The 230,686-nt window shown below is 35.6% G+C and carries 211 protein-coding genes, 23 pseudogenes and 1 riboswitch (1 of these 235 cut by a window edge); of the genes and pseudogenes, 140 read left to right on the top strand and 94 right to left on the bottom strand.

Annotated features, from left to right (window positions below; all coding sequences use genetic code 11):
- Positions 1-120 precede the first annotated feature (120 nt).
- Entirely contained in the window at positions 121-993 is an 873-nt protein-coding gene (locus H5J24_RS14380; RefSeq protein WP_068942484.1) for a ChaN family lipoprotein, read from the top strand.
- A 349-nt stretch (positions 994-1,342) separates the two neighbouring features.
- Positions 1,343-1,972, top strand: a complete 630-nt coding sequence (locus H5J24_RS14375; RefSeq protein WP_068942486.1) for a peptide deformylase — start codon at positions 1,343-1,345, stop codon at positions 1,970-1,972.
- A gap of 253 nt (positions 1,973-2,225) precedes the next feature.
- Here H5J24_RS14375 and H5J24_RS14370 read toward each other — a convergent pair whose 3' ends face one another.
- From H5J24_RS14370 to H5J24_RS14355, 4 genes and pseudogenes are all read right to left on the bottom strand, one after another.
- The gene (locus H5J24_RS14370; protein ID WP_068942488.1) at positions 2,226-2,672 is read right to left on the bottom strand and encodes a hypothetical protein; all 447 of its coding nucleotides are present in this window, start codon (positions 2,670-2,672) and stop codon (positions 2,226-2,228) included.
- A 147-nt stretch (positions 2,673-2,819) separates the two neighbouring features.
- Complete coding sequence (locus tag H5J24_RS14365; protein ID WP_068942490.1) at positions 2,820-3,245, bottom strand: organic hydroperoxide resistance protein; 426 nt, start codon at positions 3,243-3,245, stop codon at positions 2,820-2,822.
- The gene (locus tag H5J24_RS14360; protein WP_068942492.1) at positions 3,246-3,680 is read right to left on the bottom strand and encodes a MarR family winged helix-turn-helix transcriptional regulator; all 435 of its coding nucleotides are present in this window, start codon (positions 3,678-3,680) and stop codon (positions 3,246-3,248) included. It abuts the gene before it with no gap.
- 30 nt (positions 3,681-3,710) lie between these two features.
- Positions 3,711-4,342: pseudogene (locus tag H5J24_RS14355) on the bottom strand (NAD(P)H-dependent oxidoreductase).
- Between the two features lie 244 nt (positions 4,343-4,586).
- On the opposite strand from H5J24_RS14355, the pseudogene H5J24_RS14350 reads away from it, so the two are divergent.
- Positions 4,587-5,341 (top strand): annotated as a pseudogene (locus tag H5J24_RS14350) (SDR family oxidoreductase).
- A gap of 23 nt (positions 5,342-5,364) precedes the next feature.
- Here the strand turns inward: H5J24_RS14350 and H5J24_RS14345 are convergent.
- From H5J24_RS14345 to H5J24_RS14280, 14 genes are all read right to left on the bottom strand, one after another.
- Positions 5,365-5,676 carry a hypothetical protein gene (locus H5J24_RS14345; RefSeq protein WP_068942498.1) on the bottom strand — a complete coding sequence of 104 codons (312 nt, stop codon included), beginning with the start codon at positions 5,674-5,676 and terminating at the stop codon, positions 5,365-5,367.
- A gap of 70 nt (positions 5,677-5,746) precedes the next feature.
- Positions 5,747-6,694, bottom strand: a complete 948-nt coding sequence (locus tag H5J24_RS14340) for a protein-glutamine glutaminase (RefSeq protein ID WP_283250720.1) — start codon at positions 6,692-6,694, stop codon at positions 5,747-5,749.
- 203 nt (positions 6,695-6,897) lie between these two features.
- Complete coding sequence (gene lipB, locus H5J24_RS14335) at positions 6,898-7,626, bottom strand: lipoyl(octanoyl) transferase LipB (protein ID WP_068942502.1); 729 nt, start codon at positions 7,624-7,626, stop codon at positions 6,898-6,900.
- A 31-nt stretch (positions 7,627-7,657) separates the two neighbouring features.
- Positions 7,658-8,392 (bottom strand): tryptophan synthase subunit alpha, encoded by a 735-nt coding sequence (trpA, locus tag H5J24_RS14330; protein WP_068942504.1) that lies wholly within the window; start codon positions 8,390-8,392, stop codon positions 7,658-7,660.
- 86 nt (positions 8,393-8,478) lie between these two features.
- Positions 8,479-9,657: a tryptophan synthase subunit beta gene (trpB, locus tag H5J24_RS14325; protein WP_068942506.1), complete on the bottom strand. Its 1,179-nt coding sequence runs from the start codon at positions 9,655-9,657 to the stop codon at positions 8,479-8,481.
- A 4-nt stretch (positions 9,658-9,661) separates the two neighbouring features.
- Positions 9,662-10,207 carry a GNAT family N-acetyltransferase gene (locus H5J24_RS14320; RefSeq protein ID WP_068942508.1) on the bottom strand — a complete coding sequence of 182 codons (546 nt, stop codon included), beginning with the start codon at positions 10,205-10,207 and terminating at the stop codon, positions 9,662-9,664.
- A gap of 95 nt (positions 10,208-10,302) precedes the next feature.
- Positions 10,303-10,755, bottom strand: a complete 453-nt coding sequence (tnpA, locus tag H5J24_RS14315) for an IS200/IS605 family transposase (RefSeq protein ID WP_068942510.1) — start codon at positions 10,753-10,755, stop codon at positions 10,303-10,305.
- Between the two features lie 105 nt (positions 10,756-10,860).
- Positions 10,861-11,550: a phosphoribosylanthranilate isomerase gene (locus H5J24_RS14310; RefSeq protein WP_068942511.1), complete on the bottom strand. Its 690-nt coding sequence runs from the start codon at positions 11,548-11,550 to the stop codon at positions 10,861-10,863.
- Between the two features lie 73 nt (positions 11,551-11,623).
- Positions 11,624-12,397 (bottom strand): indole-3-glycerol phosphate synthase TrpC, encoded by a 774-nt coding sequence (trpC, locus tag H5J24_RS14305; protein ID WP_068942513.1) that lies wholly within the window; start codon positions 12,395-12,397, stop codon positions 11,624-11,626.
- Between the two features lie 45 nt (positions 12,398-12,442).
- On the bottom strand, positions 12,443-13,429 hold the full coding sequence (trpD, locus tag H5J24_RS14300) for an anthranilate phosphoribosyltransferase (RefSeq protein WP_068945028.1): 987 nt from the start codon (positions 13,427-13,429) through the stop codon (positions 12,443-12,445).
- A 68-nt stretch (positions 13,430-13,497) separates the two neighbouring features.
- Positions 13,498-14,100: an anthranilate synthase component II gene (locus H5J24_RS14295; RefSeq protein WP_068942515.1), complete on the bottom strand. Its 603-nt coding sequence runs from the start codon at positions 14,098-14,100 to the stop codon at positions 13,498-13,500.
- A gap of 36 nt (positions 14,101-14,136) precedes the next feature.
- Positions 14,137-15,564: an anthranilate synthase component I family protein gene (locus H5J24_RS14290; protein WP_068942517.1), complete on the bottom strand. Its 1,428-nt coding sequence runs from the start codon at positions 15,562-15,564 to the stop codon at positions 14,137-14,139.
- 257 nt (positions 15,565-15,821) lie between these two features.
- Positions 15,822-16,466 (bottom strand): hypothetical protein, encoded by a 645-nt coding sequence (locus H5J24_RS14285; RefSeq protein WP_068942519.1) that lies wholly within the window; start codon positions 16,464-16,466, stop codon positions 15,822-15,824.
- 190 nt (positions 16,467-16,656) lie between these two features.
- A complete protein-coding gene (locus H5J24_RS14280) occupies positions 16,657-16,860 on the bottom strand; it encodes a cupin domain-containing protein (protein ID WP_232815611.1) in 204 nt (67 codons plus the stop codon).
- A gap of 454 nt (positions 16,861-17,314) precedes the next feature.
- Here H5J24_RS14280 and H5J24_RS14275 point away from each other — a divergent pair, with 454 nt between their 5' ends.
- From H5J24_RS14275 to lysS, 5 genes and pseudogenes are all read left to right on the top strand, one after another.
- The gene (locus H5J24_RS14275; RefSeq protein ID WP_068942523.1) at positions 17,315-17,524 is read left to right on the top strand and encodes a hypothetical protein; all 210 of its coding nucleotides are present in this window, start codon (positions 17,315-17,317) and stop codon (positions 17,522-17,524) included.
- Positions 17,525-17,621: 97 nt separating this feature from the next.
- Positions 17,622-17,894 carry a c-type cytochrome gene (locus H5J24_RS14270; protein ID WP_232815610.1) on the top strand — a complete coding sequence of 91 codons (273 nt, stop codon included), beginning with the start codon at positions 17,622-17,624 and terminating at the stop codon, positions 17,892-17,894.
- Between the two features lie 3 nt (positions 17,895-17,897).
- Entirely contained in the window at positions 17,898-18,314 is a 417-nt protein-coding gene (locus H5J24_RS26210) for an RlmF-related methyltransferase (protein WP_429831492.1), read from the top strand.
- Complete coding sequence (locus H5J24_RS26205; protein ID WP_429831490.1) at positions 18,292-18,804, top strand: RlmF-related methyltransferase; 513 nt, start codon at positions 18,292-18,294, stop codon at positions 18,802-18,804. Before H5J24_RS26210 ends, H5J24_RS26205 begins: the two co-directional genes overlap by 23 nt.
- A gap of 202 nt (positions 18,805-19,006) precedes the next feature.
- Positions 19,007-20,705: pseudogene (gene lysS, locus H5J24_RS14260) on the top strand (lysine--tRNA ligase).
- 35 nt (positions 20,706-20,740) lie between these two features.
- Here lysS and H5J24_RS14255 read toward each other — a convergent pair.
- From H5J24_RS14255 to H5J24_RS14245, 3 genes are read right to left on the bottom strand one after another with little or no spacing between them, the layout of a single operon-like run.
- Entirely contained in the window at positions 20,741-21,256 is a 516-nt protein-coding gene (locus H5J24_RS14255; RefSeq protein WP_068942532.1) for a ClbS/DfsB family four-helix bundle protein, read from the bottom strand.
- A 2-nt stretch (positions 21,257-21,258) separates the two neighbouring features.
- Positions 21,259-22,263, bottom strand: a complete 1,005-nt coding sequence (locus tag H5J24_RS14250) for a cytochrome d ubiquinol oxidase subunit II (RefSeq protein WP_068942533.1) — start codon at positions 22,261-22,263, stop codon at positions 21,259-21,261.
- A complete protein-coding gene (locus tag H5J24_RS14245; protein WP_068942535.1) occupies positions 22,260-23,603 on the bottom strand; it encodes a cytochrome ubiquinol oxidase subunit I in 1,344 nt (447 codons plus the stop codon). The genes H5J24_RS14250 and H5J24_RS14245 overlap by 4 nt, the downstream gene beginning before the upstream one ends.
- A 234-nt stretch (positions 23,604-23,837) precedes the next feature.
- Between H5J24_RS14245 and gyrB the strand changes: the two are divergent.
- The 7 genes and pseudogenes from gyrB to H5J24_RS14210 all read left to right on the top strand — a co-directional run bounded on the left by gyrB (position 23,838) and on the right by H5J24_RS14210 (position 32,411).
- Positions 23,838-25,771, top strand: a pseudogene (gene gyrB / locus H5J24_RS14240) (DNA topoisomerase (ATP-hydrolyzing) subunit B).
- A gap of 81 nt (positions 25,772-25,852) precedes the next feature.
- Positions 25,853-26,275 carry a DUF5684 domain-containing protein gene (locus tag H5J24_RS14235; protein ID WP_068942539.1) on the top strand — a complete coding sequence of 141 codons (423 nt, stop codon included), beginning with the start codon at positions 25,853-25,855 and terminating at the stop codon, positions 26,273-26,275.
- A gap of 484 nt (positions 26,276-26,759) precedes the next feature.
- The gene (locus H5J24_RS14230) at positions 26,760-27,758 is read left to right on the top strand and encodes a DUF3857 domain-containing protein (RefSeq protein ID WP_232815609.1); all 999 of its coding nucleotides are present in this window, start codon (positions 26,760-26,762) and stop codon (positions 27,756-27,758) included.
- Positions 27,755-28,651, top strand: coding sequence for a DUF3858 domain-containing protein (locus H5J24_RS14225; RefSeq protein ID WP_232815608.1), 897 nt, complete (start codon positions 27,755-27,757; stop codon positions 28,649-28,651). The genes H5J24_RS14230 and H5J24_RS14225 overlap by 4 nt, the downstream gene beginning before the upstream one ends.
- Positions 28,652-28,653: 2 nt before the next feature.
- Positions 28,654-30,585, top strand: a complete 1,932-nt coding sequence (locus tag H5J24_RS14220) for a transglutaminase family protein (protein ID WP_068942543.1) — start codon at positions 28,654-28,656, stop codon at positions 30,583-30,585.
- A gap of 101 nt (positions 30,586-30,686) precedes the next feature.
- Positions 30,687-31,514: an RsiV family protein gene (locus H5J24_RS14215; protein WP_068942545.1), complete on the top strand. Its 828-nt coding sequence runs from the start codon at positions 30,687-30,689 to the stop codon at positions 31,512-31,514.
- A 44-nt stretch (positions 31,515-31,558) separates the two neighbouring features.
- Positions 31,559-32,411 (top strand): annotated as a pseudogene (locus H5J24_RS14210) (diacylglycerol/lipid kinase family protein).
- 92 nt (positions 32,412-32,503) lie between these two features.
- Here the strand turns inward: H5J24_RS14210 and H5J24_RS14205 are convergent.
- Entirely contained in the window at positions 32,504-33,769 is a 1,266-nt protein-coding gene (locus tag H5J24_RS14205) for a dicarboxylate/amino acid:cation symporter (protein ID WP_232816379.1), read from the bottom strand.
- Positions 33,770-33,970: 201 nt separating this feature from the next.
- Positions 33,971-35,659 (bottom strand): gamma-glutamyltransferase, encoded by a 1,689-nt coding sequence (ggt, locus tag H5J24_RS14200; RefSeq protein ID WP_068942550.1) that lies wholly within the window; start codon positions 35,657-35,659, stop codon positions 33,971-33,973.
- Positions 35,660-35,998: 339 nt separating this feature from the next.
- Here ggt and H5J24_RS14195 point away from each other — a divergent pair.
- Positions 35,999-36,963, top strand: a pseudogene (locus tag H5J24_RS14195) (NAD-dependent epimerase/dehydratase family protein).
- Between the two features lie 84 nt (positions 36,964-37,047).
- Positions 37,048-37,800: a polysaccharide deacetylase family protein gene (locus H5J24_RS14190; protein ID WP_068942554.1), complete on the top strand. Its 753-nt coding sequence runs from the start codon at positions 37,048-37,050 to the stop codon at positions 37,798-37,800.
- A gap of 167 nt (positions 37,801-37,967) precedes the next feature.
- Here H5J24_RS14190 and H5J24_RS14185 read toward each other — a convergent pair whose 3' ends face one another.
- Complete coding sequence (locus tag H5J24_RS14185; protein ID WP_068942556.1) at positions 37,968-39,173, bottom strand: metallophosphoesterase; 1,206 nt, start codon at positions 39,171-39,173, stop codon at positions 37,968-37,970.
- 69 nt (positions 39,174-39,242) lie between these two features.
- Positions 39,243-40,310, bottom strand: coding sequence for a 3-oxoacyl-ACP synthase III family protein (locus H5J24_RS14180; RefSeq protein ID WP_068942558.1), 1,068 nt, complete (start codon positions 40,308-40,310; stop codon positions 39,243-39,245).
- A gap of 100 nt (positions 40,311-40,410) precedes the next feature.
- Here H5J24_RS14180 and H5J24_RS14175 point away from each other — a divergent pair, with 100 nt between their 5' ends.
- The 10 genes and pseudogenes from H5J24_RS14175 to H5J24_RS14130 all read left to right on the top strand — a co-directional run bounded on the left by H5J24_RS14175 (position 40,411) and on the right by H5J24_RS14130 (position 47,185).
- On the top strand, positions 40,411-40,980 hold the full coding sequence (locus H5J24_RS14175) for a hypothetical protein (protein WP_045495171.1): 570 nt from the start codon (positions 40,411-40,413) through the stop codon (positions 40,978-40,980).
- Positions 40,981-41,052: 72 nt separating this feature from the next.
- Positions 41,053-41,716 (top strand): annotated as a pseudogene (gene ubiE, locus H5J24_RS14170) (bifunctional demethylmenaquinone methyltransferase/2-methoxy-6-polyprenyl-1,4-benzoquinol methylase UbiE).
- Positions 41,717-41,719: 3 nt separating this feature from the next.
- The gene (gene porT / locus H5J24_RS14165; RefSeq protein ID WP_068942562.1) at positions 41,720-42,505 is read left to right on the top strand and encodes a type IX secretion/gliding motility protein PorT/SprT; all 786 of its coding nucleotides are present in this window, start codon (positions 41,720-41,722) and stop codon (positions 42,503-42,505) included.
- Between the two features lie 139 nt (positions 42,506-42,644).
- On the top strand, positions 42,645-42,947 hold the full coding sequence (locus H5J24_RS14160) for a hypothetical protein (RefSeq protein ID WP_068942564.1): 303 nt from the start codon (positions 42,645-42,647) through the stop codon (positions 42,945-42,947).
- Positions 42,947-43,234, top strand: coding sequence for a cell division protein ZapA (locus H5J24_RS14155; protein ID WP_045495179.1), 288 nt, complete (start codon positions 42,947-42,949; stop codon positions 43,232-43,234). Before H5J24_RS14160 ends, H5J24_RS14155 begins: the two co-directional genes overlap by 1 nt.
- Before the next feature lie 231 nt (positions 43,235-43,465).
- A complete protein-coding gene (gene rny / locus H5J24_RS14150) occupies positions 43,466-45,031 on the top strand; it encodes a ribonuclease Y (RefSeq protein ID WP_068942566.1) in 1,566 nt (521 codons plus the stop codon).
- A gap of 73 nt (positions 45,032-45,104) precedes the next feature.
- Complete coding sequence (locus H5J24_RS14145) at positions 45,105-45,773, top strand: MFS transporter (protein ID WP_232815607.1); 669 nt, start codon at positions 45,105-45,107, stop codon at positions 45,771-45,773.
- Positions 45,770-46,345 carry an MFS transporter gene (locus H5J24_RS14140; protein ID WP_232815606.1) on the top strand — a complete coding sequence of 192 codons (576 nt, stop codon included), beginning with the start codon at positions 45,770-45,772 and terminating at the stop codon, positions 46,343-46,345. Before H5J24_RS14145 ends, H5J24_RS14140 begins: the two co-directional genes overlap by 4 nt.
- 130 nt (positions 46,346-46,475) lie before the next feature.
- Positions 46,476-46,661, top strand: coding sequence for a hypothetical protein (locus tag H5J24_RS14135; RefSeq protein ID WP_068942570.1), 186 nt, complete (start codon positions 46,476-46,478; stop codon positions 46,659-46,661).
- Positions 46,662-47,002: 341 nt separating this feature from the next.
- Entirely contained in the window at positions 47,003-47,185 is a 183-nt protein-coding gene (locus tag H5J24_RS14130) for a hypothetical protein (protein WP_068942571.1), read from the top strand.
- A gap of 79 nt (positions 47,186-47,264) precedes the next feature.
- On the opposite strand, the gene H5J24_RS14125 is transcribed toward H5J24_RS14130, so the two are convergent.
- A complete protein-coding gene (locus H5J24_RS14125; RefSeq protein ID WP_068942573.1) occupies positions 47,265-48,200 on the bottom strand; it encodes a YeiH family protein in 936 nt (311 codons plus the stop codon).
- Between the two features lie 349 nt (positions 48,201-48,549).
- On the opposite strand from H5J24_RS14125, the gene H5J24_RS14120 reads away from it, so the two are divergent.
- Complete coding sequence (locus H5J24_RS14120) at positions 48,550-49,770, top strand: IS4 family transposase (protein ID WP_068939257.1); 1,221 nt, start codon at positions 48,550-48,552, stop codon at positions 49,768-49,770.
- Between the two features lie 152 nt (positions 49,771-49,922).
- Here H5J24_RS14120 and H5J24_RS14115 read toward each other — a convergent pair whose 3' ends face one another.
- The 3 genes from H5J24_RS14115 to H5J24_RS14105 all read right to left on the bottom strand — a co-directional run bounded on the left by H5J24_RS14115 (position 49,923) and on the right by H5J24_RS14105 (position 53,265).
- Positions 49,923-50,798: a LysR substrate-binding domain-containing protein gene (locus H5J24_RS14115; protein ID WP_068942575.1), complete on the bottom strand. Its 876-nt coding sequence runs from the start codon at positions 50,796-50,798 to the stop codon at positions 49,923-49,925.
- Between the two features lie 197 nt (positions 50,799-50,995).
- The gene (locus tag H5J24_RS14110; protein ID WP_185124657.1) at positions 50,996-52,303 is read right to left on the bottom strand and encodes a voltage-gated chloride channel family protein; all 1,308 of its coding nucleotides are present in this window, start codon (positions 52,301-52,303) and stop codon (positions 50,996-50,998) included.
- Positions 52,304-52,334: 31 nt separating this feature from the next.
- Positions 52,335-52,402, bottom strand: a riboswitch (Fluoride riboswitch).
- A 395-nt stretch (positions 52,403-52,797) separates the two neighbouring features.
- Positions 52,798-53,265, bottom strand: coding sequence for an acyl-CoA thioesterase (locus tag H5J24_RS14105; RefSeq protein ID WP_068942579.1), 468 nt, complete (start codon positions 53,263-53,265; stop codon positions 52,798-52,800).
- Between the two features lie 118 nt (positions 53,266-53,383).
- Here H5J24_RS14105 and H5J24_RS14100 point away from each other — a divergent pair, with 118 nt between their 5' ends.
- The 4 genes from H5J24_RS14100 (at position 53,384) to H5J24_RS14085 (ending at position 55,028) form a co-directional block, all read left to right on the top strand.
- Entirely contained in the window at positions 53,384-53,740 is a 357-nt protein-coding gene (locus tag H5J24_RS14100) for an arsenate reductase family protein (RefSeq protein ID WP_068942580.1), read from the top strand.
- A 116-nt stretch (positions 53,741-53,856) separates the two neighbouring features.
- Positions 53,857-54,045, top strand: a complete 189-nt coding sequence (locus H5J24_RS14095; protein WP_141395657.1) for a hypothetical protein — start codon at positions 53,857-53,859, stop codon at positions 54,043-54,045.
- Positions 54,046-54,297: 252 nt separating this feature from the next.
- The gene (locus H5J24_RS14090; protein ID WP_232815605.1) at positions 54,298-54,630 is read left to right on the top strand and encodes a hypothetical protein; all 333 of its coding nucleotides are present in this window, start codon (positions 54,298-54,300) and stop codon (positions 54,628-54,630) included.
- Positions 54,618-55,028, top strand: a complete 411-nt coding sequence (locus H5J24_RS14085; RefSeq protein WP_232815604.1) for a hypothetical protein — start codon at positions 54,618-54,620, stop codon at positions 55,026-55,028. The genes H5J24_RS14090 and H5J24_RS14085 overlap by 13 nt, the downstream gene beginning before the upstream one ends.
- An 80-nt stretch (positions 55,029-55,108) precedes the next feature.
- Here the strand turns inward: H5J24_RS14085 and gcvT are convergent.
- The 3 genes and pseudogenes from gcvT to idi all read right to left on the bottom strand — a co-directional run bounded on the left by gcvT (position 55,109) and on the right by idi (position 57,175).
- A pseudogene (gcvT, locus tag H5J24_RS14080) lies at positions 55,109-56,184 on the bottom strand (glycine cleavage system aminomethyltransferase GcvT).
- Positions 56,185-56,396: 212 nt separating this feature from the next.
- Positions 56,397-56,666 (bottom strand): hypothetical protein, encoded by a 270-nt coding sequence (locus H5J24_RS14075; RefSeq protein WP_232815603.1) that lies wholly within the window; start codon positions 56,664-56,666, stop codon positions 56,397-56,399.
- Positions 56,666-57,175, bottom strand: coding sequence for an isopentenyl-diphosphate Delta-isomerase (gene idi / locus H5J24_RS14070; RefSeq protein ID WP_068945030.1), 510 nt, complete (start codon positions 57,173-57,175; stop codon positions 56,666-56,668). The genes H5J24_RS14075 and idi overlap by 1 nt, the downstream gene beginning before the upstream one ends.
- Before the next feature lie 318 nt (positions 57,176-57,493).
- Between idi and H5J24_RS14065 the strand changes: the two genes are divergently transcribed.
- Both H5J24_RS14065 and H5J24_RS14060 read left to right on the top strand, forming a co-directional pair.
- Complete coding sequence (locus H5J24_RS14065) at positions 57,494-57,904, top strand: LNS2 domain-containing protein (RefSeq protein WP_068942588.1); 411 nt, start codon at positions 57,494-57,496, stop codon at positions 57,902-57,904.
- Positions 57,905-57,990: 86 nt separating this feature from the next.
- A pseudogene (locus H5J24_RS14060) lies at positions 57,991-58,951 on the top strand (D-2-hydroxyacid dehydrogenase).
- 75 nt (positions 58,952-59,026) lie between these two features.
- Here H5J24_RS14060 and mscL read toward each other — a convergent pair.
- Positions 59,027-59,407, bottom strand: coding sequence for a large conductance mechanosensitive channel protein MscL (mscL, locus tag H5J24_RS14055; protein WP_068942591.1), 381 nt, complete (start codon positions 59,405-59,407; stop codon positions 59,027-59,029).
- A gap of 245 nt (positions 59,408-59,652) precedes the next feature.
- Here mscL and H5J24_RS14050 point away from each other — a divergent pair, with 245 nt between their 5' ends.
- Together H5J24_RS14050 and H5J24_RS14045 are read left to right on the top strand one after the other, a co-directional pair.
- Positions 59,653-60,399 carry an NAD(P)H-hydrate epimerase gene (locus H5J24_RS14050; RefSeq protein WP_232815602.1) on the top strand — a complete coding sequence of 249 codons (747 nt, stop codon included), beginning with the start codon at positions 59,653-59,655 and terminating at the stop codon, positions 60,397-60,399.
- On the top strand, positions 60,399-61,169 hold the full coding sequence (locus tag H5J24_RS14045; protein ID WP_232815601.1) for an NAD(P)H-hydrate dehydratase: 771 nt from the start codon (positions 60,399-60,401) through the stop codon (positions 61,167-61,169). The genes H5J24_RS14050 and H5J24_RS14045 overlap by 1 nt, the downstream gene beginning before the upstream one ends.
- Positions 61,170-61,265: 96 nt before the next feature.
- Here the strand turns inward: H5J24_RS14045 and lgt are convergent.
- Both lgt and yidD read right to left on the bottom strand, forming a co-directional pair.
- Positions 61,266-62,053: pseudogene (lgt, locus tag H5J24_RS14040) on the bottom strand (prolipoprotein diacylglyceryl transferase).
- A 511-nt stretch (positions 62,054-62,564) separates the two neighbouring features.
- Positions 62,565-62,780 carry a membrane protein insertion efficiency factor YidD gene (yidD, locus tag H5J24_RS14035; RefSeq protein ID WP_045502213.1) on the bottom strand — a complete coding sequence of 72 codons (216 nt, stop codon included), beginning with the start codon at positions 62,778-62,780 and terminating at the stop codon, positions 62,565-62,567.
- 139 nt (positions 62,781-62,919) lie between these two features.
- On the opposite strand from yidD, the gene H5J24_RS14030 reads away from it, so the two are divergent.
- Entirely contained in the window at positions 62,920-64,197 is a 1,278-nt protein-coding gene (locus tag H5J24_RS14030; protein ID WP_068942595.1) for a replication-associated recombination protein A, read from the top strand.
- A 47-nt stretch (positions 64,198-64,244) separates the two neighbouring features.
- Here the strand turns inward: H5J24_RS14030 and H5J24_RS14025 are convergent, their stop codons facing one another.
- The 6 genes from H5J24_RS14025 to H5J24_RS14005 form a co-directional block, all read right to left on the bottom strand.
- On the bottom strand, positions 64,245-64,664 hold the full coding sequence (locus tag H5J24_RS14025; protein ID WP_068942597.1) for a hypothetical protein: 420 nt from the start codon (positions 64,662-64,664) through the stop codon (positions 64,245-64,247).
- A 113-nt stretch (positions 64,665-64,777) separates the two neighbouring features.
- A complete protein-coding gene (locus H5J24_RS25650) occupies positions 64,778-65,533 on the bottom strand; it encodes a DUF2339 domain-containing protein (RefSeq protein ID WP_283250719.1) in 756 nt (251 codons plus the stop codon).
- Positions 65,534-65,561: 28 nt separating this feature from the next.
- Positions 65,562-67,010, bottom strand: coding sequence for a DUF2339 domain-containing protein (locus H5J24_RS25645; protein WP_283250717.1), 1,449 nt, complete (start codon positions 67,008-67,010; stop codon positions 65,562-65,564).
- Positions 67,011-67,118: 108 nt separating this feature from the next.
- The gene (locus tag H5J24_RS14015) at positions 67,119-67,826 is read right to left on the bottom strand and encodes a hypothetical protein (RefSeq protein WP_068942602.1); all 708 of its coding nucleotides are present in this window, start codon (positions 67,824-67,826) and stop codon (positions 67,119-67,121) included.
- Between the two features lie 358 nt (positions 67,827-68,184).
- Positions 68,185-69,033 (bottom strand): prephenate dehydratase, encoded by an 849-nt coding sequence (gene pheA / locus H5J24_RS14010; protein ID WP_068942604.1) that lies wholly within the window; start codon positions 69,031-69,033, stop codon positions 68,185-68,187.
- Between the two features lie 122 nt (positions 69,034-69,155).
- Positions 69,156-69,584, bottom strand: coding sequence for an acyl-CoA thioesterase (locus H5J24_RS14005; RefSeq protein WP_068942606.1), 429 nt, complete (start codon positions 69,582-69,584; stop codon positions 69,156-69,158).
- A gap of 136 nt (positions 69,585-69,720) precedes the next feature.
- Here H5J24_RS14005 and dnaA point away from each other — a divergent pair, with 136 nt between their 5' ends.
- The 6 genes from dnaA to H5J24_RS13975 all read left to right on the top strand — a co-directional run bounded on the left by dnaA (position 69,721) and on the right by H5J24_RS13975 (position 74,256).
- Positions 69,721-71,175, top strand: a complete 1,455-nt coding sequence (gene dnaA / locus H5J24_RS14000) for a chromosomal replication initiator protein DnaA (RefSeq protein ID WP_045495212.1) — start codon at positions 69,721-69,723, stop codon at positions 71,173-71,175.
- Positions 71,176-71,288: 113 nt separating this feature from the next.
- Complete coding sequence (locus H5J24_RS13995; protein WP_068942607.1) at positions 71,289-71,741, top strand: low molecular weight protein-tyrosine-phosphatase; 453 nt, start codon at positions 71,289-71,291, stop codon at positions 71,739-71,741.
- A gap of 2 nt (positions 71,742-71,743) precedes the next feature.
- Positions 71,744-72,244: a nuclear transport factor 2 family protein gene (locus tag H5J24_RS13990; protein WP_068942609.1), complete on the top strand. Its 501-nt coding sequence runs from the start codon at positions 71,744-71,746 to the stop codon at positions 72,242-72,244.
- Between the two features lie 4 nt (positions 72,245-72,248).
- Positions 72,249-72,947, top strand: coding sequence for an SAM-dependent methyltransferase (locus tag H5J24_RS13985; RefSeq protein ID WP_068942611.1), 699 nt, complete (start codon positions 72,249-72,251; stop codon positions 72,945-72,947).
- A 6-nt stretch (positions 72,948-72,953) separates the two neighbouring features.
- Entirely contained in the window at positions 72,954-73,241 is a 288-nt protein-coding gene (locus tag H5J24_RS13980; protein WP_068942613.1) for a hypothetical protein, read from the top strand.
- Positions 73,242-73,245: 4 nt separating this feature from the next.
- On the top strand, positions 73,246-74,256 hold the full coding sequence (locus tag H5J24_RS13975) for a hypothetical protein (RefSeq protein WP_068942615.1): 1,011 nt from the start codon (positions 73,246-73,248) through the stop codon (positions 74,254-74,256).
- 59 nt (positions 74,257-74,315) lie between these two features.
- Here H5J24_RS13975 and H5J24_RS13970 read toward each other — a convergent pair whose 3' ends face one another.
- On the bottom strand, positions 74,316-75,167 hold the full coding sequence (locus H5J24_RS13970; RefSeq protein WP_068945032.1) for a DUF4349 domain-containing protein: 852 nt from the start codon (positions 75,165-75,167) through the stop codon (positions 74,316-74,318).
- 87 nt (positions 75,168-75,254) lie between these two features.
- Positions 75,255-75,728 carry an Mpo1 family 2-hydroxy fatty acid dioxygenase gene (locus tag H5J24_RS13965; protein ID WP_068942624.1) on the bottom strand — a complete coding sequence of 158 codons (474 nt, stop codon included), beginning with the start codon at positions 75,726-75,728 and terminating at the stop codon, positions 75,255-75,257.
- 73 nt (positions 75,729-75,801) lie between these two features.
- On the opposite strand from H5J24_RS13965, the gene H5J24_RS13960 reads away from it, so the two are divergent.
- The 7 genes from H5J24_RS13960 to H5J24_RS13930 all read left to right on the top strand — a co-directional run bounded on the left by H5J24_RS13960 (position 75,802) and on the right by H5J24_RS13930 (position 85,450).
- Entirely contained in the window at positions 75,802-76,647 is an 846-nt protein-coding gene (locus H5J24_RS13960) for a helix-turn-helix domain-containing protein (RefSeq protein ID WP_068942626.1), read from the top strand.
- An 89-nt stretch (positions 76,648-76,736) separates the two neighbouring features.
- Positions 76,737-78,047, top strand: coding sequence for a TolC family protein (locus H5J24_RS13955; RefSeq protein ID WP_068942628.1), 1,311 nt, complete (start codon positions 76,737-76,739; stop codon positions 78,045-78,047).
- A gap of 24 nt (positions 78,048-78,071) precedes the next feature.
- Complete coding sequence (locus H5J24_RS13950) at positions 78,072-79,190, top strand: HlyD family secretion protein (RefSeq protein WP_068942631.1); 1,119 nt, start codon at positions 78,072-78,074, stop codon at positions 79,188-79,190.
- A gap of 102 nt (positions 79,191-79,292) precedes the next feature.
- Positions 79,293-80,885 (top strand): transporter, encoded by a 1,593-nt coding sequence (locus H5J24_RS13945; RefSeq protein WP_068942633.1) that lies wholly within the window; start codon positions 79,293-79,295, stop codon positions 80,883-80,885.
- 402 nt (positions 80,886-81,287) lie between these two features.
- Positions 81,288-83,498 (top strand): TonB-dependent receptor, encoded by a 2,211-nt coding sequence (locus tag H5J24_RS13940; protein WP_068942635.1) that lies wholly within the window; start codon positions 81,288-81,290, stop codon positions 83,496-83,498.
- A gap of 135 nt (positions 83,499-83,633) precedes the next feature.
- A complete protein-coding gene (locus H5J24_RS13935; protein ID WP_346729908.1) occupies positions 83,634-84,374 on the top strand; it encodes a siderophore-interacting protein in 741 nt (246 codons plus the stop codon).
- Between the two features lie 371 nt (positions 84,375-84,745).
- On the top strand, positions 84,746-85,450 hold the full coding sequence (locus H5J24_RS13930) for a class I SAM-dependent methyltransferase (RefSeq protein ID WP_068942640.1): 705 nt from the start codon (positions 84,746-84,748) through the stop codon (positions 85,448-85,450).
- Between the two features lie 201 nt (positions 85,451-85,651).
- Here H5J24_RS13930 and metG read toward each other — a convergent pair whose 3' ends face one another.
- Positions 85,652-87,688: a methionine--tRNA ligase gene (gene metG / locus H5J24_RS13925; protein WP_068942642.1), complete on the bottom strand. Its 2,037-nt coding sequence runs from the start codon at positions 87,686-87,688 to the stop codon at positions 85,652-85,654.
- Between the two features lie 333 nt (positions 87,689-88,021).
- On the opposite strand from metG, the gene H5J24_RS13920 reads away from it, so the two are divergent.
- The 10 genes from H5J24_RS13920 (at position 88,022) to H5J24_RS13875 (ending at position 100,249) form a co-directional block, all read left to right on the top strand.
- Positions 88,022-90,781: a SusC/RagA family TonB-linked outer membrane protein gene (locus H5J24_RS13920; RefSeq protein ID WP_068945033.1), complete on the top strand. Its 2,760-nt coding sequence runs from the start codon at positions 88,022-88,024 to the stop codon at positions 90,779-90,781.
- 11 nt (positions 90,782-90,792) lie between these two features.
- Complete coding sequence (locus H5J24_RS13915) at positions 90,793-92,394, top strand: RagB/SusD family nutrient uptake outer membrane protein (RefSeq protein ID WP_068942644.1); 1,602 nt, start codon at positions 90,793-90,795, stop codon at positions 92,392-92,394.
- Positions 92,395-92,412: 18 nt separating this feature from the next.
- Positions 92,413-93,531 (top strand): SusE domain-containing protein, encoded by a 1,119-nt coding sequence (locus tag H5J24_RS13910; RefSeq protein WP_068942646.1) that lies wholly within the window; start codon positions 92,413-92,415, stop codon positions 93,529-93,531.
- Positions 93,532-93,610: 79 nt separating this feature from the next.
- Positions 93,611-95,764 (top strand): glycoside hydrolase family 97 protein, encoded by a 2,154-nt coding sequence (locus H5J24_RS13905; protein WP_068942648.1) that lies wholly within the window; start codon positions 93,611-93,613, stop codon positions 95,762-95,764.
- An 85-nt stretch (positions 95,765-95,849) separates the two neighbouring features.
- On the top strand, positions 95,850-96,068 hold the full coding sequence (locus H5J24_RS13900; protein WP_068942651.1) for a hypothetical protein: 219 nt from the start codon (positions 95,850-95,852) through the stop codon (positions 96,066-96,068).
- 65 nt (positions 96,069-96,133) lie between these two features.
- Positions 96,134-97,378, top strand: a complete 1,245-nt coding sequence (locus tag H5J24_RS13895; protein WP_082811142.1) for a radical SAM protein — start codon at positions 96,134-96,136, stop codon at positions 97,376-97,378.
- Positions 97,375-98,208 (top strand): hypothetical protein, encoded by an 834-nt coding sequence (locus tag H5J24_RS13890; protein WP_068942655.1) that lies wholly within the window; start codon positions 97,375-97,377, stop codon positions 98,206-98,208. Before H5J24_RS13895 ends, H5J24_RS13890 begins: the two co-directional genes overlap by 4 nt.
- A gap of 5 nt (positions 98,209-98,213) precedes the next feature.
- A complete protein-coding gene (locus H5J24_RS13885; RefSeq protein ID WP_141395658.1) occupies positions 98,214-99,086 on the top strand; it encodes a hypothetical protein in 873 nt (290 codons plus the stop codon).
- Between the two features lie 18 nt (positions 99,087-99,104).
- Complete coding sequence (locus H5J24_RS13880; RefSeq protein WP_232815600.1) at positions 99,105-99,386, top strand: hypothetical protein; 282 nt, start codon at positions 99,105-99,107, stop codon at positions 99,384-99,386.
- Positions 99,383-100,249, top strand: coding sequence for a clan AA aspartic protease (locus tag H5J24_RS13875; RefSeq protein ID WP_232815599.1), 867 nt, complete (start codon positions 99,383-99,385; stop codon positions 100,247-100,249). The genes H5J24_RS13880 and H5J24_RS13875 overlap by 4 nt, the downstream gene beginning before the upstream one ends.
- Positions 100,250-100,326: 77 nt before the next feature.
- Here the strand turns inward: H5J24_RS13875 and H5J24_RS13870 are convergent, their stop codons facing one another.
- Positions 100,327-101,301: a sterol desaturase family protein gene (locus tag H5J24_RS13870; RefSeq protein WP_068945035.1), complete on the bottom strand. Its 975-nt coding sequence runs from the start codon at positions 101,299-101,301 to the stop codon at positions 100,327-100,329.
- Positions 101,302-101,696: 395 nt separating this feature from the next.
- On the opposite strand from H5J24_RS13870, the pseudogene H5J24_RS13865 reads away from it, so the two are divergent.
- The 12 genes and pseudogenes from H5J24_RS13865 to H5J24_RS13810 all read left to right on the top strand — a co-directional run bounded on the left by H5J24_RS13865 (position 101,697) and on the right by H5J24_RS13810 (position 116,910).
- Positions 101,697-103,557: pseudogene (locus tag H5J24_RS13865) on the top strand (glycoside hydrolase family 13 protein).
- 8 nt (positions 103,558-103,565) lie between these two features.
- Positions 103,566-104,086: pseudogene (locus tag H5J24_RS13860) on the top strand (nuclear transport factor 2 family protein).
- A 14-nt stretch (positions 104,087-104,100) separates the two neighbouring features.
- The gene (locus H5J24_RS13855; protein WP_068942663.1) at positions 104,101-105,483 is read left to right on the top strand and encodes an MFS transporter; all 1,383 of its coding nucleotides are present in this window, start codon (positions 104,101-104,103) and stop codon (positions 105,481-105,483) included.
- Between the two features lie 147 nt (positions 105,484-105,630).
- Positions 105,631-106,851 carry an IS4 family transposase gene (locus H5J24_RS13850; RefSeq protein WP_068939257.1) on the top strand — a complete coding sequence of 407 codons (1,221 nt, stop codon included), beginning with the start codon at positions 105,631-105,633 and terminating at the stop codon, positions 106,849-106,851.
- A 257-nt stretch (positions 106,852-107,108) separates the two neighbouring features.
- Positions 107,109-107,837 carry a pirin family protein gene (locus tag H5J24_RS13845; protein WP_068942667.1) on the top strand — a complete coding sequence of 243 codons (729 nt, stop codon included), beginning with the start codon at positions 107,109-107,111 and terminating at the stop codon, positions 107,835-107,837.
- A 103-nt stretch (positions 107,838-107,940) separates the two neighbouring features.
- Positions 107,941-108,474 (top strand): NADPH-dependent FMN reductase, encoded by a 534-nt coding sequence (locus H5J24_RS13840; RefSeq protein ID WP_232815598.1) that lies wholly within the window; start codon positions 107,941-107,943, stop codon positions 108,472-108,474.
- Positions 108,475-108,773: 299 nt separating this feature from the next.
- Positions 108,774-109,766, top strand: a complete 993-nt coding sequence (gene purM / locus H5J24_RS13835; RefSeq protein WP_068942671.1) for a phosphoribosylformylglycinamidine cyclo-ligase — start codon at positions 108,774-108,776, stop codon at positions 109,764-109,766.
- 79 nt (positions 109,767-109,845) lie between these two features.
- On the top strand, positions 109,846-110,409 hold the full coding sequence (purN, locus tag H5J24_RS13830; RefSeq protein ID WP_068942672.1) for a phosphoribosylglycinamide formyltransferase: 564 nt from the start codon (positions 109,846-109,848) through the stop codon (positions 110,407-110,409).
- A gap of 89 nt (positions 110,410-110,498) precedes the next feature.
- Entirely contained in the window at positions 110,499-112,016 is a 1,518-nt protein-coding gene (gene purH / locus H5J24_RS13825) for a bifunctional phosphoribosylaminoimidazolecarboxamide formyltransferase/IMP cyclohydrolase (RefSeq protein WP_068942674.1), read from the top strand.
- An 89-nt stretch (positions 112,017-112,105) separates the two neighbouring features.
- The gene (gene purD, locus H5J24_RS13820; RefSeq protein ID WP_068942676.1) at positions 112,106-113,344 is read left to right on the top strand and encodes a phosphoribosylamine--glycine ligase; all 1,239 of its coding nucleotides are present in this window, start codon (positions 112,106-112,108) and stop codon (positions 113,342-113,344) included.
- Positions 113,345-113,519: 175 nt separating this feature from the next.
- Positions 113,520-115,049: a glutamine-hydrolyzing GMP synthase gene (guaA, locus tag H5J24_RS13815; RefSeq protein WP_068942678.1), complete on the top strand. Its 1,530-nt coding sequence runs from the start codon at positions 113,520-113,522 to the stop codon at positions 115,047-115,049.
- A 351-nt stretch (positions 115,050-115,400) separates the two neighbouring features.
- Positions 115,401-116,910, top strand: a pseudogene (locus H5J24_RS13810) (GNAT family N-acetyltransferase).
- A gap of 55 nt (positions 116,911-116,965) precedes the next feature.
- Here the strand turns inward: H5J24_RS13810 and H5J24_RS13805 are convergent.
- Complete coding sequence (locus tag H5J24_RS13805) at positions 116,966-117,133, bottom strand: hypothetical protein (RefSeq protein ID WP_167386988.1); 168 nt, start codon at positions 117,131-117,133, stop codon at positions 116,966-116,968.
- A gap of 195 nt (positions 117,134-117,328) precedes the next feature.
- Positions 117,329-117,478 carry a hypothetical protein gene (locus H5J24_RS13800; RefSeq protein WP_232815597.1) on the bottom strand — a complete coding sequence of 50 codons (150 nt, stop codon included), beginning with the start codon at positions 117,476-117,478 and terminating at the stop codon, positions 117,329-117,331.
- A gap of 450 nt (positions 117,479-117,928) precedes the next feature.
- On the opposite strand from H5J24_RS13800, the gene H5J24_RS13795 reads away from it, so the two are divergent.
- The 4 genes from H5J24_RS13795 to H5J24_RS13780 all read left to right on the top strand — a co-directional run bounded on the left by H5J24_RS13795 (position 117,929) and on the right by H5J24_RS13780 (position 121,638).
- The gene (locus tag H5J24_RS13795) at positions 117,929-119,248 is read left to right on the top strand and encodes an ABC1 kinase family protein (protein ID WP_232815596.1); all 1,320 of its coding nucleotides are present in this window, start codon (positions 117,929-117,931) and stop codon (positions 119,246-119,248) included.
- Between the two features lie 17 nt (positions 119,249-119,265).
- Complete coding sequence (locus H5J24_RS13790) at positions 119,266-119,577, top strand: hypothetical protein (RefSeq protein WP_232815595.1); 312 nt, start codon at positions 119,266-119,268, stop codon at positions 119,575-119,577.
- A 69-nt stretch (positions 119,578-119,646) separates the two neighbouring features.
- Complete coding sequence (locus H5J24_RS13785) at positions 119,647-120,156, top strand: hypothetical protein (RefSeq protein WP_068942686.1); 510 nt, start codon at positions 119,647-119,649, stop codon at positions 120,154-120,156.
- A 129-nt stretch (positions 120,157-120,285) separates the two neighbouring features.
- Positions 120,286-121,638, top strand: a complete 1,353-nt coding sequence (locus H5J24_RS13780) for a DEAD/DEAH box helicase (protein WP_068942688.1) — start codon at positions 120,286-120,288, stop codon at positions 121,636-121,638.
- A gap of 48 nt (positions 121,639-121,686) precedes the next feature.
- Here H5J24_RS13780 and H5J24_RS13775 read toward each other — a convergent pair whose 3' ends face one another.
- The 6 genes from H5J24_RS13775 to H5J24_RS13750 all read right to left on the bottom strand — a co-directional run bounded on the left by H5J24_RS13775 (position 121,687) and on the right by H5J24_RS13750 (position 126,149).
- Positions 121,687-121,851, bottom strand: a complete 165-nt coding sequence (locus H5J24_RS13775; RefSeq protein ID WP_232815594.1) for a hypothetical protein — start codon at positions 121,849-121,851, stop codon at positions 121,687-121,689.
- Between the two features lie 339 nt (positions 121,852-122,190).
- Positions 122,191-122,634 carry a lipocalin-like domain-containing protein gene (locus tag H5J24_RS13770; protein ID WP_068942692.1) on the bottom strand — a complete coding sequence of 148 codons (444 nt, stop codon included), beginning with the start codon at positions 122,632-122,634 and terminating at the stop codon, positions 122,191-122,193.
- Between the two features lie 146 nt (positions 122,635-122,780).
- Positions 122,781-123,437 carry a GDSL-type esterase/lipase family protein gene (locus tag H5J24_RS13765; protein ID WP_068942694.1) on the bottom strand — a complete coding sequence of 219 codons (657 nt, stop codon included), beginning with the start codon at positions 123,435-123,437 and terminating at the stop codon, positions 122,781-122,783.
- A 65-nt stretch (positions 123,438-123,502) separates the two neighbouring features.
- On the bottom strand, positions 123,503-123,976 hold the full coding sequence (locus H5J24_RS13760) for a lipocalin-like domain-containing protein (protein WP_068942696.1): 474 nt from the start codon (positions 123,974-123,976) through the stop codon (positions 123,503-123,505).
- Between the two features lie 451 nt (positions 123,977-124,427).
- A complete protein-coding gene (locus H5J24_RS13755) occupies positions 124,428-125,591 on the bottom strand; it encodes an iron-containing alcohol dehydrogenase (protein ID WP_068942698.1) in 1,164 nt (387 codons plus the stop codon).
- A 147-nt stretch (positions 125,592-125,738) separates the two neighbouring features.
- The gene (locus H5J24_RS13750) at positions 125,739-126,149 is read right to left on the bottom strand and encodes a winged helix-turn-helix transcriptional regulator (RefSeq protein ID WP_068942700.1); all 411 of its coding nucleotides are present in this window, start codon (positions 126,147-126,149) and stop codon (positions 125,739-125,741) included.
- Between the two features lie 100 nt (positions 126,150-126,249).
- On the opposite strand from H5J24_RS13750, the gene lpdA reads away from it, so the two are divergent.
- Entirely contained in the window at positions 126,250-127,650 is a 1,401-nt protein-coding gene (lpdA, locus tag H5J24_RS13745) for a dihydrolipoyl dehydrogenase (protein ID WP_068942701.1), read from the top strand.
- A gap of 189 nt (positions 127,651-127,839) precedes the next feature.
- Here the strand turns inward: lpdA and H5J24_RS13740 are convergent, their stop codons facing one another.
- The 4 genes from H5J24_RS13740 to H5J24_RS13725 form a co-directional block, all read right to left on the bottom strand.
- Positions 127,840-128,055, bottom strand: a complete 216-nt coding sequence (locus H5J24_RS13740; protein WP_232815593.1) for a hypothetical protein — start codon at positions 128,053-128,055, stop codon at positions 127,840-127,842.
- Between the two features lie 44 nt (positions 128,056-128,099).
- Positions 128,100-128,444, bottom strand: coding sequence for a hypothetical protein (locus H5J24_RS13735; RefSeq protein WP_232815592.1), 345 nt, complete (start codon positions 128,442-128,444; stop codon positions 128,100-128,102).
- Between the two features lie 64 nt (positions 128,445-128,508).
- Complete coding sequence (gene def, locus H5J24_RS13730) at positions 128,509-129,090, bottom strand: peptide deformylase (protein WP_068942703.1); 582 nt, start codon at positions 129,088-129,090, stop codon at positions 128,509-128,511.
- Positions 129,091-129,147: 57 nt separating this feature from the next.
- Entirely contained in the window at positions 129,148-129,714 is a 567-nt protein-coding gene (locus H5J24_RS13725; protein ID WP_068942704.1) for a Crp/Fnr family transcriptional regulator, read from the bottom strand.
- Between the two features lie 187 nt (positions 129,715-129,901).
- On the opposite strand from H5J24_RS13725, the pseudogene H5J24_RS13720 reads away from it, so the two are divergent.
- Positions 129,902-132,435 (top strand): annotated as a pseudogene (locus tag H5J24_RS13720) (phosphoenolpyruvate carboxylase).
- A gap of 137 nt (positions 132,436-132,572) precedes the next feature.
- Here the strand turns inward: H5J24_RS13720 and H5J24_RS13715 are convergent.
- Both H5J24_RS13715 and H5J24_RS13710 read right to left on the bottom strand, forming a co-directional pair.
- A complete protein-coding gene (locus H5J24_RS13715) occupies positions 132,573-133,529 on the bottom strand; it encodes a S8 family peptidase (protein WP_232815591.1) in 957 nt (318 codons plus the stop codon).
- On the bottom strand, positions 133,450-134,178 hold the full coding sequence (locus H5J24_RS13710) for a hypothetical protein (protein ID WP_232815590.1): 729 nt from the start codon (positions 134,176-134,178) through the stop codon (positions 133,450-133,452). Before H5J24_RS13710 ends, H5J24_RS13715 begins: the two co-directional genes overlap by 80 nt.
- 87 nt (positions 134,179-134,265) lie before the next feature.
- Between H5J24_RS13710 and H5J24_RS13705 the strand changes: the two genes are divergently transcribed.
- The 6 genes and pseudogenes from H5J24_RS13705 (at position 134,266) to H5J24_RS13680 (ending at position 139,971) form a co-directional block, all read left to right on the top strand.
- Complete coding sequence (locus H5J24_RS13705; RefSeq protein WP_068942707.1) at positions 134,266-135,390, top strand: DegT/DnrJ/EryC1/StrS family aminotransferase; 1,125 nt, start codon at positions 134,266-134,268, stop codon at positions 135,388-135,390.
- Between the two features lie 120 nt (positions 135,391-135,510).
- On the top strand, positions 135,511-136,530 hold the full coding sequence (gene galE / locus H5J24_RS13700) for a UDP-glucose 4-epimerase GalE (RefSeq protein ID WP_068942708.1): 1,020 nt from the start codon (positions 135,511-135,513) through the stop codon (positions 136,528-136,530).
- A gap of 20 nt (positions 136,531-136,550) precedes the next feature.
- The gene (locus H5J24_RS13695; protein WP_068942709.1) at positions 136,551-137,315 is read left to right on the top strand and encodes a methyltransferase domain-containing protein; all 765 of its coding nucleotides are present in this window, start codon (positions 136,551-136,553) and stop codon (positions 137,313-137,315) included.
- 13 nt (positions 137,316-137,328) lie between these two features.
- Positions 137,329-137,767 (top strand): annotated as a pseudogene (locus H5J24_RS13690) (adenylyltransferase/cytidyltransferase family protein).
- 577 nt (positions 137,768-138,344) lie between these two features.
- A complete protein-coding gene (locus H5J24_RS13685; RefSeq protein ID WP_141395659.1) occupies positions 138,345-139,550 on the top strand; it encodes a hypothetical protein in 1,206 nt (401 codons plus the stop codon).
- A 1-nt stretch (position 139,551) separates the two neighbouring features.
- On the top strand, positions 139,552-139,971 hold the full coding sequence (locus H5J24_RS13680) for a hypothetical protein (RefSeq protein ID WP_141395660.1): 420 nt from the start codon (positions 139,552-139,554) through the stop codon (positions 139,969-139,971).
- Between the two features lie 126 nt (positions 139,972-140,097).
- Here the strand turns inward: H5J24_RS13680 and H5J24_RS13675 are convergent, their stop codons facing one another.
- From H5J24_RS13675 to pnuC, 5 genes are all read right to left on the bottom strand, one after another.
- The gene (locus H5J24_RS13675) at positions 140,098-142,704 is read right to left on the bottom strand and encodes a TonB-dependent receptor domain-containing protein (protein ID WP_068942713.1); all 2,607 of its coding nucleotides are present in this window, start codon (positions 142,702-142,704) and stop codon (positions 140,098-140,100) included.
- Between the two features lie 132 nt (positions 142,705-142,836).
- Entirely contained in the window at positions 142,837-143,862 is a 1,026-nt protein-coding gene (gene mltG, locus H5J24_RS13670) for an endolytic transglycosylase MltG (RefSeq protein WP_068942714.1), read from the bottom strand.
- Between the two features lie 29 nt (positions 143,863-143,891).
- Positions 143,892-144,659, bottom strand: coding sequence for a diaminopimelate epimerase (dapF, locus tag H5J24_RS13665; RefSeq protein WP_068942715.1), 768 nt, complete (start codon positions 144,657-144,659; stop codon positions 143,892-143,894).
- Between the two features lie 102 nt (positions 144,660-144,761).
- On the bottom strand, positions 144,762-145,421 hold the full coding sequence (locus H5J24_RS13660; RefSeq protein WP_082811146.1) for a hypothetical protein: 660 nt from the start codon (positions 145,419-145,421) through the stop codon (positions 144,762-144,764).
- Between the two features lie 24 nt (positions 145,422-145,445).
- Complete coding sequence (pnuC, locus tag H5J24_RS13655; RefSeq protein ID WP_232815589.1) at positions 145,446-146,099, bottom strand: nicotinamide riboside transporter PnuC; 654 nt, start codon at positions 146,097-146,099, stop codon at positions 145,446-145,448.
- A 165-nt stretch (positions 146,100-146,264) separates the two neighbouring features.
- On the opposite strand from pnuC, the gene H5J24_RS13650 reads away from it, so the two are divergent.
- The 3 genes and pseudogenes from H5J24_RS13650 (at position 146,265) to hemN (ending at position 150,460) form a co-directional block, all read left to right on the top strand.
- Entirely contained in the window at positions 146,265-147,782 is a 1,518-nt protein-coding gene (locus H5J24_RS13650) for an amino acid permease (RefSeq protein WP_068942719.1), read from the top strand.
- A gap of 48 nt (positions 147,783-147,830) precedes the next feature.
- Complete coding sequence (locus tag H5J24_RS13645) at positions 147,831-148,841, top strand: WD40/YVTN/BNR-like repeat-containing protein (protein ID WP_068942720.1); 1,011 nt, start codon at positions 147,831-147,833, stop codon at positions 148,839-148,841.
- Positions 148,842-149,102: 261 nt separating this feature from the next.
- Positions 149,103-150,460 (top strand): annotated as a pseudogene (gene hemN, locus H5J24_RS13640) (oxygen-independent coproporphyrinogen III oxidase).
- 55 nt (positions 150,461-150,515) lie between these two features.
- Here hemN and H5J24_RS13635 read toward each other — a convergent pair.
- A complete protein-coding gene (locus H5J24_RS13635) occupies positions 150,516-151,892 on the bottom strand; it encodes a PQQ-dependent sugar dehydrogenase (RefSeq protein ID WP_068942722.1) in 1,377 nt (458 codons plus the stop codon).
- Between the two features lie 216 nt (positions 151,893-152,108).
- Between H5J24_RS13635 and secD the strand changes: the two genes are divergently transcribed.
- From secD to H5J24_RS13600, 7 genes are all read left to right on the top strand, one after another.
- Positions 152,109-155,003, top strand: a complete 2,895-nt coding sequence (secD, locus tag H5J24_RS13630; protein ID WP_068942723.1) for a protein translocase subunit SecD — start codon at positions 152,109-152,111, stop codon at positions 155,001-155,003.
- A 451-nt stretch (positions 155,004-155,454) separates the two neighbouring features.
- Complete coding sequence (locus H5J24_RS13625; RefSeq protein WP_068942724.1) at positions 155,455-156,027, top strand: hypothetical protein; 573 nt, start codon at positions 155,455-155,457, stop codon at positions 156,025-156,027.
- Between the two features lie 90 nt (positions 156,028-156,117).
- Positions 156,118-157,389 (top strand): hypothetical protein, encoded by a 1,272-nt coding sequence (locus H5J24_RS13620; RefSeq protein ID WP_141395661.1) that lies wholly within the window; start codon positions 156,118-156,120, stop codon positions 157,387-157,389.
- A gap of 226 nt (positions 157,390-157,615) precedes the next feature.
- Positions 157,616-158,881: a TCR/Tet family MFS transporter gene (locus H5J24_RS13615; RefSeq protein ID WP_232815588.1), complete on the top strand. Its 1,266-nt coding sequence runs from the start codon at positions 157,616-157,618 to the stop codon at positions 158,879-158,881.
- Positions 158,882-158,903: 22 nt separating this feature from the next.
- Positions 158,904-159,593: a helix-turn-helix transcriptional regulator gene (locus tag H5J24_RS13610; RefSeq protein ID WP_068942727.1), complete on the top strand. Its 690-nt coding sequence runs from the start codon at positions 158,904-158,906 to the stop codon at positions 159,591-159,593.
- Between the two features lie 80 nt (positions 159,594-159,673).
- A complete protein-coding gene (locus H5J24_RS13605; protein WP_068942728.1) occupies positions 159,674-160,066 on the top strand; it encodes a RidA family protein in 393 nt (130 codons plus the stop codon).
- Between the two features lie 335 nt (positions 160,067-160,401).
- Positions 160,402-161,202, top strand: a complete 801-nt coding sequence (locus H5J24_RS13600; RefSeq protein WP_068942729.1) for an arylamine N-acetyltransferase family protein — start codon at positions 160,402-160,404, stop codon at positions 161,200-161,202.
- 86 nt (positions 161,203-161,288) lie between these two features.
- Here the strand turns inward: H5J24_RS13600 and H5J24_RS13595 are convergent, their stop codons facing one another.
- Entirely contained in the window at positions 161,289-162,233 is a 945-nt protein-coding gene (locus tag H5J24_RS13595) for a hypothetical protein (RefSeq protein ID WP_068942730.1), read from the bottom strand.
- Between the two features lie 399 nt (positions 162,234-162,632).
- Here H5J24_RS13595 and H5J24_RS13590 point away from each other — a divergent pair, with 399 nt between their 5' ends.
- The 4 genes from H5J24_RS13590 (at position 162,633) to H5J24_RS13575 (ending at position 164,932) form a co-directional block, all read left to right on the top strand.
- Complete coding sequence (locus H5J24_RS13590; protein WP_066698189.1) at positions 162,633-162,971, top strand: Sec-independent protein translocase subunit TatA/TatB; 339 nt, start codon at positions 162,633-162,635, stop codon at positions 162,969-162,971.
- A gap of 3 nt (positions 162,972-162,974) precedes the next feature.
- A complete protein-coding gene (locus tag H5J24_RS13585) occupies positions 162,975-163,541 on the top strand; it encodes a phosphatase PAP2 family protein (RefSeq protein ID WP_068942731.1) in 567 nt (188 codons plus the stop codon).
- Complete coding sequence (locus tag H5J24_RS13580; protein WP_068942732.1) at positions 163,538-164,350, top strand: tetratricopeptide repeat protein; 813 nt, start codon at positions 163,538-163,540, stop codon at positions 164,348-164,350. Before H5J24_RS13585 ends, H5J24_RS13580 begins: the two co-directional genes overlap by 4 nt.
- A 126-nt stretch (positions 164,351-164,476) precedes the next feature.
- Positions 164,477-164,932: a tRNA (cytidine(34)-2'-O)-methyltransferase gene (locus H5J24_RS13575; RefSeq protein WP_068942733.1), complete on the top strand. Its 456-nt coding sequence runs from the start codon at positions 164,477-164,479 to the stop codon at positions 164,930-164,932.
- Positions 164,933-164,967: 35 nt separating this feature from the next.
- Here the strand turns inward: H5J24_RS13575 and H5J24_RS13570 are convergent.
- The 3 genes and pseudogenes from H5J24_RS13570 to H5J24_RS13560 all read right to left on the bottom strand — a co-directional run bounded on the left by H5J24_RS13570 (position 164,968) and on the right by H5J24_RS13560 (position 166,540).
- Positions 164,968-165,440: pseudogene (locus H5J24_RS13570) on the bottom strand (23S rRNA (pseudouridine(1915)-N(3))-methyltransferase RlmH).
- A gap of 111 nt (positions 165,441-165,551) precedes the next feature.
- Positions 165,552-166,388 carry a GlxA family transcriptional regulator gene (locus H5J24_RS13565; RefSeq protein WP_232815587.1) on the bottom strand — a complete coding sequence of 279 codons (837 nt, stop codon included), beginning with the start codon at positions 166,386-166,388 and terminating at the stop codon, positions 165,552-165,554.
- Positions 166,385-166,540 carry a hypothetical protein gene (locus H5J24_RS13560; protein WP_232815586.1) on the bottom strand — a complete coding sequence of 52 codons (156 nt, stop codon included), beginning with the start codon at positions 166,538-166,540 and terminating at the stop codon, positions 166,385-166,387. Before H5J24_RS13560 ends, H5J24_RS13565 begins: the two co-directional genes overlap by 4 nt.
- A gap of 117 nt (positions 166,541-166,657) precedes the next feature.
- Here H5J24_RS13560 and H5J24_RS13555 point away from each other — a divergent pair, with 117 nt between their 5' ends.
- Positions 166,658-167,107 (top strand): DUF1569 domain-containing protein, encoded by a 450-nt coding sequence (locus H5J24_RS13555; RefSeq protein ID WP_068942736.1) that lies wholly within the window; start codon positions 166,658-166,660, stop codon positions 167,105-167,107.
- 251 nt (positions 167,108-167,358) lie between these two features.
- On the top strand, positions 167,359-168,372 hold the full coding sequence (locus tag H5J24_RS13550; RefSeq protein WP_068942737.1) for a YihY/virulence factor BrkB family protein: 1,014 nt from the start codon (positions 167,359-167,361) through the stop codon (positions 168,370-168,372).
- On the opposite strand, the gene nhaA is transcribed toward H5J24_RS13550, so the two are convergent.
- The 13 genes and pseudogenes from nhaA to H5J24_RS13485 all read right to left on the bottom strand — a co-directional run bounded on the left by nhaA (position 168,369) and on the right by H5J24_RS13485 (position 183,950).
- On the bottom strand, positions 168,369-169,547 hold the full coding sequence (gene nhaA, locus H5J24_RS13545) for a Na+/H+ antiporter NhaA (RefSeq protein WP_068942738.1): 1,179 nt from the start codon (positions 169,545-169,547) through the stop codon (positions 168,369-168,371). The genes H5J24_RS13550 and nhaA overlap by 4 nt on opposite strands.
- Before the next feature lie 8 nt (positions 169,548-169,555).
- Complete coding sequence (locus H5J24_RS13540; protein ID WP_068942739.1) at positions 169,556-171,760, bottom strand: RelA/SpoT family protein; 2,205 nt, start codon at positions 171,758-171,760, stop codon at positions 169,556-169,558.
- A gap of 109 nt (positions 171,761-171,869) precedes the next feature.
- Positions 171,870-172,235 (bottom strand): hypothetical protein, encoded by a 366-nt coding sequence (locus tag H5J24_RS13535; RefSeq protein ID WP_068942740.1) that lies wholly within the window; start codon positions 172,233-172,235, stop codon positions 171,870-171,872.
- A 439-nt stretch (positions 172,236-172,674) separates the two neighbouring features.
- Positions 172,675-174,582 carry an acetate--CoA ligase gene (acs, locus tag H5J24_RS13530; protein ID WP_068942741.1) on the bottom strand — a complete coding sequence of 636 codons (1,908 nt, stop codon included), beginning with the start codon at positions 174,580-174,582 and terminating at the stop codon, positions 172,675-172,677.
- 57 nt (positions 174,583-174,639) lie between these two features.
- Positions 174,640-176,525 (bottom strand): annotated as a pseudogene (locus H5J24_RS13525) (AMP-binding protein).
- A gap of 108 nt (positions 176,526-176,633) precedes the next feature.
- Positions 176,634-176,993 carry a response regulator transcription factor gene (locus tag H5J24_RS13520; protein WP_068942743.1) on the bottom strand — a complete coding sequence of 120 codons (360 nt, stop codon included), beginning with the start codon at positions 176,991-176,993 and terminating at the stop codon, positions 176,634-176,636.
- Between the two features lie 9 nt (positions 176,994-177,002).
- The gene (locus H5J24_RS13515) at positions 177,003-179,705 is read right to left on the bottom strand and encodes an ATP-binding protein (RefSeq protein WP_068942744.1); all 2,703 of its coding nucleotides are present in this window, start codon (positions 179,703-179,705) and stop codon (positions 177,003-177,005) included.
- On the bottom strand, positions 179,698-179,892 hold the full coding sequence (locus H5J24_RS13510) for a hypothetical protein (protein WP_068942745.1): 195 nt from the start codon (positions 179,890-179,892) through the stop codon (positions 179,698-179,700). The genes H5J24_RS13515 and H5J24_RS13510 overlap by 8 nt, the downstream gene beginning before the upstream one ends.
- A gap of 69 nt (positions 179,893-179,961) precedes the next feature.
- Entirely contained in the window at positions 179,962-180,189 is a 228-nt protein-coding gene (locus H5J24_RS13505; RefSeq protein WP_068942746.1) for a DUF6814 family protein, read from the bottom strand.
- A gap of 43 nt (positions 180,190-180,232) precedes the next feature.
- Positions 180,233-181,813, bottom strand: coding sequence for an MFS transporter (locus H5J24_RS13500; protein WP_068942747.1), 1,581 nt, complete (start codon positions 181,811-181,813; stop codon positions 180,233-180,235).
- 108 nt (positions 181,814-181,921) lie between these two features.
- Positions 181,922-183,016 carry a porin gene (locus H5J24_RS13495; RefSeq protein WP_232815585.1) on the bottom strand — a complete coding sequence of 365 codons (1,095 nt, stop codon included), beginning with the start codon at positions 183,014-183,016 and terminating at the stop codon, positions 181,922-181,924.
- A complete protein-coding gene (locus H5J24_RS13490; protein WP_232815584.1) occupies positions 182,916-183,302 on the bottom strand; it encodes a hypothetical protein in 387 nt (128 codons plus the stop codon). Before H5J24_RS13490 ends, H5J24_RS13495 begins: the two co-directional genes overlap by 101 nt.
- 231 nt (positions 183,303-183,533) lie before the next feature.
- Complete coding sequence (locus H5J24_RS13485) at positions 183,534-183,950, bottom strand: IS1/IS1595 family N-terminal zinc-binding domain-containing protein (protein WP_068942749.1); 417 nt, start codon at positions 183,948-183,950, stop codon at positions 183,534-183,536.
- A gap of 160 nt (positions 183,951-184,110) precedes the next feature.
- Between H5J24_RS13485 and H5J24_RS13480 the strand changes: the two genes are divergently transcribed.
- The 8 genes and pseudogenes from H5J24_RS13480 to argH all read left to right on the top strand — a co-directional run bounded on the left by H5J24_RS13480 (position 184,111) and on the right by argH (position 192,682).
- Positions 184,111-184,749: a GNAT family N-acetyltransferase gene (locus H5J24_RS13480; protein ID WP_068942750.1), complete on the top strand. Its 639-nt coding sequence runs from the start codon at positions 184,111-184,113 to the stop codon at positions 184,747-184,749.
- A complete protein-coding gene (locus tag H5J24_RS13475) occupies positions 184,721-185,917 on the top strand; it encodes an argininosuccinate synthase (RefSeq protein WP_068942751.1) in 1,197 nt (398 codons plus the stop codon). The genes H5J24_RS13480 and H5J24_RS13475 overlap by 29 nt, the downstream gene beginning before the upstream one ends.
- A gap of 54 nt (positions 185,918-185,971) precedes the next feature.
- On the top strand, positions 185,972-186,937 hold the full coding sequence (gene argC, locus H5J24_RS13470; protein WP_082811148.1) for an N-acetyl-gamma-glutamyl-phosphate reductase: 966 nt from the start codon (positions 185,972-185,974) through the stop codon (positions 186,935-186,937).
- Between the two features lie 73 nt (positions 186,938-187,010).
- A pseudogene (locus H5J24_RS13465) lies at positions 187,011-188,151 on the top strand (aspartate aminotransferase family protein).
- A gap of 30 nt (positions 188,152-188,181) precedes the next feature.
- Positions 188,182-189,135: an N-acetylornithine carbamoyltransferase gene (locus H5J24_RS13460; protein ID WP_068942754.1), complete on the top strand. Its 954-nt coding sequence runs from the start codon at positions 188,182-188,184 to the stop codon at positions 189,133-189,135.
- A gap of 73 nt (positions 189,136-189,208) precedes the next feature.
- A pseudogene (gene argB / locus H5J24_RS13455) lies at positions 189,209-190,002 on the top strand (acetylglutamate kinase).
- A complete protein-coding gene (locus H5J24_RS13450) occupies positions 189,977-191,059 on the top strand; it encodes a M20 family metallo-hydrolase (protein WP_068942756.1) in 1,083 nt (360 codons plus the stop codon). Before argB ends, H5J24_RS13450 begins: the two are co-directional and overlap by 26 nt.
- A 318-nt stretch (positions 191,060-191,377) precedes the next feature.
- On the top strand, positions 191,378-192,682 hold the full coding sequence (argH, locus tag H5J24_RS13445; protein ID WP_068942757.1) for an argininosuccinate lyase: 1,305 nt from the start codon (positions 191,378-191,380) through the stop codon (positions 192,680-192,682).
- A gap of 314 nt (positions 192,683-192,996) precedes the next feature.
- Here argH and H5J24_RS13440 read toward each other — a convergent pair whose 3' ends face one another.
- Complete coding sequence (locus tag H5J24_RS13440) at positions 192,997-193,455, bottom strand: Lrp/AsnC family transcriptional regulator (protein WP_232815583.1); 459 nt, start codon at positions 193,453-193,455, stop codon at positions 192,997-192,999.
- Positions 193,456-193,695: 240 nt separating this feature from the next.
- On the opposite strand from H5J24_RS13440, the gene H5J24_RS13435 reads away from it, so the two are divergent.
- The 10 genes and pseudogenes from H5J24_RS13435 (at position 193,696) to H5J24_RS13390 (ending at position 204,528) form a co-directional block, all read left to right on the top strand.
- A complete protein-coding gene (locus tag H5J24_RS13435) occupies positions 193,696-194,586 on the top strand; it encodes an aspartate carbamoyltransferase catalytic subunit (RefSeq protein ID WP_068942758.1) in 891 nt (296 codons plus the stop codon).
- Positions 194,587-195,236: 650 nt separating this feature from the next.
- The gene (locus H5J24_RS13430) at positions 195,237-196,310 is read left to right on the top strand and encodes a carbamoyl phosphate synthase small subunit (protein ID WP_068942759.1); all 1,074 of its coding nucleotides are present in this window, start codon (positions 195,237-195,239) and stop codon (positions 196,308-196,310) included.
- A 40-nt stretch (positions 196,311-196,350) separates the two neighbouring features.
- On the top strand, positions 196,351-196,704 hold the full coding sequence (locus H5J24_RS13425) for a four helix bundle protein (RefSeq protein ID WP_068942760.1): 354 nt from the start codon (positions 196,351-196,353) through the stop codon (positions 196,702-196,704).
- A 59-nt stretch (positions 196,705-196,763) separates the two neighbouring features.
- Positions 196,764-199,945, top strand: a pseudogene (gene carB, locus H5J24_RS13420) (carbamoyl-phosphate synthase large subunit).
- A gap of 383 nt (positions 199,946-200,328) precedes the next feature.
- Positions 200,329-200,637: a phenolic acid decarboxylase gene (locus H5J24_RS13415; protein ID WP_232815582.1), complete on the top strand. Its 309-nt coding sequence runs from the start codon at positions 200,329-200,331 to the stop codon at positions 200,635-200,637.
- A 233-nt stretch (positions 200,638-200,870) separates the two neighbouring features.
- The gene (locus H5J24_RS13410) at positions 200,871-201,314 is read left to right on the top strand and encodes a hypothetical protein (protein WP_068942763.1); all 444 of its coding nucleotides are present in this window, start codon (positions 200,871-200,873) and stop codon (positions 201,312-201,314) included.
- Positions 201,315-201,439: 125 nt separating this feature from the next.
- Positions 201,440-201,862, top strand: a complete 423-nt coding sequence (locus H5J24_RS13405) for a hypothetical protein (protein ID WP_068942764.1) — start codon at positions 201,440-201,442, stop codon at positions 201,860-201,862.
- 76 nt (positions 201,863-201,938) lie between these two features.
- On the top strand, positions 201,939-202,733 hold the full coding sequence (locus H5J24_RS13400; protein WP_068942765.1) for a hypothetical protein: 795 nt from the start codon (positions 201,939-201,941) through the stop codon (positions 202,731-202,733).
- 67 nt (positions 202,734-202,800) lie between these two features.
- Entirely contained in the window at positions 202,801-203,637 is an 837-nt protein-coding gene (locus H5J24_RS13395) for a hypothetical protein (protein ID WP_068942766.1), read from the top strand.
- Positions 203,638-203,703: 66 nt separating this feature from the next.
- Complete coding sequence (locus tag H5J24_RS13390) at positions 203,704-204,528, top strand: carboxylesterase family protein (protein WP_068942767.1); 825 nt, start codon at positions 203,704-203,706, stop codon at positions 204,526-204,528.
- Between the two features lie 116 nt (positions 204,529-204,644).
- On the opposite strand, the gene H5J24_RS13385 is transcribed toward H5J24_RS13390, so the two are convergent.
- From H5J24_RS13385 to H5J24_RS13375, 3 genes are all read right to left on the bottom strand, one after another.
- Positions 204,645-205,799, bottom strand: a complete 1,155-nt coding sequence (locus H5J24_RS13385; RefSeq protein ID WP_068942768.1) for a helix-turn-helix domain-containing protein — start codon at positions 205,797-205,799, stop codon at positions 204,645-204,647.
- Positions 205,800-205,908: 109 nt separating this feature from the next.
- The gene (locus tag H5J24_RS13380) at positions 205,909-206,448 is read right to left on the bottom strand and encodes a hypothetical protein (protein ID WP_068942769.1); all 540 of its coding nucleotides are present in this window, start codon (positions 206,446-206,448) and stop codon (positions 205,909-205,911) included.
- A gap of 38 nt (positions 206,449-206,486) precedes the next feature.
- Positions 206,487-207,278, bottom strand: coding sequence for an alpha/beta hydrolase (locus H5J24_RS13375; protein WP_082811150.1), 792 nt, complete (start codon positions 207,276-207,278; stop codon positions 206,487-206,489).
- Between the two features lie 386 nt (positions 207,279-207,664).
- Here H5J24_RS13375 and H5J24_RS13370 point away from each other — a divergent pair, with 386 nt between their 5' ends.
- From H5J24_RS13370 to H5J24_RS13355, 5 genes are all read left to right on the top strand, one after another.
- Complete coding sequence (locus H5J24_RS13370) at positions 207,665-208,159, top strand: hypothetical protein (protein ID WP_068942771.1); 495 nt, start codon at positions 207,665-207,667, stop codon at positions 208,157-208,159.
- Between the two features lie 400 nt (positions 208,160-208,559).
- The gene (locus tag H5J24_RS13365) at positions 208,560-210,731 is read left to right on the top strand and encodes a TonB-dependent siderophore receptor (RefSeq protein WP_068942773.1); all 2,172 of its coding nucleotides are present in this window, start codon (positions 208,560-208,562) and stop codon (positions 210,729-210,731) included.
- Positions 210,732-210,921: 190 nt separating this feature from the next.
- The gene (locus tag H5J24_RS25640; protein ID WP_262495868.1) at positions 210,922-211,050 is read left to right on the top strand and encodes a hypothetical protein; all 129 of its coding nucleotides are present in this window, start codon (positions 210,922-210,924) and stop codon (positions 211,048-211,050) included.
- On the top strand, positions 211,040-212,314 hold the full coding sequence (locus tag H5J24_RS13360; RefSeq protein ID WP_068942774.1) for a PepSY-associated TM helix domain-containing protein: 1,275 nt from the start codon (positions 211,040-211,042) through the stop codon (positions 212,312-212,314). Before H5J24_RS25640 ends, H5J24_RS13360 begins: the two co-directional genes overlap by 11 nt.
- The gene (locus H5J24_RS13355; RefSeq protein WP_068942775.1) at positions 212,298-213,353 is read left to right on the top strand and encodes an alpha/beta hydrolase; all 1,056 of its coding nucleotides are present in this window, start codon (positions 212,298-212,300) and stop codon (positions 213,351-213,353) included. Before H5J24_RS13360 ends, H5J24_RS13355 begins: the two co-directional genes overlap by 17 nt.
- 77 nt (positions 213,354-213,430) lie before the next feature.
- Here H5J24_RS13355 and H5J24_RS13350 read toward each other — a convergent pair whose 3' ends face one another.
- Together H5J24_RS13350 and H5J24_RS13345 are read right to left on the bottom strand one after the other, a co-directional pair.
- Positions 213,431-213,841 carry a hypothetical protein gene (locus tag H5J24_RS13350; protein WP_141395663.1) on the bottom strand — a complete coding sequence of 137 codons (411 nt, stop codon included), beginning with the start codon at positions 213,839-213,841 and terminating at the stop codon, positions 213,431-213,433.
- A gap of 216 nt (positions 213,842-214,057) precedes the next feature.
- A complete protein-coding gene (locus tag H5J24_RS13345) occupies positions 214,058-215,062 on the bottom strand; it encodes a hypothetical protein (protein WP_068942777.1) in 1,005 nt (334 codons plus the stop codon).
- A gap of 193 nt (positions 215,063-215,255) precedes the next feature.
- Between H5J24_RS13345 and H5J24_RS13340 the strand changes: the two genes are divergently transcribed.
- The 9 genes from H5J24_RS13340 to H5J24_RS13300 all read left to right on the top strand — a co-directional run bounded on the left by H5J24_RS13340 (position 215,256) and on the right by H5J24_RS13300 (position 219,284).
- The gene (locus H5J24_RS13340) at positions 215,256-215,774 is read left to right on the top strand and encodes a Crp/Fnr family transcriptional regulator (protein ID WP_068942778.1); all 519 of its coding nucleotides are present in this window, start codon (positions 215,256-215,258) and stop codon (positions 215,772-215,774) included.
- Between the two features lie 53 nt (positions 215,775-215,827).
- Positions 215,828-216,376: a DinB family protein gene (locus H5J24_RS13335; protein ID WP_068942779.1), complete on the top strand. Its 549-nt coding sequence runs from the start codon at positions 215,828-215,830 to the stop codon at positions 216,374-216,376.
- Between the two features lie 42 nt (positions 216,377-216,418).
- Complete coding sequence (locus H5J24_RS13330) at positions 216,419-216,931, top strand: methylated-DNA--[protein]-cysteine S-methyltransferase (protein WP_068942780.1); 513 nt, start codon at positions 216,419-216,421, stop codon at positions 216,929-216,931.
- Between the two features lie 29 nt (positions 216,932-216,960).
- Positions 216,961-217,326, top strand: coding sequence for a DUF2911 domain-containing protein (locus H5J24_RS13325; RefSeq protein WP_232815581.1), 366 nt, complete (start codon positions 216,961-216,963; stop codon positions 217,324-217,326).
- A 43-nt stretch (positions 217,327-217,369) separates the two neighbouring features.
- Positions 217,370-217,564, top strand: a complete 195-nt coding sequence (locus tag H5J24_RS13320) for a hypothetical protein (RefSeq protein ID WP_429831453.1) — start codon at positions 217,370-217,372, stop codon at positions 217,562-217,564.
- A 2-nt stretch (positions 217,565-217,566) separates the two neighbouring features.
- Positions 217,567-218,094: a GNAT family N-acetyltransferase gene (locus tag H5J24_RS13315; RefSeq protein ID WP_068942781.1), complete on the top strand. Its 528-nt coding sequence runs from the start codon at positions 217,567-217,569 to the stop codon at positions 218,092-218,094.
- The gene (locus H5J24_RS13310) at positions 218,091-218,456 is read left to right on the top strand and encodes a cupin domain-containing protein (RefSeq protein WP_068942782.1); all 366 of its coding nucleotides are present in this window, start codon (positions 218,091-218,093) and stop codon (positions 218,454-218,456) included. Before H5J24_RS13315 ends, H5J24_RS13310 begins: the two co-directional genes overlap by 4 nt.
- A gap of 7 nt (positions 218,457-218,463) precedes the next feature.
- Entirely contained in the window at positions 218,464-218,697 is a 234-nt protein-coding gene (locus H5J24_RS13305; protein WP_068942783.1) for a hypothetical protein, read from the top strand.
- Between the two features lie 203 nt (positions 218,698-218,900).
- Positions 218,901-219,284, top strand: a complete 384-nt coding sequence (locus H5J24_RS13300) for a PEGA domain-containing protein (protein WP_068942784.1) — start codon at positions 218,901-218,903, stop codon at positions 219,282-219,284.
- Between the two features lie 88 nt (positions 219,285-219,372).
- Here H5J24_RS13300 and H5J24_RS25960 read toward each other — a convergent pair whose 3' ends face one another.
- From H5J24_RS25960 to H5J24_RS13280, 5 genes and pseudogenes are all read right to left on the bottom strand, one after another.
- Positions 219,373-219,771, bottom strand: a complete 399-nt coding sequence (locus tag H5J24_RS25960) for a dienelactone hydrolase family protein (protein ID WP_346729905.1) — start codon at positions 219,769-219,771, stop codon at positions 219,373-219,375.
- The gene (locus tag H5J24_RS25955; RefSeq protein ID WP_346729904.1) at positions 219,759-220,115 is read right to left on the bottom strand and encodes a dienelactone hydrolase family protein; all 357 of its coding nucleotides are present in this window, start codon (positions 220,113-220,115) and stop codon (positions 219,759-219,761) included. The genes H5J24_RS25960 and H5J24_RS25955 overlap by 13 nt, the downstream gene beginning before the upstream one ends.
- Positions 220,116-220,267: 152 nt before the next feature.
- Positions 220,268-220,528, bottom strand: a pseudogene (locus tag H5J24_RS13290) (thrombospondin type 3 repeat-containing protein); the annotation flags it as partial.
- Between the two features lie 198 nt (positions 220,529-220,726).
- Positions 220,727-221,341: an HAD family hydrolase gene (locus H5J24_RS13285; RefSeq protein ID WP_068942787.1), complete on the bottom strand. Its 615-nt coding sequence runs from the start codon at positions 221,339-221,341 to the stop codon at positions 220,727-220,729.
- 33 nt (positions 221,342-221,374) lie between these two features.
- Positions 221,375-221,806, bottom strand: a complete 432-nt coding sequence (locus H5J24_RS13280) for a type I restriction enzyme HsdR N-terminal domain-containing protein (protein ID WP_068942788.1) — start codon at positions 221,804-221,806, stop codon at positions 221,375-221,377.
- Between the two features lie 7 nt (positions 221,807-221,813).
- On the opposite strand from H5J24_RS13280, the pseudogene holA reads away from it, so the two are divergent.
- The 6 genes and pseudogenes from holA (at position 221,814) to H5J24_RS13250 (ending at position 228,211) form a co-directional block, all read left to right on the top strand.
- A pseudogene (gene holA, locus H5J24_RS13275) lies at positions 221,814-222,850 on the top strand (DNA polymerase III subunit delta).
- A gap of 275 nt (positions 222,851-223,125) precedes the next feature.
- The gene (trxB, locus tag H5J24_RS13270; protein WP_068942790.1) at positions 223,126-224,067 is read left to right on the top strand and encodes a thioredoxin-disulfide reductase; all 942 of its coding nucleotides are present in this window, start codon (positions 223,126-223,128) and stop codon (positions 224,065-224,067) included.
- Positions 224,068-224,623: 556 nt separating this feature from the next.
- Positions 224,624-225,001: a VOC family protein gene (locus tag H5J24_RS13265; RefSeq protein ID WP_068942791.1), complete on the top strand. Its 378-nt coding sequence runs from the start codon at positions 224,624-224,626 to the stop codon at positions 224,999-225,001.
- A gap of 141 nt (positions 225,002-225,142) precedes the next feature.
- On the top strand, positions 225,143-225,988 hold the full coding sequence (locus tag H5J24_RS13260; RefSeq protein ID WP_068942792.1) for a helix-turn-helix domain-containing protein: 846 nt from the start codon (positions 225,143-225,145) through the stop codon (positions 225,986-225,988).
- A gap of 36 nt (positions 225,989-226,024) precedes the next feature.
- Positions 226,025-227,701, top strand: coding sequence for an alpha/beta hydrolase (locus H5J24_RS13255; protein WP_068942793.1), 1,677 nt, complete (start codon positions 226,025-226,027; stop codon positions 227,699-227,701).
- 138 nt (positions 227,702-227,839) lie between these two features.
- Positions 227,840-228,211, top strand: coding sequence for a VOC family protein (locus tag H5J24_RS13250; protein WP_068942794.1), 372 nt, complete (start codon positions 227,840-227,842; stop codon positions 228,209-228,211).
- Between the two features lie 62 nt (positions 228,212-228,273).
- Here H5J24_RS13250 and H5J24_RS13245 read toward each other — a convergent pair whose 3' ends face one another.
- Positions 228,274-228,564, bottom strand: a complete 291-nt coding sequence (locus tag H5J24_RS13245) for a DUF1272 domain-containing protein (RefSeq protein WP_068942795.1) — start codon at positions 228,562-228,564, stop codon at positions 228,274-228,276.
- A gap of 505 nt (positions 228,565-229,069) precedes the next feature.
- Between H5J24_RS13245 and H5J24_RS13240 the strand changes: the two genes are divergently transcribed.
- Together H5J24_RS13240 and H5J24_RS13235 are read left to right on the top strand one after the other, a co-directional pair.
- Positions 229,070-230,446 (top strand): T9SS type A sorting domain-containing protein, encoded by a 1,377-nt coding sequence (locus tag H5J24_RS13240; RefSeq protein ID WP_167386990.1) that lies wholly within the window; start codon positions 229,070-229,072, stop codon positions 230,444-230,446.
- 11 nt (positions 230,447-230,457) lie between these two features.
- Positions 230,458-230,686 carry the beginning of a SpvB/TcaC N-terminal domain-containing protein gene (locus tag H5J24_RS13235; protein ID WP_082811152.1) on the top strand. The gene runs 9,950 nt beyond the window's last position, so 229 of the gene's 10,179 nt are visible here — the first part of the coding sequence; the start codon lies at positions 230,458-230,460; the stop codon falls past the right edge of the window.

Below are 230,686 nucleotides of genomic sequence, written 5' to 3'. Positions count from 1 at the left end.
AGAGGCCGTTTTGTTTGTAAAATTCAAGGCGGTCTTTTTCTTTTGGATTTTGGCCGGCATTGTAAAAAGCCCCAGAATATTATGTAATTTGTAGCTAAATTAAAATACTAAAGATAAAAAATGAAGAATATTTTCATAGCGATTTTGCTGGCGGGTTTCTGTTCACTCAATGCACAGAACTTTAAAGCCTATCAGTTTTATGACCAAAAAGGGAAAGAAGTAAAAACGGATAAATTGGTGAAGGAATTGGCAGATTATGATGTTGTTTTCTTTGGTGAAAATCATAACAGTTCCATCAATCACTGGCTGCAGCTTAAAATCACAGAAGCTTTGTTTGAAAAGAAAAATGGTCAGCTTATTTTAGGTGCTGAAATGTTTGAAAGAGACAACCAGGCTCAGTTGAACCAATATTTAAATGGAAAGTTTGATGCAAAAACACTGAAAGATTCAGCCCGTCTATGGAATAATTATGCAACAGACTATAAGCCACTCGTAGATTTTGCAAAGAATAAAAAACTGAACTTCATTGCCACCAATATTCCGAGAAGGTATGCCTCACAAACCGCAAAAGAAGGAATAGAGTCTTTGAATACATTAAGTGATAAAGAGAAGACATACATTGCTCAATTACCGATCAAAGTAACCTTGGATACTCCTGGTTATCCTGAAATGAAAGCCATGATGGGCGACCATGCAGAAGGGACAAAGGTGATGAACTTTATTTCAGCACAGGCTGTGAAAGATGCAACAATGGCTGAGTCTATTCTGAAAAACATCCAATCAGGAAAGACGTTCATCCACTATAACGGGAACTATCACAGTAAAGAATTTGGAGGAACCTATTGGTATATTAAACAGAAAAACCCTAATCTGAAAATGGCTGTAATTTCTGTTTTTGAATCTGATGATCCTGAATTGAAAGTACCTGCAAAAGATTATATCCCGACAGAATTTAACCTGATCATTCCTACAGATATGACGAAGACTTTTTAATTTTTTTCTCGCAGATCACACAGATTTCGCAGATTTTTAAATAATCAGAACAATATCAAATTCAATAGGAAGAGGCTGTCTCAAAAGTACCCCCTCTCTCGAACTCCTGTCTGACAACTTTTGTTGTTTAGGAGATTCTCGGAGCGTTAGTTTACCTTTTGAGACAGCCTCTTCTTTTTATATAAAAAAGTCCAAAGGCTTTAGCCAAAACCTAAGAATAATAATAACCACCCCATAAAATCAAAGGTCCAATAGTAACTCCCAGCCTCCCTCTTCCAGCTCTAAAATCCTGACACAATGATCCATTTTTACCAGACAATCTCTACCTTTGTACAACATTCCAGTTAAAATGAAAAAACTATCCATTCTATTGATTCTTTTTGTAGGATTCTGTAATGCTCAGAAATTGACATCAGACGAAGTGTCTCTTATCAATACAGGAGATATAAACTCTGCATTATCTATTTATCAGACTACTGATGATCATCAGCATAAAATCCTACTGAACCTTTCCTCAGAAATCAATGCAACTGATCCTAACACCGCTGTTTTGGTGAAGAGAATGAAAGAATCTCTTCTTTCAACGGATGGTGGAGTAGGTATTGCAGCTCCACAGGTGGGTATTAATAGAAAAGTGATTTGGGTTCAGCGTTTTGACAAAGCTGGAACACCTTTGGAATATTTTATCAATCCAGTGATAGTTTGGAGATCTGATCTGCAAAATCTCGGGCCTGAAGGGGACTTATCAATTCCTGATTTCAGAGACCAGTTTTACAGAAGCAAAGTTATTCAGCTTGAATATGTAGACTTAAAAGGACAAAAGTATTCAGAAATCGTAGAAGGCTTCACGGCTGTCATCTTCCAACACGAAATTGATCACCTGTTCGGAATTTTGATTTCTGACAAAAAAGAAAAAGAGAAAAATGATTCCTATAAAAGGGTAGACGCGTACCAGAAAAGTGATCAGAATAAGAGATAACTATCAATTGATGAGTAATGAGTAATGAGTAATGAAGCGTCAGCTATACAAGTTGCTTCATCCAATCGATACATCGATTCACTCTTTGCTCATTTAAAAATAAAGCATTGCAAAAAATAAAACTTTGCGTTTAAGAAAACACAAACTCCACTAATATCTAGCACGAATATCATAAATTTTGAATTGGGAATATCCGCAATCATCTGTGCCTATCTGAGAAAATCTCTGGTTAAAGATAAAGAGTAAGACTACTTTACATATTATTTGTTTTATATCGTAAAATGAAGTCTTCACCATTTTCATATTCGGCAGGATTAATATAAGATATAATACCAATATCAGACTCTAAAATTTCCTTAAGCTTATTGAAATAGGTTTGGATAGTTTCTTCGTTGGCATCCAAGGTAAGGCTAATAATTAACTTATCATCCTCCGTAATATTGGCTCCAATCATTATTCTATAAGGATTATGAAGGGATTTATTCCAATAAAAACTTTGATTTAGTCCTTTATTTTCAATAAAATAATTTACCATTTCAATTTCGGTGGTAAATACATAATCTTTATTATTGGGAGGGAAAGTATAATCTGTATTTAATTTTTCATAATCAGGAATGAATGTGTCGAGTACAAGATCAATTATATTTTTTGATTTTTCTCCTGCATAAACCTGACAAACGATATCTCTAATTATTTCCATTTTTTTTAAGTATAACCTTCACAAATTTAGTATTAAAATATATTCAATGATTTGTGAGGATCTGAGAAAATCTGTGGTTAAAAATAAAAATGAGCTGTTTTCATTACGAAAACAGCTCATTTCAAATATAATTATAAAAAAATTGGATTAATCGTTGTTGGTTACAGAAAGCTTAACCTCAATATTGTTTCTTGTAGCATTAGAATAAGGGCAGATCTGGTGGGCCTTCTCCGTTAAGGATTGTGCTTCTTCAAGAGAAACTCCCGGAATATTCACATCCAATTCCACAGCCAGTCCGAAACCTCCGTTTTCAATCTGTCCGATGCTCACTTGAGCAGTAACAGTTGTTTCTCCGGTTTTCACTTTACCCAGGCTGATCACTCTGTTCAAAGCACTGTCAAAGCATGCAGAATATCCCGCTGCAAAAAGCATTTCAGGATTGGTGAAGTCATCATTCGCACCTCCTAGCGCTTTAGGCATTTTTACTTCAAGATCCAACACTCCGTTTTCACTCTTTACATGTCCGTTTCTTCCGCCTGTAGCAGTAACTTTTGTTGTATATAACGTTTTCATTTATTTTTCTATTTTGTTTAATATTTTTAATACTGTTTCTTTAAGTTCCAACAGTTCTTCAGGCTGTATCCCGATTTTTTCCTGGATTTTTCCTGGAATTTCGCAGGCCTTTTTCTGAAGCTGTTTTCCGGCTTCATCTAAAAATACTTCAACAACTCTTTCGTCTTCTTTTTTACGTTTTCTTGTAATAAACCCTTTTGCTTCCAGTCTTTTGAGAAGGGGAGTTAATGTTCCGCTATCCAGAAAAAGTTTTTCTCCGATATGGCTTACAGTAAGCCCGTCACCATTCCATAATACAATCATAACGAGATATTGTGGGTAAGTGATGTCCAGCTCATCAAGGAAAGGGCGGTATAATCCGGTAATTTCTTTGGCAATTACATATAAGGGAAAGCAGATCTGGTTTTCTAATTTGGGTGTATTTGAATGTTCCATAATATAAAGTACGAAAGATTCGTGAAGGTATTACTTTTTAACGATAAATTCATCCATTGGGATACGGACTTTTTCATAGAAGACAGCCAGTCATTGGCTTCGTCACGGTATCCAAGGTATAAAAGACTTACACTTTTTAAACCTAATTCTTTTAATCCCAGTACTTCATCTACCACTGCATTATTGAATCCTTCTGCCGGTGTACTGTCTATTTTAAGTTCTGCAGCCTGTGCAAGAGCAATTCCTAAAGCAATATAGGTCTGGCGGGCTGTGTGTGCAAAGTGCTGCTCAGGAGTCTGTGCTCCGTACATTTCTTTGATCTTATCTGTGTAGCTCCCGAAACGACCTCTTGGAAGTTCTCTTACATCAGTATGATGATCATATACCTTATCTATCTTTTCATTGGAGTAGCTGTCCCATGCAGCAAAAACTAAAACATGAGAAGAGTCTCTCATCACTTCTGGATTTAAAGCCCCAGCAACCATTTGTTCTTTTAAGTCCTGATTTTCTACTACGATAATACGGAAAGGCTGTAATCCCGATGAAGTAGGAGCTAATCTTGCTGCTTCCAGAATGGTGTTCAAATCTTCAGTTGATACTTTTTTAGTTGGGTCATAGGCTTTTACAGCATGTCTCCAGTTCAAGTCTTCTATTAATGACATTTTCTTTTATTTTAAATTAAACTATTTGACAATTATTGAGTTTCAAATTTTGCGTTATGATGAATTAACTATGCAAATATATAGACAATTAAATTGTGCACAATTTAATATCGAAAGATTTTATTGATGACTATTATTTATTTTATAAAAGAAAGTGAATCGAATTCTTATATTTCAGCATGATTCGGATTTTTTTCCATCATAAGGATTCTAATCTTTGCCCTAGAATTTTAAACTAAAAACAATGCAGAGATTTAAAAACAAAACAGCAGTCATTACAGGTGGAACAAATGGGATGGGATTAGCTACCGCTCAAAAATTTATAGAAGAGGGAGGGCGTGTCATTATCACTGGACGAAGTGAAGAAACCATTGATAAAGCTTTGGAAAAATTAGGTAAGAATGCTTTTGGAATCGTTTCCAATGCAGGAAATATGCAGGATCTATTGAATTTACTGCAAGAGGTAAGAGAATATACAGAACAAGTAGATGTTATTTTTGCCAATGCAGGCTATGGAAAATTCGCTCCCGTAGAAAATGTAGATGAAAGCCATTTTGATGAACTTTTTAATGTATTGGTAAAAGGTCCTTTTTTACTGTTCAGCAGCTGCTTCCTTTGATGAAAAACGGAAGTTCGGTTATTTTTAACACTTCTGTAGCTACAGAAATTGCGATGAATAGTTTTTCGGTGTATTCAGCAGCGAAATCGGCAGTGCAGTCTTTCATCAAAACATTTGCAGTAGAACTTACAGAACGTGGTATCCGTGTGAATGGAGTAAGCCCAGGGCATATCAAAACCAATATTTTTAATAATACAGGGTTGGAGCCTGAACAAATTGATGCTGCAGTGGAGGATATTATCCCTACAATCCCTTTCAAAAGACAGGGTGATCCTGAGGAAATTGCCAATGCGGTTCTGTTTCTGGCTTCAGATGAGGCATCCTACATTCATGGTGCAGAAATCAGGGTAGATGCCGGAATTTCTGTCATAAGGTCGTAGATCGAAACTGGCAATGATTTTACTTATTTCACTTCATTAATCTCTTTGACCATATTGGTTTTATTTTCAATTCCAATATTGTAGGCTTTCCCTTTTTTAAAGCTTAGATTAGCTTTTTCTATCAAAGTTTTATAGTCAGGAGATTTTTTTGAAATATAAAAAACCTGTGCACTTATGCCAATAGCCACACGCACCACTTCTTCCGGTTTATCCGGATCTTCAAGAATATTGTTGATCGTAGCATTATTATACCAGGTTAATTTCTGGGATTCAGAGTTAGAAGAGCAGGATGTGATCATGGTAAACAGTAATAATAAATAAGTCCAGACTTTCATAAGAATAAATTGTTGATTAAAGAGCTCCTGCAATATATAAATAAATGCAGGAGCTATATAATAAAGTTAGTTAGAACCCACAGTGTGCTGTGCTAGGTACAGGTGCAGAACAACCTGAAAGAGCTGAGAATGCTGTTAATGTACAATTGGTATTTACCAGATTGTTATCATACAATAAAGAACCTGATGGACTTCTGTAGTAAACATTTCCGGCTGTGTTAGCATAGGAAGAAACAGAAGTAGAACCACAGGTAGAATTAGTACATGCAGCTCTCCATGCAGTATCAGTAATAGGACCTGTTGAATTTAGAGAAGGGTCAATAATTCTTTTTTCAACCACTCCGGAAGCATTTTTAAAGCTTACAAGAATGGCAACATGATACACCCATGATACGCAGCAAGTACCGGTAGAAGCCCTTAAGTTTCCATATACGAACTGTTTTTCACACTCATATCCGGCATTGTTTAGGATCTGTCTCATTTTGTGAGCTCTTGCATAGCATCCGTCTACAGGATATCTGAAAGTGATACACGGAGAAGAAGCTGTGGAAGTTCCGCAAGACTGGTTTTTGATTTGGGTAAACAGGCTGTTTAAAGTAGCCAGATCAGGAATAACACTGGTTAATTTTCTTGATGCTTCATTGCCTGTTTTCTCTTCTTTTGTTAAAGCTGATTTAAAAAATCTGATATCTTCCAGGGTTGGGCTTTCTACTTTTGCAATTTCGTTGGAATTAGCTTTAAGGAAAATATGAACCGGAGATTCATTTTTTACAGCCTGGCTAATCATAGAAATATAAGATGCATTTTCCTCAGTATCTTTAATTAGGTAAGGTTGTGCTGAAAGAATAAAGGAAACTTTGTAGCTTCCGTTTTCTTTGTCAATACCTACCGGAACAGTTCTTCCGAACTCTTTCATGGCAGTTTCTTTAGTTTGTTGATTTACAGTTTCCTGATTCGCATTGGAATCTGAACAGGAGTTGATGGATAGTACGGAGACAAATACCATCATGGATAGCAAAAATTTTTCATAGTTCTTATATTTTGGTGGTTAATAATTTTCTAAATAGCATTCTGTTATTCACTATTTAGTGATATTAAAATTATGAAAAATTCAAATATATGCAAGTAATTTTTTCAAAAAATAATTAATATTTGAAAATAATTCAAAAAAAAATCCCTATACATCAACTGCATAGGGATTATGATATTTAAAATTTAAATTTATTTGTAAATCAATTCAGCCTGGAATACATCAGCAAAATGCTTTCTGATTTTGGCTTTTATATCTTCCATTTCTTCCGGTGTCAATTCTCTTTCAAGTTCTCTTTTTAAAGAAGTAACCTGTTTATCTTTGATGCCACACGGAATAATGTATTCAAAGTAACGCATATCTGTATTTACATTCAGGGCAAAGCCGTGTAAAGTTACCCATCGGGAAGCTTTAACTCCCATTGCACACATCTTTCTTGCATAAGGTTTTCCAACATCCAGCCAAACACCGGTTTCTCCAGGAGAACGTTCTCCTTTCAGTCCATATTCAGCAATCGTTCTGATGATCACCTCTTCAAGATTTCTCATATATAAATGAATATCTGTAAAGAAGTTTTCAAGGTCTAAAACAGGATAGCCGACGATCTGACCATAGCCATGGTACGTAATATCACCACCACGGTTGGTTTTTACATAAGTAGCTTCTAATTCCTTAAGCTTATCCATTCCGGCCAGCATATTTTCTTCGTGCCCGCTTTTTCCTAATGTATATACATGAGGATGTTCTACAAAAAGAAGGTGGTTCGAGGTAGTGATATGCTGTTCTGCAGGCAGATCGCGGTTCTTAATTTTAGTATCAATAATATCTTTCATCAGTTTCTCCTGATAATCCCATGCAGGCTGATATTCTTTAATACCTAAATCTTCAAATTCTACTGATTTATTTTGATTTGTATTCATTTCAATTTTTGATATACAAATTTAGTGAATTTTAAGCTTTTATGGAATGGATAAAATCTATGGCACTTTTCTTCCAATCTTTATCCTGAAGCAAAACATTCACAAAGGCTGTCCCAATGATTCCTCCAGCTGCTTTTTCAGTCACATTTTCAAAATCTGCCTTTGATTTTATTCCGAAACCGATCATGACAGGATTTTTAAGAGGAAGTTCTGCTAATCTGGTGAGGTAGTTTTCATTCTTTAGAACCGTATTTTCGTTTCCGGTAGTGGAAGATGAGCTTACTGCATAAAGAAATCCTGAACTTAGTGAATCCAGATACTGTATTCTATCATCTGAAGTTTCCGGAGTTACTAAAAATGTGAAATTAAGGTTGTACTTTTTCAGAATATGTTGATAGTTTTTTTCAAATTCAATAGGAGGAAGGTCTGGAAGAATAAGTCCTGAAACTCCGCTTTCTGAACATTCTTTACAGAAATTTTCAAAACCAAAGCTCAATACAGGATTGATATAACCCATTAAAATAATCGGAACTTTTATTTTATCTTTTATCGTTTTTAACTGAGAAAAAAGCTTTTCAATAGTCATCCCGTTTTGAAGGGCAAGCTCATGGGCTTTTTGAATCACTGGACCGTCAGCTACAGGATCAGAATAAGGCATTCCGATTTCAATCATATCTGCTCCTGAATCCTGGATAAGTTGTATAATGTCTGCAGTATCTTCCAGTTGTGGGATTCCTGCGGTGAAGTATATATTTAGTTTTTTCATTTTTTTATTGTATTGATGTATTCATGTAAAATGTATTTACCTGGTTTTATCTCTTAAAGTTGTGTTACATGAATACTTTTTACATTTTACAAATTTTTCAGATACGTTTCCATATCCTTATCACCACGGCCGCTTAAGCAAATGACAACAATATCATCTTCTTTGAATTTCTTCTTGTCTAAAACAGCCAAAGCATGAGAGCTTTCAAGGGCAGGAATAATTCCTTCCAGTTTGGTAAGTTCAAAAGCGCATTTCAAAGCTTCATCATCATTGATGCTGAAAAATTCAGCTCTTTTTTCTTTAAATAAGTTGGCATGAAAAGGTCCTATTCCAGGGTAATCTAATCCTGCAGAGATAGAATGTGGTTCAATAACCTGTCCGTCTTCCGTTTGCATCACCAAGCTTTTGCTACCGTGAAGTACTCCAAGAGTTCCCAGAAATGTAGTAGCGGCAGACTTCCCTGAGCCAACACCAAGTCCTCCGGCTTCAGCAGCAATAATTTTCACTTCTTTTTCATCTACAAAATGGTAGAATGTTCCGGCAGCATTACTTCCGCCTCCAACACAGGCAATCACATAATCCGGATTTTCTCTTCCTATTTTCTCTTTAAGCTGCTCCTTGATTTCTTTTGAAATAATACTTTGAAATCTTGCGACAAGGTCCGGGAAAGGATGAGGTCCCACCACACTTCCAATCACATAATGGGTAGTGACAGGATTGTTGATCCAGTCTCTTAAAGCTTCATTTACAGCATCTTTAAGGGTTTTTGATCCTGAAGTAGCTGCTACCACTTCTGCACCCAGCATTTTCATTCTCGCTACATTAGGTGCCTGTCTCCGAATATCAATTTCACCCATATAAACGATGCATTCAAGACCAAGCAGTGCACAGGCAGTTGCAGTAGCTACACCATGTTGCCCAGCTCCGGTTTCTGCTATAATTCTTGTTTTTCCAAGGCGTTTTGCCAGAAGAACCTGTCCTAGAGCATTATTGATCTTATGAGCTCCGGTATGGTTAAGATCTTCCCGTTTTAAATAGATCTTGGTATTGTATTTTTCACTTAGGTTTTTAGCAAAGTACAATGGGGTTGCTCTGCCTACATAATTTGTAAGCAAATCCTGATATTCATTCTGGAAGTCCTTGGACTCAATGATTTCAAGATAATTCTTTTGTAATTCTTCTACATTCGGATAAAGCATTTCGGGGATAAAAGCTCCTCCAAATTCTCCATAATATCCGTGTTCATCAGGATTTTTATAATTCATTTCTTTATTCTTTAGTAATTAAATAAGCATTATGTTGAGAGCTCAATGTATTGAGCTGTTCTTTTTCATTTTGAGATACATTAAAAATTAAAATATCATCATCTTCCGAATTTACCCATTCGGAACCTTCATTCTCTTTGATGGACTTTGCCTTATCATAAAGGATTTCAATATTGCATTTTTCATAAAACGGTCGAAGGTCAGTATGGCAAAAGCCAATTGTGTTGATATTTCTTTGGATAACATTTTCCTTTAAATACTGAACCAACTGAGCTCCATATCCTTTTTTCTTATGGGCAGAAACCAGTCCTACAGCTTCTGCAAAAGCATATTGTGACCCCGATATTTCCAATACAAAATCAAAATTAAGACGAAAAACGGCCAGGATTTCTGAATGAAAATCTAGTAGTAAATGAAATTCCGAATCTTTAAAAAAGGTGCGGAAATAGACTAATTTCATGGTATTCCATGCAGAAATGTCCCAAAGCTTGAGGATATGTTCAATTTCTCTGTCTGCTAATTCGTTGGCTTGTTTAATATGATATTTCATAGTTATATTAAATAATAATCAACATTTATAATGAGTCCCGAAGGGACGATTTAACCCTAGCCAAGGATGCAATCCTTAGGCTATGAAATATTTGTTTAATCCCATAAAAATTTTTCATCATAATCCATTTTATGTTTTTCCAATATTTCCACAAGTTCATTTTTAAAATCCTGTTTTTGATGATGCTGGCGTTGGTTTTTAATATATTTTGTCACAATATGAACATCTTTTTCACCCACTGAAAATGCACCGTAGCCATCCTGCCAAAAGAAATTCTCATATTTCTTACCTTTTGTTTTGATCCATTTTGAGGAATGTGCCTTTATTTCCTGGACCAATTTCATTAATGCAATTTTCCTGGATAATCTACAAAGAATGTGGATATGATTGTCTGTTCCGCCAATCTGTAATGCATAACTTTCGAAATCCTTACATAATGTTGTGATGTAGGCGTACAATTCTTTTTCTATTCTTTCATCGATAAAATCATTCCTGTATTTGGTGCTGAATACAATGTGGATGTAATTTTTGACTAATGATTGTGGCATTTGTGTGTTTTTTGGTGGTTGTCATTAATGGGTTATTATTAATGTGGTGGTTGTTTATATTAATTGGAATGTTTCCAATTCTGGGTTAAATCGTCCCGTTGGGAATCATGGGATGATGGTTTTAAATTTTTTAATCCTGTTTACATCCTTATCACCCGGGGTTATTTCAAATTTTGAATTGATATCTAAGGCAAAAGGCTGCTGCTTCAATGTTTGGATATTTTTGATATTCTCTTCTGAAATACCGCCACTCAAAAAATAGGGGAGTGGAATTTCAAATTCATTCAATATATTCCAGTCAAACTGTTGTCCTGTTCCGCCGAATGCTTTACTATCTGTATCGAATAGGTAGTAGGTAATAGGTAATAGGTTGTAAGTTGCGGGTTGATTACTGAACGTTTGTGCTATTTTCTTTTTGTTTTCAATAGTATCGTTTCCGATTCTTATCACCTTGATTATTTTTACATCAAGAGGAAGCTGTTTTTTTAATTCAATAATAAAATGACTGTCCTCATCACCATGTAATTGAATTAGGTTTAGCTTTGCTTTCTCAGCGATTTCTACTATTTTTTCAATTTTTTCATTGACAAAAACTCCAACTTTTCCCTGATGGCCAATCTGCGCAATATCTTCCAGATCCAAATGGTTCAGAACATATCGCGGTGATTTTTCATAAAAAATGAATCCTAAAAAATCTGCCTTCATCGAAATCAATTCCTGAATCTGACTGAGCTTAGTAAGACCACAGACTTTAAGACCAGAAGAGAATTGGGTTGTTGCTGATTGTTGGTTCATTGGAGCTAATTATTTTGTTGTGGGTTGGTTGTAAATTGGACACTCATTTTCAAATTTTCAAATTCTCACATTGTCAAATTAGTAAAGAAAACTCTTCAAATGCTTTTGCCGGATCTGCATTCCTCATAAAATATTCTCCCATCAGGAAGCCGTCAAATCCTTTGTCCTTTAAATATTTAAAATCATCAAGGTTATAAATTCCACTTTCAGCAACAGATAAAGTATCTTTAGGGAGTTGATCTTTTAACTGAACGGAATGCTGCAAATCCACTTTAAAATCCTTTAGGTTTCTGTTATTAATTCCAACCAAATCGATAGTAGAATTAAAGTGTTTCAGCTCTTCCTCTGTATGGATTTCTAATAAAACTTCCAAATCCAGTTCATGAGCCAGTGCTGTAAATTCATGAACCTGATTAGGCGAAAGACAGGCTGCAATGAGTAAAATAACATCGGCTCCCATACTTTTAGCTTCATAAAATTGGTATTCATCAATCATAAAGTCTTTACGAAGGATAGGAATATTGATGTGTTTTCTTACATTTAGAATATCTTCAAAGCTTCCACCAAAAAAATCTGTATCCGTAAGAATGGAAATGCCGCTGGCTCCGAAGTTTTCATAAGCTGAAGTAACATGCAAAGGCTGAACATTATTATTGATAATTCCTTTAGATGGAGACTGTCTTTTAAACTCAGCAATAATTCCGTTTTTGTTTCTTATGGATTCTTTCAATGAGAAACTCTTTCTTTCGAAGAAATCTGAGCTTTTTAATTGATCAATGGAAATAGCAGCTTTTGAAGCGGCAACTTCTTCTTTTTTTCTTTCAATAATTGTATCTAGTATGGTCATGTGTCAAGATTAGAAATGAGAATGTTGTGAGGTAATTTTTAATTCTTAATTAATTAAAAGGTCAAATGCTTTTAATGCTTTACCACTTTCTAAGCTTTCCTGAGCCAATAGCAGACAATCATCATACGTTCCGAATTTGCGGGTATGGTAAAGGGCTACAGATGCATTGGCTAACACTACTGAGTTTTGCTGTTCCGTTCCTTTTCCTTCAAGAATATTCATAAAGATTTTTGCTGTGTCTCTGGTAGTATTTCCGGCTTTGATATCTTCTAAAGTTACAGGATTAAAGCCTAAATCTTCTGCAGAATAGATTTCTTCTCCTTTTTTAGTAATGATTTTACTGTCGTGGGTGAGGCTGATCTCATCATAACCATCCAATCCATGAACCAAAATAAAGTCCTGTTCCCCTTTTTGTAAAAGGTATTGATAGATTCTTGCAATTTCCAGGTTGTACACTCCAATCATGGAATATTGAGGTTTCGCAGGATTTACCAAGGGCCCGAGAAGATTAAAGAACGTTCTTAAGCCTAATGATTTTCTCAATAATCCAACCGATTGAAGAGCAGGGTGGAAGTAAGGGGCATGTAAAAAGCAGATATTCGCTCTTTCAAGATCTTCATTCAGCTGCTCCGAATTGTTCTTGAACTGATATCCCAATTCTTCCAATACATTGGATGAGCCTGTAGTGGTTGAAGCTCCATAATTTCCATGTTTCGTTACCCTCTGCCCGGCTCCGGCCACCACAAAGCTGGCCAATGTTGATATATTGATTGTGTTTTTTCCGTCACCTCCAGTTCCTACAATATCAATGGCATCGCTGGCATCAATATGGATGGGAACAGCCATCTGTAGCAATGCTTCTCTAAAACCTTCAAGTTCTTTCAGAGTGATATTCCGCATCAGAAAAACACTGATGAAAGCCGTTACTTCTGCTGCATTGAATTTATTCTGTGCAATTTCAATCATCATGGCCTTTGCCTCAGACTTCGATAAGGTATTGTGATTGAACAGGTATTGCAATATTTCTTTCATTTGAGGAGTTTTTATAGTTGATGGATCTTGTGTTGTTGTTTTCATACTTGGCTTACTTCATTAATCTTTTACTGATTTAAAAAGTTTCGGATGATGACTTCTCCATCCGGAGTTAAAATGCTTTCCGGGTGAAATTGTACTCCGTGAACATCATAGGTTTTATGCTGAAGAGCCATAATCATCCCATCCTTATCAACGGCTGTAATTTCCAGGTCAGCTGGGAAATTCTCAGGGTTCACAGCCCAACTGTGGTATCTTCCTACTTCAATACCTGATGCTAAATCCTTGAAAAGCTTAGTGTTTTCTTTTACCAGATCAGTAGTGGTGGCTACTCCATGGAAAATTTCAGAAAGATTGATAAGATTTCCGCCAAAAGCTTCTGCGATGGCTTGTTGTCCTAAACACACTCCTAAAATACTTTTAGTAGGCGCATATTCTTTAATCAGATCCAGTAAAATTCCAGCTTCTTCAGGAATTCCCGGACCAGGAGAAAGGATGATTTTATCATATTTTCCTATTTCTTCCAAAGTGATTTGGTCGTTTCTTACCACATCTACTTTCTGATTCAGGATTCTTTCGATGATCTGGACAAGGTTATAGGTAAAGCTGTCATAGTTATCAAAAACGAGAACCTTAAGCTGTGATTGTTGAGTATTGATATTGTTGTTCATTTCTTTTTTGTTGAAGGTTAATTTTGTTTTTGATTTTTAGCTTTCTACAACTATTTTTTCTGCCTTTTCTACTGCTTTTTTCAGGGCATTTAATTTATTATTGACTTCCTGTAGCTCATTTTCAGGGACTGATTTGGCAACAAGGCCGGCTCCTGCCTGATAATAAAGAGTATTGTTCCTGCTTAAAAATGTTCTGATCATAATCGCCTGGTTACAGGTCCCGTTTAAACCTACAATCCCAATACATCCGCCATAGTATCCACGGGAATCTTTTTCGTATTGATTGATAAGTTGAAGGGCTTTATGTTTAGGAGCTCCGCTTAAAGTTCCCTGTGGGAAAGTGGCCGAAATCATATCAAGAGGATTGATCTGTTCCGGAAGGTCAGCCGTTACTTCGCTTACCATGTGAATCACGTGAGAAAAAAGCTGGATTTCTTTTAGTTTAGTAACTGTTACGTTTTTGCCCAGTTTTCCAAGGTCGTTACGGGCAAGGTCTACCAACATGGTATGTTCTGCATTTTCTTTAGGATCATTCTTTAACACTTCAATCGCTTGAAGGTCAGTTTCTAAATTCCCTGTTCTTTTAGAAGTTCCGGCAATAGGGTGGATGATGGCTTTATTGTCTTTGATGATTAACTGGCTTTCAGGGCTTGATCCGAATAATTTGTAATTCCCGTAATCAAAATAAAACAGGTAAGGAGAAGGATTGATATTTCTCAAAGCACGATATACATTAAATTCATCTCCTTTGAACTTCTGTTCAAATCTTCTGCTTAGTACCAATTGGAACACATCGCCTCTCATGCAGTGTCTCTGGGCTGTTTTTACCAGTTCGATATAATCTTCATTAGTGATATTTGAGGTTTCCTCGCCGTTTTTTTCAAAAGGATAAACCGGAGTATTTTGATTTTTGATGAGGTTTTCCAATAAATGTAATTCAGATTTTACCCCTTCCATTTGGTTTTCTATAATGTGCATCTCATCATTGAAGTGGTTGATGGCAATTACATATTGATAGAGTCTGTATCTTAGAATTGGAATTTCTACTTCCGGGCTTTGTGCTTTTAAGCTAATATTTTCAAAAAACTGTACCGCTTCAAAACTTGTGTAGCCAAAAAGACTCTGTGCAGTTTCTTCAATAGGTTCATTGGTTTTTTCACAGTCAAAAACTTTACGAAAATCTTCAAATATCTCCGTGATATTACGTTCCATTATGAATTGCTTTACTGGAGCAGAATCAGGGAATTTAATCTCAAATTCATTTAAGTTTTTCACCTCAATTCCTGCAACAGCATTGATGGCAATGAAAGAAAAGTTATTGTCAATACTTTTTGAATCCGAACTTTCCAGAAGAATTGTGTCTCTGAACTTATCTCTGATTTTAAGATAAATATTCATGGGAGTATGAAGATCTCCAAGAGTTTTTTTCGAAACGGTTTTTATTTTAATTTTTTGAGTAAACATCTGCTGTTTTATTTTTTTTAGATTTTAGAAATAAAAAAAGGCTTTAACGGAATCCGTCAAAGCCTTATATTGTATATTGTTTTGCTTATATCTGCTGTTTGTTTAGCAACATGACAATACCTTCAGACCCGACGAAGAGTTTGAAAGCCACCACCAAATATTGTTGCTCATTGTAAACATGGGACAAATGTAGAAAATTTTTTAATACAAAAAACAAAAAAACAATAAAAAAATATAAACCTGATGTTTAAGTGGTTTTATTTCAGTTGTTTAAGTTCTGTTTTGAGTTCCTCAAGCTTTCTTTTATAGCTTTCCTCGTCATAAGATGATGTATAGGCTTCTAAAGCTATAATATACTCAGCAATAAATTCTTTATTAGTTCTGTCTGCTTCATATTTTATTCTTGCTGAGTTCACCGGAGCTAATTTTGAGTATTTAAGGACGGCTTTTCCTTCTTCTGATTCATTATAAAGAATAACAATGTTTTTTTCATAACCTGGGATATATTTTACTGGGAAACTTATTTCCATTCGGGGAATTCTGATGGTATTTTCAATAGGGTAGATGGTGGCACTTGTTGTAGAAAAGAAGGTTGAAGTATATTTCCCATCCTGTTTTTTTACAATCGCTTCATAATCGTGAATGTACATGTCATTCAATGTAGAATTGGTTTCTACATCAGAAGTAATAATGGCAGTACTTTCCACACCATATTGATTCAGAAACCAGGCATTCAGGAACTGTCCGCAAAATCCATTTAAAATAGACAGCGGGATGGCAAGAATGAAAAACCATATTTTTTTTGTGAGATAAGATAGCGTTCCTAAGATCAGAAAAAGAAGGATCACCGTATAAAAACCATGATGGCTGGTGAAAAATAATATTTTTGAAATTAAAACCATAGCTCTTATCTTTTTTAGTTAAAATTCTTTTTAAAATTATAAAAAAAATTAAAAGGGTTATGATTAAATGAGGAGATGTAATTTGTATAGATGAAATAATCTGTAAAAGCTAAGTCCACAATAGAAGATTTGTCAATCAAAATAATTCTGAGCACTCCAAAAAATAATGTGGACTTAGCATTTTAATAATTTAATGTACAGGTTCTGAAAGTGGGATATCAGGAGATCCGCAGTAGAAGACAATTAAGGTGGCCCCTTTATCTCCGGTTTTACCTCTGTGAGCAATGTTAACCATCTCCGGAAGCACTTCGCCCTCTTTGACCCATCGTGTTTTACCATCTTCTTTCTTTTCAATCTGAATTTCACCTTTTTCTATATACGCTGCATTAATCACCGGGTGTTTATGCCAGTCTAAAGCTTTATGAGGTGGAACAGAAATTTTAAGGACAGAAATTTCAGGCTGCCCGGTCGGATAGCTGGGATATTGTGTTCCTTCCCAGGACTTTGTGGCTTTTAATAAGGTTACTGATTCTATTTTATCAGAATATTCTGAAGGTTGAACATCTGATGATGAATTGTCACACGATAATGTGAGGGAAGTGAGTGCAGTAATTAGTGCTGTACTCGATAAATTTTTTTAGTCATAAATTCAAATTAATAGGATTGTTTTTTGTTTAAATAATTAATAAAACAAAAATAATAAGTGATTTTTAATTTCCCTAGTATTTGAATTATTATTTTTTGTATGCTGAACTTAAATAGTTATTAATAAAATATTATTCAAAGAAAACATTTGTCATAAGCTGAAACGTTTATTTTTTATATTTTTGCTTTCAAATTAGAAAAAAATGAAAAAAGTATTCGCAATCGCATTTATTGGAGGTTTATTATTAGCAAGCTGCTCAAAAAAAGCAGATCACTCATTACAGGATAGCAACACAATGCTTGAAGAGCCGGAAGCAACTACTGTGGTAGATTCTACAGCTAAGCCTGCTGCTCCAGCTGCTGCAACTCCAGCTCCAGAAGCTGCTAAAACAGATTCTACAGCGAAGAAATAATGAAAAACTTATTTTTGGCAGGAACTTTAGGTCTTTTGATCTTTTCCTGTTCTAAAAAGAAAATACAACAGAGGTAGCATCTTCAGATGGTGCACCGGTGTCTGCTCCAGCTCAATCTAATCTTTCCGGTGACCAGATCATGGAAACATTAGATTGTTCGGGGTGTCACTCTGTTAATGAGAGAATGATAGGACCTTCTTATCAGGAAATTGCTGCTAAATATTCAGATAAAGATATTGAATTGTTGGCTTCCAAGATCATAGAAGGCGGTAGTGGAGTTTGGGGCGGAGTTCCTATGGCTGCTCATCCACAAGTATCTAAAGAAGATGCTAAAAAGATGGTGGAGTATATTCTAAGCCAGAAAAAATAAAAGATGTCCACAGAAAAATCCAGTCTGCACACAAGAAATCTGCATCGTAATCCCTATGATTTTGATCTGCTTATTTCTTGTGTGCCAGAACTGAAACATTACGTCTTTGTGAATGTTCATGGGACAACCACAATTAATTTCAGCATTCCTAAAGCTGTAAAATTACTCAATAAAGCTTTATTATTACACTTTTATAATATTAAGGACTGGGATATTCCTGATACCAATTTGTGTCCACCTATTCCGGGGCGAGCAGATTATGTTCATTATATTGCAGATTTGTTAACAGGACAGAAAGGGCAGATTCCCATGGGAGTTTCCATAAAAGGGTTGGATGTTGGAGTAGGGGCTAACCTTGTGTATCCTTTAATTGCCCATCAAACTTATGGGTGGGAAGATGCGTGGATCAGATATCAATGAAGATTCTCTGAAAAATGCCCAGCATATTTTAGATCAAAATCCGGATTTGTCATCGGCAATTCAATTACAACATCAGGCAGATTCAAAATATATATTCAGAAATATAATTGGCACTGAAGACCGGTTTACATTTTCTATGTGTAATCCTCCTTTTCACGATTCAAAAGAATCTATGATTAAAGGAAATCTTAGAAAAACAAAGAATTTAAACAGAGGAAAAACACCAAAAACATTACTGAATTTTGGCGGAGAACAGTCAGAACTTTGGTGTGAAGGCGGCGAATTGGCATTCGTTACCAATATGATTAATGAAAGTGTTCAATATTCATCCCAGGTTCTTTGGTTTACCTGCCTGGTTTCTAAAAAAGATAATCTATACAAACTGACTACACTTTTAAAGAAGGTGAAAGCTGTAGAGGTAAAAACAATCGATATGGCCCAAGGACAGAAAATTAGCAGAATCCTGGCTTGGACTTTTGTTCCTCAGTAGAATAGGAAAAACGGGTTTATATAGGTCTAAAGTTCAATATTTAGGTTTGAAGTTATTACTGTGTTACTTCATATCTCGCATTCCAAGGCCTTGTATCCCGTATCTCAAGTCCATTCCAGCTGACATTTTAAAATTTCTAAAAAAATCAATTGACGGTCAACTCAAAAATGCCTAAATTTGTACGCTTTTAGAAAAATAAGAAATGCAATTATCAGAACAAGAAATCATTAGAAGAGAAAAGCTGAATAAGCTTACTGAAATGGGGATTAATGCGTTCCCTGCGGATGAGTATACCATTACAGATACTACAGAATCTATAAAACAGGACTTTTCTGAAAGTAAACAGGTGAAGATCGCTGGTAGATTAATGTCCCGCAGAATTCAGGGGAAGGCTTCTTTCGCAGAATTGCAGGATTCTAAAGGAAAAATCCAGGTTTACTTCAACAGAGACGAGATCTGTCCGGGAGAAGATAAAGAATTATATAATGAAGTGTACAAACATCTTTTAGATATCGGTGATATTATCGGTATTGAAGGAGAATTGTTTACTACTCAGGTAGGAGAGATGACGGTTTTAGTAAAGAACTTTACGCTTCTTACTAAGGCATTGCGTCCGCTTCCTCAGGCAAAAACAGATGAAAATGGTGTTGTACATGACGGATTTACAGATCCTGAACTAAGATACAGACAACGTTATGTAGATTTAACAGTAAATCCACAGGTGAAAGAAATTTTCGTGAAGAGAACAAAACTGTTCAATGCCATGAGAACTTTCTTCAATGATGCAGGGTATTTTGAAGTTGAAACTCCAATCCTACAGTCAATTCCTGGTGGAGCAGCGGCTAAACCTTTCATTACGCACCACAATGCATTAGACATTCCATTATATTTAAGAATTGCTAACGAATTATATCTGAAAAGATTGATCGTAGGTGGTTTTGACGGAGTATATGAGTTCTCTAAAAACTTCAGAAATGAAGGGATGGACAGAACCCACAACCCGGAATTTACAGCAATGGAAATTTATGTAGCTTATAAAGACTACAACTGGATGATGGATTTCACAGAAAAACTATTGGAATTCTGTGCTATGCAGGTAAACGGAACTACAACAGCTACATTTGGTGAGCATCAGGTAGATTTCAAAGCACCTTATCCAAGAGTTTCTATGACTGAAGCAATCCTGAAGTTCACAGGTTTCGATATTACTGGAAAAACAGAGAAAGAATTATTCGATTTTGCTAAGTCTATCGGAATTGAGGTGAATGAAACAATGGGTAAAGGAAAATTAATTGATGAGATCTTCGGTGAGAAGTGTGAAGGAAACTTCATCCAGCCGACTTTCATTACAGATTATCCTGTTGAAATGTCTCCATTGACTAAAAAACATAGAAGTAAAGAAGGTTTAACTGAACGTTTTGAATTAATGGTTTGTGGTAAAGAAATCGCAAACGCTTATTCAGAGCTTAATGACCCAATTGATCAGAGAGAGCGTTTTGAAGCTCAGATGGCATTATCTGAAAGAGGTGATGATGAAGCAATGTTCATCGATCAGGACTTCTTAAGAGCCCTTGAATACGGTATGCCACCAACTTCAGGATTAGGGAATTGGTATGGATAGATTAATCATGTTCTTAACGAACAATGCTTCTATCCAGGAAGTATTATTCTTCCCTCAGATGAGACCGGAGAAAACGGTTCCTCAAATTGAACTGGGAGAAGACGAAAAAGTAATCCTTGAAATCCTTAATTCTCAGGAAGAACCAATAGCTTTGGCTGAAGTAAAGCAAAGAAGCCAGTTATCCGGTAAAAAGTGGGATAAAGCTTCTAAGACTTTAACGAAGAATAATATTGTAAAAGTAGAGAAGATTGATGAAAATTTATTGATGAAACTGGCATAGTTTTATACAACATAATAATAAAAACCGGTACAGAACTATTCTGTACCGGTTTCTTTTTTCCATTTTCTTAACTGTGTCCTGAAATTCTTAAAAGGAGCAACCGTATTGATATGAATCCATTTCCAAATAGGCCATTTGGCAGGTGTTATCGCCCATTTTCTCTGTTCGGATTCAAATAAGATTTTATCATCAAGCTTTTCAATCCATTCAATAATTTCATTGACCTGTTTTTGTAATAACCCTCTTTGTTCTGCTAAACTATAAGAACTATATTGTTCATAGAAAGATTGATATAATCCTTTTAAATTATTCCATTTGTATTCTGGAGTAGGAGTTTTTACCTCAATTCCTTTCTTTTCATCAGCTTCCCATTGCAGCAAAAGTTGAGTCCATCCAATCTGGTAGGATATATTTTGAGACGGCGTTTTATCAACTCCTGGTTTTAGCAGATCTTTTTCATGTTCTTGAATATCATCAAACTCCTGATCATAAAGACGGAATCTTGTCCTGATCTCTTCAATAAGCTCTGTTTTGTCCTTATAGCTCTGCATATTTACTTTCTCAACTTACTGAATGAAGCCATCAGATAAAACAAAAACGGAAGAATAAATAATGACCCCAGCATCAATGCCCAGCCCAATGCAGAAATAGTTTTAGGCGGTGCCATATGCTCTAACAATGAAAGATGCTGCCCGTTGCCTAATAAGATAATATCCGGATTATGCTGATAGGTGGCTGCTACAAGGATCATTACCATTTGAAATCCTGCCAAAGCTCTCACAGGAAGTAATTTTTGGGTATTCAGGGCTCTTAAAATAAGCAATAAAGCCACTGTAGCAAAAGCGATAGCCATAATGCCTAAAGGTTTTGAAAACACCCACATCAAAAGAGGAATATCAGAAAGGTAGGCTGTAGCGAATACAAGAATTCCTGTAATGACAACAAAGATCATTGTTTGTTTAGATTTTCTGATCATCAGCAGTAATTCTTCTTTCCCACGTGTTTCTCTTAATGAAAAGATAGAAGCCAGATAGGCACAAAGTGCTACTGTGAATAATCCTACAGAAACTCCGAACCAGTTCAACCAGCTGTAAATATAAAGATCAAGGAAGGTCTTTGCATCAGGATTGATAGAATATGAAACAGTTGCGGCTGCTATTAGTCCAAGGAAAAAAGGGGTTAAAAGACTGGCATAATAGAATATCTGAGTATATAAAACCTGCCAGTTATCCTTTACCGCATCATAATGTCTGAAGGTAAAAGCTGTTCCTCTTGCAATAATTCCTACAAGCATCAAGACCAAAGGAATATGAAGATAGGTAGACATGGTGGTGTAAATCTCAGGAAATCCTACAAAAAGGATCACAATTGCAATAATTAACCACATGTGATTGGCTTCCCAAACAGGAGCAATAGACTCGTACATAATCTCATGTGTTTTATGACGGGCTTTTTTATTGGTGAACATCTCTACGATACCTGCTCCGAAGTCAGCACCACCCAAGATAATATAAAGGCAGATGGAAAGCCAGAGAAAGCCTATAACAATGTAGATCATGATTTTTTGTTTTTATCGTTAAACTGTGGGTCTGTTGGGTCGTAAAGCTTCGGTACCATCTGGACCTGTCTTCTTAAAAGGAATACCAGAATCAATGATAATGATATAAAGATTGCGGTAAAAAAGTAGAATGAGTACTGAATTCCCGGCATAGGGGTTACAGCATCTATTGTTCTCATCACTCCATAAATAATCCATGGCTGTCTTCCTACTTCAGTAACGGTCCACCCTGCTTCCAGAGCAATATATCCGAAAGGGGTAGCAATCAGAAATGTTTTTAATAGCCAGTTTTTAGTCAGCCATTCCTTTTTAAAGAAGAAAGCATACAGATATACAGCTCCAATACAGATCATTACCACTCCAAAGAAAATCATAATCTGAAAAGCGTAATGAGTGACAGCTATCGGAGGCCATTCATCTTTAGGGAAATCTTTAAGTCCTTTTACTTCGGAATTGAAATCATTGCTTACCAAAAAGCTTAAAACTTTGGGTATTTTGATTGCATATTTTATCTCTTCTTTTTCTTCATCAGGAATTCCGCCAATAACAAAAGAGGCTCCTTTTTCCGTTTCAAAGTGGGCTTCCATAGCTGCCAACTTGATAGGTTGTCTTTCAGCAACAGATTTTGCTGCCACATCACCGCTTAGAGGAGCTCCAAATGCTCCAATTAAGGCAAATCCTACAGCGATTCTGAATGCTTTGGTATGAAATTCTACATTCTTTTTCCGCATAATTAAAAAAGCGTGCACTCCGGCTACTGCAAACCCTGTGGCGCAAAAAGCTGCAACAGTCATGTGAAGAGCCTGTGGAAACCATGCATCATTGAACATCGCTTTAATAGGATCTATATTAAGGTATTGTCCGTTAATATAATCAAAACCGGTAGGAGAGTTCATCCATGCATTAGCGGCTACTACTAAAATACCGGAAGCCAATCCACTTACTCCTACAAGAAATCCGCAGAACCAGTGGAACCATTTATTGAACCTGTCCCATCCATATAAAAAGAACCCAATGGCAATGGCCTCAATAAAGAAAGCCGTTCCTTCCAATGAGAAGGGCATTCCAAAGATAGGACCCGCATGCTTCATAAATCCGGGCCATAAAAGTCCCAATTCAAAAGAAAGCATAGTCCCAGAAACAGCTCCGGTAGCAAATAAAATTGCAACCCCTTTACTCCAGGCTTTGGTGAGTCCTTTATATACTTCATTATTGGTTTTTAGGTACTTCCAATGGGCAAATGCCATTAAGAAAGGCATTACCATTCCCACACAGGAGAATATGATATGGAAGCCCAGAGAAAGCGCCATTTGGGCGCGGGCAGCTATAAAATCATCCATAATATCAACTTTTCAGTAAATAAATTTACGCATAAATTATTGATGTAGAGTATGATTTAAAACAGTTGATATTTCAGGAATACATTTTAATTTTGAATCTTTTATTGGTTGGCTATTCTTTATGCTTTTCCAAAGAAAACTCTACATTTTTTTGACACTTTTTAACTTTCATACCTCGAAAAAAATCACGATATTTGTAAGTCTTTGCATGTAGCAAGATTTTTAATATTTAATATGAGTCAAAAACAATATACAGCTAGTAGTATTCAGGCATTGGAAGGAATGGAGCACGTACGTATGCGTCCTTCAATGTACATTGGTGATGTGGGATTAAGAGGTCTCCATCATTTGGTTTATGAGGTAGTAGATAACTCTATCGATGAGGCATTGGCAGGATTCTGCGACACAATCTTTGTTGCCATTAAAGAAGGAAACGGAATCGAGGTTAGTGATAACGGTAGAGGTATTCCGGTTGACTTCCACGAAAAAGAACAAAAATCTGCTCTTGAAGTTGTAATGACGAAAATTGGAGCTGGTGGTAAGTTCGATAAAGATTCTTATAAAGTTTCAGGAGGTCTTCACGGAGTTGGGGTATCGTGTGTGAATGCACTTTCCAACGAAATGATCACAACTGTTTACAGAGACGGGAATGTTTACCAACAGATCTATTCAAAAGGAAAAGCTCAAACTGGAGTTGAGGAAATTGGAAACAGTGACAAAAGAGGAACTAAACAATTTTTCCAACCGGATGATACTATTTTTACAGAATTAGTTTACAACTACGATACTTTAGCAACCCGTTTAAGAGAACTTTCTTATCTTAATAAAGGGATTACGATTACCCTTACCGATGAAAGAGAAAAATTGGAAGACGGATCTTTCAGGTCAGAAGTTTTTCATTCTGAAGGAGGATTAAAGGAATTCGTTGCTTATATCGATGGTAACCGTGAATCTATTATGGAACACGTGATTTTCATGGAAGGAGAGAGAGATAATATTCCTGTAGAAGTAGCCATGCGTTACAATACTTCTTTCAACGAGAACCTTCACTCATATGTAAACAATATCAACACTCATGAGGGGGAACTCACTTAGCAGGTTTCAGACGTGCTTTAACAAGAACCCTTAAGAAATATGCAGATGATTTAGGGATTCCACAAAAAGAAAAAGTGGAAATTACAGGAGATGACTTCCGTGAGGGATTAACAGCTGTAATTTCAGTAAAGGTAATGGAACCTCAATTTGAAGGGCAGACGAAAACTAAATTAGGTAACTCTGAAGTTTCCGGTGCTGTAGATAAAATTGTAGGGGAAATGTTAACGAATTTCCTAGAAGAAAACCCTAATGAAGCAAAACAGATCGTTCAGAAAGTTGTTTTAGCGGCAAAAGCAAGACAGGCAGCTAAGAAAGCTCGTGAAATGGTTCAGAGGAAATCTCCAATGGGAGGTTCAGGACTTCCTGGGAAGCTATCTGACTGTTCATCTAAAGATCCGGCAGAATCTGAAATCTTCCTTGTAGAGGGAGATTCCGCAGGTGGAACAGCTAAACAAGGGCGTGACAGACACTTCCAGGCTATTCTTCCATTAAGAGGTAAAATTTTGAACGTAGAGAAATCAATGCTTCACAAAGTATATGATAACGAAGAGATTAGAAATATCTATACTGCTCTTGGAGTTTCTGTAGGTACAGAAGAAGATAGCAAGGCATTGAATATGGCTAAGTTAAGATACCATAAAATCGTTATCATGACCGATGCCGATATCGATGGATCTCACATTTCTACCTTGATTCTTACTTTCTTCTTCAGATATATGAAGGAACTTATTGAAAACGGATATATCTATATTGCTCAGCCACCTTTATATCTATTAAAGAGAGGGAACAAAAAAGTATATGCTTACAACGAGAAAGAGCGTGAGGAATTTACTTTGGAGATGTCTCCGGATGGGAAAGGAGTTGAAGTACAACGTTACAAAGGTCTTGGAGAAATGAATCCAGAGCAGCTTTGGGAAACAACTCTAAATCCTGAACACAGAATTCTGAAACAAGTAACGATTGATAATGCAGTAGAGGCAGATAGTGTTTTCTCAATGTTGATGGGAGATGAAGTTCCGCCAAGACGAGAGTTTATCGAGAAAAATGCGAAATATGCAAAGATTGATGCATAATCGTTTTTAAAATATCAAAAAAAGCTTCTAATTATTTAGAAGCTTTTTTTATATTTGGATAAACCAATAAAAAATAATAATATGTTAACTCTTTTACAAACAGACCCCTACAACGGGGCAGATGCGGTTTCAGGTGCAGCCGCTGCAGGATTAGGGATTGGAACAATGTTCATGAGTTTACTCGTATATCTGTTTTATGGATATTGTATGTTCAAAATTTTTAAAAAGGCGGGCAGGGAAGATGCCTGGGCAGCTTTTGTTCCCATATATAATATTATAGTATTACTGGATATTGTAAAAAAACCAATATGGTGGATTATTTTATTTTGCATTCCGTTAGTTCAGTTATATGCAATGTGGGTTGTCAATGACAGATTGGCTAAGGGTTTTGGAAAAGAAACTCCTCTCTACACGATCTTACTATTTTTCCTTGGATTCATTTTTATTCCGGTCTTGGGACTTGGAAGTGATACTTATGACAGTAAAAGAATTCCGAACGATTAAAATAAAATAGAAAAGACTTCAGAAATGGAGTCTTTTTATTTGATATTAGAATGGCGTGTAGAATTAATTGTACTCTTCTGTTTAATTAATTCTATAGATTTTGAATTACACTAATAGCTATTTATCTTAATTTTGGTAATACAGACAATATGAAACCTGCCGTTTCATTTCCCTATTTTAATCTTAAAATGATTGAAAAGGAATATACATTCAAACCGTCATTTTTGTTTGTATAGAATATAACTTTTGATTATTTAGAGCCTTATATTAAGGTAGATTTAGGATAGTGCTTTTAAATATTAACTAAGGCTCCACATAGTGGAGTCTTTATTATTTCATTAATCCGGGAATTTTAATTTATAAAATATTGTAAATTAGATTGGTAGATTGATTATAGAATAGGATTGCTTTTTTAAATGCTATTTTTTTAAGTTTTATTTAACATTTGTTAAGATTTTATTATTTTTGTCCAATTGTAATAATCATGATGAAAATATTATTTCTTGGGGCATTGTCTACAGCCTCACTATACTTTGCCCAAATCTATCCGGTATCTTCAATTCCAGAAAATTTAAAGAAAAATGCTAATGCAGTCATCAGAAAAGATCTAACAACAGTTCAGATTAATAAAATTGATGAAATAAAATACCAATACAACACTGTAACCACAGTTTTAAATAAAGATGGCAGTGAAAAAGCTATTGCTTATATTCCTTATGATAAAGCAAGAAGTATTTCTGATGTGAAGGTGATCATTTATGATGAATTTGGAAAGAAGATAAAAAGTTATTCCAAATCAGATTTCAGTGATTTTGCCAATAATACACAAGGAGTCTTTTATTCTGATAACAGGGTAATGGTCCTATTATATAATTCAGTTCAATATCCTTATACCATTGATTTTTCATATCAGTCTGAAGATAAGAACACTATTTTTATTCCTGATTTCCTACCATTTTATTCAACCAATACATCTTTGGAAGAATCACAGATGAAAATTGTCAATACCTCAGGAATTGATCTACGAACTAAAGTTTATCCTTCTAAATATAATTATGCTTCCGTAATTGAAGGAGGGACTGGAAATGAAAAAACATATTCTTATAAAAATGTTCCGGCAATAGATGATGTTTCAATGATTCCGGAGCCAGTTAAAATATTACCCAAAGTAAGTTTTGCTCTTAAAAAGTTCAACCTTGCTGGAAAACAAGGTACTTTAAATAACTGGACAGATTTTGGTACTTGGTATTATAATAATTTGATTGAACCAGCAGCTGTATCTACTCCTGAAATTAAGGCTGAAGTTGCTGCTTTACAACTTCAGGGTTCTGTAGAAGAAAAGGTAAAGAAAATTTATCAGTACATGCAGACCAAAACCAGATACATCTATGTAGGATTGGGAATTGGCGGCTGGCTTCCTATGATGCCGGATGAAGTGCACAAAAAGGATATGGTGATTGTAAAGGTCTTACCAATTATATGAAAACCTTGTTGAATGAAGCAGGAATACCTTCCTATTATTGCGTGATCAATTCAGGACCTTCTCAGGTTTCTTTTGATCCCGACTTTCCTAAAATGGGCGGGAACCATGCTATTTTAATGATACCTACAGAAAATGGAAATATCTGGCTTGAAAATACATCACAACAGATAGCATTTAATCATTTAGGATCTAGTACCACAGATAGGAATGTGCTTTCTGTAAAGAAAAACGGGATAGAATTGATTAATACTCCTACCTATTCGGCAGATCAAAATAGAGAAAAACAAAATCTGAAAATAAAGATTGGTGAAGATAACAGTATTACCGGTGAAGGGAATTTTTTCTACACAGGAAATCAATACGATTATAACCTAGGTTTGGCAAATCTTAATCCAAAAGAAAAGAATGATGCCATTAAAAAAAGGTTTGATGTTTTAAACTTTGAAAAAGTTGAAATGAAAAACTTTGTCAATGATAAAGATAAAGCTGTCATTACCTATGATTTAGATTTTAAAACCCATAATTATTGCAAGAATGCAGGAAATAGTCTCATTTTCAGAGCTGTTCCTATTTCGTCAGATGGTGTTTACAAAACAGATGAAAACCGCGAACTTCCTTTTGAGGTCAGACAGTCTTTTGAGGATGAATATGAAATCAGTTTTATTATACCTAAAGGTTATAAAACTGATGAAACCCCTGATGATGTCAATATAAACTCCGAATTTGGCAATTATAAGCTAAGTTTTGTTAAAAATGGTGACGGAATAAAAGTGACCCGAAAAATGCTGATCAATAAAGGAACTTTCCCCAAAGAGAGATACAATGATTATGTAGGGTTCAGGAAAAAGATCATAAACATGGATAATTCAAAAATTTTAATCACAAAAATATAAAGATGAAAAAAATAATATTAGTACTGATATGTTCAGCAAATGTAATGATGCTTAAGGCTCAGAAGCATGAGTTCTTGGACCCTCCAAAATTTTCTGATGCAGATCTTTCGAAGCCTAAATCATTATTAGATGAAAATGCCCCTGCGGAAATTTTGTATAAATCTGTCCATTTTATAGTGGATGCCGGCTCAGGAGAGTTTGCTAAAAAATACTTTTACAGAGTAAAAATCTACGACAAAGATAAGGCTGAAGATTGGCTGAATCTGGAAATTCCCCTTTATCAGACAAGTACATCCAGAGAAACATTGGGGAAGTTTAAGGCTTTCACCTACAATCTGGAAGATGGAAAAACCATTCCTTTAAAAGTTGAGAAAAGCTCACAATATAAAAGTAAGGAAAGTAAATATGTAAATGTCAATAAGTTTGCCTTTCCTAATGTAAAAAATGGCTCAGTAATCGAATATCAATATGAAATACTATCACCATTTATATACATGATTCCGGAGGTTTTAATTGAAACAGATACGCCATCTCTTTATACAGAGTATGTATTTGATGCACCCATTAGTATTTCGTATAATATTAACTATACAGGAAGTCTGATGCCTAAGTATAGAATGGTGGAAGAGAAAAGTTTTGCAAGTGGACAATACAAAGTATATAGATTTGGATTTGAAAACGTAAAAGGATTCAAACCGGAAAAATTTGTTAGAAATGACAGAAACTTTAGAACAAAAATAAGTGCAGAGCTTCATTCTACCTATTTTAGAGAGCTTAAGCTGTATTCTTCCTCTTGGGATCAGATCAGTAAAAGTCTTTATGAAAGTGAGGGGTTTGGTGATGAATTAAAGAAAACGAGATTGGCAAAGGATAATATGCCGGCAGGTGTTTTGGAAATGAAATCTGATTTTGAAAAAGCCAATGCTATATTTTCTTATGTTCAAAAAACATTTACATGGAATAAAGGAAGGGGAATTTACACTGATGATGGAATCAAAAAGATGCTGGAGACTAAAACAGGAAACTCTGCAGAAATTAATCTTTTCCTTGTCATGCTTCTCCGTGAGGCAGGTCTAAAAGCAGATCCGATGGTGATCTCTACGGTCGATAACGGATTGATTAATCTGGCTTCCCCTAATGTTTCCAATATGAATAATGTGCTGGCATCAGTAGATATAAGTGGGAACTATCATACTTATGATGCTACTTCCAAACAATCTTCTATGGACGAACTTCCTTTGAGAGACTGGAATCAGTATGGGATTTTGTTAACTAAAACAAAGGCTGTACAGATCCAGCTGCAGAATATGAAGCAAAGCAGTACATTTCTGACAGTGGATGCTAAACTTAACGATGATGGCAGTATTTCCGGATCTTATTCCGATAAAGATACAGGAACCTTTGCCATGTATGTAAAAGATAGCTATGATGAAAATCCTGAAAAATATAAAAAACAGTATAAAGAAAATTATTCGATAGATTTTACAGGAATTGATTCTAAAGTATTAGATAATGGAGCGTTTGAAAGTACGATGAAATTTTCATCATCCAACTTAATAGATAGAGTAGGAAAGAAGCTAATCATTAATCCAATGCTATTTTTAAGCAAGACTTCTAATGAATTTGATCAGACAGAAGCTCGAAAGTATCCTATTGATTTTGGTGCACCTACTACAAAAGTTAAAAAAGTGACCCTTGAAATTCCTGAAGGATATATCATTGAAGAAATGCCAAAGAACAAAAAAATTGTAACAGAAGATAAGGAGATTGCATACAGTTACAACATCGAACAAAAAGGAAATAAACTCGAAATAACTTCCACTACAAAAGTGTCCAGTGCCGATTATCCAAAAGAATATTACCCGGCATTCAAACAAATCTGGAACGTTGCTTCCAAACATGAAAATCAGGTTATCAGCTTAGTAAAGAAATAATTGTGCGTTGTTTGTAAGCGTAATTTTATTTTTTTGAATAAATTTTTTAAAACCATTCATCTTTTGAATGGTTTTTGTATTAAATATCAAAAATTAAAATTATGAAAAATACGATTGCCGTTCTTGCACTTTCTTCATTCTTTGTTTTTACTGCCTGTAAGAAAAATGAAACAGCAGAAACATCAACAGAGAAAACGGAAAATAAAAAGCCTGAAGAATTTGCGGTAGATTCAGTAATAGTAAAAGATTCTACAAAAATTACGGATTCATTAAAACTTGCCTATACCTCCAAATTATTGGTATTTCCTACCATAAAAGATAAAACGCTGCTAGATAGTATCTATTTTCAGAATGATAAAATAAAAGATTTTTCCAAGGCCGGATTGCAAGCTTATCTGGAGAGTGAAAAGAATAATTATTTCAGCTCTGTAAAAAATGATAGTAAAGATTGGGCCTCAGACATTACGTATGCTCAGGATTGGTACTCAAGTTCTCATATGAATCTTGTATCCAATACCAATGGATATCTTCATATTCAGTATACAGGAAGCGGCTATGAAGGAGGAGCGCATGATAATTATGGGTTTTCTGAGAGGATCTTTGATCTTAAAAACAATAAAAAACTAGAACTAAAGGATATTACCTCTACCCCAAAAAGTAAACTTGAAGCCATGTTGATGAAAAATATAGATAATATCAACAGCGGGACAATGGATGGGGACGGAAGTGTAAAAAATTCTGAAATGTTGTTGGTTGAAAAGATTCCTGCTTCAGACAACTTCTATTTTGATGATAAAAATCTGTATTTTCACTACAGTCCCTATGAAATTGCGGCATTTGCAGCAGGAGATATCACGATTCCTATTTCATGGGAAGAGCTGAAAGGGACTTTAAATGCAGAATTTAAAGAAAGAATGAAAATTAAATAACTTAATGCTTCCGGGTTCAGGAAGCATTTTCTATTTTTGCGGTAATGGAAAAAGTAGCTTTTATCATCAATCCTTTTTCGGCCAAAAAGAATTATCAGCCGTTTTTGAATGAACTTAAAAATAAGGTCGGTAATCCTTTGTATTATGTCTCCGAATCTATTCCCGGAACAGACGAATTTATCAAAACACATTTTAATGAGGTAGATATTTTTGTTGCAATCGGAGGCGATGGAACTATTTCCACCGTAGCTAAGAATTTGATTTCTACAGATAAAATATTGGCAATCTTTCCGGCAGGCTCAGGAAATGGATTTTCCAATGAAACCCGTTTCAGTAAGAATCTGGACGAGCTTTTAGAAAAAATAAAGGCTAAGCAGTCCAGGAAAATTGATACTTTTACGGTTAACGAAAGACTTTCCATCAATGTTTCAGGAACAGGATTTGACGGAAAAGTAGTTAAAGAGTTTGAAAAAACCAGTCGCGGTTTCAAAAACTATATCAAAGTTTCATTGAAAACGTTCTTCAACTATAGACCTATCAAGGTTACTTTTTTTGATGAAGAATACAAACAGTACAATGGAAGATACCTGATGCTGAATATTGCCAATACCCGCCAATTTGGGAATAACGCCTATATTGCACCGCAAGCAAGCAAAAGTGATGGATTGGTAGATATGGTATTGGTGAAAAAAATTCCCACTGACTTATTCCGCATTGTTTGCTTTCAGAATGTTTACCAAGAGATTAAAAGATGATGAATACGTCACATATCTTCCTGTTTCAGAAATTTCATTTAAAGTCAATACCAAAAACTGGCACTTGGATGGAGAATTTAATAAAATAGAATCACCAATCCATGTAAAAGTACAGCCAGCTAGCTTGAATATTTTGATATAAGGTTCAAGATTTACTGAATGTAGAGTATACACTTTTTATTCACTATTCACTTGCAAAGCAAAATTGATCACTGACATTCATTATTGTCAAGATTACTGCTCCAGTTGTTTCTCAATCACATGAGGATTATCCAGACAATATTTTAGCTGTTCCTTATCCAGTTGTTTCTCCCAATTAGCTACTACTACAGTGGCTACAGAGTTCCCGATAACATTTGTTAAGGCACGGCATTCACTCATAAATTTATCAATTCCAAGAATTAAGGTCATTCCCGCAATTGGAATTTCCGGAACTACTGCTAAAGTTGCTGCCAATGTTACGAAACCTGCACCAGTAACACCTGCTGCACCTTTTGAACTCAACATTGCCACCAAAAGAAGCATGAGTTGCTTTTCAATAGGAAGATGAATATTGAGGGCTTGAGCTATAAACAGAGAGGCGAGAGTCATATAAATATTAGTGCCATCAAGGTTAAAAGAATATCCGGTAGGAACTACAAGCCCAACTATGGTTCGCGAACAGCCAGCTTTTTCCATTTTCTCCATAATTCCCGGAAGTGCAGATTCTGAAGAACTGGTTCCTAACACTAAAAGAAGCTCTTCTTTAAGGTAAAATAACAGTTTAAAAATGCTGAATCCATTATACCAGGCTACTGCTCCTAATACTAAAACAACAAAAAGAAAAGAGGTAATATAGAATGTAGCAACAAGGAATATAAGATTCAGTACAGAATGAAGACCATATTTTCCTATGGTAAATGCCATAGCACCAAAAGCACCTATTGGCGCAAGCTTCATCAGAATATGAACAATCTTGAATATAGGAGCAGACAAATCCTGAAGAAAACCGGTTACTTTCTGACTTTTTTCCTTTGTTAAAACCAATGCAACTCCCATTAAAATTGCAACAAGAAGTACCTGAAGAATATTGTCACCTACCAATGGACTGAAAAGTGTTTCAGGAATTATATTCATAATGAATCCTGTCAGCGTAGACTCGTGAGCTTTCTCCTGATATTCTGATACATTTCCGGTAAGAGTAGAAGGATCAATATTTAAACCATGGCCTGGCTGTAAGAGATTTCCAACTACCAAACCAATGATAAGAGCCAGGGTAGAGAAGGTGAAGAAATAAATCATGGCTTTTACGGCAATTCTTCCTACCTTTTTTAGATCAGTCATGTGGGCAATTCCCAGAGTAAGTGTTATGAAAATGACCGGGGCAATGATCATTTTTACCAATTTGATAAAGCCGTCCCCTAAAGGCTTCATTTTTTCTCCCAGTTCGGGGTAAAAGTTTCCAAGGAGAATACCTGCAGTTATTGCAATGATCACCTGAAAATAAAGCTGATTGTATATTTTTTTTTGCTTTCAATGAACAGTCGTTTTGTTTTTTTAAGGGCGAAAATTAAGAAATTTCATCTTAAAAACTGACAAAAGTCATGGAAATTAATCTGTTGCTTTAGGTTTAGAGGGGGGTAAAAAAGACTTCGGCTTCATTCTGCAGATAAAATCGTGTACAGAATGAAGCCGAAGTTATAGGACTTGCAAGGTAAGTATCTATTCTACTGCTACAGAATCGTCTCCACGTCCGTCCGCCACAGCATGGATATTTCCGTTTTCATCAAGGACGATCACTTCTGTTTTTCCGATCTGTTTTACCTTTTCGAAGGTGTAATTTTTCTTTTTCAGCTCAGCAATAGTGCTTTCCGGGAAATTATTTTCCACTTTTATGGTTTCTGGTAACCACTGATGATGGAATTTAGGAGCATTAACTGCAATATTTGCATTTTGCTTGAAATCAACTACATTAACGATAGATTGGTATACAGAGGTCGGAATGGTAGTTCCTCCCGGAGTTCCCACTACCATATAAGGTTTTCCGTTTTTAAGCAGAATGGTAGGAGTCATGGAAGAAAGCATTCTTTTATTCGGCTGAATAGCATTGGCTTCTCCACCTACTGCTCCAAACATATTCGGAACTCCTGGTTTGATGGAAAAATCATCCATTTCATTATTTAAGAAGAATCCTGCTCCGGAAACCAAAACCTTACTTCCGTAATATCCGTTCAGGGTAGTAGTTACAGATGCGGCATTTCCATCCTTATCAAGCACTGAGATGTGAGTCGTTTGGGTAGATTCTTTAGGTTGTTCTATGATTTTTCCCACTTCTGAACTTGGAGTAGCCTTATCAAAACTGAAGCTTTTCCATCTGCCTTTTAAATATTCGTCGGAGATCAAATAAGAAGTTTTATCCTGAATAAAATCAGGGTCACCCATATATTCTGCTCTGTCTGCAAAAGCTCTTCTTTCCGCCTCTGTCATGATCTGGACAGCCTGTGCTGAGTTTTGCTGATATTTTTCAAGATTTTCAAAGCTTGCCATTCTTAGCATCTGAGCAAGAAGTAACCCTCCACTGGAAGGTAATGGCATTGATACCACATTGTTTCCTTTATACTCAAACTCCAGGGCTTTTCTTTCTGCAACCTTATAATTTTTAAGGTCTTCCAGCGTAATGATTCCGTTTCCTTTTTTCATTTCAGAAATAAGAAGGTCTGCTGTTTTGCCTTCATAGAATCCTTTTGCGCCTAGTTTTTGGATCAATTTTAAAGTTTCTGCCAGATCTTTCTGTATTAAAAGATCGCCAGCTTTCCACGGAGCATCCTTCACGAAAATAATAGCAGATTTATTATGTTTCTTGAAATGTTCCTTATTGTTGTTAAGCATATCAGCTTCCTGTTCAGTAATCGCAAATCCCTGTTCAGCAAGATCAATAGCGGGCTGAATGATTTTTTCCATTGGAAGTTTACAGTATTTGAGCGTAGCAAAGAACCCTGCAACACTACCGGGAATACCTACTGCCAGGCGTCCGTTTTGAGATAAATCAGTGTTGGCTTTACCGTTTTTATCAAGATACATGTCTCTGGAAGCTTTTTTAGGAGCTGTTTCCCGGTAATCTAAAGTGAATTTTTCACCATTATTTTTTACCCCTACCAGAAACCCGCCACCACCAATGTTTCCTGCCTGCGGATACACTACTGCTAATGCATATTGAGTAGCTGTAATAGCATCATAGGCGTTTCCGCCCATTCTCAGGATCTTTGCGCCTGCTTCACTTGCCAGTGGATGTGCGGATACCACTACACCTTTATTTTTAACCTTTACCTCCTTTATGATATTGATATCTGTAAACTGAGCCCAGCTAAGGTGGCTGGCCAATATAATCGAAGCAATTAAGATCTTCTTCATAATGATTGTTTTTCTTATAACAAAAATATGGAAATTAGATCAATAACCTTGATTTGGAATAATGAAAGTAAGGAGGGGGGGCTGGGAAGCTGGAAGAGGGGAGCTGGAAGTTTCTGTTGGTTTTATAACCTATGTAAGGGTGCTCATAGGTTATATTGTTGATTTTTCAGGGTTTTAAGACTTTAATAACTTCCTTCTTCAAGCTTCAGGCTTCCCGCTTTTCTCAGTATTTAACTTAGAAAATTTTCATGGCAATTTGGGAATACATTTTAAATTCACCTTTATTATTATGGTTGGCATGTTTTTTTACTTTTGTACAATTCTAAAAAAATCTGAAAAATGGAATCCTATACGGAAAGAATACTAATTACAGGTGCCTTGGGACAAATCGGTACCGAACTTACCAATAGACTTGTTGAAATTCACGGAGCGGAAAATGTTGTCGCTTCAGGTCTGGACAGATGGCAGGAAGGAATTACTTCAGCGGGTCATTACGAGAGAATGGATGTTACCAATACTCAATTAGTGAGACAGGTCGTAAAAGACTATGACATTACTACAGTGTATCACCTTGCTTCCCTTTTATCCGGAACTTCGGAAAAGCAGCCAATTTTCGCTTGGAAATTAAATCTTGAACCTCTTCTTCATTTTTGTGAAATGGCGAAAGAAGGGCTTCTTAAAAAGATCTTTTGGCCAAGTTCTATCGCAGTGTTTGGGAAAGGAATTCCAAAGCACGAGGTGGGGCAGGATGTAGTGCTGAATCCAACAACAGTGTACGGAATTTCTAAGATGGCAGGGGAGAAGTGGTGTGAATATTACTTCGACAAATATGGAGTGGATGTAAGAAGTATCAGATACCCTGGATTGATCTCTTGGAAGACTCCGGCTGGTGGTGGAACAACTGACTATGCTGTTGAGATTTTCTATAAAGCAATTGAAGACGGAAAGTATACAAGCTTTATTTCCGAGAATACAGGAATGCCAATGTTGTATATGGATGATGCGATCAACGCTACCCTGAAATTAATGGATGCTCCGAAGGAAAGTTTGACCGTTCGTTCATCTTATAATTTAGGTGGAATGTCATTTACACCAAAAGAATTGGCTGAAGAAATCAAGAAAGAAATCCCTGATTTCAGTATTGATTATAACCCAGATTTCAGACAGGCAATTGCAGATTCATGGCCAGCTTCTATTGATGATTCTGTTGCTAAAAAGATTGGGGACTGACTTATGATTTCGGGATTTCCGAAATGTCAAAAGATATGATTAAGAATCTTAAAGTAAAATTAGCTAAGAATTAATTATGTAAAGTAATTCTTTAATTGATTATTTATTTAACATCTGATTTTTAATTAATTGTAATTTTTATCTAAAATTTAATTTAAATGATATTATTGACTTTTAACATTGCAAAAATTGAAGCTGGAACGAAAAAAGATTTCCAGATTACCGGTGATGAAAGGTTGAAAATAACAGAAGAGAATACAAAAGCGATTCTCAGAATTTTAGATATTCATGATACAAAAGCAAGTTTTTTTGTAGAGATTTCTCTCACTGAAAAATTGCAAAATCTTATAAAAGCAATTTCATCCAAAGGGCATGAAATTGCTTTTTATAATCAAGGCTCAAGTCTTGAGGAAATCGAAAACGCCAAGAAAAATATTCAGGATCTTCTGGAAAAACAAATCCGGGGAATTCGTCAGAAAGATGTAAAAATCCCGCAGGAAAATCTGAAGCTTTTGGAGTTTAATTATGTCTCCAATATCGATAATGCGAATATCCTTTTTCCGTTCAAACGTCTGAAAAGAGATACTGAAATTACAGAAGAAGATGGGCTTAGTATTGTGCCGGAAAGTATCTCTCCTTACAGTCAATTACCTTACAACGATTTTGTATTCCAGATTCTACCGATGAAGTATTATCAGAATATGGTGATGGAGACATTGCAGAACGAAGAGTTTGTTCTGATTTATCTTAACATCTGGCAGTTTACAGACTTTAATAAATACCGTTTTGATATTCCTTTTTACAGGGCATTGTTTTCAGGCAGAAAAATGGAGGATAAGCTGGAGGACTTTCTTTCTTTTATTAATGAAAAAGAAATGGCCACTTCCCGTATGAAGGATTATATTTTTTAGGTGGCAGATGTTAGGTAGTAGGTTTCAGGTTAAAGGGATTAGAGATTTTGAGTTTGAGAGTTTGACGTTGTAGATAACAGGAGCAAAAACAATCCGTAACTCGAAACAAAATAAACTCGCAACCAAACAACCAGCAACTAATAACTCACATCCCGAAGCCCGGACCTCTAGCTCAACTCAAAAAGAGTAATCTCCGGCAATACTCCAACTCTTCCTGGGTATCCCAATACTCCAAATCCTCTGTTGACATACAGTAGTTTTCCTTCACTTTCATAAAGATCAGCCCATTTTGGATATTTATACTGTACCGGTGACCATTTTATATTTTTAAGATCTAAACCGAACTGCATTCCATGAGTATGTCCTGAAAGGGTTAGGTGAATGTCCTTAGGGTGTTTTTTTACCACATAATCAAAGTGAGTGGGGTCATGGCTCATTAAGATCTTTGTAGCGGAATCAGGTACTCCTTTCAAAGCATCATCAATTTTACCAAACTGAGGGAATGGTTTAAGTCCCCAGTTTTCAACTCCAAGAATGTATATTTTCTCTCCGTTTTTCTCAATCACTCTATGTTCATTTCTCAGCATATCAAAACCGGCCTGTTTTTCATAGCCAATCAAAGTATCTAGGTTTTCTTTTTTAGCAGCAGGTGATTTCCAGGTTACATAATCTCCGTAATCATGGTTTCCTAATACGGCAAACTTGCCATCTTTGGCCTTAATTTGTGAAAATAAAGGAATAAATGGTTTAAATTCATCAGCTACATTATTCACCATGTCTCCGGTAAATAAAACGAGATCAGGTTTTTGCTCGTTAATTAAGTCAACAGCATGTTGTAATTTGCTTGGATCAGAAAAGCTTCCACTGTGAACATCGGAGATCTGAATGATTTTATATCCTTTAAAGCTTTTTGGCAGATTGGTGAAATTTACCCTTACTCTCCTTACTTTATGCCTGTATTTCCCAAACGTAATACCATCTATGAAAAGAGCTGAAAGAACACCGCTCATTCCTAATCCAACAAGGCTCAGGAACTTTCTTCTTTCCGGGAAGAAATTCTCCGAAGGTTTTGCGAAACCAATCAGATAACCTCCGATTCTGATGAGATCATCAATTAATAAGAATAAAACAATAAATATTTTTGGAAGGATAAATACCAGAAATAAGGAGATCATGATCTGGGCTCTCACTGTACTTCGGTCTGACTTCTGGAAATGGGTGACTTCGTAAGCGAATATTCCGTATATGAGTAAAGAAATTACCCAATAGCTGGATCTTATCCAGAAATTATCGGTCAGCGTTCTTACAGCCTGATAAATATAAACTTCCAGAAATAGGAAGATTCCGGCGATAATTAGAAAATTCTTTTGCATATTCTGATTCAAAAAAAGCACAAAAGAAGACTTCCTTTGTGCTTTTTATATTTTTAATTAAAATTATTTTTAAGGAAATCTGTAAACGATAGCATTGATGTTCATTCCGGCACCTACCGAAGTCATTACAATGTTACCATTCTCTTTAAACGATTGACCCTCCATTTTTCCTTTAATTATTAAATCATACATAGTAGGAATAGTTGCAACAGATGTATTTCCAAGGTCTTGGATTGTCATGGGAGAGATGGCGTGATCATATTCTTTTACATCATAAAGTCTGTGAAGTCTTTCGATCATTGCGTAATCCATTTTTGCATTAGCTTGGTGGATAAGGATTTTATCGATGTCTTCAATAGAAAGGCCAGCATCTGTAATGGTGTCTTTGATGGCTACAGGAACATTTTTAAGAGCGTATTCATAGATTTTTCTACCTAACATTCTTACATACAAACGTTTTTGATCTACTTCTTTGTTGATAGAAGGTTGATTTTCAAGATAGTTTAATTCAGGGCCGTTATCGCAAATAGTATTATGAGCGATAATTCCTACATTTTCTTCATTTGTTGCTTTTACCACTACCGCACCGGCTCCATCAGCAAAGATCATTCTGTTTCTGTCGTGTGGATCTGTTACACGGCTTAAAGTTTCAGCTCCGATAATAAGGATGGTTTTGGCTGCTTTAGCTTTGATGAGGTTGTCTGCTAAAATCATACCTTCCACCCATCCCGGGCATCCAAAAATCATGTCATATGTTACACATTTTCTGTTTTTGATTCCCAGTTTATTTTTAACTCTTGCTGCCATTGTTGGCATAAAGTCCGCATATCCATTCTCAGTAACTTCCCCGAAATTACTAGCGTAAATGATATAATCCAGTTCTTCACCGTTTACTTTTGCATCCTCAAGGGCAATTTTTGCGGCTTCATAACCGATCTGTGAATTGGAAAGATCATCCTCAATGAATCTCCTGTTTTCGATTTCTGTAATTTCTACAAACTTCGCAATGGTCTCTTCCACAGGTTTTTCAATCTTTACTCCGTCTTCAGTGTAGAACTCGGAATTCATGAAGTAATCTCTACCAATAACTCTGTTCGGAATGTAAGATCCAGAGCCAATAATGATCGTATTCGGCATTCGTTTATATGATTTTTTAAAGATGCAAAGTTAATAATTAATATTAATAACGAAGAATTAAAAATATTATTAAATTTGCAAAAATTGTACTTTACAATCTATGAAAAACAACCCATCCTTAAAAGGCTTACTTATTGCAGGTGTGGCGTTTATCGTTGCCTTTGGGATCTACTTCCTTTTTTTAGCCAAGAAGAATTATTATGTGGTAGATAATCCTACCCCGAACACGTATTACTTTAAGATCAATAATGGTTCTGAAGGTATTATATCAGCGGGGCAGTATGTGCATGTGGATTTGAATAAGGGAAAAAACTCTATTCAGGTTTTCGATCAGAATAAAAAAATGCTTTATGATTCTGCATTTGAAGTTAACAAACTTCGTGGTCTGCTCAATATTGCGCATCAGGATTACTACGTGAATGATCAGTACTACGGGTATAACCTTAAAAAAGATTCGTTATTGACAGCGCTTGACAAGACTGTGATTGACGGAAAGGATTACTACGGAGGAGCAAAGCGTTTCAATAAGCTTTACACAGAAGATTTTTATTACAATGTAGATGAAGATTATGACAAGGTGATCAAGAATGTCCAGAAAGTGGAATCGAGATCAAAGGTCTTCAGAAAACAGGATTTCCTAAATTATTATAAAGAATATTACAAGTTTTAAGTTTTGACAAAAGATATCACTAAAGTTACTCCCTACAATTCTGAGGCTACAAAGAAAAGCCAGGTAGAGGATATGTTCGACAATATTGCGCCGAAGTATGACCTTTTAAACCATGTTTTATCCATGAAAATTGACGTTTTATGGAGGAATACATTGGTGAAATGGATGAAAAATGATAACCCGCAAGAAGTACTGGATGTGGCTACAGGAACGGGAGATCTGGCAATTACAATTGAAAAAGGAACCGGTTCAAAAGTAGTTGGTTTAGATTTATCACAACAAATGCTCAATGTTGGCGTTATTAAAATAAAAAAACTTAAATTAGACGGCAAAATTTCCATGCAAAAAGGAGATGCAGAAAATTTACCTTTCGAGGACAATAGATTTGATGCTGTTTCCGTTGCATTTGGAGTAAGGAATTTTGAGAACCTTACCAAAGGTTTGGCAGAGTTAAGAAGAGTAGTGAAAGATAACAAGAGTGTTTATATACTGGAGTTTTCAAAGGTTGAGGGTTTCATGGGACCATTTTATATGTTTTATTTCAAAAATATATTGCCTGCAATAGGCAGGTTGGTTTCTAAAGATAATAGGGCGTATACATACCTTCCGGATTCTGTAAATGCTTTTCCTTTTGGGGGAGAAGATGAAGCAAATTCTTTTAGATACGGGATTTAAGAAAGTTGAATATAAAAAACTAAGTTTAGGTATAGCCACAATTTATAAAGCAACAAAGTAACCTATGAATAAATTTCTATTAAAAGCACTGGTTTTAACCTCAGTAAATGTTGCCGTTTTTGCAAACGCGCAATTTAGAACCCGAAACAGAATGGATAAGTTGGAAGATTTCGACGAGCAGAAATTCAGTTGGGGTTTTTATTTGAACGGGAATAAACTGGGCTACCGAATCGTATTACATCCAACCTATGGGATGAAAGATAATCAAAATCTTGTTACCAGTACCAAAGAAAGTTACAGCTTCGGTGCCGGGCTTATTGCAAAATGGAGACTGAATGATTATCTGGATGTAAGAGTAGAGCCGGGGCTGCAGTTTGCACAAAGACAGCTGACTTTTAATACTCAATCCAATGATGATTATGCAGGTGGATCTGTAACTAATCCTCCTTTCACGCCAATCCCTTTACAGGAAAAAGATAAAGTAAGGGATATTAAATCTACATTGGTTGACATTCCGGTACTTTTGGAGCTTCACGGACGAAGATGGTATAATTCAAGGCCTTATGTTGCTGCGGGGGTGAACTACATAGTGAACCTACAGTCTAATTCCAGTTCTACGGATGACAATATGCAGCAGATCTTCAGATCTACTACCCATAACTTCGCATGGTCTGCAGAAATGGGAATTCAGTTTTATTTTAACAAATTTAAACTGACGCCTGCCATCAGAGGAACATTCTTCATGAATAATGAAAAAGTGGCTGATAATGCTACTACACCTCCTTACTGGGCTTCTGCAGTATCTACATTACAGACCAGAGCGATAATGTTTGTACTGAAATTTGAATAAGAAATTATCATATTAAAAATACTCAGGAGATGCTTTTGCATCTCCTTTTTTGTGGGGAGATCAAAATATACGACTATTTATTTTTGTTAGTGTTAATATTTTTTTATTTTTGCTTCTAGTTAGAATATACAAACCTGAAATGCTTCAAGATTTAGAAAACAATTTTTCAGAATTAGAGAGAAAAATTTTGGCTCTGCAAAAGAATTACAGAAATCTTACTGAAAAGTTATCAGAATTAAGTAGTGAGCATGAAGAGCTGAAGGTGAAATACGATGAGGAGAGAAGAAGAAATCAGGTATTAGCAGAAGAACAAAAAAATATAAAACTTTATTCAGCAATATCAGGAAATCCTGAACACAATAGGTTAATGAAAAACCATATCAACAGATTGGTAAAAGAAATTGATTTCTGTATTGCTCAGCTTCAAAACAGTGGATTATAATGGAGGTAAGGAGAATAACCGTAAACATTGCAGGAAGAGTATATCCGCTGAACGTACCGGCAGCAGAAGAAGAAACTTTGCGTAAGGTAGGGAAGCAGATCGAGAATATGATTAAAGATTTTGAACAGAACTTCGATGTAAGAGATAAACAGGATGCTTTGGCAATGTGTGCCCTGAAACTGGGAACCAATGCAGAAGTAGTGTCTCTTAACTACGAGAAAAATATTAATTCAACCAACGAGAGATTGCAACAGATTAATCAGTCGTTGAATGAAATCGGGAAATAGATTTTTTTCCTGAACAAGCTGCCTACAATAATTCTAACACATTAAAGGTAAACTCAACGCTAAACAATTACCGAACAAATGTCCTCTGAATGGCGTGCCGGTCTTCCGGATTACAGACAGTGGAAATCAGTTCAAATCGTGTTGATTAGGAGTTTACTCTCAATCTCTGGATTATTGTAGGCTTTTTTTATTTTAAAAGGATATGAATACAATTAAAACTCAATATACATTATGATAGAAGTTATAGTCGGTGTTGTATGTTTAGTAATCGGGGCTGCTGTGGGGCTGTTTTTCTCCAGGAGTTCTCTGAATACTAAAGCAAAATTTATTATAGATGATGCAAAGAAAAACGCCGAAAACCTTATAGAAAAAGCTAACGTACAGGCTGAATCCATAAAGAAAGAAAAGAATCTTCAGGCTAAAGAAAAATTCCTTGAACTGAAATCACAGCATGATGCTGATATCCAGGCCCGCGAGAAAAAAATGCAGGAAGCTGAAAAAAGAACGAAGGATAAGGAGCACAAAGTGACTGACGAACTTAGTAAGACTGCAAAATTAGAGAAAGATTTAGACAGACAAATTGCAGACTACGCTAAGAAGAACGAAATTCTAGACAGAAAACAGCAGGAATTAGATATTGCTACCACTAAAAAAGTAGAGATCCTTGAAAAAATCTCTAATTATACCGCTGAGGAAGCTAAAGCAGAATTGGTAGAAACCATGAGAGCTGAAGCTAAAACAAGAGCTCAGGCTCACGTTCAGAGCATCATGGAAGAAGCTCAGCTGAATGCTAAAAACGAAGCGAGAAAGATTGTTATCCAAACGATCCAGAGAATCGGGACCGAGCAGGCTATCGAAAACTCAGTATCAGTATTCAACATTGAATCTGACGAAGTAAAAGGTAGAATTATCGGTAGAGAAGGTAGAAACATCCGTGCTTTAGAAGCAGTAACAGGAGTTGAGATTATTGTTGATGATACTCCGGAAGCTATTCTTCTTTCATGTTTCGATCCGGTAAGAAGAGAGATCGCAAGATTATCACTTCACAGATTGGTTACTGATGGGAGAATTCACCCGGCAAGAATTGAAGAAGTTGTAGAAAAGACAAGAAAACAAATTGAAGAAGAGATCATTGAAGTAGGAAAAAGAACGATTATTGATTTAGGAATCCACGGATTACACCCTGAATTAATCAAGATCGTTGGTAGAATGAAATACCGTTCTTCTTATGGACAGAACTTATTACAGCACTCAAGAGAAGTAGCAAATATTGCTGCAACAATGGCTGCTGAATTAGGATTAAATGTTAAATTAGCTAAGAGAGCAGGTCTTTTACACGATATCGGTAAAGTTCCTGAGCAGGAATCAGAATTACCACACGCTCTATTAGGAATGCAGTGGGCTGAGAAATACGGTGAAAACCCAGAAGTAGTGAATGCTATTGGAGCTCACCACGACGAAATTGAAATGAAGTCTCTATTATCTCCAATCATTCAGGTTGCCGATGCGATCTCAGGAGCAAGACCGGGAGCAAGAAGACAAGTACTGGAATCTTACATTCAGAGACTAAAAGATCTTGAATCTGCGGCATTAAGCTTCGATGGTGTATCAAGCGCTTATGCAATTCAGGCAGGTAGAGAACTAAGAGTAATGGTGGAGAGTGGAAAAGTAAACGACGAAGTCGCTTCTCAACTTTCTTACGATATCTCTGAAAAGATCCAGAATGAACTTACTTACCCTGGACAGGTGAAAGTAACCGTAATCAGAGAAACAAGAGCCGTGAATATTGCAAGATAATAATCACAACAAGATATTTTATAAAAACCTTTCAAGAAATTGAAAGGTTTTTTATTTTTATCAAAATTTAACAATGCAAGAACTATCACTGTCTTCAAAACTAAAGTACATTTTCTCTATTCCCGTTATTATTTCGGCTCTTGGCTATTTCGTAGATATCTATGACCTTCTCTTGTTTGGGATCGTAAGGATTCCCAGTTTAAAAGCATTAGGGCTTAATCCGGATGCTGATGGAACATTCATACTGAACTGTCAGATGGTTGGACTTCTTATAGGAGGTGTATTCTGGGGAGTGTTCGGAGATAAAAAAGGAAGACTTTCTGTACTTTTCGGTTCTATTCTGGTCTATTCCCTCGCAAATATTGCCTGTGGTTTTTTGCCTTATTTTCCAAAAGAGCATTTAGTGTATCAATATGCCGCTTTAAGGTTTATTGCAGGAATAGGTCTTGCCGGAGAGCTTGGAGCCGGAATTACCCTGGTTTCTGAAAGTCTGCCGAAGAGTTTGAGAGCAATCGGAACCTCTGTAGTGGCCGGTTTTGGATTGATGGGTGCTGTTGTAGCTCAATTAACAGTAGAATTAGCCGGCGGATGGAATATTTCCTACATCATTGGCGGGGTAATGGGAATTCTTTTATTACTGCTGAGAATAAGTGTTTCAGAGTCAGGAATCTATAAAAATATTGAGCATAAAAATGTTTCCAAGGGAAACTTTCTTTCCTTTTCACTAATAAAGACAGATTGATACGGTATCTGAAATGTATTGCTGTAGGATTGCCTACCTGGTATTGTATAGGGATTCTGGCTGTTTTAGCCAATCAATTTGCTCCTGAATTCGGGATAAAGGATCTCAGTCCCGGAAAAGCTATTATGTGGGCTTATGTAGGTATTTCTGTGGGAGATCTTATGAGTGGTTTTATTTCTCATGCTTTAAAATCGCGTAAGATGGCTATATTTTATATGCTTCTTTTTACTCTGGTAGGGGTAGGCATTATGTTGTTTGGAAACACCAATACGGAAACAAAATATTATTTATTCTGTGTATGGTTGGGCTTTGGTACCGGATATTGGGCGATGTTTGTCACTTTAGCAGCAGAACAGTTTGGAACGAATATCAGAAATACAGCTACCACTACTGTTCCCAATATGGTAAGAGGGTTGGTGCCCGTCATGATTCTGGGATTTGATTCTCTTAAAGGTAATTTTTCAGTAGTAGAAAGTGCTGCAATTGTAGGAGTAGTAGTATTTGGATTGGCGTTTTACTCTTCATTAACGATTTCAGAAACCCACGACAGGGATCTGGAGTTTACGGAATAAATGATATTTTACTCACTTTTAAATCTGTGAAATTGCGTTAATTAACATTTTTTATGTGATGAATAATTTTTATTTATTTAATTTTAAAAATGAACTAACAAAATATATGTTTAATTAAAATAAAATCATCATGTCACAAAACATTTTTAAAAATGCTAAAAAGCTGGAAAGAGATTCTCTTAAAGATATTGTAGGAGGTGTTGGTGGTGTAGTTACCCCGGATCTTTCGAAATGTGGCTGTAGCTGTACAGGCGCAGTGACAGGCCCATCGTATTGTAAAGAATATAAAAGATGTCTGCAGGTTATGACCTGTTAAATTAAAATGATATTATTTATTAAAAACCTTTTGAGAAATCGAAAGGTTTTTTTATTAAAACTTAAAAAATAGATAAGGATATTGACATTTCTTAGATCGCAGCTTTGGCTTTGTTTGCATTGATTTTACTGGCTGTTAAAGCTCATCTCATAAACTTTACTTTTACAGTTAGATTTAATTTGTTTAATAAATAAAGGTGGTTTTTTATGTTTTTTAATATATTAATTTATTTGTAATCAGTATTTTATAAAAAAAATATTAAAATAGGTTGCGTGTAATTAATATTTGTTTAACTTTGGTAAGTAACTAAAACTATATTTTTTAATTAAAAACTAAATCACATGAACATTTTTAAAAATGCTAAAAAGCTAAAAAAACAAGATCTTAAAAGTATTACAGGAGGAGTAAGTGGTAAGCCGGATTTATCTCTTTGCGGATGCAGCTGTTCAGGTGCGGTAACAGGTCCTGACTATTGCTCAATATATATGGGTTGTCTGCAGGTGTATACTTGCGGTGAAGTATAAGAAATTATTGAAATATGAAATAAACATTTCCACATTTAATAGGCAGCACCCTCCTGATTTCAGAAGGGTGCTGCTGCTTTTAGTGAATGATGTAAAGTAAACTTCCTACACTGATGGTCACCCACAGCAATACAGCGGTAAGCAATGGTTTAAAGCCTATCGTTTTCAAGGTCTGTATAGAAAGGGTAGAACCAATAAAGAACAAGGTCAGGTTGAGTCCGGATTTTGCAAAAGAAGTAATTGCAGAGCTGAATTGATTCATAACAGGAAAATAAGTATTCAGCAGAATAGCCAGAATGAAATATCCGATGAACCACGGAATTTTAATTTTAGAATCTTTACTTTTAAAAATAAACATGGTAATAATGGAAACCGGAATAATCCATAAAGCACGGGCTAATTTAACCGTTGTAGCAATTTTTAAAGCTTCATTACCATATTTACTGGCTGCTCCTACTACAGAACTCGTATCATGGATTCCGATTGCACACCATAGCCCAAACTGCTCCTGAGAAAGATGTAAGAGATGCCCGATAGCCGGATAAACGAACAGGGCAATGGAGTTTAATGTAAAAACAATGGCCAATGCCAATGAAATTTGCTTTGTACTTGGCTTGATGATAGGAGCAACTGCAGCAATAGCACTTCCGCCACAGATGGCAGTTCCGGCAGACAAAAGATAGGATAAGGGTCTTTCAAGTTTAAAAATCTTTCCTAAAAAATAGCCAAGGATCATTACACTAATAATACTTACCACGGTTAACATCAGACCTGTTTTTCCGGCTTGAAGTGCCTCATCCAGCTTTAATCCAAAACCTAATCCGACAATAGAGATCTGTAAAAGCAGGTGAATATATTGATGTAAATGTTTTTCAAATGGATTTCCCATAAAAACAGCCAGAATAAAACCTAACGCCAGAGCAATGGGGGATGAAATAAGTGGAGTCAGACATAAAACTGACAGTCCAATGAAAATTACTTTTCGTGTTGTTTCATGAAGAATGAAATCTTTCATATTGTGAACTTTTAATTTGGGTCAAAATTCGGCAATATGTTATTATAAAGTAAATTGTATTTTGTTATATTGGATAACTATAAGTTATAAAAGATAAAAGATAAAAGATAAAAGATAAAAGATAAAAGATAAAAGATAAAAGATAAAAGATAAAAGATAAAAGATAAAAGATAAAAGATAAAAGATAAAAGATCTTGCCGTTAAACAACTATTTAGTTATAACTATTATCCATTCGGATATCAATATCAATAGAGATAGGCTTTAGCCTAGTGATGGTCGGAAGATTTTTTCTTCCGATTTTCATTTTGGGTTACTTAAGTTTTATCTTTGATAAGTATACTTATTAATATGTCCATTTTTAGCGAGCACAAAATTTCAGTTTCCCAGTTGTTAAGCTTTATTCCTGAAGCCCTCTTATCTCATCTTTCAGCCAATACCAAAGTAGATCATTATTCTAAAGTACTTCAAGGCAGAAAGATGTTTTATCTTCTGTTATTTGCCATTACCAGCAATGAAAAATTAAGCCAGCGAACACTGGAAGACACATTTAAAGATCCTGTATTTAAGGCTTTATTCAATCTTGATGAAACTGAAACTGTAAGACGCAGTTCTATTTCTGAGAGGCTTTCAAAAATCGATTCAAGATACTTTAAAGAAATCTACGATTGTATCTATAATATGTTCTGTGATTCCTATAACCCGGCAGAAAGAGAAAAATATGATCTAATCAGAACAGATAGCACTGTTATTGGTGAAGCAGCTGGAAAATTAAAGGAAGGCATTGCTCAAAACGGAGGTAAGAAATTTATTAAGTATAGTGTCTTATTTGATGGGCTGCTTCCTTGCGGAGTTGAAATTTACAATACTCCTAAATACTGTGCAGAAGATAATGCTCTTTCTGAAGCTGTATTGCAACATGTGAAAAGAGAAAAAGAACATGCCAATATTTATATTATAGATAAAGGATTGGGTTCTGCCCAAAGAATGAAAGAATTTGATGATAAAGGGGTGTTTTTTGTTATAAGATCTAAAGAAAATAGAAAACATGAAGAAATAAAGTCTTTTATTGAAAAAGATCAGAATATCGACTTAGGAGAAATTGTACTCATAAAAGATAGTTTAGTAAAGTTATATTCGTCAAAACCTGTCCCAACTCAAAAAGGGAAAACTTATAATAAGGAGGAGCAAATTGAAACACATTTCAGATTGGTTGTAGTAAGCAGCAAACAGCAACCTGAAAAAGAATTTTGGTTTCTAACCAATGACTTTCAAATCTCTGCAAAAGATATTGCGGATTATTATCGGAAAAGATGGGACATTGAAGTGTTTTTTAGATTTCTAAAACAGGAACTTCATGCTAGTCATCTTCTTTCACTCAATAAAAATGGTATAGAAGTAATGATTTACATGACTCTTATTACAGCTATGCTCATTCTCATCTATAAAAAAGCAAATAATATAGGATATAAAACAGCCAAAAGAAGATTTGCTATGGAGATAAGGAACCTTGCCATATCTATATTAATAATAGGGGCAGGGGGAAATCCTGATAAAGTTTTTAAAACTTAAAATAAAATGGTCGGATATTCTTCCGACCACCACTAGGCTTTAGCCCATCTAAAAAAGTAATCCATCCATTTGGCTTTAGCCAAAACTTAAAAAATTAGTGGGTTTTAATAAGTAAACTCCATATTTAAACTATCTATTGGCATAGTAAAAAATTATTCAGCAAATCTTAAAAACAGTTCTATCAATTCAGATTGTTCCCCTTTGGGAAGAATAAAATGGAAATCTCTTTCAATACTGAAGTTTTTAATGTCAATCACTGTAAGAACATTATTTTTCAGTTCATTCAGAATGGTACTGATAGAAAGAAAGGCCATACAATCCGAATGAAGAAGATAATTTTTGATACTCTCACTGCTTCCCAATTGGATGACGGTATTCAGTTCATGGATATTAATATCCTTTTCTTTTAAACGGTTTTGTATAAATTCGAGAGTTCCGGAGCCTTGTTCACGGAAAATAAGATTAAGCTGATAAAGATCTTTTACTTGCAGCGTTTTATGAGCTAAAGCGTGGTCTGATTTGGCGGCAAGAACAATTTCATCAGGTTTGAATGTTTTGTAATCAAAATAAGAAGATTGTGATTCCCCTTCAATAATACCCAAATCAATTTTTTCTTCTTTTAAAAGAGCAGAAATAGCTTCTGTATTTCCGGTCAGAAGCTCTATTTTAATGTCTTTATAATAGGCGTTGAACTTGGCCAGGATTTCAGGCAAAATATATTGGGCAACAGTGGTGCTGGCTCCAATAATAAGTTTTCCTTTATGCTGCTGATTGATCTGACTGATCTCAAATTCCAGATCACGGTAGATATTTCTGATCTTTTCAGCATATTCAAACAGGATTTTGCCACTTTGCGTCAATTGTATAGAAGTTCCTTTTCTGTCAAATAATTTGGTGCTCAGCTGTACCTCAATTTCTTTGATGTGCTTCGTAACTGCCGGCTGTGAAATATGAAGCTCCTCAGAAGCCTTGGTAAAACTCAGTCTGGAAGCTACGGTATGAAAAACTTTTAACCTGTAATCGAACATGTCGCAAAAGTACGGATTATAGTTGTATTTCGAGTAGGTCCGTTTATGATACCTGATGCTTGTTTTGAAATTCGAAGGTTTAGAATCTTAGTGTTTGAGGCTATGTTTTATCTCTTTATGGTTAATCATATTTGATGCACGACAGCTCTCTTTCACTTGACTTGTAGCGAAAACTCAAAGAAGTTTTGGTGAGATGGTTAAAGAAATTCGGAAATAGATTTGTCCTGTTGGCTTTCATATCTTCTGTTTTTAGCTTCTCCAATTTTCTGTTTACTGTAAATACTGTTATGCCCAGAAAGAAGATAAGAAACCACACAGGCAATAGCAATATATACACCACATTCAGCTCCAAATAATTCAATTCCCATCAGCATACAAGCGAGTGGAGTATTGGTTGCTCCGGCAAATACAGCCACAAATCCCATTCCTGCCAATAATCCAAAAGGTAATGGAATAAATAATGATAATGCACTTCCCAATGTAGCTCCGATAAAGAATAAAGGAGTAACTTCCCCTCCTTTAAAGCCTGCGGAAAGGGTAATGATGGTAAAAACCATTTTCAGAGCAAAATCATACAACGGAAGCTGTTTTTCAAAAGATTCAACAATGACAGGAACTCCAAGACCAATATATCGTGTTGTGCCCATGAGCAGGACCGCCAGAGCAACGATAGTTCCACCAACAACCGGGCGAAGCGGTGGGTATGTGATCTTTGATTTAAAAACAGAACCTGCCCAATGAATGATTTTACTGAAAGCAGCAGCACAAATTCCAAAAGCAATTCCAGCTAAAATACTATAGAGAATCGGTAAAAGCTCTAGTTTAGGAATAAAATCAATATGATAATGAGTATGCTTTACATTCCATAGGTTTGTCGCCCAATCTGCTAGTATGGCTGATGCAAAAGCCGGGAATATTGCATTGTACCGTATTCTTCCGATCAGAAAAACTTCAAGCCCGAAAACGGCTCCGGCTAATGGTGTTCCGAAAACAGAGCCAAACCCTGCGGCAATGGCAGAAATAATCAATATTCTTCTTTCATTCTTATCAAGCTTAAAAGGTTTACTGAAATGATCTGCAATAGCAGCTGCCATTTGAAGGGCCGTTCCTTCACGTCCTGCTGAACCTCCAAAAAAATGGGTGACAATAGTTCCCAGGTAAACAAAAGGAGCCATTTTGAACGGAATAGTTCCTTTAGGATCATGAATATTGTCAATCAGAAGATTATTTCCCGCTTCAACATCCTTTCCCCAATAATAATATAAAAGTCCAATTAAAAAACCGGCAAGAGGAAGTAAAGCAATCAGCCATATATGACTTTCTCTGAAATTTGTAGCCCATTCCAAAGACTGTAAAAATCCGGCAGAAGCACTTCCTATCAAGACTCCAATGATAATGCTGATGAGCAGCCATTTACCAATATAAGGAATTGCCGGAAATTTTCTGAAGAAAAATTGCGTATGAAAAATTGCTTTTTGACCAAGTGTTCGTTGATGTTTTGACATAATAATCCTGATTAGTTATTCATTAATAATCTCTTAATCAGGCGTCATCAGCTTTTGTAAAGCGGTTGGGGAAGGAAGAACACCATTTCCTTTTGATGGAACAAAGATATAAATTAAGATTAAAAGATAAAAGATAAAAGATAAAAGATAAAAGATAAAAGATAAAAGATAAAAGATAAAAGATAAAAGATAAAAGATAAAAGATAAAAGATAAAAGATAAAAGATAAAAGATCTTTGCCGTTAAACAACTATTAGCTATAACTATTATCCATTCGGATATCAACATCAACAGGGATGGGCTTTAGCCCATCTTAAAAATTAACCCATCCATTGGCTTTAGCCAAAACTTAAAACATGATAAATCTTTATATCATTTGGTATACCCTACGAAAACGAGATACCTAATTCTGAGATCTATTTCTTCATTCAATAATCATCATCTAAAAATATATCTTGCATCCGCCTCAAATCTTAGTTTTCCACTCTAAAATTTCTATAAAAAAGGCTTCATTTCATCCTCAATCTGTGTTCTCAGCTCCATGAGACGTTTAGCATACTGTTCTTTCTGTTTTTCCTCTTCGGTTTCAGGAATCCATTTGGGTACTGGAAGCTTTTTACCGTTTTCATCTACGGCAACAAAAACAATGATACAGTGGGTTTTTTTATCAAAAGTAGGTTGTTTCAGGTTTCGGGAAAAGACATTGATAGAAATATGCATACTTGAGCTTCCGGTATAGATCACCTGAGCATCTACTTTTACCACTTCTCCAATTTTTATAGGTTCATAGAAACGGATTCCACCAACATACACTGTAACTGAATAATTGCCACTCCAGGTGGTAGCACAAGCATAGCCTGCCTGATCAATCCACTTCATAACACTTCCGCCGTGTACATTTCCACCATAATTAACATCTGAGGGTTCTGAAATAAACTGAAAAGTAATGGGTTTGTTCTGCATCTTTATAAAATTTCAATAAAGTTATTTAATAATTTCGAAAGTTTTAGATTAAATCCTACTTTTGAAAGACGAAATAATAATGAAGTAGAATTTTAACAAATAACAGAAAAGAATAGCAATGAAGAAAGTATTTTATCTGAATACCTGTGATACCTGCAGAAAAATTTTAGCACAATTTGATCTTACAGACTGGGATCTTCGTGAGATTAAAAAACAACCTATTACCAAAGAAGAATTAATAGAAATGCACAAACTGGCAAAGTCATATGAGGCTTTGTTCAGTAAAAAATCTACTCAGATTAAGTTGAGAGGATTAGATGTAAAGTCTTTGGGAGAGAAAGATTTCAAAGAATTGTTACTGGATCACTATACCTTTCTAAAGCGTCCTGTCTTCATAACAGACAAGGAAATTTTTATAGGAAATGATAAAACTAATATAGCGGCTTTAAGAACATTCTTTGGAGTGGAAGAATAATTTTACTCAATAATTATAAGTTTGGGCTCCGCTTGCGGAGCTTTTTTTATTTAAAATACTGATGTGTAGTGTTTTAAAGTTTTATTCTTATATTTAAATAACCAAAAAATAGTATTATGAATAAAAACATTTTTAGAGCCCAAAAACTTAACAGGGTAACATTAAAAGAAATTAAAGGGGGTGGAAAAGTCATTGTACCCAATTGCTATACACTTTGTGGTGAAGCAGGAGGCGTCGTTTCAAATCATCCGGGAATAGGAGATATGTGTACCCCGGATAGATCGCTTTGCTGCTACTGCAGATAAGAAAAAGAGATTGCAGAAATGCAGTCTCTTTTTGGTAGTATATATAATGAAGGTTAAAAAAATTATCTTTACATAATTTATTTTATTGAAATATTTGTGTTATTTGTGTTTTTTTATGTTGTTATTTGTTAATAGTGTGTTTTTTTATTGAAATGTGTTTTGATTTTATTTTGAAATAGTGGATTCTGTTAAATTGTTTGTAAATTGGATTCTGGTAAAATTATCATTTTCAAACACAACTAAAACAACTCAATGATGGAAAAACAACTCAACCCGATCATTAAAGCGGTGCAAAGTCTAAGGAAACTTGCTGTAGACATTAAGACAACCAATAAAGAAATTCAATCCAATGATCAGAAAATAAGATCAAGAATCGAAGAATGTGGCAGGTTGATTGCAACAACGAAGGACAGCATGGTTATCAATTTATGGATAAGAGAGAAGTCTAAGCTGACGGAAAACTCTGATACCCTTCTAGGTATTTTGGGAAAAATAGAAGAAAAATTTAGAAAAAAGATGCTACTGATCTGGTACAAATCTGGTACTCTCATGAAGAGTATAAAACAATGGTATTGGATAATCTAATGGAACTGGAAAGAATAGGAATGGCCATTTTTATAGATGAGAATCTTCAAAAATGGGATGACAATTGGAAGGAAATCAAGAGTTCACTAGGTAAAATACTATCCATTTCTGAAACCTATCATCTCAAACTGAAAATGATGGAAGCACTGGAACCTAGTGAAATTGATCTCTTAACGATGGATATTCTTAATCATATTCCCTGGAACTATTCGGATGATGAAGCTTGTAAATATGAACATGACTATCTTCTCGCTTATAATGAATTAAAAGAATCCCAGTCTAAGAAAAAAAATCTTTGGGATAAGATTTTAAACGTTTTAGCAGGAGGAGTAGAAGAGACACCAGCTCATAGAGTTCAGATGAGAAGATGGATGGATGGAGAAGGAGATACGGTGTAATCTGATATTATTCTGTCCAAAAAATAATTGATAAAATAAAAAACCGCAGATTTTTCTGCGGTTTTTATCTGTTTTAGTATTTATACAAAAGGAGCTTTCACTACTTTTGCAGGAATATTCTTATTTCTTACCTGAATAAAGATCTCAGATCCTAGTTTGAAGTGAGGCTTGTCTACATAAGCAAGACCTAAACCAATTTTTTCATAGGAGACTGAGTTCCTGAAGTTACTTTTCCGATTACATTTCCTTCAGCATCTACTACAGGATAATCATGTCTTGGAACTCCTTTGTCTGTTAATTCAAAAGCTACTAATTTTCTGGTAACCCCTTCTTCTTTCTGTTTTGCGAAAGTATCTTTAGAAACAAAATCTTTATCGAATTTAGTGATCCATCCTAAACCAGCTTCAATTGGAGAAGTAGTATCATCAATATCGTTTCCGTATAAGCAGAATCCTTTTTCAAGTCTTAAAGTATCTCTGGCAGCCAATCCACAAGGAATAATTCCTTCCGCTTCACCAGCCTTCATTACTTCATCCCATAGTTGTTCTGCATTTTCGTTTTTGAAATAGATCTCAAAACCTCCGCTTCCAGTATATCCTGTATTGGAAATGATGACATCATGTACTCCTGCTACACTCCCTACTGTAAAGTTATAGTAAGGAATTTCAGAAAGGTTTACATCAGTAAGTTTTTGAAGGATTTCAGTAGCTTTAGGCCCTTGAACTGCCAGTAATGACATGTCATCAGAAGCGTTGGTCATTTTTGCTCCGAAAGTATTGTATTTTGAGATATGGTTCCAGTCTTTGTCAATATTGGAAGCATTTACTACTACGAAGTATTTGTCATCCTCTATTTTGTAAACAATAAGGTCGTCCACGATTCCCCCTTTTTCATTAGGAAGGCATGAGTACTGAGCTTTTCCGTTTTCAAGAGTATCTACATTGTTAGTCGTCACAAATTGTAAAAGATCTTTTGATCCTGGGCCTTCGATGAAAAACTGCCCCATATGGGAAACATCAAACAATCCCGCTTTTTCTCTTACTGCAAAATGCTCTTCCGTTACGCCTGAATATTGTACAGGCATTTCAAAACCTGCGAAAGGTACGATCTTAGCTCCTAATGAAACATGTTTGTCGTACAAAGCTGTTTTCTTCATATTTAATTTTTATTTCTTTATTTTAAAACTGTTAAAAGTCTCATTAAATAGGGTCATATAGTTTCCGTTCCAGAACTTCTGGCCACAATTGATAGTGACCAGATACAAGTCTTTATCTTTTTGAAAAGCTCTTGTAACCCAGAAAAGTTTTTCTTTTTCATCAAAATATTCGTAGAAATATTCTGTATATCCTTTTTTACCTCTACTTTCCTTTACCTTTTTTCCGCATCTTCAGATTTGTAAAGAGCCAGAATGAATTTTTTTGTTTCAGTCTTGGGAAGGTCTAGGTCGTGGTATTCGGAAATGGTAATGGCACCAATTTCACTCGTAGGGAAAATATTGATAATGTCACTGTCATTGGTTGATTTCCAGCCTTCAGGAACATTGATAGAGTAGTTGGCACTATCATAGGTTGCAGCCTTTTGAGCAAAAGACAAACTTCCTGATAGGATAGCAGTAAAGAGAAATATTTTTTTTATCATTAAAAATGGTGTTTGTATTCTTCAAGGATGATTTTAAACCACTCTGTAAAGTGTTTAGGATGTTCAGAAATCTCCTTATTCAGATCTTCAAAAGAAATAAATCTTACTTCTTCCACTTCTTCTTTATTCAGATTAAAGCCAGACTCATAGCTGCCTACAAAAACATAATCAAGTTCATGCTCCCAAAGGCCGCCTCCTACATTTGCTTTATAAATAAAATTAAATTTTTCTGAAAGTTCCACCTCTATTCCCAACTCTTCTTTTAATCTTCGTTGGGCTCCGGCCAGATAAGTTTCCCCAATTCTTGGGTGTGAACACACAGCATTGGTCCATTGATTGGGAGAATGATATTTTCCTGAAGCTCTTTTCTGAAGAAGCATTTCGCCCTTATTGTTGAACAGAAATACGGAAAAAGCACGGTGTAACAGACCATTAATATGAGCCTGCTGTTTCTCCATCAAGCCTAAAACGACATCTTCAGGATTTACTAAAACTACTAATTCTTCCATTCCTACAAATGTAAGTGTAATAAATGTATTTTGGAAATTTTTAGCTAAACATTCTATCATTTTGAATGGATAAAGAGAGAGAATAAAAAAGCAAGTTGAAAATCTATGCAGCAGTCATTAGATTTTCCAAATATCTTCTATTTCAAGATATAAACTAATATTTAAAAAGAAAAATTTTAACTAGAAGTCATCAAATTACGAATAAAATCTTTATATTATTTATTAAATAACGATTTTTATAGTAAATTTTTAACTTAAACTCAAATTAATATACCTGATAGGTATAAAAACCGTAACTTTGTTACTCAAATTTTCGTGATGGAATTAGAATACATAGAGCACATCAGTCCTATTCTTAAGGATGGAGTTAAAAATTACTTAATTGATATAGATGGAACCATTACGGATGATGTTCCTAATGAAGAACCAGAAAGAATGGTTACCTGTGAACCATACCCGGATGCTTTGGAAACTATTAATAAATGGTATGATGAAGGGCACCAGATCTGCTTCTTTACCTCAAGAACCGAAAACCTGAAGCAAATTACCATCGATTGGTTAGATAAACACGGGTTTAAATACCACAGTGTACTTTGTGGAAAACCTAGAGGAGGAAATTATCACTGGATTGATAATCATTTGGTAAGAGCTACAAGATACAAGGGAAGATTTACAGACCTGGTAGAAAAGCAAGTAACCATTGAAGTGTTCAAAGAAGACGGAGAATAAATTTAATATAACGAAAGATTTAAAAATTGAATGGAGTATATCCTTTAATTTTTAAATCTTTCAACTTTTAAAACATAGTTGTATTTATGAAAGTTTTAGCTAATGACGGCCTAGACCAATCTGGAATTGATGCATTAACAGAAAAAGGATTCGAGGTGATTACTGCAAAAGTTCCACAGGAATTTTTAGTAGACTATATTAATGAGCACCAAGTTCGTACTTTATTGGTAAGAAGTGCTACGCAGGTGAGAAAAGATATTATCGATGGCTGCCCATCGCTTGAAATCATCGGAAGAGGTGGTGTAGGGATGGATAATATTGATGTAGATTATGCAAGAGAAAAAGGAATTCATGTGATCAATACACCGGCAGCTTCTTCGGAATCGGTTGCAGAACTTGTTTTTGCGCACTTATTTTCAGGAGCCAGATTTCTTCAGGATTCCAACAGAAAAATGCCGTTGGTAGGAGATACAGAGTTTGCTGGTCTTAAAAAAAGCTTACGCAGCTGGCATTGAATTGAGAGGAAAAACCATCGGAATCGTTGGAATGGGAAGAATAGGCCAGGAAGTAGCAAGAATTGCTCTTGGGCTTGGGATGAGAGTGGTTGCTGCAGATAATAATGTAGGAAAAGCAAGCATTAAAGTGAAGTTCTACAACAATCAGTTCATCAACGTAGATATAGAAACAGAACCTTTACAGGAAGTTTTAAAGCACTCTGATTTTATCACCCTTCACGTTCCGGCTCAGAAAGACGGATATATGATCGGTAAGAATGAATTTGAAATCATGAAAAATGGGGTAGCTATTGTCAACTGTTCAAGAGGTGGAGTGATTGATGAAGCAGCTTTGATTGAAGCGTTGGATTCCGGTAAAGTGAGATTTGCGGGGCTTGATGTTTTCATCAATGAGCCAACACCTTCTAAAGAAATCCTGAATCATTCTAAAATCTCTCTGACGCCGCACACAGGGGCTTCTACTTTGGAGGCTCAAGACAGAATCGGGCTTTCTCTGGCAGATCAGATTTCAAGCATTTTACAGATCCAGTAATTGATCAATAAGATAAAAGTAAAAGCACCTTCATGCAGAAGGTGCTTTTATATTTTAAACTGTTAAACGAACAGATTATATATTGTTTTTGCTTTTCAGTAAATCTCTGATCTCAGCCAATAGCTTTTGATCATCCGTAGGTCCCGCAGGAGCAGGTGCCTCTTTTTTGTTAACCTTATTAGCCCCTTTAATGATAAAGAAAAGAACCATAGCAATACACAGGAAGCTGATCACGGCAGACAGGAAGTTTCCATAAGCAACACCATTCCATGTAAGTTTAGCAATATTTTCTGCTCCTGCTGCTTTAAGTGCAGGGTTTAAGATCAAAGGGGTGATAACATCTTCCACTAAAGATGAAACAATTTTACCAAATGCTGCACCAATGATGACACCGACAGCAAGATCGAGAACATTTCCTTTAAAGGCAAACTCTTTAAATTCCTTAACAAATCCCATAATTTATATTTTTTTAATTAGTATATACACAAAAATATAATTAAAAAATGTAAAAAACACTACTTTTTGTAGTTTTTTATTCCCAAAAAAGTGGACTTTTATCCTAAATTCCTATTATCTTTTTAATAGAAATTGTAACTTTATCCTTATATTTTATATCATTAATGATCTCCCCGTATTTTTGTTATCTGGGCTTTATCATAATGAAATATCTTTTATAATTTATTTAAAAGCCAGATGTACGTATGAAAATATTCAACGCTGAACAAATTCGAGGCTGGGATCAATTTACGATTTCCCACGAGCCAATATCTTCTGTTCAATTGATGGAAAGAGCCTCGATAGCTGTAGCTGATTGGATATCTGATCATTGTAAAGTTCATAGAAAGGCTGTGTTGTTTTGCGGAAATGGGAATAATGGCGGTGACGGATTAGCAGTAGCAAGGATGCTTTATCTAAAAGGATTTGATGTGGAGGTATTCATTAAGGATCCTAAAGGGAGGTTTTCAGAAGATGCCGCTGTGAACCTTAAAAGATTAAGCGGGATTTCCGGAATTTCTGTCCGGAATTTTAATCAGGTTGAGCAGTATAGCTTTGATGATAAAACGATTATTATTGATGCACTTTTCGGAACCGGGCTGTCAAGACCTTTGGTTGATGAGGATAAAGAGTTAGTAAATTGGATCAATACAAAAGAAAACATTAAGATTTCAATTGATGCTCCATCCGGGCTTTCTGGCGACGGGCTTTTGGCTAATGACCTTATCGTTTTAAAAGCAAATTATACCCTTAGCTTTCAATGCTGGAAACGAAGTTTTCTCCATCCGGAAACAGGAAAATATACCGGAAAAGTCATCATGCTGGATATTGGACTTAATGAAGAGTATAATAAATCCACTGAAACAGATTATTTTGTAATAGATGACTCCTTTGCGGAAACCCTTTTTACCCCCGGAATGATTTTGCCCACAAAGGAAATTATGGTAAGGTAGTGATTGCAGGTGGGAGTTATGGAAAGATAGGAGCTGCGGTATTGGCTGCAAAATCAGCCTTGAAAACAGGTGCCGGACTTACCTTTACATTGGCTCCTCAATGTGGATATGAAATATTACAAACCTCTTGTCCTGAAGCCATGTTTATAGAAGGAGGAATGAAATTTATTAAGGATTTTGATATTGAGAAGGGTATGACTATAGGAATTGGCCCCGGCTTGGGAACGCATGAAGAAACGAAAAAAGGACTTTCGAATTTCCTTAAAGATAACCAAAGTCCATTAATATTGGATGCTGATGCGTTGAATATAATTTCTGAAGATCAGAAAAAGCTTCAGCTTATTCCTCAAAAATCTATTATAACACCCCATCCCAAAGAATTTGAAAGACTGTTTGGGAAGACGCAAAACTCTTTTGAAAGATTAGAATTAGCGAGAGAAAAAGCTAAAGAACTCCATATTTATATTGTATTAAAAGATCATCATACACAAGTGGTGACTCCTGAAGGAAATGTTTATTATAATCTGACAGGAAATGCCGGACTTGCCAAAGGGGGAAGTGGTGATATCTTGACTGGGATTCTGACCTCACTTCTGGCACAAGGGTATCCTGAAAAAGAGACTTGTATCCTGGGAGTCTGGCTCCATGGGAAAGCGGCTGATTTTGCAGCAGAAAAACATTCAAAAGAGTCTATGCTTCCTACAGATGTAATTAACGAATTGGGAAATGTCTTTATTGAATTAAATAGGAGAGCAGAAGGAATGCTATGAGAGTAAGTAAAACTATCAATTAAGCTTAAACGTAAAAAAGGCAAATCTGTAATGAACAAATTTGCCTTTTTATATTTTTAAAACAAAGAGTTTTTATTACTCTGGTTTTTCGTTTTCTGCCTGCGTAATTTTAAATTTCTTGGAAATAATCATGATGATCACCCCGGCAATCATAAATGGAATTGATAAAACCTGGCCGGTATTTAAACCTCCGATCTGGATAAACTCATCACCTTGAGGTTCTTTAAGGAACTCAACAAAGAATCTGATTGCCCAAAGAATGATGAAGAATAAACCGAATAGCCATCCTTGCTGATATTTTTTATTCGTTTTTCTATAAAGAATCCATAGTAAAATAAACAATGCAACATATCCTGCGGCTTCAAATAACTGGCTTGGATAACGGGGAACCGTAAGCCCGTATTCACTGCTTTGTTGCGGGAAAAGCAAAGCAAACGGAGAGTTAGGATCAGCAGGTTTTCCTACAATTTCGGAATTGAAGAAGTTTCCCATTCTTACAAATGCACCTCCTAAAGCTACCACAATCCCTAATCTGTCGTAGACCCAGAAAGGATTTTTTTGATGATTTTATAGGAATAGTAAAGAGTGGTAAGAATTAAGGCAATTGTTGCTCCATGGCTTGCTAATCCGGAGAATCCTGTAAATTTAATTCCGTTTTTGGTGCTGATGGGTAAAAATACACTCCAGAAATCTTCTTTGAATAATTCAGGCTGATAGAAAATAACGTGTCCTAATCTTGCTCCAAGGATCGTTCCTATCAATGTCCATGTAAAAAGAGGTTCAAGATATTTCTGGTTAACATTGTCAATTTTAAAGATTCTGGTCATCAAAATATACCCGAAACCAAATGCAAACACAAACATTAAGCTATAAAAGTGTAAGGTAAAAAACCAGATATGAATACCTTTTGAAGGATCCCAGATTTTAAAAGAGGTTTTAAGATCTACTTGATCAGTATCAGAGATAGGTTTTGCAGCTTTTATCGCATATTTGAAAGTGGCAATATTGTCCTTGGTAGGCGGAGTATTAATCAGTTTAAAGTTTTTATCAAAGAACTGGTATTGTGATTCCTTAAATCTTGCCAATGTAGAAGAAGCGCCATAGCTGTAATTAGCAGGCTCAAAATTGGCTTCGTTAAGGATGACAAGGACGTTCTCTTTAATTCCTCTGTCCGGAAACGCTGCAAGGTCTCCTAATTCTGTGGTAGAATAGATTTTTACTGGAGTATTGTTTCCATTGATATCTAAAGTTCCGTCAGATAAACCCCCCAGGGTATTCCTGTGCAAAAAGGCATTGTGTAACCAATGCAAATATGACAAGGTAAATTCTGAAAAAAGTAGTACTCATTTTTCTATTGATTTAATAGTTTGTTTTTTATTGATGCTTGTGTTTTGGCGGAACAGGGTCATAGCCGCTTCCTCCCCACGGATGACACCTTAAGATCCTTTTAAATCCCAGCCAGAACCCTTTGAATATGCCATGAACCTGTAATGACTCTATCATGTAATGAGAGCATGTAGGCTCGTAACGGCAATTTTTAGGAAGTAAGGGCGAGATGAACCATTGGTAAAATTTTATCAAAATTACCATAGGAAATGTAATGATTTTATTGAATGTTAGTTTCAAAACAATGCAAAAATAGGGTAAAAAAATGAAAATTAGTTTAATTTTGTTAGAAGTTTCAGAGCATAGAAATCTGAAATATTGATCTTAAAAAAATAAAAGTACTTTGAATCAAAATATTCCATTAGCCGAGAAATTGAGACCCAAAACCCTGGATGAAGTTTTGGGGCAGGAACATCTTACCGGTGAAAAAGGGACGATCAGGAAAATGATCGAAAACAACACCCTGAATTCCCTGATCTTTTGGGGACCTCCGGGAACAGGAAAAACCACGATGGCAGAAATTATTTCTGAAAGTTCAGGAAGGAAATTTTATAAGCTTTCCGCTGTGTCTTCCGGAGTGAAAGATGTTCGTGATGTGATTGAAGATGCTAAAAAGCAGAATTTATTTTCCGGGAAATCTCCCATTTTATTTATTGATGAAATTCATCGTTTCAATAAATCTCAGCAGGACTCACTGCTGCACGCTGTAGAAAAAGGCTGGATTGTTTTGATAGGAGCTACAACAGAAAATCCAAGTTTTGAAGTCGTTTCCGCTTTATTATCCAGAAGTCAGGTGTATATTCTGAAAGCTTTAAGCTATGAGAAACTGGAAGAACTTATTGATATTGCATCTGAAAGATATAATAAAGATGAAGGAACTGATTTTGTCATTCTTGAAAAAGAAGCACTTATCCAGTACTCTGGTGGAGATGCCAGAAAACTCATTAATTCTGTAGAACTGGTTTTGAATCAGTATAAAAATACAGATACCAAGGAAATCATCAATTCGGATGTGTTGGAAGTTCTCCAGGAGACCATGGCCTTGTATGATAAGAATGGAGAGCAGCATTATGATATCATTTCTGCTTTTATCAAGTCGATGCGCGGAAGTGATCCTAACGGAGCTGTATATTGGCTGGCAAGAATGCTTGTTGGAGGTGAAGATATTAAGTTTATTGCAAGAAGAATGCTCATTCTGGCGGCGGAAGATATAGGGCTGGCCAATCCTAATGCATTGGTTATTGCCAATAACTGTTTTCAGGCTATTAATGTGATTGGAAATCCCGAGGCAAGAATTCTTCTAAGTGAAACAGCTGTATATCTCGCGGTTTCTCCTAAGAGTAATTCGGCATATATGGCTATTAACGAAGCAATGGCTTTGGTGAAACAAACGGGGAATTTGCCTGTGCCTCTTCATTTAAGAAATGCACCTACCAAACTCATGAAGGATCTGGATTATGGAAAAGAATATAAATATGCCCATTCCTATGAAGGTAATTTTGTAGACCAGGATTTTCTTCCTCAGGAGATCAAAGAGGTGAAACTGTATGAGCCTGGAAATAACGCTACAGAAAAAAAGATCTACGAAGAACTAAAGAAGAAGTGGGGAAGTAAATATTAAATAAAAAGGACAGCATGAAAATGCTATCCTTTTTTGTATGGTTACAATTACTGTGTTGTGTAAATAAAGAAAGTTGGCTTTCCGTTGTAGTCCTTTTTCTCTGTCTTTGCAATAATTCCGGTAAATATTTTAGTAGATGAATCTGTAAATTCATGGTTGTCAATAAAAACAGGATTATCTGCAGGAATATCATTTTGCTTGTTCAACTGTGCAAATGACATTCTGTCAAGACCATTCTTTTTATTAATTTTGTATACAGTAACTCCGTTGGTGAAAACAGAACTGTATTTTTTCAAACTGGCAGGAAGACTTGCAGCGCTATTATAAACTTTTAGGACCTGCGAGTGAGCTTCTTTTGATTTGAGCAGGTCTTCTGTTCCAATCATATTGTCAGCAACGGCAAGCTTTTTCTGTGCAAATAAGGTTGCAGATGAGAGTATTAAAAAAGAGTAGAGTAATTTTTTCATAATCAGAATATGTAGCTGTTAAAAACGTGATAAATATAGTTATTTTTTATAAAATGTGAATTAAATATTGAAATGTTTTACATTTTATTTAGAAATAAAAACTTTTAATCTAATTATAAATCCTGATTTTCATCCTTTTTTTCTTTATTGTCAACCATATTTTTGATCACATTCTTAAGGCGCTGAAAAGTAAATGAACTTAACAGCAGGATCACTCCAAGAACAATGAAAGCACTGATTCTTGAAATATTGTCCATTTGCCAGACATCATACCCGTACAATTTTAAAACCATTAAGCCGATCAAAGCAAAACCAACTTTGTTGTATTCCTGGATGTTTTTTCTTAATCCTGTATAAATAAATATACTGGCCAGAATGGTCCAAATGATTGGCAGATAAAGAATATTGAAATGATTTTTTACCGTATAAGAATCTGCTGCATCAGGAGATAAAGTTAATACATACAGATGATGAAGCTCAAAGCTTATGGAAACAATGAACGCCAGAGAAATGATCCAATATGATATTTTTGATTGGTGGAATTTTGTGTCAGGAATTATTTTTAAAGATAGATATAGGAATGGGATCCATTGAAGAGTATGTACAATATAGAAACTGCTGTGAAGCTGTTTTGATAAAATGGCAGTAACTACTGATGAGGTAACAGTAGAAATATTAATCATAATAAGGAAAAAGAAAAGGTAGATCAATCCCGTTTGGAGATCGTTGGCAATACTCAATTTTTTTCTGAAAATTAATAAGATGAAGATATAACAAATGCTGTACAATAATGCTACATTGGCTATTGCAGGCCAAGGCAAACTATTGATATGATAAATGATTTCAAGAAGTATAGCAGTGTAGATCACCCCATAACTTGCAGCTGTAATAAGATCTTCAAAAAAAAGGATTGGTTTCTGTTTCTGCTTTTTTACTGGTGCTCTTTAATAAATATAAATTGATCCCAATGGAAACAATCGTTACCAGGCTGGTGAGAAATACAGGATTGAATATAATACTAAGGCTTTTGGCATTGAAATATTCACACCATGTAATAAGCTGAGCGAAAATGACTAATGGAAAAAGAATATGAAAACATGTTTTGAAAATTTTATGCCCTGTTTTTTTCCAAATAAAAAGAAGCAGGGTGGTTTCTATAGCCCAAACACTGGTAATAAGATGGGCTTTAAACTGTAAAGCCGCAGCTATTGTAATCAGGCTGACCGTTATTCCTGCGAAAACAGAGAAAGAAGTCCCGAAATTTCTTTTTCCATATTCCCTGAAAAGGAGAATGGCATTTACGCAAGCGAAAATAAGTGGAAATATAATGACAGGTTCATACTGTAATTCATTGAAGATGTAAGTAAGTCCTATGATGCTTGAGCCATTAATAAAAGCAAGCATTAAAATGTCCGGTACAGAAAGCTCATTTTTTCTGAAGTAATCCTGAAGGGCGAAAATGTAGAAAATAATATAGCTGATAAGATAAAAAGTAATGCTTAAAAGTGCAGGCTGATCCACAGTCCAATAAAAAAGATAAATGCTGGTGAAGATAAGTGCTGTCCAGCCAACACTTTTCCAGTGTTGAAGAAAGGCGGCAACAAGCATCCCGATATTTAAGAGGGTAAGGTAAGTAAAAAGAAATAAATAGTTGCTTTCTCCTGTGCTAATCATCAGAGGAGCTGTGAAACCGCCTATCAATGAAAAGATGATTAGAATTTCACTTTTGTAATTATAAGATAAGGCGATAGAAATAGCAGTAATTACTGAAGTAATGATAAATGCTGTATTTTGGGTAAAAAGATGATATTCTCTGAAAGCAATGGTGATGGTAAAATATAAAACAGCAATTCCTCCTCCGGTAATGATAGATGCGAATGTTTTATAGTTCTTTCTGAGAAAATGTCCTGTAAGTATTATAATTGCTCCGGTAAAAAGGCCAATTCCCGCTCTTGCAGTTTCTCCGATCCAGTTTTTATCAATGGCATATTTTACAAAATAGCCTATTCCTAATACTAAAGTGAAAATACCAATAACAGTAAGGATATTTTGCTTTAAAAATTCAAAAATGGGATTAAGCCAGTCTTTTTGAATGATGGAGGAATGTTCCGGGTTTTCATTTGAAGTTAGAATTTCCCTTTGAGGTTCATAGATGGGTGTTTGAGATGGGGTAATATTTTCTTCAACAGAGGTTGCTTCCTGGGGTGTCTCAGGTTGTACAATCTTTTTATTGATTCTGGAGTTAAGATCTGATACCTCTTTTTCAAGTTTCCTGATCTTAGTATTCAGGTTGTTGAAAATAATGGCAATGATCACAATCAGGATAACCGCAAGATACTCATTCATTATATAGTTTTTATCAAATATAAAGAAATTTAAAATGGGGTTTAAAAATTAACCCATCGCAATATAGGCGATGGGCTAACGATATAGATAACTAACAATATGTCTGTGTTAATTGGATATTTTATAGATATAGAATGAGGTGGTACTAGAACTTAGGACATTTAAATCTAGCCCACCACCTACAACGCCAAATGAAATTTTATCTCCTGCCTGAAAAGAATAGATAGAAGATATATTTGATTCGGATATCGTTATATTGATTAAAGCGGCTAGACTGATACCGGTAAATGTGCGGGTGTCTATAATGGTAGTTACGCCACCTCTTGTTCTTCCTATTCCAATACCGGGAGCGTTGCTTAGTAAAGATGCTACCAACCCTTGCCCATAACGGAGTGAAAATCCTATGGCATATACTCCGGTTGTGGGGATAGTATAGGTTCCATCAGAGTCATTAAATAAAGCTGCACTGCCTATGGTTCTTTCTGTAGTAAGAAAGTTGATAGTTTTAAATGTATTTACTGGGAATCCTATGTCGATCAGAGTAAGGCCAGATGTTTTTTTTGCAGAATAAACACTGGTATTAACATTTGAAGCTGCTATTATTAGTTGAGGATCCATGGCGAATACTTCAGTAGTTCCTGTATCTTGAGCTAAAAGCTTGTATCCTGTCACTGTATTTGCGGGTGGGGTAGTTCGAACTCTCATATTTCCATTAACATCCAGCGTTGCTGTTGGTGTTGACGTATTAATTCCTACTTGGGAAAACAATGGCAAGGTTGCGCATGCCAGTATTAAGCTGTAAAGATTAGTTTTCATGATCAAGATTTTTATTTAGTTAATAGCAAATATACAATAAATATTATACTCTGTATTGTGAAATCTTTATTTTTAATGTTAATATGATGTAATATATTTAAACATATGTTTATATATTGATGTATATTATTACATATTTTAATTACGATTTATTTTTTACATCATTTGTATAAGTCGATGTATACGAGGGTTTTAATAAATAGAATTGTCCCTTTTGTGTGGGTTATTATTTTTGAGTTATAGGTTGTTCCTGATCATTTTTTCAGTGATCAGGCACTCCTTTTTTCTGTGTTTTTCATGAAAAAAGCACAGTTGGAGTAACTGTGCTTTTTAATTCGATCGGTAAATCGGTTTATTTTTAGCTTTCTAAAAGGAATTCTTTATAATTTCCAAGGAAATCAACATCTGCATTGATGGATTCGAGTTCTTTTAAAGCATTTCCGTGAAGTACATCTTCCCAAGGACCTTCTACATTAATAAAGAAGAAATAATTGCCCAATCCGGTCTTTAATGTTCTGGATTCAATTTTGCTGAGGTTCATCTTTCTCCATGCAAAAACAGACAAAACCTGGTGCAGTCCTCCCGGGTGATCTTCAGGAAGGGTTATCAGCATTCCGGATTTTTCTCCCAGGGTTTCAAGCTGGCTGTTATCATATCGGTTTTGCAGCTTTGATATAACAATAAAACGGGTATGGTTTTGTTCAAAATCCTGGATATTACGATTGATGATTTTCAAACCATATAAATTAGCAGCAAACTGATTGGCAACCGCAGCAATTTTAGAATCTTTGTTTTCAGAAACAAATTTAGCAGCAGCAGCAGTAGAAGAAAAATCCTGCTTGGGAACTTCTTTGTAATGAGTATCTAAAAAATGGAAACTCTGAGCCAGTGCTTGCGGGTGTGAGTAAATCCTTTCTATTTCCTCAATAGAATTGTCAGGATGAATCATAAGATGGTGGGCGATAGGCATTACTGCTTCTGCTTCAATTTTAATAGACGGTGTCTTATACAAATAATCCAGCGTCATTGATACGGTCCCTTCTATGGAATTTTCCAAAGGAACAACGGCTTTAAGCGCCTCTCCGTTCTCTACTGCTCCAAAACAGTCTAGGATGCTGGCTTGTGGTAAAAGCTCATCATCAGGAAAAAGCTGTGCGGCAGCAAGCTGGGTAAAGCTGGCATGAGGCCCCAAAAATGCAATCTTCATAAAGTAAATATATAAGGTATTGTTACTGTCAAAACACAAAGGTGCGAATTATAGTCCAAAGTTCAAGAGGAAGTTCAGGTTTAATGTTCAATGTTTGAAGTTTCCGTCTCTGATCTTAATCATTATAAGTTGCTATCTGACGGTTCTTTCCAGTTCGCTTCGATCATGTTCATCAGAAAGTCTGGACATTTGATAATCTTATTGGTTTTGGCATCTAAGAAGAAAAGGGTAGTGGAGGCCTCGGTGATTTTAATATGCTCTTCATTGTAAATTTCATACTCAAATTCAATTCTTACACCGGGAATTTTTTTTACATAAGTATGAATTTCTAGTTTTTGATCATACAAAGCTGGGCGGATATACTTAATTTTGTAGTCCGAAACGGGCAGCCAAATTCCTTGGTTTTCAATTTCATCGTATGAAATTCCTATGTTTCTGAAGAGCTCAACCCGGCCCACTTCAAAGTACTGAGCGTAGTTACCGTAATATACATATTTCATTGGGTCAGTTTCAGCGTAACGTACTCGTATTGAGTGTGTTGTGTGTATCATTTTAGGTCTTAAATTATACATACAAATATATTTTTAAATAATCAATACCTGCAATATTTTTTTTTAAAAAGAAAAAATTGGACCTTTGTCTCCCTTCTAAAAACAGTACAAACAAAAGAATAATCAGGGCATAAAAATGGATGACAATTTAATGATGATATGGCAGAAGTGCCTTCAGTTTATGCGCGATAACTTGAACGCAGCTGAAGATAATTCTGACCTGAAAAAACTTGAAAAATCTTTCGATATGTTATTTGATAAGGTACAGCCACTTTCATTAGTGTCTAATAACCTTACATTGATCGTACCGAGCGATTTTTACAAGGAATATATAGAGGATAACTACTTGTCCTTACTTTCTGCTGCCCTGAAGAAAAATGTAGGAAAAGGAGTTAAATTATGGTACTCTGTAATGGAGAACAGACCAAAAGGTGAAGAAAAACCGGTTACCATGAATATGAAGGGACAAAGTGTTCCTACTCCAAAAACACAGGAAACAATGCCACAAGGATTCTCAGCTAATATTGTAAACCCTTTTGTGGTCCCTGGAATTAGAAAAGTAAATATTGATTCTAATCTGAAACCAGATTATTCTTTTGATAGCTATGTAGAAGGAGAAAGCAATAAATTTGCTGCTACTGTAGCAAGATCTATTGCAAAGAGACCAGGAGCTACGGCATTCAACCCATTATTCTTATATGGAGGTTATGGAGTTGGGAAAACACACTTAGGCCAGGCAGTTGGTCTTGAAGTAAAGAATCAGTTTCCGGACAAAGTAGTTCTTTACTTATCTTCAGAAAAATTCATCCAGCAGTTTATTTCTGCTGCGAAAGCACATAAGCAGACAGAGTTTGCGAACTTCTATCAAATGGTAGATGTACTGATTATTGATGATATTCAGTTCTTATCAGGAAAATCGGCCACTCAGGACAGTTTTTTCCATATTTTTGATCACCTGCATCAAAACGGAAAGCAAATCATCCTTACTTCAGATAAAGCCCCTGCGGATATTATGGATATTCAGGATAGAATTGTTTCCCGTTTCAAATGGGGACTTTCTGCGGAAATCAAATCTCCGGATTTATCTACAAGAAGACAGATCATTGAAGATAAACTAAGCAGAGATGGAATTGTACTTCCAGGAGATATGCTTGACTTCCTTGCTGTTGAAACGAAAACCAACGTAAGAGAATTAATTGGGGTTATCAACTCGGTAATTGCATATTCTACAGTATATAAGAGAGATCTAAGTCTTGAATTATTAAAAGAAACCATCAACAGAATTGCAGCCAACCAAAAGAAGGTGATCAATATTCCTTACATCCAGGAAGTGGTATGCGATTACTTTGGAATCAAAAAAGAGCAGCTTCTGTCTAAAACAAGAAAAAGAGAAATCGCTTTACCAAGACAATTGGCGATGTATTTCTCAAAAGAGTTTACCAATTCTACATTCACTAAAATTGGTGAAGAAATGGGTGGAAAAGACCACTCTACGGTAATGTATGCTTGTGATACCATCAAAGATGTATCAAAAATTGATAAAGAAATCAAGAAATACGTTAAAGACCTTACCGAAAGAATCAAGCAGTAAGATCATCTTAAGCTAAAATATTTAAAAATGAAGAATAGTAATATTCTTCATTTTTTATTTAGATTTGTTGAAGCAATATATTGATTGCAGTTTAATTTATTAAATTTCAGATTATGAAAATCCTGATGGTTTGCCTCGGAAATATATGCCGAAGCCCTTTAGCAGAAGGAATTATGAAAACAAAAGTGCCGGAAAACTTTATGGTAGATTCTGCTGGAACTATTTCTATGCATGAAGGAGAACATCCGGATAAAAGAGCCATTAAAACTGCAGCCCATCACAATATTGATATTTCCAGACAGAGATCAAGACCTATCACAAGAAGTGATTATGAAACTTTTGATAAGATCTATTGTATGGATACCAGTGTCTATAAAGATGTTATGGCTAAAGCTCTCAATGAAGAAGAAAGAAAAAAAATATCATTATTCCTGGATGTATTGGAAAACCGCAAAAATGCTGAGGTTCCGGATCCTTATTGGGGAGATATGAAAGATTTTGAAAATGTTTTCCAGCTTTTGGATAAAGGATGTGATGCTATCAGAAACCAAATCCTAATAACATAACCATGAAAAAACTGTTATTATTACTTGTACTTAGCTTTAATTTCTCTTTTGCTCAAACCAAGGATGAAACAGAAATTCGTAAAGTAATGAATGACTTTATGGAAAGTATTAAAACAAGAAACGAATCCCAATATCTGTCCTTATTTCAGGAACCAGTACTCTGGACGGGAATTTATAAAGACAGAACACAGGCGAAACGTCTGGAGAAAAATCCCAAGGCAGAATATTATTTTGCTGATGATTATAAAGCTTTCATCAAAGGCTTTAAAGACGATAAGTCTGAAGAAAAATTTGACAATATTAAAATCGTTGAAGATGGAGCCATAGCTTCTGCCAATTTCGATTACAGTTTTTGGTATGACGGTAAAATGGAAAACTGGGGCAAAGAAATCTGGACATTGATGAAGATTAACGGAATCTGGAAAATAACCTCTGTAACCTTCTCCATGGACCTTGCAAAATACTTCCCACAACCATCATTAAACGAAAGAACTAAAAAATAAAACAATGCTTTTTTTACTCCCTGCTTATTTATCAGAAAATACTTCTATTACTCATTTTGCTCCTGTTATAAAAGAATATATCATGCAAACGGACTATTTCTTCGTAGAAAATGAAAAAACGGCCAGAAAGGTCGTTAAATTTTTTGCTCCTGAAAAGAAGCAAGCAGACCTAAAGCTCTTTTTGCTAGATAAGTATACGGAAAACGCAGATATTAAGGAAGCTCAACAGCTGATGCTGAAAGGGCAGGACTTCGGATTGCTTTCAGAAGCAGGATTGCCGTGTATTGCAGATCCTGGAAATCTGATGGTGAAATGGTGCCATGAGAAAAACATTCGTGTAGTTCCTATTTCAGGACCTTCATCTATTATTTTAGCTTTAATATCAAGTGGATTTAACGGCCAGGAATTTACTTTTAACGGGTATCTTCCGATTGATAAAGGTGAGAAAAAGAAACAGATTCAGCATCTGGAGAGTTTGGTACAGAAAACAGGATATTCCCAGATCTTTATGGAAACTCCATACAGAAATAATCAGCTTATTGAAGATCTTACAAAATTTTTATCACCCAATACCAAGCTTTGTATTGCGGCCAATATCAATGATCCTGAACATGAATTTATCAGTACAAAAACGATAAAAGACTGGCAGAAACAAAAACCGGAACTCCATAAAGTTCCTGCTGTATTCGTACTGGGAAAATAAAAAAGAATGAAAAACAATCCGTTTATTACCGTTTTCCTACTGGTCTGTATTGAGGTGTTGCTTATTAAATACCTTGATTATATAGATGTTGGGATTAAAATGGGGGAGAGTCTGCCTTTAGCCTTAGCTTGTTTTTTTATTCCTGCAGTTTCTCTTTTGCTTCATCGGTTTACTGGAGAATCAGAATATAAAAAAGCATTTAAATATTTTACTTTTTTTATGGTGGCTATTTCCATTTTTGCATTTATAGCATTGAGTTATCTGGCAGCCTTAGGAAGAGCTTATCAACATTAAAACTATGCAGAAAACGGTTATAGATTATATGAATTTTTTTCTGGCAGGCATTTTTATTGTGCTGGTGATACTGTATGGAATTACTTTAGTGAATAGAAAAGAATTCGATAAAATAAGCTGGTCTGCAAAGATCATAAGTGTGGAGCCAGGTTCAGCAAACGAGAAATCAGGAATGTTGAAAATTCTTGATGCTGTTTTTATAAATACTTTTAATAAGTCTGAAAACAGTTTAGATTACAATTCTCCTAAATTAATTGTATCAGGAAAAGGTTCTGATTCCGCTTATTTCTTGTCGCAGAATAATTTGCTGCCGGATTCTTTATCCATGAAATACTTTTCTGTTGAAGAGAAAAAGTTTTACCGGCTGAATGCAAAACTTCCTTTAGAAAAAATGCAGACTTCTTTAGGAAATAAAATGATGGGAGCAGATTTAAGAGTGGAAATTCAGCCAAAAGGCAAGATTTCATTGAAGATTGAACCGTCAGAAACTAAGAATATAGGACAAGTTTTAATAGAGCGTTTTCAGGCAGAAGAAATTCCAGGCACATTGAAAATGCTGATCTACAGAACGTATTCCGGGCAAGAGTATAATAATTTTCCTTCTCTGAAAAGTATTTCAGGTTATTCGGATCTTCTTACTCAAAAATATCCGTGGATGGTTAAAATTGGAACTGAAGATTCAGAGAAGGTTTCTGAAATTTCAGCCTATTCTTTTGATGGCAAATCAATGAAAGTTGACGATGAAACTTTTGAGGATATGAAACTAAGAAGTATCCCGGATAGGATATTAATAGACTGGGGAAATACACAGAGGTACGGAAGCAGTTATTCTTTTGACAGCCAGGAAATTTTAGATGCTTTTAAAGCCCTGAATCAGATAAAAGGTAGTGAACCTATAGTTATTACTTTTAAATTGTTTAAAAATGTTTTTCCGAAAGCTGAAATATCCAAGGCTGGAAAAACAATTCCATTAAAAGATGTTTATCCGGATCTTCCGACAAAATATGCCCAATAAAATAAAAGCCGAATCTCAATAGGGATTCGGCTTTCTTACGTATGTTTATATTGAAAAAATTACGGTTTTCTCTTTTTCCATTTTTTCCATAGAAAAATAACCAGAGGAACTATCAAAAAGAAAGGCCAGAAGGAAATAATTCCTAATATAAAGGCTACAAAACTGTTCCAGCCTTCTGTCAGGGAATCTATAAATCGGCTTCCGAATCCAATTTTAGACGTTGCAGAACTTCTTACTTTTTCTTTATATAAAGTTAACTCTAAAGTGCTGTAATTCACTCGGTCATCAATAAAGCGCAGTCTTCCCTCAGCAATGTCAATCTCATCTTCCAAGGCGCGGATCTTTTCCTGAATTTCCAGCATATCTTTAGTGGTTGCCGCACCTTTAAGCATTTCTCTGTATTTTTCGAGATATATTTTTTTGTTAGCCAGCTTGATCGATACATCAGTATACTCTTCGGTAACATCATCTGATGAGATGTTTTTTGATAAAACTGAGCCTATACCATCTGAAAATGAATTAATAAGACCATCAAAATTTTGATGGGGAACTCTGACCGTCAGATTCAGATTATCATTGATATCTGTATTTTGGAATTCTTCTTTTTGAATATAAGCGTTATTTTTTTTCAGGATTTCATTCACCCTGTTTTGAGTTTGTTTAATATCTCCCACCTGGATTTTCATTTCTCCGTTTTTAATAATTTTTCTGGAAATGGTATCTATTTGTTTTAAACCAGGAGTGGATGTTGCGCCAGAAGAGGTCTTTTCAGAAATGGATGAAGGAGGAGGTGGAGCTTTATCTTCTATTATCATTTCTGCAAGGTCAGCATTAACTGAATGATCACCACCACCAGACTTGCTGCAATTGATAAAGGCAAGAAAAAGAAAAAGTAACAGTATCGTTCTCATGAAAATTAATTTTTCATGAATACTATCAAAAACCATGCTTAGAAAGGCAGGTGCTTTGAAATTGTTTAAAAGAACAAATGAAAGATGTTAATATCTGATTCCTGTTTTTTTGAGAATAAAACCTAGCAGCCAAATGGGTCCAATCAGCAAAAACTGGATATCCTTAAGGAAAGAAGGTTTCTTTCCTTCAATCTTATGCCCGATAAACTGGAAGATCCATGTAATGACAAAAATACCAAGATAAAGTATCCAGGATTGTTTGCCAAGGCTGATATTGGTAAGATAGATAAGATGCTCTGCCAAAAGCATAATTAAAATCATAGTGATTCCAATTAATAAGGACAATCTTAAGTAATATAAACTTATCAGGGCTACAGCAACCAAACTTACAATACTGATACATCCAAAATAGGAAATACAGAAATGCGGTGAAGGAATAAGGGAAATGAACCCGAGGATGGAACAAAAGATTAAAGGCACACAAAACCAATGAATGAACTTGTTAGTTGCATTTCTATGGCTCTTACTATATTCTGCAAATAATAAATCAACCTTTCTCATACTGACAGGAATTGGATTAATGCTAAAATAATAAAATTTTGCAATCAGTGATAAGTTTGCTTACATTTGTCTTATGTCTGCCTTAGAAAAGTTCGGAGTTGAAATTTTTACCCAAAAAAATATTTTCGAGAGAATCGCTGTTGATAAGCCTTTCCGTCCCGATAATCCGTCTTTTATTTTCATTAAATCAGGAACCATAAAACTTCGCCAGCATTTCAGCGATCTGGAAGTTTCTGCCAATATGTTTATGGTGACAGATCCACAAACGATTTATGAAGTGATATCAGTTACTGATGATTTCCAGTCCAGAATGGTTTCCTATAAAAGAGAATTCATTTCTGCTTTGTCTTTAAAATTCAATAGGCTGATTACGTACCGATACTTCAGGCAGCAGATGAATAAAGGAGTGCCTTTTCCGGAAGATGAAATGGAAGTGGTATGGAAAAGTGTTAATTTTCTGAAATACATCCTTGATTCTGAAACAGAGATGCTGTACAAAAAAGAAATGGTAGAACATCTTTTTTCTGTTTTCTGTTATCAGATGGCGGGTATTATTTCGAAAGAAGATAACAATTCAATGAACCAGATGTCCAGACAGGAAGAGATTGTTTTTGTTTTCCTCACAGATCTTTCAGAATATCATCTTACAGAAAGAACTGTAGAATTCTATGCCGAGCGGCAATCCATTACAACCAGACATTTGTCATCGGTGGTAAAAGAGGTTACAGGGAAGACGGCAAGTCATATCATCGCTTTGGTTGTAATCAATGAAGCAAAAGTGCTTTTAAACTCTTCCAGTAAACCGGTTTCTGAGATTTCATCAATTCTTGGTTTTAGCGATCAGTATGCATTTTCTCACTTTTTTAAGAAGCATCTGGAAGTAAGTCCAAGACAATACAGACATCAGTTCGAAAACTAAAATCTTACATTTGAACATCTTTTTCCAAAAATCAAACATTTGATTGATTTTGTTGTTGCCCTAACTTTGCATCTGTAAAACAAGGTACAATGACAAAGAAAATAAAAACAGCACTATCAGTTCTGATAGCAGCTTTTCCTGCGCTGTTTTTTTCACAACAGGTAAAACAGATGACCGCAGGTGAGGTGGCCGAATTAGCGGTCCAGAATCATCAGCAGTTGAAAGTTTCAGCTCAGAATATTGATATTGCCAAACAGAATATCAATGTGGCAAAGCTTCAGAAACTTCCAACCATCACGGCTTCTACAAGCCAATTCTATTTAGGAGATGCAGTAGCCATCGATAAAGACTTCTCTAATTCTACAAAAGTTCCAATGCCTCATTATGGAAGTTCGTATGCCGTTCAGGCAACACAACTGATCTTTAAAGGCGGATTGGTGAATAAATCCATTGAAATGGCAGGGCTTCGTGAGCAGCTTTCTGAACTGGATCTGGAAAAGAACAAGCAGGATGTGAAATTTTTAGTGATTTCAAACTATCTGGATGTTTATAAGATTATCAACCAAGAAGAGGTTTTTCAAAACAACAAAAAGTTAGCCCAGGAGCGCCTTAAAAACATTCAGAAGTTCTATCAGCAGGGGATGGTAACCAGAAACGAGGTGATTCGTGGTGAGCTTGCCCTTAAAAATCTTGATCAGGGAATTCTGACACTTTCAAACAATAAAAAAATCCTTAACTATAATTTAAATATTGCTTTAGGTTTATCTTCTGATACTGAAATTGTTCCTACTGAAAGCTTAGAGAACAAAGAATCAGGAATTGGGATGGATTATTATATGAGCCTTGCCCATGACAGCAATCCGGTGTTGAAATCTGCACAGAAAAACATTGCAGTAGCGGATAAAAATATTGAAATTATTAAAACCGATAATTCACCTACCGTGGCCGGATTCGGTGGATATACCTTACAAAGACCCATTACTACGAGAAATCCTGTCTTGGATATGTACTCAGGAGGTTGGCAGACAGGTGTTTCTCTTAGTTACAATATCGATACCCTGTATAAAACCAAAGAAAAGGTAAAACTAGGTGAAATGCAGAAGAATCAGGCGAATGATGCGATGACTTTGGTTCAGCAGAATGTAGATATGGGCGTGAATGCGGCGTATACCAAATACCAGGAAGCCATTCAGCAGGCAGATATTTTAAATGATTCCAAAAGATTAGCAGAGGAAAACTATAAAATTACCGAAGCCAAATATCTGAATCAATTGGCGGTACAGGCAGAAATGATCGATGCACAGAACCAGAAACTGCAATCAGAACTGGATTATGCCAATGCGGAGATCAATGTTTTGTATCAATATTATAACCTTTTGAAATCTACGGGAACACTTTAATTTTTAAAACTGAAAATCAACACAATGGAAAACAAGGAACAAACTACTCAAAATACAACACCTACTCCTGCAAGACCAGCGGTAGACAGCAAAAAAAAGCAGAACAAGAAAAATAAAATCAGAGCGATCATTTCCAATATCATCGTTTTTCTGGTGATCGGATTCGGACTATTCTGGCTGATCCGTGAATATTTCCACATCGGAAACAAAACCTATACGGAAGCGGCGCAGGTAGAAGAATTCATCAACCCGATCAATACAAGGGTTTCTGCTTATATCAAAGAAATTAAATTTATTGAGCACCAAAGAGTTAAAAAAGGTGATACACTGGTGATTTTGGATGAACGTGAAATCCTGACACAACTAGGACAGGCTGAAGCAGCTTACCAAAATGCAATAGCTCAAAAAAGTGCAACAAGCTCTTCGGTAAATACGGTTTCCAATAACGTCAATGTAATGGAATCCAATATTGCAGGCGCAAAAGCAAGACTTTGGAACGCTGAACAGAACCTGAACAGATACAAAAATCTTTTATCTGCAGAAGCGGTAACAAGACAACAATATGATCAGGTAAAAACAGAATATGATGCTCAAAAGGCTGCTTATGAGACATTAATCAATCAAAAGCAATCTGCCAATCTTTCTACTACAGAAGTAAAAAGCAGATTAGGAATCAATGATGCAGAGATCAAAAGAACGAAATCTGCTTTGGATATGGCCAGAATCAATCTTTCTTATACCGTAATTACAGCTCCCTACGATGGCGTAATGGGAAGAAGAACCATTTCTGAAGGACAGTTGATCCAACCAGGCCAGCAAGTGGCAACTATCGTATTGAACGGGCAGAAATGGGTAACTGCCAACTTCCTTGAAAGCCAGATGCCTAATATTAGAGTAGGAGAGAAGATGATGATGACGGCGGATGCTTTGGGCGGAAAACAATTTGAAGGAGTAGTAACTGCGGTATCAGCAGCTACGGGATCAAGATATTCAAACGTGCCAACAGATAACTCTACCGGAAACTTCATTAAGGTGCAGCAAAGAATCCCTGTAAGAATTGAGTTCACAGCTTCTAACAAAAAAGAAGACCTCAATAAGCTAAGTGCAGGTATGAATATGAATGTCAACATTAATAAAGACTAAAAGATATCAGAGGTCAGATTTCAGACTTGATATGTGGAATAAAGATTAAAGGCTGAATTGGTAAAGTCTGTTATCTGATATCTGTAATCTAATATCTAAAATATGTACAACAAAGGATTATATAACGACTGGGTTCCTAAGCCCGTACAACTTCTGCTGATTGTATTGCTGCTTGCTGTGGTAATGCCGCTCGGTGGGGTGTATACGGGAAATATCAGCTCTTTGGTAAGTGGTACCGGAGCGATGACAGAATATTTTATGTGGGCCAATTATGCGACCACAATCGGGATGGGAGCCTGTATGCCTGTAGTTCTCAGAATTAAAATGAGATTCAAGGTTAGGGACAAAATGGTACTTCTATTGGTACTATTAGGCTTGATGAGCTATATCAATGCGACGACATTAGAGCCTATGATCTTCGTATTTACTTCTTTGCTTATCGGATTCATGAAAATGATGGTAACCATAGAACTGTTTCTGCCATTGATGGTCATGATTGGAAACCGTGGAATATTTTATGGAGCATTTTATACATTTGTTCTGGTGATGAATCAGGTGGCGGTCTATTATGCCGCTGAGTTCTCACTACTATACAATTGGCAGCAATTCTATCTTTTTACTTCGGTCTTATGCTTTATTTTGGCATTGATACATTGGATTTTCATGCATAACAAATACTTTGCCCTGAAAGTTCCATTGCATTATATCGACTGGCTGAGTATCCTGCTTTTCATTTCAACCTTTATGTTTTCTGCGTACGTGTATGCATTCGGAAGACAGCAGGATTGGTTGAATTCAAAGAATATCATTAATGCGAGTATTGCAGCTTTTGTGAGTTTTGCATTGCTTTCTATTCGACAATTAACTTTAAAAAGACCTTATCTTTCATTTAAAATTTTCACAAAAAGTAATGTACAGAACGGTTTATTTATGCTGTTCTGGCTGGGAATGTTCTTAGGAACAGCTACCCTTCAGAATACTTTTGCCGTAGGAGTTTTAGGGTATGACCAATTGACTAATGCAAGACTGAGCATGTTTATGATTCCCGGAATTATTTTAGCTGGTGTGGTGGCTATATTTTGGTTTAAAAAAGAAAAACCATTGAAAATGTATATTTTTTCAGGGTTTGCAGGGATGATAGCTTATGCAATCATTATGTATTTTTCCATGGTACTGGAATTCAATTATGATAACTGGTATCTGCCTATGTTTTTAAAAGGCTATGGAATGTGTTCATTGTTTATTTCCGTATGGTTTTACACGCTGGATAAACTTGAAATGGATGAAATGCTGGCTGCTATCGGATTGGTATTGGTTTGGAGAACCTTCTTAGCGGTTGGTATTTTTTCAACCCTATATTCATGGTTACAGTACCGTTTCCAGGTTACAGCGATAGGAGATCTGGCTGTCTATATGGATGGAATGACTGTAAGTCCTCAGAATGTAATGGCTAATATGAAAACCATTCAGCTTAATGCGATTATTATAGCCACTAAAAAGATATTCGGATTTATCATTCTGATTGGCTTTGGGGTTATGATTTATGTATTTACACATCATTTCGGAGCCAAACGATTCCAGTATTTCAGATTTATCAGAGTACTTGGTGGTAAATCTGTTATTGCCAGAAGAAGACTTCGTGAACGTAAAAAATTATTAGAAGAAATAAAAGACGCAGCAGGGCCTGCGATGTAAAGATACCTTGTTTTTCACAGTAAGATCCTGGTCCTTCGTTGGGCTGGGATCTTATATTTTTGGGGATAACATGAGGGAAGCTGGAGGCTGGAAGAAGGGAGTTATGATAGACGGTTAAAGACTGTTGCTCAATGTAAGAGAATTATTGAAAAGTAGTTATCACTATTGATGGCATAAATAACTTCCTGTCCCCAGCTTCCACCTTCCATCCTTCTACTTTAAAATTCTGTAACCCATGTATTACACACAGCAATCTAAGACCCGTGGAACAATAACTTCCAGCCTCCTTTCTTCCATCTTCCAGCCTTTACCTCAAAAAGCGAAAAATTTCATCTTTTATTATTTTTATTAGTTCTAAATAAGATTTATCTTTGCCGGATTATAAAACTTTGATTTGAAGGAATGAAAAAGCAGTACGCATTCATAGGTCTATTAGCATCGGGATTGATGTTTTCCCAAACTGTTAAGGATTCTGTAGCCTCTAAAGGCATAGAAGATGTTGTTATCGTAGCATCAAGAAAACCTACCAAAATTTCTGAAATTCCCGGTACCGTTTGGGTAGTACAGAAAGAAAAAATACAGGAACAAGCCAAAAGTGGAGTTCCGATTAAAGAAATGTTATCCATTTTAATTCCAAGTATGGATATCGGACCACAAGGAAGAACAAACTATGGACAGAACATGAGAGGACGTTCTGCTCTGGTAATGATTGATGGAGTTTCTTTGAACAGTATCCGTGCGATCAGCCGCCAGCTGGATGCCATTGATCCGTTTAATATTGAAAGAATAGAAGTGCTTTCCGGAGCAAGCTCTATCTATGGTGGAAATGCAACAGGCGGGATCATTAATATCATTACAAAAACACCATCTAAAAAAGGAATAAGCGGTGAAACTGAATTGGGAGTACGTTCAGGTTTTATGGGAAAAGATGATCATGATTTCCGTGCTGCACAATCTATTTCAGGAAAAGGAGAGAAGTTCTTCGGTAGACTTGGAGTTGCTTACCAGCAAAATGGTGGAGTATACGGAGCAGATCAGAAGCAGCTTTTTACAGATATTACCCAAACCGATCTTCAGTATAACCAATCGATTGACATCTTGGCAACAGGAGGTTATCAGTTCAATAATAAACACAAAATAACAGCTTCCCTTCAATATTACAATTCAAAATTTAATGGAGACAGAAGTTTGTATTTAGGAGAAAACCTGGGGGCCTTTATAAAGAAAGACGGGAGTTTACTGGAAATGAGAGATGGTTTCTCTTCCGATAAAAATGTGGGAACAGAACGTTATATGGGAACAGTAGCTTATACAGGAAATAATATTCTTGGTGGGCAGGACCTATATGTTCAGTTGGCTACCCGTGCTGAAAAACTTGGGTTCTACCCATTCCCAGGAAATTTAAAGCTGGAAAAAACAACAATTCCTTATATGTCTTCTTCACAACAGGATACCTATTATTCAGGATTGAAGGCCTTGTTATCTAAATCATGGAGAGGGTTCAATGTAACCTATGGAGTAGATGTAGACTTTGAAAAATTTGAAGGAACCCAATCTGTTTATGATGTTGCTAAAACAATGTCAAGCGGAGGGCTTATCAATGAAACCATTTTTAGTCTTGGCAGGTATCCTACCAACCGCTCACAAAGTTATGCAGGATATGTTCAGGCAAAATATAATATTCTTCCAAAATTACAGCTTAACGGAGGGATTCGTTATCAGAATATAAAAGTAAAAGTAGATGATTTTGTGGGATCAGAGCAGCAGACTCAGATTTCGGCTGGATATGGGCAGTCAGCATCTGCGATTCCAGGTGGGGAAAGTTCTTATAATGTAACCTTGGCGAATGCAGGGTTGCTATATAAATTCAACGAGCATCATCAGGCTTGGGGGACATTCTCACAAGGAGTCAGTTTGGCAGACCCAGCTAAATATTATGGAATAGGAACTTATAAGTTAAATGGAACACATTGGGATGTTGTCTCCAGCATTAATGTTAAAGATCAACCCCTGCAAGCCATTAAAACCAATCAGTTTGAAGTAGGATACCGTATTAATAAAGGCGGCTTGAGAGCTCAGATTGCAGGGTTCTTAAGCAATTCAGATAAAACCGTTACCGTAGACAGAAAAACATTTCAGATTCTTGTGAATGATCTGAAATTAAGAAATATGGGAATAGAGGCCGAGATTTCTTATGCTATGAACAATGGCGTTTATTTTGGAGCAAGTGGATTATTAATCAAATCTGAGGTAGACAACAAAGGAGAGTGGCAGAAACAGGAAATTTACAATGCTTCCCCATCCAAATTGGTAACCTACATTGGATATAATGTGAAAAACTGGTCATTCAGATTCCAGTCTTTACAGAATTTCAAGCAGAAGGATGAACTTAAGAATGAGATTGAAGGATACAATACATCAGATCTTATGATAGGCTACAGATTCCATTTTGGTAAGCTGAACCTTGGAATTCAGAACCTGTTCAATACAGATTATCAAACCATCTGGAGCAAGCGTTCTCAGGTTTTATATTCAAGCTACGGAATACCTGCATTGTTTAATTATAAAGGAAGAGGCAGAACATTTAACCTGTCTTATACTTTTGAATTTTAAAAAATAAGATTAAGGTAATCATGCCTTAATCTGAATCAAATACTTTCTACAAATCCGGTTTCTGAAGTAGATGGGAAACCGGATTTTAACTTTAAAAATATTCAGTTATGGCTCAAATTTCAACAGGGCAATTCATTGCCGAAGTTACCAGAAAAGAATACATTACCGATCATTATATCAGAGTGTATCTGTATTCTCCTGAAGTCCATTTGTTTAAAAAATACGACGATAGGAGATAATAATAAAATTGCGATTCCTCCGGCGGGATTAAATGAAGTGCACTTTCCAACTATAGAAAATGATGAATGGGTATATCCGCCCAAGGAAGTGGCTCCATCTATCAGAACCTATACCCATAGAGGGATTGATCTGGAAAAAAATGAAGTGTTCATTGATTTTGTAGATCATGGAGACGGAGGTCCGGCCTCAAAATGGGTGCGGGAAGCAGAAGCAGGAACAAAACTTGGAGTAATGATGCGTCTGGATGGAAAAGAGCTGTATCCTGAAGCAGAATGGTATTTATTAGCAGGGGATGCTACGGCGATTCCTGTTTTGAGTGCTATTTTAGAAACCCTTCCGGAAACGGCAAAAGGAATTTGTATTATTGAAGTCCATGGAAAAGAAGATGAACAAATATTGGAAACCAAAGCTGATATTGAGTTTAAATGGCTCCATAATTCCCAACCGGAAATCAGTAGTGAAATTGCTGAGGAAGTAAAGAATATTGAAATTCCTGAAACATCAAAATTCGGATATGTAGCATGTGAATTCTCTAGTGTTAAAGAAATCCGTACTTATCTTCGAAAAGAGAAAAAGCTGGACATCCAAAGAACTCTATGCATTTTCTTACTGGAAAGCAGGGAAAGCCGAAAATGAATCACAGGTAGACAGACATGAAGAAAAAGATTCGATAGCATAGCCTGAGTTCTAATAAGGAAACTTGTTAATATTTTTAACTGGGATTGCAAAGTTTTTAATCAAACTTGAAAATATTTTCGTTCGCAAAGGCATTTCATTTAGCTAAGACATAAATAGTTTCATTGCTGAGAGAAACGCCTTTGCGATCTTAGAAAAAGAATGAGCATTTTCAAAACCTTGCAAACTATTGCGTTATAATAATACTCATATTGAAGATCTGAGAAAAAGTTATAACAAAAACAATGCAAACCTCGTAACCTGTAATTCGTCCCATGAATACGCGAACCTCAAACTTTGAACTTTACCCTCTGAAGCCGTATCTTTGCACTATGAAAGATTTAATGGGCAAAGCCATCTGGGATTATTATCATGATGAAAATCCTGAAGACCTGCAGACAGAAACGTCAATTTCTGAGTTGGATGAACTTCCTGTAGACTATCTATTCAGGGATTTTGAAGACATGAATGATATTGAACAGAAAGCTTTACAGCTTTCTAAGGGAAAAGTTTTGGATATTGGTGCTGGAGCCGGTTCTCATGCTTTGTATCTTCAGAACGAAGCAAATCTTGAGGTGACTGCTTTGGATATTTCTCCAAAATCCATTGAGGTTTGTCAATTAAGAGGAGTTAAAAAAGGCGTTTGTAAAAATATTCTTGACTTTTCAGGAGAAACATTCGACACTATTTTACTATTGATGAATGGGACCGGAATCTTTGAGGGATTATCCAAAATTGATATTTATCTTCAGAAATTAGGGACATTACTGAATGAAGATGGACAGATTCTGATCGACAGTACAGATATTCTCTATATGTTTGATCGTGATAAAGATGGTGGAGTATACATTCCCGCCGGAGGATATTATGGAGAACTGGAATATATCGTTCATTATAAAGGAGAATCTGAAAAACCAATCACATGGCTGTATCTTGATTTCAACACGTTGAAAAATGCTGCTGAGAACAATGGATTTAAGATCGAAAGGGTATTGAAGGATGAAGATTCTTATTTAGCAAAACTGACTAAAAAATAAAATATTTTTAACGAAATTCAATGGAAACGGGCTTCAGCCCGTTTTATTTTTTCATCCTTTCCATTGGCTTTAGCCAAAACTTATTTCGGAATGATCTGCGAAATCTGTGGAATCTGCGAGAGAATATAATCAACTATTCTGGTCCCAAAAAAAAGGCTGCTTCCTATAGAAACAGCCTTTATTCTTTATTGTAAGGATAATTTATCCGATCTCAATACCGTTTTCAACATTGCTGTCATCCGGTGTTACGAAAGATAATTTACCATCCGGTTTAGTCGTTAATAACAACATTCCCTGAGATTCAATTCCTCTGATCTTTCTTGGAGCAAGGTTTAATAGAATCATTACTTGTTTCCCAACTACTTCTTCAGGAGTAAAGCTTTCTGCAATTCCTGAAACCACAGTTCTTACATCTACTCCTGTATCTACGGTAAGTTTCAGTAATTTATCTGCTTTTTCTACTTTTTCAGCTTCTAAAATGGTAGCTGTTCTAAGATCTATTTTAGTAAAATCATCAAAAGTGATTTCTTCTTTCATTGGATTCGCGTTAGGGTTTGTTTTCTTATTGTTTTGTTTGGTGTCTTCAAGCTTCTGAATCTGAGCTTCAATTACATTATCTTCAATTTTTGAGAATAGAAGAGAGGCTTCGTTAATTTTGTGACCTGTTTCAATTAAAACAGATTGTGTTTCAACATCATTCCAGCTTTTCTTTTCAACATTGAACATATTCAGTAGCTTTTCAGAACTGAAAGGCATGAATGGTTCACATAGTTGTGCTAAAGCAACAGCAATCTGGGCCCCTACAAATAGAGACTGTGCTGCCTTCTCCGGATTATCTTTGATGGTTTTCCAAGGCTCTTCAGTCTGAAGATATTGATTTCCAAATCTGGCTAGATTCATTAATGCGGATAAAGCATTTCTGAATTCATAATTTTCAAGGAATCCTGAAATTTCTTTAGCTGCCTTATTGATTTCTTTCAGTTCAGGACTGTTTGTATCCCCCTGAGGAACAACTCCGTCATAATATTTATGAACTAGCACAGCAACTCTATTAATAAAGTTTCCGAAAATTCCTACCAGTTCAGAATTATTCTTTGTCTGAAAATCCTTCCATGTGAAGTTATTGTCCTTCGTTTCAGGAGCTGATGAAAGCAATGCATATCTTAAAACATCTTGCTGGCCAGGAAAATCCTCTACATATTCATGAGCCCATACTGCCCAGTTTCTTGAGGTTGAGATTTTATCGTTCTCCAGATTAAGGAATTCAAAAGCAGGTACATTTTTAGGCATGATATAATCACCGTGTGCCTTCATCATCGCTGGGAAGATGATACAGTGGAATACAATATTATCCTTTCCGATAAAGTGTACAAGGTCACTGTTTTCGCTTTGCCAGTAATCTTTCCAGTCTTTTCCGTTTTTTTCAGCCCATTCTTTAGTAAAAGAAATATATCCGATGGGAGCATCAAACCATACATAAAGAACTTTTCCTTCGGCATTAGGAAGTGGAACCGGAACACCCCAGTTCAGATCTCTTGTCATGGCACGAGGCTTTAACCCATCATTTAACCATGATTTAACCTGACCATATACGTTAGGCTTCCAGTCATCTTTATGGCCTTCAATGATCCATTCGTTTAAGAAATCTTCATATTCATTAAGAGGAAGATACCAGTTCTTCGTATCTTTAAGGATAGGAACGTTTCCACTAAGCATTGATTTCGGATTGATCAATTCAGATGGAGAAAGGGTAGAGCCACATTTCTCACACTGATCACCATAAGCATTCTCATTACCACAGTTCGGACATGTTCCTACAATATAACGGTCTGCAAGGAATTCTCCTGCCTGCTCATCAAAATATTGTTCAGAAACTTCTTCAGTGAATTTTCCTTTTTCATAAAGAACTTTGAAAAAATCCTGACTGGTTTCATAATGGTTTTGTGATGTTGTTCTGGAATATTCATCAAATGAAATTCCCAAATCAGCAAAAGACTTTTTAATAATCCCATGGTATTTGTCCACAATATCCTGAGGAGTAACTCCTTCTTTTTTAGCTCTTATGGTAATAGGAATGCCGTGCTCATCTGAACCACAGATAAACGCTACATCTTTTCCTAATCTTCTCTGAAATCTTGCGTAAACATCCGCAGGAATATAAACACCTGCCAAATGTCCTATATGAACCGGACCGTTTGCATAAGGCAAAGCTGCCGTAATCATCTTTCTGTTTGACATTTATAGTAAAGTTTTGACTGCAAAGATAAGGATTATCTCTTGAATACCGCTATTTGTGGTGTTATTATGAAGAATGTTGTGGTTTTAGGGAGTTGAATATGAAATTAAGTTAAACTAGTGTTTAACTTTTTGTTAACTCAAAACAAATGTTATGTATTGCATACTATCGTGTAAGATCTTGAAGTGTAAAATTTTAACTAAAAACGGTTTCGTAATATACATAATTTTTTCATAATTTATATTAAAATTATGATAATTCTATTTTTTTTTAAATTGCAACACTGGCTATGGGCCAGAAACAGGACTGAAAAACGAAACTATAAAAATAAAATTGTGAAGAATTTTACAACGGCATTAAAAATAGCGCCTGCTTTTTTACTGGCAAGTACAGTAATGCATGCGCAGACTAAGGACTCCGTTCCTCAGGAAAAGAAGATTGAAGAAGTTGTATTGATCGGGTATGGTAAACAGAAAAAATCTGACCTTACCGGTTCTATCACTTCCGTTACCGCAAAGGATTTTAACGGAGGAGCAACCTCTGCAGGACAGCTTATCCAGGGGAAAACACCGGGGGTACAGATTACCAATAACAGTGGAGCACCTGGTTCCGGTACAAAAATCAGAATCAGAGGAACGTCTTCTTTAAGTGGTGAAAACTCGCCATTAATTGTAATTGACGGAGTTCCTCAGGATTTCGTAGGAATGAATGGAGTTTCTGATCCATTATCCTTAATTAACCCCAATGATATTGAAACATTTGATATCCTTAAAGATGCTTCTGCTACTGCTATCTATGGTAATAGAGCTTCCAACGGTGTTATTCTCGTTACCACTAAGAAAGGAACAGCTGGAAGGTTTAAGCTAAACTTCTCAACAGTAACTTCTGTTTCTACTAAAATGGGGAAAGTAGATGTTTTAAATGCCCAGGAATTTAGAGACTTTGTTAATGGGAACCCATATGCATCTGCTAACTATAAAGGTAAGCTTGGAACTGCCAATACTGACTGGCAGGATCAAATTTATCAGGCAGCATGGGGTACCGATAATAACGTAGCCTTTTCAGGTGGTATTAAAGGTCTTCCATATCGTTTGTCATTAGGATATAACGAACAGAATGGGATTGTAAAATCAAATTCTTTCCGTAGAACTTCCGTAGGATTAAATGTAAACCCAAAATTTTTGGATAATCATCTATCAGTGAATGTAAATCTGAAAGGAACATTTACTGATAACAGATTTGTAGATGGCGAAGTAATCAAGGCAGCTACTTATTTTGATCCTACACAGCCGGTTTACTCAGGAAATTCTAATTATGGAGGCTACTATGAGTGGCTGGATTCGGGATCTGCAACAGGATATAATGTAAATGGTAATAAAAATCCACTTGGACTGATCAATGGTATCAGGGATATCTCTTCGGTAACCAGAGGATTAGGAAATATTCAATTAGATTATAAATTCCACTTTCTACCTGATCTTCATTTTAATGTAAATGCTGGATATGACTACACCAAAAGTGATGGACACAAAATTAAGGATGGTAACCTGAGAGCTGGTTTTGAAGATAAAGGAAGCTCAAATTTCTATTCAATGGAAAAGAAAAACAAGCTTTTGGAAACTTACTTTAATTATGTGAAAAATATTAATGCCATTAATACTGGTGTAGATATTACAGCTGGATATTCTTATCAGGATTTTAATATTTCAATTCCAGGAGCAATAACATATAGAGGAACAGGTATTAACTCTCAAGACCTTGATTTTAAAACCCGAAATACATTAATTTCATTCTATGGAAGAGCTATTTTTACAGTAGCAAACAAATATGTTATTTCAGGATCTATACGTAAAGATGGCTCATCAAGATTCTTTAACGGCACAAGAGATAATGTATGGGGAGTTTTCCCAGGAGTTTCTTTGGCATGGAAGCTTAATGAAGAAAACTTTATCAAAAATATATCTTCAATCAGTACATTAAAGCTGAGAGCAGGATGGGGTAAAACAGGACAGCAGGAATTGCCGGCACTTAACGGTAATAAACCTAATAATTATCCTGCTTTTGCAGCTTATAACCCAAGTTATCAGGGAGCAGGATATCAGTTCGGGAATGAATTCTATTTTATGTTCAGGCCGGCTAACTATAACCCGAATCTTACATGGGAAACAACTACTACTAAAAACCTAGGATTAGACTTTGGATTCAATAAAAACAGAATCACAGGATCAATTGATGTTTTCAGAAAAGATACAAAAGACCTTCTTGTATATGCTGATGAGCCGGCAGGTGGTTTAAGTAACGCAAGCTGGCAGAATGTTGGAGATATGAAAAATGAAGGGATTGAAGGAAGTATTACAGTAATTCCTGTTAAAAACCAAAATACAACATGGGAAGTAAGTTTTAATGCTACTCACTATAAACCGGTAATCACTAAGCTTAAAGATAGAGCTGATGAATCATTCAATATGGAAGTAGGAGGTATTGAAGGAGGTTCAGGAAACAGAATTCAGGCTCATGCGGTAGGATATGCTCCTAATTCATTCTGGGTATATCAACAAGTCTACGATACTAATGGAAAACCTGTGGATGGTGCTTTTGTGGATAGAAATGGAGACGGGATAATCAATACAAAAGATATGTATTATTACAAATCGACAACGCCTGATGCAATTTTAGGATTCTCTACTAAGGTTTCTCACAAAAACTGGGATTTTGCACTAAGTGCAAGAGCTGTATTAGGAAATTATGTATATAATAACGCCGCATCTAACAGTTCTCTGCAATCTGCATCTACAAATGAATACCTTCAAAATGTATTTGCAACAGCACCTCAGTATAGATTTGCAGTTCCTCAGTATAAATCGGATATTTATGTTGAGAATGCATCATTCCTGAGATTGGATAATATCAATGTTGGGTATAATTTCGGGGAGATTTTCACTAAAGGGAGTAACCTGAAAGTGTATGCAATGGCACAGAATGTCTTTGTAATTACTAAATATTCAGGTGTAGATCCTGAAGTTTTTGGTGGAATAGACAATGGTTACTATCAGATGCCTAGAATTTATTCTCTAGGCTTTAACTTCCAATTTTAAATAGAAATTCGATGAAACTAAATAGATTTAAACTTAAAAATATAGTATTGCCTCTTTCTGCAGTATTTTTATTAACGGCAACATCTTGTGTGAAAGATCTTGAAAGGGAACCTATTACTGATGTTACTTCAGCCAGTATTTATAAAGATTTTGCCAATTATAAAAATGTGCTGGCAAAACTTTACGGAGGTCTTGCCATGGGAGGCCAGATCAGTGGAGACGGAGATCAGCCTGATAGTGACATCAATGGGATCAATGGTGGATTTTCCCAATATACCAGACTAATGTACACATTGAATGTTGTTACAACCGATGAAGCTGTAATTGGCTGGAATGATGGAAACCTGCATACCCTTCATAAAATGACCTGGGATGCTTCCAATGAATTCATCGCAGCTATGTATTATAGAGTATATACGGAAATTGCTTTTTGTAATGAGTTCTTAAGAAATGTAACCGACGAGAAATTAGCTTCTAATAATATTACAGGAGATAATCTTACGCAGGCAAAACTAATGAGAGCAGAAGCACGTTTCCTTAGAGCGCAATCGTATTATCATGCGATAGATATGTTCGGAAATGTTCCTTTTGTGGATGAATCCTATTTGCCTGGCTCTAAAAATCCGCCACAAAGGATAGAAAGAAAAGCATTGTTCAACTATATTGAGTCTGAATTACTTGCTGTAGCAGGAGAATTAAAAGACCCTAAAACCAATGAGTACGGAAGAGCGGATAAAGCAGCCGTCTGGTCATTATTGGCAAAATTATATTTGAATGCTGAAGTATATACAGGAACACAAAGAAATACAGACTGTATTACGTATTGTAACAAAGTGATTGCAGCAGGGTATTCTTTAAAGCCAAAATATGATGATTTATTCCTCGCGGATAATAACATCAATAACCCGGAGCAAATTTTAAGTGTAAATTTTGATGGAATAAATACACAAACCAATGGTGGAACTACTTATCTGGTACATGCTGCAATAGGTGGAGAGATGAAAGCTGCTGACTTTGGAGTGAATGGAGGTTGGAGTGGCTTAAGAACTACAAAAGCTTTTGTAGGTTTATTCCCAACTAATGGAAGCGATAAAAGAGGAAGGTTCTTTACTTCAGGGCAAAATTTAGAAATTAACGATTTAGGATCATTCACAGATGGTTATGCATTCATTAAATTCAAGAATGTTAAAAGTAACGGATCTGTCGGAGCTCATACCAACTGGGTTGAGGCTGATATCCCGCTATACCGTCTGGCAGATATCTATCTGATGTATGCGGAATCGGTACTTAGAGGAGGAGCTGGTGGAAATCAGGCTACGGCAATAGGTTATATTAATCAGTTGAGAGAGCGTGCTTACGGTAATACAAATGGAGATGTATCTTCAATTAATCTCAACTTTATTTTAGATGAGAGAGGAAGAGAGATGTCTTGGGAAATGACGAGAAGAACTGATCTTATTCGTTTTAATAAATTTACTACAGGAGATTATCTGTGGCCATGGAAAGGAAATGTGAAAGAAGGTAAAGCAGTAGAGAATTACAGAAATCTTTTCCCAATCCCTGCAAAAGATATTGTAGCAAATCCTAACCTGATTCAGAATCCTGGATATTAATTTAAAATCCTGTTAAAAATGAAAAATTTATTCAAAATATTAGCTTTGGTTTTTACCGGGCTTATAGTTTTTTCCTGTGAAAAAGACGAAGATCAGGCGGTTATTAATGAAACATCTGCCGGTAAAATATCTGCTGATAAAAGTACAATAGTTCTTAATGAACTTAATGCTAATGATGTTGTAATCACTTTTACATGGACAAAGCCGACATTTAATATTGCTGTAGTTCCCAATCAAAAAGTAGAATTCGGGATCAAAGGTGATGGTTTCAAAAAGAGTGCTACCATCGACTTTTCCAATGATATGACCTCAGGTGCTGTTACTCATGCTGCAATGAATGCCGCAATGTTTTCAATTGGAGCTGTACCAGATGCTGTAAATGATATCGAGGTAAGATTGAAAACCTCTGTAGGATCAGCGGCTTTCTACTCTAATGTAATCGCAGTAAAGGTAACTCCGTACACTCCAAACCCGGATTTGGTATATCCAAAAATCAATGTACCTGGTAGCTATGCTGGTGCAGCAGGTTATGTCAATTGGAATCCAGCTAATACTCCTAATTTGTATTCTCCTGAAAAAAATGATAAATACAGAGGATTTATATGGATCAATACGGTTGCTGGTGTTGAAGATGGGAAATACAAGTTTGCTATAAATCAGGATTGGCCTGGGAATAAAGGTGATGATGGTTCCAATTCCGGAAAATTAAAACTGGATGGAGATAACATAAAAGCACCTGCAATAGGAACTTATTATATTAAGGTAGATTGGGCTGCCAATACTTATACTTCAGTACTGGCCAATTTCGGAATTATCGGGGATGCAACTCCTACAGGATGGGATTCAGATACAGATTTTGTTTACAATCCTACTACAAAAACTTTTGTAATCAATTCCATTGCCCTAAACAGTACAGGTTTATTTAAATTCAGAGCTAATGATGACTGGACAATGAAATTCCAGCCTAGTAAAAATGATGAGACTTTAACGTCAGGAAAAGGGGTGCAAACCTATTTTAATGCTGAAGGAACAGTAGCTGATGATCCAGGTTATAAAGTCTCAGAAGCAGGTAACTATAAAATTGAATTGGATTTACATAATTCAGCATATTATAAGTTAACCATTACAAAATTGTAAGAAACATTAAGTTTATAAAAGCAAAGTGCTGCTTTATAGCAGCACTTTATCTATTTTTTTAAGTTAATAAATAGTCATTATGAAGAAAATTACAGTTGGAGCACTCTTGCTCTCAATGATGTTTACAGGAGTAAAAGCACAATCTTTAAAATCGCCGGACGGTAAATTTGAAATGAACTTCCAGTTAAAAGACGGAGTTCCTTTCTATAATCTGAAATACAACGGTGCGGTGGTTGTAGAAGATTCAAAATTGGGATTGAGATTATTTAAAGACACAGCCATAAAATTTGCTTCTGAAATAGCTAAACCAGAAGATGCAAAATACGACCTTAACAACGGTTTTGCAAAGGTAGATGAAAAAAGAGACTCCAAAAATGAGACCTGGCAGCCGGTTCTTGGAGAAAAGAAAAATTATATCAACAACTACAATGAATTAGCAGTTACGCTAAATCAAGCTTCTACAGACAGAAGTATTGTAGTGAAGTTCAGATTGTTCAATGATGGGCTTGGATTCAGATATGAGTTTCCACAACAGAAAAACCTTAATTATTTCGTCATCAGAGAAGAAGATTCTGAAATCGATTTCCCAACCGATATGAAGGCTTGGTGGATGGTAGCAGACTATGATTCTCAGGAATATCAGTATCAGGAAACAAAAGTTTCTGAAATTCCGGCAAAATGGGATAAAGCATTTGATGCCAATGCCTCTCAGACATTGGTGAAAAATGCAGTTCAGTCTCCATTAATGCTGAAAAAAGAAGGTAAAACACCTTTATATATCAACGTTGCAGAAGCTGCTGTATTAGACTATCCGGCTTCACACCTTGAAGTAGATGCTCAGAACTTTAAGTTCAAAACACACCTGACTGCGGACAGACAGGGAGCAAAAGGATATATCCAAACTCCATCAGTAACGCCTTGGAGAACAATTATTGTTGCCCCAAAAGCAGAAGAGGTAATGGATTCTAAAATGATCTTCAACCTGAATGAACCTACAAAATATACGGATACCTCTTATATTCACCCAACAAAATACATGGGAGTTTGGTGGGAAATGATTATTGGGAAATCTCAGTGGGCATATTCTACAGCTGAAAATGTTCATTTAGGTAAAACGGACTTTGCGAAATTAACACCAAACGGAAAACATGCAGCTAATAACACAAAAGTTAAAGAATACATTGACTTTGCCGCTGAAAATGGATTCCAGGGACTATTGATCGAAGGCTGGAACATTGGTTGGGAAGACTGGTTCGGACACTCTAAAGAATTTGTTTTTGATTTCATTACCCCTTACCCGGATTTTGATATCAAAATGCTGAACGATTATGCACATTCAAAAGGAATCAAGCTGATCATGCACCACGAAACTTCAGGTTCAGCAACGAACTATGAAAGATGGGCAGATAAAGCATTCCAGACAATGAATAAATATGGTTATGACGCTGTGAAAACAGGATATGTAGGAGATATTATTCCAAGAGGTGAGCATCACTATTCTCAATGGACGATTAACCATTACTATAGAATTGCTGAAAAAGCAAACGACTATAAAATCATGGTCAACTCTCACGAGTCTGTGCGTCCTACAGGAGAAAGCCGTACCTATCCTAACTATATTTCTGCTGAAGCTGCACGTGGAACAGAATATGAAGCATTTGGAGGAAACAAACCGGATCACCAGACTGTACTTCCATTTACAAGATGGATGGGAGGTTCTATGGATTACACCCCAGGAATTTTCCAAACAAAGCTAGATTATTATTTCCCTGGAGATACACGTTTCGTGAAAACAACATTAGCAAAACAGCTGGCTCTATATGTGACAATGTATATGCCGCTTCAGATGGCAGCTGACCTTCCTGAGAACTATAAAAAGCATATGGATGCCTTCCAGTTCATCAAAGATGTAGCCGCTGATTGGGATGATACGAAGATTTTATCTGCTGAGCCGGGAGATTATGTAATCACTGCAAGAAAAGCAAAAGGGACAGAGAATTGGTTCGTAGGAGGAATTACGGATGAAAACAAACGTGAGTACACTGTAGATTTCTCATTCCTGGATAAAGGACAGACTTATGAGGCAACCATTTATGAAGATGGAAAAGATGCTGATTATATCGATAATCCTCAGAGTTATCATATTTATAACAAAACAATCACAAGCAAATCAAAAATTAATTTTAAAATGGCTAGAAGTGGCGGTTTTGCAATAACAATTAAGAAAAAGTAATTATTTTATAAAAATTTCTTTTTCCGTTTGATAAAATATCTATATTTGGAGAATTATTATAATTATTAACCAAAACCATTTTATCATGAAAAAGAAATTAAAGATTACCAGTAACTTAGAACAAAAGGACATCCTTAAAAAAGCGATGCAGTCTTCTGAAAATGTAGATTTATACAAATCTATTTTTGGTGGTGGGTCTACTATTATTGTAGCACCAGACAACTGTAGCGTAACAGCCAGATCAGGGGCTTCTGCTGCTTATAATAGGGCTGATCAGTTCTTATTAGCAACGCCTAAATTGTAATTGCTGCATTAAAATGTATAGTTCTCCGCCATAGCGGAGAACTATTTTTTTCAATAAGATAAGATATGATTACTTCTTTTGTGTTAAAGGTTGCAAGCAGATGCAATCTCAACTGCTCGTATTGTTACATGTATAATTTAGGTGATAAAACATATTTGAAACAGCCTAAATTCATGTCAATTGATACCATAAAAGCTTTCGCAGCTAAGCTGGATGAATATTGCCTGGAAAATCATTTGAATACTATACAAATCGTTTTTCATGGAGGTGAACCATTATTGATATCCAAAGAGTTTTATCGTGAATCCATCAGGATTTTCAAGGAAATACTTCCAGATCATTACTTTGATTTTGTAATTCAGACCAATGGTGTTGGGCTGGATGATGAATGGTATCAACTCTTCAATGAATTGGGTATCAGAGTTGGAATAAGCATAGATGGTCCCAAAGAATATCATGATAAATACCGTGTTTTCCACAATGGTAAAGGATCTTATGAGGAAGTAAAGCAAGCAATTACTCTGGGGCAGAATTATGGCCTTAATGGAGTATTGTCTGTCATAAATATTAAAATTCCTCCTCAGGAACTTTATGATGAGGTTAAAAATTTAAAAGTAAAAGGCCTTAGTATTCTTTTACCGGACGGTCATTTTGATCAGCTTCCCGAAGGAATGGACAAGGAACTCGTTAATACCAAAAACTATACTCCTTATGCAGATTGGCTGATAGAATTATTTAAAATTTGGAAAAATGACCATGATAGAATGAGTGTACGATTTTTTAAAACACTTATTGATCTTATTGTGGGTGAGGATGAAGGCGACCAGATTTTAGGTAAAAATATCAATGGAGTTGCTGTACTGGAAACTAATGGGAATTTGGAAGTTGCAGACTTTATAAGAGCCTGTTATGAAGGAATTACCAGAAATGATATTAATATCCATACCCACGCTATTGGTGATGTCTTCAATGATAGGCTTTTTGATGTCTATATGAATGCACATTCCATGGTATCACAGAAATGTCTTAACTGTTCTGTTTATGATTTTTGTGGTGGCGGATTTTTAGGGAATCGCTATTCTAATGACCGGGGCTTTGATAATCCTACTATTTATTGCCATGACATGATTAAGCTTATTACCTATATTCAGAACGATATTATAGATGGAATCCCATTAGAAACACAAGAAGAAATGGAATTGTCAAAAGTTTCTTATGAAGATATAGTACATGAGTTGGAATTTGACAATGAAGAGATTATGATTGAATCCGAAGTGAAAGAAAAATTAATGCATTATCGTTTAGCATGAATCTGAAGAAAGGAATGTACTTGGCTGGAGAGTCTATTGCCAACTGGAGAAGCCAGCTTAAAATCAATAAAGGAGTAGTGGCTGAAAAAGTGGTCAATACAGGAATTGAGTATTTTGATAATGCTTATTTACCTGACAATAAATGGCGTGATCTTACAGAAGCAGAATATAAAATGCTCTCTTATTCCGGAAAGCATAATAAAATGTTCAATACCTTAGGATTGGGTGAAATTCCGGATGAATTAAAGAGCTTGTTTAAAGCCATAAGACTGGAGGAATGCAAGACGCTTTTTGATGTTCAGCCCAAATTTCAGGAAGATGAGAAACTTACCTTAAAACTGAATAAAGTCTTGAATCAGTTTCTTAATCAAAAATCGGATACGCAGCGATATAATTTTCATCGGATTACAAGATGTCTTCCGGATATGCATACTACCACTTTTCATCTTTATAATAGAGAGCATATAAAATATACAGGACTCCATATTGATCAGAGTACAAAATTTACTCCCAATACTGCATATAAATCAGACAACAGAATCTCTATCAATATCAGTGAAGAATCCAGATATCTGTATTTTGTCAATTTAACATTGAAACAGATTTATACCGATGTTAAGAAACATTATCAGGATATTTCTGTTACTTCAGATAATATTGTAGATCTATTTTTTGCCCTTTATCCTCATTATCCCGTGATCAGAATGGAAGTAAAGCCATATCAGTATTATATTGCCCCAACGGATAATTTTATTCATGACGGAAGCACGCTGGGAAATAAAAAATTTGATATAACCATGGTATTTGTGGGAGAATTTAATAATTACTAATGACTATGAAACTAAAATCAGGAATCAAAATATACGGTGAGAATTTAGAAGATGTTTTAGAAATCAATTCCGGCCTTGTTCATCATTCAAAACAGGAGCCTGTAGAAATCGTATTCAAAGACATTAGGTTCAAAGCACAATATGAGCCCAATGCACATCTAGCAAAAAGAGACTGGCGGAAATTGTCTGACCAGGAACTTAGTACGGTAAAAGGGGATCATAGTAATAAGAAAGATTATAATTCTGTTTTTATAGGAGAAATTCCTGAAAAACTTAAAAATATATTCCAAAAATTAAATCTTCATTCAGCAACTTCAGACGGTGATGCATTTCAAAAATTTGTTGAAAATAAGGATTTAGTTCAGGAATTAAATACCCATCTTAATGGGGTGTTAGATGAAATTTCATTAGCACCTTATAGATTTATGAGTGTGGCAACCAATTATCCTAATAGTGAAGTAGTCTCTTTAAATAAGAGAAAACTGCCAGAAAATTACACTTTTAAAGACATTCGTTTTATAGGCGTTCATAAAGACAGTTCTAAGGACATGACTTTGCATACCTGTTACCAGTACGGGAATAGATTTACCATAAATTTAGGAGAACAGCCTCGTTACTTTTTATTTGTTAATCTTACCATGAAGCAGGCGCATAACATGCTTAAAGAAAAAGAAGAACTTAAAGATGTAGTGATAACAAATGAAAACATTACAGATTATTTTCTAAAGTATTATCCTGGTTATCCCGTGCTTAAAGTGAAACAAGAACCCTATCAGTTTTACATTGCTCCCACAGATAATTGTTTTCATGATGGTACAACAATAGGAAACACGACAATAGATGTTGTTATGACCTATTTGGGTAAATTTTGTATATAATTTAAATAGTATTGAAGTATGAAATCTTTTTTGTCTTTATTGATTGTCTCATTTTTAACTTCTTTTTCATGGGCTCAAAATAAACTGTCTGTTCTGAAAGCAAATGGCCCTAAAGCAGTCATTTACGAAAAAGACAATGGCTTAAAAACAGATTGGAATATAGATCCTAAAATTAAAACGGATGTATATACCGTCTCCAAAATAGCAGGATCTAATAAACAGGTGGCTATAAAAACAGATATTGACTCTCTTGTGGTAACCCTTAAAAAGGAGAAAAAAAAGATTTTATCATTCTGTTGAAAGATAAAGATTCTGCCCTTACAAGAATTGAATCCCTATCACCAAAAGACTTTAGTAAAATGTCTTTTAAAGACACCATGAAGCTCCATATGAATGAGCAGAATACTATATTCGTAAAAGCAGTACTCAATAAAGTAGATACTCTTTTACTTAATTTTGATACAGGAACAAGTGATCTGGTACTGACACAGGAGACCTTAAAGAATAAAATCAAAAGTTCATTAAAATCAGGAACCAATATCCTGCAAATCGGGAACAAAGAATATCAGGGATTTAATATTTACCCTGCGCAGCTTACAGGTCACGGAACAGATGGCAGGTTTGGCTGGGATTTATTTGATGGAATGATTGTAGAATTAAATCATGATAAAGGATTGATGGTGGTACATTCTCAGCTTCCTTCTGATGTGAAATCTCAATATTCTAAGCTTCCAATAAAGTATTTTAATAACGTCTTCCTGGTGCAGGTAGGCATCACGCAGGATAAGGTTGAAAACAAAGATTGGTACCTCTTTGATACAGGATATCAAAGAACAGCCATGCTGGATGGTCCGTTACTTAATGAACAGGGTTTTCCTACTGATAAAATGCGGGTAATTAAAAAAGTAATAATGAAAGGAGCTCAGGGAAATGAAATTCCTGTAATGACCTCCAATCTTCAATCCCTATCATTAGGAAAATCAAAACTAAATGATATCCCGGTGCAGCTCTTGTCACAAAGCAGATTGGTAACCGGCTCCAGAATGAATATTCTAGGTAATGAAGTCCTGAAGAGATTCAACCTGTTTTTAGATTTTCAAAAAAACATTGTTTACATGAAGCCTAATAAATTGGTTAATGTTACCTATATTGAAAGTAAATAATTTCTGAGTGTAATATTTACAAAACATATAACAAAAAAATCCCCAAGCGATAAACTCGCTTGGGGATTTTTTACTCTTTAATTTGGAGTGTATTCTGGTTCAGTAACCTCTGTTTGTTCTTTCTGAACAACCTGTGGCTTGTTCTTAATTTTTTCTTTGTATTCTTTCTGGAATTGTTTTACTGTTTTTCCTGTTCCATCATGTCTCCATCCCGGAGAATAGAAGAGATACTTCAGGCGATCTCCAAAAGAAAGCCCTGGCTGTCTAAGGTCTTTTCCAATTCTTCTCCATTCGTAAAAAAGAACTGTGGCCGGATCTTTAGACTTCATTTTAGGATAAATACCATATTTCACCGGAACTTCTGGGTCTTCCTTTTCAAATGTTCCGAAGATTTTGTCCCAGATAATCAATCCCATTCCCATATTACGGTCCAGGTATTTGATGTTGCAGGCATGATGCACACGGTGGTGAGAAGGGGTTACCAAAATATATTCCAGGAAGCCCATACTTTTAATAGATTGTGTGTGTACAAAGGTTCCATAAATCTGAATAGCAGAATAGGCTACCATAACATGCAGCGGATGGAATCCCACTAACGCCAGAGGAGAAAAGAACAAATATCTGTACAGTGGTTGAAATACAGGGCTTCTGAATCCTGTGGTGATATTGAAATAATCAGAATTGTGATGGGTAATATGTACCGCCCAGAAGACACGGGAATGATGATCTACATAATGATGAACATAGTAAGCAAAATCCTGGGCCAGAAATACTGCAATCCAATACCATATCCCAACTTCCCAATCAAAAATACGATGATAGTAGAAGAACATCATAACAAGCATAGAAAACCCTTTCATAATGATGTCCAGGCTATAATTTAAAAGTGCTAAAAGCACATTGGTAGCCACATCTTTGGTTTCATAAAGCTTTTCTTTATTGAAGTGGCTATAGGCCATTTCTATAAAAATAATGCCTGCAAACATAGGAATGGCCCAGGGATAAACAATATCCGGTCCATCACTTTCAAACATTTTACTAAAATCAAACATTTTTTCTGTAAAACTAAGCATTAAATAGATAAAATGGGAATTTTTTAGATTTAATATTTTGTTTTATGTGTTTTTTAATGAAAATTTAATAAAAAATAAGTTGCAGATTGTGAAATATTGTTGTTATCTTTTAAAATGAGTTCTGAATATTGCTGTATTTCTGCACTGAATTTTATCAAACCAATGAATCTCTGTAAGATTGATGAATAAAAGATAATTCTACCTATAATATTGTAATAACTCTAAAGTTTTTTTGTAATTTGCTGATAAGTTGTTCATACTTAAATTGTTGTGTGCTTTGATGTAACTTACTGTTTTTTAATGTGATGAACAATGCTCTTAATAATGTTTCATAGCACGAAACTGAAGAATAAATAGAAGACTAAGACTAAGTTATGAGAAAAATATATACATTTTTTGCCCTTTCTGCCGCTTCAATAGCTTTTTCACAATCAAAGACATTGGAAAAAGTAGAACCGGCTTTCTGGTGGAAAGGAATGAAAAATCCTGAACTTCAGATCCTTGTTTATGGAAAAGGAATTGCCAATAATGAAATCTCACTTTCAGATGGAGTTCAGATGAAAGGAATTCAAAAAGTAGAAAATCCAAACTACGTTTTTATTACAGTCAATACCAATGAGATCACGGTACCAAAGTTTACCATCAATATTAAAAAAATAAAAAAAAATCTGGGCTCTTATACCTATGAATTAAAGCAGAGGAATCCCGGATCTGCGGATCGGGAATCCTATACTTCAAAAGATGTAATGTACCTCATTATGCCCGATCGCTTTGCTAATGGAGATGAAAAAAACGATTCCGTTCCGCAATTAACTGAAAAAGCAGATCGTAGTTTACCTAACGGAAGGCATGGCGGAGACTTACAGGGAATTATCAATAATCTTGACTATATCCAAAATCTGGGCGCAACCTCTGTTTGGTTAACGCCCGTAAATGAAGACAACGAAAAAGTATACTCCTACCACGGATATGCCCAGACCGATCTGTATAAAATTGATGCCCGCTATGGAACCAATGAAGATTACAAAAAACTTTCCCAGGAACTCAATAAAAGAAATATGAAACTGGTGATGGATTACGTTACCAATCACTGGGGTATTTCGCATTGGATGATTAAAGACCTTCCCACAAAAGACTGGATTCACTGGTTCAAAGAAGGAGAAGATGGTTTCAAAAGGTCCAACTACAAAACCTCTACCCAATTTGATCCCAATGCATCAGATATTGATAAAAAATATGCGTTGGATGGATGGTTTGATAAAACGATGCCGGATCTTAACCAGAAAAATCCATTGGTATTAAAATATTTAACCCAAAATGCTATTTGGTGGATCGAATATGCTGAAATAGGTGGATTCCGTGTAGATACTTACCCTTATAATGACAAAGAGGCAATGGCAAAATGGGCCAAAGCAATTACTGATGAATATCCTAAATTTAATATTGTAGGAGAATCCTGGCTGTACACTGCAGGACAAATTTCTGCCTGGCAAAAAAACTCCAAAACCGGGGAAGCTGCCGGATATAATTCAAATCTACCTTCTGTAATGGATTTTATGCTCTTTGGAGACATGCCGAAAGCTTTTAAAGAAAAAGAAGGCTGGGATACGGGAATGATAAAGCTTTATGACTCTTTTAGCAGTGATTTCCTTTATCCGGATATCAATAATGTCATGGTGTTCTTTGAAAATCATGACACCGAAAGATGGAATGAAATATTCAATGCAGATCCGAACGTTTACAAAATGGGACTCACTCTGATCTCAACTGTCCGTGGAATTCCACAGATCTATTATGGCTCAGAAGTAGGAATGCGTGGAAATAAAGAAAAAGGAGGTGATGCCGATATCCGCAGAGATTTTCCGGGAGGATGGAAATCGGACAAGCAGAATGCTTTCAACCCTGCATCACAAACATCTGAACAAAAGAATTCTATCAGTTTACTCAGAAATTATTAAACTGGAGAAAAGGAAAAGAGGTGATTCATACTGGAAAAACGAAGAATTTTGTTCCTAAAGACGGCGTCTTCACTTATTTCAGATACAACGATAAAGAAAGTGTAATGGTGATCATCAACAATAATAAAAAGATCAGACGTTAGACTTACAATATTTCGAAGAATCTCTAAAAGGATTTTCAAAAGGAAAAGAGGTGATTTCAGGAAAAGAATTCCTATTACAGAATACTTTAATCGTTCCCGCGAGGACTCCATTAATTATTGAACTTGAAAAATAAATAATACTATGAAAAAATTAATAGCTGTTCATACATTGATCCTGTTTTTATTCGGATTTACAGTAGTTTCAGCGCAATCAAACAAAACATTTGAAAAAGAAAAATCTGAGATCAGTACCATGCTCGATGCTTTCAATGTAGCAGCTGCAAAAGCTGATTATACAGGTTATTTCAATTTTTTTGCAGATGAATCTACCTTTATCGGAACAGATGCTACTGAAGTCTGGAATAAAAAAGAATTTATGGTCTGGGCAAAACCTCATTTCGACAAAAGAAAACCTGGAATTTTACTGCACTTAAAAGAAATATTCATTTCAGTAAAGACGGGAAATTGGCATGGTTTGATGAATTACTGGATACTCAGATGAAAATCTGCCGTGGTTCAGGAGTCGTAGAAAAGATCAATGGACAATGGAAAGTAAAGCAATATGTGCTTTCTATGACGGTTCCTAACGATGTTGTAGATAAAGTAGTAGCTGAGAAAACAGCCCTTGAAGATGTTCTGATTAAAGAATTAAAAACAAAATAAGCATAAAGACAACGATGGCTGAAAAAATGAAACCTGATCTTTCACTTACTCAGATTATCAATATGAGTATGGGATTCCTGGGAATCCAAATGGCATTCGGATTACAAAATGGAAATGCAAGTCGTATTCTTGCTAATTTAGGAGCAGATGTTCACGAATTGTCATGGTTTTGGCTGGTGGCTCCTATTACAGGGCTGATTGTTCAGCCTATTATTGGGCATATGGGAGATAATACCTGGAGTCCGTTGGGAAGAAGGAAACCTTATTTCCTGATTGGTGCGGTTTTGTGTGCCATAGGATTGGTTTTGCTGCCTAACGCGGCTTCTGTAACCCAAATGTTTGCAGCTAATGCTCTTTTATTAGCCGTGATTTTCCTTGCAATGATGGATGCTTCTGTAAATGTTGCCATGGAACCTTTTAGGGCTTTGGTAGGGGATATGCTTCCTAAACACCAGGGAACAGTCGGGTTTTCGGTGCAAACTATTCTCATTGGATTTGGAGCTGTACTTGGTTCTTATTTACCGGATTGGCTGACGAAATTGGGCGTTTCTAACGTAGCCCCTAAAGGTTTTGTTGCTGATAACGTAATCTATTCCTTTTATGTAGGAGCAGTGTTGCTGATTATTTCTATTCTGTATACCATCATTACCACTAAAGAATATTCTCCTGAAGAATTTGCTGCATTTGAAGATGGTAAAGAAATAGAACATGAAAAATCTAAATTCTCAGATATTTTCAAGGATTTTGCCAGCATTCCGGCTCAGATGAAAAAGCTGGGAATTGTTCAGTTTTTCTCGTGGTTTGCATTATTTACCATGTGGGTGTTTACTACCAGTGCTTTGGCAACCCATCATTTAGGGCTTTCTCCGGAAGATACCCATTCAAAAGCATTCAATGATGCTGGAGATTTAACCGGCAAATTGTTTGGAATGTATAATCTTTGGGCTATTCCATTTGCTTTTTTATTAACTCCTATTGCTAAATGGATTGGTAAAAAACAGACTCATGCCCTGGCTTTATTATGCGGCGGTTTAGGATTGATCTCTATGTATTTCATAAAAGATGTCAATAACCTATGGATTTCAATGATCGGATTAGGGTTTGCCTGGGCTAGTATCCTTGCAATGCCTTACGCTATGTTAATTGAGGTGATTCCACAGAGAAAAATGGGTGTTTATATGGGGATATTCAATTTCTTTATTGTTATTCCGCAGATCATCAATGGATTGTTTGGTGGTCCTATTGTAAGCGGAGTTTTTGGAAAACAGGCCATGGATTATGTTGTGGTAGGAGGTATCTGTATGCTGATTGGTGCTGTAGTTACAATGATCTTCGTCAAATCTGAAGATGAAACACCTAAGGAGATTGAAGAAGAGATTAAGCAGGTACATTTTTAAAAATTAGCTGGAGTAATGAAACGTAAAAAACGATAATAATAAATTCAATAGGAGCGGGCTTTAGCCTAGTGATGGTCGGAAGATTTTTTCTTCCGATTTTCATTTTGGGTTACTTAAGTTTTATCTTTGATAAGTATACTTATTAATATGTCCATTTTTAGCGAGCACAAAATTTCAGTTTCCCAGTTGTTAAGCTTTATTCCTGAAGCCCTCTTATCTCATCTTTCAGCCAATACCAAAGTAGATCATTATTCTAAAGTACTTCAAGGCAGAAAGATGTTTTATCTTCTGTTATTTGCCATTACCAGCAATGAAAAATTAAGCCAGCGAACACTGGAAGACACATTTAAAGATCCTGTATTTAAGGCTTTATTCAATCTTGATGAAACTGAAACTGTAAGACGCAGTTCTATTTCTGAGAGGCTTTCAAAAATCGATTCAAGATACTTTAAAGAAATCTACGATTGTATCTATAATATGTTCTGTGATTCCTATAACCCGGCAGAAAGAGAAAAATATGATCTAATCAGAACAGATAGCACTGTTATTGGTGAAGCAGCTGGAAAATTAAAGGAAGGCATTGCTCAAAACGGAGGTAAGAAATTTATTAAGTATAGTGTCTTATTTGATGGGCTGCTTCCTTGCGGAGTTGAAATTTACAATACTCCTAAATACTGTGCAGAAGATAATGCTCTTTCTGAAGCTGTATTGCAACATGTGAAAAGAGAAAAAGAACATGCCAATATTTATATTATAGATAAAGGATTGGGTTCTGCCCAAAGAATGAAAGAATTTGATGATAAAGGGGTGTTTTTTGTTATAAGATCTAAAGAAAATAGAAAACATGAAGAAATAAAGTCTTTTATTGAAAAAGATCAGAATATCGACTTAGGAGAAATTGTACTCATAAAAGATAGTTTAGTAAAGTTATATTCGTCAAAACCTGTCCCAACTCAAAAAGGGAAAACTTATAATAAGGAGGAGCAAATTGAAACACATTTCAGATTGGTTGTAGTAAGCAGCAAACAGCAACCTGAAAAAGAATTTTGGTTTCTAACCAATGACTTTCAAATCTCTGCAAAAGATATTGCGGATTATTATCGGAAAAGATGGGACATTGAAGTGTTTTTTAGATTTCTAAAACAGGAACTTCATGCTAGTCATCTTCTTTCACTCAATAAAAATGGTATAGAAGTAATGATTTACATGACTCTTATTACAGCTATGCTCATTCTCATCTATAAAAAAGCAAATAATATAGGATATAAAACAGCCAAAAGAAGATTTGCTATGGAGATAAGGAACCTTGCCATATCTATATTAATAATAGGGGCAGGGGGAAATCCTGATAAAGTTTTTAAAACTTAAAATAAAATGGTCGGATATTCTTCCGACCACCACTAGGCTGAAGCCCGCTTTCATATTTTAAATGCATTCTCTTAGCCTTAAGATGTATGGAAAAATCTGCAAAATCTGCATGATTTGCGAGAAAAACAATATCCACAATTTTTTCAGATTTCTTAGCATTCTTAGGTTTCTTCGCCACCTTTTCATCTTTCTTATCCTACATCAACTTTTTTTCACCTTCCCATCCCGTACATTTGTACCATAAAATAATCACAGAAATGAAAACAGTATATCATAAAGCAGATTCAAGAGGCCATGCCAATCATGGATGGTTAAACTCTTACCACACCTTCAGTTTTGCTAACTATCAGAATAGAGACAGAACAAACTTTGGAGTATTAAGAGTGTTGAATGATGATACCGTTTCTCAGGGAATGGGATTCGGAACACATCCACACAGGGATATGGAGATTATTTCTATTCCTTTGGAAGGAGATTTGGAACATAAAGATTCAATGGGAACTACTGCGGTAATCAAAAAAGGTGAGATTCAGGTGATGAGTGCCGGAACCGGAGTACAACACAGTGAATACAACAAAAATAAAGACGAAGAAGTAAAATTCTTACAGATATGGATTTTCCCAAGAGAACTGAATCTTGAACCAAGATACGATCAGAAAAGTATCAAAGAAGGTGAAAAGATCAATGGGTTCCAGCAAATTTTATCACCAAATAAAAATGATGATGGAGTTTGGATCCATCAGGATGTATGGTTTAATATTGCTAATTTCAAAAAAGGAAATGGAAAAAACTACATGCTGAACAAAAAAGGTAACGGAGTGTATGCATTTGTATTGAAAGGAAGCGCCAAAGTAGGAGATCGCGTACTGAATGAAAGAGACGGATTGGGAATCTGGGATACACAAAGCTTTAATATCGAAGCTATAGAAGATGCTGAAATACTATTGATGGAAGTCCCAATGGAATTACCTTCTTATCTTAAATAAAAAACTAAATTTGTACCCTTAAAATAAAAAAATAATACAGAATTACGATCAACAGAATATTTAGAGATCGTGGTTCTGTATAACTTAAAAATAAATACTACATATGAAAATCTTAGCAATAGCAGGAAGTAATTCAGAAGTTTCAATGAACAAGCAGTTGGTAGCGTATGCATCCACATTATTTGATAAAGGAGAAGTAGAAGTAATCGATTTGAACCCTTTCGAAATGCCAATCTACAAACATGAAAGAGAATTAGCTGGTGGAGTTCCTCAGGAAGCTCATGATTTTGCAGCTAAAATTGATGGCGCAGATTTATTATTAGTTTCTTTAGGAGAGCACAACGGAACATACTCTACAGCATTCAAAAATGTGTTCGATTGGGTATCAAGAATCAAAGACAGAACCGTATGGAATGAAGTGCCAATGCTATTGATGTCTACATCACCTGGAGGCAGAGGTGGAGCCGGAGTTTTAGAAGCGGCTTCTAAGCGTTTCCCTTTTCATGGTGGAAATGTGGTAGAAACTTTCTCACTTCCTTTCTTCAATAATAACTTTGATAAAGCGGAACAAAAAATTTCTAACGCTGAGAAAGACAGCGAATTAAAAGAAAAAAATAAAGAAGATTGCAGCCATTGAAACCATCCTTGAAAAATAGAATTTGAATATTCATTTAAAATTACTATTTTTGCAAAAAGAAAAGAGATGAAAATTCAGACCTCCTATAAACAATGTTTTTCTCATAAAGGGAAAATTGTGGGCTCTGAAATTCTGAGATAAAATAACGGCCGATAATCTGAAAAGATTGTCGGCTTTTTTTGTTTTCTAAATCGAATATAAAAAGTAAATTGAAATATATAAAGATAGTAAGATAACAGTCACCGGATCATACATAATCTGAGAACTGAAATCTGAGGATCTAAAAAATCTAAGCAGACATGAGCAACACTTACAAATCAGCAGGAGTAGACAAAGAAGAAGGATACAAAACGGTTGACAAGATCAAAAAAGCAGTGGGTGAAACCCACAATTCCAATGTATTGAACCATTTGGGAAGCTTTGGTGCTTTCTATGAGATTGGAGGATACAAAAACCCGGTTCTTGTTTCAGGAACAGATGGAGTAGGAACGAAACTGAAAGTAGCTTTAGATACCAAAAAATACGACTCTATTGGAGTAGATTGTTTCGCAATGTGTGCCAACGATATTCTTTGCCACGGTGCTAAACCTTTATTCTTCTTAGATTATTTAGCTTGTGGAAAGCTGGATTCTGAAATTGCGGCGGAAATCGTTCTTGGAATGGTAAATGCTTGTAAAGATAACAACTGTGCATTAATTGGTGGAGAAACTGCTGAAATGCCGGGAATGTACCAGCCTGGAGATTATGATGTTGCAGGGTTCTGTGTAGGAATCGTCGAAAAAGACCAAATCATTGATGGTTCTAAAATCAAACCAGGTAACAAAATTATTGCATTACCAAGCTCAGGATTCCACTCCAATGGATTCTCTTTAGTAAGAAAAGTATTCCCGAACTTTGAAGAAGAGTTTGAAGGAAAACCATTATATGAAACCCTTTTAGTTCCTACAAGATTATACTTTAAGGATATTCACAGAGTATTGGAAGAAGTAAAAGTAGAAGGAATTGCTCACATTACAGGCGGTGGTCTTTATGAAAACGTTCCAAGAATCATCCCTGAAGGACTTTGTGCTTCGATCGACGAATCAAAAATCAGAATTCCTAATGTAATGCTTGAGTTGGAGAAGAGAGGCGGAATTGCTCGTGAAGAAATGCACGGTACTTTCAATATGGGCGTAGGGATGGTAATCGTTGTAGATGCAGAACATGCTGAAAAAGTATTGCATCTTTTAGATGACGCTTACGAAATTGGTGAAATCATTGAAGGTGCAGAGAAAATCAATTTATCACTATAAATGACATCAGATTTCAGACACCAGACATCAGACTTTAGGTCTGTAATCCGATATCTGACCTCTAACTAACATCTGAATAATGAAGAACATTGTAGTGCTTGTATCTGGTTCAGGAACCAATCTGCAGAGAATCATTGATACCATTGAAGCTGGAGAAATTCAGAATGCAAAAGTGTCTTTAGTCGTAGCAGACAGAGAATGTTTCGGATTGGAAAGAGCAAAGAATCATAATATAGAAAACATACTGATTCCAAGAGGGAAAAATTTCAGCAGCGAATTGGCTAAAGTAGTTCCACAAAATACAGACCTTATTGTATTGGCAGGATTCCTATCCATTTTAAAACCTGAGATCTGTGAAAACTGGAACGGTAAAATAATCAATATTCATCCGGCATTGCTTCCGAAATTTGGAGGAAAAGGAATGTGGGGAATGAACGTTCACAATGCTGTTATTGAAGCTAAAGAAACGGAAAGTGGAGCAACAGTACATTTTGTAACTCCGGGTATTGATGAAGGAGAGGCTATTCTTCAGAAATCTTTTGAAGTAACAGCAGAGGATACTCCTGAAACAGTAGCTCAGAAAGTTCACCAGATTGAATATGAGATATTTCCTTTAGCCATTAATAAGGTCTTGGGAAACTAAAAAAAAATCTAAGTAAAATAAAAAGTAATCCGGAGGTGAAAGACCCGGATACAGTTTGAAATAACTGTGAAAAGTAAAAATTGAAAGTAATGAGTAAAAAGAGAGTTTTAATCAGTGTTTCTGACAAAAGTGGATTAATTGAATTCGCACAGTTTTTGGAAGCTCAGAATTATGAGTTGATCTCCACAGGAGGAACGTTCAAACATTTGAAAGACGCTGGTTTAAATCCAATTCAGATTGATGAGGTAACCGATTTCCCTGAAATGTTGGACGGAAGAGTGAAAACTTTACATCCAAAAGTTCACGGTGGATTGTTAGCGGTTCGTACCAACGAAGAGCACATGAAAACCGTTCAGGAGCACGGAATTGGTCTGATAGACATGGTGATCGTAAACCTTTATCCTTTCTTTGAAAACGTGAATAAAGACATTTCTTTACACGAGAAAGTAGAGTTTATCGACATCGGTGGTCCGTCTATGCTTCGTTCTGCAGCGAAAAACTTTGATTCTGTTACCGTAATTACTGATGTAGAAGATTATACAACAGTAAAAATTGAAATGGAACAAAACGGGGATACTTACATTGAGACTCGTAAGAAGCTTGCAGGAAAAGTATTCAACCTTACATCAGCTTATGATGCCGCTATTTCAAGAATGCTTTTAGATGAGGAATATCCAACGTATTTAAATGCTTCTTACAAAAAAGTTTCTGATCTTAGATACGGTGAAAACCCTCACCAGTCGGCAGCTTATTACGTTTCTACTTTCGAGAACGGAGCAATGAAAGACTTCGAACAGCTTGGTGGTAAAGAACTTTCTTTCAATAACCTTCGTGATATGGATCTTTGCTGGAAAGTAGTCACTGAGTTCAAAGAAGAAATGGCTTGTTGTGCTGTAAAACACTCTACCCCTTGTGGAGTTGCGATCGGTGCTTCAGCATTGGAAACGTACCAAAAAACTTTCGAATGTGATCCGGTTTCTATCTTTGGCGGAATTGTTGCTATGAACTATAAGATCGATGCCGCAACGGCTGAGGAGCTGAATAAAACATTCCTTGAGATTGTAATGGCTCCGGATTTCGACGAAGAAGCTCTTGAAGTTTTAAGAAAAAAGAAAAACCTTAGAATCATCAAAATCGTAAACCCTGTTTCTGACAAGAAAACATGGGTAAAAGTAGACGGTGGTATCTTGGTTCAGGATAATGATTTACATTTCTCTGATGATATCAAAGTAGTGACTGAAACTCAGCCTACGGAAGAACAGAAAAAAGCATTGCTTTTCTCTCAGAGAGTGGTAAAATATGTGAAATCTAATGCTATTGTAGTTTCTAACGGAATTCAGGCTTTCGGAATCGGAGGTGGACAGGTCAACAGAATCTGGGCTACACAGCAGGCGATTGAAAGAGCAAAAGAAAAATTCACAGGAGATTTAGTATTGGCATCCGATGCATTTTTCCCTTTCCGTGACGTGGTAGATTTCTGCGCTCAGGAAGGTATCAAAGCCATCATTCAGCCAGGGGGAAGTGTAAAAGATCAGGACAGCATTGAAGCAGCTAATGAGCATAAAATTCCAATGATGTTTACTGGGGTTAGACACTTTTTCCACTAATTAAAATAGAATTAAAAAATAATTTCGGATGGTAATTTTAGCATCCAAAATTATATATTTGTAGAATAAGACTAGATAATAAATAAAGTATGAGAATATTAATCATAGGTGAAGGCGGTAGAGAATCTGCTTTAGCAGCAAAGCTTCAGAATGACCCGAGAATTTCTAAAATGTTTTTTGCTAACGGGAATGCTACTACCGATGCAATAGGGAAAAATGTTCATTTATCAGAAATCAAAGAACTTAGAGATTTCGCTATTAAAGAAAAGATTGATTTAACGATCGTAGGACCAGAAGCTCCATTGGTAGCTGGGATCAAAGATGAATTTAAAAAGCACGATCTTAAGGTTTTCGGACCTACTCAGAAGGTAGCAAGCCTGGAAGGAAGTAAGGCTTTCTCTAAGAAATTTATGCAGACCTATGATATCAAAACAGCTAAAGCGGTAGTATTTGATTCATATAACGAAGCAAAAGAATATGTACAAACACAGCAATATCCTTTAGTGATCAAGGCAAGTGGTTTAGCAGGTGGAAAAGGAGTTGTTATCTGTGACAATCTTGAAGAAGCTGAAGCTACGATCCACGACTTCATGATCAGAAGAATTTATGGAGACGCTGGTATCCGTTTAGTAATCGAGGAGTATTTACAAGGTTTTGAAGCTTCTATCATTGCTTTCTCTAACGGTGAAAAGCTTTTCCCATGTGTAGCTGCAAAAGATTATAAAAAAGCAGGAAACGGAGATACAGGACCCAATACAGGAGGAATGGGTTCAGTGGCACCAAGCCCGGAATTCACTCAGGAGCACTACGCTGATTTTGAACAAAATATTTTAGAGCCTACTATTAAAGGTCTTAAAGCAGAAGGATTCAGTTTTAAAGGAATCATTTTCTTCGGATTAATGGTAACTAAGAACGGAGCTTATCTTCTTGAATACAACATGAGATTCGGAGATCCTGAAACTCAGGTATTGATGGCGCTTATGGAAAACAATCTTCTAGATGTGATCCAGGACTGTATGGATGGGAAAGATATCGAGCTTAAGTTTAAAGACGAAAAAGCAATCTGTCTTGTAATGTGTTCAGGAGGATATCCAAGAAATATCGAAACAGGTTTCGAAATTACAGGAGAAGACAAAGTAAAACACAGTAAACTGTTATATGCAGGTGCTGTCACAAAAGGAGATAAAGTAGTTTCCAATGGTGGTAGAGTATTGAATATTGTAGCTACAGGAGCTACTTTTGAAGATGCCCGCAAAAAAGTTTACGAAGACGCAGGCCACGTACATTTCGATTACGGCTTCTACAGAGAAGACATCGGAAAGTTTTAATAAAAATCACGAAAAAAGATTTGGAGCCATTCCAAGTCTTTTTTGTAAAACAGTTAAGTAAGCAATAGGCCTTAGGCTGGAGGCTGTAAGCATATTGTAATATAAAAAAAGCTTACTGCTTAAAGCTTATCGCTTGAAGCTTTTAAATTAATCATCATTTATCAATCATTACAAAATGAACAACGGTATTATTATTTTAGATTTCGGATCCCAGTACAACCAGCTTATCGGAAGAAGAATCCGTGAGATGGGAGTATATTCTGAAATCTTACCTTTCAATACACCTTTACAAGATATTATAGCAAAACAACCAAAAGGAATTATCCTTTCAGGTGGACCAAGTTCTGTAAACGCAGAAAATGCTCACCTGGTTGAAAAAACATTGTATGAACAGGGAGTTCCGGTTCTGGGAATTTGCTACGGAATGCAGATGACCGCTCACCTTTTAGGAGGGAAAGTAAATAAAGGAGAAAAAGGAGAGTACGGAAAGGCAAATCTTGAGATCGTTAAAGAAAGCTCTTTATTAAAAGGAGTGACTCAAAACTCTGTAGTTTGGATGAGCCACTTTGACGAAGTAGGAGAACTGCCTGAAGGTTTTGAATTAAACGCAAAATCAGGAGTAATTGCTTCTATTTCAAATGAAGACAAAAAAATCTTCTGTGTACAGTTCCACCCGGAAGTTTCTCACACAGAAGAAGGAGCGAAAATGCTTGAAAATTTCGTATTTGGAATCTGTAACTCAGAGAAAAACTGGAAACTGACCAACTATATTGAGAAAACAGTTGAAGAAATCCGTGAAAAAGTAGGAGACAATAAAGTAATTCTTGGTCTTTCAGGAGGTGTAGACTCTTCGGTAGCAGCTGTTTTGATTCATAAAGCAATCGGAGATCAATTAACTTGTATCTTCGTAGATACTGGGTTATTGAGAAAAGATGAAGGGAAGAAAGTAATGGATCAGTATGGGGAACATTTCCATATGAACATTAAAATGGTGGATGCTCAAGAAAGATTCCTTTCAAAATTAGCAGGAGTAGACGATCCGGAAGCGAAGAGAAAAATCATCGGAAACGAGTTTATCCACGTATTTGATGAAGAGTCTCACAAAATTGAAGGTGCTAAATTCTTAGCTCAGGGAACCATTTACCCTGACGTTATCGAAAGTCAGTCTGTAAACGGACCATCTGCAGTGATCAAGTCTCACCACAACGTTGGAGGGCTTCCTGAAGATATGGAATTCGAATTATTAGAGCCTCTAAGAGAGCTTTTCAAAGACGAAGTAAGAAGAGTAGGAGAAGAATTAGGAATTCCTCACCACCTGGTATACAGACACCCTTTCCCAGGTCCAGGACTAGGAATCAGAGTATTGGGAGCTGTAGATGCTGAGAAAGTAAGAATCCTTCAGGAGGCTGACGATATTTTCATCGAAGAGCTATACAAAAATGATCTTTATGAGAAAGTATCTCAGGCATTCGTAGTATTACTTCCGGTAAAATCTGTAGGAGTAATGGGAGATGAAAGAACTTACGAATACACAGCTGTAGTTCGTTCAGCTAATACAATCGATTTCATGACTGCAACATGGAGCAGACTTCCTTACGAGTTCCTTGATACTGTTTCAAGCAGAATCATCAACGAAGTAAGAGGAATCAACAGAGTAGCTTATGATATTTCAAGTAAACCACCTGCAACTATTGAGTGGGAATAATTTTTGACTTGAATTTTAAATATAAATCCTACCCATTTGGGTGGGATTTTCTGTTTACATTGGATATTTTGTTTCTGAAAAATAGTAATGCTTCTGTTCCAAGTTTCTTTTCTGTAAACAAGAATGATAAACTCCCACATCATTAAATCTATAAATCTCTGATTTTTGTCTGAGGTAAACGCTGGAAATAGGACAATATCATGGCTTTCTTCCAAAGTTTTTTACAAATAGAGCATTCACTTTGATTCAAAAAAATTATTGTTTTTTTTAATTGACATTTTGGTTAATGTTTTGCATAGTAATTACCTGTTAAAAACAAAATTTCACTAAATTTAAGTAAAAATATACCAAATGCAAATAGAAACAAGACCCCTGACTGTTCAGGATTATGATGAGCTGGCGGAAACAATGAAAAGAGCCTATCCACAGATGTCAGAATCCATATGGTCTAAAAAAAAGTATAGAAAAACTGACAAGAATATTTCCAAATGGGCAGATCTGCATTACTGTAGATGGCAAACTGGCAGCCGTAGCACTTTCTATCATCGTTAATTATGAAGAATTCGGAGATGATCATACCTATAGTGATATTACAGGCAATTATACCTTCAATACCCATTTATCCACCGGAAATGTTCTATACGGAATAGAAGTCTTTGTAGATCCGGAGTACCGTGAACTGCGTCTTGGTAGAAGATTGTACGATGCTAGAAAAGAACTTTGTGAACAGCTAAATCTAAAATCAATTATCCTTGGGGGAAGAATCCCCAATTACCACAAACACAGTCATGAACTTTCTCCCAGAGAATATATCCGAAGAGTAAGAGACAAGGAAATTTATGATCCGGTTTTATCTTTTCAGCTTTCCAATAACTTTTTGCCGATCAGAGTTTTGAAAAAGTATCTTCCCGAGGACGAAGCTTCAAAAGAAAATGCCGTGCTTCTGCAATGGAACAATATTTATTATAGCAAAAGACCGAATACCATGCAGGACAGCATCATCCGTTTGGGATTGGTACAATGGCAGATGAGGCATTTTAAAGACATAGAAGCCTTTTATGAACAGGTAGAATTCTTTGTGAATGTAATGGGAGATTATAAATCAGACTTTGTGTTGTTCCCGGAGCTTTTCAATACGCCTTTGCTGGCACCTTTCAATAGCCTTTCTGAAAGAGATAGTATGATAGAGCTGGCCAAACTTACTGAAGATATTAAAAAGAAAATTTCTGAGCTGGCCATCAGCTATAATGTCAATATTATTTCTGGAAGTATGCCTGTATTTGATCATGATACAAATGATTTGTATAATGTGAGCTACCTTCTTCATCGTGATGGTCGTATGGATGAATACAGGAAAATTCACATCACTCCGAATGAAAAAAGATATTATGGGATGAAAGGTGGGAATGAAATCAAAGTTTTCGATACAGACTGTGGTAAAATCGGACTCGTTATCTGTTATGATGTTGAATTCCCGGAATTACCAAGAATTTTAGCAGACCAGGGAATGAAGATATTGTTTGTTCCTTATCTCACCGATACTCAGAATGCTTATATGAGAGTACGTCATTGTGCAGCAGCCAGAGCTATAGAAAATGAATGTTATGTGGCTATCGCAGGCTGTGTAGGAAACCTCCCGAAAGTAAATAATATGGATATCCAGTTTGGGCAGGCTGCTGTATTTACTCCTTCAGATTTTGCGTTCCCATCCAATGCGGTGAAAGGGGAAGCCACTCCTAATACAGAAATGACCTTAATTGTAGATGTAGACTTGAATTTATTGAAAGATCTTCATCACAATGGCTCTGTTCAGGTGATGAAAGACCGCCGGAAAGATCTTTATGAAACCTATCTTAAATAATAAAACAGAATGCGAAAGCATTCTGTTTTATTTTACCTAAAATTTATTGAGCGAATTATTTATACTGTGGACAAACTACCGCAGGACAAATTAATCCCGGGCATTTTGGAAGTCCGTCAGTAGGGCAGCACTGGTAAGAACACTTACCACCGATAATGATTCCGCTTCCTGAAACGTTCTTTAATTGTTCTCTTGAAAGTTTGCTGTTACGTAAATTTTTCATTTTTAATATTATTTTTAATTAGTTGTGTAAAGTAAAAGAAGAGTATTCTTATTAGAAATAGTACTTTATGCTCTTTACTGTTATAGAAAATCAAGCATAAATATTTTTTTGTTAAAAAATAAAACAGAATGAACAAGCACTCTGTTCTATTTTACCTAAAATTTAATGGAGTATTTTATGAATACTGTGGACAAACTACATCAGGACACATAAGCCAAGGGCATGTTTGTCTTCCATCAGTAGGGCAGCATTCGGATGTACAGTTTTTGATCGGGGAATACTCCCACTTCCTGCAATACCTTTTAATTGTCCTCTTGAAAGTTTGCTGTTACGTAAATTTTTCATGTTGTAATACTTTTTATTGGTTTATTTTAATATTTGTACCTCATAAATATATAAATTATTATTATACATGACATTATTTTTTAATTATGATTAGAAATAATCATTTAAAATGCTGATTATGTGGTAATATTTTTAATCTCTGTATGGTGATTTTACGCTTGCTTTTTTATGAAATCAGCTAAATTCAAGCTGATAATTTTTACTAAGATGAGCATGAAGTTAGCAATTGGAGGCTGAAATTAATAAAAACTCTAAAGAATAATTCTTTTTCTAGTTTAGTTTTTAAAGGGTTAAATAAGAATACAGATAGTAATTGTGTGGCTAAAAGTAACTTCCAACCTCAAGCTTCCAACTTCCAGCCACTTAACCCTAAATTTTTTATTCTTAACCTAAGATGATATAGCATTAGGAATAGTTTTTGGAGTAAATTGCACTTATTATTGATACACTATGTTTGACAAGCAGCAAAGAAAACTGAAAAGATCCGCAAGACTGATTTCCGTATTAAGCAAATACGGTTTTAAAGATATGCTTGCAAGAATGAATGGCGGAAATAAGCAGGAAGAAGTTTCAGGAGATTCTGATGAAATAATTTCAAAAGGAACCGTTTACGAAAGAATAAGACTGGCTCTTGAAGAGTTAGGACCTACTTTTGTAAAACTTGGGCAGACATTCAGTAACCGAGAAGACTTGCTGCCACCGGAACTGATTCAGGAATTACAGAAACTTCAGGATAAAGTTGAAACTGTAGATATGGATGTGGAAGAAGCTCTGGAAAGTGAGTTTAATATCTCTGTAAAAGATCATTTCCTGGAAATCCAGAAAGAACCATTGGCTACAGCTTCCATTGCACAGGTGTATAAAGCTGTTTTGCTGGATGGAAGCCCTGTTATTTTAAAACTCAGAAAACCTGATGTTCAGTCTGTTATCGAAGACGATTTATTGCTGATCAAGGATATTGAAAAATTAATCTCAGCTTATTCGGAAATAGGAGAGAAGCTTAATTTAAAACAAGCCATTTCTACTTTTGAAAGATCTTTATTAGAAGAAGTCTCTTTAATTAATGAGAAGAATAATATCCAGCAGTTCCGACTCAATTTTAAGAATAATAAGGAGACCTATGTTCCCAAAGTGTATGAAGAATTCTCCAACAATAATATTCTTTGTATGGAGTTTATTGATGGCATCAAAGTAACCGATAAAGCTGTTCTTCTGGCCCATGATATTGATCCTGTAAAAGTTTCTGAAACAGGGTTAAGGCTCTTTGTTTCTCAGATTTTAGACTATGGTTTCTTTCATGCTGATCCGCATGCCGGGAATATTTTAGTGAAAAGAGATGACAAGATTGTCTTTATTGATTTTGGAGCCGTTGGAAAAATTCAGCCAAATGATAAGGAAATTCTTGAAAATCTTATTGTAAGTTTTGTGGCTAAAAATCCGCATAAAATAGTCAGATATCTCAAAAAAATGGCGGTGAGTTATGAAATTCCGGATGAAAGAAGATTTGAAAACGATGTGGAAGATATTCTCAATTTTGTTCACAGCTCTTCATTACAGGAAATTAATGTGCAGGTCATTATCAATAAGATGAAAGATATTCTAAAGGATAACAGACTTTATATGCCTGATTACTTCTATCTTTTATTTAAAGGTATCAGCCTGATAGAAGGAGTGGGAAGAAATATCAACCCGGATCTGGATATTGTAAAAGCCTTCATCCTTATACTAAAAAGATTTTTACCAAGAAGATCAACCCGAAAAACATTTTAAAAACAGGGATGGACCGGATGATGAATTTTACCGATAATGTAGATGAGATCCCAAGAGAACTTCGTTCAGTGCTTCAAAAGCTGGATGAAAATAAATTCACCGTTTCCAGTGAAATCAAAAATATTGAAAAGACCAATCAGCTGATAAAGTCCAGTGTTGTCAATCTTATTCTAGCTATGATTTTAGGGGCGAATATCATTGCGACATCAATCGTTTTTGCGTCAGAATCAGGACCAAGAATAGGAGAGTTGTCCTTAGTGGCAGTGTTAGGATTTGTATTCTCAATTATTTTGGTAATCATACTTTTGCTGAGAGTAACAAGAAAATAACTGTGTTGCAGACTATGATCTTTTGCATCCCGAACCTTTTATTCCGCACCCCGAAACAAAAATAAACCAATGAAAAAACTAATTATAACTACAGCAACTCTTTGCTGTTTATTCTGTATGGCACAGGAGAAAAGCGAAGAAATACTTCAGGGAGACTTTGACGGCAACGGAACAAAAGAATATGTTTATGCTAAAGTAAGTGACTGTAGTGATGAATGTGATGGAAAATGTGAAACTACAATCTATTTCAGTGATAAAAAGATAAAGCCGTTTGTTATTTCACCAGCTAAAGGCGGTGCTTTATATAATCTGGGAGACCTTAATGGAGACGGTAAAGATGAGGTTGGCTTTTATCCCAATTGGTGTACAAGCTGCTGGCATCCATTTTACACCTATACTTTAAGCAAAACAGGATGGAAACCATTGGTTGATCCTGTTTCCACTCACTGTAATCAATGGGAAGAAGACCAATTTCCAATTAAAAAAGATCCTAAAAAGAAAGGGAACGTCATAATCACCGCCAGCGAATGGAAAGATGATGATATAAAAATAAGCAGTAAAAGTATAAAGATTAACTGATAAGTTTTAAAATTTTTGGCTTCAATCTTAGACTTCCGCTTCATTTGGGGACTGGTCTTTTTCCATATCGCCATTTCTGTTGTCTGAAACCTGATTTTACATTTTAATATTAATACCTATCTTTGCAAAATGGAAAAACTCACTTTTGCAGATTTTGACCTGCCGGTTAAAATTCTTGATGTTTTAGCAGATCTAGAATTATTTGAACCTACTCCCATTCAGGAGAAGAGTTTGAAGCCTATCCTTTCCGGAAGAGATGTAATGGGAATTGCACAAACCGGAACCGGGAAAACTTTGGCTTATCTTTTACCTGTTCTGAAAACCTGGAAATACAGTAAAACAGGAAATCCAACAGTTTTAGTACTTGTTCCGACAAGGGAATTGGTGGTACAGGTAGCAGAAATTCTTGAGAAGCTGACTGAAAATATCACTGCAAGAGTAATTGGAATATATGGTGGGAAAAATATCAACACCCAGAAATTATTATTTAATGATGGTTGTGATATCCTGGTAGGAACACCGGGTAGAGTAATGGACCTTGCGATAGATAACGCAATTTCTTTAAAAGAAGTTCAGAAACTTATCATCGATGAATTTGATGAAATGCTTAACCTTGGTTTCAGACCACAGTTAACCCACATTTTCGAAATGATGAGAGAGAAGAGACAGAATATTCTTTTCTCTGCAACGATGACAGAAGCGGTTGATGATATGCTGGACGAATATTTTGCGAGCCCAATAGAAATTTCATTAGCGAAATCAGGAACACCGCTTGAAAAAATTGAACAGACGGGTTATAAAGTTGAGAACTTTAATACCAAGATCAACCTTCTTGAGCATTTGTTGAAGACTGATGCGGATATGTCTAAAGTATTGATCTTTAATAATAATAAAAAACACGCAGATCTTCTTTTTACTAAGATTGATGAGCTTTTCCCTGGGCAGTTTGATGTGATTCACTCCAATAAATCTCAGAACTACAGGCTTAAGGCAATGAAAAGCTTTGAAAATGAAGAGATCAGAGGTTTGATTACCACAGATGTAATGGCAAGAGGTCTTGATATCTCCAATATTACCCATGTGATCAACTTTGAGACACCCGATATTCCTGAACAATATATCCACAGAATCGGTAGAACCGGTAGAGCTGATAAAGAAGGTAAAGCAGTAACTTTTGTAACTAAAAAAGAAGAGCCTTTAATCCTAGATATCGAGCTTTTAATGGATAAAGATTTAAAGTTTAATGACTTCCCGGAAGACGTTAAAATTAATCCAACCAAAATTGCTTCTGAAAAAGATGAAGTAGTAATGAAAAATCCTGCACAGGTAAAACTGAATGAAGGAGGAGGAGCTTTCCATGAGAAAAAAGCGAAGAATACCAAAGAAAACTGGGGTGGACCTTCCAAAAGAAAAGCACCTAAGAAGTTTGGAGCCAACAGAGCACAGCAAAAATCAATCTCTAAATCCAAGAGAAAAAAATAATAAAAAACTCTCAGGTATAAATCTGAGAGTTTTTTATTCAAGGAAAATCTACTGTTTCTGAAAAACAGTCACATAGATATCTTGAATTCCGTCGTTATCATAATCTGGCTTACTATTGATTATTTCCATTGTAGATGTATTAAGCAAATGTAGATTTTGGTAGGCCTGTTGGTCATCACCACCAGTTACTGTGATGTAGAATGTAATAACCATACTGTTTGGTCCAAATTTGAATTTTCCTGTCTCCCGTATGTTATCACAAAAATTATTGTAATCGAATTCGCCATTAACGAAAAAATCATACGAAACTTGAGTATCGCATCCGGATAGTTGATTTTCAATCAAGGTAGCATTGGTACTCCCTGAAATAATCTTTCTTTTTGCAGCTTTCCAGCTTCCTATTAAAGGGGAATCTGCATAATCATTATTATTGCATGATAAAAAAGGAATACCGATAATAAAGAGATTATCTGATACTTTTTCATACCTGAAACGTATTAAAATATGAAGTTTTTTTACTTGTTTTGTAAATTATTTTTTGCAGATTTTTGCTTATCTAGTTAAGACAAGAATATTTTTATCATCAATGCCATCGTTGTCATAATCAAACAGACTTCGAATGACCTGAAATTCATTGTGTGTGAGTAGGTTTAAAGTAAAAGATTGAGGGGGGCTGCTATCATATGTGAAGGTTAGTTTTTTGGATGCATCATCATAGGTGTACATTATAGTTCGGCTGCTGAGAAGGCTGCAATTACCCCCTATGAGTTTGTACTCATTATTGGTCACTTTCTGATCTTTAGTGAACACTAAATTGGATTGTCCCTCACAGGCATCATAGAGTTCTGACAGAATGATGGAGCCATCTTTTCCGGAAATGATTATTTTTTTTGTCGTTTTCCAGGTTCCTATTATTGTAGGTTGTTGATCATCATCTTTACTGCAGGAATACAGTATCAGAAGGGCAGAAATTGCCCAAAATAATAATTTTTTCATTGGTGTTGTTTTGTGATTTGATGTAAAGAAAAGAAAAAAAATAATAGTAATAATATTTTTTTGGACAAAATTTTAAAGGATAAATAAAAAAACAGCTTCAATAACCTGTATGAAGCTGTTTTTTGTTTTCTAAATTATTGAACCTCTTATTTCATATAAGGCATCATCACTTTAGTCCAGATCTGATAACCTTCAGGCTTAAAGTGAAGCATATCCTCCACAAAAATATCTTTTCTTACATTTCCGTTAGCATCTTCCATAGCCTTGGTTACATCTATGAATTCTGCATGAGGTTGTTTTTTCATAAAAGCTTCAATTTTGGCATTAGCTTCTTTGATCTGAGGCCAAAGCTTCTCTCGGCTGGGAGAATATTTCATTGAAATATAATCTACTTCAATATCAGGAAATTTTTCACGTATCTTTTTGTAAAAGCTTTTGTATCTTTTTACTACTTTTTGAGCCTTTAGCTGGTGATTATCAGCAAAGTCATTTTCACCGCAATAGATAATAATCTGTTTAGGCTGGTAAGGAGATAAAAGATCATCCGCAAAATAATTAAGATCTGTAAGTCTTGAGCCTCCAAAACCTCTGTTGATGATGGTTTTAGTTGGAAAATAATCTGCTACGTCCGTCCATTTGGTAAAAGAGGAGCTTCCTATTAACAGGATGGCATTTTTTGGAGGTGGGTTTTGTTGATCTTGTTTTTTGAATTCCTGGATGTCATGCCAGAACATTGGCTTTTTTTCCTGTGAAAAGGCAATCATAAAACACAGCAATAGAAATGCTGATAGGATCTTCTTCATTATATTCAGTTTTAAAATTTGAGATAAAAGTAATAAAAAACTCCCGATCAACGGGAGTTTAAATTTTATCTTTTGTAAGTAATGTAGGTGACATCTATAATTTTGTCTCCATCTTTGTCATAATTTCCGACGGTCTGTGCCAGTCTAAGTTCAGTTTGGGTAAGCATATCCACTCTGAAGCTCATGTTTTCAGCTTCTTCTCCTTTTAGATGGATATTCAACATTTTAGAATCCGCACTATATGTGTAATCTCCTTCACTTTTAGCAGCAAAATGACAGTTGCTTCCATCTGCATTTCCATCATAAGCGGTATAACTTACATAATTATCTGTTCTGAAGTAAAGGGTGTTTTTAGCAGTACATCCTTCCGGAGTTATTGTTTGAAGCACCGTTTTATTATCTTTTCCTGAAATAATTTCTGTCTTTACTTCTTTCCAATCCCCTTGCAAAATTCCCATTTCATAGGCGTCAAGGTTATCATCATTACACGAAGTAAGCGCCAGAGCTGAAAAGGCGAATAAAAGTAGCTGTTTTTTCATTTTCACAAATTTAAGAATATGCTAAAATATAAATAAATTTGAAATATAGGTAATGAAATGGTGTTTTTTTAAACAAATGTTTATGAATAAGAAGAAAGAGTAGTGAAGGATTTAAAAAAATAAAAGGAGAATGATTTGATAAAAGATAAAAGATAAAAGATAAAAGATAAAAGATAAAAGATAAAAGATAAAAGATAAAAGATAAAAGATAAAAGATAAAAGATAAAAGATAAAAGATAAAAGATAAAAGATAAAAGATAAAAGATAAAAGATCTTTTCGTTAAACAACTATTATGCGTTTGGCTATCAACATCAATATAGGTGGGCTTTAGCCCTGCTTTTTCAAAAACTTCAACTATTTATACTCATATGAATATCAACGGGAGCGGGCTAAAGCCAAAACATAAAATGTACTTCGTACAAAATCTTTAAATCTTGAATATAAAACCTTCTAGTAGCTCATTTCCACAATCTTGGAAGCGTCCTGAGGAGTTAGTTTTTTATACTCTCCAAGTCCCAGCCAGTTTCTGTCTGTAAAAGCTTTTTCCACTCTTTCTGCAGTTCCTTTAAAATCTTCAGTGTATTCGGACAGTTTTGTTTTGATATGAAGACTGTGGAAGAATTCTTCAAGTTTTTTGATTCCTAATTCTGCTTTTTCTTCAATGCTTCCTTCTTTAATTCCCCATACTCTTTCCGCATATTGAGCCAGTTTTCCTTTCTTATCTTCAAAGTTATAACGATAATGGGAAGGAGCAATGATGGCCAGTGTTCTGGCATGATCAATACCGAAGTAAGCCGTTAATTCATGTCCCATAGCATGTACTGCCCAGTCTGTAATAACTCCTTTCTGAATCAATCCGTTTAATGCCATGGTACAGCACCACATAAAGTTGCCGGCAGCATCGTAGTTGAAATCTTCAGCTAATACTTTTGGAGCTGTTTCCTGAAGACTGATTAAGATACTTTCAGCAATTCTTTCCTGAAGGTCAGCAGAAGATGGAGCGGTCATATATTGTTCTAATACGTGAGTGTAAGCATCAGTAAGCCCATTTACAATCTGGTTTTTAGGAATAGATCTAATGACTTCAGGATCTAAAACCGAAAACTGAGGGAAAAGTCCAGGACCTCCGGAAGACAATTTTTCATTAGTTTCTCTTCTGGAAATCACATATCCTGAGTTCATTTCAGAACCGGTTGCAGGAAGAGTCAGAATACTTCCAAATGGCATCCCTTCTCCTTCAAAAGTTCTTACCTGTTTTCTTAAGATATCCCAAGGTTCACCATCATAATTGGCTGCTGCAGAGATGAATTTTGTTCCGTCAATAACAGAACCACCACCCACAGCCAGAAGATAAGTAATACCATTTTCTTTAATAAAACTTACAGCTTTAATCAGAACCTCATATTCAGGATTGGCGGGGACTCCACCAAACTCATAAAGATCATGCTCTTTTAAAGCTTCTTTTACCTGGTCGTACACGCCATTATTTTTGATGCTTCCACCGCCGTAGATCATTAATATTTTGGCGTCTTTTGGTATTTCGTTGGAAATTTTAGCGATTTCGCCCTTTCCGAAAAGTATTTTGGTTGGATTTTTAAACTCGAAATTAAGCATTGTTCTTAAATTTATTTAATTCAAATTTACGGAATGAAAAGGGAAAAGTAAGTTAATGAAATTTTAAAATTGCTATGATTGAATTTCATGAAAGCTATTAAAACTTATCTCCCCATCAATCTGTAACGGATAATTATTTGACTGTCTTTATATAGACTTACCGGAAAGATATGATTTTGCTCTTTTAATAAAGTCTTCCTTATCCTTTTTTATATCTTCTAATAATTTTTTCCTGTCGTCAGGGATGGTCAGATATTTGTCTCCCCATAGATTGATTTCAACAATAACAGGAACCAGATCAATCCCTTTTTCTGTAAGATGGTATAATATCTTCAGCTTGTTTTCAGGGTGGTCTTTTTTATCAATAATTCCATTTTCCAACAGGTTCTGAAGCCTTGTTGCCAGAATATTGGAAGCAATTTTTTCATCCGCTTTCTGAAGCTCCCCATACGTACATTCTTTTTTAAGCATCAGGTCACGGATGATTAGCAATGACCATTTGTCACCCCATATTTCCAGTGAACAGCTGATGGGACAGTCTGATCTTTTTTTACTCATTATTTTAATTGATGATATTTTACTTGCAAAATGAAAGTGTTTGTATTAATTTTGCTTTTGCTTTGCAAGTAAATTTAATCATAAAAAATTAATAAATCAAATGGAAAATTATGACATTGCCGTGATTGGCTCAGGCCCTGGAGGATATGTTGCCGCTATTAGAAGTGCACAATTAGGCTATAAAACAGTAATTATCGAAAAATATGACACATTGGGCGGTACTTGTACGAATGTAGGCTGTATTCCGACAAAAGCCCTATTGGACAGCACTCATCATTATGCAGAAGCGCATCATAAGTTTAATGAACATGGAATTAAAATTGATAAAATAGAGCTCGATTTTTCCCAGATGTACAAAAGGAAATCTGAAGTAGTAGCCAAAAACACCAGCGGGCTGAATTTCTTAATGGATAAAAATAACATTACCCATCTAAAAGGGATAGCTGGTTTTATCAATAATACCACCATTAAAGTAGTTAATGAAGCAGAAACGAAAGAGATCACTGCTAACAATTATATTATTGCAACAGGATCAAAGCCATCCACCATTCCCGGAATAGAAATTGATAAAAGAAGGATTATAACTTCCACAGAAGCTTTATCTCTGAAAGAAAAACCGAAATCTATGGTCATCATTGGGGGTGGAGTGATAGGAGTAGAAATGGCCTCTATTTTTAATCGTATCGGAACTCAGGTTATCATCCTTGAATATGCAGATCATTTGATTGCAGCGATGGATCACGAATTGGGAAAAGGTCTTCAGAAAATTCTTAAAAAAGAGGGGGTTGATATCCGCTTGGGACAGGCTGTTTATAAAACTGAAAGTTCAGATACAGCAGCTAGGGTCTTTTTTAAAGATAAAAACGGGACAGAAAATGAATTGGAAGCTGATTATATTCTGGTAGCTGTAGGAAGAAGCCCTTATGTAAAAGGATTGGGGCTTGAGAATACAGATGTACAATTAGATAACCGTGGATTTATTAAAGTAGATGAAAACAATCGAACTTCCGTTTCAAATATCTATGCGATAGGGGATGTAATTGGTGGAGCAATGCTTGCTCATAAAGCTGAAGAAGAAGGCGTTTTAGTAGCAGAAACAATTAACGGGCAAAAACATCATATCCATTATGACAGAATTCCCTCTGTGGTATATACATGGCCGGAAGTAGCCTCAGTTGGATATACCGAAGAATACCTCAAAAAGAATAATATTGCTTATAACATCGGTAAGTTCCCGTTTTCAGCCAGTGCAAGGGCAAGAGCTTCGATGGATACGGATGGGTTTGCAAAAGTTTTAGTGGATCCAAAATATGGAGAAGTACTTGGTGTACATATTATTGGAGCAAGAGCAGCTGATCTGATTGCCCAGGGTGTAATTGCACAAGAATATGAGGTGACCGCAGAAGATATGTTCCGTATTTCCTACGCACATCCAACGTATTCCGAGACTTTGAAAGAAGCTTATTTGATGGCATCAGGACAGGGAGCAGTTAACATCTGATATTGAAGTGAAGCTATGGAAAATACTTGTAAATTGCCACGAATACACAAATAATTGCTATTTATGCATAATAGTCTATGTCTCTATGTGGTTTGAAAAAATAATTTTCATCCCATAGGTACATAGATTTTTTTGGACTTAAAAATTTAATGTAAGATAAATTCTCGTGTCTTTGTATAGCCGGACAAACTATAAAGTAGTACAATCCTCACTTTTTGAATACACACCATTGCTTTTTGCATCTAGTTTGCCGGTCTTTCTATTAATCTTAATTAAAAAAGACTCTTTAGTTACAGGACAGCCTTTAGACTGTAAAACATACAGAGAAATTGAATGGTCTTCAATTTTATAAGAACCCGTAAAACGGTTTTTAGTATCAATAGAGTATCCGTAAGTTCTGGCCAATAGAATGGCTTCGGGAAGGTTATCAACGGTTCCGATAAAATCTCTTAATTGCTGTTCATTGGAAAAATAAACAGATCTTTCTTTTTTGCAGGCAAGAATATAGGTAAAACAGCTATTTCAATACATTTCTGAAAAAATCCTTTTTCAGGTGCAGGCTCATTAATCGTCATAAAAAGAGGAGCCTGGCTTTCGTAGATGATGGCCTTGTCGGGGTCATTGTCATTGGTGAGAACTCTCCAGTACTCATATTCTTTATTGGGAATAACGAAAGGGTAAAGGTATTCTGTAGTATCCAGAATATCGGGTATTTTCTTATAATCATCAGGAACTTTGATCTGAGCTGAAAGCAGACTGGTAATGATCAGGGAAAGTGCGATGATGATTTTCATAAAGAACCATATTTTCAAAGCAAATTTACGAAAATTACTGATGCATTTTAATGCTTCAAAATGATTATAAAAATTTCATAGGATAACCGGTTTTAATATTTCCATTGATAATCTTTTTCAATTTTGATTCAATCATTTTTCTTGTGAGAGGTTTCAGATGATCAATATATAAAACTCCTTGAGTGTGGTCATATTCATGTTGAATAATCCTTGCTGTTAATCCTGCAAAAGTTTTAGTTTGTTTTACAAAATCCTGATTCAAATATTCAATGGTAATTTTCCATGGCCTTTCCACCTTTTGAGACAGACCGGGAATACTTAGACATCCTTCATAGTCTTCCCAGGTTTCTTCAGAGGAATCAATGATCTTCGCATTGATAAAAGTTTCCCTGATTCCTTGACCATTTCTTTCAAAATAGAGAAGCTGATCTTCGGTATCAAGATTTTCAAAAGTGATCTGGCTATCCACAACAAAAAGTTGTAAAGGCTTATTGATCTGCGAAGAGGAGAGGCCGCATCCGTTGGAGCTTTCCATAGTTTCCCACATATTGGCAATAAGGTCCTGGATTTCCTGGGTGTTCTCGTTAATCTGTGTGCATTTCTGTTTTAAAATGCGGTTTCCATAGGCTACAATTGGTAAATTCATTTGAAATACTTTTCTGCAAAGTTCAGCAGAAGAGGAAAGATATACAATGAACCTATGTTAATTAATCTGTCTGCGGATTCTGCTTAATGCCTGTGGGGTAATTCCGATATAAGAGGCAATATATTTAAGGGGAACGCGCTGCAATAACTCTGGCTGTTCCGTGAATAACTTTAAGTATCGCTCTTTTGCCGTAAGTTTCAATAAAGAAAGCTCTCTCTTGCTTTTAGCCAGAAACAGTTTTTCAGAAGCAAAACGTCCCAAATGATTGCCGACATGGGTTTGAGTATAAATTTTTTGTAAGTCATTATAAGAAATCTGCCATACAACAGTTTCGCTTAATGCCTGCATCTCATATTCAGATGGTGTTTGGCTAAGAAAAGAATCATAGGCACAGGTAAACTCCTTTTCAAAACTGAAACTGAAGGTATAACCATATTCATCATCAGGAATATAAAACCTTACCAGCCCGGATTCAATAAAAGACAAGTAATTTTCCGTATCACCTTGCTGGGTAATGATTTCGTTTTTAGCATACGTCTTTCTATGGAAATATCCTGCGATAAACTCCCATTCAGATTCCTGCAGCTTGACGATTTGTTCGTAATATTCTCTGATGTAGCCCATTTTCGGAATTTTGAATACAGCTGATAATTTTATATCGAAGATTAATTTAGCCTCAAAGTTACGAAATGTTTAATTGAACATATAGATAAGAATGATTTATGGATAGCTTAATTTTCAGGAGAATAAAGTTTTTATTTTTTGTCATTTGTCAACCCAACTAATTCCAAAATCACTTACATTTGTTATTATGAGACACGACCAACGCGCAGAAAAATTCAGGCAGATCGTGGAAAATAAGTTCCAGATCTACAATTCATTATTTATGAGCCTGCCCTATGATAAAATGACGAATATCGGAATGCTGCTTCCTTTTCTTTATGAGGAAAGCAGAACCGGCTACGACGCAGGAAAAACACCCGAAGAAATCGTAGAAGAATTTTTTAAAAATCATACCGATCTACAGACTGAAGAGCAGAAACTCGAACTGCTTTTTAAGATCATTCAATATATAGAAAGACAGGTGGTTTTATTTGACAGTATTGAAGATGCTGCATTTCCGAGCCTGCATTCCGAAAGTGATGGCGGAACCGTGACCAATCTTTTTGAGCGCTCTTTCCAGGATCATAAAATTGAAAAAGTACGTGAAAAATTAAAGGATTTTAGCGTGAAAGTAGTGTTTACAGCACACCCGACTCAGTTTTACCCAAGCTCAGTACAGAGAATTATTCAGGATCTGAGAGGGGCCATTACCAGCGATTCCGTTACCCAGATCGATACGCTTTTGCAGCAATTAGGAAAAACTCCTTTTGTGAATAAAGAAAAGCCAACACCTATTGACGAAGCTTTGAGTATTATTTCTTACCTGAGATATGTGTATTATGATACCATTGGTGAGTTATTTACTAAGATTAAAAAGACTTTTGGAAACGGGCATTTCCATTTGCATGAAGATATTATCCAGCTTGGTTTCTGGCCGGGTGGAGATCGTGACGGAAATCCTTTTGTGACAGCAGATGTTACCAAAAGAGTGGCAGAAGAACTACGGTCAGCCATTTTGAAATCTTATTACAGTCATTTGAAATTTATCAGAAGAAGACTGAGCTTTAGAGGTGTTTCTGAAGTGTTGACGGCTTTGAGTGAGGAATTGTATGCTGCTATTTTTGATGGAAAATCAATTACTGCCGAAGCTATTTTACAAAAAGCGGATGAGGCTGAAAAAATATTGATTAACGAACACAATGCTTTGTTTTTAGATCTTTTGGTGAATTTCAGAGATCGTGTTAAGATTTTCGGAACCCATTTCGCAACATTAGATATCCGCCAGGACAGCAGAATTCATCAGAAGGTTATTGATGAAGTTTTTGCAAAAGTATATGGTAATGAAGATGTGGATTACGAACAGAAATTCAATAAGCTGATTCAGATTTCAAACCCTGTAAATGCTGATGATTTTGAAGATATCGTAAAAGATACCTTATTGACAGTTTCTCAGGTTTCTGAAATCCAGAACCTGAACGGATTACGAGGGATGAACCGTTATATTATCTCCAATTCCGATGCAGTGAAAGATGTAATGAATGTGTATGCTTTCTTTAAAGTGTGTGGATATCAGGATGAAGAAATCAATATGGATATTGTGCCGCTTTTTGAAACCATGGAAGGGCTTAATAATGCTGAACGTGTGATGAATGAATTGTATCAGAATCCTGTTTATAAAAAGCACCTTGAAAGAAGAGGAAATCAGCAGACTATTATGCTGGGCTTCTCGGATGGAACCAAGGATGGAGGATATTTAAAAGCCAATTGGGAAATTTACAAGGCCAAAGAAGTCCTGACAAAACTTTCGGAACAGAATAATATCAAAGTGGTGTTCTTCGACGGCAGAGGCGGGCCGCCTGCAAGAGGTGGGGGAAAACCCACGATTTTTATGCTTCTCAGGGAAAAACAATTGCCAATAATAAAATTGAACTTACCATTCAGGGACAGACAATTACAAGTATTTTCGGAAATAAAGAACAGGCAAAGTACAATTTTGAACAGCTTTTGACAGCCGGAGTGGAAAATGATGTATTTAAAAATGCCAAAAAAGACCTGACAGAAAAAGAAAGAGCTTTGATTATTGAACTGGCCAATATCAGCTACCAGAAATATTCTGATCTGAAAGCACATCCGATGTTCGTTCCTTACCTTCAGGAAATGAGTACATTGGAGTATTATGGAAAAACCAATATCGGAAGCCGTCCGTCCAAAAGAGGAAACGGAAGTGAATTGAAGTTTGAAGATTTAAGAGCTATTCCATTTGTGGGATCATGGTCGCAATTGAAACAGAATGTTCCCGGATTTTTTGGGTTTGGATATGCCATGCAGCAGATGAAAGAGCAGGGAAGGTTTGAAGAGGTCAGAGAATTGTATAAAGGATCTGATTTTTTCAAAACATTAGTATTAAACTCAATGATGAGCATGAACAAATCTTACTTCCCATTGACTTATTATATTAAAAACAATCCTAAATTTGGGGCTTTCTGGAATATTCTTTTCGATGAATATGAATTGTCAAGAGATATCATGCTGGAACTTACCGGGTTCAAAATGCTTCAGGAAGAAGATCCATTATCCAGAAAATCAGTAAAAATCCGTGAGAAGATTGTTCTTCCATTGTTGAGCATTCAGCAATATGCATTGATGAAAATTCAGAAAGGAGAAGGAAACAAAGAAGCTTATGAAAAGCTGGTGACAAGGTCATTATTCGGAAATATTAATGCAAGCAGGAATTCCGCTTAAATAAAATAAATGCGCTATTTATAGTGAAAAAAAACGGGCTTTAATGCCCGTTTTTAATTTATAATCAGTTTATTATTTATACAATTTTATAGTGTATTAGTGAAAAATTGTGCTATTAATATTTATAGTAATGATAGTTATTCCTTGATAAATTTTTCATAATAGACTTTATCACTCGTCTGTATTTTCAGATAATAAACCCCTTTTGCAAAATCATCCACCTTTACAGATTTTTGATGGTCTACTTTTCTTATCAGTCTTCCCAGATTATCATAGACTTCCAGTGAATTGATACTATTTTCTGAAGCGATATTCAGTATGTTTTTAGCAGGATTTGGAAACAGGGCAAATTTCTCTTTTTTCACAATTTCAGAAGTATTTAAAACACTGTTGTAAAGGCTTCCGAAATTAAGAATGCCGTATCCCATCTGATCGGTGTGATTAGGATAAAGGGAAGCGGTTTGCCTTAGTTTTGTTTTGATCTGATCTCTGCTCATGGTAGGAAATGCCTGAATAAGACAGGCTACACCTCCTGCAGCTACAGGAGTGGCCAGGGAAGTTCCTGTACTCGTATAAGTGGTATCGCCTAAAACAGTTGCAGTGGCAGTTCCTCTAGCACTTCCATCCGGTTTTGTGACACCAAGTGAGTTGGGACCGAAAGAAGAAAATACAGAAGAATTTCCTGAAGAGTCTACAGCGCCAATCGTAAATACTTTAGCATTGTCTGCGGGAGTAAGAAGATAGTGCCAAGGCTTATCTCCTGAATTTCCTGCTGCTGCAAGTACAAAAATTCCTTTTTCAGCAGCAATTCCTGCTCCTCTCGCAATAAATGAGGTGTTTCCGTTCATGTCAGCATAGGTGTAGCTGTATTGAGGATTATCAAAAACATTGTATCCTAGTGATGTTGTGATAATTTCTACCCCTTTTCTGTCAGCTTCTTCAGCTGCTTCAATCCAGTAAAGTTCTTCTTCAGGAATTTCGGCCGCAGGGTTTTCACTACGATACAAATAAAAGTCAGCATCCGGAGCAGAGCCTACAAATGTATTTTCCAGATAACCTCCGATAGCTCCTAGTACAACTGTACCATGTTGCATTCAGGGAGGGGTTATAAATGTCATTAGATTTGGCAACAAAGTCATAACCGCCCTTTATTTGATTGTTGTTTCGCAATCGTAGAAAAGCATTCCCGGTGTTTACTGTAGGAAATCCTGTATCAATGACTGCAATAGAAACTCCGGTTCCGGTATAGCCGGCAAGATGAAGGGGTTTTATATTCACCTGATCAATCTGTGATGTTCCTGTGCCGTATTCAAACGTAGTAAGAATTTTTTGAGTACTAGTAGGCATCTTCCATTTATTTACAGGTGTTGATTGTACGGTAGGAGTTCCATTTTTAGCAAAACTTTCTACAGACAAAACAAAAGGCTGTGTTTGTAAAAGAGTAATTTGAGCTGTGGTTGCATTGACTGCAGCTCCGTTAAGCCATTTGGAATAATCAGTCACTGTAAATCCCAAATTTTGAAGGTTTTGTATATAAGATGGTTCTATAGGAGCATCCTGATCATTAAGTGCTATCCCTAATGTAGTACGTCTGTTAAGCGACTTTTGACTCAGCTCAGAAAGAGGATTGGCAAAAAAGGCAGCTTTATTAGGCTTATCCTTAAAAAAGACAAAAACAAGCTGAGTTTGTGCAGTGGTATAGGAGTAACCCGTTAGGAAACAAAAGAGTAAAATTTTTTTCATATAAATTTTTGTATAAAGATAAAAACAAAATCAATAAAATTTTTGATAGGATTTTAAAATCCTTATTTTTACAGAAATAATTTATTTATGAAAAAAATTCAGATGGTTGACTTGCAAAGTCAGTATTACAAAATAAAGAATGATGTAGACAATGCAGTTTTAAATGTAATGGATTCCGCAGCTTTTATCAACGGTCCTGAAGTAAAGTCTTTCCAGAATGAATTGGAGTCTTATTTAGACGTAAAACATGTTATTCCATGTGCTAATGGAACTGATGCATTACAGATCGCTCTTATGGCTTTGGATCTGAAGGAGGGAGACGAAATAATTACTGCTGATTTTACTTTTGCTGCAACAGTAGAGGTGATTCATCTGCTTAAACTGAAATCTGTTTTAGTAGATGTTGATTATGATACATTTACTATTTCAACAGAAGCGTTAAGAAAGGCAATTACGCCAAAAACAAAAGCGATCATTCCTGTACATATATTCGGACAGTGTGCGAATATGGAGGAGATTCTGAAAATTGCTGAAGAACACAATTTATACGTGATTGAAGATAATGCACAGGCAATAGGTGCAGAATATACTTTCTCTGACGGAACCTCAAAATATGCCGGAACAATGGCAACTGTAGGAACAACATCTTTCTTCCCATCTAAAAATCTTGGATGCTATGGTGACGGAGGGGCAATTTTTACCAATAATGATGAATTGGCACACCGTTTAAGAGGAATTGTAAACCACGGAATGTACGAAAGATATTACCATGATGAGGTTGGAGTAAACTCTCGTCTGGATAGTATTCAGGCAGCGGTTTTAAGAAAGAAACTGCCACATTTGGATTCATATAACGAGGCAAGAAGAAAAGCCGCTGATTATTATGATGAAGCATTTGCAGGTCATGAAAATATTTTAACTCCACAGAGGTCTGAAAACTCTACCCACGTATTCCACCAGTATACATTGAGAATTCTGAACGGAAAACGTAATGAGCTTCAGAAGTTTCTTACAGAAAAAGAAATTCCGGCAATGATTTACTATCCGGTAGCATTAAGAAAGCAAAAAGCATATTTCCAGGAGAGCAATGCCGCTGATTTTGTAAATACAGATAAGCTTTTGGATCAGGTCATTTCTTTACCGATGCATACAGAATTAGATGAAGAACAGTTGAAGTATATTACAGATGCTGTCCTTGAGTTCATGAAATAGTGAAAAGAAAGATATTTACATATAAGCTGGTTTATTGCTTAGCTGTAATAACTAGTCTATTACTTTTTATAATATCAGCATTTTCAACTTTAAGAAATATAGGAAAACACGAAGATTAAAATGGCAATACTTGTTACAGGAGGACTGGGATATATTGGTTCCCACACCGTTGTAGAACTGCTTAATAATAACTTTGAAGTTGTTATTGTAGACGATTTATCCAATTCAGAGAGATTTATTTTAAATAATATTGAGGAAATTACAGGAAAAAAACCTGTATTTTATCCTTTTGACCTAAAGCGAAAAGAACTTCTTAATCAGGTTTTTGACGCTCATACCATTGAGGGGTGTATTAATTTTGCAGCTTTTAAAGCTGTGGGAGAGAGCCAGATAAAACCTATAGATTATTACGAAAATAATCTGTTTTCTCTTATTAATATTCTACAGGAATTTAAAGAAAGAGGAATATCAAACTTTATTTTTAGTTCATCATGTACTGTTTACGGACAAGCTGATGTAATGCCTATTGATGAAAGTACGCCTTTAAAAATGCCTGAAAGCGTTTATGGGAAAACCAAGCAAATGGGTGAGGAAATTCTTATCGATTTTGCTAAAGGATACAACCGTAAAATATCTTTGTTAAGATACTTTAACCCAATTGGAGCCCACCCATCTGCAAAATTGGGAGAGTTGCCAATAGGAATCCCTAATAATCTGGTTCCTTACGTAATGCAGACCGCTGCAGGAGTTCGTGAAAAGCTAAGTGTTTGGGGAGATGATTATCCAACAGAAGATGGTACGGCTGTTCGTGATTATATCTATGTTGTAGACTTAGCCAAGGCTCACGTAGCAGCCTTGAAAAAACTAATAGAAGACCAATCTGGTGAGACCGTGATTGATACCTATAACCTGGGAACAGGAAAAGGATCTTCTGTTTTAGAAGTGGTGAAAGCATTTGAAAAAGCTAATAATGTAGAGGTTCCTTATCAGATCTGTGATAGGAGAGAAGGTGATATTACGGTTGCTTATGCAAATCCTTCTAAAGCAGAAAGAGAGCTCGGCTGGAAGTCTGAAACATCTCTGGAAGAGTCTTTAAAAACCGTGTGGGAGTGGCAAAAATATCTCAAATCGAGAAACTAAACTCATAAAATACAATCATTATGGCTTGGAATCCTGAAGTATATGACCAATTTAAAGAAGAACGCTCAGCACCTTTCTTTGACCTGTTAAAGCTTGTAGAATCAAGAACAGGAATATCTGTAATAGATCTGGGATGCGGAACGGGTGAGCTCACCTCAAAAATTTTAGATTACTTAGAGGATTCAAAGGTTTTAGGAATAGATTCTTCTGAAGAAATGCTTGAAAAGGCAGCTCAGTTCAAAACAAGCCGATTAACTTTTGAAAAAAGAAGTATTGAAGAGCAGCTTCACTTGGGAGATACCTATGATCTGGTGATTTCCAATGCTGCAATCCAATGGTGCAGTAACCATAAAGAGCTTTTTCCAAGAATCATAAGCAAGATTAAGGAAGGAGGACAATTAGCTGTTCAGATCCCTTCTAACCATGAATATATAGTCCATCAGCTTCTCAGAAAAATAGCAGATACTGAACCCTATAAATCAGCTTATCATGATTGGAAAAGAGAATATACGGTGTTAACAATTGAAGAGTATGCCCGTATATTATTTGAGAATAAAGGAAGGGATATTACCGTTTATGAGAAAGTATTTCCTCATATACTGAAAGATGCAGAAGCTGTATTTATCTGGGCATCAGGAACAGCAATGCTTCCTTATATAGAAAAGCTTCCTGATGAAATGAAAGAACAATTTAAAAACGATTATAAACAACAATTACAAAACATTTTTCCTGAATCACCGGTCTTTTATCCATTTAAAAGAACATTTATTTCAGCGAAATTTTAATTTTAATATTAATATGAAGACACAAAGAATAGGTATTACATTTTCCTCGTTTGATTTATTACATGCAGGACATATTAAAATGCTTGAAGAAGCAAAAACAGTGTGCGATTATCTGATTGTCGGATTACAGATTGATCCATCCCACGACCGTCCGAATAAAAATAAGCCAAGTCAGACGATTGTTGAACGTTATATTCAATTAAAAGCGGTAAACGCTGTAGATGAAATCGTACCTTATTATACAGAAGAAGATTTACTGGATATTTTAAAATCTTTTGTAATCGATATCAGAATCATTGGTGATGATTATATAGACAGAGATTTTACAGGTAAGCAATACTGTGAGGAAAAGGGGATTGAGATCTTTTACAACAAAAGAGACCACTGGGTTTTCCACCAGTGACTTAAGAAAAAGAATCTACGAAGCTGAAAAAGAAAAGGCTTCAAAATAAAAATGACTGATAAGCCTAGAACCGAGAAATTATTCATCAATCCTGATGAATAATTTCTCGGTTCTTTTTTGATTATAAATACCTGATTTCTTTTCTAAGCTTTTTGGTTTTAATAGCTCAATATATTTCTACGGTTTTTTTAAATAAATTCTAGGATTTTATAGCAATAGTTTGTGTTATTTTTTCTAAAATTACTTGAACTATTATCAAAATTGTTCAAGACACTTTTAATAGTATCTTCCTCTTTAATTTCCTCTATATATCCCAAATAATCTTACCACATGTTCCCATTCATTACTGGGAATTATGATCTTTCCTTCTTTTCTCTGGTAATACACCTAGCTGATATCAGAATACTAGATGATATCACATTTTATAAATTCCTTTTCTTTACAGGCTTTTATTAATTTTTTTACCATAAGGCTTATTTTTTACAAGTATTAAGAATATGTATATAAGCCCAAATAAATTAACAGGTATTTATATTCATTTCTCTTCTTTTTTGGTGGAAAAATAATCACGATGGTGTGATTGAATAAAAATTGATATATTTATCTAACAAAAGAACAACACAATTATGATGAAAAAATTAGTATTTCGACTGATGCCAATTATTGCATCCGTTTTTTCTTTGCAATCCTGCATGATGAATGAAGATTATCTTTCCTCTAAGAAAGAAGTGTATTATTCTAATAAATTTCAGGTATTTTCTTCTATGGATGGAAAGCAAGTAAACTATGCAAAAGGTTTCAAAACATTATTGGAGAATTATGATGCTATTAATAAAACCTATTACACAAGGGCTTCGGTTATAAAATCAGGAAATCTGGGCAAAAGTGATAAAGAATATGTGGAATTTGGGCTGCATTCTCAGGCTATGTTTTTAGAAGAAGATGAACGCTGGATCATTTATCCCATGATACAATATGATCAAGTAAGTGGATTAATAGCTTGTATTCTGAGAAATGAAGAGACTGAAGTAGAATTTAGGAAACTAGATGCGGGGAATGATTATTATGAAGAAGTGTTTAAAATATTTAGTATTGCTTATATAAAAAATAAACTGAAAAGAGGCTTGAATAATAAGGGCGGTTGTGGATTTAGTTCAGACACTCCCTGTGATATTGATGATATTGTAATTTCTCCACCTAAATCCGGACCTAAAGGAAATGGTCCGAAAAGTGGATGTACTGGACTTAATAACTGTATCAAACCTGATATAGGTGGTGGAAGTGGCGGCGCTGGCAGTGGCTACGATCCTTATGCAGGACTAATATTACCCCCTCCACCAAAAGTGACAATTAAAGATATAAAAGACTTTTTGAGTTGCCTGAATATTACACAGTCTGCAAATTTGACGGTTTATGCAGAACAGTTAGGAAATAATTATGGAGTAGGACACGCTTTTATTTCAATTAAACAAGGTAATAATACTATGATATTCGGATTTTACCCTAAAATTAATTATGATGGAATGATAACAGGACCGGGTATTTTCGGGAATGATGAAGGACACATATATACACATTCTTGGAATGTCGGTAATATTACTCCCACGCAACTTCAACAGATCATTGCTGTTTCCATTTCATATTCTGGAGGAACTTATGATCTTGGATTCAATAATTGTGCTGATTTTACTCTGACAGTATTAAGTTATGTTGGAGTTAGTACTAATACAGCAGGTGTTGATACCCCATATACAGTTGCTAATTTAATAAAAAATAAGGGCGGAAATGTATCTAATGGAAATGCTCCCCAAACTCAAAGAAGCTGTAATTAATATGGAAAAAACAAATTATAATGTGAAAACAATTCTTAAAATTATAGCTATAATTTCATTTTTAGGAATTCAAGGTATTGGTCAGCATGCTACATTAAATATAGGGATTATATTTTTATTTTTGTATCAATTTTTCTTTAGTATGTTTAACTCTGATTATGATTTTTTTTGGAAAGGTTTATTCATAATACTCGTCATAGCTGTTTTGATAGTATACTACAGTTGTTATAGATATAAAGATAAATATTTAACTATTGCCTGTTTCTTATCTTTATTTTTATCAAATTTAGTAATGTGTGGTATTTATAATCCTCAAAATAGCGGAGATGATATTCCTTTGGGCTTTATAATACCCACAGCTGTTTTTATAACAAGTTCGATTGCTTTAATCATATTAAATTTTAAGAAAACTGATTCTTGAAAAGAAATAAAGTTATAATAATAAAGAAACACCTGTATGGTGTTTCTTTATTATCTTATTAGAGCTATTTTAACCAAAATTAAAATAGGAAATATCAGAAAAACTATTTTCTAAATTTTGCTTTTCTTACATTGGACCTTGTTGGTCATCACCTGTTGCATTGGAGTTGATATCCTTTTTCCTTTTAGGTTGCTCTATTTTCTCACCTTGTTTGAATCTATATGTTAAAGAAATAGAAAACTGTCTTGGCTGCCACTGCATATAACTGCTTCGGGTATAGTCGCTGGTGTAATTAAATACTTCCATACCTCTTGTGTTAAAGATATCCTGAATGTTGAAGGAAATTGTTCCGTCTCCTTTCCAGATTGTTTTGGAAGCTCCAAAGTTAAGAGCATACATGTCCTTTCTATCCTGGTTGACTGTTTTTTGTCCTCCTCTGTAGAAGCCTTGCAGCTGTACGCTTAGTGTTTTATCTAGTCTGAATGTCGTGTTAAGGCGTAATCTTGTAGAGAAACCGCTTCCTGTAAAGTCTAATGTTCTTGTCTGAGGTAAACCATCCTTATCTATTGTTGCGTAAGACGTAATTCCGGTTGTTTCATATCTGAATATATCCGCACTACCCATAATTTTGAACCATGCAAATGGATCGTAAGTGAAATTCAGGTCTAATCCGATACGATCGTCACTGCCTAGATTTTCAGGTTTGGTGTAGAAGACGGTTTTTCTTTCATCTGGTCTGTAAACCAGCATTTTTGTGTCTTCTGTTGCATGCCTGTAGTAAAAAGTAGGGTTTATAGTAAACTTCTTCTTGGTAAGATTATAACCTACTTCATAAGAATCAACATATGATGGATTTAAATCAATATTTCCCTCGAAAATATTCTGGTTATTGGTGTAATTCGAAAAAGGAACCATGAAGAATGATCTTGGTCTGTCTATTCTTCGTGAATAGTTAACTAAAATCTGATTGTTCTTAGCGATATCATAACTTAAGAATACACTTGGAAATAAATTATTGTAATTTTTAGTCTTATCAATCGTAGGAGCCTTCGGATTTTGGCTGATATAATTGATTTTAACATTGGAAACCTCGTCTCTTAATCCTACCTGATAACCAAAGCTTCCAATCTTACTTCTAAATTGTAAATAGAAAGCATTAAACATTTCTCTGTAGTCTGTATTGTTATTGTAGTCAGGGATCAATGGGTTGCCAGAAGTGCTGCTTACAAAATTATCATATGTATTTTTATTGATATCCAATCTGTAACCAGCTTCAAGCTTTGAATTTTCGCCTAATGGTAATTCATAATCTGCTTTTCCTATCACCGTTTTGGTTACGGAATGTCTTCTTGTAATGTCTTGTACAGAAGGAACATAATCTAAACTTTCCAGAATATCTGCATTGTTGTTGCTTCTATTCCTTTGTAAACTTAATGATAAGGATAAGTTCTGGCCTTTATCGTCAAATTTATGATCCAAACCTACATCTCCCTGAAAGGCAAGGTTGTTAAAAACCGTTTTAGAATCCCTTAATGTATATGGATTAGTAAGTTTCCACAGATTTGAAGCATCACCAGTGTATTTATAAAAAGTGTCATAAGTATTTACCAGATCATTTCCGTCACCCTCAAAAGTTCTCACCAATCCTGTTAAGTTGATAGAGGTTTTATCAGAAATATCATATACAAAACCAGCACTTGCATTATAATTTTTACTATAAGTTTTACTGGTGGAGTTTTGAAGCTGGTGAACAGGAATGGTAGGGATTTTATCTATTTCATCTTGAGTAGTAGGAATAGGTTTAATTTCTGGGAATTTAACATTGTGGTAGGTGGTTTCAGAATTGTTTTTAGTTTTGTTTTCTGTATAACCGCCACCACCATTTACAAACCAGGTCCAGTTATTTTTTCTCCAGCTCAAATTAGCATTAAGGGAGGTTCTAGGATAGTACCCAAGGGTTCCTACCACACTACCGTTAAATCCTACTTTTTTACTCTTTTTAAGAATAATATTTAAAATACCGGAAGTTCCGCTTGCTTCAAATTTGGAAGAAGGGTTGGTGATCACTTCAATTCTTTCAATCTGGTCAGCAGGAATACTCTGTAAAGCATTGGCTCCATCATCAATACCTAATAGGGAAGAAGGCTTACCATTGATCAGAAACTTTACATTAGAACTTCCTCTCATAGAAACAGTTCCATCTGTATCTACTGTAACGGATGGTACATTGGTCAAAACATCCTGAAGACTTCCTCCTTTACTTACAATATCCTGGGATGGATCATATGTTTTTTTATCCAGTTCTACTTTGTAAGGTTTAGCTGCGGAAGCGGTAATAACAACCCCTTGCAGTTCCTGAGTTTTTCCATCTAATGTAGTGGCTGCTTCAGGCTCAATAGATAATGCTCCGATATTTCCGGCTCCGGTAATATTTTTGTTAAGAATACTTTTTTTGTAATCAATAGCTTCTACAGAGATATCATAATTTCCAGGGGTGAGCTGTAGTTTATACTGTCCCTTTTCATCTGTCAATACAGCATCACTCAATACTTTGTTGGCTTTGTTCGTAAAGGTTACAGAAGCATAAGGTACTGGTTGATTTTTCTTGTTGACAATGGTTCCTGAAACATCAGATTTCTCCTGAGCAAAAGCCATAGCGGCTGCTGAGAGTACTAAAGTAAGTCCTAGTGTTTTTCTAGTGAAAATATTGACAATTTCTGTCTTATTCTTCATAGGTTATTTTTTTGTATAAAATCGTGAAAGGATAACCCCTAATATTTTGAAAATTATATTGATTTAATTTTCAGAACATTATGATTTAATTATTGTTTTTTAATCTATAAAATTATGGTGTCTGCTAAAAGCTTATTTTATATTTTTTGAATTAAGCCAGTCCTGATAAGCTTTTGCATTTACAGCATGCTCTTCTGCACTGGCTGTAAACTTATGATATCCAAATCTTGCAGGATCAGCACACATAAATATATAATTGTTGTTTTCTGCATTTAAAACAGCATCTACTGAGTTCTTATCCACTACACAAATCGGTCCCGGAGGGATTCCCGCATTAGCGTAAGTATTGTATGGGGATGGAGTAGACAAATGCTTATATAAAACCCTTTTGATTGGTTCTTTAAAATTGGTCTGCTTATTAATCGCATAGATTACGGTAGGATCAGACTGAAGCTTCATTCCTTTTCTGTAGCGGTTTAAATATAAACCTGCGATGGTTTTCATTTCATCCTTTTTTCCTCCCGATTCTTTATATACAATAGATGCAAGCGCATAAATCTGTTCTCTTGAAAGCCCGGATTGCTGTTCTTTATTTTTTCTTTCACTGGTCCAGAAGTCATTGTACTGATCTTCAAATTTTGCAAAAAATTCTCTTGGACTTACGGTCCAGAAAAAATTATAAGTATCAATGAAGAAATATTTTTTTAAATCTTCAATATTTTTATATCCTTTTTCCTGTGCAACAACGTCCAGATCATTAACAAAATGAAGCGAGTCCAGTTCTGTTTTTTTAGTAACCTTCCCAATCATTTGATACATATCCCCAAAATCCCCGATTCTGAAAGAATTTGCTGTCTGGTTACCTGCTTTAATCATATTCACAAGGTCTGTATTCCCTTTTCCACTTTGGATATGATAACGCCCTGCTTTAAAATTGACAGGAAGACCTTTATCTTTAGCTACTGTTTCAAAAGATTCACGGTCTTTAATATACGGAGCAATAGAATCCATAATCTGGTTAAAGTTTGCCTTATGAGGGATCAAAATGTAACCATCCTTTTCTACATTATTTCCAAAATATTTAGTATAAAATCTCAAACCAAAAAATCCTGCTACTACAAAAACAAGCAGAATGATAATGAGAATAGCTTTTTTCATTCTATATTATTGATTAAAAGTTTTTGATTTTAAAGAAGCTCTACCTTACCTTTAAAAACTTGCTTTGCAGGACCCTCCAGCCAGATGTTAGAGAAAGAATCGCCACTCTTTTCAGCGTATACCTTAAGGTTTCCGCCTAATGTTTTCACTTTTACGGAAGTTAGATTGTCTTTTTGAAGAAAAGTTAAAGCAGAAGCTGTAACTCCAGTTCCGCAGCTATAAGTTTCGTCCTCAACACCTCGTTCATAGGTTCTTACAAAAATTTCATTATCTGAAATTTTTTCTACAAAGTTGACATTGATTCCTTTTTCTTTATAATTTTCCGAATTTCGGATGCCATGTCCTTCTGCAAAAACATTATAATTGACTAAATCTTCAACGTATTTTACATAATGTGGAGAACCGGTATCCATCACACTGCTTCCCCCATCGTCTGAAATGGTGTTTACATCAGACATTTTTAGTTTTACGATTCCGTTATGGATTTCAGCAATATGCTCTCCATCAATTGCGATGAATTTGCAGTTGTCTTCAAAGATGTCAAGGAAAAAAGCGAAAGCAACCGAACAACGAGCTCCATTCCCACAGAAACTTTTTGAGCCATCAGAATTATAATAATCAACTTCAAAATCATAACCGTCTGCGGTATTTATTTTAATAAGTCCGTCTGCACCGATTCCAAAACGACGGTCACAAAGCTTTTGTATATTTTCGATTGAAAGATCATCCCATTCTCCGGAACGATTGTCTATCATTACAAAATCGTTTCCCGTACCCTGATATTTATAAAATTCCATATTGTTTTTGTCTAAATGAAGAAACAAAATTAATATATTAAAACGAAAAACGAACAGTGTTAACTGTTCGTTTCCTTATTTATAATCGTTATTTATAATTATTTATCTAAAGCCGCCGCTACTGTTTTGCTGTCTGCTTGAGCTGGAAGTAGAACCTGAGCTTTGGGTGCTGCCTGAACTATTTCTGAAACCACCACTGTTAAATCCACTGTTGGAAGTTTCTGGTCTGCTGCTAGTGCTGCCTGAACTTCTGAACCCTCCTGAACTGGAATTGGATCCTCTATTTTCAGAGCTGCTGCTTTGGTTTCTAAATCCACCACTGCTTTGATTATTCTGATTCCCTTGGTTATTCTGATAACCATTGTTTGAATTTCTGAATCCTCCGCTGCTGTTATTTGAATTTCTGTTATAGCTTCCGTTATTATAAGAACCACTGTTATTGCTGCGGAAACCATTATTAGGCCTTTGTGAAGTAACCGTAGTTCTTCTTTCTACATATACTTTTCTTCTGGAGTTATTGTAAGTGTCATAATAGTAAGGTATACCATTATCATAGTAGTAATTAATATTGTTTCTATAATAATAGCCATCATTACCATAATACCCGCCACTGCCATAATATCCGGAAGGAGCATAATAATATCCATTATTATAGTATGGGTCACCATAACCATTACTGCCATATCCATCTGTATAGGCAAGACAAGATGTTAAAGTGCTTATAGCAAAGATACTAACTGCTATTTTAAATAAATTTTTCATGACTTTATTGTACTTTTTTTTTCTTTAAAACTTTTTTTTCCAATTGACGTATCCTAAGATAGCCATTATAGTAAATACCAAATATTGAACCGAAGTGATGCCAAGACCCTTAAAAATCATCATAGGGATGCAAATAAAATCTCCAATAATCCAGAAAATCCAGTTCTCAATGCGCTGTTTGGCCATAAACCACATTCCTACTAAAAATATTGAAGTCGTAAAAACATCCATCCAATTTGCCCAATCCAGATGATATAATCCGAGGTTGGTTCCTTCCATTGAAAAGTGATTATCAATATAAGGTTTATAATAATAAATAAGGGTAACCAATACCAGGCTCAGAATAAAAAGGATGGAGGCATAATACCATTCCTTTTTTGTGGCCCATGTAACATCCACATGAATATGATCTTCTGAATTTTTGGCCCATAATATCCAGCCATAAACACTCATTATGGTATAATAAACATTGATGAGACAGTCTCCTAAGAGCCCAAAATTAAAAAGGATATATACATAGATCAAGGTTGAAACAATACCTGTAGGGTATACCCATATATTTTTCTTAATGGAAAAATATACGCTCAGAGTTCCGAAAATGGCACCGGATGCCTCGAGCATAATTTGTAAAGAATCATAGCTTTCATAAGGCTTTACAAAAAGATCATATAAATTCATGCGATCAAAAATAAACAAAAAAATGGAGTTTTTAAAATGAATTAAATAATATGTTGCTCAGGTTTTTAAAGATTTTAATGTAAAATAAATGATGAAAGTTTAACGATAAACGTGGGGATTCCTAAATTTTTTATATTTTCGTAAATCCTTAATAAATAAAAAAACATGTCGAAAATTTGGGTTAAAAAACCACTAAGTGCCTATGAGGCAGATATGAAGAAAAGTGAGCTGAAAAAAGTCCTCGGAAAATGGAGTTTAACAGCAATAGGTGTAGGTGCTATCATTGGAGGTGGAATCTTTGTTCTTACAGGAACAGGAGCCTATTATCATGCAGGACCAGCGCTTGCAATCTCCTTTATTATTGCAGGTATTGCCTGTGTTTTTGCAGCATTATGCTATGCGGAGTTCGCCTCCATTATTCCTGTTGAGGGATCTGCGTATGCTTATGCTTATGGAACAGTAGGAGAAATTTTTGCATGGGCAATGGGATGGTGTCTCATTCTGGAGTATGCCATGGCCAGTATGGCTGTTTCCGTGAGTTGGTCCGGGTATTTTACTAAATTTTTGAAGATCTTTAATATTCACTTGCCGGCTTATCTTACTTCGGATCCTGCGAGTTATACAGGAAGCGGTTTTTCAATGAACCTGCCTGCATTTATTCTTGTTCTTTTGATTACCGCATTATTGGTAAAAGGAACGAAAGAAGCCGCAGGAGCCAATAACCTGATCGTTTTGATGAAAACTTCTGCCGTTATCTTTGTAATTATTGCAGGAGTATATATTATTTTTTCTAACACTGATCTTTATAATGCAGTAGATGGTGTTAAAAACTGGAAACCTTTTATTCCGGATCAGGTTCAGATTAAAAATTCTGAAGGAGACTTGGTCTCGGCTTATGGTATTAAAGGGATTATTTCCGGAGCAGCAGCTATTTTCTTTGCTTATATTGGTTTTGATGCTGTATCTACACAGGCTGGAGAGGCTATTAACCCTAAGAAAGATGTGCCTTTCGCAATTATCGCTTCATTATTGGTTTGTACGGCTTTATATATTTGTGTATCTCTTGTATTAACAGGGATGATGCATTATACAGACTTTAACCCGGAAGGTAAATATCCTGATGCGATCAAAGCTCCTGTAGCCTATGCTTTTGAAATTGCAGGGAAACACTGGGCTAGTAATGTAGTAACAATTGCTGCTACTGTAGGATTAATTTCAGTGGTAATGGTAATGATGATGGGACAGTCAAGAATCTTCATCGGAATGGCAAAAGACGGATTGATTCCTAAATTCTTCGGTGATCTTCATCCAAAAACAAAAACGCCTTACAAAGGAATCATTTTGTTGGGAATTGTTGTAGCATTAATCGCTGCATTTACCCCTATTTCAACACTGGCTGATATGACAAGTTTCGGAACCCTGTTTGCATTTACACTGGTTTGTATTGCCGTTTGGGTAATGAGAAAAAAAGAACCTAATTTGATCAGACCTTTCAAAGTTCCTGCTTACAAAATAGTTGTAGCACTGGGAGTATTTATCAATATTTATTTGATATTTAACTTAAGTGCTCATGCATTGGAGCTTTCGGCTGTATGGTTATTCTTAGGTGGTTTAGTATATTTCCTTTATGGAAAATCAAATAGTAAACTTAATAATCCTGAAAAATATCATAACCAAGATTAATAATAATATAAACCGCTTCGGCGGTTTTTTTTGTCTTATAATATGCATATGAAAAAGATTTTCTCCATTGCATTCCTTTCTGTAGGAATGGTTGCATTTTCCCAACAGGTGGAAAGTATTGAAACAATTCTTAACGATAAAATGAGTATCAGAGCTCTTGAGTTATATGATAACAAAGTCTGGTATAGTGGTTCGGAGTCTAAATTCGGATTTGTAGATCTTAAGGATGCTAAAAATCAAAAACAAATTAAGCTTTCTGATGAAAAACTTGAATTCAGAACCCTGGCACAGGATAAAACTTCATTCTGTGCGATCAATATCGTAAGTCCGGCTCGCTTTTTTAAAATTGATAAAAGGGATTTGAAATCACAGATTGTTTATACAGATTCTGCAAAAACGGCTTTTTATGATGCTTTGCATTTTGTGAATGATAAGCTGGCCTATACTTTTAGTGATGCAGACAGCGATCTATTGTTAAAATTGGCGGTTTATAAAGATGGTAAGTGGGGAATGTTTAAGAATAAGGTAAAGCTTAATGAAGGAGAAGCAGCTTTTGCAGCCAGTAATACGAATATTTCCTCCACCAAAAAATATCTATGGATTGCAACGGGTGGGAAAGCTTCGAGAATAATAAGAATGAATCTTAAAAATGAAAAACTGGAAGTTTTTAAAACACCTTTTATTCAGGGAGAGTCGTCACAAGGAATGTATTCCATAGATTTTAACGATGACCAATTCGGAGTTGCGGTAGGTGGGGATTATACCAAACAGACTGTAAATGTTAATAATATTGCTACTACTCATGATGGTGGTGAAACCTGGCAGATTCAGGCTTCGGGACAAAATGCCGGATATATGACCTGTGTGAAAATTAAACCGGGTTCAAAAGGAAAGGAGATGATTGCAGTAGGAGATCAGCATGTTAGTTATTCTTCAGATTTTGGAAAAACCTGGAAGAAAATTTCTGATGAAAAAGGGTTGTATGTCTGTCAATGGGTTGATGAAAATAAAGTGGTTTTTGCGGGGAAGGATAGAATTCTGTTGATGACCATAAAATAAGATGATTTTTTTATCTGAATAAAGAAAAGGTTCCGAGAGTTAATGTTTTTTAATTGATACCTGAATTCAGATCAAAAAAATAAATAAAACTGATAGAATTTATCATTATCACCATAACAGGTTCAAATAGTGTATTTAGACTCATTCTAAACTATAACCTAATATAATTCATAGGTAAAAAGTCATAACTAATGGTTAATTTTGTAGGATGGATTTTTAATAATGTTAAACTTCCTCACCTTATAAAATTTTATTTTCAAAATGAATTCTTTAATAGATAAGTATAATATTCCCGGACCTCGTTACACGTCTTATCCTACGGTTCCTTATTGGGATGAATCTACATTTTCACCGGAAAGTTGGAAGGAAACTGTAATCAGGTCTTTTCATGAAACAAATGCAGAGGAGGGAATTTCTATTTATATCCATTTGCCTTTCTGCGAGGCGTTGTGTACATTCTGTGCATGTCATAAGCGTATTACAAAACAGCATAGTGTTGAAGTTCCTTATCTGGAAAGTGTTTTAAAGGAATGGAAACTTTATCTTGAGCTTTTTAACGAGAAACCCAAACTGAAAGAATTGCACCTGGGTGGTGGAACTCCTACATTTTTCTCTCCCGAAAATTTAAAAACATTATTGGAAGGAATCTTTTCAACAGTAGAGATTGCAGAACATCCTGAGTTTTCATTTGAAGGACACCCCAATAATACTACTAAGGAACACCTTCAGACTTTATATGATCTTGGCTTTAGAAGAGTAAGCTTCGGAGTTCAGGATTATGATCCAAAAGTGCAGAAAGCGATTAATAGAATTCAGCCTTTTGAGAACGTGAAAAACGTAACGGAGTGGGCTAAGGAAATTGGCTACAGAGGAATCAGCCATGATTTAGTATTTGGGCTTCCACATCAAACCTGGGAAGCGATGGAACATACCATCAGAAAACAATGGAGCTGAAGCCGGATAGACTGGCATTTTACTCTTATGCGCACGTTCCATGGGTAAAAGGAGTAGGGCAGAGAGGTTTTGATGAAAATGACCTTCCAAGTGGAGAAGAAAAGCGCCGTTTGTATGAAGATGGTAAAAAACTCCTTCAGGATTTAGGATATATTGAGGTAGGAATGGACCACTTCTCTTTAGAGCATGATGATTTATACCAATCTCTGATTCATAAAAAGCTTCACAGAAACTTTATGGGATATACTTCAAGCAATACTCAATTGATGGTAGGGCTTGGAATGTCTGCTATTTCAGATTCATGGTATGCTTTTGCCCAGAATGTAAAAACAGTGGAAGAATATCAGACGATGGTAGAAGAAGGTAAAATTCCTGTGGTGAAAGGACACGTCTTGAATGAAGAAGATCTGATTGTAAGAAGACATATTTTAAATCTGATGTGTCAGCTTGAAACCACTTTTACGATAGATAATTCATTCCCTGAACTTGATAATGCATTAGACATGCTGAAGGAAATGGAAAATGATGGTTTGGTAGAAATTTCAGGTAAGGAAATTAAAATTACAGAATCTGGAAGAGCTTTCACTCGAAATGTAGCAATGGTGTTTGACCTCAGAATGATGAGAAATAAACCGGAAACGAGAATTTTCTCAATGACAATATAAAACAAAAGCGGTTCAAAACTGAACCGCTTTTTACTTGGTTTAAAGTTGAGTTGATCTACTTAATAACAATTTTCTGGCTGTAAGATTTATAATCTCCTGATTTCAGGTTGATAAAATAAACCCCAGCAGGAATTCCGGAAATATTAATCCCTTTTTCACCAGTGATGCGATCTGTTGCTAAAACTTTTCGCCCGTCTGCAGTGATGATTTCTGCAGTTACACTTTTATCTTTAATTCCACTAACGAAAATTTCTTTTGAAGCAGGATTAGGGTAAATCTTTATCGTTCCTGAGAGTTCATTTTCATGAGTGTTTAACGTTCCGGTTGTGATTTTAAAAATTTTTCCACTTTCTACTCCTGCTACATAAAGCTCTTTTTGAGAATCCTGTCCGAAGGTTGAGAATCCGTTTCCGCTGTAGGCAGATGTCCAGTTAATCGAATTATCAGTATTGAGAATGCCAATCTGGTTGGAGCAGTAATCAGCAAAGAAATATTTCCCCTGAAGTGAAGGGTATTGAGTGCCTCTGTAGACATAGCCGCCGGTAATGGAACATTTCCCGCCGGAATGATCATAAACAGCAACAGGAAATGTCATTGTAGATTGTGCCGCACATCCATTAGTGTTGTAGGCACTATTTCCTTCGTAACAACGCCATCCGTAATTGAGTCCTGCCTGATTAATTGGCATTTTATTGATCTCTTCAATCGCTCCCTGGCCTACATCGGCAATCATGGCATTCCCGGTGATGAGATCAAATGAGAATTTCCATGCATTTCTGAGTCCATAAGCCCAAACTTCATCGGCACCGTCAACACCAGCTCCTGCAAAAGGATTGTCAGAAGGAATATTGTATGGGGTTGGGTCTGTGGCATTCACATCAATTCTCAGCATTTTTCCCAACAATACATTTTTATTTTGAGCATTGTTATTAGGGTCACCGCCACTTCCGCCATCTCCTGTTACTACCCAAAGTTTTCCATCAGGTGCAAAATGAATGCTTCCGCCATTATGGTTGGCAAATGGCTTTGGAATATTCAAAAGTATTTTTTCAGAATTAGAATCAGCTGTATCCGGATTGGCCGGATTAACACTGTATCTTGCCAGTACAATATTTCCTGCTGTATTGTTATAATACACAAAAAAATACCCATTGGTTGAGTATTGCGGGTGGAAGGCAAGTCCTAAAAGACCTCTTTCCCCATTAAAAATAATTTTTGAGGAAATATTCAGAAAATTTGTTGGGTTAATTGTCCCATTAGACTGAATTATTTTTATCATTCCGTTCTGTTGAACCACAAATAACCGGTTGTCATTGGCGTTTGTAATCTCGACCGGACTGGTTAATCCGGTGGCAAATTCCACCAAATTAATGCTTTGAGCATTAACAATTAAGGAAGAAAAGATACTTAGGGTAAAAAGTAGATTTTTCATAATATTGTGATAGTTAAGGTGTTGATCTATGAATGAAAATTTTATACCAATTAAATTTTGAAAACTTCGCTATGATACCATGAAATAATTGTTAAATCTTAAATGGAAATCAGAATGCTGATATATCTGAAAATAAACCATTTCTGTTGTTAAAAATTCATAAAATACAAGAAAATCATTATATTTGCCGACTTAATTTAACGTAGTTATAACAAAATGCAAGGAAAAGGACTTATTACAATTGTTGCTATTGTCCTGGGGTTGATTTGCTTAAACGAGCTATTACCAACCTGGTACGCCAGCAAAATTGAATCGCAGATAGAAGCTGCGAAAGGAAACGAGAAAGAGATCAAACGAATCAAGGAAGATACTCTTAATCTTGGGTATACGAAGCTTTATTATTCAAAAGCTAAAGACAAGGAAATGAAATTGGGTCTTGACTTAAAAGGAGGGATCAATGTTCTATTGGAAATCAACCAGAGAGATTTGGTAAATGATTTAACCAATTATTCTACAAATCCTGTTCTTATTGAGGCTTTAAACAAGACTGATGAAGCTCAGAAAAACTCAACAAAATCTTACATCGACAACTTCTTTGAACAGTTCGATGCGATTAACAAAGCTAAAGGGACTAACCTAAAGCTTGCTGATCCGGAACTTTTCGGAAACACAACTTTATCTGAAATCAAGTATAATACTACTGATGAGCAGGTAAAAAGTATTGTTAAGAGAAGAATTGATCTTTCTGTAGGAACAGCTTTCGAGGTAATCAGAACGAGAATTGATAAGCTTGGAGCAATCCAGCCAAACGTTCAGAGAGTACCTGGTACGGCTAGAATTTCTGTAGAGATGCCTGGTATGAAGGACATCGATAAGGTAAAGAAAATGCTTCAGACTTCTGCAAAACTTCAGTTCTGGGAAGTACAGCAAATTCCTGAAATTGCACCTTATTTCCAGACATTAACAACTATGGTTGCTGCAAAAGGAGATTCTATGGGAGTTGCAAAGAATGTAAATTTCATGAATCTTTTACAGCTTGACAAATTAAGAACTAATGGTGTTGCCAACGTAAAATTGTCTGATACTGCTGCTGTAAACAAAATCTTGAACAGCAAGGTAGGAATGGCTTTACGTCCTGCAAACATTAAATATACACAGTTCATGTGGGGTTACAAACCTGAGGCTACAAGTCCTGATGATTTAGTATTGTATGCAATCAGAAGTAACATTAACCAAAAAGCTCCGGTTGATGGTGCAGTAGAAACTGCAAATATCAGCTACGACGAACTTGGAAGAATAGTAGTAGACATGCAGATGGATTCTAAAGGAGCTAAAGAATGGAAAACATTAACAGAGAAAAACGTTGGAAAACCAGTAGCTGTAACACTTGATAACAGAGTATACACTGCTCCAAACGTTGTAGGTGCTATTCCTAACGGGAGAACTCAAATCTCTGGTAACTTCTCTCAGGAAGAAGCTAAAGAATTGGTTGACGTGTTAGGTGCTGGTAAATTACCTGCTGGTGCTAAAGTAGTTCAGGCTACTCAGGTAGGTCCGTCATTAGGACAGGAATCTATCGACGCAGGTATGATGTCATTTGCAATTGCATTCTTAATTATCATTGTTTATATCATTTTCTATTACGGTGGTGCTGGTGTGTACGCTGTAATTGCAATGATCATTAACTTATTCTATATTTTCGGAATTATGGATTCCGGAGACTTCACTCTTACGCTTCCTGGTATCGCTGGTATCGTATTAACGATGGCTATGGCGGTAGATACGAACGTAATTATCTATGAAAGAACGAAAGAAGAATTATTTGCTGGTAAGAGTATCTTAGAAGCTTATAAAGATGGTTTCAAACACGCATTAAGCGCGATTATTGACGGTCACTCTACTACGTTATTAACAGCAGTTGTATTGTTCTTCTTTGGAACAGGACCTATTAAAGGTTTCGCATTGACTTTGATGATCGGTATTATCATGACATTGTTTACTTCTGTATTATTATCAAGAGTAATGATCTTTAGCAGGCTGAATAAAGGAAAACACCTTTCTGTTTGGACTCCTCCTACGAAGAATTTATTCAGAAATACATGGATTGACTTTATCGGAAAGAGAAAATACGCTTATATTATTTCTGCAGTACTAACGGTAATCAGCCTTGTGTCTATGTTTACCCACGGATTTAAATATGGTATTGACTTTACGGGTGGTAGAAACTATGTAGTAAGATTTGATAAAGAAGTTAATGCTAATGATGTTGAAGAAAAATTAGTGAAATTATTCAAAACTGAAGACGGTAAGAACTCTTCTGTAGAAGCTAAAACTTTCGGAAACGCGAAGCAGTTAAAAATCTCTACTGATTACCTTATTGAAGATGAATCTTTAAAAGCTGACCAGACGATTGAGCAGAAGCTATTTGAAGGGTTAAAAGCAGATCTTCCTTCTACGATTACTTTAAATGATTTCAAATCTGCAGACAAAGATCACGCAGGTATCATTTCATCTGAAAAAGTAGGACCTACGGTAGCGGATGATATCCAAACACACGGTATTCTTGCAGTAGTAGCTGCATTGGCTGGTATTTTCATCTATATCTTATTCAGATTTAGAAAGTGGCAGTTCTCTTTAGGTGCTGTTGCGGCATTATTCCACGATGCGGTTATCATTTTAGGAACGTATTCATTACTTCACAAATATATGCCGTTCAACATGGAGATCAACCAGGATTTCATCGCTGCGATCCTTACGGTATTAGGATACTCAATCAACGATACGGTAATTATCTTCGACAGAATTAGAGAATATCTGAGAGAGAAGAAATCTATAACATTGGCAGGATTATTTGATGACTCTATTTCAAGTACATTGGGTAGAACATTCAATACTTCATTCACTACGATTTTGGTGATCCTTGCAATCTTTATCTTCGGTGGTGATAACTTAAGAGGATTTATGTTTGCTCTGTTAATCGGTATTGGATTCGGTACTTACTCATCTATCTTTGTTGCATCGGCAATTGCTTATGACTTCCTTAAGAAAGGAAAAGAAGATGAAGTACACGGAAAATCGACTTCCGATAAAGAAGTACTTGCTTCAAAATAATACAAACTACAATAAATTAGTAAAAGCCTTTCGAAAGAAAGGCTTTTTTATTTCCAGTCTTTGAACCTTTCGTTTTTTAATGGTTAAAAATACTTCGCTACAGAATTGTTTGTTGTTATGGTTCTTCAGAATGAGATGGTTACGAATTTGTTCTGAGGTAATAATTATTTTTGTAGACAGCATTACTCATTGTTTATTATTTTTTCTTGTTAGTTTTCCCAATGTGTGCATTTTTCGAACATTTTTACACTTTAAAAACGACAAATTTTAGCATAAAAGAGACTTATTTCTAAATAAATCAAACTTCTGAGATTAAAAATTTCGTGGAATATCCTAATAATACGTGTTTTTTTTTGAATGTTCTATATAAACATTTGTTTTGTTGTAAAAATTCAATAAAATATTGAATTATGTAATAAATTATTATATATTTACATAAAACAAAACAAATATGAAATTCGAAAAATTATTCGTTGCTGCGGCACTGTGTGCTGGCAGCATTATTACCGCACAGATAGGAATAGGCACTGCCAATCCTGATAAAAGTTCTACTTTAGATGTTACTGGCTCCAATAAAGGAGTACTAATCCCTAGAATTTCTGATCTTACCACAGTGGCCACTCCAGCAAATGGTCTATTAGTGTATGACCTGAAAAGGCAGGCCTTAGCCCAAAACATCGGAACACCTTCCGCACCCAATTGGGTTCCTATCAGTGGAAACATTGTTAAATTCTTCTACATGCCTTCCATCAGTATTGATACTTCTACTTTAGGGACAGGGAGAACATTGGACCTGTATCAATTGTATAAAACACAATTTTCAACCCCGAAAGTCACCAGTACCGGAGCTCCTGCGGCCATTCCGTTCTTCGTGAATGCTACTGATCTGTATTATTATGTAACAGACTTTGACGGCAGTGTTTTAAAGAATGTAAGTATTGATGCTAATGGTATCCTACGTTATGATGTAGTAGGAACGGCTACGGCGTGCTCATTCGTTAATATTGTATTTGTAATCAAATAGTTTTAAGAAACTTACAGTCATTATCGTCATCATCCTTCATTGAGGATGAGTATTATTTCGTGTACAATTAAACGCTTAAAATTATTAATGATGAAAACAAATTCAATACTACGTTATGCCCTTATGGCATTATGTTTCCTGATGTCAGGTAAAATGATATCTCAGGAAATGGTTTCTTTACCTATGGGTGGTTGTGGAAGGTTATTAGATACTAATACTTCTGCCCAATATGCTAATTTTATTACTTTTCTTCCTCCTTGTTTGAAAGTAGGAGCTGTAGCGGCTAACGCCAGTAATATGACTGATATAGATGTGAATTCATATGCTTCCCTTAAACCTGGCATCGGAGCAGGGATATGTCCTATTTATATCAGTGTGGGAACTACCGGAAGTGATTTTCCTGCTAATAAACCTGTATACATAGACTTCTCTTCTGAAGGTTTTAACTTTAATGCCAGCTTCAATGATGCTAGTTTCAGGTTTTTTAATAATGGACAGGAAGTGTATTCAACTCCGGTTGGAGGACATTTTTTCTTTGATTTTGGAGACAGTCAGAGCCGAAAGATTATTAAAGTAATGCCAACTGTTGCATGGGACGAAATAAGATTATCTTATTCAGATTTTGGAATTGGCTTTACTTTCAATGAAATGAAGGTTTATAATATCCTCTCAGAATATTATATAGATCCAATGACTTATCTGTCTCAACCTTCAGACAGAACTGTTCCTGTAGGTGGATCTACCACTATGACGGCTGTTATCAGCAATACAGATATTGATGAAACACCGGCTAATGTTACTTACCAATGGCAGGTGCTGAGTGGTGGTGTATGGACGAATTTGACAAATAACAGCAACTACAGTAATGTTACCAGCTCTACACTCAATATCAATAATATTCCTGTAGGTTTTAACAATAATCAGTATAGAGTGGTTGCTAATTCAAGTTTTTACACCTGTGCATTCCAGGCTACTTCTAATGTAGGCCGGTTATTTGTAAATGCAGTGAACAGTCCCGGAACTATTGGAACAGATCAAACGGTTTGTCTGGATATTAATCCTGATCCGGCAGCGTTTACTGTTAGTGCAGCTGCGCAGGTAACCGGAAATGCAGAATATCAATGGCAGAGTTCAACAGATAATGTAACATTTACAAATGTCACCAATGCTACTGCTGTAACATATGATGCACCGGCTGTTGCTCAGACTACTTATTACCGCCGTGGCGTAAGATCAACCCTTAATGGAAATGTTACAGCTTATCAATACAGCAATGTGGTGAAAGTTACTTTGAAGAAAAGCTGTCTTATCACATGTATCATAACCAACCGTATGATTACTGCAAAACCTAATAGTAACTAATACGATATATTATTTAATCGTAAAAAGGCCTGTTTCATATTCATTTGAAATCAGGCCTTTTTGTTTTATGATTGCCGAATTTTTTAATCTTCTTTGGTTGGAGTTGTTGGAAATAATACAAAAACCATATGTTTTTTAATAGGATTCTGTGAGTCAGTATTATACTTCTTTAATATCTTACAATTTAGAATCATTATTTTTAAGATTTGATTAATTTTGCACCATCATGGAAAATTCAAAGAAAAAAGCAGCTATAGGCTTTATATTTATTACTTTACTGATTGATATTACAGGATGGGGAATCATTATTCCTGTTGTTCCAAAATTAATAGAAGAATTGATTCATGCAGATATCAGTGAGGCCGCAAAATATGGAGGCTGGCTGGGATTTGCCTATGCATTTACACAATTTATATTCTCTCCACTGGTCGGAAATCTGAGTGATAAATATGGACGAAGACCTGTTATTCTGATCTCGCTTTTCGGATTTGCCGTAGATTATATTTTTCTTGCATTAGCACCTAGTATTTGGTGGCTGTTTCTGGGAAGAGTTATTGCGGGTATTACCGGGGCAAGTGTTACCACAGCGAGTGCTTATATTGCAGACATTTCAACAGATGAAGACCGGGCAAAAAACTTTGGATTGATTGGTGCTGCTTTTGGTCTGGGATTCATTATAGGACCGGTTCTGGGTGGTGTTTTAGGCCATTATGGAGCAAGAGTCCCTTTCTATGCAGCGGCAGGGTTATGTCTTCTTAATTTCCTTTATGGCTACTTCATTCTTCCCGAAAGTTTGGATAAAGACAAGAGACGAGAGTTTGACTGGAAGCGTGCAAATCCCGTGGGATCTTTTAAATTTTTAGGAAAACACCCGGAAATTTCAGGGCTTATTACTGCTTTGATCCTGATTTATATTGCAGGACATGCTGTACAGAGTAACTGGAGTTTCTTTACCATGTATAAATTCAACTGGACGGAAAGAATGGTAGGGATCTCATTAGGAGTTGTAGGATTGCTTGTAGGATTGGTACAGGGGCTTTTAATCAGGTGGACTACGCCAAGACTGGGAGAGCAGAAAAGTATTTATTATGGCCTGGCTATGTACGCGGTAGGATTGCTATTATTTGCTTTTGCTTCAGAAGGCTGGATGATGTTTGCCTTTTTAGTTCCATACTGTCTAGGCGGAATTTGCGGACCTGCACTACAGTCAGTGATTACGAAAAGTGTACCTTCCAATGAGCAGGGTGAACTTCAGGGAGCGTTAACCAGTTTGATGAGTGCTACTTCAATTATTGGTCCTCCAATGATGACCAATCTGTTCTATTTCTTCACGCATGATGAAGCACCGTTTAAGTTTTCAGGAGCACCGTTTTTCCTGGCATTTATTTTAATGGCTATTAGTGTGGTTATTACTTATTCTGCTTTTAATAAAAAAGAAAGATTTAACAACACTTATTTGCTTAATGTGAATGGGCTTGGCAAGTTGTGTTGACATTTAGTTTTCAACAAAAAAGATGAATGATACTGATATAAAGCGAATCTCACGACTCACTGCAATACTAATACAGTTGCAGACCAAACGTCTTTTGACCGCTACAAGCCTTGCGGATAAATTTAATGTTAGTGTCCGGACAATTTACAGGGATATCAGAACTTTGGAACAGGCAGGAGTTCCGATTTTAACTGAAGATGGAAAGGGGTATACGCTAATGGAAGGATATAGTGTTCCTCCTGTAATGTTTACCGAAGCCCAAGCCAATGCTTTGATTATGGCGGAACAATTAGTTCTCAAAAACAAAGATACTTCCTTTATTAAAGAGTATTCAGAAGCTATTGAAAAAATAAAATCAGTTTTGAGATACCGCATAAAAGAAAATGCTAATTTGCTTTCCGAGAGAACCCGATTTGACCAAAATCTCAATAGAGAACGAAATAGCAATAACTTATCTGACTTACAATTTGCGATAACAAATTTTTGCCTCACAAAAATTGAATATATCAACGAACAAAACGAGATTACAAACCGGATTACTGAGCCGTTTGCATTATTAAGTACCGAAAATTGGTTATTAATTGCCTACTGTCATCTACGGCAAGAATTTCGCTTTTTCCGTTTAGACAGAATGCAGAAAATGGAAGTGCTTACAGACAAATTTGCCCCACATAAAATGACTTTACAAGAATATTTCGATAAATATCATTAACCCATTTTATACCCTTGACATAGGGCTGTCACAACTCCATTTTAACTTTGTCTAAGTTTAAAAAATAAGACAATTTAAAAATGGAAAAACGAGTAATTGACCCTTGGAAATGGGGCGAACAAACAAATTCAGCACAAGCTGTAGAAGTGACAAATGTAACAGGAACGTTGTATTGTTCGGGGCAAGTTGCCATTAACGAAAACGGAGCACCCAGTACAGCTGATATGCGTTCACAGCTTATCCAAACTATTCAAAATCTTGAGCAATTGATAAATGAAGCAGGTTATGAATGTAAGAACATCGTAAGACTGAATGTTTACACTACGTCAACACAGGATTTTTTTACAACTTGTATGGATATTTATGTTCCTTTCATTCAAAAGTACGGTATTAAACAGGCTGCAACATTGCTTGAAGTTAAAGGACTTTTTGCAACTTTAACTGTAGAATTAGAGGCTACGGTTGTAAAGTAACAATCAATGTAAGAGAAGTGTTTTTCTGGCAAGCCTTACAGAATGAAGCAATTGATTAATAAAAAATCATTTTATAAAAACAATCTGTATGGCTTGTTTTTTCATACAATTTATCACAGAAAAAACTATTACTTGGAGTAAAGCTGAAGGCAAATATCTAATTTTCTACCTTGGTTACATTAGAATTTAGGCCGTAATAATTTTGTATATTTACTATATGCATATTGTAAAACAAAACCGTAAGTATCTTTAATACATTGTTATGTGACTTTTTTAGTATCCTTATAAAATTTAGTATTCAACAGCTTTTTTCTGAAAATCTTAAAATAAAAAACATGGATGATTTAAAATTAGGAAAATACCTTGAAAGAATTCATTATTCAGGAGATTTGAGCACCAACATGGAGACTTTAAAAAAAATCCATCAGCTGCATCCTGAATATATCCCTTTTGAAAATATAGACTCGTATACAGGAAGCGTTCCGTCATTGGATTTGGAAAATATTTTTCAGAAGCTCGTAGTTGAATTCAGAGGTGGATATTGCTACGAACAAAACCTGCTTTTGAGTGAAGTCCTGAAATACCTTGGTTTTAAAGTAGAATTGCAGCTGGGTAGAGTGTTATGGAGAAAAGATGAAAACAGCACTGCAGCTAAAACCCATTTGTTGCTGATTGTAGAATGGGAAGGGCAGCAATATCTTGTTGACTGCGGTTTTGGAACCGCTACTTTGACCAGTCCTTTGCTCCTGAATGAAGAAGAACCGCAGGAAACTCCTAACGAACAATTTAAAATATCGCGGAAGAATGGGGACTATATACTTTGGACCTGGAGAGAAAAATGGCTGCCTGTATATCGTTTTAAGCTGGAAAGTGTAGAGCCTCTTGACCTTGAGATCTGTAATTGGTACCTGTCCACTCACCCCGAATCTAATTTTAAAAGAAATCTGGTTTTTTCAAAAGTTGATGAAAATGCAAGGTATACATTCAGTAATGATACTTTGAATATCAGAAAAAGAACTGGTGGAAAAGAATCTGTTTCTATCGAAAGTGATGCTCAGCTTTTCCAAATAGTAAAGGATGTTTTTGGATTGAAAGAAAACGCAGTGGAGCTCTTAAAACAAAAAAAGATAAAATAAATTATCATTTTATTATATCATATTAATAAAGGGAAGCTGTTACCAGACTTCCCTTTATCATTTTGAAAATTTTGTATTCTATGAAACTAAGGATAGAGTGATTTTGTGCCATTCGCTACCATATTACTTCCTAATCCGGAGAAGGATACTGAGAATTTGCTGGCATTAAAGCTTAAAGATCCGGTTGGCGTACAAAGTCCTAATGCATATTGGCATTGCCCATAAGCGCCTGTTCTTTTGGTAACCTTACTTTCACTTTTTGCTTTTCCTAAGCTGATGTTAGACCAATCATTAACATCTGTATTAGATACAGATGAACCAGTATAATATATGGTGATCTGATATCCCATTTCACCTCTTTTAGATCCCCAAAGCCACTTGGCGGTCCACCATTCTTTATACCATTTAGAAACTACTTTAGCAGCGCTTGCATTAGAATTTTCTACAGTACTTCTGGTATCCATCATGATCAATCCTCCAAGAACATTATCCCAGATAATTCCTGAATCATTATAGAAACAAAGGCTGGTGAATTTTCCATTTTTATTACTCCAGATTATTTCCATAACGTTGGTGCCTGTTTTTATGTCTTCAGTCACCATTTCTCTTAATCCGGTTTGGGCAGTGCTGAGGTCATCGCCTACATATAGGTCGCCAATTCTTCCCAATTTTACGGTAGAAAGATCCATAAGGTTTCCTATAGCAATAAATTGGTCTTTATCTGCAATAAGATTTTTTGAAATTTCAATTCCTTTTTGAGTTGAAATTTGCCCAATCACCTTCACGCCGGCAATCTGTAAATCACTTTTCAGGTATTTTTCAAGGCTTTTTTGTGATTCATCTAGCTGAGCCTGTACAGGACCTGGAACAGCTTGTGAGATAGAAGTGGTTTCTTTTTGTAAATCAGTAGTAGTGATTTTGGCTTGGACTGTTTCCTGTTTAGTAATTTCGTTATTCTCATCACTACAGCTGTTGAGTGTAAGTACCGAAAATACGGCCAGAAATTTAAAGGCAGTAACTAATTTTTTCATAATGTATTTGATTTAGGTTGTGTGTAGTAAATATAGTTAAATGATATGTAATTCTCAAAGTTTTGAATTAATTATTTGTTAATTTGGGTAAATTTGTCTTTTTCTGTGATTATATTCGGAAAAGATGAACGGTGGGGAAGATGATAGATGATAGATAATAGACGGAGAGATGATAGACAAGGGAGAATAAATTGGGAATAGAATTTATTGAAAGGGACATAACCTCAAACATTAAACCTTAAACTTTAAATTCAAAACATTCAATGAATGAGTCGTTTATGCTGTAAACCTTGAGTAATAAACCTTGAACATTAAACTGCTTCTGAGTCAAAATCTTAAAATTTGTTTAAATTTTTAGTTTACAGTAAATAAATGTATAATCTTTCGTAATTTTACAGCATGGAATTAAGCATTGGAGAAATGGCATTGATTGCAGTGGCAATCGTTGTATTATTCGGACCGGATAAACTGCCTCAGATTGCACGTGACTTGGGTGCAGGTGTTAGAAAAATGCGTGGTGCAGTGGAAGATATTAAAACGGAAATCATGAAAGAGACGGATAACCCTGTTTCTGAGATTAAGCGTGAAATTGAGAAAGTAAAAGATGCTGCCAAAGATTTTAATCCGATGAAAGATATTGAAAAAGATATTCTTACAGAACCTGCTTCTACCACTCAAGAACCTCCAAAACCAAAGCCTGCCGATGACGAAACCTACGAAGGGCCTGTAAGCAGATAATGTATGGAGGAAATTATTCAGGAAGATAAGCAGGTATTTCTATATCTTAATAATCTGGGCGATCCTGCCTTTGATCAGTTTTGGATGCTGATATCCAGTACCTGGATCTGGGTACCGCTTTATATTATATTCCTTTATTTTTTATACAAAAATTATAAACTAAAATCTTTAGTTTTTATTCTTATATTTTTAGCGCTTGGAGCAACGGTTTCAGATCAGTTGGCAAGCGTATTCAAATATGGGGTGGCAAGGTTAAGGCCCTGCCATGATCCCAGTTTAGAGCATTATATGAGAATTGTGAAATGTGGCGGACAGTTTGGATTTTATTCTGCACATGCGTCCAATACATTCTTTTTAGCCTCTTTTTTAAGTATTTTGCTTAAAAATAAACTTAGATGGTTTCCTTACGCTATATTTGTATGGGCTATAGTAGTTTCCTACAGCCGAATCTATTTAGGAGTGCATTTTCCAATTGATATTTTGGTGGGGGCGTTTGTTGGATCTTTATTGGGAGTGATATTTGGTGCACTCGCCAGAAAAGTGATCAACAAACAAAATATAACTTCATGAAAAAATCTTTATTACTTTTAGTATCCCTTAGTTTCTCTTTACATGCCTTTGCACAGGATAAAAAAATGGCTGAAGAATGTTTTAAAAAAGCAGATTATAAATGTGCTGAGGAACAATATTCTAAATTGGCAGAGAAGGAACAGATCCGGAAAATTCAAGCTGAATATTATAACTATCTGGGAACCGCTCAAAGAAGGTTAGGAAAGACCGAACTCGCTTTTAAATCTTATGATAAGGCTTTAAAAAATAATCCGTTGTCAGTTTCTATTTATGAAAATCTTGCTTCGTTATCCAGTCAGAAGGGAGATAAGAAGAAAGCGTTGGAGTATATTGAAAAAGGGCTTAAGGTAGATGAGAAAAGTGTCGATTTATATCTGACACGTTCTAAGATCTATGACAGTCAGGACAACAAAGAACTGGCAAAAGCAGACCTCAATCATATCCTGAGTTTTGAACCGGATAATATTTTTGCCAAAACCGGATTGGCCAATCTGAAAAAAAATCATGGTGAACTGGAAGATGCATTGAAAGATTACAATAAACTTCTTGCTGAAAAACCTGAATCATTGCTGTATAACGGAAGAGCAGATGTTTATTTGAAAATGAAAAAAAATAAGGAGGCGCTTGCTGACATTAGTAAAGCCATTTCTATCGACCCGAAATTTGCGCAATCTTATGTAACTAAGGCTATGGTCTTATTTAATACAGCAAAACCCAAAGAAGCCTGTGAAAACCTTGATAAAGCTGTTAGTTTAGGGTATGAGAAAGCTATATTAGCAGAATATTACACCAAATGTGTTAAAAAATAATATAAGATCCATCAAGGGCTTAACTAGATAGATGAGTCTTGTATCCATTATTAATCATCATAAAAAACAGCTGAATAGGGCTATATGCTTACCTTTGGCTGTTTTTCATTTATATAAAAAATATCCATGTTAAATGTCGTTTTAGTAGAACCTGAAATTCCTAATAATACAGGAAATATCGGACGCTTGTGTGTAGGGACTGAATGTAGATTGCACTTAGTTCATCCTTTTGGATTTGTAATTAATGATAAAAACCTGAAACGTTCCGGATTGGATTATTGGGTGCATCTTGATGTCACTGAATATGCCAATGTTGAAGAATGGATAAAAAGTATTCCTGATCCGTCACGTGTTTTTCTAATGAGTTCTCATGCTGAGAAATCATATCTGGAAAATGATTTTCAGGATGGTGACTGGCTGGTTTTCGGAAAGGAAAGTGTTGGGTTGAGTGAAGAAGTTTTAAATGAATTTGAGCACCATTTAACCATTCCGATGTCAAAATTAATCCGAAGCTTTAATATTGCCAACTCCGTTGCTTTTGTTGTAGGAGAAGCAAAAAGACAAATAGGATTAAAAAGGTAATCTGTTATTGACGGTAATTTTTATAAAAGTGACTTTTAATCATTATGATAAGGCTTTCCCTGAAGAATCTGATCTGCACGGTAAAGCTGTTCCACAATAAACAAACGGATCATCTGATGGGTAAAAGTCATTTTAGATAATGACATCTTTTCATTGGCTCTGCTATACATGTCTTCTGAAAAACCGTAAGCTCCTCCAATCAGGATATGTACTTTTTTGACGGAAGAATTCATCCATGTATCAATTTTCTGAGAAAATTCACGGCTGGTAAACTGTTTTCCCTTTTCGTCCAGGATAACCACAAGATCATTTTTATCAATATGATTAAGAAAAAGCTTGGCTTCCTCTTTTTAAGAAGATCAGATGAAAGGTTTTTGGCATTTTTCACATCGGGAATCTCAGTAATTTCAAAATTCCAGTGCTTGGGAAGGCGGTTAAGGTAATAATTAATCAAAGATGTAATTTCCTTATCGTCTGTTTTGCCGATACAAAGTAAACTGATTCGCATTGATAAAAATTTTCAGTCGGCAAAGATAGTGATTTTTTAACGGTTGAAATTTAAGAATAAATGCTTCAGATTGGCTGTTGGAAGATGATAATGATGTTATTCTTTTTCATTTTAATCAATTAAATTGCCCTTATACTTGTTTTTGTAATCAATGGGAGTAAGACCAGTCATTCGTTTAAATAAAGTTCTGAATGTTTTCAGGTCATTATAACCAATGCTGTAAGTAATATCGGCAATATTGGATTCTCCTGACTCCAGTGCTTTTTTGGCAGCCTCTACCTTCACCCGCTGAATATATTCTATAGGATTCAATGTAGTGGCATTTTTAAATCTGCGGATAAAATTCCGCTTGCTCATGTTGACTTGTTCCGCGATCTGCTCTACAGAAATATCAGTTTTAAATCCTTTTTCAATATAATTTTGAGCCTGATGAATTTCATGATCATCATGAAGGCGCTGTCCTGAGAAAATACTGAAAATATTCTGTGATGTACGGCCATAGTCTAGCGCATAATATTTGCTGAGCTCCACCGCGATTTCCTTAGTGGAATTCTTTTCTATAAAATAAAGCAGGGCATTTAAAGAGGAGAACCCGCCGCCGCCTGTAATGATGGCTTTGGAGTGGGTAACAACATGATCCGGTTTAAAGTCTATCAAGGGATATTTTTTCTGCAGGTCTTCCATAACACCCCAGTGCGAAGTGGCAGGCATACCGTTCAGGAGTCCACATTCTGCTAAAAAATATGCACCCGTGCATAAACTGATGATTTCAGCTTTTTGATGATACTTTTCTATGATCCATTCCAGAAGTGGATTGTTTTCAGCTAATAATACATCTGCCTGTTGTGATGATGTGATACTATAAGGAGGGATAATAATTACATCGGTTTTAAACTCATCCGATATGGTTTTTGAACATTGAAACTGTATGGGGTGATGGGTTTTCACTTCTTTTTCTCAGTTCCAATAAATTCTATCCGAAAAAGAGCAGACCTATGATTTCTAAGCGCAGTATCATTGGCGCTTGTAAGCAATGCAATGGTGTTGGAGACTGCTGTACACATTACATTTTCATATAATACAATGGAAATGTGTTTCATATCAGTTTATTAGTGTTTTAAAATTACATAAATTTTGGCACAAAATACACTGTTGAATGTCATTTTTGCGTAGTGAAGGTCTTTCTGAACTGTAATAATTTTACAAAAAAATTCATTATGAAAACAATATTTGATCACCCAACAAGAGAAGAACTTATCAACAGGATTGATTCACTTTCTCAAAAGAATACCGCACAATGGGGAAAAATGAACCTCTATCAAATGGTAAAACATTGTACAGCATGGAATGACTGGATCCTTGGAAACGGAAATTATGTATATAAACAGGGTTTTTTAGGAAAAATTTTTGGAAGAATGGTTTTGAGAAAAACGGTTAAAAATGATAAACCCTTAGGGAAAAATGCTCCGGCAGGTATTTTTACAATAAAAGAACAGGAAGGGAATGTTGAATATCTGAAAAATGTTTGGTTGAATCAGATTGCGGCCTATGAGAATTATTCTAACCCTGGTTTTGTTCATGATTTCTTTGGAAGGATGACCAAAGGTGAAATTGGTATTTTTGTGTATAAACATATGGATCATCATTTGAGACAATTTGATGTATAACGGCTGGGAAAAAATTTTAATTAATTTATTACTTAGCTGTTAATGGGGAAATGCCCATATCTATAAAAGGGAAATGATTAGAATTTTGAGGGTAAATGTTTATAAGTCTCAATTCTATATAATTTACAGTGAGAAGCAGGAGAGGGAAAATGTTTATATTTGTATGAGAGACAGTGAAAATATCTAAAAAGCTCATCATTGGGGAAACTGGATATTTGATCTTTTGACTAATCACAAAATTGCTGCAATAGATGAGTGTACAAGTTCCCAGATTTATCCTGAAGGTTCAGGAGTTTTTTGATAACATCCATATTCCTGTTTTGGGAATATCGCTTTGGCAGATGTTTCAGATCTATATCTCCGGGATTTTCAAAGGTAAAATTGGACGAAAAGCAGCTGCTATTTCATGGAGCTTTACTATGAGTTTGTTTCCTTTTATTCTGTTCTTACTTTCGGTATTGCCTTATATGCCGCATTATGACAAGCTGCAGTTCTATATTTTTGATGTACTGATGCATAATGTTTTCCCATCCAATATGGAAGGTGACGTGAGAGGGTATATAGAGACCAATATTATCCCGAATATGAAAGGGATCAGTAATCTGACCATTGTACTGGCACTCATTTTTGCAACCAATGGTACTTTCTCGCTGATTAACGGGTTTAATGAAAATACAGAAGAAAAACTCAGTGATGTAAAGGAATTCATCCTTTCATTCTTTATAACCATAGGTTTTATAACGATGGTGTTTTTAACGCTTTTCGGAGTGTATTATGTAGAGGTAGTAATGAAGCTTTTTACTCCTGCTTATGACGTATCCTGGCTGGTGGATAACCTTTCCAGTATCATTGGTTTTGTTTCTTTTCCCTTGTTCTATTTTATCCTTTTAACCTTATTTTATTGGTTGGGAACTGTGAAAATTACAAGATTCAGACAGGCAATTCCGGGTGCGATCCTTACCACAATCTTATTTCTGGCCACTACCTATATTTTCGCTATTTATGTAAAAGATATTGCCCGCTATAACGTTCTTTATGGCTCCATTGGAAGTATGATCCTGCTGATGGTGTGGGTGAATGTAAATGTATATCTTTTACTCTTTGGAAACGAACTGAATATGGCAATCAGAAAACTCAGAATAGAGAAACTGTTGTCAGATGAAATTCAAAAAGAAACCATTCATTATCATACTCATGTTACAGAGCCTGATCTTGAGAGTGATGAACAACACCGGAGAAATCTGGAAAACCAGAAAAAGAATTAATCTTCTTCCGGTTCCATATTTCCTTTAGAACTTATACTTAAAATTATAAATCCTAGAATGGCCGCAACAAAAGAAGCGATCAGGATGGCAAACTTAGCTTCATCCTGTATCACGATCTCTCCTTTAAATGATAAGAGAGCAATAAAAATGGACATTGTAAATCCGATTCCGGCCAATAAACCTACCCCGATCATTTGAGTCCAGTTGCTGTTTTGTGGCAGAGAGCTGAGTTTTAATTTAATGGCTAGCAAAGAGAATAAGTTAATTCCGATGAGCTTACCAAGAATCAATCCGCAGATAATTCCCAATCCTAGCGTGCTTGTAACCCCTGCTACCATTTCACTTGAAAAAGTAATATTGGTATTTGTTAAAGCAAAAACAGGCATGATTAAAAAGCTTACAGGAACGTGGAGCTGGTGTTCCAATTTTTCTAATGGTGAAATTTCTACATTGGAAGCGTTGGTAGGAATTGAAAATGCCAATAAAACTCCGGCTATGGTGGCGTGAATTCCGGAATGATGCAGGAAGTACCATAAAAATAATCCCGGAATGATATAAAATATTGTTTTGGTAACTTTTAAAAAATTTAAAATAAACAACAGAGCAGTTACTCCAAAAGAGAGTAGAAGATAGCTCCAGTGGATCTGTTCAGTATAAAAAATTGCAATGACAAGGATGGCCCCAAGATCATCTACAATGGCTAATGCAGCCAGAAATATCTTAATAGAATTAGGGATTTTCTTGCCCAGCATCGAAATAATAGCCAAAGAAAAAGCAATATCAGTAGCCATCGGAATTCCCCAGCCATTGCTGTATTCTGTTCCGGAATTGAAAATACTGTAAATAACGGCAGGTACAAGCATGCCGCCCACTGCTGCAAAAATAGGTAATGAAGCATTCTTGAAAGAAGAAAGCTCACCCTCTACAAGCTCTCGTTTAATTTCCAGACCTACCAAAAGAAAGAATACAGCCATCAAACCATCATTGATCCAGATACTGACAGGGTATTCCAGCCCAAACAGGTGAGTTCCTGCTTCTTTGTCTAAAAAGCTCTGAAAGCTTCCCGCAAGAGAAGAGTTAGCAATAAGTAATGAAATAAGCACACAGAAAATAAGAATGATTCCTGAGGCTTGACTGTTGTTGAAAAATTTTTTAAAATAAAGTGATAAATTCATGTTTATGATTATAGTCGTCTCACTCTGGAGACTCCATTAATATTCTTGAGCTTCTTGAAGGTTTCCTCCAATTGCCCCTTATTCTTGACTTCAAGATTGATGTTTCCTGTAAATACGCCATTGTTGGATTCAATAGACATACTTTTCATATCCATTCCCATACTTCCACTGATGACCGTCGTAATATCATTGATCATTCCCATTCTGTCTAGACCTTCGATCTCAATTTTTACTCGGTTTTTAAAGCTTTCCTCATTTACCCATTTGGCAGGAATAACACGATAATCATACTGGGCTCTAAGGTTGATCGCATTCGGACAGTTGTCACTGTGTACTTTGATTCCATCGGAAATAGTAATAAATCCAAAGATTTTGTCTCCAGGAATTACCGTACAGCATTTTGCATAAGTATAATTCAGTCTTTCTTCATCTTTTCCAAAGACAATCATATCAAGGTTTTGCTCTTTAGGCTCCTCATAATGAGTGTTTTTGGATGGTGATTTTCTGAATCTGGAAAGGAGATTGTTGAATACATTCTTACTTTCAATATATTTCCTTAAGCTGCTTGCATCCAATTCATTGGTTTGGAATTTAAGGAAAAGTTCCTGTGATGATTTTAAGTTAAAGAACTTTTGTAATTTATTGATCTCTTCATCATTGAAATTGATCTTTGCATGACGAAGTTTTCTTTGTAAAATTTCTTTTCCATCTTCCACCAGCTGATTTTTCTGGGAATTCAGGTAACTTTTAATCTTTGATTTAGCTTTTGAAGTGACTACAAATTCCAGCCAATCAGATTTAGGTTTCTGATTCTGAGAAGACAGAATATCTACCTGATCACCATTTTGAAGAACATAAGAAATCGGAACCAGTTTTCCATTGATTTTAGCTCCCAGACATTTCATTCCCAGATCTGAGTGAACCGAAAAGGCAAAATCCAGGGCAGTAGCATTAGTTGGTAGGATTTTAATTTCTCCTTTTGGTGTAAATACAAATACCTCTTTTGAATAAAGGTTCAGTTTGATATTATCTAAAAGTTCAGAAGTAGAGAGGTTTTGCTGCTGTTCAAGCACTTCGCGAATCTCCGTAACCCATTTTTCAAAATTACGGTCATCAGAACTTTGCTTATAGCCTTCTTTGTATTTATAATGCGCTGCAACTCCTTTTTCGGCAATTTCATCCATTCGTTCTGAACGGATCTGAACTTCAATCCATTTTTTATCAGGACCAAGAACAGTTAAGTGTAAACTTTCATATCCTGTAGAGCGGGGTTGGGTAATCCAGTCACGCATTCTCGAAGGATTACTGTGATAAACATCTGTAACGATAGAATAAATCTTCCAGGCTAAGAATTTTTCATTTTTAGCATCCGATTTATAGATAATTCTGATCGCATAGTTATCAAAAACCTCTTCAAAGGAAACTCCCTGCTTCAGCATTTTCCTGTAAATGGAAGAAATTGCTTTTGCACGGCCTTTGATGGTAAAATTTAATCCTTCTTCTTTCAATCGCTCTGAAACTTCGGTTTTAAATTCCTCAATATAGCGCTCACGGCTTTCCTTTGCCAGCTCTAATTTCTCCGTGATTTCATTATAAACCTCAGGATTATTGTATTTTAAAGAAAGATCTTCCAGCTCAGATTTTATATTATACAAACCAAGACGGTGGGCCATCGGCGCATAGATATACACCGTTTCTGATGCGATTTTTTTCTGTTTGTCCGGAGCCATGCTTTCCAGGGTTCGCATATTGTGAAGACGGTCCGCAATTTTGATCAGGATAACCCTGAAATCTTCAGACAGAGTCAACAGTAATTTTCTGTAGTTTTCTGATTGTACGGAGATATTCTGATGGTTCATGATGGATATTTTAGTCAATCCATTCACAATACTGGCAATTTTCTCCCCAAAGATTTTTTTCAAATCTTCGTAAGTATAATCCGAATCTTCAATCACATCATGCAGCAATGCACAAGCAATGGAAGTTGCTCCCAAACCGATTTCTGTCGCTACAATTTTGGCTACAGCGATAGGGTGGTAGATGTAAGGCTCTCCGGATTTTCTCCTTTGATCCTTATGAGCATCCAATGCAATATCGAATGCTTTCCGGATGAGCTTGTTGTTTTCCTCATCCAGCGTTCTGTATGTGTTAGAAATCAGATCCTTATATCTTGCAAGGATCTCTTTATTCTCTTGTTCTAAATCGTAACTCATTTGTGCAGATGCCTATATTTAGACGAAAATACGAAAATTTTTACTTTTTTCAAACATAAAAAATCCGTAGTACGCACTACGGATTTCCGGTTATTAGGTTTTATGCCGATTAAGATTTTACTTCTGAATTGATACCCTCGGTTGAGGTTTTAATTCTGATGTCCGGGCTGTTATGAATTTCTGCCCTGTTTCTGGCATCAATGTACTTTTTAATAGTATCATAATTGGCCTGATCGATGCTCATATTTTCGAATATATAAGTTTTTATGACTGCATTTTGAGTGAAAATGCTCCGGACATTCTCCGTCTGGATACTATCCTTTACCGCCACACTTGCCAGATATTGGGTGTTGCTTGTATCGTTGCTAAGGTATATGATGTAATCAGAATTAGGAATTCCTGAATTTTCCAGATCACTCTCAAGCTTCTTGTAATCGCTATGGTGCTCAAATAGCCCAGCTAATATATTTGACATAATTAATGGGTTTTAAAAGTTTGTACTTAAAGGTAATAATAATTTTTCATTTTTTTTAATATAAAGTCAATAAAATTCACATAATAATGTTTTATCTATATAGTAGTGTTAAAATATTTGAGAATATCTATTGAACAAGTGTTTGATTTTTAAAAAATATATAAATTTTAAGTGGTTCATCCGAAATGATAAGAATTTCAGCAATTACTCTGGTGTGGCACTTTATGAGTTTTTTCCTATTATTTAACTCTAATTTTCTTATGGAGATTAATTTATTTCTCACGTAGATTTAGCAGATGACACAGATTAAATATATAATGAATTATATTCCGAACTCTGTAATGTGCAATATGTGACAAATAAAAAAACTGCTTCTTCCAAAGAAAAAGAGACCACTTCATATAGAAATGATCTCTTTATTGTACTATTTGAAATTCAATTAAATTCTTTCGTTTTTAATTTCTTCTACAATTTCCGGATTCAATAGGGTACTGATGTCTCCGAAGTTGCTGAAATCTCCCTCTGCAATTTTTCTAAGGATTCTACGCATGATTTTACCGGAACGTGTCTTTGGAAGACCAGAAACAAACTGTATCTTGTCCAGTTTAGCGATAGGTCCGATCTGATCGGAAATCAACTGATTGATTTCTTTCTTAAGGTTTTCCTTATCACGGCCCTCTCCGGATTCTTTAAGCATCACATAACCGTATAATGCATTTCCTTTGATGTCATGCGGGTAACCTACAATAGCAGATTCGGCAACGGCAGGATGTTGGTTGATGCTGTCTTCAATAGGTGCGGTTCCCAGATTATGTCCGGAAACAATGATCACATCATCCACGCGGCCTGTGATTCTGTAATAACCTACTTCGTCTCTCAAAGCGCCGTCTCCTGTAAAATATTTTCCAGGGAAAGCTGTGAAATAGGTTTCTTTATATCTTTGATGGTCACCCCAGATGGTTCTTGCGATTCCCGGCCATGGAAAACGGATGCATAGGTTTCCGGTTACCTGATTCCCTGTAATTTCATTGCGTTTATCATCCATCAAAACGGGTTGAATTCCCGGTAGAGGAAGAGTAGCATAGGTAGGCTTGGTAGGAGTCACAAAAGGAAGCGGTGAAATCATGATTCCTCCGGTTTCTGTCTGCCACCAGGTGTCAACAATCGGACATTTTTTCTTTCCTACATGATCATTAAACCAATGCCATGCTTCATCATTAATAGGTTCTCCTACAGATCCGATGACTTTTAATGAACTCAAATCATGCTTATCCACCCATTCTGTACTTTCTTTAGCTAGAGAACGAATAGCAGTAGGAGCGGTATAGAATTGGGTGATCTTATGTTTTTCAATGACTTCCCAAAAACGATCCGGCTCAGGATAAGTGGGAACTCCTTCGAAAATGACTGTAGTGGCTCCATTCAATAATGGTCCGTAAAGAATATAAGAGTGACCGGTGATCCAGCCGATATCTGCGGTACACCAATAAATATCGTTTTCTTTATAATTAAACACGTTTTTAAAAGTATAGGCAGTATACACCATATATCCGGCGGAGGTGTGAAGCATTCCCTTTGGTTTTCCTGTAGAACCCGAAGTGTAAAGAATGAAAAGTGGATCCTCAGAATCCATAATAACTGTTACAAAGTCAGGAGAAGCCTTTTCATATAAGTCTGCCAGCCAAAAATCTCTTCCTTCTTTCATTTTGATCTCATTGTGAGTTCTCTTTACGACAAGGACTTTTTCAACAGTTGGTGTTTTTTCTAAAGCTTCATCCACAATACTTTTCAGGTCCAGAACTTTATTTCCTCTGTAGCTTCCATCTGAAGTGATGACCATCTTAGCTTCACAATCATTCACTCTTGAAGATACGGCGGAGGCAGAGAATCCTGCAAAAATAACAGAATGTACGGCTCCCAGCTTAGCGCAAGCCAGCATGGTAACAGCTAATTCCGGAATCATTGGAAGGTAAATACATACTCTGTCACCTTTTTCAATACCCATTTCTTTTAAAATATTGGCAGTCTTATTGACACGAGTGTACAATTCGTTGTAGGAAATATGCTGAGCTTCCTCTTTGGGATCATTCGGTTCCCAGATGATTGCTGTTTTGTCTCCTCTTATGGCAAGATGTCTGTCCAGACAGTTTTTAGTAATATTAAGTTTGGCATTTTTGAACCATTCGATTTTAGCTTCATTCATATCGTACTTAACCACCTTGCTCCATCTCTGATACCACACAAAGTTCTGATCAGCTACCTTGTCCCAGAATTTCTTTGGGTTTTTGATAGATTTTTTATAATCTTCAAAGTATTGTGGTAAATCTTCTATTAAGTAATTTCTCATATCCCTTTCGTTTTTTGAAATTTGAATTGTATTTTAAATATATGTTTAATTTTTCGCTTAAGCCCTATATTCACTGATCTTTTCCTGGATTTCCTCAATGATTTTCTCGTCATCAATCGTTGATGGAATCTGAAAATCTTTGCCGTCCAGCAACGTTCTGATGAGCTTTCTTAAGATTTTTCCGGATCGTGTTTTGGGTAATCTTTTGACAACCATTGCGTTTTTTAAAAAAGCTACAGCGCCAATCTTTTCACGAACCATCAGGATAATATCCTTTTCAATATTTTCTTCGGTAATGGTAGTGCCATTTTTTAAAACAACTGTCGCGAAAGGAACCTGGCCTTTTAAGTCATCATCAATTCCTACTACAGCACACTCTGCAACATCAGGATGTGAAGAAACGATCTCTTCCATTTCGGAGGTGGAAAGTCTGTGTCCGGCAACGTTGATAACGTCATCCACTCTCCCGGTAATGAAAATATAACCGTCCTCATCCTGTATGGCTCCGTCTCCAGAAAAATAGTATCCTTTGTATTGTGATAAATAGCTGTTTTCGAATCGGTCATAATCTTTCCAGATCCCTAGCATAGCGCCTGGTGGAAGTGGGAGCTTTATAACGAGATAGCCTTCATGATGCGGATCTAATTCTAATCCGTTTTCATCAAAAATTTTGATATCATACCCTGGAATTGGTTTTCCTGCAGAAGCTCTTTTGATTTTATAATTTTCGTCAAAAGTTAATAATCCAAGCATTGGCCATCCGGATTCTGTCTGCCACCAATGATCGATGGCTGGAACACCAATATGTTCTGCAAACCAATCCAAAGTGGCTACATCACATCGTTCACCGGCAAGGAATTGTTTCCTGAAGTGTGACAGATCGTATTTTTTTACCAACTCGCCATTGGGATCTTCTTTTTTAATTGCTCTGATAGCGGTAGGGGCTGTAAACATCACTGAAACTTTGTATTCTGAGATAATTCTCCAGAAGGTTCCTGCATCAGGAGTCATAATAGGTTTTCCTTCGAAAACAATGGTAGTGTTTCTGTTGAGCAGAGGTCCATAAACGGAGTAACTATGACCAACGGCCCAACCGAAATCGGAGGCTGCCCAATACGTTTCGCCTGGTTCAACACCATACATATATTTCATGGAAAATTTTAATGCTGTAGCATAACCGCCGGTATCACGTACAATCCCTTTAGGTTTTCCTGTGGTTCCGGAAGTATAGAGCAGATAAAGTGGATGAGTAGATTCTACAGGAACACAATCAACAGGAGCAGATTTTTGAACCAATTCTTCATAATCTATAAGGCCATCAAACATTTCATCCTGATTATCTACTAATTTTCTGTTGTAAACAATAATATTATCTACTTTATCCTGTGCCAATTCAATGGCTTTTTCTACCAGTGGGAGATAAGGGATTCTTTTAGCTATTTCTATTCCTGCAGTGGCTGTGATTAAAACCTTAGGTTTACAGTCATCAATTCTTACCACCAGCTCATGAGGGGCAAAACCTCCAAAAACGACATTGTGAATCACCCCAATTCTTGCACAGGCAAGCATCGCAAAAAGAGTTTGCGGAATCATAGGCATGTAAATAACCGCTGTATCTCCTTTTTTAACCCTAAAGAAGCCAATCCGCCTGCCAATTTTGATATTTCTTCTTTGGCCTGATTAAAGGTGTAGATTTTCTTCTGACCTGTTACCGGAGAATCATAAACAATAGCATTCTGATCTCCGAAACCGTCTTCAATATGTTTGTCAATGCACAAATAACACATGTTCAGTTTTCCGTCAGCAAACCATTGTGGATAATCGTTGGTATCTTTTGAAAGAATCTGTTGCGGGAATTCAAACCATTGTATGGCTGAAGCCTGCTCTTTCCAGAACTTTTCTTTGTCTTCTATACTTTGTTTAAATAGAGTATCTGCATTCATAGTAATGTCGTATTAGTGTTTTTTTATTTTGCTCCTGCTATTGCGAGCCGAAGGCGAAGCAATCTCTTGCTGTTCTTAATTTCTCAATCAAGTTTAATGGTTAAGTTATTAAAACATTTCTTCAATCTGCTGCATCAGTTTTTTAATAGAGTAGGGTTTTGTGATGTAGGCATCAGCTCCCATTTCAAGGCCTTTTTCAATATCTCTCGGATTGTTTTTTGCACTTAGAAAGATGACTTTTGTATTCTTCAGGTTTTCATCCTGCTTAATAATATCCAATGTACTGTAGCCGTCAAGATTAGGCATCATGATATCGAGAAGAATTACATCCGGAACCATTGTTTTGAGAAATTCCAGAACTTCTGTTCCGTCTCTGGCAATGTAGACATCATAACCGTTCTTTTTAAAGCTGTATTCCAGCGACATTAATATTTTGTGTTCGTCATCTGCAATGATTATCTTTTTCATAATGGCTTTTTAAAGGTGTTCAACTTCATTTTTAATCTCGTTTATTATGCTGTCAGGAAGGCTGATCGTAAAAGTTACCCCAAGGCCGCTGTTTTCAGCTTTTATACTTCCGTTGTGAGCTTGTATTATTTTCTTTGAAATGGCAAGGCCAAGTCCGCTTCCTGTAGGTTTTAAAATGTTTTGATTTTTGGATTGATAAAACTTGTCAAAAATCATTTCCAGATCCTCTTCCGGGATGTGTTTCCCCGTATTGAAAATGGTAATGATCAATTGATTTTCCCTTTCAAATAGTTTAGTTTGTATCGTTCCCTGTTCATCCGTAAATTTTAAGGCATTTCCCCATATGTTTTGAAGCAATTGAATCATTCTGGCTTCATCATACTCAAATATAACCCGATTCAGAAGATTCACCTCGCTTAAATGGATATTTTTCTGGTGTATCAGATGGAGGAGAGGGTTTAATGCTTTTTTATAGGTTTCAAGAATGTTGTTTTGTAGGATGCTTAATGAGATCTCTCCATGTTGAAGCTTGTCGAGATAAAGAATGTCATTGATAATTTCGCTTAATCGGTCAGACTCTGTAATGATATTATTTAGAAACTCTTGTTTGATTTCAAAAGGAATGTCATCATCATCAGCCAGAATTTCCCCAGCTGAACGGATCGCCGTAATTGGAGTTCTCAACTCATGAGCAACAGAATCCAGGAAGTCATCTTTTTGACGGTCTTTCACAATCAGGCTTTCATTAGCGGTTCTGAGGTCATCTGAAAGCTTCTGTAATTCTTCAGATTGTTCCGTAAGCTTTTTGTTTAAACTGATGTTTTCTTTAGATTCTTCAAGGATATTCAAAACTTCTTTCAAAGATATTTTATCCTCTTTGGTAACGCCTTCAATTAGAATTTTAGCTGAAGCTGTTCCTATTCTTCCTGCGAGAAGGTTTTCGGAAAATTTGATAAATCTAGAATCTGCAGTTTCTGTTTTAGAGTCAATATTATATTTTAAATTAAAAATCCTTAAAGCCTGTTCAGTTTTATTTTTGCCCAAAAATCTTTCCAGGATATTTTGAATATCAGAAATATAGGCAGTTCCTCTCCAGATGAAAGCATTTTCATGATTCTGAATGTATTTGTCGATGTCTACGTAGAGTTCAGCAAAATTTCTTTCACGATAATTTCCTTTGGTGCTTACCGAAATAATAGTAAATAGGCCTGTATTCACCAAGATTGACCAGAAAAAGATTTGAGGAATTCTTGCCAGATAAGGAATGGTGAAGAAGTTGAAAGAATTATACATGTCTCTTAAAACCCCTTTGAATTCCTGGTTGTAGGAGAAGTAATACTGCGGAATAATAAGCCCGAAATAACAGATCGCTAATCCGGCAGTAAGGCCAATTACGGCTCCTTTGTAACTTCCTCTTCTCCAGAATATGGCTCCAAAAAATGCCGGGGCTAATTGTGCAATAATTACAAATGAAATCAATCCTACAGAATCCAGTGAAGTTTTTAAAATAAAATATTTGTAAAAAACAAAAGCCATAATAATCAGAGCAAAAATGCTGAACTTTCTGATATTGGTGATGCTTCTTGTATTTTGTTCTTCATTTTCAGATTTCAATTTCCCAAGCAATCCATAAGGGATAATAAGGTTATTAGAAAGCATGATGGATAAAGTGATGGCAGAAATAATAATCATGGAAATGCATGAGCTTAATCCACCAAGGAAAACCAAAACTGTGATTAAAGTATTGCCAAAATGCTGTGGAATTAAAATAGAGTAAAACTCAGGATTTACTTTCTCACCCTCAAATATTAACCTTCCGCCCCAGGCAATCGGGAAAATAAATACGGTGAAAATCAATAAATAAAGCGGAAAAAACCAGATGGCAGTTCTGATGTGCTTTTCCTGTCTGTTTTCAACGATTGCCGTGTGAAACTGTCGGGGTAATATGCAGATGGCGGTTGCTGAGATCATGCATAAAACCATCCAGTTCATCGCCCCTTCAATACCATTGAATGTGTTTTTTTCTTTAAAATCTTTAAAAAGACAGGCTTTCTGGTAGATATCTGTAAATCCATCGAAGACATAATAGATTACAAAAAAGCCTAGAATAATGATAAAAAATAATTTTAAAAAACTCTCCAGAGCAATGGCTGAAATAATTCCCAGTCGCTTTTCTGAAGCATCTACATATCGGGTTCCATAATACGAAGAAAATAAAGCGATTAAAACGACAACAAATGTCGCATTATCAGTCAGTATATTTTTTGACATCGGCGTTTCTGTTACCAGATGAAAGGTTTCGGATATGGCTTTGATCTGCAGCCCGATATAGGGGACAATAGCAAAAAGGCAGACAATGGTGATAATAGCACTCAGGCTTCTGCTGTTTCCATAGCGTAATGAGATAAAATCTGCAAGACTGCTTATTTTATTAACCCTGGCAATTCTTACAATCCTTGTGTTGATGTAGATCCAGGCAGGAATAATCATGGCAGGACCAATGTAAATCGGTAGATAGTTAAGGCCGCTTGTAGCAGCTACTCCAATGCTTCCATAGTAAGTCCATGCAGTACAATATACGGCCAAAGACAATGCATAAATGTAAGGGTTATTGATCCAGAACTTGCTTCTTTTCTTCTCTGCCAGATGGGCAACTAAGAACAGAAGGGCCAGATAAAACATAACCACAGAAAATAATGCGAAACTATTCATTGTATTTTTTTACAATTACAAAGGAAACTATGATGGAGACCATCCAGACAGCAAACAGGTAAATCAGGATCATAGGATAACCGAAAACAACCTTTTCACTGTTGAAAAGAAGTGAAATAGGGATGCTGAAAGCGATCATTAGTCCGATGCTCAGAATAACCAGTTTTTGTTCGTGTCTCTTTTTCATAAATAATGATGGATAAAAGATAATTGATGAACATTAATCATTCATCAATTATCATTCATCTCTTATTAACTATATTTTGTCGTCAGAATATTCTCCTGTTAAAGCATAATAGCCAAAAACCGCCATTCCGCCTGAGATAATCGGCATCAGCACAAACATAATGATGATTCCGAAAACCAGATCTTCCTGTTTTCCTGAGGTAATCTTTGGAATTCCCATTACCGTAATTCCAAAATATCCCACGATCACTGCAATGGCGATCCAGAGTATGCCTAATATTTTTTTTAGTCCGTTCATTTTAGTAGTTTTAAAATTAATAAAAATTTGAGTGATTCAGTGCCTAATCGTGAAGATTATTGTTCTTATTTTTAAGATAAATTAATCCGATAATCAGACAGACTGCTGCGACTCCAATCGGATACCATAATCCTTCAAGATACCATGTGGCATGGCCGGCTTCTTTTCCCGTAGTTACAAGATAAGTAGCCACTGCAGGAAGAAGCCCTCCAAATACACCATTTCCGATATGGTAAGGTAAAGACATCGATGTATAGCGGATTCTCACCGGGAACATTTCAACAAGGAATGCTGCAATAGGTCCGTAAACCATCGTCACGAATATAACCTGAATGAATACTAGGAAGACCAGATACCATTTTGTACTGTCACTTACTTTTACAGATTGTGAAACTTTAGCTTCTTCAGCTTTGCCGTCTTTCATTACCGGGCCAGTCGGTGACCAGTGAACAATACTGTCTTTTTTGATTAATGTTCCATCTGTGAAAAGTGTTTCTTTATGGAAGGTTACAAGGCTGTCTGTAGCGATATCATTGTGGATTTTAGCGGTTCTTTTTTCTGTGATTCCGCTGGAGGCTACAGTTTTATTTTCAAGACTGACGCTTTTGAACATACTGTCGTAAATAGGTCTGTAAGCTAAAATAGCCACCAGCATTCCTGTCATCATCACCGCTTTTCTTCCTATTTTATCTGATAACCAGCCGAAAAATACAAAGAAAGGAGTTCCTAAGAATAGGGCGGTAGCCATTAAATAATCTACCTGAGTAGAATCAATGTTCATTACTTTCTGCATGAAGCTCATGGCGTAGAACTGTCCTGTGTACCAGATTACCCCTTGTCCCATGGCAGCTCCAAAAAGGGCAAGAAGAACGAATTTAAAGTTGAATTTATTACCAAAGCTCTCTTTTAAAGGATTTTTAGATGTTTTTCCTTCACTTTTCGCTTTTGCAAAAAGAGGAGATTCCTTCATGTTTTTTCTGATGATATAAGAAACTCCTACCATTAGAATTGAGATCCAGAAAGGAACTCTCCAGCCCCAGCCATCAAATTCTTCAGGAGAAAGTGTGCTTTTGGTAATTAAAATAACGATCAGTGAAATGAAAAGTCCTGCTGTGGCAGTGGTTTGAATCCAGGAAGTCCAATAGCCTCTTCGATGAGGTTGTGCGTATTCGGCCACATAGGTTGCCGCGCCTCCGTATTCACCTCCAAGAGCAAGACCCTGTAATAATCTCAGGATTAAAACCAAAACCGGAGCAAGGAACCCGATGGTTTCATAACTCGGGATGCATCCGATAAGGAAAGTGGAGAATCCCATGATGAGTAACGTGACAAGGAAGGTGTATTTTCTTCCGATAATATCACCTAATCTTCCGAAGAATAAAGCTCCAAAAGGTCTTACCACAAATCCTGCTGCAAAAGTAGCTAAAGTAGATAAAAACGCGGCTGTAGGATTGTCCGCCGGGAAAAATTTAGTGGCCAAAACGATGGCCAGGCTTCCAAAAATGTAGAAGTCGTACCATTCTATCAATGTTCCGAGAGATGAGGCTGTGATCACGCTCCAAATGGTGCGGTTCTTCTGCCTGTCGGTCATATTTTCGTAGCTTTCGTGATGATTGTCGCTCATATTGATTAGTTTTTGATGTTAATGGAAAATGGAATAATGAGGCGTTTTATTCTTAATAGAACTTAACTTAACTCATCTTATAATTTTTATAACCTTAGTGTATTCAGATTATAAATAAATCTGGAATTGTACAATGAATTCTCCTTTTGAAGAAGGTTTTTCGGTAGGATTGGTGTAAACAGGTCTTGTTGAGTATTGTGTTGTGATTTTGGCGTGATGCCCATCTATGAACCAGTTGGCTCCAACATCAAATTGATTGGATGATTTATCGAAGGCTTCAAAATTTTTGTGAGTATAAGCTGCAAACGGTTGTATTCTGATTTTTGGCTTTTCTGCCTGACTTGGCAATAGTAAACCGGCTTGGGCATAGATAATATTACCTGTTCCGATGGTTGGCTGTAAATTTCCTGGCCCTGCAATAGCTTTATTGCCTGTGAAATTAGGATCAGATGCCGCAATATTCATGGTTCCCAGGTTTCTTACATAGTTTGGGCCGAAATTGTAATTATAATATCCGGCATAAGCAGAAACTGCCATTTTGTTTTTTGCTTCCCCTAATGGAATATCGGCGAAAGCATCTACTGCAAAAAGAGTAATATCATGTTTTTCTACATTTGAATTCACGGAAGTTCTTGTTCCATCTGCCTGATGGTAAAATCCGGCGCCTACATTGAATACTTTTTTCGTTCCCAAATAAGATCCTACTTTGAAAGGCAGGGTGTTGGATTCCTCATCAAGGAATTGATATTCAACATATCCTGCTTTTGAAAAACTTGGATTTCCGTTATTGTCTACCGCTACAGCTCTTGAAGGATCAGTTACATTAGCTGGAGCAAGATCTGTAGCGAAAGGCTTGTTTAAACTGAAACGATATTCTAGTTTACCGTATTTACCTTTAGCAAACATTCCGATTTGTCTTCCAAACTGATCAGAATTATCAATCAGTGGCCAGGAAAAGACCGGAGAATCTACCGTAAGGAAGTTTAGGGTAGAAGCCATGGTCATACGGGAAAGTCCCATGTAGTAATGAAGTCCGGCCCCTAAAGATAAACTGAATTTTCCTGCTTCTCCAGGTAAAATAACTGCATATTCATTCCATGCATCATGAAAAAACATTTGGGTTTTCTTTTCCATTTCCGTAACCTCCTGTTCCTGAGGTTCCTGAAGCACCGCCGTTGATGAAGGTTTGATTATTAATTCCAAAATGAAGAAGGATCATATATCTCTTAGAGATCTGTGCGTAGGTTAAAGCACGTAATCGCCTGTTTCCCAGGTTCCATGTATTGTCTGTTGGTTCATTTCCAACCATACTTCCAGGGTTCATTTGGCTGTTCCTTAGCCAAAGCTGGTCCCATAAAATAAATCTGATGAATTTGTCTCCTTCAGGATTGAGGTTTATTTTTAACCCACTGCCGTAATCAGGAGAACCCTGCGAATACATAGAACCGCTAATTAAGGCCACTCCAATGAATGTAAGTAATTTCTTCATAAATTATCAATTTTTGGTGTTGTTTTTTGTGAAAGCCAAATTGTAATTAATAATTTATTTACGAAAATTTAATATATATTAGTGGTAATAGTATAGGTATAATTTGTTACGAGATACGAATTTCGAGTTTTGTAATCCGGATTTTTGAATTTGTTTTATTTATAAAACGCTGATAATTAATTGTTTTTTATTGCGCCTCGCATCTCGAACCCCGAACCCCGAACCTTGCATCTACTTCTTAAATCTTTCCCATTTAATCAACATGTACTTGTCCGCAAACTGAGTAATAATAATCCCGGAGTTCTTAATATTCTCTTCCTGTGCTATGTATTCAATTAATTCATTTTGTTTCAGTATTTTATAAACAGGATGAAATTCCGAATGTGGAGGTCTTGTAATATTGTATTTTTTGATCCATGAGCTTATGGTAACATGGGAAACACCAATAATTCTTTCAATTTCACGGTAGCTTAAACCTTCAAGATAAAGCTGTAATGCTTTGGTGACATAATAATCGTCAATCTGTTTTCCTAGTTTTTTAACCGTAAAATAATAGTTGCAGCTTTTGCAGTGAAATCTCTGTTTTTCGTTGATTATACCGCTTTTAACTACCTTGTTTCCTTTGCACTTAGGACATGTGTTTTCCATAACTATATTATTTTAGCAAATATATAATAAATAAGCAAATATATATATTTGAATAAAGATAATTTTACCTGTGTAAATTTTTAAAACAAAAAAAATATCTTTTTAATTTGGTTTTTAAAGAAATTATATTTTAAATTTGCCAAAAAATTTAGATAAATAAATGGAAATAGAAATTTCCTCATGCGAACATCTAATGTATGTGAGTGAAATACAGCAGGAAATGTATGATTCTGCACAGCGTAGAGGAACGGGAATCGCAAAACGTTCCATCGAATATTTGAGTAAGAAGATTTCAGAAGGCAATGCTGTGGTTGCTACTGAAAACGGTGAGTGGGTAGGCTTCTGTTATATAGAGACCTGGTCACATGGGAAATTTGTTGCCAATTCGGGGCTGATTGTATCTCCCAAATTCAGGCATGGTGGAGTAGCTACTCAGATTAAGCATAAAGTTTTCCAGTTATCTAGAGAAAAATATCCTGAAGCAAAGGTATTCGGATTAACAACAGGACTTGCGGTAATGAAAATCAATAGTGATTTAGGATACAAGCCGGTCATTTATTCTGAACTTACTCAGGATGAAGAATTCTGGAGCGGTTGTAAGAACTGTGTGAATTATGAGATTCTAATGAAAAAGGAACGTAAAAACTGCTTATGTACAGCAATGTTATTTGTTCCTGAAAATATAAAAAATAATGAGGCTGTAAATAATCAGCCTGATCATAATAAAGTAAACAGTGTTGTGAATGCACAACCAGAAATTAAATATAGCAATGAACAAGAAAGTCATCTTAGCGTTTAGTGGAGGTTTAGATACTTCCTACTGTGCAAAATATCTTAGTGAAACACTGGGGTATGACGTATATGCAGTTACTGTAAATACCGGAGGTTTTTCCAAAGAAGAAGAAAAAGAGCTGGAGAAAAAAGCTTTAAACCTTGGGGTAAAAGAATACAGGTGCGTAGATGCTCAGGAAGATTATTATAATTCTTGTGTAAAGTATCTGATTTTTGGAAATGTATTGAAAAACAACACATATCCTCTTTCTGTAAGTGCAGAACGTACCATTCAGGCGCAGGAAATTGCAAAATATGCGATTGAAGTAGGAGCAGATGCTATCGCGCATGGAAGTACAGGGGCTGGAAACGACCAGGTTCGTTTTGATCTGATTTTCCAGGTAATGTGCCCGAATATTGAAATCATTACGCCGATCCGTGATATGGCTTTATCCCGTGAAGAAGAAATCGAGTTTTTGAAAAGTCATGGGTATGAAATGGAATTCCATAAAGCACAATATTCAGTGAATAAAGGACTTTGGGGGACTTCTGTAGGTGGAAAAGAGACTTTAACATCAAGAAATTATCTACCGGAAGAAGCCTTTCCATCTCAGGTTCAGGAAACTCAGTCTTCAGAATTGGAAATTGAGTTTAAAAATGGAGAAGTAGTAGCGGTAAATGGAGAAAGCTTTGCTCATTCTGTGTATGCTATTCAAAAAATAGAGCAACTGGCTTCTGCTTACGGAATTGGTCGTGATATCCATGTTGGCGATACCATCGTAGGAATTAAAGGAAGAGTAGGGTTTGAAGCGGCAGCGGCTTCTGTGATTATCAAAGCGCACCATTTATTGGAGAAACATACGCTTTCAAAATATCAGCAAATGATGAAATCCCAGTTGTCTGACTGGTATGGAAACTGGCTTCACGAAGCACTTTTCTTAGATCCGGTAATGAGAAATATTGAATCTTTCTTAACCGATTCTCAGAAAACAGTAAGTGGAAAAGTATTTGTAACGCTTCATCCATATAGATTTATCCTAAATGGAATAGAATCCGATCATGATTTAATGTCTGATAAATTCGGAAGCTATGGAGAAGCTAACAGAGCATGGACGGGAGATGATGTAAAAGGATACACAAAAATTGTAAGCAATTCCTTAAATATATATCACCAGATTAACCAAAATATCAACTAAAGTTCCGAAGGAACGATTTAACAAAAGATAGGATGAAATCCTATCAGCTTGAAAATGAAGAAAACAATAGGAATAGTAGGAGCCAACGGTTATACAGGAAGCGAGTTGATACGTTTGCTGGCTTTCCATCCCCATGTGACATTGAGTTTTTTATATAGTCGTTCGAATTCGGGAACAAGAATTTCGGATCTGTACCCGGATTTAACGACGGTTTGTGAGCAGGTGCTGACAGATCAACCTGAAGAAGTAGATATTCTTTTTCTGTGTCTTCCACATAAGGAAAGCCAGAATTGGTTAACTCAAAATCCGGTTAAAGAAGACACATTAGTTATTGATTTAGGAAATGACTTCCGTTTGGATGGGAATTTTGAAAACAGAAATTTTATCTACGGATTACCGGAAATCAATAAAAAACAACTGTTGAATTCAAAAAGCATTGCGAATCCTGGGTGTTTTGCTACAGCAATTCAGTTGGCATTATTACCATTGGCTGGAAAAGAGGTTTTAGATGAAGTTTTTACAACGGGAATTACAGGTTCTACAGGTGCTGGACAGTCTTTACAGGCAACAACACACTTCACCTGGAGAAATGATAATGTTTCAGCTTACAAAACATTGACTCATCAGCATGTAGATGAAATTTTACAACAGATAGTTTTGTTTAATCATAAAGAAGTCAGCCTGAATTTTGTTCCATGGAGAGGGGATTTTGCAAGAGGGATTTTTACAAGTTCTACAGTGAAAACAGATTTGGGACTTTCTGACATCTATCAATTGTACCAGGATTTTTATGCAGAAGCACCGTTTGTTACGGTAAGTGAAAAAGCAATTGATTTAAAGCAGGTTGTCAATACCAATCGCTGTGTGATCCAGATTGAAAAGAGTGGAAATGTTGCCGTTATTCACTCAGCGATTGACAATTTGTTGAAAGGAGCTTCAGGACAGGCGGTACAAAATATGAATATCGCGATGGGTTGGGAAGAAAATACAGGCTTGAATCTGAAACCGATAGCATTTTAATGCACCCACTGATATTTATGGGAATTCGAAACTCGAATCCCGTATCATTAATCAATTATCATTTATAAAAGACATGAATTTATTCAACGTATATCCATTATTCAACATACATCCAGTTAAAGCTCAGGGATCTTTCCTTTGGGATGATAAAGGCGAAAAATATCTTGACTTCTACGGAGGGCACGCTGTAATCTCTATTGGTCATAATCATCCGCATTATCAGAATAAACTGAAGGAACAGTTAGAGAAGATTTCTTTCTATTCTAACTCGGTTCAAAATGAGTTGCAGGTGGAACTGGCTGATAAACTGGGAAAACTTTCAGGATATGAAGACTACAATCTTTTCCTTTGTAATTCTGGTGCTGAAGCGAATGAAAATGCATTGAAGCTAGCTTCTTTTCATAATGGAAAAAGCAAAGTGCTTTACTTCTCCGGATCGTTTCACGGAAGAACTTCTGCTGCGGTTTCTGTAACAGATAATCCTAAGATTGTTGCTCCGGTAAATTTTTCGGAACGATTCATTAAATCCGAATGGAATGATGTTAAGCAGCTTGAAGAAACTTTTGCAGTACACGGAAATGAAATTTCTTCTGTTATTATTGAAGGAATTCAGGGTGTAGGAGGGATTATGATCCCAACGGCGGAGTTTTTATCTAAAATTAAAGAATTGTGTGATCAATATGATACGGTTTTGATTTTAGATGAAGTACAGTCAGGATATGGAAGAAGCGGATACTTCTTTGCACACCAGGAATTTGGAATTGAGGCAGATATTATCACAACAGCGAAAGGAATGGGAAATGGATTTCCGGTTGGCGGAGTTTTGATTAGTCCTAAATTCCAGGCTAGCAATGGCCTATTGGGAACAACATTTGGTGGGAATCACTTAGCGTGTGTAGCTTCCATTGCTGTTCTTGATGTAATGAAAGATGAAAATCTTATCGAAAATACTCAGCAAATGGGCGAGTATATTGAAAATGAAATTAAAGGTTTACCACATATTAAATCCATCCGAAGGAAAGGGTTGATGATCGGAATAGAACTCGATAGAGACTGTTCCGAAGTAAGGAAAAAGCTTACTGTTCAATCATCACATTTTTACCGGAAACTCAAACGATAAAAGTGTTTTAAGGATTCTTCCGGCACTGAATATCAAAAAAGAGGAAACGGATCTTTTTATCAACGCTCTGAAAGAGGTGTTGGAAAATATGTAAGAGGTATTAAAATCTTTAAAATCAATTCAAATGAAAAAATTCACAGCTGTAAGTGATGTAGAAAACTTACAGGAAATCATAAAAAAAGCTTTAGAAATTAAGGCGAACCCACTTTCAGAAACAAAAAAAGGAAAGGGGAAAACTATAGGACTTGTATTTTTAAACTCAAGCTTAAGAACCCGTTTAAGCAGCCAGATTGCAGCACAAAATCTAGGTTTAAATGTATTAACGTTAAACGCAGCACAGGAAGCATGGAATCTTGAATTCGCAGATGGAGCTGTAATGAATGGAGATACTGTAGAGCATATCAAAGATGCTATTGAGGTTTTAAATCAATATTGTGACATCATTGCGGTACGTTGTTTCGCAGGCATGAAGAGCAAAGAAGACGATGTAAATGAAAGCATTCTAAGCCAGTTTGAGAAGCATGCAAAAGTTCCTGTTATCTCTTTAGAATCAGCAACACGTCATCCTTTGCAAAGTTTGGCAGACTGTATTACGATTACAGAAAACTGGAAAGAAGACCGTAAGCCGAAAGTGGTTTTAACCTGGGCACCACATATCAAGCCAATTGCTCATGCAGTAGGAAATTCCTTTGCAGAATGGATGCAGGAAATGGATGTTGAACTGGTAATTACTAATCCGGAAGGGTATGATTTGGATCCGGCTTTTACAAAAGATACAAAAGTGATTCACAATCAGGAGGAAGCTTTGAAAGATGCAGATTTTATCTATGTGAAAAACTGGTCTTCGTTTAATGATTATGCGGCAATGCCTGAAGTAAAAGATGATTGGATGCTTACCAATGAAAAACTGGCGAATACCAATCAGGCAAAAGTAATGCACTGCCTTCCGGTTCGTCGTAATGTAGAATTAAGCGATGAAGTAATGGATGGAGAAAATTCAATCATCTACCAACAGGCAAAGAACCGTATTTTCTCAGCACAGGCAGTCTTTAGCGAAATTCTAGACAATATAAAATAACATCCAATGAGTCCCAAAGGGACGATTTAACCCAAGATAGGAATAGATTCCTATCAATTCTAAATGTAAAAAAATGAAACAGAAAATATACATCATAAAAATAGGCGGAGCGCTCATTGATGATGAACGATTGCTGGATCAGTTTTTAGATCAGTTTTCCGAAATTAAAGAAAAGAAGATCCTTGTGCACGGCGGAGGGAAGTTAGCGAATACGCTGGCAGATAAACTCGGCATAGAGCAGAAAATGGTGAACGGAAGGCGGATTACGGATAAAGATACATTGGATATTGTAACGATGGTGTATGCGGGGGAATCAATAAAAATATTGTTGAAAAATTACAGCAGAAAAGATGTAATGCCATTGGATTTTCCGGAGCAGATGGAAATCTTATAAAAGCTAAGAAAAGAGAACATCCTGAAATAGACTTTGGGTTTGTGGGAGATATCACAAAGAAAAGTGTGAATAAAAAGCTGGTTTCAAAATTGATTAAGCTGAATCTTATTCCTGTTTTTTCTGCCATTACTCACGATAGAAAAGGAAATCTGTTCAATACCAATGCAGATACTATTGCTTCTGCGATTGCTCAGGCTTTATCTGAAAAATATGAAGTAGAGCTGCTGTACTGTTTTGACAAACAAGGAGTGTTGGAAAATGTAGATGACCCGGAATCTCTGATCAAAAGTATTTCTGAAGAGGATTTTACAACATTGAAAGAAGAAGGAAAGCTTCATAAAGGGATTTTACCCAAACTAGAGAACGCTCTTGGAGCGATAAAGAATAATGTAAATAAAGTGTTTCTCATTAAAGAAACAGAACTTAAAAACCATATAGAGAATCATCATGCAGGAACTGAAATCTGTTTATAATAAAGAAGAATTGCTGAAAAATGCGGTTGAATTGCTTAAAAATTTGATTGAAATTCCTTCATTCAGTAAAGATGAATTCAATACATCGGTGGAAATTGAAAACTTTTTCAAAAAGCATCAGATTCCTACAAAACGTTTTAAGAATAATATCTGGGCGGTAAACAAAAACTTTGATGTATTTAAACCATCAGTTTTGCTGAATACGCATCATGATACGGTAAAGCCCAATAAAGCCTATACGCTTGATCCGTTTGTGCCCATTGAGAAAGAAGGAAAGCTTTTCGGATTGGGAAGCAATGATGCCGGAGCTTCTCTGGTTTCTATGGCGCAGGTTTTTTTACATTTTTATGATAAAGAAGATTTAGAATATAATTTAGTGATTGCGTTGACAGCAGAGGAGGAGATTTCAGGTTTTGACGGAATCGAGGCTCTGTTTCCACAACTACCTAATATAGAACTTGCCATTGTAGGAGAACCCACGCAGATGAACCTGGCAATTGCTGAAAAAGGATTGTTGGTGATTGATGGAGAAATGAAAGGAACTCCTTCTCATGCTGCTCATCCGAATGACGATAACTCCATTATCAAATGTATGGAGGACCTGCAGGGAATTTTAAATTTTAAATTTCCGAAGGTTTCAGATTATTTAGGAGAAGTAAAAGTAACGCTTTCAGGGATTCATGCTGGCGTGCAGCATAACGTAGTACCGGAATCTTGTCATTTTACATTGGATGTAAGGGTAACGGATGAATATTCCAATAAAGAAGCCTTTGAAATCATCCAGTCTCAGATGAAATCAACACTTACGGCGAGGTCTTTCAGGTTGAATTCATCCAAAATTGAAATGGATCACCCGTTCGTAAAAGCAGGATTGGAAATAGGAAGGACAACGTATGGTTCGCCAACCTCTTCAGATCAGGCCATTATACCATGTACCTCTGTAAAAATGGGTCCTGGAGACAGTAGGCGCTCTCATACAGCGGATGAATTTATCTATATCAATGAAATCGAAGAAGGAATTGAGATCTATATCCAGATTTTGGAAAAAGTGTTATAAAAAGCGGGGAGCAGAAAGATGGAAGAAAGGAAGTTGTTATCGTTTGTTATTAACTTCCAGCCTCTAGCTTCAGCCTTCCAGCTTAACATATATTTTGACTACGCTCAGCAGGCAATAAAGTTTACGTTTTAATAAGGATTTATGCAAACAATACCATTAAAAAGTGACTTTACATATTAAGGAAATGTTTTTTTATAGTTAATAGTAATAATAAGGATAGTCTTGCTGGGCTTGTCAAAATCAATCAAATATTTTAAATCAGACTGTGATGAAATCAGTAGATGATCATCTGCAGTCTTAGAAAAATCAATCATACTTATGAAAAAAATATGGCAAAAGGATGACCTGGCCACCAATATATTAGTCAATAACTTTACCGTAGGAAAAGACCTTGACTTTGATGAACGTTTAGCGAAATATGATGTTAAAGGTTCTATGGCACATTGTAAAATGCTTGCAGAAACCGGAATTATTTCTCAGGAAGAATCGGAACAGATGCTGGCGGTATTAAACGATATTTTACAGGAAATTGAAAATGGTAATTTTGAAATTGATAAAGAAGCTGAGGATATCCATTCTCAGGTAGAGGCAATCCTGATTACAGAATTAGGAGACACCGGAAAGAAAATTCACACGGCAAGATCAAGAAATGATCAGGTTTTATTGGATATCAAACTGTATTTATTAGATGAAATTCGTGAAATTACGGCACTTACCGATGAGTTTTTCCAGATTTTGATCCAACTGGCAGATCAGCATAAAAATGTACTGCTTCCGGGATATACTCATTTGCAGATTGCGATGCCTTCCTCTTTCGGATTGTGGTTTGGAGCTTATTCAGAAGCACTTTTAGATGATGTTGAAATGCTATTTTCAACTAAAAATATCATCAATAAAAATCCACTGGGCTCAGCAGCAGGATATGGTTCCTCTTTCCCGATCAATCGTGAAAGTACGACTTATAATCTAGGATTTCAGTCCATGAATTATAATTCGGTGTATGCTCAAATGACCCGTGGAAAATCAGAGAAGTTATTGGCAATGGCGATGGCAACTTTAGCAGGAACCCTTGGGAAGTTTGCTTATGATGTATGTCTATATCTGAATCAGAATTTCAATTTCATTAGCTTTCCCAAAGAATTTACAACAGGAAGCAGTATTATGCCTCATAAAAAGAACCCGGATATTTTCGAGTTGGTTCGTGCGCGATGCAACAGAATTCAGGCGCTACCCAATGAGCTGATTCTGTTAACGAATAATCTTCCTTCAGGATATCACCGAGATGTTCAGTTAACCAAGGAAATTCTTTTCCCGGCGATTGATTCACTAAAAGAATGTCTAGAGATCTTAAGTTATACCTTACCCAATATCGAGGTAAAAGACGGAATTCTGGAAGATGAAAAATATAAATACCTGTTCAGCGTAGAGAAGATCAATGAAGAAGTGAAAAGCGGAAGTTCTTTCCGTGATGCTTACGTGAAAGTTGGACAGGAGATTGAAAATAATGAGTTTGAATTTGAACCAGGAGCTTTAGATCATACTCACCAGGGAAGTATAGGAAATCTGTGCCTGGATAAAATAGAATACCAGTTCAATAAACTGAAGAATAAATTATTAGGTTAAAATCTAAACCATTAAGATATATAAAGGCTTAAGTTGACATAAAAAATCTAAAATTACTTTAGAATCGCCTTATGTTTATCGTTGTGAAATCCTTAAATCTTAATTGCTTAAGCCGGTCTTAATGGTTGGATTTTATTTTGATCTTTGAAATTGATGATTGTCATAAGAGCCATGAAAGCTCACAAAAGAATTTTAAGATAGGAAGAGTTAAGTAAAGTTTGAAATTTTACAGATTGCTTTTACCATTCGCTTGGAATGCTATTAGTTACTCTTCACCACTTAAAATTCCTTAATGGTTTAAAATGGAAAACTATTCAAGGTCTATCTTGAATTTGGTGGATTTTTTTCACCTCATGAAGAACGATAGAGCTATGGTACTGCCCGATGTTAGGAATGTTTGAAATTACATTGACTGCAAACTCATTATAAGAGTTGATGTCTTTGGCAATAATTTTCAACATATAATCATACTCCCCGGAAAGACTTATGATTTCCTGTACTTCATCGTACTTTCCAATATGCTTCTCAAAAGTTTCCAAAACTTTCTTGGATTGCTCTTTAAGACGTACATTACAGTAGACTACAATGTTCAAACCCAGTTTTTCACGGTTTAAAAGACCTACATACTTCTGAATGATCCCCTGCTTCTCCAGTTGTTTGATTCTTTCATACGTTGGAGTAAAGGTTAGACCAATCTTTTCTGAAATTTCTTTCACTGATAAAGTAGAGTCTTCCTGTATAATGCTGAGAATCATTTTGTCTTTTAAATCCATAGAATAATGTTGTGTTGCAACAAAAATATTAATTTTAAATGAGAATAAGGAAATACTCAAGGTTTTAATTTATTTTAAACTTTGTTTTTGTAGGTTCATAAAATTGTTATATCTTTGCACCTAATGAATAAAAAAGCATTTATATCATTAGATTTACCGGGCGAAAGCGCCCTTTACGATATTTATTGTTATTAGCGAAGATTGTTGTCTTCGCTTTTTTTATGCTCAAAAATTAAGATTATGTTTACGATTACAGAACTAAGTACCGAGAAAATCAACAGTATACTGACAGAAGCACTGGCTTTTAGAAATGGAAAAACTGCTAAAATTGAAGGCGAAGTTTTTTGTTCCAATCTTTTCTTCGAAGACAGCACAAGAACAAAAACCAGCTTTGATATTGCAGAAAGAAAATTAGGATTGCAGGTAGTTCATTTTGATGCTTCACACAGTTCTGTAAATAAAGGGGAGAGTCTTTATGATACAGTGAAGACAATTGAGAGTCTTGGGGTAAATCTGGTAGTGATCCGCGATAAGAAAGACAGATATTTTGAAGAACTGAAAAATATTAAAATTCCTGTAATCAATGGTGGAGACGGAACAGGAAACCATCCTTCACAATGTATGCTGGATCTGATGACCATCTATCAGGAGTTCGGAAAGTTTGAAGGATTAAAAATAGGAATTGTAGGAGATGTAAAACACAGCCGTGTGGCGAACTCAAACGCTGAAGCTTTAAGAAGATTAGGAGCTAAAGTATATTTCTCAGGACCTGAGCAATGGTTTGATGAAGGAGCACTAATCAACGGAACTTACCTTTCAGTTGATGAACTGATCGCTGAAGTAGATGTTCTGATGTTATTGAGAATCCAACACGAAAGACACGATGCAGCCATGAGTTTCACAGCATCAGACTATCATAAAAGATATGGCCTGACTAAAGAAAGAGAGCAAGCCATGAAAAAAGAAGCAATCATCATGCACCCGGCACCTATCAACAGAGGTGTAGAAATAGACTCAGATCTGGTAGAATGCGACCGTTCAAGAGTCTTCAGACAAATGGAAAATGGTGTTTTTGCCAGAATGGCCATCTTAAAGGATGCTCTGGAAGAAAAAGGGTTTACTTTTAAGTAAAAAGAGCCAAGGTAAAAGTAAAAAGTATAGCGAGCTCCGTAGGAGCGACCTGTTAATAGCCATGGGGTGAAACCTCTGGAAGATAATAAAGATAACAATGATGCAAGCCTGTAATGGCGGCCTGTTATAACCACGGGTGCAACCCTTGGAAAATAAAGAAGACAAAGATTATGTGAGCTCCGTAGGAGCGACCTGTTAATAGCCATGGGGTGAAACCCCTGGAAAAATAAGAAAGACAATAATAATATGATCCCTGTAGGGCGACCTATTAATAACCATGGGTGCAACCCTTGGAAAATAAAGAAGACAAAGATTATGTGAGCTCCGTAGGAGCGATCTGTTAATAGCCATGGGGTGAAACCCCTGGAAAAATAAGAAAGACAATAATAATATGAGCCCTGTAGGGGCGACCTATTAATAACCATGGGTGCAACCCTTGGAAAATAAAGAAGACAAAGATTATGTGAGCTCCGTAGGAGCGATCTGTTAATAGCCATGGGGTGAAACCCCTGGAAAAATAAGAAAGACAATAATAATACGAGCCCTGTAGGGGCGACCTATTAATAACCTTGGGTGAAACCCTTGGGATATAAAAAAAAAAGCCTCTTAGAGGCAACCTGTTAATAAAAAAGAAAATCTAAATAGAAAAAATGAAGAAAAAATTAATACTGGAGTCCGGTGAAGTGTTTCATGGAGAAGGTTTCGGAGCAGAATTGGAAACTGCAGGTGAAGTAGTTTTCAATACCGGAATGACAGGGTATCAGGAATTGATCTCTGACCCATCATACTGTGGTCAGATAGTTTGTATGACCTATCCGCTTATCGGGAATTATGGTATTAACCGTGATGATTATGAAAGTATTGAGCCGGCTATTAAAGGACTTATCGTAAAAGAACTTTGCGATCTTCCTTCTAACTTCCGTACTCAGATTACTTTAGATGAATTATTTAAGAAAAAAAACCTTTCAGGAATTTCAGGAATTGATACAAGAAGACTGACAAGAATTCTTCGTAACTCCGGAGTAGTGAAAGGTAAAATTGTGAATGCAGATGCAGACGAAGCAGCAACAGCTGCAGAGTTAAAAGCAACTACATTCCCAATTAATCAGGTAGAAGAAGTTTCTACAAAGACACCTTATGCAAACCCTAACAGAGGTTTCAAGGTAGTATTGGTAGATTTCGGTGCTAAATTGGGAATCATCAGAGAATTATCTCAAAGAAACTGTGACATTATCGTAGTTTCTCAGGATACAACAGCAGAAGATATCCTATTAATGAATCCAGACGGAATTATGCTTTCCAACGGTCCTGGTGACCCGGAAGATGTACCGCATGCATTAGATATGATCCGTGGATTATTAGGAAAAGTTCCCATCTTCGGAATCTGTTTAGGACACCAATTGATCGGATTGGCTTGTGGAGCAAAAACATTCAAACTGAAGTTTGGGCACAGAGGAGGAAACCACCCTGTACTGGATTTAGCGAAAAATACAGTAGCCATCACTTCTCAGAATCACGGATATGCAGTAGATCAGGAAAGTTTAAAAGGAACTGACCTTATTGAAACTCACATCGCTCTGAACGACAGAACCAACGAAGGTTTGAAACACAAAATCCACCCTTGTTTCTCTGTTCAGTATCACCCTGAAGCAAGCCCAGGCCCTGAAGATGCAAACTACTTATTTGATGAGTTTATCCAATTAATGGAAGACTTTAAGAAGTAATAAGATTTCAGATATTAGACATCAGATAACAGACTTTATCATGCATAATTTTGAAAAACTAGTTTTTTGGCAGAAATCTATAGAACTTGCAAAACAGGTTTATATTATTTGTGCTGAGTTGCCTAAAGATGAAAAGTTTGGTTTGATTTCTCAAATTAAAAGGTCTGTAATCTCTATTTCTTCTAATATAGCCGAAGGAGCAGGGAGAAATAATGATAGAGAATTTTATCATTTTCTTGGAATAGCAAATGCATCCTCTTTTGAACTACAGACACAGTTAATTTTAACAAAAGAATTGAATTTACTTGATGCGGAAAAAGTAGATCGTTTAATATCGAATCTGAGCGAAATTCAAAGAATGATTTATACATTCAAATCTAATTTAAAAAAGTAAAACATCCTGTTAGAAGTCTGAAATCTGACATCTAACATCTTGTATCTAAAAAAAGAAAAATGGCAAAACGTACAGATATAAAAACAATTTTAGTAATCGGTTCAGGACCTATCATCATCGGGCAGGCAGCTGAATTTGATTACGCAGGAACGCAGGCTTGTCTGTCTTTAAAAGAAGAAGGCTACAAGGTAATTTTGATCAACTCAAACCCTGCAACAATCATGACCGATGTAGAAATCGCTGATAAAGTGTATATCGAGCCGATTTCATTACAGTTTGTAAGCCACATCATCAGAAAAGAACGTCCGGATGCATTATTACCAACGCTTGGAGGACAAACAGGTCTTAATATGGCGGTAGAACTTGAAAAATCTGGAATTCTTGAAGAATGCAAAGTGGAAGTATTGGGAACTAAACTTTCTGCCATCAACAGAGCAGAAGACAGAGACCTTTTCCGTGAGCTGATGAGAGAATTAAATGAACCGGTTCCGGAATCTGATATCGTAAACACGGTAGAAGGAGCCCTTGCGTTTGCAGATAATATCGGTTATCCTGTTATTGTTCGTCCTGCCTTTACGATGGGGGAACAGGTGGAGGTATTGCTTCCACTGAAGCAGAATTAAAAGAGATTGCTGAACTGGGATTAAAACACAGCCCGGTTACACAGTGTCTTATCGAGAAATCAATCGCTGGTTTCAAAGAAATTGAGTACGAAGTAATGCGTGATGCAAACGACAACGCGATTGTGGTTTGTAACATGGAAAATATTGACCCGGTAGGAGTTCACACAGGAGACTCTATCGTAGTAGCTCCTTCTCAGACCCTTTCAGACAGGGAGTATCAGTTACTGAGAAATGCTTCCCTAAAAATCATCAGAGCTTTAGGAATTGAAGGAGGATGTAACGTACAGTTAGCATTAGATCCACATTCATTCGATTACTATATCATCGAGGTAAACCCTAGAGTATCCCGTTCATCAGCTTTAGCAAGTAAGGCAACAGGATATCCGATTGCAAAGATCGCTGCGAAAATTGCAGTAGGATTAACGCTGGATGAAATCATGAATCCGGTAACAGGAAAAACATACGCATGTTTCGAGCCTGCTCTGGATTATGTGGTGACTAAATTCCCAAGATTCCCATTCGATAAATTCGAAACTGCAGACAGAAGACTTTCTACTCAGATGAAAGCGACTGGAGAAGTAATGGCGATCGGAAGAAACCTTGAAGAATCTTTACAGAAAGCGATCCGTTCATTAGAAACAGGAATCAAACATTTAGGATTAAAAACTAAACAAGCTCAGGCTCTTACAGCTGAAGAAATCGAAAGAAGAATCAGAGTGTGTGATGATGAGAGACTATTCATCATTGGAGATGCTTTAAGAAGAGGATACGATTGGGAACAAATTGTAGAATGGAGTAAAATTGATAAATTCTTCATCTGGAAACTTAAAAAGCTAGTTGATTTCGAAAAAGTAATCGCAGCCAACAAGTTTGATAAAGAAATATTAATTGAAGCTAAGAGATTAGGTTTTGCAGATATCAATATCGCGGTTCTTTGGGATGTAAAAGAGCGTGAGGTATTCAACTTCAGAAAAGAAAATGAGGTAATGCCAGTTTACAAAATGGTAGACACTTGTGCTGCTGAGTTTGAAAGTGAAACTCCTTACTTCTATGGAACTTACGAAGAAGAAAATGAAAGTGTAGTTTCTGATAAAGAAAAGATTATCGTTCTAGGATCAGGACCTATCAGAATCGGACAGGGAGTTGAATTCGACTACGCAACCGTTCACTCAGTTTGGGCAATCAAAGAAATGGGGTACGAGGCGATCATTATTAACAATAACCCTGAGACCGTTTCTACAGACTTCTCTATCTCAGATAAATTATATTTCGAGCCGCTTACTGAAGAAGATGTAATGAACATCATCGAGCTTGAAAAACCTAAAGGAGTAGTAGTACAGTTCGGTGGACAGACTGCCATCAACCTTGCAGATAAATTAGCTTCTCACGGAGTACAGATCTTAGGAACTTCATTAGAAGACCTTGACAGAGCTGAAAACAGAGATAAATTCGAAAAAGCACTTCAGGAGATGGGAATTCCTCAGCCAAAAGGAAGAACTTCCACTTCAAAAGAAGAAGCCATCAAAATTGCTAACGAAATTGGTTACCCGGTATTGGTTCGTCCAAGCTACGTTTTAGGAGGTAGAGCAATGGAAATTGTATACGCAGAAGCTGAATTGGCTCACTACATGGAGCACGCAGTAGACGCAAGCCCTGAGCACCCTGTTTTGGTTGACAAATACATGGTAGGAAAAGAAATTGAAGTAGATGCCATCTGCGACGGTGAAACAGTAGTGATTCCAGGGATTATGGAGCACATCGAAAGAGCAGGAGTTCACTCTGGAGACTCTATCGCAGTATATCCGCCACAGAATATTTCTCAAAGTGAAATTGATACTTTAGTAGATTATACCCAAAGACTGGCAAAAGGACTGAAGGTAATCGGGTTAATGAACATTCAGTACGTTCTTTTCGAAGGAAATGTGTATGTAATCGAAGTAAACCCACGTTCATCAAGAACCGTTCCTTTCTTATCTAAAATCACTGAGGTTCCAATGGCTAACCTTGCAACAAAAGCGATTTTAGGACAGAAATTGGCAGATCTTGGATACAAAAACGGATTGGTTCCAAATAAAGAAGGAGTGTTTGTAAAAGTACCGGTATTCTCTTTCTCAAAACTGACAAAAGTTGATATCTCTTTAGGCCCTGAAATGAAGTCTACAGGAGAGGTTATGGGGAAAGATACTACTTTAGAAAAAGCTCTTTACAAAGGATTGGTTGCCGCTGGAAGAAAAGTTCCTATGCACGGTTCTATCTTATTCACAGTAGCGGATAAGCATAAGGAAGAAGCAGCTGATTTGGCCGCAAGATTCCATGAAGTAGGATTCAGAATCTGGGCTACGGAAGGAACAGCGAAATTCTTCGAAGGAAAAGGAATTCCTTGCAAAATAGGATACAAAATCGGAGAAGAAAACGTAAACCTTATTGACCTTATCCAGAAAGGAAAAGTTCAGTATGTGGTAAACACGACTACAAAAGGAAAACAAGCAGAAAGAGACGGATTCCAGATCAGAAGAATGAGTGTGGAAAACGGAGTTCCTTGTTTAACTTCAATGGATACAGTAGAAGCCATTCTAAAAGTAATCGAAAGCATGAGCTTCAAAATGGAGACGATGTAATTTCGGAAAAATAGATATGATAAGCCCCGCAAGTTTTCTTGTGGGGCTTTTATTGAGCTTAAATTGCTCTGAAGTGTTATTGTTTGATTTTAAAAGCACTTAATAATAGACCCCATCTGAGTCAATTTATTGTTTGTGCCTGATAATTTCAGATCATTTTACGATAATAAACTGAAATTAAGCTCTTTAATAAATTTAAAATGTAAGGTGAATTTTAAATTTAGAATTTTTTATATTTGATATTACTTAATAAAAGCACCAAATATGAAAAAAGTATTATTAGCATCATGCGTGCTGCTGTCATTAGTTTCAATTGCCTGTAAAGAAAGTGGAAAAAAGCAGTTGAAACAGAGAATCCAGACCAAAAAATACAGAAATTAGAATTGAAAGATTTTGTTGGAAAAACATTTGAATTCAATTATAAAGAAAAATTTGTTTATCAAATTAAATTTGAATCGGATTCGATGGTCAAGTGGAAATTAGTAAGAGGAGATTTTCCTGGACCTAAAGAAGAAACTGATCCATATATTTACAGCCAGATTAGTGATCATGTAGTTTTTATTTCATGGGTTGAAAAAAGCGGATTAGGGTTTTCAAATATACTTGACTTTAGTACAGGGAAATTAACAACTCATGCCAGACAGGAAAATTCTGTGCATATTAATCCTGGAAAATTTAAAGTAATTGAATAAAGTACTTCCGTTATTTTGGTAAGATAAAAAACTGATCAAACAAAAGGTTTTGTACTCAATCTTAACGGGTGCTGTAGAGATAATGCGTATGATGTTGAAAATGAATTTTGTGTAATTTATAAAAACAAATATTTAAGATTCCACAAGAAAAACTTGTGGAATTTTTTATGGTATAAATTTATCAATTAAAATTTTCTATTTATTTTTAGTGAAACAGATTAAACTAAAATAATATGAGCATAAATGCAATTACCAAAGGATTATTAGGTATTATTTTCATTTTGGTGTTTTCAGGATGTTCTTATTTGACTGACTTTTATATTCAAAACCTAACTGCAACTAAAAAAATATTAAAGATCAATTATAACTATCCGATCTCAAAAGTGATCAATAATGATTCTACTAACTTCGGATTTAATTATGAAAACGGAATATTATCTCCCAAAGCTTTTAGAAAAATCAAAAATCTGAAGTCTCTTCAAAAGATAGAAGTAAAAGATTCAGCTGTTGTTTTGGAAATTCCACCAAATTCTACAACAAGAATTGACAAAAGCCATAACGGAAGATGGAGGTATATGATTAAAAGTGTTCAGGTTGATGGAAAAGCTTTTAGTACTGCGGAGCTGCAAAATAAAACGAAGTTTATTAGTAATGATTATGTCTATAAAATTGAGTAATAAAAAAAGGATTAAATGAGAAATGTAAAATATGTTTTTTTATTATTTAATTGGATTCTTTTATATTCTTGTGTAGCAAAAATTAATTATGAAAATAATTCAGAAAGTATGAATTAGCCTATAATTTGATTGCTAATAAGTTTAATTTAGATAAACCTTTTCTCAAAGACTATAATTCAGATGCTTCCGGAGTGAAAATAATTCCCAAATTCTATGAGATTAAAAATTATTCAATATATGGAAGTGAGAATTTTAAGAATGAAAATTCATTTTCAAACGAAATAATTAAGAAGTTATCTGAAAAATATATCCAACCAAATTGGAGAAAAGATAAGAAATATAAAGTAGTAAAACTTGAGGAGTTAAAAGACTTTCATGGGCCTTTACATTATATCTATTTCTCAGAAATAAGAAATGATTCTCTTAGAGCTGAAATTTTGGGAAATCCTTTTGCTGAATATTCAATGACAACAGGGGAACATTATTTAATTGTATTTGAAAACAATCATATAAAATCTGTTCAAAAGAATGTTGGACATTATGATTAAAAATGATGAAATAATTTTATAAAAATTACCTGAATTCCTCGTTAGGCCGTATATTCGCATATAGATCTACAGCACCATGAAATACAAATATTTAGTTTACATTCCGTTTTTGACGATTATTTCCTGTAATAAATCGGATCAAAAAGTTGAAGCTTCTAGTTCTGTAACCCCAAAAAGATCAGTTACCATAGCATCAGTAAAACCGCAGGTCAGTACAGAAATATCCTGGAAAGGATTTCTGAATGGGAAAACTCCGGTATTTATGCACTACCAGATTGATGGCAATATACTTGTTGGTGAAATTACCTATCTGAATACTAAAAATAAATTACCAATAACGCTTTTAGGAAGTATTGACAGCGATAATAATTACAGGATCTTAGAATTTGAAAAATCAGGAAATATAACGGGGGTCATTACCGGAAAACCAACGACTGGTGATTTTAAAGGAAGTTGGTTTTCACCAAAAACGAGAAAAGAACTTGCTCTCAATTTAGTAAAAAAAGATACTGTTCTTACCTCAAAGAAAATAGAAACAAAAATAGAAGATCTGTTTGGGCGTTATCATTACCAATATAGTGAGGCAGGATATCAGGGAGATTTTGAAATTAAAAAAATGCCAAATTCAAAAGCTGTTTTTGGAATAACTTCAGTAACGGGAGATCCGGGAAGAAACCTTGCGCAAATAGATGATGATACAATAAGTCTTACAACAACAGATTTTACTTATAAATTAGCAGATACGGATGATTGTGAATTTAAAGTGAAATTCTATAAAGGATTTGCTGTGGTTCAGTATAACCAAGGAGTATGCAGCGGACAATTCGGAATGAATGCCACCCTAGAAGGAATATATCTGAAGACAAAATAATAAATAGTATATGGCTGTTTCCTGCCCGAAGAGTAAACAAAAAATATAAAGTTATTATCAATAATAGATGGACGAAAAAGCAATAAAAATCTTACTCAAAACCATAAAGAAATCTCAGGATGAAAGCTTAAGCGATTGGTTTGAATGGGATACTTATATGCAATATCTTAGCAAAGAAGATTTCGAGTATGCAAAGAAATATGCTGTAATGTATGAGCAGGAAACCATCAGTCATGATGAGATTTGCAGAAGAATTAAAACTGCCATAGTTGAGATTGAAGAACGGGATGTTATAAACGCTTTTTTGTATAGTTTAAGTACAAGACAATTAGAATACCGCTCATTTTTATCAAGTTACTGTATTGCAAAATCATTGTCGGAACATAGCTTTATAGCCAGTCCAAAACCTAATGAAGAAATTTGTGCAGTCTGCGGGCTTCATACTTTTGAATTTGAAGAACCTATTGACTTTAATACCATCAATTACTTTAAATATAAAGACGGGGCTTGTTTTGATAGCTTAATCCAGGTGTTGTTTGATGTAGAACAATTTCCCAAACTGCCTGTTGTAAAGCCTGGGGAGAATGATAATAAGATATTAAATGAACTCAAAGAAATCATTGAAACCTCTGAACCTAATGACAGAGTTGCTCAACTTAAAAAGAAGATTTCTAAAACCTTCAAATCCAATGATGGTGAACGGGTAGCATTGCTGGAAATTCTAGGGGTTATTGGTATTTTACATGATGGTAAACATTTTGGGTATGCTGAACAGTATATTACCTATCCTGAAAGATCGCACAGGCCTATCAGAAATGATGATGTTGGCTATCCGGCAAGATGGTGGCAAGGCAAATTTGGAATTGATACTGAAAAATGGGAATATTGGTTCGGAACCAAATAATATGTTTGTTGTATTTCCAGTTTTTAAAAGAAGTGTATTGTAATCTTGTTTAAATCTTATAACGATATGAAAACCTATATTTTGTGGTCTATCTTAATTTTTAGTGCAAATCCAATCTTTGCTCAAAAAAAAGAATTTCGGGATGACAAAGTGGATACCTTGATGTTTGTCAACAATCGAAAAATAGTAAATGACCTTAATGCCAAACTTTTCCAGAAAAAGATATTCTCACAAGATAATTTACAAATCCCTTACAGGCTTTTAACTCCAAAAAATAATTCGGCTAAGAAAAAACTTCCACTGGTGATTACTTTTCATAATTCAACCAGAATTGGAACGGATAATGAGAATCAACTGGAACCATTGGCCAGAATCTGGCTGAGAGAAGATATTTACAGTAAATATCCATGCTACGTCATAGCACCACAATTCAGCAAACGTTCTTCCAATTATGAAAGCGCTGCAGGAGATATTCAAATGGCGAAACCGTCAGATGAAGCTAATGCAGTGCTTGAATTGATCAAAAATGTAGAAAAAGAATATCCCAATATTGACAAAGACAGAATTTACCTGATAGGCTATTCCATGGGAGCTTCAACAGCACAGAACCTTTTAAGTCTTAAACCTGATGTGTTTGCTACGATGGTATCTATAGCCGCTGTTCCGGACTTTTCAAACATATCAAAAATAAACAGGAAAAATATCTGGCTGATCCATGGACAAAAGGACAACGAGAACCCTTATAATGGGAGTGTTGAATTATTCAAGAAAATGCCTTCAAATCCAAACTTAACTTTCACTACCTTCACCCAGCTCAATCATAATAATATTGTTATTCCTTTCTTATTAACGGAAGAAATACCCAAATGGTTATTTGGAAAACATAAGTAAAAGAGAATAGAGAAAAGTCATCTCAAGAGTATGAATCTCCAGCAGCAAATAGAAAATAGCATTACCAATCATTAAATTTGGGCTTTAATTTTTATCAAAGAATTTAAATGATCTGGTTAATCCCCGGATGCGACCTCTACCTTCAGACTCTTGGCATAAGCACTGGGAGAGATACCTGTGATTTTTTTAAAATTTCGGTTAAAACTGGTTTTAGAATTGAATCCACACTCAAAAGCCAGAGCTAAAAGGGTATATTGCCGGCTTTCCGGCTCCAATAGTAATTGTTTGAAAGCTTCTACCCTGAGAGTATTAACGTAATCATAAAAATTTTTCTCTTCCTTTGAATTGATAACCTGGGAAATAACTCCCGGTGCAATATTCAACATCCCGGCTAGGTCTCCTAAAGTGAGTTCAGGGTCTTTATAACACTCCTCTTCTTTCATTAAAACCTGCAATTTAGCTTGAATTTCAGAGGCTTTGTTTTCATCCACTTTTGTTTTTTCATACTTTATATGATCAGTCGTTTCTGTAATAAGATCAGCTTCTTCTGACTGAGCAGGTGTTTCAAGCGTTGCCGGAAGAAGTATTTCATGGGGTGAGAATGAATTTGAAAAAATACCAGTCTGACGGATGCCAAAATACCCAATAAAGAAGATGAATAATGCAACTGCAATATACAGAGCTTGTGCCGATTGTATAAAAATCACTACAATCCAGATCACCCCTATTCCAGAGATAAGATACCGCATCCAGTTAAGGGTAATCTTGTCTGTATTAGAGAATTGTCCTACAATATTCCGCTGATGCCTGCTAAGGAGTATCAGTGATAGTATTACATAAACAACACCTGAAATCATAATACTGATAACCATTCCATGAAATAGAGGAGTAAAAGCTGATAATACTGAGGTACTTGAATGTACTTCCGGAAGAACAAACGCCAATATTGCAGCCACCAATACAGCAGGAATAAAATGAAGTAAATACAATCCCTTATAGCGCTGCTGGCCGCTCAGAAACAAAATATACAGATATAAAAAAGGACCATGAAGGAATGGCAGCGGTAATTCCCATCCCACAAGAGCCGGAATTTTATAAGCCAATTCTGAAGCATACCAAGCAATAAAGATCAAATGTACCAGGGCAAAAAAGAACCAGATGCTCAGAATCTTGTCGGCACTGGTTTTTTTCCGCTTACTAATCAACATGATGAAAAGAAAAAGCGATATCGAAATCCCAGCTACGTAAATAAGTTGCCAGCCTGTTGCCATTATTATAACAAATCAAAAAGTAAAAATAGCAAATAAAAGGTTGTCATCATCTTTTTTTGATATATGGCTCATTGGAGTTCATTTCCGGAGATTGTCATTGATCTGTTTTCTATCGGTACAGTTTAATACCTATCCCTATTTCAAAATACACCAGATTTGTTAAAGTTCCCTGAGGATAATATTGAATGGGGCTCAATGGACAGTAAAGTCTTGTATCAAATGTATATCTTTTTTTTCCCAATGAAAACTCATACATCAGACCATAATCTGCGACTGTACTGCGGGTACTTACTGTTATTTTATCCAGATCAGGGTTGTCCATGGTTTCTTTAAAGGCAATATGCCTGATACCTCCCAGAGCAAACAAAGTATGTCTTGCTTTTCCCCTTTTTCCATACAGAGAATATCCTATACCCAATTTTTGTGATAATGAGTAATTATAATTGGTTTTGATATATTCAGGAGTATTTTCGAATAGCAAAACACTGAGCAGGGAGTGTGAGGCAATTGAAAATCTATGATCAAGAGAATGGAGAACCATTACCGATAGAGTAGGTTTTATTGGTGTTCCTGTCACTCCGATAGCAGGTTTTATTTCAAGAGCCGCTTTTTGTTGTACAGAATCCTGAGCCTGTACAGATGAGGCCATACTCAAAAGAAAAATAAATAGCAAACGCATAAAAAGTATTAAAATTGTTTAAAATAAAAAGAGACAGCCTTTTGGATATTGGGCTTTTTAGAACCTAAGTGATCCAGTCCCTTAGCCATGTTGTATTCTTGAGCGAAGCCTTTATAATGTTGGGAAAGGATCTGTCGGAGTGCTTCTATAGGAGGCCTCATTCCAGATTCTTCAAGTTCACCCACGGCTAGAAAGAATCTGCCATTTCGGGTTTGATTCGCGATTCTGTTTTGTTTTTCATGGCTCATAACAACCTGATCTCCTATCCAAAGCGAAGGGCTCAAACAAAGATAGTTGCCAAAAATGTCAGGATAATTGGTAAAACAATATACTCCGAATAAGCCCCCAGCAGAATGTCCCAGAATTACCCGTTCTTCTCTGGAATCAGCAGCATGAAAATCCTTTTCTAACTTTGGGATCAATTCATCATTAATAACCTTTGCAAATTCATCAGCTTGGCCTTTTCCGTTTTTAAAAGGAACAGGAAGGTAATCATCCAGCCGGTCATTACCCCATCCGATTCCTACAACAAGAACATCATCACGATGAAAATTCTCAGATTGTTTTTGTACCTCCCTTGCTACAAAATCAAAATCCCATTTTGAATCCAGAACATAAATGGTTTTATATTCCGAAGCAGAAGGATAGTTTTTAGGAACTGCGACTTTTATATGATAATTACTTCCGTTAATTGCTGAGCTGAGCATAAAATCTCTTACATATTCTTTATTAAATTCGTCCTCCCGGCAAGCCGTTAAAAACAATAATAGGCTTAAATAAGCAATACAATATTTGTTCATATGTTTTAATTTTGATGGATTAATTCTTCAAGGTTAATGAGACAAAAATACAAGTGATATTTGACTCTTGTGCTCCATCTTATAAGGTGGTCGATGTTTTAAATATCTGTAAATCAGATAAGTGTATTCTTTTTAATGAGGCTGCTTATAAAAATGTTTAGATAAGAATCTTTTCATTTTTCTTTATTGAAATTTTGATGAAAAAGAAGCGGGAGCTATCAGAATTTTTCTGAATCTTATCTTATTTCTTTAAAAGAGGGCCGGAAAAAACGGGTTTTAAATTTAGATTCCTTTTTTGCCAATTTATTTATAAATTAGAGCGTTAAAATTCAAGCTGTTAATGCGATTTAAAAACTAATAAAATTTCCACCAAACAAAATAGAACCATGGCAGAATATCTTGCAAAATCAAACAGTTCTTTATCTTTTGAAATCATAAAAGACAATCAATTGACGGGAAAACTTATTTATAAAAGTTGGTTTACATTTAATGCCGAAATTGAAACTGCAGATCATCAGCACTATCAGATTGAGCCAAAAGGTTTTTGGGGAACTACCATTGAGTTGAAAGATAATGAAAAGGTCCTTTTAAAATTCAGAATGAATTGGAATGGTGAAATCATAGTACAGACTTATTTTGATGGGGAAAAAGAAAGTTTTGTATGTAAGCACAGGGGCGTATTTAAAGATTCATTTGTGCTTACTGATAAAATGGGAACTGAGCTCTTAGTCATGAAACCTCAATTTAAGTGGAACCTTCTGAATTATGAATATCAGATCACTACTTCCAATGATTTTGAGAAATATTCCAATAAAGACATCTTATTATTGACTTCGATACACTGCGCCAATTATTATATGTCTATGATGGTTGTTGTATAGAGCATAGCTATCCGTATCTATTATTTTACGATGAGATTATCACAAACTAATTTTTTTAATACCCAAAGTATTGAGCTTTATGAATCTAAAATTAATATAAAACAACAGCATAACAACTATCTATGGCTAAAAAATAGGGAAGTTATAGACGAAATTGAGCTTGAAGATAAAGTAAAAAAACTAGACTTTGAATTGGGTAAGCAAAACAATAAGATTAGTTTAAATTAAAATAAAATACAGGATGAAAATATCATCCGAAAATATGGTAAGGGTTTCTGGATTGTCAGGAACCCTTTATTTATGGTCTTTTACAAAAGATTAATTTTATGATTTCCATCATGTTTTTATTTAGAATTAATAAAAATAAAGTAATTTAGCGCGACTAAGCTTAATTATAAAAATGAAAAAAATTATTATTTCTGCATCATTATTAGCAGTGACCATGCTGAGTGCACAGGAAAGTGATACGCTTAAAGTAGCTGAGATCCAATCAGTATCCCTTCAGGGAACCCAGAATTACAGGACCAAAAAATCAGAATCAGTAGCAAGGCTACCGTTAGAAAACCTTGAAAATCCCACAGTTTACAATCTTGTTCCAAAAGAGATTATCAGTGAAATGAATGCCACAGATTTCAATACGGCAATGGCGTCAGTTCCTGGAGTTGTCGTGAGTAATAGTGTCAACGATAGCGGGAATGATATTTTCCTGAGAGGATTCAGTTCCAACGCCAGTTTCAGAAACGGATTGATCCAAAATCCAAGAGTACAATCGGAAATTGCTAATATTGAAAGAGTAGAAGTCATCAAAGGGCCATCAGGAACATTGTTCGGTGGTACTTTGGCTAATTATGGGGGAGTGGTGAATGTTGTGACGAAAAAGCCGCAGGAAAACTTTGGAGGAATCATTAATTATACTACCGGAAGCTGGGGAATGAACAGGATCACCGCAGATGTAAATACTCCGTTGAATAAAGAAAAAACAGCATTGGCAAGATTCAATGTAGCCGCTTATTCTCAGGATTCTTTCCAGGATGCTGGATATAGCAAAGGAGTGTTTTTCTCAGGAAGTATTCTTTATAAAGTAAGTGACAAAACTACAGTAACCTTAGATACAGAATTCCATGCACCGGAAAAAACACTGAATGCCTATGTGAGACAGTCTGAAAAATTGACCTATCACTCTATGAAAGACCTTGAAGCCATTCATGGCAGGTCATTTACCAGTAATGATGTTGGATCGAAGAGAACCAATTTTGTAACGATGGCCGAAGTTACCCATAAATTCAATGACCAATGGACTTCCAGAACATCCTATCAAAGAGGTGAAGCCAATGAAAAAGAATCTATATTTCTGGTATTAAACTATATGGATAACAATAGGGTAAGCCGAAGTATCCGTCCTTTTGATAATTATAAAATCACAACAGACAATATTCAGCAGAATTTTATCGGAGATTTTAAAATCGGAAATCTTAGAAACCGATTAGTCGTTGGTTTGGATTATTTCCAACAGAGCAGTAAAAACCAATATCCTGTTTTTACTGTGGGTAAAAACACAAATTCAGCATTTGCTCCTTATCCTTTAAATGGAGTAATCGGGGAAAATTATGGAACTGAAAAAGGAAATGATATTGTTACATTAAATGACACTTCCGATTGGACTCCTATATCACGTGATGTTGTTAAAAAGCTTCCAAGAACCGCTACAAAATATGAGATTGCTCAATACAGTACATACAGTGCTTATGTTTCCAATGTATTAAATGTTACCGATAACCTTCTTGTAATGGCAAGTTTAAGAATGGACCATTACAAAAATGAAGATATTAAAAGAAATGGAGTATCCGGAACAGAAGGATACAGCCAGACTCAATTCTCTCCAAAATTTGGCTTGGTATATGAAATTAAAAAAGATGAAATTTCATTCTTTGCCAACTATGTGAACGGGTTTAAAAATATTGCTCCGGGACCTAATCAGGATGGTGTTCTTACCAAATGGGACCCTGAGCAAGGAAACCAGTTTGAGGCCGGGTTCAAATTAGATCTGTTTGGTAAAAAACTATTATCTACCATTTCTTATTATAATATGAGGGTTAAGAATAGAGTAATTGCTGATCCGGGAGGCCTGGGAAGCAGACAGGATGGTAATATTAAAAATCAGGGATTTGAAATGGATATCGTGATCAACCCGGTAAAAGGATGGAATATCGTAGGAGGATATGGGTTCAATGATAACCGCTATGATGACAGAAGTAAAGATGCCGGAAAGAGAGTGGCATGGGCGCCTAAACACGTAGCCAATTTATGGACGAGTTACAAAATCATGGATGGAACTTATGAAGGACTTGGTTTCGGAGCTGGATTCAATTTTGTAGATAAAACCTACATCAATATTACAAACCATTTCCTGGCGCCATCTTATACCACAGTAGGAGCAACGGTTTTCTATGACAAGAAAAAGTATAGAATAGGAGTGAAGATGAATAATGCATTGAATCAAACCTATTGGAATTTCTACGGACAGCCACAAAAACCAAGAGAGTTCCTGGCCAATTTCGCATTTAAATTCTAATAACCTTTTAAAAACAAAAACAAGTTGTCTCAAACTTAAAGTTGATTGGAATAGCGCAACGGCGCCAGAAAATCAAAGATTTTCAACAGCAAATAGCCCATCGGTATATTGATTTTTACAAATTTTATAGAGGATACCATTTGTTTTTCAAACAGCTGTATAATCTGTGAAACCTGCGAGAAATAAAATAATGCCTAGAATTTTATCGAAGATAGAAATCCTTGCGCCTTATCGCACAAACCTGTTGAAGAATCTTGGAGCCTTTGCGCTTTCCATCAAAAAACAAACTAAAGACAATCCTTTCAGATATGGAGAATAAAAAAACGAACCCCAAGAAAAAGCAGGGGAAATCCCTAACCAAAAGAATTACAGGATGGCTGCATCTCTGGCTCGGACTTGTTTCCGGGATTATTGTACTTACCGTTACGCTTTCCGGAACGGTTTTCGTGTTTTGTGACGAGATTGTAGATCTTTGTGCCGGAAGTGCAAAATATGTTCAGGCTTCGGCTCATGCCAAAAAAATGACTCCTGAAGAATTATTGGTGAAGTTTCATCAGCAGGTTCCGGACAGAAAAGCCTTTTACTTTGATACTTACAGGGAGGCAGACAGAACTTTCCGTGTAGCTTCAGCTACCAAGCCGCCCAAAGATAAAAACGCTGAAAAAGCAGAAAAACCTAAAAGCAAGGGAAGAGGTCCAAGAGGCGTTTTTGCCTATCATTATCTTGATCCTTATACCGGAAAAGTAATAGGCTCTACAAAAAGCTATGAATTTTTCTATGTGGTAGCTCACATTCATGCTCAACTACTGGCAGGTAAATTCGGGAAAACGGTAGTAGGAGTTGCCTCTATTATATTTTTCATTCAGTTAATCGGTGGTCTTATTCTCTGGTGGCCCAAAAAATGGAACAAAACAACAAGAACCACAGCATTTAAGATTAAATCAGGAACCAAATGGCGAAGAAAGAATTACGATTTTCATAATGTTTTCGGGTTTTATTCATTGTTGCCAGCTGTATTTATTACCATTACTGGATTGATTATGGCTTACAAGATTTTGACTGATCTTACCCAAATTGCTTTTGGAGGAGCTCCTGATGCCCATAAGATTGCAGAACAATATGATCCGAAGTATGATCCTGATAAAAAAGCATTGTCTTTTACGGATTTTATAGACAGAAGTTTTAAAGAACTTCCACAGGCTCAACAGGTAAGAATGAGTGTGCCACGTAAAGACTCCACAACGGTTTACAATGTGATGGCAGCCAAATTTATTGGCTTAAAAAGTATTGTTGATGGGAAAAGTAAAGAAGTCAATAAATATACAGGAGATGAAATTAATTATCCGGAAGAAGTTTTGATGCATGAAGTGATTGAACATATGAACTTTGATCTGCATGTAGGATATTGGGGCGGAATGTTTGGAAAAATATTCACATTCGTTATTGGAATTATTTGTACCAGTCTTCCGGTGACAGGATTTCTGATCTGGTGGGGAAGAAGGAATAAATCAGGAAAAAAAGGAAAAGAAGTTAAAAATATTCATCAACATAGAAAAGAATCACATCATGAACAATTGGTTTAAAATTTTATATCTCTCTCTATTTTCAGTCTTCACATTCGGGAAAGCTCAGGAAAAAATTACGATAGGAGAGAAGCAAACTCTATTTTCAAAGGTTTTGAATGAAAACAGAGAAGTTTGGGTTCATCTCCCTAAAACATACAATGATACAGCTATTAATCCCGCTAAATATCCGGTCATCTATCTTTTAGATGGTGAAATCAATTTTGAATATTATACAGGTCTAACGGATTTTATCGCCAGAACTCCTTACGCTGACATTCCGGAATGTATTGTTGTTGGAGTTAAAAATACAGAACGCACAAGAGATCTTACTCCTACAAAATCACAAAAGAAAAGCCCTGTAAATCCTGCGGTAACTCTTTTTGCAGATAGTGGCGGAAGTGAGAATTTTGTGAAATTCCTGCAAGAGGAACTGAAGCCTTTTATCAGTAAAAATTATAGAACTCAGGACTATTCTGTTTTGGTGGGACATTCATTTGGTGGTCTTTTTGCCATCAATACTTTTTTGTCTCACCCGGAATATTTTAATGCTTATGTGGCCAACGATCCGAGTTTGTGGTGGGATCATGAAGTAACGATCTCAAGAACAAATGATTATCTGGAAAAGAATAAAAAGTTTCCTGCTCACAAATCTTTATACGTTTCTCAGGCTGACAATGAAGAACAACAGAAAAACTGGAACTCTGACATGACTCAGGCTATTGAAAAGTTTAAAGAAATTGTAGAAAAAAATGGAACCTTAAATTATCAACATCGTTTTTTTGAAGAGGAAACCCATGGAACGGTTTCTTATCCTGGAAATTATGAGGGCTTGAAATTCATATTCAAAGGTTTTAGAACAGATATTAAGCAGCTTGCAAAGAATCCGGGATTGCTGGATACAGAATATAAAAAGTTTTCTGAAAAAATGGGCTCAGAATTTATCCCTTCAGAATCTTATCTGAATGTAGTTCTTAAATTTATGAAAACCAACAATTTCAAAGAATCTGAAAATTATTTTATCAATCTGAAAAATAAACTTTATCCTAAGGTTAAATAATTGAATATGCTATAAATAGGATGATGGGGTATGTTGAACAAATTCAATGTACCCCATTTTTAATGGTTATGTTTTGTTCAGGACTCCTTTCTCATGAAATAAATACAGACGAAATTAAAAAATGCCAAAGGGATCCAGAAAGGAGATGCAAGAACGATCGCAAAAATAAACATGGGAATAACTCCTTTTAATCCGGCGGTTATGATGGTGTCCGTCGGTAACCGGTTGCTTATTGAAGTAAAAATACAGGCAGTTAAAAGAGCAGAAAGGCTTAATGCAGCAGAGATTCCGATAAGTTTCCAGGTTGTTAATTTCTTTGGGATTAAGTTTAATTGATAAAACACTATTCCATAAATGATGAATACAAATAGTGAAATAAGAATGTTGTAAAAAGAGGGTAAGTCAGGAAATATAATGACTAATATAATGTTGCCAATCAATAAGTTGATGAAAATGCAAAGAGCAAACAGGAGTATATTTTGTTTCATAGTTGTGTTTTTTGTGTGGCATTAAATGTACATTATTTTTTCATTCCGGAAACTTTTTGAACAAAAAAAACAAACCTGTAGATGTACAGGTTTGCTTTTGAGGTATCTCATTAAAAAATCGTTACTTATTAAATAGACTTTGCATAAGATTTTCTACAGGTACATAATAGATATATGATAAAATACTTGCAGAATTATTATTTAAGCCTTTTTTTATTAATGTCTGTTATCACAATTAATAGTAAGCTCAGTCTTTTCTTTATCCAAAAATGTGATGGCAGGGCATCCGAAAGAAGGAGAGGTAAAGTTAAATACCACTGGTGCTTTTCCTTTAAAAAGTCTACCTGTCCATTGAGCATAATAATGGTTTTCTGCATTTTCCATTTTTTCCAGAGGGTTGAATTCCGCTCCGTCACTTATGGTAAATGTCTTCTCAAATATTTTTTCATTCTTATCGTTGATCACTACCAGTCTGCGTTCCTGAGTTCCATATTCTTCAAGAAGATCCTGTACATAATACGTAAGGTTTTCATACTTAGATTGGTAAGTACTTCCATATTTAAGATTGGAACCTGAGAAATATTTTTTCTGAATATCAGCTCCTGCTTTTTCCCATTTAATCATTTTCATCTGATTTTCTACAAATGGATTTTTGCTTCCGAAATAGGCGATTACATTCATGTACTTATCAAAAATATCAGTACCTTTTTGAGTGTCAATCTGGAATCCAAGCATATAAGATTCCGAGTCAACCTCGTCTCCTTCAACGATATAAGGAGAAAGGTAGGCGGTGGCTTTCAGCTTATTAACCGGGATTTTTTGGAGGTTATTGGTCTCATAATTATAGAGATACAGTGAGTCATTTTCCGTGATATGAATGGCATCCAGCATTTTTTTTCTGTAAGAACCATCCAATTCAATATAGGACACCTTTTCAAAAGGAAGCTCCTTTTGCTTTTTAAGAAGATCTGCCGGAACAGCATTCTTATCATTATAAATATCAGAGACCGAAATAAAGGTATCCATAAGGTCTTTACGCTGCATGGTGGAAACATTGTAAATATTAAAATTCTTAAAATCTATTTCCTCCTCTGCAGCTGCCGTTTTTACAGAATCTTTTACAATAGCTGGCTGATTCTGAACTGTGGTGTTGTCCTCCTTTTTACAGCTGACAATCATAAGCTGTGAACATAAAAGCACTAAGGCTGTATTAATCTTCATTATTAAGAATGTTTTGAATTTATTTTGTAATAAGGCGCAGAATAAACTCTGCTCAAGTATTTTTACAATATCATCACTATATTCTGCATCCTGAAAAGGAATGATTTGCTTATTTTTTTGAGCATTATTCGCAGTTGGTGTTTAAACCTCTAAAAATACCCATTATCTTTGGAACTCCAAATACTAAAATGAAATGGTTGAAAAATTACTTCAAAGCGGGATTCATTGGGAACATAAGGAATTTAAACGGAATGAGTTTTTGAAAATCTCAGGAAGTACAGATACCCAGATTTATTTTATTGAAAAAGGAAGTGTAAGGATCTTTATGACGGATGATCATGAAGAAAGAATTATCCGTTTCGGGTATACCGGGAATATTATTGTTTCTCTGGATTCTTTTCTTTCCGGGAAGCCATCAGACCTTTATATTCAGGCGATCAAGAAAACGGCGGTAAAAGTAGCCTCAAAAAATGATTTCTACCAGTTTATTCAATCCGATGAGACCCATATGAAGTTTTGGATCAATGTTTTGGAAGACCTTGTATTGCAGCAGTTAGAAAGAGAAAAAGACCTATTGATTAATGCCCCGGCAGAACGTTTTGAAAGAGTCTTAAAACGCAGTCCGAAACTATTTCAGGAAGTTCCGAATAAATATATTGCCAATTATCTAAGAATGTCTCCGGAAACTTTATCCAGGCTTAAAAAATCTTGAGTTCAATCAAGATTTAAGAAGAAACGGATCCGGAACTTTGTAAAAAAACAGTAATGAAAATTTCAACCACAGCATTGTTAGAGGAATTAAAAAACAGAACCAGACAACATCTGCAGTATGCTGAAAGCCTTTTATTAGTACCGGAAGATGAACTGAATTTCAGAACTACGACCGATAGCTGGAGTGCATTGGAATGTCTGGAACATCTTAACCGCTACGGAAACTTTTATATCCCTGAAATCTCTCAAAGAATTTCTTCTTCCAAAACTACTTCAAAACCAGATTTTAAACCGGGGATTCTAGGGAATTATTTTGCTCAAACTATGCTTCCCAAAGATAAACTGAATAAGATGAAAACGCTCAAAGTTATGAATCCCATTCACAGCCAGCTGAACAAAGAGGTTGTGAATGAATTTATAAAGCAGCAGAAACAATTACTTGATCTATTGGAAAAAGCAAGACCTATCAATCTGGAAAAAACAAAAACAGCCATCAGTATTTCAAAACTGATCACCTTAAAGCTGGGAGATACTTTCCGTTTTGTGATTTATCATAATGCAAGACATATCGCTCAGGCAGAAAGAGTGGTAAAGAAAAGGTAAAAGATAAGGGATGAATCCATGAAAAATAGTAATTTTAAACTAATGGAATTCATACATCAAAAAACAATAGAGACTCCACTGGGAGAAATGATAGCCTGTGCAACAGATCAGGGCATCTGTCTGCTGGAATTTACAGACAGGAAAAATTTTGAAAAGCAGCTGAGGGCCCTATCAAAAATACTGAAGACAGAAATTGTAGAAAAAGATCACATTCATTTTCAGCAATTGGAAAAAGAATTAAAAGAATATTTTGAAGGAAACAGATCTGAATTTGAAGTTCCTTTATTTACAACCGGCACTGAATTTCAGGAAAAAGTATGGCAGCTGCTTCGTGAAATTCCGATGGGAGAGATCAGGACTTATAAACAACAGTCAGAATTGTTGGGAAATCCCAAAGCCATTCGTGCCGTAGGAACAGCCAATGGAATCAATAAAATTGCTATTTTAATTCCATGTCATCGTGTGATCGGTTCCAACGGCGAATTAGTAGGGTATGCAGGCGGAATCTGGAGAAAACAAAAATTATTGGAGCTAGAGAAAGCAATTTTATTTTGATTTTTGTAATTTTAAACAAAAATTTACACGTGAAAAAGTTATTAATAGCAGTTTGTATTTCAGTTTCAGGATTTGCTTTAGCACAGGATTATTCTGTACCAGCAGCAAGTCCGCGTCAGAAGGTAGAGCAGCAGTTTTCAATGTCCAAAATCTCAGTGGATTACGGAAGACCTGGAGTGAAAGGGCGTAAGATTTTTGGAGAATTGGTTCCTTACGGCCAGGTTTGGAGAGCAGGAGCTAACTCATCTACGAAGATCACTTTCGGACAGACCATTAATTTTGGCGGAAAGACCGTTCCGGCAGGAACTTACGGACTATTCATCATTCCTACTGAAAAAGAATGGAAAGTAATTTTGAATAAAGACTTCCAGCAGTGGGGGGGCTTATACTTATGATCCTAAACAGGATGTAGTAGATGTTACAGTGCCGGTAAATAAATTGGCAGACAAACAGGAATGGTTTGAAATTACCCTGAACCCAACAGATGAAAACTCTGGAAACCTGGTGATCAAATGGGATATGAATCAGGCAGAAATCCCATTGAAACCATCAAAATTAGACACTGTAATCAAGATTTCTGATAAGTTGAAAGAAATCCAAAGAATAGAATCAGACTCTAACAAAAAAGGCTAAGCATGAATTTTTCTGTTCAACCTGTTTTAGAGAATGAAGAATTTCAATTAATCCCCTTAGAACAAGGGGATTTTGAATCTTTATATGAAGTAGCATCTGATCCTAAAGTATGGGAACAACACCCTAATAAAGATCGTTATCAGAGAGAAGTTTTTGAAAATTTCTTTAGAGGAGCTATAGAAAGTAAGGGGGCTTTTAAAATTATTGAAAAAATAACCGGAGATGTGCTGGGAAGCAGCCGTTACTATAATTTTGATGAAAATGATAACCATATTTTCATCGGTTATACTTTCTATGGAACAAAATCCTGGGGGAAAGGGATTAATCCCAAAGTGAAAAAACTGATGCTGGATTATATTTTCCAATATGTAGATAAAGTTCATTTCCATATTGGAAAAGAAAATTTCCGCTCACAGAAAGCATTGGAAAGGCTTGGAGGAATCAAAATAGCGGAAGAAGAAGTGGCTTATTTTGCTGAACCTACGAGAACCAATTTTGTATACGAGATCAAAAAAGAAGCTTGGGTATGAAAAAATACAAAATCCAGCAATCTCCATTTGTAGTGCCTACTACAGACGGAAAACTGATTGAAGAGCATTGGGGGAATTCTACAGGAAACGCTAATGTTTCCATCGCTCATATGGTTGCTCCGCCAGATTGGAGTGAGCCCCATCAGACTCCGGAATTTGACGAATTCACTTATATTATTTCCGGTAAAAAACAATTTGAAATTGATGGGGAAATTGTAGTCCTTGAAAAAGGAAGCAGTATTCTGATTGAAAAAGGAGCGAGAATTCGCTACAGTAATCCATTCTCAGAACCTTGTGAATATCTTGCCATCTGTCTGCCTGCATTTTCTATGGAATTGGTGAACAGGGAAGGAGAAGATTAATATAATTATGGCTACGCAGATCTGTCCAGAATGTAAGGCAAATGCTTTTACATGGTATATTGATGATGAGCCTGAAGTGACCCATTGGATATGCTCTTCCTGTAGCTACCATGCCTTAGAAGATGAAAAAGATGAATGCATCTGTAATGATTGTGGTAAGAAAACAAAAACTAAGCTGAAAGACCCTTCAAAAGAATATTGGTGGTGCTCAAGCTGCAATAGAATAAGCGATAATAAATAAAAGCTGTCTCAAAAAGAGATGGCTTTTTTGTGTTATAGATACTTACTTTTTTGATTAAGAATATCTAAAAAAACCGATTTAGCTATCAATAAGTTATCTTTTTAATCAGGATATTACTGCCTGTTGATGCGGGTTGTCATGAATTATTTTGTAAGTTCGCGCGCCGAAAAATAATCCGGCAATGTTAACTTTTAATAAAATATATGAAAAACAATCTACCTATTGTATTGTTGTTAGGCATCGCACTTTCTACGACTTCTTGTGCAACCATTTTTACAGGAACCAGTGATAAAATTACGTTCAACTCCAGTCCAGAAGGAGCGAAGGTAATGCATAAAGGCGAAGAAAAGTGTGTGACTCCTTGTACAGCGCCTATTTCAAGATCATTGAGTAAGCAAATCGTTACGATTGAAAAAGAAGGTTTTCAACCTCAGGAAGTAAAGTTGGATAAGAATTTTAATGCGGTAACGCTTCTCAATATTCTTTTTGGAGGTGCATTAGGGGTAGGGATTGATGCGGCAACCGGCTCGCTTACAAAATATTCTACCAAGAAATATGATGTTGAATTGGAAGCAAAGCAACCATAAAATAAGGATTTAAAAATAGCCATGTACCAATGAATGTTCTTACATCAAAGCATTGGTACATGACTACACTTACATTGTTATTTTGAAATTACTTCAGGAGTTCTTTCAAAAACACCAATGTATGATTCCAGGCTCTTTTGGCCATGGTTTCATTATAGTCCGGTGACTTTGGATCAGTAAATGTATGTTTGGAATGAGCATAAGTAATAATCTGCCAGTCTGCATCTCCGTCATTCATTTCTTTGATGAGGTTGTTATAATCTTCAGGGGTCACTCCTTTGTCATCTGCCGGATTTTCAACCAGAATTTTAGCATTTAATTTTTCATTTTTTCTGCTTTGGTCTCTTCCGAGACTTCCATGAATAGAAACTACTCCTGCAACAGGTAGGTTTCCTCTGGCGGATTCCAATGCACCTGTTCCTCCAAAACAATATCCTATAACTGCCGTTTTATCAGCAATAGCTCCGTTTTTTTTCAGCTGTTCCAACGCCAGTGAAATCCTTTTTGATATTCAGCATAATTCTTTTTGTAGTATCCGGAACTTTTAGCAGCTTCATCGCTGTTGGCAGGGATTTTTCCTTCCCCATAGATATCAGCAATAAAAGCAATATATCCTTGCTTTTCCAATTCAATGGCTGCTGTTTTGGCTTCTTCATCAATTCCTTTCCATGCGGGAAGGATCAGTACTCCGGGAAGTTTTTTTCCTGCATTGGAAGTGATTAAACCATTCAGTTTCTGTGATCCATCCTGATAGGAAACTGTTTTAAGATTTTGACTGAAAAGAGTCCCTGAGGCGATCATTGATGCAGTTAATAAAATTGAACGTATCATATTTTTTATTTTGAGGTGGATTAAACATTTATATTCTGAGCCTGAAAATAAGTTCCGGCAAATATCAGGAAAAACACCATTTTTCTTATATCCATTGAATAGTTATCAAGATGAATGAAATTATTTTTCTACATGATACAGCCTTTTATGACTGGAGGAGGACATCCGTTATGGTTCTGAACACCTTTTACGGTGGGACAGGCATCATCTTTATCCAGAACGCCATCACCATCAGTATCAGGCCATGGGCATCCCTGGTTTTCTCTTGGGCCAGCTATAGCAAGGCATTGATCATCTTTATCGGGAACCTCGTCTTTGTCTGCATCAGGCCATGGGCAACCGTTATTTTCAATAGGACCTCCTTGTTTAGGGCATTTGTCCAGATAAAATAGAATATCGTCCTGGTCTTCATCCGAAAGACAGATCTTTTTGTTGAATTCCTTTCGGCATTTCTTGAATGCTTCCGGGTTTTCAATATTTTGTGCATGAAAGCTTGTAATAACAAATAAAAATAAAAATAAAAGTAAAATTTTTCTCATATTCATAAAAAATCCTCAGCCAAATTAATAAAAATAACTTAACTGAGGATTTTTTTACTATTTATAATAAAATTACTGAATTTCAACACCCAAATGAGATAGTTCCTGTTTCAGATCTGTATCCGGCAGAACGTGAATGGTATTGAATCCCAGCGATTTTGCCATTTCAATATTCTTTGGATTATCATCAATAAAAACAGACTCTGCTGCCTGAATGTTATATCTTTCCAGTAAAACATGCCAGATTTTAGGATCAGGCTTAATCAGTTTTTCTGTTCCGGAAACCACAATTTTCCCATCAAAAAGCTGGAAGAAGTCATAATTTTCCAATGCATAAGGAAAGGTTTCTGCAGACCAGTTGGTTAATCCAAATAGCTGATAATCTGTATTTTTTAATTTTCTTAAAATATCAACATTTTGAGGAATATCGCTTTTCAGCATTACGGTCCAGTTGTCATAAAAAGCCCTGATCTCCTTTTCCCATTCCGGAAATTTTTTTACCTGAATTTCTGTACCCTCTGAAAGGCTTCTTCCTCTGTCTTGTTCAATATTCCACTCATCCTGAGCAATATTTTCCAGGAAGTATTCCATTTTTTCATCATCATTGAAATAATCTTTAAAGAAATATCTAGGATCCCAATCCATGAGTACACCTCCGAAATCGAATACTATATTTTTAATTTTCATATTGATATTTGTTGTTTAATTTTTACCTGAGATTTAGTCTGGCCTATAAAATACATACTGCTCATTTTCATAATAAGCATTAATATGCTGTAATCCATTGGTTAAAATAATTTCCTTAGCTCCGATAATGGAGTTGTACCGGGCAGTCTGCTCAAATGTTTTTTCTGTTAGCTTGATTTGCGGGGCCTTACATTCGATAAGAATGATGGGTTCTGTTTTTTCGGTAACTAAAAGATCAATTCTTTTGGTTAAACCATTGAGAACAATCTTTTTTTCAGTAATTAAAGCCGATGCAGAGTAGGATTTTACAGTAAGATAATAGTGGATCCAGTGCTGCCTTACCCATTCCTCAGGAGTGAGCAGAAGATAAGTTTTACGAACCAAATCATAAATAAAAAACTTATCTTTGTCTTTCTTGAATTTAAAATCAAAAGTTTCCTGAAAATTCAGTTTTGGAAGTTCCATTAGTAAGATGAAAGAATTAGATTTAATCCTCAAAAATATTAAAAATAAAGAAGTTTTACCTATTTATTTTTTCCACGGAGAAGAAGCCTACTTTATTGATGTTGCCGTAAAAGCCCTTGAACACAATTTTTTGGAAGAGGATGAAAAGGCCTTTAACCAAACCGTTACTTACGGAAAAGATACTTCTTATCAGGAAGTGCTTTCTCTGGCAAGACAGTTTCCTATGATGGGAGATAAACAGGTAATTATTGTAAAAGAAGCTCAGGATTTGAAATTTAATGAAGAAGAAAACAGAATTCTGGATGCGTATGTTGAAAACCCTGTTCCTTCTACAGTATTGGTTTTTGCTCATAAACATAAAAAACTGGACAGCAGAAAAAGGCGGCTAAAGCTTTGGATAAAGCCAATGCCCTTTTTCTCAGCGAATCTGTAAGAGAAAACAACCTTCCGAAATGGATTTCTGATGAATGTGTAAAACTTAAGATCAAAACAGCTCCTAATATTTCTCATCTTTTAGCAGAATATCTTGGAAATGACCTTTCAAGAATTGCCAACGAACTGAACAAGCTGAAGATCATCCTTAAAGAAGGAGAAGTCCTGGATGGAAACATTGTTGAAAACCATATCGGAATCAGCAAAGAATACAATATTTTTGAACTTCAGAAGGCATTGGGGACAAAAAATGCCAATGCAGCCTTTAAAATAGCCCATTTTATGGGCAAAAATCCAAAGAACAATCCTTTCGTGATGATGCTGGCCAGTCTGTATAACTATTTTTCCAATGTGATTATTTATCAGACGATGGCAGGACAGTCCCCACAAACTATAGCCTCTCAAATGGGAGTGAATCCTTATTTTGTGAAAGATTATGCAGAAAGTGCAAGATTGTACCCTTTAAAGCATGCCACAAGAGTCATTTCTATCCTGAGAGAGTTTGATATGAAAGGAAAAGGATTAGGGGCAGTGAATATGGGAGAAGCAGAGCTAATTAAGGAATTGGTGTATAAGATTATAAATGTGGACAAGATTAAAATGAAGGTTTGATTTTATGTTTGAGAGTAGGAGCGTTTTAGAGTGAAAGGGTAAAGTGAATGCTAGATTTAAGACAAGTAGATAATAGACGGATAGATGATAGACAAAGAATATTAGGTCTTAAATATAAAGTACCAGATCTAAACCTAAACCCGCATCCCGTACCCTCATTGACAATCCGCATATCTCTTATTGACAACTATCATTAAAATAACTTTAAAAAGACAACAAAAATTACGAAATTAGCGGTCTTAATTTAATTATATCTTTTTTCGAACAAGTAAATTATGGAGCAAAACATTTTAGATTGTGTGATCGTTGGATCTGGGCCTTCTGGTTTCACAGCTGCTATTTATGCAGCAAGAGCAGACTTAAAACCTGAATTGTATACAGGTTTGGAGCCGGGCGGACAATTAACTACAACTACTGAGGTTGATAACTTTCCAGGATATCCAGCAGGAATTACAGGTCCTGAAATGATGATGGATCTGCAAAAGCAGGCCGAGAGATTTGAAACCAAAGTACATTACGAAATGATCACTAAAGCTGAATTCTCAACAGAAGTAGGCGGTGTTCACAAATTATACGCTGGAAATAAAGAGATTTTAGCAAAATCAGTAATCATTTCTACAGGAGCTACAGCAAAATATTTAGGTCTTGATGATGAAAAAAAATATGCAGGCGGCGGGGTTTCCGCTTGTGCTACATGTGACGGATTTTTCTACAGAGGAAAAGATGTAGTAGTGGTAGGAGCAGGAGATACAGCGGCTGAAGAAGCTACTTATCTTGCTAAACTTTGTAAAAAAGTAACATTATTAGTAAGAAAAGATGTTTTCAGAGCTTCAAAAGCAATGGTTCATAGAGTAGAAAGTACTCCGAATATTGAAGTGAAATTTCACCATGAGCTGATTGGAATTGAAGGTGAGAACAGCTTGGTAGAAAGAGCGGTCATTATCAATAACCAGACTCAGGAAACTTCTAAGGTAGATGTTGAGGGAATCTTCATCGCCATCGGTCACAAACCGAATACGGATATCTTCGTAGGTCAGGTAGATCTTGATGAAAACGGATATATTGTAACAGAAAAAGGATCTACAAGAACAAATCTTCCTGGAGTTTTTGCTGCGGGTGATGTTCAGGATCATATCTACAGACAGGCTATTACAGCTGCAGGAAGCGGATGTATGGCTGCCATGGATGCAGAAAAATATCTAGCTGAATTACACTAGTTATTTAGCTTTTAATGATACAAAGCGTACCCACTGGGTGCGCTTTTTTTGTTGTTAATGTTAATAACGAAATTTTTTGTTGGAAACGCGAAGGCGCAAAGAAATTAATATACAGACTGTTTTTAAGGCGCAAGAGAATCAAAGATTCTCAGCAAGGGAATATTTTATTTTTTGCCAAGGATGCACGAATGCTTTTGTATTACGAGCTGAATCAGATCTTCTTATATAATTAAAATCCCGCATGTAGTTTGTTATTCCGGTAGGAATGTAGCCCCCTAATATTTTAATTATAAGGTTGAAATTCCTACCGGAATGACAATACCCATAAATAACATTTGTAACGATTATAAAAGCAAATTTTAGCAACATACAATTTTATAGGAGATAAAATCTTTGCGCTTTAAAACATTACGTTTTTACTTTATTTTGTGTCTTTGCGATTTCCAACGTTGTACACTTATTGATCCTTCAAATAAATTAGAGTATTGTAACAGAAACATTGATATATTTGTGAAGTTTCAAATTGATTTAATAAAAAACTTAATAAAGAACAGGCATGAAAAAAGTAACAGCAATAGGAGGTATTTTCTTTAAATGCAAAGATCCGGAGCAGGTAAACGATTGGTATAAGACCCATCTTGGAGTGGAAACCAGTCCATATGGAGCGAAATTCGATTGGAGAGAAACAGATTCTGATAAAAAAGGATATACATTATGGAGCCCGTTTAAAGCATCTACTCAGTATTTTGAACCTTCAGAAAAAGAGTTTATGATTAACTACCATGTGGCGGATATTGAAGCATTGGTAGAAGAATTAAAAAAAGAAGGGATCACCATTCTGGATGAAATTGCAACCTATGAATACGGGAAGTTTGTTCATATTATGGATCCTGAAGGCAATAAAATTGAATTATTTGAGCCGGCAGGAGAGTAGCCCATTGAATGATAAAAGATAAAAACTGTTTCTGTGTGAAGCAGTTTTTTGTTTTTCCGGATTTCAAACTGTTGTGAAGTAATACAGCATTCCGTATATTTGATGGTAAGCTATATTCTATGAAAACACAGGTGTAAAAAGATGCAGGAAATTTTTAAAACATTCAAGCCTCAAAACTCCATTGTCAGCAAGTATGTTGACTATTATTATCTGGATGTTAAAAATAATAATATCATTAATGAGTTTCAATGTTTTCCGCACTTCAATAACTCCATTTCACTTTATAAATCTCATATCCGGTTAGAAACTAAAGAGGTGATTTATGATGAAAAAGCACCGCCGTGTCAAATTTTTACACCTATCCGGGAAAAAGTTCTTCATGTGAAACAATCCGGGAAAGTTTATAGAATTGTAGTGGTGTTTCCCCCTTTGGGAATCCATCAGTTTTATGAAAATCTTGATTTTACGAAATATATTACAGATTATGACTTTTTTACCCATGATGAATTAAATGAAGTTTTCGCCGCTGCAGAAACTGAAGTTCAGGGGAGCTTATTGGACCGTTTTCTTGAGAAAAGATTCAAGAGATTTGAGCATACAATTCTTGAAAAATCTATTGATTATATTTTCAACCATTACGAAGACTTTTCAGTTGAAGAAATTTCAAGGAAAATTGGTTTCAGCAGACAGCATCTAAACCGGATTTTTCAGGCACATTTGGGTGTTTCTGTTAAAAAATTCAATGAAATTGTCCTTTTCAGGCAGACCATCAATCAGAAACTTTTTGAAAATCCTGACCGTAACTTTACGGAACTGGCCCATGAGTTTAATTTTAATGACCAGTCTCATTTCAATAAAACGTATAAAAACCTCACACAAAATTCTCCAAAATCTTTTTTTTCGAAAGGAACTGTATTAGGTCAGGAAGATACCTTCTGGCATTTGCTGCCTTCAGTAATAATGTTCCATTTTTACAATTTTTTCTGATTTACTGTGATTAGTTTTGCTGCATAAATGGTATTGATGAAATATGGTATAGCAATGCTGATGATTCTGTTTGGTTTTTTTGTGGAAGCTCAGGAAAATTATTCTACATTAACAGAAAGGGCCTCAGAAGTAATGGATGAAGCTAAAGATGAAGCAGGGTATAGAAAAGCGCTTGATTTATATGAAGAGGCATTCAGAAGCTATCCACAAAATAAGGATAGTGACGGATTATATAATGCCTCCATTCTGGCTTCAAAGCTGAAAAGTAATGATAAAGCATTTCAATATCTGATACCACTTTCTTCAGTAAAAGGAAGCGGGAATAGTTTTCCCGGCTGGAATTATATTCTTGAAGATGATGCAGAAAATGAATATAAAAATTTACTATCAGATCCAAGATGGGCTTCATTGAAGGAGCAGGCAGTAAAGTACAAGACTCAGTTTTATGATGAGCTAAAAGAAAAAGAGAATGAATTTTATAGTGTTAAAGAAAATAGATTAAAGGAAATTAAAGATTCTGAGGCTTTGTACAAAGAGATCAGAAATCTTAATCCTTATCTACCGAAAAAGGATCGTGATTATTCTATTGCATTTAAAATAAACAATTCTGCTAACACTTCATTTTTTATTCATTTTCCTCAAAATTATAATCCTCAAAAGAAATATACTGTGCTGTTTTTTCTTCATGGGGCAGTAAGAAATAATGAGTTGATAGATTATCAGCTGGCGGATTGGAATTTAGGAGGCTGGAACAGATATTATAAGAAGTATGCGGACCAGAATGATGTTATTATGGTTTTTCCGAGGGCTGACAAAAAATATAACTGGATGCTGTCTGATGATGGATTCTTTATGATTCCTGAAATGCTTAAACAGATTAAAAAGACGATTAATATTGATGATAACAAAGTTTTTATAGCGGGACACTCGAATGGAGCAACAGGTTCTTTTTCTTATCTGATGAAAGAATCCACACCATTCGCTGGTTTTTATGGATTTAATACCTATCCTAAAGTTTTTACAGGCGGAACGTTTGTAGAAAATATTAAAAACCGTTCGTTTATAAGCTTTTCAACAGATAAGGATTATTATTATCCACCAAACGCAAATGATGATTTTTCAAAGCTGATGAATGGGATTCAGGCTGATTACAAAGAGTATCGTTACAATGGATTTCCACACTGGTTTCCTCAGTTTAACGAATCGGAGCCAGCTTATCAGATCCTTTTTAAAGATCTGAAGAGTAGAAACAGAAATCCATTTCCAAAGGAGATCTCATGGGAGTTTGATGATGAAAGATATGGAAATATAGATTGGATCTCCAACATCAAATTGGATACATTAAGTAAAAAGGCCAACTGGCACAAAGAACTGAACTTTAAAATCAATAAGTGGCTGGCCTATGATGATAATGATAGTTTGAAGATGCAGAGCGTAGATAAAAAAGCATTTGATTTTCCTAGGAAATCAGGTAAAATAAAAGCAAAGTATGAGAATAATACTTTCCGGATTGAGATCTCTGGTATTAAATCCTTTTCGATTAATATTTCACCTGAAGTAGTGAATCTGAAGGAAAAAGTAAAAGTATATGTCAACGGAAAGCTTTATTTCAATGAAAAAGTAAAACATAACCATGAATACTTACTTGAGAATTTTTTTAAAACTCAGGACCGGGAGCAAGTCTGGATCAATTGTATTGATATAAAAGTATAAGATGCTGCAGATTTCCGGGAAATTTACCTGTCTCCTAAAGAGGCAGGTTTTTTTATGAGTGAATCTTGCCATAGGACAACCTTTCTGAAAAATCATTTTGATAGCTTTATACAACAAAATGAAAATAAAAAATTAACTATGAGTATCCAATTTGAAGCAGGAATCAATATCGCCATTAAAATTCCGAAAAATAAATATGAGAAGACCGTTGCTTTTTACAGAGACATTTTAAAATTACCTGTGGAGGAGAAGAAAATTGAGAATCCAACGGTTTCCCGGACTCATGAAGTAAAATTCGGGAACATTATCATTTGGTTAGACTGTGTAGATAATTATACGCATTCAGAAACCTGGTTGCAGCTTACCGTTCCCAATGTTGAAGAAGCCACAAAATATCTGCAATCAAATGGGGTAGAGACTTGTGATGAAATCGAAGAGCTCCCGGAAAATATGCACTGGATTACAGATCCGGCGGGCACGGTTTTTAACTTACAGCAGACTTCATCATAAGTTCAATACAAATACCTTAAATTGATCAAAAAAAGGAACTTGAATCAAGTATTATAGGGTTTTTATCGCTCACCTAAAGGAATATCAATTAATCTCTCCTGTTTAATTTTGAACTTAGCTTCGTTAATGGGTTGATATACCACTTCTGAACTTACGGGATATTTTGCAAGAAGACTTTTGGGCCTGATGGGGCGTTTTTCCAGTCCGCCGCCACAGTTGGGGCAGACATTTTTGAAAATATGGTCAACATAATCTTTACAAAATGTGCACTCAAATGTACATATCATGGCTTCAGGCGAATCATAGGGTAAGGGTTTCTGACAATTTTCGCAGCTGGTTCTGATCTCTAACATTTATTGAGTAAATATGATTATTTGAGATACTAAGTTAATCTAAATTTGATACTATTCTCATGATTATTTACTGAATTCTACGGGGTGAAAAATGTTATTTGTAGAAAATGTATAAATTAAATAATGTGTCATGCTGGTTAATAGTGACTTGTTTTTTTTTGTACCTTTTATTAAATTATATATAATTCTTTTTTAGAAAATTAGATTCGGTATTAATAGAAATTATACGAATTTTATTCAAATGATTTTCATTGATTTTTTTTCTGTGTTCATAAGGTTTTGTTTGAATATATTTATATTTTTAATTTGTTTTTATAATATATTCGCAAAAATATTAACATTTTGTCTATTGTTTGATATTGGATAATTCTTTAATATTGGAATTGAATACAGCCTAAAAAATTAAGGCATCTTATTGAAAGCAGGCTTATATGTGAATCTTATTTATAGTTCATGTCCTGTTGCAAAGATGTTTATAGGTTGTAATGAAAAAAAACTTAATACCATGATCGAACCTAACTTTCATAAAGTTATGCTTTTTGCATTGCTTTTCAGTTCTCAGCATCTTTTTTCGCAATTGATAACCACAACAGAAACTCAACTGTGGGAAAGAGTCATTCCTAATTCCCGTGAGGCTCTAAAATGTAAAGAAGAAAGCCTTCTTAACTTTCATTGCGGTATAAGAGATAAGCTTCTTAAAAAATATATCCGGCATAGTAGAGATAAAAGCCATACATTAAGTTTAGTTCATTCTTCCAAGGAAGACGAAATGATTTGGCAGGACACGGAGAAAACCTTGTCATTATCCAATAATAATTATCATAAAGGGGGAAAAAATGATATAGAACTTAGAAAACGCCCCAGTTTGTTTACATTTATTGGTAATGCAGATACTCAAAAAGGAAATTCTGATAGTTTAAAAATACGATTTGCAGATCAGAATCTTTATGAAATGATCTTTCTGACGAGAATGGCTACTTCCGACGAGCTTAACAAAATCCATTCATACCTATCTCTAAAATATGGAATTTCACTGGAAAAAGGAAAATACTTTAGCAGTGAAGGAACTGAGTTATGGGATCCTCAGAAGCATGGAGAATATAAATACCGGCCAACAGGGTTGGGGCGGGATGATGGCAATGAGCTCTATCAGAAACAGTCTACAAATACCCAGGATCAGATTGTAACCATTGGTAAAAATGACATTAAACGGACAAATGCAGAAAATGCTGCAACATTTAATAATCAGGAGTTTGTAATCTGGTCTGATGATAACAGGGAACTGCAACTTGTTCAGGATGGAAACTTTAGCACTGTAAAGAGAAATTGGGAAATTAACTTTATAGGTTCTGTCATACAAAAGAAAGACTATAAAGTAAGAATTGAAAAAGCGCTGCTTAATCCCAAATCTCAGTCTATCTCTTATTGGTTATTTCTTAAAAATTCACTCGGGGAAATCAGAAAAATACAGGGCGTTGAAAATGAGAAATATATTTTTTTCAATAAGGTAGATTTTATTACAGAAAAAGAAGGTGGAAACACTACAAAGTTCACTTTTGCAATAAGTCCTTTAAAGGATCCAAGATCCCAAAATTCAGAATCGGGAAGCACTATAGGGGCAGATCATCTTTCCTTAGATTATGGAAAAATTGAACTTTATCCAAATCCCGTTAAATCAAGTCAAACATTTACCCTTCGTTTTCCAGCTATGGAAAATCTATCCGTCTCCATATATGATGCTGGAGGAAGATTAGTCTCATTAGAAAAAATTGATGAAAAATCAACCAGCTATATAAGCCATTTAAAAACTCAAAGCGGGTATCTGATTAATCTTACTCAGAATGGGAAAATTATAAAGACCTTCAAACTAATAGTAGAATAAAACATCACACCATGAAAATTAATTTAAACAAACTCCCTATTACCAGGAAGTCATGCATTTTTGCGCTCTTCTTTGCTTGTATGTTTGTTTTTGCGAGCTTTAACAAGGAAGACAGATACAAAGTGCGTTTATTCAAAAAAGATCTTATGCGGCAAATGAACTTTGGGAATGAGCTTGCCATTACAGATACTAAAGATCTTCCTGAAATAGCTGAATCTAAAGACCATTTATTATCAGAGG

It is taken from the genome of Chryseobacterium capnotolerans (genome assembly GCF_021278965.1).
In the GTDB taxonomy this organism is placed as follows: Bacteria; Bacteroidota; Bacteroidia; order Flavobacteriales; family Weeksellaceae; genus Chryseobacterium; species Chryseobacterium capnotolerans.
The sequence above is the reverse complement of the archived record's forward strand: the minus strand, read 5'-3'. Positions and strand labels throughout refer to the sequence as shown.

What these genes read in the sequence shown, in the direction of transcription:
- H5J24_RS14380 (WP_068942484.1), top strand. Translation starts at nt 121, where the DNA reads ATGAAGAATATTTTCATAGCGATTTTGCTGGCGGGTTTCTGTTCACTC.
- H5J24_RS14375 (WP_068942486.1), top strand. Translation starts at nt 1,343, where the DNA reads ATGAAAAAACTATCCATTCTATTGATTCTTTTTGTAGGATTCTGTAAT.
- H5J24_RS14370 (WP_068942488.1), bottom strand. Translation starts at nt 2,672, where the DNA reads ATGGAAATAATTAGAGATATCGTTTGTCAGGTTTATGCAGGAGAAAAA.
- H5J24_RS14365 (WP_068942490.1), bottom strand. Translation starts at nt 3,245, where the DNA reads ATGAAAACGTTATATACAACAAAAGTTACTGCTACAGGCGGAAGAAAC.
- H5J24_RS14360 (WP_068942492.1), bottom strand. Translation starts at nt 3,680, where the DNA reads ATGGAACATTCAAATACACCCAAATTAGAAAACCAGATCTGCTTTCCC.
- H5J24_RS14345 (WP_068942498.1), bottom strand. Translation starts at nt 5,676, where the DNA reads ATGAAAGTCTGGACTTATTTATTATTACTGTTTACCATGATCACATCC.
- lipB (WP_068942502.1), bottom strand. Translation starts at nt 7,626, where the DNA reads ATGAATACAAATCAAAATAAATCAGTAGAATTTGAAGATTTAGGTATT.
- trpA (WP_068942504.1), bottom strand. Translation starts at nt 8,392, where the DNA reads ATGAAAAAACTAAATATATACTTCACCGCAGGAATCCCACAACTGGAA.
- trpB (WP_068942506.1), bottom strand. Translation starts at nt 9,657, where the DNA reads ATGAATTATAAAAATCCTGATGAACACGGATATTATGGAGAATTTGGA.
- H5J24_RS14320 (WP_068942508.1), bottom strand. Translation starts at nt 10,207, where the DNA reads ATGAAATATCATATTAAACAAGCCAACGAATTAGCAGACAGAGAAATT.
- tnpA (WP_068942510.1), bottom strand. Translation starts at nt 10,755, where the DNA reads ATGCCACAATCATTAGTCAAAAATTACATCCACATTGTATTCAGCACC.
- H5J24_RS14310 (WP_068942511.1), bottom strand. Translation starts at nt 11,550, where the DNA reads ATGAACCAACAATCAGCAACAACCCAATTCTCTTCTGGTCTTAAAGTC.
- trpC (WP_068942513.1), bottom strand. Translation starts at nt 12,397, where the DNA reads ATGACCATACTAGATACAATTATTGAAAGAAAAAAAGAAGAAGTTGCC.
- trpD (WP_068945028.1), bottom strand. Translation starts at nt 13,429, where the DNA reads ATGAAAGAAATATTGCAATACCTGTTCAATCACAATACCTTATCGAAG.
- H5J24_RS14295 (WP_068942515.1), bottom strand. Translation starts at nt 14,100, where the DNA reads ATGAACAACAATATCAATACTCAACAATCACAGCTTAAGGTTCTCGTT.
- H5J24_RS14290 (WP_068942517.1), bottom strand. Translation starts at nt 15,564, where the DNA reads ATGTTTACTCAAAAAATTAAAATAAAAACCGTTTCGAAAAAAACTCTT.
- H5J24_RS14285 (WP_068942519.1), bottom strand. Translation starts at nt 16,466, where the DNA reads ATGGTTTTAATTTCAAAAATATTATTTTTCACCAGCCATCATGGTTTT.
- H5J24_RS14275 (WP_068942523.1), top strand. Translation starts at nt 17,315, where the DNA reads ATGAAAAAAGTATTCGCAATCGCATTTATTGGAGGTTTATTATTAGCA.
- H5J24_RS26210 (WP_429831492.1), top strand. Translation starts at nt 17,898, where the DNA reads ATGTCCACAGAAAAATCCAGTCTGCACACAAGAAATCTGCATCGTAAT.
- H5J24_RS26205 (WP_429831490.1), top strand. Translation starts at nt 18,292, where the DNA reads ATGCGTGGATCAGATATCAATGAAGATTCTCTGAAAAATGCCCAGCAT.
- H5J24_RS14255 (WP_068942532.1), bottom strand. Translation starts at nt 21,256, where the DNA reads ATGCAGAGCTATAAGGACAAAACAGAGCTTATTGAAGAGATCAGGACA.
- H5J24_RS14250 (WP_068942533.1), bottom strand. Translation starts at nt 22,263, where the DNA reads ATGATCTACATTGTTATAGGCTTTCTCTGGCTTTCCATCTGCCTTTAT.
- H5J24_RS14245 (WP_068942535.1), bottom strand. Translation starts at nt 23,603, where the DNA reads ATGGATGATTTTATAGCTGCCCGCGCCCAAATGGCGCTTTCTCTGGGC.
- H5J24_RS14235 (WP_068942539.1), top strand. Translation starts at nt 25,853, where the DNA reads ATGTTAACTCTTTTACAAACAGACCCCTACAACGGGGCAGATGCGGTT.
- H5J24_RS14230 (WP_232815609.1), top strand. Translation starts at nt 26,760, where the DNA reads ATGATGAAAATATTATTTCTTGGGGCATTGTCTACAGCCTCACTATAC.
- H5J24_RS14225 (WP_232815608.1), top strand. Translation starts at nt 27,755, where the DNA reads ATGAAAACCTTGTTGAATGAAGCAGGAATACCTTCCTATTATTGCGTG.
- H5J24_RS14220 (WP_068942543.1), top strand. Translation starts at nt 28,654, where the DNA reads ATGAAAAAAATAATATTAGTACTGATATGTTCAGCAAATGTAATGATG.
- H5J24_RS14215 (WP_068942545.1), top strand. Translation starts at nt 30,687, where the DNA reads ATGAAAAATACGATTGCCGTTCTTGCACTTTCTTCATTCTTTGTTTTT.
- ggt (WP_068942550.1), bottom strand. Translation starts at nt 35,659, where the DNA reads ATGAAGAAGATCTTAATTGCTTCGATTATATTGGCCAGCCACCTTAGC.
- H5J24_RS14190 (WP_068942554.1), top strand. Translation starts at nt 37,048, where the DNA reads ATGATATTATTGACTTTTAACATTGCAAAAATTGAAGCTGGAACGAAA.
- H5J24_RS14185 (WP_068942556.1), bottom strand. Translation starts at nt 39,173, where the DNA reads ATGCAAAAGAATTTTCTAATTATCGCCGGAATCTTCCTATTTCTGGAA.
- H5J24_RS14180 (WP_068942558.1), bottom strand. Translation starts at nt 40,310, where the DNA reads ATGCCGAATACGATCATTATTGGCTCTGGATCTTACATTCCGAACAGA.
- H5J24_RS14175 (WP_045495171.1), top strand. Translation starts at nt 40,411, where the DNA reads ATGAAAAACAACCCATCCTTAAAAGGCTTACTTATTGCAGGTGTGGCG.
- porT (WP_068942562.1), top strand. Translation starts at nt 41,720, where the DNA reads ATGAATAAATTTCTATTAAAAGCACTGGTTTTAACCTCAGTAAATGTT.
- H5J24_RS14160 (WP_068942564.1), top strand. Translation starts at nt 42,645, where the DNA reads ATGCTTCAAGATTTAGAAAACAATTTTTCAGAATTAGAGAGAAAAATT.
- H5J24_RS14155 (WP_045495179.1), top strand. Translation starts at nt 42,947, where the DNA reads ATGGAGGTAAGGAGAATAACCGTAAACATTGCAGGAAGAGTATATCCG.
- rny (WP_068942566.1), top strand. Translation starts at nt 43,466, where the DNA reads ATGATAGAAGTTATAGTCGGTGTTGTATGTTTAGTAATCGGGGCTGCT.
- H5J24_RS14145 (WP_232815607.1), top strand. Translation starts at nt 45,105, where the DNA reads ATGCAAGAACTATCACTGTCTTCAAAACTAAAGTACATTTTCTCTATT.
- H5J24_RS14135 (WP_068942570.1), top strand. Translation starts at nt 46,476, where the DNA reads ATGTCACAAAACATTTTTAAAAATGCTAAAAAGCTGGAAAGAGATTCT.
- H5J24_RS14130 (WP_068942571.1), top strand. Translation starts at nt 47,003, where the DNA reads ATGAACATTTTTAAAAATGCTAAAAAGCTAAAAAAACAAGATCTTAAA.
- H5J24_RS14125 (WP_068942573.1), bottom strand. Translation starts at nt 48,200, where the DNA reads ATGAAAGATTTCATTCTTCATGAAACAACACGAAAAGTAATTTTCATT.
- H5J24_RS14120 (WP_068939257.1), top strand. Translation starts at nt 48,550, where the DNA reads ATGTCCATTTTTAGCGAGCACAAAATTTCAGTTTCCCAGTTGTTAAGC.
- H5J24_RS14115 (WP_068942575.1), bottom strand. Translation starts at nt 50,798, where the DNA reads ATGTTCGATTACAGGTTAAAAGTTTTTCATACCGTAGCTTCCAGACTG.
- H5J24_RS14110 (WP_185124657.1), bottom strand. Translation starts at nt 52,303, where the DNA reads ATGTCAAAACATCAACGAACACTTGGTCAAAAAGCAATTTTTCATACG.
- H5J24_RS14105 (WP_068942579.1), bottom strand. Translation starts at nt 53,265, where the DNA reads ATGCAGAACAAACCCATTACTTTTCAGTTTATTTCAGAACCCTCAGAT.
- H5J24_RS14100 (WP_068942580.1), top strand. Translation starts at nt 53,384, where the DNA reads ATGAAGAAAGTATTTTATCTGAATACCTGTGATACCTGCAGAAAAATT.
- H5J24_RS14095 (WP_141395657.1), top strand. Translation starts at nt 53,857, where the DNA reads ATGAATAAAAACATTTTTAGAGCCCAAAAACTTAACAGGGTAACATTA.
- H5J24_RS14090 (WP_232815605.1), top strand. Translation starts at nt 54,298, where the DNA reads ATGATGGAAAAACAACTCAACCCGATCATTAAAGCGGTGCAAAGTCTA.
- H5J24_RS14075 (WP_232815603.1), bottom strand. Translation starts at nt 56,666, where the DNA reads ATGATAAAAAAAATATTTCTCTTTACTGCTATCCTATCAGGAAGTTTG.
- idi (WP_068945030.1), bottom strand. Translation starts at nt 57,175, where the DNA reads ATGGAAGAATTAGTAGTTTTAGTAAATCCTGAAGATGTCGTTTTAGGC.
- H5J24_RS14065 (WP_068942588.1), top strand. Translation starts at nt 57,494, where the DNA reads ATGGAATTAGAATACATAGAGCACATCAGTCCTATTCTTAAGGATGGA.
- mscL (WP_068942591.1), bottom strand. Translation starts at nt 59,407, where the DNA reads ATGGGATTTGTTAAGGAATTTAAAGAGTTTGCCTTTAAAGGAAATGTT.
- H5J24_RS14050 (WP_232815602.1), top strand. Translation starts at nt 59,653, where the DNA reads ATGAAAATATTCAACGCTGAACAAATTCGAGGCTGGGATCAATTTACG.
- yidD (WP_045502213.1), bottom strand. Translation starts at nt 62,780, where the DNA reads ATGGTAATTTTGATAAAATTTTACCAATGGTTCATCTCGCCCTTACTT.
- H5J24_RS14025 (WP_068942597.1), bottom strand. Translation starts at nt 64,664, where the DNA reads ATGAAAAAATTACTCTACTCTTTTTTAATACTCTCATCTGCAACCTTA.
- H5J24_RS25645 (WP_283250717.1), bottom strand. Translation starts at nt 67,010, where the DNA reads ATGAATGAGTATCTTGCGGTTATCCTGATTGTGATCATTGCCATTATT.
- H5J24_RS14015 (WP_068942602.1), bottom strand. Translation starts at nt 67,826, where the DNA reads ATGAAAACTAATCTTTACAGCTTAATACTGGCATGCGCAACCTTGCCA.
- pheA (WP_068942604.1), bottom strand. Translation starts at nt 69,033, where the DNA reads ATGAAGATTGCATTTTTGGGGCCTCATGCCAGCTTTACCCAGCTTGCT.
- H5J24_RS14005 (WP_068942606.1), bottom strand. Translation starts at nt 69,584, where the DNA reads ATGATACACACAACACACTCAATACGAGTACGTTACGCTGAAACTGAC.
- dnaA (WP_045495212.1), top strand. Translation starts at nt 69,721, where the DNA reads ATGGATGACAATTTAATGATGATATGGCAGAAGTGCCTTCAGTTTATG.
- H5J24_RS13995 (WP_068942607.1), top strand. Translation starts at nt 71,289, where the DNA reads ATGAAAATCCTGATGGTTTGCCTCGGAAATATATGCCGAAGCCCTTTA.
- H5J24_RS13990 (WP_068942609.1), top strand. Translation starts at nt 71,744, where the DNA reads ATGAAAAAACTGTTATTATTACTTGTACTTAGCTTTAATTTCTCTTTT.
- H5J24_RS13985 (WP_068942611.1), top strand. Translation starts at nt 72,249, where the DNA reads ATGCTTTTTTTACTCCCTGCTTATTTATCAGAAAATACTTCTATTACT.
- H5J24_RS13980 (WP_068942613.1), top strand. Translation starts at nt 72,954, where the DNA reads ATGAAAAACAATCCGTTTATTACCGTTTTCCTACTGGTCTGTATTGAG.
- H5J24_RS13975 (WP_068942615.1), top strand. Translation starts at nt 73,246, where the DNA reads ATGCAGAAAACGGTTATAGATTATATGAATTTTTTTCTGGCAGGCATT.
- H5J24_RS13970 (WP_068945032.1), bottom strand. Translation starts at nt 75,167, where the DNA reads ATGAGAACGATACTGTTACTTTTTCTTTTTCTTGCCTTTATCAATTGC.
- H5J24_RS13965 (WP_068942624.1), bottom strand. Translation starts at nt 75,728, where the DNA reads ATGAGAAAGGTTGATTTATTATTTGCAGAATATAGTAAGAGCCATAGA.
- H5J24_RS13960 (WP_068942626.1), top strand. Translation starts at nt 75,802, where the DNA reads ATGTCTGCCTTAGAAAAGTTCGGAGTTGAAATTTTTACCCAAAAAAAT.
- H5J24_RS13955 (WP_068942628.1), top strand. Translation starts at nt 76,737, where the DNA reads ATGACAAAGAAAATAAAAACAGCACTATCAGTTCTGATAGCAGCTTTT.
- H5J24_RS13950 (WP_068942631.1), top strand. Translation starts at nt 78,072, where the DNA reads ATGGAAAACAAGGAACAAACTACTCAAAATACAACACCTACTCCTGCA.
- H5J24_RS13945 (WP_068942633.1), top strand. Translation starts at nt 79,293, where the DNA reads ATGTACAACAAAGGATTATATAACGACTGGGTTCCTAAGCCCGTACAA.
- H5J24_RS13940 (WP_068942635.1), top strand. Translation starts at nt 81,288, where the DNA reads ATGAAAAAGCAGTACGCATTCATAGGTCTATTAGCATCGGGATTGATG.
- H5J24_RS13930 (WP_068942640.1), top strand. Translation starts at nt 84,746, where the DNA reads ATGAAAGATTTAATGGGCAAAGCCATCTGGGATTATTATCATGATGAA.
- metG (WP_068942642.1), bottom strand. Translation starts at nt 87,688, where the DNA reads ATGTCAAACAGAAAGATGATTACGGCAGCTTTGCCTTATGCAAACGGT.
- H5J24_RS13915 (WP_068942644.1), top strand. Translation starts at nt 90,793, where the DNA reads ATGAAACTAAATAGATTTAAACTTAAAAATATAGTATTGCCTCTTTCT.
- H5J24_RS13910 (WP_068942646.1), top strand. Translation starts at nt 92,413, where the DNA reads ATGAAAAATTTATTCAAAATATTAGCTTTGGTTTTTACCGGGCTTATA.
- H5J24_RS13905 (WP_068942648.1), top strand. Translation starts at nt 93,611, where the DNA reads ATGAAGAAAATTACAGTTGGAGCACTCTTGCTCTCAATGATGTTTACA.
- H5J24_RS13900 (WP_068942651.1), top strand. Translation starts at nt 95,850, where the DNA reads ATGAAAAAGAAATTAAAGATTACCAGTAACTTAGAACAAAAGGACATC.
- H5J24_RS13895 (WP_082811142.1), top strand. Translation starts at nt 96,134, where the DNA reads ATGATTACTTCTTTTGTGTTAAAGGTTGCAAGCAGATGCAATCTCAAC.
- H5J24_RS13890 (WP_068942655.1), top strand. Translation starts at nt 97,375, where the DNA reads ATGAATCTGAAGAAAGGAATGTACTTGGCTGGAGAGTCTATTGCCAAC.
- H5J24_RS13885 (WP_141395658.1), top strand. Translation starts at nt 98,214, where the DNA reads ATGAAACTAAAATCAGGAATCAAAATATACGGTGAGAATTTAGAAGAT.
- H5J24_RS13880 (WP_232815600.1), top strand. Translation starts at nt 99,105, where the DNA reads ATGAAATCTTTTTTGTCTTTATTGATTGTCTCATTTTTAACTTCTTTT.
- H5J24_RS13870 (WP_068945035.1), bottom strand. Translation starts at nt 101,301, where the DNA reads ATGTTTGATTTTAGTAAAATGTTTGAAAGTGATGGACCGGATATTGTT.
- H5J24_RS13855 (WP_068942663.1), top strand. Translation starts at nt 104,101, where the DNA reads ATGGCTGAAAAAATGAAACCTGATCTTTCACTTACTCAGATTATCAAT.
- H5J24_RS13850 (WP_068939257.1), top strand. Translation starts at nt 105,631, where the DNA reads ATGTCCATTTTTAGCGAGCACAAAATTTCAGTTTCCCAGTTGTTAAGC.
- H5J24_RS13845 (WP_068942667.1), top strand. Translation starts at nt 107,109, where the DNA reads ATGAAAACAGTATATCATAAAGCAGATTCAAGAGGCCATGCCAATCAT.
- H5J24_RS13840 (WP_232815598.1), top strand. Translation starts at nt 107,941, where the DNA reads ATGAAAATCTTAGCAATAGCAGGAAGTAATTCAGAAGTTTCAATGAAC.
- purM (WP_068942671.1), top strand. Translation starts at nt 108,774, where the DNA reads ATGAGCAACACTTACAAATCAGCAGGAGTAGACAAAGAAGAAGGATAC.
- purN (WP_068942672.1), top strand. Translation starts at nt 109,846, where the DNA reads ATGAAGAACATTGTAGTGCTTGTATCTGGTTCAGGAACCAATCTGCAG.
- purH (WP_068942674.1), top strand. Translation starts at nt 110,499, where the DNA reads ATGAGTAAAAAGAGAGTTTTAATCAGTGTTTCTGACAAAAGTGGATTA.
- purD (WP_068942676.1), top strand. Translation starts at nt 112,106, where the DNA reads ATGAGAATATTAATCATAGGTGAAGGCGGTAGAGAATCTGCTTTAGCA.
- guaA (WP_068942678.1), top strand. Translation starts at nt 113,520, where the DNA reads ATGAACAACGGTATTATTATTTTAGATTTCGGATCCCAGTACAACCAG.
- H5J24_RS13805 (WP_167386988.1), bottom strand. Translation starts at nt 117,133, where the DNA reads ATGAAAAATTTACGTAACAGCAAACTTTCAAGAGAACAATTAAAGAAC.
- H5J24_RS13800 (WP_232815597.1), bottom strand. Translation starts at nt 117,478, where the DNA reads ATGAAAAATTTACGTAACAGCAAACTTTCAAGAGGACAATTAAAAGGT.
- H5J24_RS13795 (WP_232815596.1), top strand. Translation starts at nt 117,929, where the DNA reads ATGTTTGACAAGCAGCAAAGAAAACTGAAAAGATCCGCAAGACTGATT.
- H5J24_RS13790 (WP_232815595.1), top strand. Translation starts at nt 119,266, where the DNA reads ATGATGAATTTTACCGATAATGTAGATGAGATCCCAAGAGAACTTCGT.
- H5J24_RS13785 (WP_068942686.1), top strand. Translation starts at nt 119,647, where the DNA reads ATGAAAAAACTAATTATAACTACAGCAACTCTTTGCTGTTTATTCTGT.
- H5J24_RS13780 (WP_068942688.1), top strand. Translation starts at nt 120,286, where the DNA reads ATGGAAAAACTCACTTTTGCAGATTTTGACCTGCCGGTTAAAATTCTT.
- H5J24_RS13775 (WP_232815594.1), bottom strand. Translation starts at nt 121,851, where the DNA reads ATGGTTATTACATTCTACATCACAGTAACTGGTGGTGATGACCAACAG.
- H5J24_RS13770 (WP_068942692.1), bottom strand. Translation starts at nt 122,634, where the DNA reads ATGAAAAAATTATTATTTTGGGCAATTTCTGCCCTTCTGATACTGTAT.
- H5J24_RS13765 (WP_068942694.1), bottom strand. Translation starts at nt 123,437, where the DNA reads ATGAAGAAGATCCTATCAGCATTTCTATTGCTGTGTTTTATGATTGCC.
- H5J24_RS13760 (WP_068942696.1), bottom strand. Translation starts at nt 123,976, where the DNA reads ATGAAAAAACAGCTACTTTTATTCGCCTTTTCAGCTCTGGCGCTTACT.
- H5J24_RS13755 (WP_068942698.1), bottom strand. Translation starts at nt 125,591, where the DNA reads ATGCTTAATTTCGAGTTTAAAAATCCAACCAAAATACTTTTCGGAAAG.
- H5J24_RS13750 (WP_068942700.1), bottom strand. Translation starts at nt 126,149, where the DNA reads ATGAGTAAAAAAAGATCAGACTGTCCCATCAGCTGTTCACTGGAAATA.
- lpdA (WP_068942701.1), top strand. Translation starts at nt 126,250, where the DNA reads ATGGAAAATTATGACATTGCCGTGATTGGCTCAGGCCCTGGAGGATAT.
- H5J24_RS13735 (WP_232815592.1), bottom strand. Translation starts at nt 128,444, where the DNA reads ATGAAAATCATCATCGCACTTTCCCTGATCATTACCAGTCTGCTTTCA.
- def (WP_068942703.1), bottom strand. Translation starts at nt 129,090, where the DNA reads ATGAATTTACCAATTGTAGCCTATGGAAACCGCATTTTAAAACAGAAA.
- H5J24_RS13725 (WP_068942704.1), bottom strand. Translation starts at nt 129,714, where the DNA reads ATGGGCTACATCAGAGAATATTACGAACAAATCGTCAAGCTGCAGGAA.
- H5J24_RS13715 (WP_232815591.1), bottom strand. Translation starts at nt 133,529, where the DNA reads ATGCAACATGGTACAGTTGTACTAGGAGCTATCGGAGGTTATCTGGAA.
- H5J24_RS13710 (WP_232815590.1), bottom strand. Translation starts at nt 134,178, where the DNA reads ATGAAAAAAATTTTACTCTTTTGTTTCCTAACGGGTTACTCCTATACC.
- H5J24_RS13705 (WP_068942707.1), top strand. Translation starts at nt 134,266, where the DNA reads ATGAAAAAAATTCAGATGGTTGACTTGCAAAGTCAGTATTACAAAATA.
- galE (WP_068942708.1), top strand. Translation starts at nt 135,511, where the DNA reads ATGGCAATACTTGTTACAGGAGGACTGGGATATATTGGTTCCCACACC.
- H5J24_RS13695 (WP_068942709.1), top strand. Translation starts at nt 136,551, where the DNA reads ATGGCTTGGAATCCTGAAGTATATGACCAATTTAAAGAAGAACGCTCA.
- H5J24_RS13685 (WP_141395659.1), top strand. Translation starts at nt 138,345, where the DNA reads ATGATGAAAAAATTAGTATTTCGACTGATGCCAATTATTGCATCCGTT.
- H5J24_RS13680 (WP_141395660.1), top strand. Translation starts at nt 139,552, where the DNA reads ATGGAAAAAACAAATTATAATGTGAAAACAATTCTTAAAATTATAGCT.
- H5J24_RS13675 (WP_068942713.1), bottom strand. Translation starts at nt 142,704, where the DNA reads ATGAAGAATAAGACAGAAATTGTCAATATTTTCACTAGAAAAACACTA.
- mltG (WP_068942714.1), bottom strand. Translation starts at nt 143,862, where the DNA reads ATGAAAAAAGCTATTCTCATTATCATTCTGCTTGTTTTTGTAGTAGCA.
- dapF (WP_068942715.1), bottom strand. Translation starts at nt 144,659, where the DNA reads ATGGAATTTTATAAATATCAGGGTACGGGAAACGATTTTGTAATGATA.
- H5J24_RS13660 (WP_082811146.1), bottom strand. Translation starts at nt 145,421, where the DNA reads ATGAAAAATTTATTTAAAATAGCAGTTAGTATCTTTGCTATAAGCACT.
- pnuC (WP_232815589.1), bottom strand. Translation starts at nt 146,099, where the DNA reads ATGAATTTATATGATCTTTTTGTAAAGCCTTATGAAAGCTATGATTCT.
- H5J24_RS13650 (WP_068942719.1), top strand. Translation starts at nt 146,265, where the DNA reads ATGTCGAAAATTTGGGTTAAAAAACCACTAAGTGCCTATGAGGCAGAT.
- H5J24_RS13645 (WP_068942720.1), top strand. Translation starts at nt 147,831, where the DNA reads ATGAAAAAGATTTTCTCCATTGCATTCCTTTCTGTAGGAATGGTTGCA.
- H5J24_RS13635 (WP_068942722.1), bottom strand. Translation starts at nt 151,892, where the DNA reads ATGAAAAATCTACTTTTTACCCTAAGTATCTTTTCTTCCTTAATTGTT.
- secD (WP_068942723.1), top strand. Translation starts at nt 152,109, where the DNA reads ATGCAAGGAAAAGGACTTATTACAATTGTTGCTATTGTCCTGGGGTTG.
- H5J24_RS13625 (WP_068942724.1), top strand. Translation starts at nt 155,455, where the DNA reads ATGAAATTCGAAAAATTATTCGTTGCTGCGGCACTGTGTGCTGGCAGC.
- H5J24_RS13620 (WP_141395661.1), top strand. Translation starts at nt 156,118, where the DNA reads ATGAAAACAAATTCAATACTACGTTATGCCCTTATGGCATTATGTTTC.
- H5J24_RS13615 (WP_232815588.1), top strand. Translation starts at nt 157,616, where the DNA reads ATGGAAAATTCAAAGAAAAAAGCAGCTATAGGCTTTATATTTATTACT.
- H5J24_RS13610 (WP_068942727.1), top strand. Translation starts at nt 158,904, where the DNA reads ATGAATGATACTGATATAAAGCGAATCTCACGACTCACTGCAATACTA.
- H5J24_RS13605 (WP_068942728.1), top strand. Translation starts at nt 159,674, where the DNA reads ATGGAAAAACGAGTAATTGACCCTTGGAAATGGGGCGAACAAACAAAT.
- H5J24_RS13600 (WP_068942729.1), top strand. Translation starts at nt 160,402, where the DNA reads ATGGATGATTTAAAATTAGGAAAATACCTTGAAAGAATTCATTATTCA.
- H5J24_RS13595 (WP_068942730.1), bottom strand. Translation starts at nt 162,233, where the DNA reads ATGAAAAAATTAGTTACTGCCTTTAAATTTCTGGCCGTATTTTCGGTA.
- H5J24_RS13590 (WP_066698189.1), top strand. Translation starts at nt 162,633, where the DNA reads ATGGAATTAAGCATTGGAGAAATGGCATTGATTGCAGTGGCAATCGTT.
- H5J24_RS13585 (WP_068942731.1), top strand. Translation starts at nt 162,975, where the DNA reads ATGGAGGAAATTATTCAGGAAGATAAGCAGGTATTTCTATATCTTAAT.
- H5J24_RS13580 (WP_068942732.1), top strand. Translation starts at nt 163,538, where the DNA reads ATGAAAAAATCTTTATTACTTTTAGTATCCCTTAGTTTCTCTTTACAT.
- H5J24_RS13575 (WP_068942733.1), top strand. Translation starts at nt 164,477, where the DNA reads ATGTTAAATGTCGTTTTAGTAGAACCTGAAATTCCTAATAATACAGGA.
- H5J24_RS13560 (WP_232815586.1), bottom strand. Translation starts at nt 166,540, where the DNA reads ATGAAACACATTTCCATTGTATTATATGAAAATGTAATGTGTACAGCA.
- H5J24_RS13555 (WP_068942736.1), top strand. Translation starts at nt 166,658, where the DNA reads ATGAAAACAATATTTGATCACCCAACAAGAGAAGAACTTATCAACAGG.
- H5J24_RS13550 (WP_068942737.1), top strand. Translation starts at nt 167,359, where the DNA reads ATGAGTGTACAAGTTCCCAGATTTATCCTGAAGGTTCAGGAGTTTTTT.
- nhaA (WP_068942738.1), bottom strand. Translation starts at nt 169,547, where the DNA reads ATGAATTTATCACTTTATTTTAAAAAATTTTTCAACAACAGTCAAGCC.
- H5J24_RS13540 (WP_068942739.1), bottom strand. Translation starts at nt 171,760, where the DNA reads ATGAGTTACGATTTAGAACAAGAGAATAAAGAGATCCTTGCAAGATAT.
- H5J24_RS13535 (WP_068942740.1), bottom strand. Translation starts at nt 172,235, where the DNA reads ATGTCAAATATATTAGCTGGGCTATTTGAGCACCATAGCGATTACAAG.
- acs (WP_068942741.1), bottom strand. Translation starts at nt 174,582, where the DNA reads ATGAGAAATTACTTAATAGAAGATTTACCACAATACTTTGAAGATTAT.
- H5J24_RS13520 (WP_068942743.1), bottom strand. Translation starts at nt 176,993, where the DNA reads ATGAAAAAGATAATCATTGCAGATGACGAACACAAAATATTAATGTCG.
- H5J24_RS13515 (WP_068942744.1), bottom strand. Translation starts at nt 179,705, where the DNA reads ATGAATAGTTTCGCATTATTTTCTGTGGTTATGTTTTATCTGGCCCTT.
- H5J24_RS13510 (WP_068942745.1), bottom strand. Translation starts at nt 179,892, where the DNA reads ATGAAAAAGAGACACGAACAAAAACTGGTTATTCTGAGCATCGGACTA.
- H5J24_RS13505 (WP_068942746.1), bottom strand. Translation starts at nt 180,189, where the DNA reads ATGAACGGACTAAAAAAAATATTAGGCATACTCTGGATCGCCATTGCA.
- H5J24_RS13500 (WP_068942747.1), bottom strand. Translation starts at nt 181,813, where the DNA reads ATGAGCGACAATCATCACGAAAGCTACGAAAATATGACCGACAGGCAG.
- H5J24_RS13490 (WP_232815584.1), bottom strand. Translation starts at nt 183,302, where the DNA reads ATGAAGAAATTACTTACATTCATTGGAGTGGCCTTAATTAGCGGTTCT.
- H5J24_RS13485 (WP_068942749.1), bottom strand. Translation starts at nt 183,950, where the DNA reads ATGGAAAACACATGTCCTAAGTGCAAAGGAAACAAGGTAGTTAAAAGC.
- H5J24_RS13480 (WP_068942750.1), top strand. Translation starts at nt 184,111, where the DNA reads ATGGAAATAGAAATTTCCTCATGCGAACATCTAATGTATGTGAGTGAA.
- H5J24_RS13475 (WP_068942751.1), top strand. Translation starts at nt 184,721, where the DNA reads ATGAACAAGAAAGTCATCTTAGCGTTTAGTGGAGGTTTAGATACTTCC.
- argC (WP_082811148.1), top strand. Translation starts at nt 185,972, where the DNA reads ATGAAGAAAACAATAGGAATAGTAGGAGCCAACGGTTATACAGGAAGC.
- H5J24_RS13460 (WP_068942754.1), top strand. Translation starts at nt 188,182, where the DNA reads ATGAAAAAATTCACAGCTGTAAGTGATGTAGAAAACTTACAGGAAATC.
- H5J24_RS13450 (WP_068942756.1), top strand. Translation starts at nt 189,977, where the DNA reads ATGCAGGAACTGAAATCTGTTTATAATAAAGAAGAATTGCTGAAAAAT.
- argH (WP_068942757.1), top strand. Translation starts at nt 191,378, where the DNA reads ATGAAAAAAATATGGCAAAAGGATGACCTGGCCACCAATATATTAGTC.
- H5J24_RS13440 (WP_232815583.1), bottom strand. Translation starts at nt 193,455, where the DNA reads ATGGATTTAAAAGACAAAATGATTCTCAGCATTATACAGGAAGACTCT.
- H5J24_RS13435 (WP_068942758.1), top strand. Translation starts at nt 193,696, where the DNA reads ATGTTTACGATTACAGAACTAAGTACCGAGAAAATCAACAGTATACTG.
- H5J24_RS13430 (WP_068942759.1), top strand. Translation starts at nt 195,237, where the DNA reads ATGAAGAAAAAATTAATACTGGAGTCCGGTGAAGTGTTTCATGGAGAA.
- H5J24_RS13425 (WP_068942760.1), top strand. Translation starts at nt 196,351, where the DNA reads ATGCATAATTTTGAAAAACTAGTTTTTTGGCAGAAATCTATAGAACTT.
- H5J24_RS13410 (WP_068942763.1), top strand. Translation starts at nt 200,871, where the DNA reads ATGAGCATAAATGCAATTACCAAAGGATTATTAGGTATTATTTTCATT.
- H5J24_RS13400 (WP_068942765.1), top strand. Translation starts at nt 201,939, where the DNA reads ATGAAATACAAATATTTAGTTTACATTCCGTTTTTGACGATTATTTCC.
- H5J24_RS13395 (WP_068942766.1), top strand. Translation starts at nt 202,801, where the DNA reads ATGGACGAAAAAGCAATAAAAATCTTACTCAAAACCATAAAGAAATCT.
- H5J24_RS13390 (WP_068942767.1), top strand. Translation starts at nt 203,704, where the DNA reads ATGAAAACCTATATTTTGTGGTCTATCTTAATTTTTAGTGCAAATCCA.
- H5J24_RS13385 (WP_068942768.1), bottom strand. Translation starts at nt 205,799, where the DNA reads ATGGCAACAGGCTGGCAACTTATTTACGTAGCTGGGATTTCGATATCG.
- H5J24_RS13380 (WP_068942769.1), bottom strand. Translation starts at nt 206,448, where the DNA reads ATGGCCTCATCTGTACAGGCTCAGGATTCTGTACAACAAAAAGCGGCT.
- H5J24_RS13375 (WP_082811150.1), bottom strand. Translation starts at nt 207,278, where the DNA reads ATGAACAAATATTGTATTGCTTATTTAAGCCTATTATTGTTTTTAACG.
- H5J24_RS13370 (WP_068942771.1), top strand. Translation starts at nt 207,665, where the DNA reads ATGGCAGAATATCTTGCAAAATCAAACAGTTCTTTATCTTTTGAAATC.
- H5J24_RS13365 (WP_068942773.1), top strand. Translation starts at nt 208,560, where the DNA reads ATGAAAAAAATTATTATTTCTGCATCATTATTAGCAGTGACCATGCTG.
- H5J24_RS25640 (WP_262495868.1), top strand. Translation starts at nt 210,922, where the DNA reads ATGCCTAGAATTTTATCGAAGATAGAAATCCTTGCGCCTTATCGCACA.
- H5J24_RS13360 (WP_068942774.1), top strand. Translation starts at nt 211,040, where the DNA reads ATGGAGAATAAAAAAACGAACCCCAAGAAAAAGCAGGGGAAATCCCTA.
- H5J24_RS13355 (WP_068942775.1), top strand. Translation starts at nt 212,298, where the DNA reads ATGAACAATTGGTTTAAAATTTTATATCTCTCTCTATTTTCAGTCTTC.
- H5J24_RS13350 (WP_141395663.1), bottom strand. Translation starts at nt 213,841, where the DNA reads ATGAAACAAAATATACTCCTGTTTGCTCTTTGCATTTTCATCAACTTA.
- H5J24_RS13345 (WP_068942777.1), bottom strand. Translation starts at nt 215,062, where the DNA reads ATGAAGATTAATACAGCCTTAGTGCTTTTATGTTCACAGCTTATGATT.
- H5J24_RS13340 (WP_068942778.1), top strand. Translation starts at nt 215,256, where the DNA reads ATGGTTGAAAAATTACTTCAAAGCGGGATTCATTGGGAACATAAGGAA.
- H5J24_RS13335 (WP_068942779.1), top strand. Translation starts at nt 215,828, where the DNA reads ATGAAAATTTCAACCACAGCATTGTTAGAGGAATTAAAAAACAGAACC.
- H5J24_RS13330 (WP_068942780.1), top strand. Translation starts at nt 216,419, where the DNA reads ATGGAATTCATACATCAAAAAACAATAGAGACTCCACTGGGAGAAATG.
- H5J24_RS13315 (WP_068942781.1), top strand. Translation starts at nt 217,567, where the DNA reads ATGAATTTTTCTGTTCAACCTGTTTTAGAGAATGAAGAATTTCAATTA.
- H5J24_RS13310 (WP_068942782.1), top strand. Translation starts at nt 218,091, where the DNA reads ATGAAAAAATACAAAATCCAGCAATCTCCATTTGTAGTGCCTACTACA.
- H5J24_RS13305 (WP_068942783.1), top strand. Translation starts at nt 218,464, where the DNA reads ATGGCTACGCAGATCTGTCCAGAATGTAAGGCAAATGCTTTTACATGG.
- H5J24_RS13300 (WP_068942784.1), top strand. Translation starts at nt 218,901, where the DNA reads ATGAAAAACAATCTACCTATTGTATTGTTGTTAGGCATCGCACTTTCT.
- H5J24_RS25955 (WP_346729904.1), bottom strand. Translation starts at nt 220,115, where the DNA reads ATGATACGTTCAATTTTATTAACTGCATCAATGATCGCCTCAGGGACT.
- H5J24_RS13285 (WP_068942787.1), bottom strand. Translation starts at nt 221,341, where the DNA reads ATGAAAATTAAAAATATAGTATTCGATTTCGGAGGTGTACTCATGGAT.
- H5J24_RS13280 (WP_068942788.1), bottom strand. Translation starts at nt 221,806, where the DNA reads ATGGAACTTCCAAAACTGAATTTTCAGGAAACTTTTGATTTTAAATTC.
- trxB (WP_068942790.1), top strand. Translation starts at nt 223,126, where the DNA reads ATGGAGCAAAACATTTTAGATTGTGTGATCGTTGGATCTGGGCCTTCT.
- H5J24_RS13265 (WP_068942791.1), top strand. Translation starts at nt 224,624, where the DNA reads ATGAAAAAAGTAACAGCAATAGGAGGTATTTTCTTTAAATGCAAAGAT.
- H5J24_RS13260 (WP_068942792.1), top strand. Translation starts at nt 225,143, where the DNA reads ATGCAGGAAATTTTTAAAACATTCAAGCCTCAAAACTCCATTGTCAGC.
- H5J24_RS13255 (WP_068942793.1), top strand. Translation starts at nt 226,025, where the DNA reads ATGAAATATGGTATAGCAATGCTGATGATTCTGTTTGGTTTTTTTGTG.
- H5J24_RS13250 (WP_068942794.1), top strand. Translation starts at nt 227,840, where the DNA reads ATGAGTATCCAATTTGAAGCAGGAATCAATATCGCCATTAAAATTCCG.
- H5J24_RS13245 (WP_068942795.1), bottom strand. Translation starts at nt 228,564, where the DNA reads ATGTTAGAGATCAGAACCAGCTGCGAAAATTGTCAGAAACCCTTACCC.
- H5J24_RS13240 (WP_167386990.1), top strand. Translation starts at nt 229,070, where the DNA reads ATGATCGAACCTAACTTTCATAAAGTTATGCTTTTTGCATTGCTTTTC.